At 58.5% G+C, this 221,637-nt stretch carries 204 protein-coding genes, 3 tRNA genes, 1 rRNA gene, 1 other RNA gene and 1 pseudogene (1 of these 210 running past the window's edge); 71 read left to right on the forward strand and 139 right to left on the reverse strand.

The window, feature by feature from the left end; translation table 11 throughout:
* On the reverse strand, nt 1-373 hold the start of the coding sequence (locus tag AC13E3_RS17595; protein ID WP_092030381.1) for a MinD/ParA family ATP-binding protein. 953 nt of this gene lie to the left of the window's left edge; the window shows 373 of its 1,326 coding nt (coding positions 1-373); the start codon lies at nt 371-373; its stop codon lies beyond the left edge, outside the window.
* A gap of 207 nt (nt 374-580) precedes the next feature.
* Between AC13E3_RS17595 and AC13E3_RS17600 the strand changes: the two genes are divergently transcribed.
* From AC13E3_RS17600 to AC13E3_RS17615, 4 genes are all read left to right on the forward strand, one after another.
* Entirely contained in the window at nt 581-2,566 is a 1,986-nt protein-coding gene (locus AC13E3_RS17600) for an HDOD domain-containing protein (protein WP_286802356.1), read from the forward strand.
* Nucleotides 2,567-2,590: 24 nt separating this feature from the next.
* Nucleotides 2,591-4,765: an EAL domain-containing response regulator gene (locus tag AC13E3_RS17605; protein WP_482902306.1), complete on the forward strand. Its 2,175-nt coding sequence runs from the start codon at nt 2,591-2,593 to the stop codon at nt 4,763-4,765.
* A gap of 233 nt (nt 4,766-4,998) precedes the next feature.
* A complete protein-coding gene (locus tag AC13E3_RS17610) occupies nt 4,999-5,652 on the forward strand; it encodes a class I SAM-dependent methyltransferase (protein WP_008176135.1) in 654 nt (217 codons plus the stop codon).
* Between the two features lie 48 nt (nt 5,653-5,700).
* Nucleotides 5,701-6,708 (forward strand): DUF2156 domain-containing protein, encoded by a 1,008-nt coding sequence (locus AC13E3_RS17615; protein WP_008176138.1) that lies wholly within the window; start codon nt 5,701-5,703, stop codon nt 6,706-6,708.
* On the opposite strand, the gene murI is transcribed toward AC13E3_RS17615, so the two are convergent.
* Together murI and nudC are read right to left on the reverse strand one after the other, a co-directional pair.
* Nucleotides 6,686-7,549 (reverse strand): glutamate racemase, encoded by an 864-nt coding sequence (gene murI / locus AC13E3_RS17620; RefSeq protein WP_104270187.1) that lies wholly within the window; start codon nt 7,547-7,549, stop codon nt 6,686-6,688. The two genes, AC13E3_RS17615 and murI, sit on opposite strands and share 23 nt — an antisense overlap.
* Nucleotides 7,546-8,361, reverse strand: a complete 816-nt coding sequence (nudC, locus tag AC13E3_RS17625; RefSeq protein ID WP_041645010.1) for an NAD(+) diphosphatase — start codon at nt 8,359-8,361, stop codon at nt 7,546-7,548. Before nudC ends, murI begins: the two co-directional genes overlap by 4 nt.
* 153 nt (nt 8,362-8,514) lie before the next feature.
* Here nudC and plsB point away from each other — a divergent pair, with 153 nt between their 5' ends.
* Nucleotides 8,515-10,983: a glycerol-3-phosphate 1-O-acyltransferase PlsB gene (plsB, locus tag AC13E3_RS17630; RefSeq protein WP_053114640.1), complete on the forward strand. Its 2,469-nt coding sequence runs from the start codon at nt 8,515-8,517 to the stop codon at nt 10,981-10,983.
* Between the two features lie 6 nt (nt 10,984-10,989).
* Here the strand turns inward: plsB and AC13E3_RS17635 are convergent, their stop codons facing one another.
* The 6 genes from AC13E3_RS17635 to ppc form a co-directional block, all read right to left on the reverse strand.
* Nucleotides 10,990-11,829: a class I SAM-dependent methyltransferase gene (locus AC13E3_RS17635; RefSeq protein WP_008176148.1), complete on the reverse strand. Its 840-nt coding sequence runs from the start codon at nt 11,827-11,829 to the stop codon at nt 10,990-10,992.
* Nucleotides 11,829-12,191: a hypothetical protein gene (locus tag AC13E3_RS17640; RefSeq protein WP_008176150.1), complete on the reverse strand. Its 363-nt coding sequence runs from the start codon at nt 12,189-12,191 to the stop codon at nt 11,829-11,831. Before AC13E3_RS17640 ends, AC13E3_RS17635 begins: the two co-directional genes overlap by 1 nt.
* Nucleotides 12,192-12,324: 133 nt before the next feature.
* The gene (gene tsaB / locus AC13E3_RS17645) at nt 12,325-13,020 is read right to left on the reverse strand and encodes a tRNA (adenosine(37)-N6)-threonylcarbamoyltransferase complex dimerization subunit type 1 TsaB (protein WP_008176152.1); all 696 of its coding nucleotides are present in this window, start codon (nt 13,018-13,020) and stop codon (nt 12,325-12,327) included.
* Between the two features lie 31 nt (nt 13,021-13,051).
* A complete protein-coding gene (gene adk, locus AC13E3_RS17650; protein WP_008176153.1) occupies nt 13,052-13,705 on the reverse strand; it encodes an adenylate kinase in 654 nt (217 codons plus the stop codon).
* A gap of 201 nt (nt 13,706-13,906) precedes the next feature.
* On the reverse strand, nt 13,907-15,277 hold the full coding sequence (locus tag AC13E3_RS17655; protein WP_092030270.1) for an HDOD domain-containing protein: 1,371 nt from the start codon (nt 15,275-15,277) through the stop codon (nt 13,907-13,909).
* Nucleotides 15,278-15,355: 78 nt separating this feature from the next.
* Nucleotides 15,356-18,001: a phosphoenolpyruvate carboxylase gene (gene ppc, locus AC13E3_RS17660; protein ID WP_092030272.1), complete on the reverse strand. Its 2,646-nt coding sequence runs from the start codon at nt 17,999-18,001 to the stop codon at nt 15,356-15,358.
* 104 nt (nt 18,002-18,105) lie between these two features.
* Here ppc and AC13E3_RS17665 point away from each other — a divergent pair, with 104 nt between their 5' ends.
* A complete protein-coding gene (locus tag AC13E3_RS17665) occupies nt 18,106-18,339 on the forward strand; it encodes a hypothetical protein (protein ID WP_008176161.1) in 234 nt (77 codons plus the stop codon).
* A gap of 32 nt (nt 18,340-18,371) precedes the next feature.
* Here AC13E3_RS17665 and AC13E3_RS17670 read toward each other — a convergent pair whose 3' ends face one another.
* From AC13E3_RS17670 to cysM, 5 genes are all read right to left on the reverse strand, one after another.
* On the reverse strand, nt 18,372-18,716 hold the full coding sequence (locus AC13E3_RS17670; RefSeq protein WP_008176163.1) for a hypothetical protein: 345 nt from the start codon (nt 18,714-18,716) through the stop codon (nt 18,372-18,374).
* Nucleotides 18,717-18,852: 136 nt separating this feature from the next.
* Nucleotides 18,853-19,710, reverse strand: a complete 858-nt coding sequence (gene mazG / locus AC13E3_RS17675; protein WP_008176166.1) for a nucleoside triphosphate pyrophosphohydrolase — start codon at nt 19,708-19,710, stop codon at nt 18,853-18,855.
* Complete coding sequence (relA, locus tag AC13E3_RS17680; protein ID WP_008176168.1) at nt 19,707-21,944, reverse strand: GTP diphosphokinase; 2,238 nt, start codon at nt 21,942-21,944, stop codon at nt 19,707-19,709. Before relA ends, mazG begins: the two co-directional genes overlap by 4 nt.
* A 57-nt stretch (nt 21,945-22,001) precedes the next feature.
* On the reverse strand, nt 22,002-23,351 hold the full coding sequence (rlmD, locus tag AC13E3_RS17685; RefSeq protein WP_008176170.1) for a 23S rRNA (uracil(1939)-C(5))-methyltransferase RlmD: 1,350 nt from the start codon (nt 23,349-23,351) through the stop codon (nt 22,002-22,004).
* Nucleotides 23,352-23,377: 26 nt separating this feature from the next.
* Nucleotides 23,378-24,271, reverse strand: a complete 894-nt coding sequence (cysM, locus tag AC13E3_RS17690; RefSeq protein WP_008176171.1) for a cysteine synthase CysM — start codon at nt 24,269-24,271, stop codon at nt 23,378-23,380.
* 225 nt (nt 24,272-24,496) lie between these two features.
* Here cysM and AC13E3_RS17695 point away from each other — a divergent pair, with 225 nt between their 5' ends.
* Nucleotides 24,497-27,370, forward strand: a complete 2,874-nt coding sequence (locus AC13E3_RS17695; protein WP_482902307.1) for an ATP-binding protein — start codon at nt 24,497-24,499, stop codon at nt 27,368-27,370.
* 12 nt (nt 27,371-27,382) lie between these two features.
* Here AC13E3_RS17695 and pdxJ read toward each other — a convergent pair whose 3' ends face one another.
* The 13 genes from pdxJ to rpoE form a co-directional block, all read right to left on the reverse strand.
* Complete coding sequence (gene pdxJ / locus AC13E3_RS17700; protein WP_088557922.1) at nt 27,383-28,123, reverse strand: pyridoxine 5'-phosphate synthase; 741 nt, start codon at nt 28,121-28,123, stop codon at nt 27,383-27,385.
* The gene (gene recO, locus AC13E3_RS17705; protein WP_273069292.1) at nt 28,113-28,841 is read right to left on the reverse strand and encodes a DNA repair protein RecO; all 729 of its coding nucleotides are present in this window, start codon (nt 28,839-28,841) and stop codon (nt 28,113-28,115) included. Before recO ends, pdxJ begins: the two co-directional genes overlap by 11 nt.
* A gap of 7 nt (nt 28,842-28,848) precedes the next feature.
* Entirely contained in the window at nt 28,849-29,766 is a 918-nt protein-coding gene (gene era / locus AC13E3_RS17710; protein WP_008176182.1) for a GTPase Era, read from the reverse strand.
* On the reverse strand, nt 29,766-30,455 hold the full coding sequence (rnc, locus tag AC13E3_RS17715) for a ribonuclease III (protein WP_008176185.1): 690 nt from the start codon (nt 30,453-30,455) through the stop codon (nt 29,766-29,768). Before rnc ends, era begins: the two co-directional genes overlap by 1 nt.
* The gene (locus tag AC13E3_RS17720; RefSeq protein ID WP_008176189.1) at nt 30,452-30,841 is read right to left on the reverse strand and encodes a DUF4845 domain-containing protein; all 390 of its coding nucleotides are present in this window, start codon (nt 30,839-30,841) and stop codon (nt 30,452-30,454) included. Before AC13E3_RS17720 ends, rnc begins: the two co-directional genes overlap by 4 nt.
* A gap of 26 nt (nt 30,842-30,867) precedes the next feature.
* Nucleotides 30,868-31,674 (reverse strand): signal peptidase I, encoded by an 807-nt coding sequence (lepB, locus tag AC13E3_RS17725; RefSeq protein WP_014576286.1) that lies wholly within the window; start codon nt 31,672-31,674, stop codon nt 30,868-30,870.
* Nucleotides 31,675-31,686: 12 nt separating this feature from the next.
* Nucleotides 31,687-33,489: a translation elongation factor 4 gene (lepA, locus tag AC13E3_RS17730; RefSeq protein ID WP_014576285.1), complete on the reverse strand. Its 1,803-nt coding sequence runs from the start codon at nt 33,487-33,489 to the stop codon at nt 31,687-31,689.
* Between the two features lie 104 nt (nt 33,490-33,593).
* The gene (locus AC13E3_RS17735; protein WP_273069228.1) at nt 33,594-36,320 is read right to left on the reverse strand and encodes a bifunctional diguanylate cyclase/phosphodiesterase; all 2,727 of its coding nucleotides are present in this window, start codon (nt 36,318-36,320) and stop codon (nt 33,594-33,596) included.
* Nucleotides 36,321-36,446: 126 nt separating this feature from the next.
* Entirely contained in the window at nt 36,447-37,871 is a 1,425-nt protein-coding gene (locus AC13E3_RS17740) for a DegQ family serine endoprotease (protein ID WP_273017395.1), read from the reverse strand.
* A 134-nt stretch (nt 37,872-38,005) separates the two neighbouring features.
* Nucleotides 38,006-38,455, reverse strand: a complete 450-nt coding sequence (locus tag AC13E3_RS17745) for a SoxR reducing system RseC family protein (RefSeq protein ID WP_008176201.1) — start codon at nt 38,453-38,455, stop codon at nt 38,006-38,008.
* The gene (locus AC13E3_RS17750) at nt 38,452-39,426 is read right to left on the reverse strand and encodes a MucB/RseB C-terminal domain-containing protein (protein ID WP_273082556.1); all 975 of its coding nucleotides are present in this window, start codon (nt 39,424-39,426) and stop codon (nt 38,452-38,454) included. Before AC13E3_RS17750 ends, AC13E3_RS17745 begins: the two co-directional genes overlap by 4 nt.
* Nucleotides 39,427-39,493: 67 nt before the next feature.
* Nucleotides 39,494-40,054, reverse strand: coding sequence for a sigma-E factor negative regulatory protein (locus AC13E3_RS17755; RefSeq protein WP_008176205.1), 561 nt, complete (start codon nt 40,052-40,054; stop codon nt 39,494-39,496).
* Between the two features lie 15 nt (nt 40,055-40,069).
* Entirely contained in the window at nt 40,070-40,756 is a 687-nt protein-coding gene (rpoE, locus tag AC13E3_RS17760) for an RNA polymerase sigma factor RpoE (RefSeq protein ID WP_008176207.1), read from the reverse strand.
* 134 nt (nt 40,757-40,890) lie between these two features.
* Between rpoE and nadB the strand changes: the two genes are divergently transcribed.
* The 5 genes from nadB to AC13E3_RS17785 all read left to right on the forward strand — a co-directional run bounded on the left by nadB (nt 40,891) and on the right by AC13E3_RS17785 (nt 45,231).
* Nucleotides 40,891-42,495 (forward strand): L-aspartate oxidase, encoded by a 1,605-nt coding sequence (gene nadB / locus AC13E3_RS17765; RefSeq protein WP_181259056.1) that lies wholly within the window; start codon nt 40,891-40,893, stop codon nt 42,493-42,495.
* Between the two features lie 39 nt (nt 42,496-42,534).
* Nucleotides 42,535-42,807 carry an FAD assembly factor SdhE gene (locus AC13E3_RS17770; RefSeq protein WP_014576278.1) on the forward strand — a complete coding sequence of 91 codons (273 nt, stop codon included), beginning with the start codon at nt 42,535-42,537 and terminating at the stop codon, nt 42,805-42,807.
* Entirely contained in the window at nt 42,791-43,255 is a 465-nt protein-coding gene (locus AC13E3_RS17775; RefSeq protein ID WP_273082459.1) for a hypothetical protein, read from the forward strand. The genes AC13E3_RS17770 and AC13E3_RS17775 overlap by 17 nt, the downstream gene beginning before the upstream one ends.
* Nucleotides 43,256-43,276: 21 nt before the next feature.
* On the forward strand, nt 43,277-44,272 hold the full coding sequence (gene ygfZ / locus AC13E3_RS17780; protein WP_482902308.1) for a CAF17-like 4Fe-4S cluster assembly/insertion protein YgfZ: 996 nt from the start codon (nt 43,277-43,279) through the stop codon (nt 44,270-44,272).
* A 125-nt stretch (nt 44,273-44,397) separates the two neighbouring features.
* The gene (locus AC13E3_RS17785; protein ID WP_008176220.1) at nt 44,398-45,231 is read left to right on the forward strand and encodes an HDOD domain-containing protein; all 834 of its coding nucleotides are present in this window, start codon (nt 44,398-44,400) and stop codon (nt 45,229-45,231) included.
* A gap of 166 nt (nt 45,232-45,397) precedes the next feature.
* Here the strand turns inward: AC13E3_RS17785 and ung are convergent, their stop codons facing one another.
* From ung to ffh, 13 genes are all read right to left on the reverse strand, one after another.
* Nucleotides 45,398-46,132, reverse strand: a complete 735-nt coding sequence (ung, locus tag AC13E3_RS17790; RefSeq protein WP_092030284.1) for a uracil-DNA glycosylase — start codon at nt 46,130-46,132, stop codon at nt 45,398-45,400.
* A 3-nt stretch (nt 46,133-46,135) separates the two neighbouring features.
* The gene (gene lysS / locus AC13E3_RS17795; RefSeq protein WP_482902309.1) at nt 46,136-47,671 is read right to left on the reverse strand and encodes a lysine--tRNA ligase; all 1,536 of its coding nucleotides are present in this window, start codon (nt 47,669-47,671) and stop codon (nt 46,136-46,138) included.
* Between the two features lie 51 nt (nt 47,672-47,722).
* A protein-coding gene (prfB, locus tag AC13E3_RS17800) for a peptide chain release factor 2 (RefSeq protein ID WP_482902310.1) occupies nt 47,723-48,818 on the reverse strand; the annotation gives its coding sequence in 2 pieces (ribosomal slippage) (nt 47,723-48,745 and nt 48,747-48,818; 1,095 coding nt in all).
* A gap of 94 nt (nt 48,819-48,912) precedes the next feature.
* The gene (recJ, locus tag AC13E3_RS17805; protein ID WP_482902311.1) at nt 48,913-50,646 is read right to left on the reverse strand and encodes a single-stranded-DNA-specific exonuclease RecJ; all 1,734 of its coding nucleotides are present in this window, start codon (nt 50,644-50,646) and stop codon (nt 48,913-48,915) included.
* Between the two features lie 6 nt (nt 50,647-50,652).
* Nucleotides 50,653-52,053 carry a threonine synthase gene (gene thrC, locus AC13E3_RS17810; RefSeq protein WP_482902312.1) on the reverse strand — a complete coding sequence of 467 codons (1,401 nt, stop codon included), beginning with the start codon at nt 52,051-52,053 and terminating at the stop codon, nt 50,653-50,655.
* 11 nt (nt 52,054-52,064) lie between these two features.
* Nucleotides 52,065-53,366: a homoserine dehydrogenase gene (locus AC13E3_RS17815; RefSeq protein WP_014576269.1), complete on the reverse strand. Its 1,302-nt coding sequence runs from the start codon at nt 53,364-53,366 to the stop codon at nt 52,065-52,067.
* 145 nt (nt 53,367-53,511) lie between these two features.
* Entirely contained in the window at nt 53,512-54,243 is a 732-nt protein-coding gene (locus AC13E3_RS17820) for a DsbC family protein (RefSeq protein WP_041645008.1), read from the reverse strand.
* Nucleotides 54,244-54,371: 128 nt separating this feature from the next.
* Nucleotides 54,372-55,274 carry a site-specific tyrosine recombinase XerD gene (gene xerD, locus AC13E3_RS17825; protein WP_008176234.1) on the reverse strand — a complete coding sequence of 301 codons (903 nt, stop codon included), beginning with the start codon at nt 55,272-55,274 and terminating at the stop codon, nt 54,372-54,374.
* A 114-nt stretch (nt 55,275-55,388) separates the two neighbouring features.
* Nucleotides 55,389-55,745, reverse strand: coding sequence for a 50S ribosomal protein L19 (rplS, locus tag AC13E3_RS17830; RefSeq protein WP_008176237.1), 357 nt, complete (start codon nt 55,743-55,745; stop codon nt 55,389-55,391).
* Nucleotides 55,746-55,782: 37 nt separating this feature from the next.
* Nucleotides 55,783-56,529, reverse strand: coding sequence for a tRNA (guanosine(37)-N1)-methyltransferase TrmD (trmD, locus tag AC13E3_RS17835; protein WP_482902313.1), 747 nt, complete (start codon nt 56,527-56,529; stop codon nt 55,783-55,785).
* 3 nt (nt 56,530-56,532) lie between these two features.
* Nucleotides 56,533-57,060: a ribosome maturation factor RimM gene (gene rimM, locus AC13E3_RS17840; protein WP_008176242.1), complete on the reverse strand. Its 528-nt coding sequence runs from the start codon at nt 57,058-57,060 to the stop codon at nt 56,533-56,535.
* A gap of 27 nt (nt 57,061-57,087) precedes the next feature.
* A complete protein-coding gene (gene rpsP, locus AC13E3_RS17845; protein WP_008176245.1) occupies nt 57,088-57,327 on the reverse strand; it encodes a 30S ribosomal protein S16 in 240 nt (79 codons plus the stop codon).
* Nucleotides 57,328-57,490: 163 nt separating this feature from the next.
* A complete protein-coding gene (gene ffh, locus AC13E3_RS17850; RefSeq protein WP_008176248.1) occupies nt 57,491-58,882 on the reverse strand; it encodes a signal recognition particle protein in 1,392 nt (463 codons plus the stop codon).
* 182 nt (nt 58,883-59,064) lie between these two features.
* Between ffh and AC13E3_RS17855 the strand changes: the two genes are divergently transcribed.
* The 5 genes from AC13E3_RS17855 (at nt 59,065) to AC13E3_RS17875 (ending at nt 65,182) form a co-directional block, all read left to right on the forward strand.
* A complete protein-coding gene (locus tag AC13E3_RS17855) occupies nt 59,065-59,871 on the forward strand; it encodes a cytochrome C assembly family protein (RefSeq protein ID WP_008176250.1) in 807 nt (268 codons plus the stop codon).
* 85 nt (nt 59,872-59,956) lie between these two features.
* Nucleotides 59,957-61,243, forward strand: a complete 1,287-nt coding sequence (locus AC13E3_RS17860) for an HlyC/CorC family transporter (RefSeq protein ID WP_008176252.1) — start codon at nt 59,957-59,959, stop codon at nt 61,241-61,243.
* A 157-nt stretch (nt 61,244-61,400) separates the two neighbouring features.
* Nucleotides 61,401-62,003, forward strand: coding sequence for a Yip1 family protein (locus AC13E3_RS17865; RefSeq protein ID WP_008176254.1), 603 nt, complete (start codon nt 61,401-61,403; stop codon nt 62,001-62,003).
* 195 nt (nt 62,004-62,198) lie between these two features.
* Entirely contained in the window at nt 62,199-64,424 is a 2,226-nt protein-coding gene (locus AC13E3_RS17870; RefSeq protein WP_008176256.1) for a DUF1631 domain-containing protein, read from the forward strand.
* 5 nt (nt 64,425-64,429) lie between these two features.
* The gene (locus AC13E3_RS17875) at nt 64,430-65,182 is read left to right on the forward strand and encodes an energy transducer TonB family protein (RefSeq protein WP_008176259.1); all 753 of its coding nucleotides are present in this window, start codon (nt 64,430-64,432) and stop codon (nt 65,180-65,182) included.
* A 10-nt stretch (nt 65,183-65,192) separates the two neighbouring features.
* Here AC13E3_RS17875 and grxD read toward each other — a convergent pair whose 3' ends face one another.
* Nucleotides 65,193-65,519: a Grx4 family monothiol glutaredoxin gene (gene grxD, locus AC13E3_RS17880; RefSeq protein ID WP_008176261.1), complete on the reverse strand. Its 327-nt coding sequence runs from the start codon at nt 65,517-65,519 to the stop codon at nt 65,193-65,195.
* 238 nt (nt 65,520-65,757) lie between these two features.
* Here grxD and argF point away from each other — a divergent pair, with 238 nt between their 5' ends.
* Together argF and AC13E3_RS17890 are read left to right on the forward strand one after the other, a co-directional pair.
* The gene (gene argF / locus AC13E3_RS17885) at nt 65,758-66,672 is read left to right on the forward strand and encodes an ornithine carbamoyltransferase (protein WP_008176263.1); all 915 of its coding nucleotides are present in this window, start codon (nt 65,758-65,760) and stop codon (nt 66,670-66,672) included.
* A gap of 4 nt (nt 66,673-66,676) precedes the next feature.
* Nucleotides 66,677-67,750 (forward strand): ABC transporter ATP-binding protein, encoded by a 1,074-nt coding sequence (locus AC13E3_RS17890; RefSeq protein ID WP_008176266.1) that lies wholly within the window; start codon nt 66,677-66,679, stop codon nt 67,748-67,750.
* Between the two features lie 9 nt (nt 67,751-67,759).
* Here AC13E3_RS17890 and glpK read toward each other — a convergent pair whose 3' ends face one another.
* The 3 genes from glpK to AC13E3_RS17905 all read right to left on the reverse strand — a co-directional run bounded on the left by glpK (nt 67,760) and on the right by AC13E3_RS17905 (nt 71,878).
* Nucleotides 67,760-69,241 carry a glycerol kinase GlpK gene (gene glpK, locus AC13E3_RS17895; protein ID WP_008176268.1) on the reverse strand — a complete coding sequence of 494 codons (1,482 nt, stop codon included), beginning with the start codon at nt 69,239-69,241 and terminating at the stop codon, nt 67,760-67,762.
* Nucleotides 69,242-69,498: 257 nt separating this feature from the next.
* A complete protein-coding gene (locus AC13E3_RS17900; RefSeq protein ID WP_273156355.1) occupies nt 69,499-71,118 on the reverse strand; it encodes an ATP-binding protein in 1,620 nt (539 codons plus the stop codon).
* Nucleotides 71,119-71,140: 22 nt separating this feature from the next.
* A complete protein-coding gene (locus AC13E3_RS17905; protein WP_014576254.1) occupies nt 71,141-71,878 on the reverse strand; it encodes a response regulator in 738 nt (245 codons plus the stop codon).
* Nucleotides 71,879-72,124: 246 nt separating this feature from the next.
* Here AC13E3_RS17905 and AC13E3_RS17910 point away from each other — a divergent pair, with 246 nt between their 5' ends.
* Both AC13E3_RS17910 and AC13E3_RS17915 read left to right on the forward strand, forming a co-directional pair.
* Nucleotides 72,125-72,886 carry a GNAT family N-acetyltransferase gene (locus AC13E3_RS17910; protein WP_053114618.1) on the forward strand — a complete coding sequence of 254 codons (762 nt, stop codon included), beginning with the start codon at nt 72,125-72,127 and terminating at the stop codon, nt 72,884-72,886.
* A 17-nt stretch (nt 72,887-72,903) separates the two neighbouring features.
* A complete protein-coding gene (locus AC13E3_RS17915) occupies nt 72,904-73,764 on the forward strand; it encodes a lysophospholipid acyltransferase family protein (RefSeq protein WP_075267665.1) in 861 nt (286 codons plus the stop codon).
* On the opposite strand, the gene AC13E3_RS17920 is transcribed toward AC13E3_RS17915, so the two are convergent.
* The 4 genes from AC13E3_RS17920 to AC13E3_RS17935 form a co-directional block, all read right to left on the reverse strand.
* Nucleotides 73,682-74,152, reverse strand: coding sequence for an FKBP-type peptidyl-prolyl cis-trans isomerase (locus tag AC13E3_RS17920; protein WP_008176279.1), 471 nt, complete (start codon nt 74,150-74,152; stop codon nt 73,682-73,684). The two genes, AC13E3_RS17915 and AC13E3_RS17920, sit on opposite strands and share 83 nt — an antisense overlap.
* On the reverse strand, nt 74,152-76,362 hold the full coding sequence (locus AC13E3_RS17925; protein WP_482902314.1) for an acetyl-CoA hydrolase/transferase C-terminal domain-containing protein: 2,211 nt from the start codon (nt 76,360-76,362) through the stop codon (nt 74,152-74,154). Before AC13E3_RS17925 ends, AC13E3_RS17920 begins: the two co-directional genes overlap by 1 nt.
* Before the next feature lie 127 nt (nt 76,363-76,489).
* Nucleotides 76,490-76,813 carry a hypothetical protein gene (locus tag AC13E3_RS17930; protein WP_008176283.1) on the reverse strand — a complete coding sequence of 108 codons (324 nt, stop codon included), beginning with the start codon at nt 76,811-76,813 and terminating at the stop codon, nt 76,490-76,492.
* A gap of 226 nt (nt 76,814-77,039) precedes the next feature.
* On the reverse strand, nt 77,040-78,077 hold the full coding sequence (locus AC13E3_RS17935; RefSeq protein ID WP_008176285.1) for an NADP(H)-dependent aldo-keto reductase: 1,038 nt from the start codon (nt 78,075-78,077) through the stop codon (nt 77,040-77,042).
* A gap of 126 nt (nt 78,078-78,203) precedes the next feature.
* On the opposite strand from AC13E3_RS17935, the gene AC13E3_RS17940 reads away from it, so the two are divergent.
* Complete coding sequence (locus tag AC13E3_RS17940; RefSeq protein WP_008176287.1) at nt 78,204-79,412, forward strand: glycosyltransferase family 4 protein; 1,209 nt, start codon at nt 78,204-78,206, stop codon at nt 79,410-79,412.
* On the forward strand, nt 79,378-79,926 hold the full coding sequence (locus AC13E3_RS17945) for a phosphatase PAP2 family protein (RefSeq protein ID WP_062785572.1): 549 nt from the start codon (nt 79,378-79,380) through the stop codon (nt 79,924-79,926). The genes AC13E3_RS17940 and AC13E3_RS17945 overlap by 35 nt, the downstream gene beginning before the upstream one ends.
* On the opposite strand, the gene dinB is transcribed toward AC13E3_RS17945, so the two are convergent.
* Nucleotides 79,923-80,987: a DNA polymerase IV gene (gene dinB, locus AC13E3_RS17950; RefSeq protein WP_482902315.1), complete on the reverse strand. Its 1,065-nt coding sequence runs from the start codon at nt 80,985-80,987 to the stop codon at nt 79,923-79,925. The two genes, AC13E3_RS17945 and dinB, sit on opposite strands and share 4 nt — an antisense overlap.
* Before the next feature lie 115 nt (nt 80,988-81,102).
* On the opposite strand from dinB, the gene AC13E3_RS17955 reads away from it, so the two are divergent.
* The 5 genes from AC13E3_RS17955 to minE all read left to right on the forward strand — a co-directional run bounded on the left by AC13E3_RS17955 (nt 81,103) and on the right by minE (nt 83,673).
* Nucleotides 81,103-81,381, forward strand: coding sequence for a DUF1244 domain-containing protein (locus AC13E3_RS17955; protein ID WP_008176293.1), 279 nt, complete (start codon nt 81,103-81,105; stop codon nt 81,379-81,381).
* Entirely contained in the window at nt 81,381-81,770 is a 390-nt protein-coding gene (locus tag AC13E3_RS17960) for a HopJ type III effector protein (protein WP_482902316.1), read from the forward strand. The genes AC13E3_RS17955 and AC13E3_RS17960 overlap by 1 nt, the downstream gene beginning before the upstream one ends.
* A complete protein-coding gene (gene minC, locus AC13E3_RS17965; protein WP_482902317.1) occupies nt 81,767-82,528 on the forward strand; it encodes a septum site-determining protein MinC in 762 nt (253 codons plus the stop codon). The genes AC13E3_RS17960 and minC overlap by 4 nt, the downstream gene beginning before the upstream one ends.
* A 77-nt stretch (nt 82,529-82,605) precedes the next feature.
* Nucleotides 82,606-83,418, forward strand: a complete 813-nt coding sequence (gene minD / locus AC13E3_RS17970) for a septum site-determining protein MinD (RefSeq protein ID WP_064227084.1) — start codon at nt 82,606-82,608, stop codon at nt 83,416-83,418.
* A gap of 3 nt (nt 83,419-83,421) precedes the next feature.
* Nucleotides 83,422-83,673 (forward strand): cell division topological specificity factor MinE, encoded by a 252-nt coding sequence (minE, locus tag AC13E3_RS17975; protein ID WP_064227083.1) that lies wholly within the window; start codon nt 83,422-83,424, stop codon nt 83,671-83,673.
* A gap of 42 nt (nt 83,674-83,715) precedes the next feature.
* Here minE and AC13E3_RS17980 read toward each other — a convergent pair whose 3' ends face one another.
* A complete protein-coding gene (locus AC13E3_RS17980; protein ID WP_482902318.1) occupies nt 83,716-84,723 on the reverse strand; it encodes a DUF2804 domain-containing protein in 1,008 nt (335 codons plus the stop codon).
* Nucleotides 84,724-84,860: 137 nt separating this feature from the next.
* Here AC13E3_RS17980 and AC13E3_RS17985 point away from each other — a divergent pair, with 137 nt between their 5' ends.
* The 3 genes from AC13E3_RS17985 to AC13E3_RS17995 all read left to right on the forward strand — a co-directional run bounded on the left by AC13E3_RS17985 (nt 84,861) and on the right by AC13E3_RS17995 (nt 87,579).
* Nucleotides 84,861-85,595, forward strand: coding sequence for an START domain-containing protein (locus tag AC13E3_RS17985; protein ID WP_008176305.1), 735 nt, complete (start codon nt 84,861-84,863; stop codon nt 85,593-85,595).
* A gap of 82 nt (nt 85,596-85,677) precedes the next feature.
* Nucleotides 85,678-86,169 (forward strand): CBS domain-containing protein, encoded by a 492-nt coding sequence (locus AC13E3_RS17990; protein ID WP_008176308.1) that lies wholly within the window; start codon nt 85,678-85,680, stop codon nt 86,167-86,169.
* 24 nt (nt 86,170-86,193) lie between these two features.
* Nucleotides 86,194-87,579 (forward strand): PhoH family protein, encoded by a 1,386-nt coding sequence (locus AC13E3_RS17995; RefSeq protein ID WP_008176310.1) that lies wholly within the window; start codon nt 86,194-86,196, stop codon nt 87,577-87,579.
* A gap of 76 nt (nt 87,580-87,655) precedes the next feature.
* On the opposite strand, the gene AC13E3_RS18000 is transcribed toward AC13E3_RS17995, so the two are convergent.
* From AC13E3_RS18000 to AC13E3_RS18050, 11 genes and pseudogenes are all read right to left on the reverse strand, one after another.
* Nucleotides 87,656-89,350, reverse strand: a complete 1,695-nt coding sequence (locus AC13E3_RS18000; RefSeq protein ID WP_053114609.1) for a methyl-accepting chemotaxis protein — start codon at nt 89,348-89,350, stop codon at nt 87,656-87,658.
* 154 nt (nt 89,351-89,504) lie between these two features.
* Nucleotides 89,505-90,857 carry a sigma-54-dependent transcriptional regulator gene (locus AC13E3_RS18005; protein ID WP_092030297.1) on the reverse strand — a complete coding sequence of 451 codons (1,353 nt, stop codon included), beginning with the start codon at nt 90,855-90,857 and terminating at the stop codon, nt 89,505-89,507.
* The gene (locus tag AC13E3_RS18010; RefSeq protein WP_288367791.1) at nt 90,854-92,668 is read right to left on the reverse strand and encodes a sensor histidine kinase; all 1,815 of its coding nucleotides are present in this window, start codon (nt 92,666-92,668) and stop codon (nt 90,854-90,856) included. Before AC13E3_RS18010 ends, AC13E3_RS18005 begins: the two co-directional genes overlap by 4 nt.
* Before the next feature lie 116 nt (nt 92,669-92,784).
* A complete protein-coding gene (locus tag AC13E3_RS18015; protein WP_014576235.1) occupies nt 92,785-94,974 on the reverse strand; it encodes a TRAP transporter permease in 2,190 nt (729 codons plus the stop codon).
* A 90-nt stretch (nt 94,975-95,064) separates the two neighbouring features.
* Nucleotides 95,065-96,042, reverse strand: coding sequence for a TAXI family TRAP transporter solute-binding subunit (locus AC13E3_RS18020; RefSeq protein ID WP_008176323.1), 978 nt, complete (start codon nt 96,040-96,042; stop codon nt 95,065-95,067).
* 224 nt (nt 96,043-96,266) lie between these two features.
* Nucleotides 96,267-96,692, reverse strand: a pseudogene (locus tag AC13E3_RS18025) (secondary thiamine-phosphate synthase enzyme YjbQ).
* 14 nt (nt 96,693-96,706) lie between these two features.
* Nucleotides 96,707-97,771 (reverse strand): succinylglutamate desuccinylase/aspartoacylase family protein, encoded by a 1,065-nt coding sequence (locus AC13E3_RS18030; protein ID WP_008176327.1) that lies wholly within the window; start codon nt 97,769-97,771, stop codon nt 96,707-96,709.
* A gap of 3 nt (nt 97,772-97,774) precedes the next feature.
* Nucleotides 97,775-98,680, reverse strand: a complete 906-nt coding sequence (gene rimK / locus AC13E3_RS18035) for a 30S ribosomal protein S6--L-glutamate ligase (RefSeq protein WP_008176329.1) — start codon at nt 98,678-98,680, stop codon at nt 97,775-97,777.
* Complete coding sequence (locus AC13E3_RS18040) at nt 98,677-99,174, reverse strand: ATP-dependent zinc protease family protein (RefSeq protein WP_008176331.1); 498 nt, start codon at nt 99,172-99,174, stop codon at nt 98,677-98,679. The genes rimK and AC13E3_RS18040 overlap by 4 nt, the downstream gene beginning before the upstream one ends.
* The gene (locus AC13E3_RS18045; RefSeq protein ID WP_008176333.1) at nt 99,155-100,015 is read right to left on the reverse strand and encodes a mechanosensitive ion channel family protein; all 861 of its coding nucleotides are present in this window, start codon (nt 100,013-100,015) and stop codon (nt 99,155-99,157) included. The genes AC13E3_RS18040 and AC13E3_RS18045 overlap by 20 nt, the downstream gene beginning before the upstream one ends.
* Nucleotides 100,016-100,066: 51 nt before the next feature.
* Nucleotides 100,067-100,876 carry a hypothetical protein gene (locus AC13E3_RS18050; protein ID WP_008176336.1) on the reverse strand — a complete coding sequence of 270 codons (810 nt, stop codon included), beginning with the start codon at nt 100,874-100,876 and terminating at the stop codon, nt 100,067-100,069.
* A 165-nt stretch (nt 100,877-101,041) separates the two neighbouring features.
* On the opposite strand from AC13E3_RS18050, the gene phrB reads away from it, so the two are divergent.
* Nucleotides 101,042-102,445 carry a deoxyribodipyrimidine photo-lyase gene (gene phrB, locus AC13E3_RS18055; RefSeq protein WP_405418744.1) on the forward strand — a complete coding sequence of 468 codons (1,404 nt, stop codon included), beginning with the start codon at nt 101,042-101,044 and terminating at the stop codon, nt 102,443-102,445.
* Between the two features lie 152 nt (nt 102,446-102,597).
* Here the strand turns inward: phrB and AC13E3_RS18060 are convergent, their stop codons facing one another.
* The 4 genes from AC13E3_RS18060 to hemA are packed head-to-tail and all read right to left on the reverse strand — an operon-like array spanning nt 102,598 to nt 106,574.
* Complete coding sequence (locus tag AC13E3_RS18060) at nt 102,598-103,344, reverse strand: HesA/MoeB/ThiF family protein (protein ID WP_482902319.1); 747 nt, start codon at nt 103,342-103,344, stop codon at nt 102,598-102,600.
* 14 nt (nt 103,345-103,358) lie between these two features.
* Nucleotides 103,359-104,210, reverse strand: a complete 852-nt coding sequence (gene prmC / locus AC13E3_RS18065) for a peptide chain release factor N(5)-glutamine methyltransferase (protein ID WP_482902320.1) — start codon at nt 104,208-104,210, stop codon at nt 103,359-103,361.
* Nucleotides 104,200-105,288 (reverse strand): peptide chain release factor 1, encoded by a 1,089-nt coding sequence (gene prfA, locus AC13E3_RS18070; RefSeq protein WP_008176342.1) that lies wholly within the window; start codon nt 105,286-105,288, stop codon nt 104,200-104,202. The genes prmC and prfA overlap by 11 nt, the downstream gene beginning before the upstream one ends.
* A complete protein-coding gene (gene hemA, locus AC13E3_RS18075; protein ID WP_286803871.1) occupies nt 105,285-106,574 on the reverse strand; it encodes a glutamyl-tRNA reductase in 1,290 nt (429 codons plus the stop codon). Before hemA ends, prfA begins: the two co-directional genes overlap by 4 nt.
* Nucleotides 106,575-106,821: 247 nt before the next feature.
* On the opposite strand from hemA, the gene AC13E3_RS18080 reads away from it, so the two are divergent.
* The 9 genes from AC13E3_RS18080 to AC13E3_RS18120 all read left to right on the forward strand — a co-directional run bounded on the left by AC13E3_RS18080 (nt 106,822) and on the right by AC13E3_RS18120 (nt 113,888).
* Nucleotides 106,822-108,570 carry a tetratricopeptide repeat protein gene (locus AC13E3_RS18080; RefSeq protein WP_288367796.1) on the forward strand — a complete coding sequence of 583 codons (1,749 nt, stop codon included), beginning with the start codon at nt 106,822-106,824 and terminating at the stop codon, nt 108,568-108,570.
* Complete coding sequence (lolB, locus tag AC13E3_RS18085; protein ID WP_273073323.1) at nt 108,567-109,199, forward strand: lipoprotein insertase outer membrane protein LolB; 633 nt, start codon at nt 108,567-108,569, stop codon at nt 109,197-109,199. Before AC13E3_RS18080 ends, lolB begins: the two co-directional genes overlap by 4 nt.
* Nucleotides 109,196-110,059 (forward strand): 4-(cytidine 5'-diphospho)-2-C-methyl-D-erythritol kinase, encoded by an 864-nt coding sequence (gene ispE / locus AC13E3_RS18090; protein WP_092030310.1) that lies wholly within the window; start codon nt 109,196-109,198, stop codon nt 110,057-110,059. The genes lolB and ispE overlap by 4 nt, the downstream gene beginning before the upstream one ends.
* 19 nt (nt 110,060-110,078) lie before the next feature.
* A tRNA-Gln gene (locus AC13E3_RS18095) sits at nt 110,079-110,153 on the forward strand.
* A gap of 52 nt (nt 110,154-110,205) precedes the next feature.
* Nucleotides 110,206-111,156 carry a ribose-phosphate diphosphokinase gene (locus AC13E3_RS18100; protein WP_008176348.1) on the forward strand — a complete coding sequence of 317 codons (951 nt, stop codon included), beginning with the start codon at nt 110,206-110,208 and terminating at the stop codon, nt 111,154-111,156.
* A gap of 166 nt (nt 111,157-111,322) precedes the next feature.
* Complete coding sequence (locus AC13E3_RS18105; RefSeq protein WP_008176349.1) at nt 111,323-111,973, forward strand: 50S ribosomal protein L25/general stress protein Ctc; 651 nt, start codon at nt 111,323-111,325, stop codon at nt 111,971-111,973.
* A 30-nt stretch (nt 111,974-112,003) separates the two neighbouring features.
* Nucleotides 112,004-112,591, forward strand: a complete 588-nt coding sequence (pth, locus tag AC13E3_RS18110) for an aminoacyl-tRNA hydrolase (RefSeq protein ID WP_008176350.1) — start codon at nt 112,004-112,006, stop codon at nt 112,589-112,591.
* Between the two features lie 36 nt (nt 112,592-112,627).
* On the forward strand, nt 112,628-113,719 hold the full coding sequence (ychF, locus tag AC13E3_RS18115) for a redox-regulated ATPase YchF (protein ID WP_482902321.1): 1,092 nt from the start codon (nt 112,628-112,630) through the stop codon (nt 113,717-113,719).
* A 92-nt stretch (nt 113,720-113,811) separates the two neighbouring features.
* Nucleotides 113,812-113,888 (forward strand) — tRNA-Met (locus AC13E3_RS18120).
* A gap of 74 nt (nt 113,889-113,962) precedes the next feature.
* Here the strand turns inward: AC13E3_RS18120 and AC13E3_RS18125 are convergent.
* Nucleotides 113,963-114,715, reverse strand: a complete 753-nt coding sequence (locus AC13E3_RS18125; protein WP_482902322.1) for a substrate-binding periplasmic protein — start codon at nt 114,713-114,715, stop codon at nt 113,963-113,965.
* A gap of 318 nt (nt 114,716-115,033) precedes the next feature.
* On the opposite strand from AC13E3_RS18125, the gene AC13E3_RS18130 reads away from it, so the two are divergent.
* The 6 genes from AC13E3_RS18130 to AC13E3_RS18155 all read left to right on the forward strand — a co-directional run bounded on the left by AC13E3_RS18130 (nt 115,034) and on the right by AC13E3_RS18155 (nt 122,093).
* Nucleotides 115,034-115,468 carry a PACE efflux transporter gene (locus AC13E3_RS18130; RefSeq protein WP_482902323.1) on the forward strand — a complete coding sequence of 145 codons (435 nt, stop codon included), beginning with the start codon at nt 115,034-115,036 and terminating at the stop codon, nt 115,466-115,468.
* 80 nt (nt 115,469-115,548) lie between these two features.
* Nucleotides 115,549-115,737: a hypothetical protein gene (locus AC13E3_RS18135; protein ID WP_482902324.1), complete on the forward strand. Its 189-nt coding sequence runs from the start codon at nt 115,549-115,551 to the stop codon at nt 115,735-115,737.
* A 132-nt stretch (nt 115,738-115,869) separates the two neighbouring features.
* On the forward strand, nt 115,870-117,147 hold the full coding sequence (locus tag AC13E3_RS18140; protein ID WP_482902325.1) for an O-acetylhomoserine aminocarboxypropyltransferase/cysteine synthase family protein: 1,278 nt from the start codon (nt 115,870-115,872) through the stop codon (nt 117,145-117,147).
* A 129-nt stretch (nt 117,148-117,276) separates the two neighbouring features.
* Nucleotides 117,277-118,329: a lipoyl synthase gene (gene lipA / locus AC13E3_RS18145; protein ID WP_482902326.1), complete on the forward strand. Its 1,053-nt coding sequence runs from the start codon at nt 117,277-117,279 to the stop codon at nt 118,327-118,329.
* Between the two features lie 8 nt (nt 118,330-118,337).
* Nucleotides 118,338-119,558, forward strand: a complete 1,221-nt coding sequence (locus tag AC13E3_RS18150; protein WP_008176359.1) for a methyl-accepting chemotaxis protein — start codon at nt 118,338-118,340, stop codon at nt 119,556-119,558.
* A gap of 48 nt (nt 119,559-119,606) precedes the next feature.
* Nucleotides 119,607-122,093, forward strand: coding sequence for an efflux RND transporter permease subunit (locus AC13E3_RS18155; protein WP_008176361.1), 2,487 nt, complete (start codon nt 119,607-119,609; stop codon nt 122,091-122,093).
* Between the two features lie 435 nt (nt 122,094-122,528).
* Here the strand turns inward: AC13E3_RS18155 and AC13E3_RS18160 are convergent, their stop codons facing one another.
* Nucleotides 122,529-122,993, reverse strand: coding sequence for a Spy/CpxP family protein refolding chaperone (locus AC13E3_RS18160; protein ID WP_227497878.1), 465 nt, complete (start codon nt 122,991-122,993; stop codon nt 122,529-122,531).
* Between the two features lie 242 nt (nt 122,994-123,235).
* Between AC13E3_RS18160 and ylqF the strand changes: the two genes are divergently transcribed.
* From ylqF to fnr, 3 genes are all read left to right on the forward strand, one after another.
* Nucleotides 123,236-124,105: a ribosome biogenesis GTPase YlqF gene (ylqF, locus tag AC13E3_RS18165; RefSeq protein WP_008176364.1), complete on the forward strand. Its 870-nt coding sequence runs from the start codon at nt 123,236-123,238 to the stop codon at nt 124,103-124,105.
* A 121-nt stretch (nt 124,106-124,226) separates the two neighbouring features.
* Nucleotides 124,227-125,435, forward strand: a complete 1,209-nt coding sequence (fabB, locus tag AC13E3_RS18170; protein WP_008176366.1) for a beta-ketoacyl-ACP synthase I — start codon at nt 124,227-124,229, stop codon at nt 125,433-125,435.
* Nucleotides 125,436-125,574: 139 nt separating this feature from the next.
* Nucleotides 125,575-126,324 (forward strand): fumarate/nitrate reduction transcriptional regulator Fnr, encoded by a 750-nt coding sequence (fnr, locus tag AC13E3_RS18175; RefSeq protein WP_008176368.1) that lies wholly within the window; start codon nt 125,575-125,577, stop codon nt 126,322-126,324.
* A gap of 27 nt (nt 126,325-126,351) precedes the next feature.
* On the opposite strand, the gene AC13E3_RS18180 is transcribed toward fnr, so the two are convergent.
* Nucleotides 126,352-127,230, reverse strand: a complete 879-nt coding sequence (locus AC13E3_RS18180) for an SDR family oxidoreductase (protein WP_008176370.1) — start codon at nt 127,228-127,230, stop codon at nt 126,352-126,354.
* Between the two features lie 149 nt (nt 127,231-127,379).
* Between AC13E3_RS18180 and AC13E3_RS18185 the strand changes: the two genes are divergently transcribed.
* Nucleotides 127,380-127,736: a hypothetical protein gene (locus AC13E3_RS18185; protein WP_008176372.1), complete on the forward strand. Its 357-nt coding sequence runs from the start codon at nt 127,380-127,382 to the stop codon at nt 127,734-127,736.
* 17 nt (nt 127,737-127,753) lie between these two features.
* Here AC13E3_RS18185 and alr read toward each other — a convergent pair whose 3' ends face one another.
* From alr to rnr, 8 genes are all read right to left on the reverse strand, one after another.
* Complete coding sequence (gene alr / locus AC13E3_RS18190) at nt 127,754-128,830, reverse strand: alanine racemase (protein WP_008176374.1); 1,077 nt, start codon at nt 128,828-128,830, stop codon at nt 127,754-127,756.
* Nucleotides 128,830-130,236: a replicative DNA helicase gene (gene dnaB / locus AC13E3_RS18195; protein WP_008176377.1), complete on the reverse strand. Its 1,407-nt coding sequence runs from the start codon at nt 130,234-130,236 to the stop codon at nt 128,830-128,832. The genes alr and dnaB overlap by 1 nt, the downstream gene beginning before the upstream one ends.
* A gap of 231 nt (nt 130,237-130,467) precedes the next feature.
* Nucleotides 130,468-130,914 (reverse strand): 50S ribosomal protein L9, encoded by a 447-nt coding sequence (gene rplI / locus AC13E3_RS18200; RefSeq protein ID WP_008176379.1) that lies wholly within the window; start codon nt 130,912-130,914, stop codon nt 130,468-130,470.
* Nucleotides 130,915-130,934: 20 nt separating this feature from the next.
* A complete protein-coding gene (locus AC13E3_RS18205) occupies nt 130,935-131,801 on the reverse strand; it encodes a hypothetical protein (protein ID WP_008176381.1) in 867 nt (288 codons plus the stop codon).
* Between the two features lie 26 nt (nt 131,802-131,827).
* Entirely contained in the window at nt 131,828-132,058 is a 231-nt protein-coding gene (gene rpsR / locus AC13E3_RS18210; RefSeq protein WP_007154918.1) for a 30S ribosomal protein S18, read from the reverse strand.
* A 25-nt stretch (nt 132,059-132,083) separates the two neighbouring features.
* Nucleotides 132,084-132,500, reverse strand: a complete 417-nt coding sequence (gene rpsF / locus AC13E3_RS18215) for a 30S ribosomal protein S6 (RefSeq protein ID WP_008176389.1) — start codon at nt 132,498-132,500, stop codon at nt 132,084-132,086.
* Nucleotides 132,501-132,745: 245 nt separating this feature from the next.
* Nucleotides 132,746-133,483 carry a 23S rRNA (guanosine(2251)-2'-O)-methyltransferase RlmB gene (rlmB, locus tag AC13E3_RS18220; RefSeq protein ID WP_008176391.1) on the reverse strand — a complete coding sequence of 246 codons (738 nt, stop codon included), beginning with the start codon at nt 133,481-133,483 and terminating at the stop codon, nt 132,746-132,748.
* 15 nt (nt 133,484-133,498) lie between these two features.
* A complete protein-coding gene (gene rnr / locus AC13E3_RS18225; RefSeq protein WP_482902327.1) occupies nt 133,499-136,075 on the reverse strand; it encodes a ribonuclease R in 2,577 nt (858 codons plus the stop codon).
* Nucleotides 136,076-136,326: 251 nt separating this feature from the next.
* On the opposite strand from rnr, the gene AC13E3_RS18230 reads away from it, so the two are divergent.
* Nucleotides 136,327-136,413, forward strand: a tRNA-Leu gene (locus tag AC13E3_RS18230).
* A 128-nt stretch (nt 136,414-136,541) separates the two neighbouring features.
* Here the strand turns inward: AC13E3_RS18230 and AC13E3_RS18235 are convergent.
* The 5 genes from AC13E3_RS18235 to mpl all read right to left on the reverse strand — a co-directional run bounded on the left by AC13E3_RS18235 (nt 136,542) and on the right by mpl (nt 143,716).
* A complete protein-coding gene (locus tag AC13E3_RS18235) occupies nt 136,542-138,425 on the reverse strand; it encodes a hypothetical protein (RefSeq protein ID WP_482902328.1) in 1,884 nt (627 codons plus the stop codon).
* Nucleotides 138,426-138,540: 115 nt separating this feature from the next.
* The gene (locus tag AC13E3_RS18240; RefSeq protein ID WP_482902329.1) at nt 138,541-140,283 is read right to left on the reverse strand and encodes a protein adenylyltransferase SelO; all 1,743 of its coding nucleotides are present in this window, start codon (nt 140,281-140,283) and stop codon (nt 138,541-138,543) included.
* An 82-nt stretch (nt 140,284-140,365) separates the two neighbouring features.
* Entirely contained in the window at nt 140,366-141,505 is a 1,140-nt protein-coding gene (locus AC13E3_RS18245; RefSeq protein WP_008176400.1) for an acyl-CoA dehydrogenase family protein, read from the reverse strand.
* A gap of 122 nt (nt 141,506-141,627) precedes the next feature.
* Complete coding sequence (locus tag AC13E3_RS18250) at nt 141,628-142,275, reverse strand: flavin prenyltransferase UbiX (protein ID WP_008176401.1); 648 nt, start codon at nt 142,273-142,275, stop codon at nt 141,628-141,630.
* A gap of 46 nt (nt 142,276-142,321) precedes the next feature.
* Nucleotides 142,322-143,716, reverse strand: coding sequence for a UDP-N-acetylmuramate:L-alanyl-gamma-D-glutamyl-meso-diaminopimelate ligase (gene mpl / locus AC13E3_RS18255; protein WP_008176404.1), 1,395 nt, complete (start codon nt 143,714-143,716; stop codon nt 142,322-142,324).
* A 155-nt stretch (nt 143,717-143,871) separates the two neighbouring features.
* Between mpl and AC13E3_RS18260 the strand changes: the two genes are divergently transcribed.
* Nucleotides 143,872-145,134 carry a 6-phosphofructokinase gene (locus AC13E3_RS18260; RefSeq protein WP_008176405.1) on the forward strand — a complete coding sequence of 421 codons (1,263 nt, stop codon included), beginning with the start codon at nt 143,872-143,874 and terminating at the stop codon, nt 145,132-145,134.
* A gap of 87 nt (nt 145,135-145,221) precedes the next feature.
* Here the strand turns inward: AC13E3_RS18260 and AC13E3_RS18265 are convergent, their stop codons facing one another.
* The gene (locus AC13E3_RS18265; RefSeq protein ID WP_008176407.1) at nt 145,222-145,476 is read right to left on the reverse strand and encodes a GrxA family glutaredoxin; all 255 of its coding nucleotides are present in this window, start codon (nt 145,474-145,476) and stop codon (nt 145,222-145,224) included.
* 120 nt (nt 145,477-145,596) lie between these two features.
* Nucleotides 145,597-147,723, reverse strand: a complete 2,127-nt coding sequence (locus AC13E3_RS18270) for a methyl-accepting chemotaxis protein (RefSeq protein WP_008176410.1) — start codon at nt 147,721-147,723, stop codon at nt 145,597-145,599.
* 60 nt (nt 147,724-147,783) lie between these two features.
* Between AC13E3_RS18270 and AC13E3_RS18275 the strand changes: the two genes are divergently transcribed.
* The gene (locus AC13E3_RS18275; protein ID WP_008176412.1) at nt 147,784-148,227 is read left to right on the forward strand and encodes a YqaA family protein; all 444 of its coding nucleotides are present in this window, start codon (nt 147,784-147,786) and stop codon (nt 148,225-148,227) included.
* On the opposite strand, the gene AC13E3_RS18280 is transcribed toward AC13E3_RS18275, so the two are convergent.
* Nucleotides 148,167-149,612 (reverse strand): ABC1 kinase family protein, encoded by a 1,446-nt coding sequence (locus tag AC13E3_RS18280; RefSeq protein ID WP_008176414.1) that lies wholly within the window; start codon nt 149,610-149,612, stop codon nt 148,167-148,169. The genes AC13E3_RS18275 and AC13E3_RS18280 overlap by 61 nt on opposite strands.
* 252 nt (nt 149,613-149,864) lie before the next feature.
* Here AC13E3_RS18280 and AC13E3_RS18285 point away from each other — a divergent pair, with 252 nt between their 5' ends.
* Complete coding sequence (locus AC13E3_RS18285) at nt 149,865-150,956, forward strand: GGDEF domain-containing protein (RefSeq protein ID WP_008176416.1); 1,092 nt, start codon at nt 149,865-149,867, stop codon at nt 150,954-150,956.
* A 1-nt stretch (nt 150,957) separates the two neighbouring features.
* On the opposite strand, the gene lipB is transcribed toward AC13E3_RS18285, so the two are convergent.
* The 10 genes from lipB to AC13E3_RS18335 all read right to left on the reverse strand — a co-directional run bounded on the left by lipB (nt 150,958) and on the right by AC13E3_RS18335 (nt 159,989).
* Entirely contained in the window at nt 150,958-151,596 is a 639-nt protein-coding gene (gene lipB, locus AC13E3_RS18290; protein WP_008176418.1) for a lipoyl(octanoyl) transferase LipB, read from the reverse strand.
* A 5-nt stretch (nt 151,597-151,601) separates the two neighbouring features.
* Complete coding sequence (locus AC13E3_RS18295) at nt 151,602-151,871, reverse strand: HP0495 family protein (RefSeq protein WP_008176421.1); 270 nt, start codon at nt 151,869-151,871, stop codon at nt 151,602-151,604.
* Nucleotides 151,872-151,901: 30 nt separating this feature from the next.
* Complete coding sequence (locus tag AC13E3_RS18300) at nt 151,902-153,068, reverse strand: D-alanyl-D-alanine carboxypeptidase family protein (RefSeq protein WP_008176423.1); 1,167 nt, start codon at nt 153,066-153,068, stop codon at nt 151,902-151,904.
* Between the two features lie 56 nt (nt 153,069-153,124).
* Nucleotides 153,125-154,018 (reverse strand): septal ring lytic transglycosylase RlpA family protein, encoded by an 894-nt coding sequence (locus tag AC13E3_RS18305; protein ID WP_008176425.1) that lies wholly within the window; start codon nt 154,016-154,018, stop codon nt 153,125-153,127.
* Between the two features lie 123 nt (nt 154,019-154,141).
* Entirely contained in the window at nt 154,142-155,284 is a 1,143-nt protein-coding gene (gene rodA / locus AC13E3_RS18310; protein WP_008176427.1) for a rod shape-determining protein RodA, read from the reverse strand.
* Nucleotides 155,284-157,173: a penicillin-binding protein 2 gene (gene mrdA, locus AC13E3_RS18315; protein WP_008176429.1), complete on the reverse strand. Its 1,890-nt coding sequence runs from the start codon at nt 157,171-157,173 to the stop codon at nt 155,284-155,286. The genes rodA and mrdA overlap by 1 nt, the downstream gene beginning before the upstream one ends.
* 9 nt (nt 157,174-157,182) lie before the next feature.
* Nucleotides 157,183-157,653, reverse strand: a complete 471-nt coding sequence (gene rlmH, locus AC13E3_RS18320) for a 23S rRNA (pseudouridine(1915)-N(3))-methyltransferase RlmH (RefSeq protein ID WP_008176432.1) — start codon at nt 157,651-157,653, stop codon at nt 157,183-157,185.
* A gap of 2 nt (nt 157,654-157,655) precedes the next feature.
* A complete protein-coding gene (rsfS, locus tag AC13E3_RS18325) occupies nt 157,656-158,006 on the reverse strand; it encodes a ribosome silencing factor (RefSeq protein ID WP_008176434.1) in 351 nt (116 codons plus the stop codon).
* 70 nt (nt 158,007-158,076) lie between these two features.
* On the reverse strand, nt 158,077-158,727 hold the full coding sequence (gene nadD / locus AC13E3_RS18330; RefSeq protein ID WP_014576127.1) for a nicotinate-nucleotide adenylyltransferase: 651 nt from the start codon (nt 158,725-158,727) through the stop codon (nt 158,077-158,079).
* Nucleotides 158,728-158,732: 5 nt separating this feature from the next.
* Nucleotides 158,733-159,989 carry a glutamate-5-semialdehyde dehydrogenase gene (locus AC13E3_RS18335; RefSeq protein WP_053114577.1) on the reverse strand — a complete coding sequence of 419 codons (1,257 nt, stop codon included), beginning with the start codon at nt 159,987-159,989 and terminating at the stop codon, nt 158,733-158,735.
* A 173-nt stretch (nt 159,990-160,162) separates the two neighbouring features.
* On the opposite strand from AC13E3_RS18335, the gene AC13E3_RS18340 reads away from it, so the two are divergent.
* From AC13E3_RS18340 to AC13E3_RS18350, 3 genes are read left to right on the forward strand one after another with little or no spacing between them, the layout of a single operon-like run.
* Entirely contained in the window at nt 160,163-161,179 is a 1,017-nt protein-coding gene (locus AC13E3_RS18340) for a GGDEF domain-containing protein (RefSeq protein WP_482902330.1), read from the forward strand.
* Nucleotides 161,176-162,174: a GGDEF domain-containing protein gene (locus tag AC13E3_RS18345; RefSeq protein WP_008176443.1), complete on the forward strand. Its 999-nt coding sequence runs from the start codon at nt 161,176-161,178 to the stop codon at nt 162,172-162,174. Before AC13E3_RS18340 ends, AC13E3_RS18345 begins: the two co-directional genes overlap by 4 nt.
* Nucleotides 162,171-163,628, forward strand: a complete 1,458-nt coding sequence (locus AC13E3_RS18350) for a bifunctional DedA family/phosphatase PAP2 family protein (protein ID WP_008176445.1) — start codon at nt 162,171-162,173, stop codon at nt 163,626-163,628. Before AC13E3_RS18345 ends, AC13E3_RS18350 begins: the two co-directional genes overlap by 4 nt.
* Here AC13E3_RS18350 and AC13E3_RS18355 read toward each other — a convergent pair.
* Nucleotides 163,625-164,203, reverse strand: a complete 579-nt coding sequence (locus AC13E3_RS18355) for an LON peptidase substrate-binding domain-containing protein (RefSeq protein WP_039882136.1) — start codon at nt 164,201-164,203, stop codon at nt 163,625-163,627. The genes AC13E3_RS18350 and AC13E3_RS18355 overlap by 4 nt on opposite strands.
* Before the next feature lie 52 nt (nt 164,204-164,255).
* Entirely contained in the window at nt 164,256-165,512 is a 1,257-nt protein-coding gene (locus AC13E3_RS18360) for an HDOD domain-containing protein (RefSeq protein WP_008176449.1), read from the reverse strand.
* Nucleotides 165,513-165,672: 160 nt separating this feature from the next.
* Between AC13E3_RS18360 and ilvD the strand changes: the two genes are divergently transcribed.
* Entirely contained in the window at nt 165,673-167,508 is a 1,836-nt protein-coding gene (ilvD, locus tag AC13E3_RS18365; protein WP_008176452.1) for a dihydroxy-acid dehydratase, read from the forward strand.
* A 73-nt stretch (nt 167,509-167,581) separates the two neighbouring features.
* On the opposite strand, the gene AC13E3_RS18370 is transcribed toward ilvD, so the two are convergent.
* Both AC13E3_RS18370 and AC13E3_RS18375 read right to left on the reverse strand, forming a co-directional pair.
* Nucleotides 167,582-168,001, reverse strand: coding sequence for a peptidoglycan-binding domain-containing protein (locus AC13E3_RS18370; RefSeq protein WP_008176454.1), 420 nt, complete (start codon nt 167,999-168,001; stop codon nt 167,582-167,584).
* Nucleotides 168,002-168,123: 122 nt separating this feature from the next.
* The gene (locus AC13E3_RS18375) at nt 168,124-169,239 is read right to left on the reverse strand and encodes an AI-2E family transporter (protein WP_008176456.1); all 1,116 of its coding nucleotides are present in this window, start codon (nt 169,237-169,239) and stop codon (nt 168,124-168,126) included.
* Nucleotides 169,240-169,366: 127 nt separating this feature from the next.
* On the opposite strand from AC13E3_RS18375, the gene AC13E3_RS18380 reads away from it, so the two are divergent.
* The 4 genes from AC13E3_RS18380 (at nt 169,367) to AC13E3_RS18395 (ending at nt 172,862) form a co-directional block, all read left to right on the forward strand.
* A complete protein-coding gene (locus AC13E3_RS18380) occupies nt 169,367-169,717 on the forward strand; it encodes a hypothetical protein (protein WP_008176458.1) in 351 nt (116 codons plus the stop codon).
* Nucleotides 169,718-169,792: 75 nt separating this feature from the next.
* Complete coding sequence (locus AC13E3_RS18385) at nt 169,793-170,041, forward strand: hypothetical protein (RefSeq protein WP_008176460.1); 249 nt, start codon at nt 169,793-169,795, stop codon at nt 170,039-170,041.
* Nucleotides 170,042-170,188: 147 nt separating this feature from the next.
* Nucleotides 170,189-171,088: a haloalkane dehalogenase gene (locus AC13E3_RS18390; RefSeq protein WP_008176462.1), complete on the forward strand. Its 900-nt coding sequence runs from the start codon at nt 170,189-170,191 to the stop codon at nt 171,086-171,088.
* A gap of 253 nt (nt 171,089-171,341) precedes the next feature.
* Nucleotides 171,342-172,862 (forward strand): DEAD/DEAH box helicase, encoded by a 1,521-nt coding sequence (locus AC13E3_RS18395; protein ID WP_008176464.1) that lies wholly within the window; start codon nt 171,342-171,344, stop codon nt 172,860-172,862.
* On the opposite strand, the gene AC13E3_RS18400 is transcribed toward AC13E3_RS18395, so the two are convergent.
* The 4 genes from AC13E3_RS18400 to AC13E3_RS18415 are packed head-to-tail and all read right to left on the reverse strand — an operon-like array spanning nt 172,859 to nt 175,824.
* A complete protein-coding gene (locus tag AC13E3_RS18400; protein ID WP_008176466.1) occupies nt 172,859-173,368 on the reverse strand; it encodes a dihydrofolate reductase in 510 nt (169 codons plus the stop codon). The genes AC13E3_RS18395 and AC13E3_RS18400 overlap by 4 nt on opposite strands.
* A 23-nt stretch (nt 173,369-173,391) precedes the next feature.
* Nucleotides 173,392-174,231, reverse strand: coding sequence for a thymidylate synthase (locus tag AC13E3_RS18405; RefSeq protein WP_092030347.1), 840 nt, complete (start codon nt 174,229-174,231; stop codon nt 173,392-173,394).
* Complete coding sequence (lgt, locus tag AC13E3_RS18410; protein ID WP_008176473.1) at nt 174,228-175,016, reverse strand: prolipoprotein diacylglyceryl transferase; 789 nt, start codon at nt 175,014-175,016, stop codon at nt 174,228-174,230. Before lgt ends, AC13E3_RS18405 begins: the two co-directional genes overlap by 4 nt.
* 10 nt (nt 175,017-175,026) lie before the next feature.
* Nucleotides 175,027-175,824, reverse strand: a complete 798-nt coding sequence (locus AC13E3_RS18415) for a sulfite exporter TauE/SafE family protein (RefSeq protein WP_273157754.1) — start codon at nt 175,822-175,824, stop codon at nt 175,027-175,029.
* Nucleotides 175,825-175,913: 89 nt separating this feature from the next.
* On the opposite strand from AC13E3_RS18415, the gene AC13E3_RS18420 reads away from it, so the two are divergent.
* The 4 genes from AC13E3_RS18420 to dxs all read left to right on the forward strand — a co-directional run bounded on the left by AC13E3_RS18420 (nt 175,914) and on the right by dxs (nt 179,958).
* Complete coding sequence (locus AC13E3_RS18420; RefSeq protein WP_288367263.1) at nt 175,914-176,687, forward strand: NRDE family protein; 774 nt, start codon at nt 175,914-175,916, stop codon at nt 176,685-176,687.
* Between the two features lie 55 nt (nt 176,688-176,742).
* Nucleotides 176,743-176,997 carry an exodeoxyribonuclease VII small subunit gene (locus AC13E3_RS18425; RefSeq protein WP_008176478.1) on the forward strand — a complete coding sequence of 85 codons (255 nt, stop codon included), beginning with the start codon at nt 176,743-176,745 and terminating at the stop codon, nt 176,995-176,997.
* On the forward strand, nt 176,997-177,893 hold the full coding sequence (locus tag AC13E3_RS18430; protein WP_008176481.1) for a polyprenyl synthetase family protein: 897 nt from the start codon (nt 176,997-176,999) through the stop codon (nt 177,891-177,893). The genes AC13E3_RS18425 and AC13E3_RS18430 overlap by 1 nt, the downstream gene beginning before the upstream one ends.
* Nucleotides 177,894-178,026: 133 nt before the next feature.
* Nucleotides 178,027-179,958, forward strand: a complete 1,932-nt coding sequence (gene dxs, locus AC13E3_RS18435) for a 1-deoxy-D-xylulose-5-phosphate synthase (RefSeq protein WP_008176482.1) — start codon at nt 178,027-178,029, stop codon at nt 179,956-179,958.
* 74 nt (nt 179,959-180,032) lie between these two features.
* Here the strand turns inward: dxs and ribA are convergent, their stop codons facing one another.
* The 6 genes from ribA to AC13E3_RS18465 all read right to left on the reverse strand — a co-directional run bounded on the left by ribA (nt 180,033) and on the right by AC13E3_RS18465 (nt 187,547).
* Nucleotides 180,033-180,647 carry a GTP cyclohydrolase II gene (ribA, locus tag AC13E3_RS18440; RefSeq protein ID WP_008176485.1) on the reverse strand — a complete coding sequence of 205 codons (615 nt, stop codon included), beginning with the start codon at nt 180,645-180,647 and terminating at the stop codon, nt 180,033-180,035.
* A 134-nt stretch (nt 180,648-180,781) separates the two neighbouring features.
* Complete coding sequence (gene moaC, locus AC13E3_RS18445) at nt 180,782-181,264, reverse strand: cyclic pyranopterin monophosphate synthase MoaC (protein WP_008176486.1); 483 nt, start codon at nt 181,262-181,264, stop codon at nt 180,782-180,784.
* Between the two features lie 87 nt (nt 181,265-181,351).
* Complete coding sequence (locus AC13E3_RS18450; protein ID WP_482902331.1) at nt 181,352-182,323, reverse strand: Nudix family hydrolase; 972 nt, start codon at nt 182,321-182,323, stop codon at nt 181,352-181,354.
* A gap of 2 nt (nt 182,324-182,325) precedes the next feature.
* A complete protein-coding gene (gene argJ, locus AC13E3_RS18455) occupies nt 182,326-183,543 on the reverse strand; it encodes a bifunctional glutamate N-acetyltransferase/amino-acid acetyltransferase ArgJ (protein WP_273157757.1) in 1,218 nt (405 codons plus the stop codon).
* A 127-nt stretch (nt 183,544-183,670) separates the two neighbouring features.
* Nucleotides 183,671-186,409 carry a preprotein translocase subunit SecA gene (gene secA / locus AC13E3_RS18460; protein WP_008176491.1) on the reverse strand — a complete coding sequence of 913 codons (2,739 nt, stop codon included), beginning with the start codon at nt 186,407-186,409 and terminating at the stop codon, nt 183,671-183,673.
* Between the two features lie 184 nt (nt 186,410-186,593).
* The gene (locus AC13E3_RS18465) at nt 186,594-187,547 is read right to left on the reverse strand and encodes a M23 family metallopeptidase (RefSeq protein ID WP_008176493.1); all 954 of its coding nucleotides are present in this window, start codon (nt 187,545-187,547) and stop codon (nt 186,594-186,596) included.
* Between the two features lie 215 nt (nt 187,548-187,762).
* Between AC13E3_RS18465 and AC13E3_RS18470 the strand changes: the two genes are divergently transcribed.
* Nucleotides 187,763-188,209, forward strand: coding sequence for a DUF721 domain-containing protein (locus tag AC13E3_RS18470; protein ID WP_008176496.1), 447 nt, complete (start codon nt 187,763-187,765; stop codon nt 188,207-188,209).
* A gap of 11 nt (nt 188,210-188,220) precedes the next feature.
* Here the strand turns inward: AC13E3_RS18470 and lpxC are convergent, their stop codons facing one another.
* From lpxC to rsmI, 18 genes are all read right to left on the reverse strand, one after another.
* Nucleotides 188,221-189,135, reverse strand: coding sequence for a UDP-3-O-acyl-N-acetylglucosamine deacetylase (lpxC, locus tag AC13E3_RS18475; protein WP_008176497.1), 915 nt, complete (start codon nt 189,133-189,135; stop codon nt 188,221-188,223).
* A 212-nt stretch (nt 189,136-189,347) separates the two neighbouring features.
* Nucleotides 189,348-190,505 carry a cell division protein FtsZ gene (gene ftsZ, locus AC13E3_RS18480; RefSeq protein ID WP_008176500.1) on the reverse strand — a complete coding sequence of 386 codons (1,158 nt, stop codon included), beginning with the start codon at nt 190,503-190,505 and terminating at the stop codon, nt 189,348-189,350.
* Between the two features lie 98 nt (nt 190,506-190,603).
* A complete protein-coding gene (gene ftsA / locus AC13E3_RS18485; RefSeq protein ID WP_008176504.1) occupies nt 190,604-191,839 on the reverse strand; it encodes a cell division protein FtsA in 1,236 nt (411 codons plus the stop codon).
* Between the two features lie 36 nt (nt 191,840-191,875).
* Nucleotides 191,876-192,715, reverse strand: a complete 840-nt coding sequence (locus AC13E3_RS18490) for a cell division protein FtsQ/DivIB (protein WP_482902332.1) — start codon at nt 192,713-192,715, stop codon at nt 191,876-191,878.
* Nucleotides 192,708-193,679 (reverse strand): D-alanine--D-alanine ligase, encoded by a 972-nt coding sequence (locus AC13E3_RS18495; RefSeq protein WP_199185536.1) that lies wholly within the window; start codon nt 193,677-193,679, stop codon nt 192,708-192,710. The genes AC13E3_RS18490 and AC13E3_RS18495 overlap by 8 nt, the downstream gene beginning before the upstream one ends.
* Nucleotide 193,680: 1 nt before the next feature.
* Nucleotides 193,681-195,126 carry a UDP-N-acetylmuramate--L-alanine ligase gene (gene murC / locus AC13E3_RS18500; protein ID WP_482902333.1) on the reverse strand — a complete coding sequence of 482 codons (1,446 nt, stop codon included), beginning with the start codon at nt 195,124-195,126 and terminating at the stop codon, nt 193,681-193,683.
* Entirely contained in the window at nt 195,119-196,204 is a 1,086-nt protein-coding gene (murG, locus tag AC13E3_RS18505) for an undecaprenyldiphospho-muramoylpentapeptide beta-N-acetylglucosaminyltransferase (protein WP_092030361.1), read from the reverse strand. The genes murC and murG overlap by 8 nt, the downstream gene beginning before the upstream one ends.
* The gene (gene ftsW / locus AC13E3_RS18510; RefSeq protein WP_288367256.1) at nt 196,197-197,396 is read right to left on the reverse strand and encodes a putative lipid II flippase FtsW; all 1,200 of its coding nucleotides are present in this window, start codon (nt 197,394-197,396) and stop codon (nt 196,197-196,199) included. Before ftsW ends, murG begins: the two co-directional genes overlap by 8 nt.
* Nucleotides 197,396-198,736 carry a UDP-N-acetylmuramoyl-L-alanine--D-glutamate ligase gene (gene murD, locus AC13E3_RS18515; protein WP_482902334.1) on the reverse strand — a complete coding sequence of 447 codons (1,341 nt, stop codon included), beginning with the start codon at nt 198,734-198,736 and terminating at the stop codon, nt 197,396-197,398. The genes ftsW and murD overlap by 1 nt, the downstream gene beginning before the upstream one ends.
* 15 nt (nt 198,737-198,751) lie before the next feature.
* Nucleotides 198,752-199,837 carry a phospho-N-acetylmuramoyl-pentapeptide-transferase gene (gene mraY, locus AC13E3_RS18520; RefSeq protein WP_008176520.1) on the reverse strand — a complete coding sequence of 362 codons (1,086 nt, stop codon included), beginning with the start codon at nt 199,835-199,837 and terminating at the stop codon, nt 198,752-198,754.
* Nucleotides 199,822-201,210, reverse strand: a complete 1,389-nt coding sequence (locus tag AC13E3_RS18525; protein ID WP_104271803.1) for a UDP-N-acetylmuramoyl-tripeptide--D-alanyl-D-alanine ligase — start codon at nt 201,208-201,210, stop codon at nt 199,822-199,824. The genes mraY and AC13E3_RS18525 overlap by 16 nt, the downstream gene beginning before the upstream one ends.
* Nucleotides 201,207-202,691: a UDP-N-acetylmuramoyl-L-alanyl-D-glutamate--2,6-diaminopimelate ligase gene (locus tag AC13E3_RS18530; RefSeq protein ID WP_092030365.1), complete on the reverse strand. Its 1,485-nt coding sequence runs from the start codon at nt 202,689-202,691 to the stop codon at nt 201,207-201,209. Before AC13E3_RS18530 ends, AC13E3_RS18525 begins: the two co-directional genes overlap by 4 nt.
* 4 nt (nt 202,692-202,695) lie before the next feature.
* Complete coding sequence (locus AC13E3_RS18535; RefSeq protein WP_008176526.1) at nt 202,696-204,435, reverse strand: peptidoglycan D,D-transpeptidase FtsI family protein; 1,740 nt, start codon at nt 204,433-204,435, stop codon at nt 202,696-202,698.
* A 34-nt stretch (nt 204,436-204,469) separates the two neighbouring features.
* Nucleotides 204,470-204,874, reverse strand: coding sequence for a cell division protein FtsL (ftsL, locus tag AC13E3_RS18540; RefSeq protein WP_008176529.1), 405 nt, complete (start codon nt 204,872-204,874; stop codon nt 204,470-204,472).
* 2 nt (nt 204,875-204,876) lie between these two features.
* On the reverse strand, nt 204,877-205,860 hold the full coding sequence (rsmH, locus tag AC13E3_RS18545; RefSeq protein WP_008176531.1) for a 16S rRNA (cytosine(1402)-N(4))-methyltransferase RsmH: 984 nt from the start codon (nt 205,858-205,860) through the stop codon (nt 204,877-204,879).
* Nucleotides 205,857-206,309 (reverse strand): division/cell wall cluster transcriptional repressor MraZ, encoded by a 453-nt coding sequence (gene mraZ / locus AC13E3_RS18550; RefSeq protein ID WP_008176533.1) that lies wholly within the window; start codon nt 206,307-206,309, stop codon nt 205,857-205,859. Before mraZ ends, rsmH begins: the two co-directional genes overlap by 4 nt.
* A 301-nt stretch (nt 206,310-206,610) precedes the next feature.
* Nucleotides 206,611-206,960, reverse strand: an RNA gene (rnpB, locus tag AC13E3_RS18555) — RNase P RNA component class A.
* Nucleotides 206,961-207,013: 53 nt separating this feature from the next.
* Nucleotides 207,014-207,910 carry a 16S rRNA (cytidine(1402)-2'-O)-methyltransferase gene (gene rsmI, locus AC13E3_RS18560; protein WP_008176535.1) on the reverse strand — a complete coding sequence of 299 codons (897 nt, stop codon included), beginning with the start codon at nt 207,908-207,910 and terminating at the stop codon, nt 207,014-207,016.
* 75 nt (nt 207,911-207,985) lie between these two features.
* On the opposite strand from rsmI, the gene AC13E3_RS18565 reads away from it, so the two are divergent.
* The 3 genes from AC13E3_RS18565 to AC13E3_RS18575 are packed head-to-tail and all read left to right on the forward strand — an operon-like array spanning nt 207,986 to nt 210,906.
* Nucleotides 207,986-209,914, forward strand: coding sequence for a penicillin-binding protein activator (locus tag AC13E3_RS18565; RefSeq protein WP_227497880.1), 1,929 nt, complete (start codon nt 207,986-207,988; stop codon nt 209,912-209,914).
* A gap of 24 nt (nt 209,915-209,938) precedes the next feature.
* Nucleotides 209,939-210,304, forward strand: coding sequence for a YraN family protein (locus tag AC13E3_RS18570; RefSeq protein WP_008176539.1), 366 nt, complete (start codon nt 209,939-209,941; stop codon nt 210,302-210,304).
* An 11-nt stretch (nt 210,305-210,315) separates the two neighbouring features.
* A complete protein-coding gene (locus AC13E3_RS18575) occupies nt 210,316-210,906 on the forward strand; it encodes a D-sedoheptulose-7-phosphate isomerase (protein ID WP_008176542.1) in 591 nt (196 codons plus the stop codon).
* Nucleotides 210,907-210,950: 44 nt separating this feature from the next.
* On the opposite strand, the gene AC13E3_RS18580 is transcribed toward AC13E3_RS18575, so the two are convergent.
* The 13 genes from AC13E3_RS18580 to rrf form a co-directional block, all read right to left on the reverse strand.
* On the reverse strand, nt 210,951-211,367 hold the full coding sequence (locus AC13E3_RS18580) for a ClpXP protease specificity-enhancing factor (RefSeq protein WP_169702205.1): 417 nt from the start codon (nt 211,365-211,367) through the stop codon (nt 210,951-210,953).
* A gap of 59 nt (nt 211,368-211,426) precedes the next feature.
* On the reverse strand, nt 211,427-212,056 hold the full coding sequence (locus AC13E3_RS18585) for a glutathione S-transferase N-terminal domain-containing protein (RefSeq protein ID WP_008176545.1): 630 nt from the start codon (nt 212,054-212,056) through the stop codon (nt 211,427-211,429).
* Nucleotides 212,057-212,164: 108 nt separating this feature from the next.
* Complete coding sequence (locus AC13E3_RS18590) at nt 212,165-212,920, reverse strand: cytochrome c1 (protein WP_008176547.1); 756 nt, start codon at nt 212,918-212,920, stop codon at nt 212,165-212,167.
* Nucleotides 212,920-214,152, reverse strand: a complete 1,233-nt coding sequence (locus AC13E3_RS18595; RefSeq protein WP_008176550.1) for a cytochrome b — start codon at nt 214,150-214,152, stop codon at nt 212,920-212,922. The genes AC13E3_RS18590 and AC13E3_RS18595 overlap by 1 nt, the downstream gene beginning before the upstream one ends.
* The gene (gene petA, locus AC13E3_RS18600) at nt 214,152-214,745 is read right to left on the reverse strand and encodes a ubiquinol-cytochrome c reductase iron-sulfur subunit (RefSeq protein ID WP_008176552.1); all 594 of its coding nucleotides are present in this window, start codon (nt 214,743-214,745) and stop codon (nt 214,152-214,154) included. Before petA ends, AC13E3_RS18595 begins: the two co-directional genes overlap by 1 nt.
* A gap of 243 nt (nt 214,746-214,988) precedes the next feature.
* A complete protein-coding gene (gene rpsI, locus AC13E3_RS18605) occupies nt 214,989-215,381 on the reverse strand; it encodes a 30S ribosomal protein S9 (protein ID WP_008176554.1) in 393 nt (130 codons plus the stop codon).
* 12 nt (nt 215,382-215,393) lie between these two features.
* Nucleotides 215,394-215,822, reverse strand: a complete 429-nt coding sequence (gene rplM, locus AC13E3_RS18610) for a 50S ribosomal protein L13 (RefSeq protein WP_008176556.1) — start codon at nt 215,820-215,822, stop codon at nt 215,394-215,396.
* 193 nt (nt 215,823-216,015) lie between these two features.
* Nucleotides 216,016-216,801, reverse strand: coding sequence for a TatD family hydrolase (locus AC13E3_RS18615; RefSeq protein ID WP_008176559.1), 786 nt, complete (start codon nt 216,799-216,801; stop codon nt 216,016-216,018).
* A gap of 21 nt (nt 216,802-216,822) precedes the next feature.
* On the reverse strand, nt 216,823-218,403 hold the full coding sequence (gene prfC / locus AC13E3_RS18620; RefSeq protein ID WP_008176562.1) for a peptide chain release factor 3: 1,581 nt from the start codon (nt 218,401-218,403) through the stop codon (nt 216,823-216,825).
* 88 nt (nt 218,404-218,491) lie between these two features.
* Nucleotides 218,492-218,977 (reverse strand): ribosomal protein S18-alanine N-acetyltransferase, encoded by a 486-nt coding sequence (gene rimI / locus AC13E3_RS18625; protein ID WP_008176564.1) that lies wholly within the window; start codon nt 218,975-218,977, stop codon nt 218,492-218,494.
* Nucleotides 218,977-219,789, reverse strand: coding sequence for a hypothetical protein (locus AC13E3_RS18630; RefSeq protein WP_008176565.1), 813 nt, complete (start codon nt 219,787-219,789; stop codon nt 218,977-218,979). The genes rimI and AC13E3_RS18630 overlap by 1 nt, the downstream gene beginning before the upstream one ends.
* Nucleotides 219,790-219,825: 36 nt before the next feature.
* Entirely contained in the window at nt 219,826-221,376 is a 1,551-nt protein-coding gene (locus tag AC13E3_RS18635) for a 2-isopropylmalate synthase (protein WP_008176567.1), read from the reverse strand.
* A gap of 130 nt (nt 221,377-221,506) precedes the next feature.
* Nucleotides 221,507-221,621: ribosomal RNA gene (gene rrf / locus AC13E3_RS18640) — 5S ribosomal RNA — on the reverse strand.
* Nucleotides 221,622-221,637: the final 16 nt, after the last annotated feature.

Here is a 221,637-nt window from a genome sequence, read left to right on the forward strand (position 1 = left end):
AGCGGTTTTCCAGGTTATACAGTGCCCGGAGTATGCGAAGGCTCTCCGTTGGCCCCATATCCATGCATTCCTGCACGCCGGAGGCCCCCGGAACAATATGCAGGCCGTAGTCGGTCTTCAAGATGATGTCCTCAAGACGACACTCTCCGGCCATCACATTGGCAAGGGTTTTTCTCGGATAAAGGCCAACCATAATGCTGACGTTGGCCAGATCGGTGTCGCCATCCAGCAACAGAACGCGGTTATCCTGCCTTGCGAGGGTGAGCGCAAGATTCAGGGCGACCGAGGTCTTGCCCACCCCACCCTTGCCACCCGTTATGGCGATGGTGCGAGGTTGGTTCGGATTGTGCTTGACAGGTTCTCTGGCGTTCATCACCGGCAATCTAGGTCCCTGATTTTTCGGTTTTCTGTATTTTAACCTGTAAAAATTCTACACATATCACGAATCAGATAATATATTGCTTAAAAAAAGAGCAATAAGTATTTAATAACGACGGATTATTGTCTAAGCTCTTTTCCGACAATAAGAATGAACGCTCCGTCAGTTAATGAATTGATTCGCCCCACGGCAGGTAAGCCTATGCACATTGCGCCTGATCTACAGCTACCGAGTCTTCCGGAAGTCACCTTGCGGGCGCTCGAGGCTTGCCATCAGGACGAGAGCTACCGGAAAATCAGCGAAATTGTGTCTGCCGATACCGCACTGGTAGCTCGTATCCTGGCACTGGCCAACTCCGCCCTGTACGGCCCTTCTACTCCGATCCGCTCCGTCGACCAGGCACTCCTGAGACTTGGCACCCGACGTTTTCACACGCTGGTCCTGACCGCAGCCCTGCGCCAACTGCTATTCGAGCTGGGCGGTGACGAATGGCAACAACTCAGAGATTTCTGGCGACACTCGCTGACCACCGCGTTGACCGCCCGGGCCCTGGCAACGCTGACCCGTTATCCGGAGCCTGACGAAGCCTTCATGTTGGGCATGCTTCACAACATTGGCGAGCTGATCGCTATTAAAACGCCAGCCACCGAGGCGAAGCAACACTATCTTGATCATCAGTCCGACATCGCAGCGGAACTCGTTGCCTCCTGGGGGCTGGGGCCAATGGCCGCCGATGCCATGCGCTACCAGCAGGCACTATCCTCGGAGCTACGGGATGCCGGACATCTGGTGAAGCTGATCAGCCTGGCCACCCGACTGGCACTCTCCGATGCCGCCGGCATTGCAGCGGCAGGCACGGTATTCGGGCTGAACGAGGAACTGACCCGGGAGATAAATCGCCGCATCGGCCACGAAGTCTCGGGTATGGCTGCATCGCTGGGGATTCCTCTGGATGAGAATTACTGCGGCGAGAGCGCCTCGCGACAGCTGAAACAGACAATTCTGCGCCAGGCCATGGCAAACCAGGCGATCAACCTTGCCGATCTGACCGGAGAAACCGAGGACATTCTCGCCGAGACGGTCAACAGCCTCACGCTGATCACCGGCTTGCCGGCGCTGTGCTTTGGGCACACAGGCGAAAACCTTGTGCTCCTGTCCGGGACCATTGGCGACATCCCTGACCTGGCGGTCACCGCCAAGCCCGGCGGCAGCGTCCTTACGGAAGCCTTTATTTCTGGCCTGCCAGTCAGCCTTGGTGATCGATCCCCAACAGTACTCGACCGACAGTTGCTGTCACTGCTCCATACGCCCTCCATACTTGCCGTACCGGTTAACAATGGCGGGGACTGCCCTGGTGTCTTCGCCCTGGGCACAGACAACGAGCATCTGCCAACAACCCTGGAACTGGCCGATATCTTCACGGCTCAGTTGGCATCGGTACTGGCAGACCGGGTGCCGGCCCAAACCGATGCCGAAGCCAGTACAGAGGGCCTGGATCAGGAGATCGCCCGCGACCGGCTGCGTAAACAGGTTCACGAAGTCAGCAACCCACTGACCATAATCCGACAGTATATTTACCAGCTGCGAGGCAGGCTTGAAGATGCGGGTGTCCAGCAGGAGCTGGACGTAATCCGGGATGAGCTGGATCGGGCGGGCAATCTTTTACTGCAAATGAGCCATACTGACTCCGTGGATCAGGGCGATGACGGGGTTGAGCTCAATGCCGAACTGGAAAGTCTGGCTCGTATCCTTGAAGATAGTCTGTTCAGCTCAGATAGCCGCAGCCTTCGGTTATCGCTTTGCAGCGAGCCAACGCGGGTTGCGGCTGGCCCCACGAGGATTCGGCAGATTGTGATCAATCTGGTTCGAAATGCGGCGGAAAGCCTGGCGGATGATGGCGGCACGGTTGAAATACGGACGTCTTCGCCAGTGTGGCAGAACCACCGAACCTGGGTTGAGCTGGAAATCTCGGACACAGGCAGAGGAATACCCGGTGAGGTCAGGGACGCCCTGTTTTCACCGGTGAAAACCACAAAGGGAGAGGGCCACAGCGGTTTGGGCCTGAGCATTGTGAAACAGCTCGTTGATGACATGGAGGGCATCATTGCTTGTCGCACGGGGCAGGAAGGGACCACCTTCAGGATTCTGCTTCCAGCGGCCAGCCACAAAAAGAATGAGACCGACTGACGCAGAAACAACGGACACAGACCGATGGCACCTGAACATACTGATCAGCCTTTCAGTCACGGGTTAACGGCACGGATACTGGTAGCAGATGACGAACCCCGCCTGCTCAATACACTGGCTTCGCTGCTGCGTAGCCGGGGTTATGACGTTGCGGAAGCTCACGGGGGCCGAAAAGCCTGCGAGCTGATCGACCAGCAAACCTTCGACCTGGCCTTGCTGGATCTCCGGATGCCCGAGGTCACAGGTTTCGACGTTATGGCACACCTTGCCATCGGACAGCCGGATTGCGGCGTGATCGTGGTCAGCGGCGAAAGTTCGTTCAGTGCTGTGAGCCGAGCACTGCGGCGGGGCGCCCTGGACTACATCCGTAAACCCTTTGATCCTGAGGAACTGCTGGCCACCGTTGAGAGCGTGATCGGAAAAAAGTCACTCCTCGAAGCCCACGAGCATATCCAGATGCGGCTGGAGAAATCCGAGGCGCTGCATCGTTACATCGTTAACAGCTCTCCTGACATCGTGTTCATGCTTGATCAGGACGGTCACTTTTGCTTCGTGAACAGCAAGGTAGAAAGCCTGCTCGGATATAAGCCAGCGGAACTTTGCGGCCAGCATTTCCGCCACATTCTCGACGACCGGGACGTGACCCGCGGGACACTGGCCCTGAAGGGACCAAACATCACTGCAGATAACCCTCGAACCCTGGAAGTCCGCCTTAAAACCCGTGGCAGCCGGCGAGCAACCCGTCATTTCGAGATAACCGCTTTTCCCATCGATCCGCAAACCTGGCCGCACTCCGGTAACACGCAAGGAGGCGGTAGTGGCAACGGCGCCACCTATTATGGGACCGCACGTGACGTTACCGAGAGGAAGGAAGCCGAGGCCTTCATCAATTTCCAGGCCTACCATGACCTTTTAACGCGATTGCCGAACCGTGCACTTTTCAAGGACCGACTTGAGCTGGCGATCACCCACGCCAACCGTGGTGGCCAGAAGCTGGCGGTTATGTTTCTGGACCTTGACCGTTTCAAGGTCATCAACGATACCCTCGGCCACGCGATGGGAGATCGGTTGTTGCAGGCAGTGACCCACCGGCTCGAGAAATGCCTGCGCAAGGGCGACACCCTTTCCCGGTTCGGTGGCGACGAATTTACCCTGCTCCTGCCCTCCATCCACAATCACGAAGACGCGAGACAGATCGCCAAGAAGCTGATTGATGCCCTGCGGGCACCGTTTCAACTGGGGGATCACGAAGTCTTTGTGGGTGTCAGTATCGGCATCGCAATCTTCCCCGAGGCCGGCGAGACCATGGATCAGCTGATCCAGAACGCCGACATTGCCATGTACCACGTCAAAGGCAAGGGCAAGGACGGTTACCGCTTCTATTCCGACAGCATGAGTATCGATACGGCCAACAGGCTGAACCTCGAGCGGGATCTGCGTCAGGCCCTTGAACGGGACGAGTTGCGAGTGTTCTATCAGCCCCAGGTGTGCTCAACAACCAACCGGGTCGTGGGTCTTGAGGCCCTGGTTCGCTGGCAGCACCCGGAGCGGGGACTGCTTTACCCGAGAGACTTCCTGCCCCTGGCGGAGGAAACCAAATTGATAGGCCAGCTCAGTGAGCGTGTTCTCGACCAGGCCTGCCAGGATGTCGGCCGCTGGATCCAGGAGGGCCACACCCACCTCCGGTTGGCCGTCAACCTGTCCCCCATACAGGTTGAGCATCCGCGGTTTGTAGAAACCCTGATGCAGCAGGTAAAGGCCCACAACTTCCCGGCCGGCAACCTGGAAATCGAAATCACTGAAAACGTGATCATGAACGATCTGGAACAGATCTCCCAGAAGCTCCGGAAACTGGCAGCTCTGGGTGTCCGGATAGCGATCGACGATTTCGGCACAGGCTATTCGTCACTGAATTACCTGCATCGCCTACCCATTCACACCCTCAAAGTCGACCAGTCTTTCGTGAAAGCCATCCGCAGTGGCGACGACGGTGCATGCATCGTAAACGCCATTGTCGCCATGGCCCATGGACTCAAGCTGGAGATCGTTGCAGAGGGCGTGGAAACCGACGAGCAACTGGATTATCTGCGGAGCCTGGGTTGCCACCAGGTCCAGGGTTTCTTCTACGGCCCTGCCAGGCCCGCCGCCGAGATTTCCAGAACTCTCGGATCCACCAGAGCCAAAGCTGCCTCATTCTGATATACGATTATCGATTGTCAGACACTCCGATATAAAAGCGCGATAGGGTTTGCAAAGTATTGCAGTACGTTACTTTGTGTATCCTGAAATGCGCATTACTGCACATATTTCTCCCACCCTGTTCTCTAAGCTCGAATCCATAGGCGCTGATTACCGGAATGTCCGACATTCTCGGACCAATAACGACAAAAACGGTGACAGCATCCAAGGAACAAGAACAGGCAGCAGTCATCATGCGCGACAAGTACAAATACATCGGTCCCGTCTACGATTTTCTCAGCAATCTCTATAGCGGCAAGAATATTCACCGCTGCAAAACCGCCATGCTGGATGTGGAAACCGTCCGGCCCGGAGACAGGATTCTGTTTGCCGGAGTTGGCCATGGCCGGGACGCCATTCGGGCGGCCGAGCTGGGTGCAGACGTGACCGTGGTGGATTTGTCCGAAACCATGCTGCGGAAATTTGCCGAAGCTCAGCAAAAAGAGGCGCCACACCTCACGATCCGACGCATTCACAGCGACATCATGAAAGTAGATGAGTTCGAGCAGTACGACATGGTCGTGGCCAATTTCTTCCTGAACGTGTTCGATGAAGACATGATGGTCCGGGTCCTCGAACATCTGATACGGCTGGGCAAAGCCGACGCCCGGGTCGTTGTTGGTGACTTTTCCTACCCCACTGGCAACCTGCTTTCCAGAATGTTCAAGAAGCTTTACTGGTACATGGCCGTCTTCATTTTCTGGCTGTTCGCCAACAATGCCTTCCACAAAATCTACAACTACCCCGAGCACATGCAGCGGCTGGGCCTTCAGGTCACGGACAAGAAGCACTTCAAGCTTCTGAACATGAACTGCTACTGGTCCATTCTCGGACGCAAGCAGGCCTGAGCACTTTGCTAGAGATTCACCCAACAAAAACAATCAGGGAGCAGCAGCATGTCGGATCAGATACTCGCACTGGACAGGGTTGGCACACTTGAGAGCGGCTCATTCACGTTTACCGAGCGGGTCGGCTTCCTGAAGAAGTACGGTACCCATTCCCAATCGTTTTCAACGCTCCAACCGGGCATGCAATATTTTGATGTACCGGGCATGGGGTATATCGCCTACATGCGCAAATGGGGCGGCACCTTCGTGCTCTCGGATCCCGTCTGTGCGCCGGAAGACTTTGGCAACCTGCTGGAGAGCTTCCACCAGCGCTTTCCAAACGCCAGTTACATCCAGGTCTCCAAGCCCGTCGTCGATTTCCTGCACCTGCGATTTGGTCTCTACGGCACCCAGTTTGGCAGCGAATCCCGCATCGATCTGGGCCGCTGGTCACTCAGCGGGAAGAAAAAACAGATCCTGCGAACCGCTTTGAACCAGGCAGAAAAAAACGGGATTACGGTGAAAGAGCGTTTCAGTGACGATCACACCCGTGAAATATCCGAGGCCTGGATTCGAACCCGCAAATGCAAGAGCAATGAAATCCGCTTTCTGATCCGTCCCATGGAAATGGACTATCGCGAAAACGAACGGCATTTCTACGCCTATCAGGACGACAAGGCCGTAGGGTTTATCTATTTTGACCCGATTTATCGCAACAACGAGATTATCAGCTACGTGCCCAATATCTCCCGGGCCAACGCCGATTTCCGACAGGGCATTTTCTATACCCTGATGGCTCATGCGATGGAGGTCTTCAAGGCGGAAGGCGTGCCTTATCTGGATCTCGGACTGATACCCCTGTCACTGGATCCTGCAACAGAGCATCAGGAGAGCAGGCTGTTGAAACGCCTGTTGCACGGGCTCTACGAGAAGGGCAATTTTCTATACAACTTCAAAGGCTTGGAGTTTACAAAGTCGCGCTTTAGGGGAGACAACTTCAAGACCTACTGTTGTCACAAACGGTCGATTCCGGCGCTGGAGTTTTTCGCCATGTTCAAGCTGACCCGGTTGCTGTAGCCCCTAGGGGCTCTCCAGGCCAGTGTTCGCTCACCCGTTTGGCCTCCAGCCCCAGGCCCGCCATGAAGGGCGCGATGCCCTTTGGTGCCGGCCCTGAAAACAGCGCAGCGCTCACAGGTTGTTTCCCTGCGCTGGCAACTGGGCCTTGAGCAACATCAAGCCGACCGGTCTGTTCCAACAGCCAGGCTACCCGTCGGGCAATGGCCTCACCCGAGTCCACCCAGAAACGAACCGTCGGCAGACTCGCCCTCAGACTCTCCAGTAACAGTGGATAGTGAGTGCAACCAAGCACCACGGTGTCCACACCGGCCTCTTTAAAAGGCCTCATGGCTTCGCTCAGCTCGGCAAGCGGAACCTCGATTCCGGAAACCAGGTCCTCTGCCCAGCGCACCAGCCCCGGATGGCCAATACGCTCAATCCTGCAATCGCCAGCGAATTCCTCGACCAGCCTGTCGAGATAAGGCCTGCGAACCGTTGCCGGTGTCGCCAGCAGCCCCATTCGCCGATTCACGGACTTTGCTGCCGCCGGTTTGATGGCCGGCACCACCCCCACAACCGGCACCGCCGTCATCGCACGTAAATGCGGCAGAACCACGGTACTGGCGGTGTTGCAGGCAACCACGATGGCGTCTGACGGGTAGAGCTCGAGCGCTCTGGTGATCAGACTGCAACAACGGTCGATCACAACCGCCTCGGATTTGTCGCCATAGGGAAAGCCTGCGTTGTCTGCCAGATAGACGATCTCCAGTCCCGGCAGTTGCCGGTGAATGCAGGCCGCAACGCTCAGACCACCGACACCGGAGTCAAACACCAGAACCCTTGGAGGTGACTGCCTGCTCAAACCGGAATGCCTCCCCGGGAAATCTCGTGTTCCATGGCCCGGATCAATCGGCCAGAAATGGTGGTTTCCGGTGGTACCGGTGGCGTATCGCCCGGCAGGAACCAGTCGGCATCGGCAAGCTCGTCCTCCTGGAGAACCAGCTCGCCTCCGGCGTAATCGGCGAAGAAGCCGACCATGAGCTGATGGGGGAATGGCCAGGGTTGCGAGGCGTGGTAGCGGATATTGGTGACGTCCAGCCCGGTCTCCTCTTTCACTTCACGGTGCACAGCGCCTTCCAGACTCTCGCCCGGTTCAACAAAACCGGCGATGAGGCTGTAGAAGTGCCGTTTGACCCGCGAGGACTTCGCGAGCAGAAGCCGATCATCCCGGCGTATGACGACAATCACGCAGGGCGCCAGCCTCGGGTACCAGGGAATGCCACAGGGTTCGCACCACTTGGCCCGCTCACGCGGATGGAAACCGGTTTCCTCGCCGCAGCGGCCACAGAATCGGTGGTCGCGCCACCATTGCCAGACCTGAAAGCCGGTACTGAGCATATCCGCCGGCGCATCGCTAACCATCAAAAGCGCATCCCGCAGCGGTACAACCTCCTGATTACCGACGTCGGTGTCCGGCAGTTCGGTCACGAATACACCGCGCCCATTGTAACTGCCCAGAGATACGGAATCGGACAATTCGCCCCGGAAAAGGCTGCTGTCGCCGCTGTGCAGCCAGCCGTTATCGGGCTTGACCACACCCGATCCCGACAGCGCGAGGATCAGATCGCCGTTTTCCGGCCGGCGGGTCGTCCAGCCCGGTATCCACTGAGTCATTGCGATCACCATTCGATGCATCAACTGGGTTATTGGAAGATCAATCGAGAATGTACCACATTGCCGCACCGGCCAAGAATGAAAGGTCCACCTTTCCGCCCTCTACTCAACCAAGTAAACTTGGCACCTGTTTCGTCAACGGAGTTGCAATTTATGCGTCTTTACCAGGGCATTCGCAGCCTGATCCTGACCCTTTTCCGCAAGATACTGTTTATCTGGGTCCGGACTGATGTCAGCGGCAACAGCGTTGAAGCCCTCGCCCTGGATCCCGACAAACCGGTTTGCTACGTGCTGCAATACAGCTCTCTCTCCAGCCGATTGGTTCTCGAGCAGGAGGTCATCCGGGCGGGACTGCCGGGCGCCTCCGAAGCACTCCCCGTGAAGAATGGTCCATCCCACTCCTTCTTTTTTCTTTATCGCCGGATTGGTGGTTTTTTCCGAGGTCGCCAGGCGCCGGCGCCTACGAACGAATTCCAGGCACTGGTGCGCTATGGTCTTGAACACCCGGATCAGGATGTCCAGATTGTGCCTGTTTCCCTGTTCTGGGGCCGCTCCCCGGACAAGGAAAAATCCCTGGTCAAACTGCTGCTGTCTGATACCTGGTCCATTGCCGGCCGGCTTCAGAAGTTACTGATCATCATGGTTCATGGTCGCAACACCTACGTTCAGTTTAACCAGCCGCTCTCACTGAAACAGGTGATCGACGAGTACCGGCACAGCGAGGAGCGGGCCAACCGCAAGCTGGCCCGGATCCTGAGAACCCACTTCCGCCGGGTTCGCCAGGCGGTACTGGGGCCAGACTTGTCCCATCGCCGCACCCTGGTGGCAGGTCTGGTGCGCACCCAGGCGGTCAAGGAAGCCATCCGGGAGACCGCTGCTAGAGACGACATACCACCTGAGAAAGTCCGCGCCAAGGCCTACAAATATGCGGATGAGATTGCGGCGAGCATGTCCGTTGTCACAATTCGATTCATGGAGGTGCTGTTATCATGGCTCTGGAACCGGATCTACAACGGCATTGCCATCAACAATATCCGGGTGGTAAAGGAAGTGGCGCAAGACAATGCCGTGGTTTACGTGCCCTGCCACCGTTCACACATCGACTACCTGCTGCTGTCCTACGTGCTTTACAAGAATGGCCTGATGCCTCCGCACATCGCCGCAGGCATCAATCTCAATATGCCCATTGTCGGCCCGATCCTGCGCCGTGGCGGGGCGTTCTTTATGCGCCGCAGTTTCAAGGACAACCCGCTGTACGCCACCGTGTTCAATGAGTACATGCACGTGATGTTCTCCCGGGGCTATTCCGTCGAGTATTTCATCGAAGGCGGCCGAAGCCGCACAGGTCGCATGCTGCAGCCCCGCCCCGGCATGCTGGCAATGACCGTACGCAGTTTCCTTCGGGACCATCGCAAACCCATCGTATTCGTGCCCGTGTACATCGGCTATGAAAAGGTGATGGAAGGCCGCTCCTATCTGGGTGAACTTCGTGGCAAGAAAAAGGAAAAAGAAAGCGTATTCGGTCTTGCCAAGACCGTTCGCAAACTCAGTAACTCCTTTGGTCGGGTTTCAGTCAACTTTGGCGAAGCCATTCATTTGTCTGAGGTTCTGGACGATGTTCACGGTAGTTGGCGCGACGAGGCCTACGACGCCGAGTATCGTCCGAAGTGGCTTAACAGCGCGGTTTCAGAGCTGTCCTTCCGGGTAGCGTCGAACATCAACGCGTCGGTTGCGGTAAACCCGATCGGCATGGCCGCCACGGTTCTTCTTGGCACCGAGCGACTGGCCATGGACGAGGGACAGTTGATCCGCTTGATGGATCAATACGCCGCCCTGCTAAAGGCTTTCCCGTATGCGGAAACGGTAACCCTGCCCGAGGGGTCCGGCAAGGACTGGATCGCCTACTGTGAAGGCATGGGCCTGGTGACGCGCCAGCCGCAGAAGCTGGGCGACATTATTGCCCTCGAAGGCAGCAACGCAATCCTGATGACCTATTACCGGAACAACATCCAGCACCTGTTTGCGCTACCCTCACTGATCGCCAGCCTTTTCGAGAACAAGGATTCGCTGGGCCGGGACAAGATTGTGTTCCTCGCCAGCGTAGCCTACCCCTACCTGCAATCGGAACTGTTCCTGAAATACCAGCCCGATGAAGCCAGGAAGGTCATCAATCAGTGGATTGACGTTCTCATCGAACATGACTTGCTGAAGCCCCTGGACGATGACCGGATCGGTCGACCCGAGGAAGGCACCGAAGCCATGCTGAGGCTCAGGGTTCTGTCCCGCTTCATCATCCAGACGGTAGAGCGCTACCACATCGCTCTGGGCATTCTCCGCAAATACGGCTCGGGCAAGATCAGCGCCGCCGAACTGGAAGAACAGAGCGCGCTGCTGGCCGAGCGGATGTCGATCCTGTTCGGCCTGAATGCGCCGGAGTTTTTCGACAAGAGCCTGTTCCGCAACTTCATTGCCAATATGCAGAACAATGGCGTTATCACTACCGATGACAATGGCCTGCTCTGCTATGGGGAGGGGCTGGATGAGGTGGCGGACGATGCCCGCCTGGTGCTGAGTGTCGAGAAGCGACAGGCAATCCAGCAGGTCACCATGCTGGGTGCCTGATGGCGTTTACTGCGGTGGCAGCGCCCGGATGGCGTACACATCGTAGCGGCTGCTCTTGCCCTCAATGCGGGTGGTTGGCTCTGCTCCCTCAATGGCCGATGCCTTACGGGGCCGCTTGACTACCACCCGGTAACGGGCGCGCTCCAGAGCGGCCGCGAGCAATTGTGCGGAATCCTCGTCGTCTCCTACGATAGTGCGGAAAACCTGCATTTCCTTTTTTACCAGGGCCGACTTGTCCCGATGCGGAAACATCGGATCCAGGTAGACAACATCCGCCGCCTCGGTGCCTGGTCGGGCAAGCCATTCAATACTGCTGCCCTCCAGCAGTCGCATGCGCTCGACAATGGCCGCACAATCCACATTCAGGGCTGCGCGCGCAAGACCATCGGCCAAGAGAGCGTGAATGACCGGGTTACGCTCGAACAGGGTAACCGTGCAGCCAAGGCTGGCAAGCACAAAGGCATCCTGGCCAAGCCCTGCCGTCGCATCAACGATATGCAATGCGGCCCGTGTTTTCTGCAAGCCGACCGCCTTGGCCACCAACTGGCCCGCGCCACCGCCGTGCTCCCGCCGATACCCCATCTTGCCGGTCACGAATTCTGCACGCACCGGTCCCGGCGCACCTTTGCCAGTCATCTGCAGGCCAAGGCCCTGCTCATCCAGGAACAGTAAAACCGGGAAGTCGCGGATGTCTCTGGGGCGGACGACACCAAGATTCGGGACCCCGAGCGAATCGGCAAGAGCATCGGCCTGCAATCGGTCACCCAATGCACTGCGGGCAACAGCGACGATGTTCTGGAAACGTTCAGAGAGGGCGTACGGAGCGGACGGGGACGAGTCAGGCATCAGACCAGAATATCAATTCCGGCCAGGCTACCATTGCCGCCAGTTTCCTGACCGGCTGCGGCAACAGAGGCAAAGGTCGACAGCGCCCTGGCGGCTGGCAGGGACACTTCGTCTGCGCGGAACCGCTCCAGACGGGCGTCTTCAGCGGCACGACGGGCTTCTACACGCCGCTCGAGGCTTTCGGTCGCATTGCGGTCGCTGACAACACCCTGATTGCCATCGGCAAGGTCACGGCGGGCCGCGTCAGGTGTTTTTTCGGGCGTTGATGCCGGCGCACGGGCCGCATCGCTGCGCTCCCTGACCAGACTGTTGTTGCCGGTCTGGAAATTGAAATTGTTACCCGGGTTAATTCCGCCAATCATGTTCAGATACCGCTGGCCGGATGACAGGAAAACGTGAAATGGAAGTATGGAAGATTATCGCACGGAAGAAAAGACAGCTGGTCAGTTTTTACCCAAAGCGGTTTGCCCGGATCAGCCCGGGCGGCCGGGGTCACTATCGACCAGGCAGTTTTTTCCAGGCCACTTCATCCCTGATGTAGACAGGTTGAGCCTGCTCCGCCGGCACCGCCTTGCCCTGCCCGAATGCGATCACCGCCAGGCGCGCAACCCAGGCTGCTCGCAGCACCAGGGTTTCATCGACGGGATCAACGCGCCCTGACACCTCCGCTGGCATGGCGGAGCGGTATTGCCAGCCCGGCCCTGCTCCGCACCAGCGCTCGGGGCCCGCTGGCAGTGTGACTGCCTCGGGTGGACAGACCTGTTCCGAAGCCAACGCCTCAGGCAGTCCTGCCCGGGCAGCGAAGCAGCCCCAATACACCTCGCCCATGCGGGCATCAAAGGCTACCGCAATACCGGTTTCCTCGTGAGGATCCAGAGCATCCATGGCACCCAGCGCCACGGCCTGCAGTGAAGACACCGGCACCACCGGAATGTCCAGCCCCCAGGCAAGACCCTGCACAACACCGGTCGCGATCCTGACACCGGTAAAAGAGCCCGGCCCGCAGGCAAAGGCCAGGGCATCAAGCTCTGCCGGAGCAAGATTCTTCTCCGCCAGAAGCTCCCGCACCATCGGCATCAATAGCCGGGTATGGCCTCTGGGGGCAAGCTCAAAGCGTTCGGAGATTTCGCCATCAACAAGAAGGGCTGCCGAGCAGCCCTCTGATGACGTATCCAGTGCCAACAGTTTCACCGGTGTGAAAACCTCAGGTCAGGATGCCAATTTATTTGAGTTCAGACAGGATCTGGTCGCGAATGCTGTCCAGACTGCCAACGCCCTCGACACGGACGTATTTCGGTGCCGCGGCTGGCTCTTTCGACGCCCAGTCCTGGTAGTAGCCAACCAGCGGTGCAGTCTGGTCGTGGTAGATTTTCAGACGCTTGCGAACCGTCTCTTCCTTGTCGTCCTCACGTTGAACCAGCGGCTCTCCGGTCTGGTCGTCCTTACCCTCGACCTTGGGCGGATCGTATTTCACATGGTAGATACGACCGCTTCCCTCATGCACCCGGCGACCGGACAGACGGCTGACAATTTCTTCGTCATCCACGGCAATTTCGACCACATAGTCGATGGCAATTCCCTGGTCTTTCAGAGCTTCAGCCTGGGGGATGGTCCGCGGGAAACCGTCGAGCAGGAAACCGTTCTTGCAATCAGGCTGTTGAATACGCTCTTCGATCAGCGCAATGATGATGTCGTCAGACACCAGGCCGCCTGTTGCCATGACTTCCTTTACCTGCTTGCCCAGCTCGGACTCGGCTTTCACCGCCGCACGCAGCATGTCACCGGTGGAGATCTGGGGAATATCAAACCGTTCAGTAATGAACTGGGCCTGAGTCCCCTTGCCTGCGCCCGGCGCGCCTAACATGATGATTCGCATAACGCTGTGCTCCCGTTTTAGTCATTATCATTTGAAAAGCTGTGGCAAAAACCCGTGCCTTTGCGACAGCCTCTCCTGCACGGAACAGGTGTCAGCCGAAATCGGCGAAGGCGCATTATACGAAGTCAGCCACGTCAGAGAAAGTCGACCTCCGTATCATGCACCGGAAGTCCGTATTTCCCAGCGAATAACGACAGGGTGTCAGGATGACAGGGAGCTGGCCAGTGCGTCCAGATCCGGAGCCACACGATCCAGTTCAGCATTCAGTTCTTCCACAACATTGGGCGCCAGTCCCAGGCCTTCCAGCAAAGCGGGCACGTCGTCGGGATTGAATTCATCGCCAATACCGCGGTCCTTCAACAGGGCGTTGGCCAGCTGTACCATCAAGACATAGTTCTCGTGCTCGCCATGGTAACCCGATTGTTGATGCACGCCGGCCGCCTTGACCACAGGATCAGGCAGTTGCCATAAACGGTGGAGGATACCGCCGATAGCGCCATGGCCCACCGACAGGATTTCCTGGCCATTGCCCTGCCCGAACACCTGCTGCTCAAGCGAGTGCATGCTGGCTTCAGGATTCGCTTCGCGAAGCTCATTGAGCTCATCAAATTCGGCCGGGAACAGATGCCCGACCAGCAACAGGCCGAAGTTGTGCAACAGGCCGCAGAGATAGCCCAGCCCCTTTTCGGCGCCACATCGCGGCGCAATGATCTGGCAAAGGAACGCGCAGTACAGGGAGTGGCGCCAGAAATTGTCCATACCGAGAATGCCGTGACGGGGTACTTCAAAGGCACGAACGGAGGCGATGCCCAGGGCGATGTGGGCCACACGATCGAAGCCCAGCACACGGGTGACCGCCTCCTGCACCGAATTGACCTGGCCGGGATAATTGAACAGTGCAGAACGGGCGTAACGCATGATCTGGGCCGTGAGACTGGGATCAAACTCGATCAGCTCTGCCAGCTCACGAGCCGTCGCATCGGTGTTGGCAGTCAGCCGCAAAATACGCAGCGCCAGGGCCGGCATGGGGGGCAGACGGTAAAGTTTCTGTAGCTTGTCGGCCACTTCCTCGAGCGTCAGCGCCTCGCGGTTGCCGTTACCCGGCCCCCGGATAACCAGGTGGCCCGCCCTGGCACCGGCCAGGGCCAGACGGAAGGATCGGCCATCCATCTCTAGCAGGGAATGATCAGTGCCACTGGAAAACACGACCTGATCCGCCAGCATCACATCCTCGTCCACGATAACGGGCAGCTCGTAAGCCTGTCCGATGGGCGGGGTGAAGCCGGGATCACAGTCACTGAACAGGCGCATGGTCTGCCGTGCGGTCAGCGGCTGAAGACGGCGACCGGTCAACTGGTGAACGGCATCCGGGTCCAGGGAACTGTCGAACTTGTGCACGGCCATCACGACACCGGTAATGTCGATCAGCAGAGTGGCCTGTACAAAGCTGTCCTGAGACATCCCCGAGGCAATCACTGCCGCATCCAGGCTGGTGACCTGATCTATCGGCAACTCCCGATAAGTGATGCCCTTGCGGGCGAGAAAACGTTCCAATCGTGCAGCCAGAGCCACAGCTTACTCCCTTTGTTCTTGGTCGGTGGCCAGACTACCCGGCCTTGTCCCGGCACTTTTTTCTATTCTGCTGCAAGGTCAGCCAGTATTCCGCATGCCCGCAGCGATACCTGCCATGGTGACTTTCAGTGCTCTTTCCACCAGTTCCGGCACCTCGCCCTTGCCTTCACTTTCCCGGTCCCGCCGTAGCAATTCGGCCTGAAGGTAGTGCAGCGGATCCGTGTATGGGTTACGCACCCTCATCGAATGCGCAAAGACGGGCTCTCCCTCCAGCAGATCCGTTTGCTCCTTGAGTTCCAGAAGTCGCTCGATACAACCCTGGAGGCGCACGCGAAGACTCTCCCCAAGGGCTTTCAACCGATCATCGTCCAGCAGCGTCTGCTCATAATAGCTGGCGATGCGCAGGTCTGCCTTGGCCAGCACCATTTCCAGCATATCCACATAGGTGCGGAAGAACGGCCAGCCCTGCATCATCTCACGCAATACTGGGAGCCGGTGGTCCCGGGCCGCCTCTTCAAGCGCCACGTCACTGCCCAGCCAACTGGGCAGCATCAGCCGCATCTGGGTCCAGGCAAATATCCACGGTATGGCCCGAAGGCTTTCCACGCCGCCGGTGGCCTTCCTCCGGGCCGGGCGACTTCCGAGTGCCAGTTTCCCCAGGGCCTGTTCCGGCGTGACCTGGCGGAAATAGGGCACGAAGTCGGGATTTTCCCGGACCACATCGCGGTAGGCTTTCAAGGACCGCTCGGTAAGCCAGTCCATGGTTTCACGCCAGCTGTCTTCGGGCTGTGGTGGCGGGGCCAGGGTAGCTTCGATAACCGCCGTGGTGTAGAGCGTCAGGCTCTGAACCGCCAGCCTCGGCAAACCGAACTTGAAGCGGATCATTTCGCCCTGCTCGGTAATCCGGAAACTGCCGTTTACCGAGCCCGGCGGCTGGGACAGTATCGCCCGGTTGGCAGGTCCGCCGCCACGGCCAACGGTACCGCCACGGCCGTGGAACAGGGTCAGATGCACGCCATACTGGCGGGCAACGTGGGTAAGTTTCTCCTGGGCCTGGTACTGGGCCCAGGCCGCCATCAGCTGGCCGGCATCCTTGGAGGAATCCGAATAGCCGATCATCACTTCCTGCCTGCCCTGGCAATACTCCCGATACCACTCAACCTCGTACAGCGCAGACATGCTGTCTGGAGCACCACGCAGGTCATCCAGGGTCTCAAACAGGGGCACGACCCGCATCGGAAACTTCATTCCGGATTCCCTGAGCAGCAAAATCACGCTCAATACATCAGAGGGCTTGCTGGCCATGGAGATAACATAGGACCCGAGGGCTTCCGGCGTTTGCTGCGCCACCACTTCACAGGTTGCCAGCACCTCGCCGACCGATTCGGAGGGCTCCCAAGTTTGGGGGACCAGTGGGCGCCGGCCCTGAAGTTCCTTCACCAGGAATGCCTGGCGCTCCTGTTCTGACCAGGACAGATAATCCCCCAGGCCAAGATAATCGACCATTTCGGCAACCGCCTCCGCGTGGCGGCTGGCCTCCTGGCGGATGTCCAGACGAATCAAAGGCAGGCCAAAAGTATGCGCCCGGCGGATGGTATCCAGCAGCGGACCATTGGCGATGTCCTCGAGTCCGCACTCAACCAGGGATCGGTAACAGAGCTCCAGGGGACCGGTGAAATCCTCGTTCTCAAAGAGAATACCGTTGGCATCCGCGGTCTCGCCGTTGACGCTCGCCTCTGCCCAGTCCCGGGTTCTGATCAGCCGCTCACGGAGTTCGGCGAGCACATGGCGGTAGGGTTCCCGGGAATCACCAACAACGGCCTTGAGCTCGTCGCTGGCCTGCCACATGGACAGTTCGGCCCGCAGCGCCTGAATATCACGAAGATAGAGATCCGCTGCCATCCAGCGGCCAAGCAGGAAGACCCGGCGGGTCACCTTGTGGGTGACATTCGGATTGCCATCACGATCACCGCCCATCCAGGATGCAATGCGGATGGGGGATGCCTGCAGGGGAAGGCCCTTTCCGGTCGCGTCTTCCAGCGACGTATCCAGGCTCCTCAGAAACTGTGGCAGGGCCTGCCACAGACTGTTTTCAATAACCGCAAAGCCCCATTTGGCCTCATCCACTGCGGTTGGTCGCTCCTGACGAATCTCGTCGGTGTGCCAGGCTTCGGTAACCAGTTGAGACAGGCGATTGACGATTTCCTCCCGTTCAGCAGGCATGAGGTCGTCATGGTCCAGACGCGCCAGGCAGTCCGACATCTCGTCGTATTTCATAATAAGGGTGCGACGCGCCACCTCGGTGGGGTGGGCCGTCAGCACAAACTCGATTCGTAGATCCGCCACCCTCTGATGCAGTTCCTCCGGCGTGACATCACCTTGCTTGAGCCGCTCAAACACCTCCCCGAGCGATTCGACCATCAGATCAGACTGGTGCCCGCGTTTCCGACGAATACCATGGTACTGCTCGGCAAGGTTGGCCAGGTTCAGGAACTGGTTGAAGGCACGGGTCACCGGAAGCAGCTCATCATCGCTCAACTTGCGCAGCAGATTGACAAGTCGCTGGCCGGACCCGCTTTCCTGGCGACGGTCGGACTTGGCAGCCGCCCGGATTTCCTCAATCAGCTCGTAGCATTCCTGTCCGGGATATCGCCGTATGCTCTGGCCCAGAAGTTCACCCAGCATTCGTACGTTTTCTCGGAGTTCGGGATGTAGCTCAGTCACATTGACGTCCTTTTGAATTGACGGAGGCGAAGTAAACTTACGATACTAAGGAACAGTCGAGAAAGTCTATTGGCGATTCAAGCCTGTAGCTGCAAGGAGTTATCATGAAGGTCACTGATTTGCCCAAACACTGGGAACAGCAAAAAGAGCCCGTGGAGCGCACCCACGATTATAACCTGCGCCTGCCGCTGGAAGATGCCGCACGCGTGGCCGCACTGGCGGAACTTTACCCGGACCGCAGTGAAAGCGATATTCTGAACGACATGATTGGTGCAGCTCTGGACGATCTGGTACGCCAGAGCCCACTGAAGGACAAGCTGGAAGGGAAAGACAAGTAAATAGCGGCGGGCAGCTTTCGCTGCCCGTGTCGTCAGGCGACTGATTCCAGTTGACGGGCCTTGAGGCGCTGGATGTGCTTCTGGCTCAGGCTGACAAACTTGGGAGTCAGGCCCTGATCTTCGTAGATCTCGAAGCCATCCTCGTCGTACGCCACCACTTTGGTGCCCTGAACATACGGAAAGCTGGTCTCCATTTCGTCCAGTGCTGCAGAAATCAGATCCCGCATCAGATCCTGAGGTGACTTCATCGGATAGAGCGCTGCGAGTTTCTCGAGACGCTTGTGATGCTGGTCAGACAACGCCATGAAGTAGGCGTCTCGGGTAAGCCGACCACGTGCATGCTTGTCCCAGTAGTTGACCAGATCTTTGATTTTCATGGTGCCTTCACTCCTGCATCTTATTGATGGCGCACGGCGCACGAAAACTGTGCATCCGTTTCCGGAAGTGTAGACGAAGCCGTCGGTCCGGGGGCGAGAAAATTGGTAACGGATTGTACTTACCGATCCGCCATTTTCAGTGCTCGTTCTCTCCCCGCTCCACGCCTTTCACCGCCTGCCACACGGCATCCAGCGCCTCCAGAGATTCTTCGTCCATATCGCGGCCCTCCCGTTCCAGCACACGTTCAATCGCCCGGAACCGGGCGTCGAATTTATGGTTGGTTCGATTGAGTGCCTGCTCAGGGTTAACCTTCATGAACCGTGCCAGGTTCACACAGACGAACAGGAGATCGCCGAGCTCATCTTCAACGGCATCGGGATCACCGGCGCCCGTCTGTGCGGCTTCCCACGCCTCCTTGAGCTCGTCGATTTCCTCGTGAAGTTTGTCGAAAACCGGGCCAACATTTGGCCAGTCGAAACCGTGCCTGGCTGCCCGTTTCTGGAGCTTCTCGGCCCGAGCCATTGCAGGCAGGGTCCGGGCAATGCCGTCAAGCCGACTTACTGGGGCGCTGGCTTCCGGTGCCGGCTTCATTGCCCGCTCCTCGGCCTTGATGCGCTCCCAGCTTTCCTTGATCCAGGCCTCATCCGGCCGATTATCCGGATCAATGCTGCTTTCCAGGGTCCCTTCCGGAAAAACGTGTGGATGCCGCCTTACCAGTTTGCGCACCAGATGATCGACCACACCGTCAAAATCGAAATGGCCATCTTCCCGACCAAGCTGGGTGTAGAAAATGACCTGGAACAGCAGGTCCCCCAGCTCGTCTTTCAGATGCGGGTAATCCTCTCGCTCAATGGCATCGGCGACTTCGTAGGCCTCCTCCAGCGTGTGCGGCACGATGGTCCTGTAGGATTGCCTGGTATCCCATGGACAGCCCGTCTCCGGATCCCGAAGCCTGGCCATCAGGGTTTTCAGATCCTCGATGGTATAGCTCATCCGCGTTTACGCCTTACATCAATGATATTGGGCAGGTTGCGAATCTGCGCCAGCAACCGCGCCAACTGCTCCAGACTGGAAATTTCCACCGTCACGGTCATGGTAGCCGTGTTCTCGTCCTTGTTGCTCAGGGTATTCAGTGACAGCACATCACTCTTGGAGGCCGACAACACCTGGGTAATATCTCTCAGCAGCCCGGATCGGTCATAGGCTTCAATTTCAATGTCGACAGGATAAACAGCAGCCTGCCGGCCACCCCAGCTGACCTCAATAATCCGGTTGGGCTCGAACTCACGCAGATTCAGGAACGTCAGGCAGTCCTGGCGATGGACCGTAACCCCACGGCCAACCGTGATGTAGCCACCAATGGCGTCACCGGGCAGAGGTTTGCAGCATTTAGCCACCTGGGTCTTGAGCTTGCCGACACCCAGGATCTGGATATCCGATTCGGTATCGTAGGGCTTGCGGCGCTGAGCACTGAGTTTCAGATCCAGCTGTTCGGACTTGGGCTCCAGCATCTGCTGGGCCACATTGGCGACATGCGTGGGGCGAAGGTCACCGGCTCCGGTGGCTGCAAACATGTCCTCCGCACTTTGGTAATTAACCTTCCTGGCAAGCTCACCAAGATCTACATCGTACAGGGACAGACGCCTGAACTCGTCCTCGAGAATGGCACGACCGTCAACGATATTGCGACCACGATCCTGCTGTTTGAACCAGTGGGTTACCTTGGCGCGTGCCCTGGAAGTCTGAATGTAACCAAGGCTCGGGTTCAGCCAGTCGCGGCTTGGGGCCGGGTTGTTGGAGGTCAGGATAAACACCTGATCGCCGGTTTTCAGTGGATAGGTCAGCGGAACGATTCGGCTGTTCACCCGCGCACCGCGGCAGGCGTGACCGATCTCCGTGTGAACCCGGTAGGCGAAATCCACCGGCGTTGCCCCCTGGGGCAGATCCACCACGTGGCCCTCGGGTGTGAATACATACACCCGATCCGATGCGACATCGGATTTGAGGTGGTCGGCCAGCCCGGACAGGTCGCCCAGCTCCTCCTGCCACTCCAGAACCTGGCGCAGCCAGTTGATCTTGGCATCGTAGCCGGTCGACTTGTTGCCTTTGTCCATGCCCTTGTACAACCAGTGGGCACAAACGCCCAGTTCCGCCTCCTCATGCATCGTGTGGGTTCGGATCTGCACTTCCATGACCTTGCCCTCGGGCCCGATCACGGCGGTATGCAGGGACTGGTAACCGTTTTCCTTCGGGTTGGCAATGTAATCGTCGAACTCGTTGGGGATGTGGCGCCACAGCGTGTGGACAATACCCAGTGCGGCGTAACAGTCGCGAACCTCCGGAACCAGGATACGCACGGCGCGAACATCGTAAACCTGGGAAAAGTCGATGCCCTTGCGGCGCATTTTTCGCCAGATGCTGTAGATGTGCTTGGCACGTCCGGACAGCTCGCCCTCAATGCCATAGGCTTTCAGTTCGGTCTGCAGGGTTTCAATCACCCGCTTGATGTAACCGTCGCGATCCAGGCGCTTTTCGTCCAGCAGTTTGGCGATCTTTTTGTAGGCGGAACCATGCAGGTACCGGAAAGAAAGATCTTCCAGCTCCCACTTGATGTGACCAATGCCAAGCCGGTGTGCCAGGGGTGCGTAGATATCAAACACTTCCCGGGCGACGCGCATTCGCTTTTCTTCTGGAGCATCCTTTACCGCCCGAATGGCGCAGGTACGCTCCGCCAGCTTGATCAGGGCAACCCGGACATCGTCAATCATGGTGACGAGCATCTTGCGGACGTTGTCCAGTTGGCCTTCGCTCTGGCCCAGAACGTTACCCTTCAGCGGGTGGTGGATGGACGAAATGGCCGCCATCTGCTGCACGCCGTTGATCAGGCCCGCCACCTCATCGCCAAATTCCTTGCGGATTGTCTCCAGGGGAACGCGCTCTTCACGCACGGCGCGATAAAGGATCGCCGCCACCAGGCTGGCCTGATCCAGGTGCAGCTCCGCCAGAACCTGGGCCATCTCAATGCCAATCCGGAAGCTGCTGGAACCAGGTGCCCACTGGCGATCCTGCCGGAAAGCCTGAAGATCGATTTCCGCTGCCTTTTCGCAGGCCAACCGGAACTGGTCAGCGTCGTCCAGGTGCGTTTGCGAGGCTATCTGGTTTACCCAGCCCTCGATATCCACCTGGCCGTCGCCGGTCATTGCGTAATCTTCGCGAACTTTTACCATATCAGTCTTGTTATTCCTGATGGTTGCCGCAGCCATCCCTGACTGCCCACCGCATCTTCAGTCGGAATCCCGTTCGAACAACGCGATGGATTCCACGTGAGTGGTGTGGGGAAACATGTCCATCACACCTGCGCGCACCAGTCGATAGCCGTTGCGCGCCATTACGCCTGCGTCGCGCGCCAGGGTGGCCGGGTTGCAGGAGACATAGACTATCTTTTGTGCCCCGAAGGCCGTGAGGTACTTGCAGATCTCCTCGGCACCGGAACGGGGCGGATCAATCAGAATCTTGTCGAACCCTTCTTTGGCCCAGCTCTGGCCCGTGAAGTCACCGTGCAAGTCGGCACCGTGAAAAGCGACATTGTCGAGACCGTTTAGTTCCGCGTTTTCCCGGCCCCGTACGACCATGGTCTCGTCGCCTTCCACGCCAACAACCTGCCCGCCTCGCGTGGCCAGCGGCAGAGTGAAATTCCCCAGACCGCAGAACAGATCCAGGACTCGCTCGCCAGGCTGGACATCCAGCCATTCCACGGCCCTGTGTACCATTGCGCGATTAATGCCTGCATTGACCTGGGTAAAGTCCATGGGATGAAATTTCATGGTCAGGTCGAATTCTTCCAGCCTGTAGCTCAGTCGCTCATCATCCCGGCCAGAGGACTCGGGCCAGATCCGATGAACGGTATCGGGCCCTTTTGGCTGCAGGTAGATATGCAAATCGTGAGCCTGGCCGAAGGCAATGAGCTTCTCCCGGTCACCAGTGGACAGGTCATCCATATTGCGGAACACCATTACCGCCACATCATCGCCACAGGCAACTTCCACCTGGGCGATTCGGCTGTAGGCGTCCAGATCGTGCAGCATATTTCGAAGGGGCAGTATGCGGTCGCCAATGCGGGGATCCAGCACCACACAACGGTCGATGTCGGTCAGGAAACTGTTGCGTTTCTCCCGAAACCCCACCAGGACAGACTCCCGGGCCTTGACGTAACGAACCCCGAGGCGCGCCTTGCGGCGATAGCCGAGGCTCTCTTCCGAGCGCAGTGGCTCAATCCACTCCTCGGGTTCGATGCCCCCGAAATGGGCAAAATGCTCCCGCAGGGTATTCTCCTTGAACGCGATCTGCGCATCGCCACTCATATGCTGCAGGCTACAGCCGCCACACAGGTCGGCAAACTCGCAGGGTGGCGTCTGACGATCCGGCGCGGCTTCCAGAACCTCTTCGGTGCGCAGTTCGTCGAACTTGCTTCGACTGGACACCACTTTCGCCATCACGGTTTCGCCCGGAAGGGCGCCATCGACAAACTGGGTCTTGCCATCCTGACGGGCGATACCCCGGCCGTCATGGCTCAGGGTCTCAATCTCACAGCGCACGGGCTCTTTTGGAAGAACCTTCCTGCGTCGTCTGCTCATACTCGGGTCTCTTGGTGGAATCGTGTTCAGGCGCCGGGAAATACACCGGTGGATAGATAGCGGTCGCCGCGGTCACAGATAATGGCCACGATGATGGCGTTTTCAACCTGCTGCGAGAGCTTGAGCGCGGCCGCGATCGAACCGCCGGAGGAGACGCCACAGAAAATGCCTTCCTCGGAAGCCAGGGCCCGCATGGTGTTTTCGGCCTCTTCCTGGCCAACATCCAACACCTCGTCCACCCGTGCGGCATCGTAGATTTTCGGCAGGTAGGCTTCGGGCCATCGACGTATCCCGGGTATGGACGCACCTTCTTTGGGCTGAAGCCCGATAATGCGAATATCCGGGTTGCGCTCCTTGAGGTAACGGGACACGCCCATGATGGTGCCAGTAGTGCCCATGGAGCTGACAAAATGGGTGACACGCCCCCCGGTCTGCTCCCAGATCTCGGGACCGGTCGTGCGGTAGTGCGCCAGAGGGTTGTCCTGGTTGCTGAACTGATCCAGCACCCTGCCCTTGCCCTCCGCCTGCATCTTGAGGGCCAGGTCACGGGCAGTTTCCATCCCCTCTTCCCTGGTGACCGTGACAATCTCCGCACCATAGGCGCGCATGGATGCCCGACGCTCCTCACTCATGTTCGCGGGCATGATCAGCACCATCCGGTACCCCTTGATGGCAGCCGCCATGGCCAGGGCAATGCCGGTGTTGCCACTGGTCGCCTCGATCAGGGTATCGCCCGGCTTGATGTCGCCCCGACGCTCCGCTTCCTGGATCATGCTGATGGCCGGGCGATCCTTCACCGAGCCGGCGGGGTTATTCCCTTCCAGCTTGGCCAGAATCACGTTACTCGTCTCACCGGGGAGACGCTGCAGGCGAACCAGAGGGGTGTGCCCGACATAATCTTCAATGGTGGGAAAATGCATATGATAACCCTGTGGTACACTTTTGGCTTCGCATGATACGCGTTATCGCCCCGGTCTCCCAATACAGCTTCTCGCTATATCCATGACCGGCGGCTATATCCGACACGGGATTTTCCGGTACTGTCGGGACTGATACCACAGTTATCCCTTTCCGGATCAGCTATTCTTAACACGGACGGTTTCCGCTCTGCGACGCGGACAAAAGCAATAATTCAGGATCACGGTATGCGACGTTGGGGCATTCGCAAAAAAGTGTTGGTGGTAACGCTGGTTCCCACCCTGCTGACCACCCTGATGCTGGGGCTGTTCTTCACCTACAGCTGGGTTAACAATATAGAAAGCCTGCTGAAGGATCGGGGCGAATCACTCTCCCGACAGCTCGCCGCCGGTTCCGAATATGGCCTGTTTACCGCCAATCGCAGCCTGCTCAGCAGCCTCTCCAATGCTCTTCTGGAAGAGCAGGACGTCCGCTCCATCACCTTCTTTGGCAGTGACGGCTCCCGCCTGCTCCACACCGGGCCCGGAAGCTCGGAGACCGTGCAGTCCGACGAACTCACCGCCGAGCACGCCACCCGGATATCCCGAAAAAACAGCACCCGGTTTATCACCCCCGTGTTTCTGCAGGATCTGATGATCGAGAGCATGCTCGACCCGGATGCCCGCCAGTCCATGTCGAATCTGCGGGAGCCTCTGGGCTGGGTGGTTGTGGAAATGTCCCATATCCGCGCCGAAAAAGAGACGTACAAGGCCCTGCTTATTTCCCTGCTGCTCATTCTCGGGGGCGTCATTCTCAGCATGGCCATTGCCCTGCGACTGAGCCGTGCGTTCACCAACCCGGTATTCGAACTGAACGAGGCCGTTGCCAAACTCAAGGAAGGCAAGCTGGATACCCGGGTCTACACCGGCGCCGGGCCGGAGTTCGAACAGCTGGAATCCGGCCTCAATGCCATGGCCGAAGAGCTGAGCAAGGCCCAGGCGGAAATGCAGCAGAACATCGACCAGGCCACCGAAGATCTGCGGGAAACCCTGGAAACCATCGAAATCCAGAACATCGAGCTGGATTTCGCTCGAAAAGAAGCACTCGAGGCCAGTCGGATCAAATCCGAGTTCCTGGCCAACATGTCCCACGAGATCCGCACCCCGCTGAACGGCATCATCGGCTTCACCGAACTGCTTCTAAAGAGTCCCCTGCCACGCCAGCAACGGGACCACCTGAGCACCATCAGGAAATCGTCGGAGATCCTGCTCACGATCATCAACGACATCCTCGATTTCTCGAAGATTGAGGCCGGCAAGCTGATCCTCGACCGGGTACCGTTCCAGTTACGCGATATCGTCGAGGAAGTCATGGTCATGCTGGCGCCAGCGGCACACGCCAAGAATCTCGATCTGGTGCCACTGGTCTATAACGATGTGCCGGACAACATCATGGGCGATCCCCTGCGGGTCAAACAGGTGATCACCAATCTGGTCAACAACGCCATCAAGTTCACCCAGACCGGTGAGGTGGTCCTGCGGGCGAGCCTGGAAGAGGAAGAAGCTGACACCAACCGCGTTACCCTGCGCCTGAGCATTACCGATTCCGGCGTGGGCCTGTCCCGGGCCCAACAGCAATCCCTGTTCAACGCCTTCAGCCAGGCCGATGCCTCCACCGCCCGTCAATACGGTGGCACCGGCCTTGGGCTGGCCATCTCGAAGCGTCTGGTGGAAGAAATGGGGGGCAAGATCGGGCTCGAAAGCGAGCTGGGTAAAGGCTCCACCTTCTGGTTTACCCTCACCTCGGAGCTTGCCACCAGCGGTGAAGCCATTGCCCCAAGGGATGCCCTGCGTGGTGAACGGGTCATTTACCTGGAGCAACAGAAAACCACCGGGCTGGCCGTGGAACACCTGTTAAGGGACTGGGGCATGGTGGTCGACCGGGTAGCGTCACCGGGCGCCCTGCAGGAGCACATTGAAGAGGCCCAGAAAAGCCAGGCGGGCTATGCCGTAGCCATTGTCGGCATCACCCGACACCTGCTCAATTCCAGCCAGTACTGCGGGCTTGTCCGTACCCTGGAGATTGAACGGGATTGCCGGACACTGCTATTGACCCCCACCCTTGAAACCCACGACACACCGCTATCGGGACTTGCCAGCGGCCACCTCACCAAACCGGTGTGCCGAGATTCCCTGTACGATGAGCTTTTGCTGCTGGTGCACGGCATCAATTCCGGCGGGCGGGTCCCCGAGTACGAGATTTCCGCCAACCGTGCAACGACCGCCAATGTGCCGAGAGTGCTGGCCGTGGACGATAACGATGCCAACCTGAAGCTGGTAATGACCCTGCTGGAAGACTGCCAACTGGACGCCGAGGGCGCTTCCAGCGGCTTTGAAGCCCTGAGCAAGGCCAGACAGAAACCCTTCGACCTGGTCTTCATGGACCTTCAGATGCCCGGCATGGACGGGGTGGAAACCACTGCAAGGCTGAGGGAGATGGATACCGGCAATCACCGGACCCCGATCATTGCGTTGACTGCGCATGCCCTGTCGGACGAGCAGGAACGACTGACAAAGCAGGGCTTCGATGGCTACATGCCCAAACCCATCAGCAGTGGCCAGCTCAACGACATCATTCATGAGTACACCGGCTACGTGTGCCCGAAGAACGGCAGCGACGGCCGGCTTCCCGTTCCGGAAGTTCGCGACACCCGTCGGGCCCTGCGGCCATCAACGCGCAAAATGCAGCAGGACTGCGTCAGCGTGGACGAAAGCATTCAACTGGCCGCCGGCAAGGCGGACCTGGCCGAAGAGCTGTTCAGCATGCTGCTGGAGCAGGTCCACGTGGATCGCGGGCGGATCTCGGAACTCTGGGCCAGCCACAGCATGGATGGGCTACTGGAATGTGTTCACAAGCTCCATGGCGCTACCCGCTACTGCGGCGTACCGGAACTGAGAGCCGCAGCCAACCATCTGGAAACGGCCATCAAATGCTCTGCTCCGGATCTGGAGCACCAGAAAGACCAGCTGCTCTCGGCCATGGAGCGCCTGCAGATCTGGAGCGACCAGACCGATTGGCAGCAGCTGTTCCGGGAACGCCATGAGGCCGCCGAAACGACCTGAGGCTGCCCCGTCTCAGACCCGGCTTCGGGCCTGATCGATGATGGCTTTCATATCCCGGACCGCCTCTTTGAGACCGGTAAAGACCGCGCGGGCTATGATGGCATGACCGATATTCAGTTCATTGATGCCATGGATTGCCGCCACTCGCTCTGTGTTGTGGTAATGCAGGCCATGGCCCGCATTCACAATCAAACCCTTTTTGCGGGCGTAGGCGACGGCGTCGGCAATGGTTTTGAAGGCGGCATTCTCGGCTTCAGGTGTTTCGGCCTCGGCATACTCTCCGGTGTGCAGCTCCACTACCGGCGCGCCACAGCGGACCGCGGCATCAATCTGGACCGGATCCGGATCAATAAACAGTGACACCTCGGCACCAATCCGGGCCAGGCGCTCACAGGCCTTGGCAACCCGGGATTCCTGACCCTCGACATCCAGTCCGCCCTCGGTGGTCAATTCCTCACGCTTCTCTGGCACCAGGCAAACACATTCCGGCCGCACCTGTTCGGCAAACGCCAGCATCGCATCGGTTACCGCCATTTCTAGATTCATCTTGGTCTGGAGCACCTCTTTGAGCAGCAGCACATCCCGATCCTGAATATGACGCCGGTCTTCCCTGGGATGGATTGTGATGCCGTCTGCGCCGGCCTCCTCGGCCATCAGCGCTGCCTGGACCGGATCAGGGTACCGGGTACCTCTCGCCTGACGGAGGGTGGCAACGTGATCAATATTGACGCCAAGCAGTACTCTAGGATTCATGGGATTCTCCCCGAAGGTGAGTGAAAAGGCTGCGACTGTTCAGGGGACGCCCCTGGAGAAGGTAATCGATCAGGACTCGCATGACCCGTTTCGCCAGTCGCCGACAGCGCTCAGATTGCAAATCTTCCCCGGCCAGATCGAGCAAAACATCGCCCGGAAGATTTCGCAGGCGCACACCGGGCGACAGCCCGGACACTATGCCCTGCTCCGGATCATAACAATACTCCCCGCCGGGCTCGACGGATTGCCCGGTATCCGTGGCACGATCCCAGGCAAAGTCATAGCCGAGGGCGGAGGCAAAGGCGAGTTCAAAACGCCGAAGCACCGGCTCCACATCTCTGGTGTCGGACAACTGTCCGATGGCATCGATGTAGGCTGCAAAGAGCGTGGGATGGGGATCTGCAGCGGGCAGAATCCGCTGCAACAGTTCATTCAGGTAAAGGCCACTGTAGAGCGACACTGTCCGGGTAATTGTGGGGCCGGCCCGAACATCGACCTGGGTCAGGGTTTTCAGGTCGCCCCGGCCAGCCCAATCCACTATCAGAGGCTGAAAAGGTTGTAGCTGGGCTTTCAGGGGACTTTTGGCGCTGTTGGCTCCCCGGGCGATGACGGTCATCCGGCCATGGTTCAGGGAAAACAGATCCACCATGAGACTGGTTTCCCGCCAGGGACGTCGGTGAAGGACATAGGCGGGCTCCTGCAGCTCAGGCCCCTTCATGGCTGCCTCAGAGGTCGTTCATGCCCAGGCTTTTCAGGGCCCGGTCGCTGTCTGCCCAGCCACGCTTCACCTTTACCCAGAGCCTCAGCATGATCTTGCTGTCGAACATACGCTCCATATCCGTACGAGCTTCCTGACCAATGCGGCGCATCCGCTCGCCCTTCTCGCCGATGATGATCTTCTTTTGACCTTCGCGCTCGACCAGGATCAGGGCGGATATGTGCAGGGTCTTGCCCTCCCGCTTGAACTCCTCGATCTCCACCGCCACCGAATATGGCAGCTCTGCTCCAAGCTGTCGGGTGATCTTTTCTCGGACAATCTCGGAGGCCAGGAATCGCTCACTGCGATCGGTGATCTGGTCGTCCGGATAGAAATGAATACTCTCCGGCAGGAAACGCCCCACGGCCTCTTCCAGAGGTTCCAGATTGGTCTCTTTCAGGGCCGAAAGCGGAATGATCTCGGCAAACTCGCGCTTTTTCGAGAGCATATCCAGATGCGGCAGCAGGCTTTCCCGTTTTTCGATCTTGTCGACCTTGTTCACCGCCAGGATCACAGGGCATTTCAGGCGACTGAGTTTCTCCAGCACCATCTCATCCGCGGTCGTCCAGGCCAGCTGATCCACCACAAACACCACCACATCGACATCAATGAGCGCCGACGTGGCCGCCTTGTTCATGTAGCGGTTAATGGCACGGGGCTCCTCCTCGTGCATGCCAGGTGTGTCCACATAGATCGCTTGCACCGGCCCTACGGTCTTGATACCCAGCACCTGATGACGGGTGGTCTGCGGCTTGCGGGAAGTGATGCTCAGCTTCTGCCCGAGGATATGGTTCAGCAGTGTGGACTTGCCCACATTCGGACGGCCAACGATGGCCACAAAACCGCAGCGACTGTCCGGGTTTTCCGGACGGGTGATATCGTTCATTACTGGTTCTCCACGCCCAACTCTTTCAGGGCGTTACGGGCTGCCTGCTGCTCGGCCACCCGGCGGCTGCTGCCAGTCCCGGTGGTCTTTCGGTCCAGCGACGGCAGCGCACAGGATACATGGAATGTCTGGTTGTGGGCCTCGCCGTCCACGGAAATGACGTCATAGCGTGGCAGCGGAAACTGACGCGACTGGAGATATTCCTGCAAACGGGTCTTGGGGTCTTTCTGGGTGTCCTGCAGGTCGAGCTTTTCCAGACGGTGCTCGAACCAGCGCAATACCTGTTCCCGGCAGGTATGGAAATCACTGTCGAGGTAGATGGCGCCGATGATGGACTCCACGGCGTCGGCCAGGATGGATTCCCGGCGGAAGCCTCCGCTTTTAAGCTCTCCCGAGCCCAATCGAAGGTATGTGCCGAGCTGGAACTCCCGACCAATTTCGGCGAGTGTAACGCCTTTTACCATCCGGGCCCGCAGACGACTCAACTGGCCTTCCCGGGCTTTTTCGAAGTGCAGAAACAGATACTCGGCAATCACCATATTCACAATGGAATCGCCGAGGAATTCGAGGCGCTCGTTATTCTGATTTCCATAACTCCGGTGGGTGAGTGCCAGCAGAAGCCGCTCTGGCGATTTGAACTGATAGCCGATGCGCCGCTGTAACTGATCCAGATCCGGTTGTGAACTCACTTGCCCTTCATCTCATATTTGTGCTTGAAGTGAACCACCGTATCCACATTGCTGAACAGGTTGTTGCGCACTTCGTAATCAACATTGATAACGACCAGATCGCCGTCTTTATCGACCGAAATATTCTTGGCGTCGAATCCCCGGACATTGTTCACGCTGAGCCGTTTGTTGATCAACGTACGGACCTGGGCAGGCCCCATCTGGGAGAGACCTTCGGTGCCATCAAGGCTTTCCAGCGCTTCCTGAATGGTTATGTCATCCAGATAGGCGGGACCAAGCTTGATCACCAGCGTCAGCAGGCCACCAAAAAACAGCACCATCACCATCATGGTCAATGCCGAGGCACCGCGCTGACGGCCCATGCCGGAAAGATTATTTTTCTTCATTACGACTGCGCTCCAGATAGTCCGAGTTACTCGATTCCGCCTACACGATCAAAGGATGGCAGACTGGTAAGGGATTTCCAGTGCATCCAGATAGCAAAGGCCTTGCCCACCACCAGCTCGTCCGGGACCGTGCCCCAATAGCGGCTGTCATTACTGTTGTCGCGATTGTCACCCATGACGAAATAATGACCCTCGGGCACCAGCCATTCGCCCTCACCACCGCCGCCAGACCGGCCCATGGTCAGAAAAATGTCGTGCTCTACTTCACCGAGATCCTCGCGGCGCAGTTCCATCGGCGGTAGCCGCGCGATAAACCGGGTTTCCACCCGATCGCCATTGATGAACAGCTGCTTGTCACGGTAGCGGATATGGTCGCCGGGCAAACCGATCACCCGTTTGATGTAGTTGGTCTGGCCGTCCTCCGGGTAGCGGAAAACCATCACATCGCCGCGCTGGGGATCGCCGACCGGAATCACTTTGGTGCCGGCAACCGGCAGCCTGAACCCGTAGGCGTATTTGTTCACCAGAATGAAATCGCCGACTTCCAGGGTGGGCAACATGGATCCCGACGGAATCTGGAACGGTTCAACCAGGAAGGACCGGAGGACCAGAACAATCGCCAGCACCGGAAAGAACGATCGGCTAAGGTCAACCAGGTAGGGCTCTTTTGGCTCCTCCGATTCCGCCGGGGAGCCTTCATCCACTGCGTCTCCGGTGCCGCTGGCACGGTAGGCAGCCAGACGACGCTCACGAAGAAACAGCTTGTCCGCCAGCCAGATCAGACCCGTTGCAAAGGTCAGTACCACCAGTACCAGGGGAAAATCGATATCCATCCAGGAGGCCTTTTATTTATCCACTTTCAGTACGGCAAGAAACGCTTCCTGAGGCACCTCGACATTACCCAGCTGCTTCATACGCTTTTTACCTTCTTTCTGCTTCTGCAGCAGTTTCTTCTTCCGGCTGACGTCACCACCGTAGCACTTGGCGGTTACGTTCTTGCGTAGCGCCTTCACGGTGACCCGCGACACAACCTGATTACCAATGGCGGCCTGAATCGCGATATCAAACATCTGCCGAGGAATCAGCTCTTTCATCTTTTCGATCAACTGGCGCCCTTTGTGGTGAGCCTGCTCCTTGTGCACGATCAGCGCCAGGGCATCGACACGCTCGCCGTTGATCAGCACGTCCAGGCGGACCAGGTTGGCGGTCTGGAACCGGGTAAAGTGGTAGTCCAGGGACGCAAAGCCGCGGCTGGCTGACTTGATACGATCGAAGAAATCCATCACCACCTCGGCCATCGGCAGCTCATAGGTGAGCTGGACCTGGGTCGTCATGAAGTGCATGTTCTTCTGGACGCCGCGCTTTTCCTCACACAAGGCTATTACGTTACCGATGTGCTCCTGGGGCACCAGGATATTCGCTTCCACAATCGGCTCACGCATTTCCTCAATGGAACCAATATCCGGAAGCCGGGACGGATTGTCTACCGACAGGGTCTCACCCTGTTTGGTAACCACCTCATAGATCACCGTTGGCGCCGTGGTGATCAGGTCGATGTCGTATTCACGCTCCAGCCGCTCCTGGATGATTTCCATGTGCAGCATGCCCAGGAAACCACAGCGGAAACCGAAGCCAAGGGCATCGGAATTCTCCGGCTCGAAAAACAGCGAGGCATCGTTGAGGGTCAGTTTTTCCAGGGCATCCCGGAAATCGTTGTAGTCGTCGGCGCTGACCGGGAACAACCCGGCGTAGACCTGGGGTTTGACTTTCTTGAACCCGGGCAGCATTGGCGTCTGCTCGGCGAACTTCTGGTGAACAATGGTATCACCTACCGGCGCCCCGTGAATGTCCTTGATTCCGGCCACCACGAAGCCGACATCGCCGGACTCCAGCAGGTCGGTGTCTTTCGGTTTGGGATTAAAAATACCAACCTTGTCGGCATTCCAGGCCTTCCCGGTAGACTTGATGACGATCTTGTCGCCCTTTTTCAGGGTGCCCTCGGTCACCCTCACGAGCGACACGACGCCCAGATAATTGTCGAACCAGGAATCGATGATCAGAGCCTGCAGGGGCGCGCTTCGGTCGCCCTTGGGTGGCGGGATCTTCTTGATCAGATCTTCCAGAACATCTTCCACGCCCAGACCACTCTTGGCGCTACAGCGGACCGCATCAGACGCTTCAATGCCAATGATGTCCTCGATTTCCGCCGCTACCCGTTCAGGTTCGGCCTGTGGGAGATCCATCTTGTTCAGAACCGGCACTACTTCGAGACCCTGCTCAATGGCGGTGTAGCAGTTGGCCACAGACTGGGCTTCAACGCCCTGCCCGGCGTCCACCACCAGCAGGGCCCCCTCGCAGGCATAGAGCGAGCGCGAAACCTCGTAGGAAAAATCCACGTGGCCCGGGGTATCGATAAAGTTCAGTTTGTATTCCTGCCCGTCACGGGCGGTGTAATTCAGCGTGACACTCTGGGCCTTGATGGTAATCCCTCGCTCACGCTCGAGATCCATGGAGTCCAGGACCTGCTCGGCCATTTCGCGGTCGGTCAGGCCGCCGCAAACCTGGATAAAACGATCTGCCAGCGTGGATTTACCATGGTCGATGTGGGCGATAATGGAAAAGTTACGGATTCGGCTCAGTTCAGTCACAGACGATGAATACTCAGTTAAGACGAAGGATTGAGCCCGGAAGGGCCGCTACCGGGATCCGGGAACGGCGTGATTTTACCGGTTACCGGCCGCCATTGCCATGATCAGGAAATCAGCGGCCGTTCGTATTGCCGGATAAGGAAACCGATGAGCGCATCCTCGTCCAGCGGATAGCTGAACAGGTTGCCCTGACACTGGGCGCAGCCGTGAGTTTTCAGGAAGCTCAGCTGCTGTGGGGTTTCCACACCCTCCGCAACCACCGTAAGGTGGAGCTTGCGGGCCAGGGCAATCACTGCGGAGGCCACATCCGTGGCACTGACATTGTAGGGAATGTCGCGAATGAACCGGTGGTCGATCTTGATAACATCCAGCGGCAGCTGCTGCAAAGCAACCAGTGAACAGGAGCCGGTGCCGAAATCATCCAGTATCAGACAGACCCCGAGATCATGGAGTGACACCAGCAACTCCCTGAGCATTCGCGGATCTTCATTGAGCAGCTCCGCCGGCATCTCCAGCTCCAGCCGCTCCGGCGAGACGCCCGTCTCGGTGATGACCTGTCGGATCATGTCGAGGAAGCCCGAATCGGTCAGTTGTCGAACAGACAGATTCACCGCCATTTTCAGGGATTCAAAGCCGGCCCGTTCCAGGGCCTGAGCCTGAATACAGGCCTGTCTCAAAGCCCATTCACCCAGGCGAACAATCAGGCCGGTTTCCTCGGCAAGACCGATGAACTGCTGTGCCGACACCAGCCCCTTCTCCGGATGATGCCAGCGCAGGAATGCCTCAACCCCAATCACCCGCTCACTGGCCAGATCAATCTTCGGCTGGTAATGCAGAACGAAGCGATCGCCATCCAGCGCCGTGGCCAACTCCTCCTGTTGCAGAAGCCGCCTTGCCGCCTTGATGTTCATGGCCGGGGTGAAGAACTGGAACGTATTCCGACCCAGCTCCTTGGCACGATACATCGCCAGATCAGCGTACTTCATCAGGGTTCCGGCGTCCTCACTGTCGTGGGGAATCATGGTGATGCCGATACTGACCGTGATGCCGACTTCGTGATCGTTCAGCCGGATTCGCTGGCAAAGACTGCGCAGAATGGTCTCTGCGACCTTGCCGGCAGCATCGGAGTCACTGATCCGGGACAGCAATACCACAAACTCATCGCCGCCGAGCCTGGCAACCGAGTCCTCCTCACGGACACAACCCACCAGCCACTGCGCCACCTGGCACAGCAGTTCATCGCCGGAATCGTGCCCCAGGGTGTCGTTGATACGTTTGAAGCCGTCGAGATCCAGGAACATGAGGGCAGCCGGCTCACCGCTCCGGCGACTGCGGCTGACCACGTGATTCAAACGGTCCCGGAACAGTTGCCGGTTCGCCAGGCCGGTAAGCGGATCATAGAATGCCAGCCTGTGCAGCTCGGACTGGGCGGCCTTGAGCTGGGTCAGATCCCGCAGGCTAAGCACAACGCCATTGACGCCTGGCACCGACAACATGGCCGTAAAGGTGCCCTCCATATCCCGCCACTGCCCCTTGGCATCACGGATACGGACCCGGATGACCGGCATCTGTTTGCCCGGCGACTGAACGGAATCGTCAAAGCCTCGCTGCAGCTGGGGCCAGTCGTCACCATGAACGAGCTCCTCAAAGTTCAGGGCCTGAACCTGATCCGGCTCGAAGCCAAGGATATCCAGGCTGGACGGGCTCGCGTACAGGGGCTGCCCGGCACGGTCCATCACCAGGGTGACATTGGCTGCGCCTTCGGTAATCGCCCGATAGCGGCCGGCACTGATCTGCGCCATCAGCCGTGAACGGATCAAGGCAAGCACGAAGAGGAACAACAGGGCACTGATCACCAGGCCACTGCCGAGGACGATCGGAGGCCGCGGATCCGAGGCCAGGAAATCAAATGCGGGCGTGGAGCGCGTCTGCAACAGCCAGTCTCGACCACCATGGCTGATGGTCTGACTCATCTGGAAACTGAATTCGTTGTCCAGGGACCCCAGATTGGAGCCATACATGAGGTTCTGCCGTTCCACGACTCCGGCATCGTAGATCCGGACATCAAGAAACGGCGAGATCAGGCCAACGATGCCGTCGATAAGATTGTTCATCCGGAAGGCACTGAACACATAGCCCGCCAGCATCATGCGACGCTCGGCCCGGATCTCGGGCACTTCTCCCCCCTGGTAGACGGGGTAATACATCAGAAAACTGGCCTGGTCTTCGCCGAGCTCTTCCTGAACCAGCACCACCTTGGCAGTCACCGTGGGGATCGCATCATCCCGGGCCTGCTCCATGGCCTGGCGATGAATGGGATCACTGAAGGCATCGTAGCCGAGGGCCCGTCGGTTCCGTTCCGTGCCAGGCTCCAGGTAGACCATGGGGTAGTAGTAGGGACCGCTACCCAGCGGGTTCACCAGGTAATTATGCACCCCTTCCGCGCGGACAGAGGCAATATGGTCGGCCATCTGGCGTACACCGATACGGCGAACATAGCCAATACCCTGAATGCCCGGGTAGTAGCGGTTGATATCAACCTTGTCCACGTATTCGCGCCATTGATCACGGGAAACGTCTCCGGCCACCGCAAACAGACCGGCACTGCCGGCCAGCACCTGCTCGTAATTCAGCAAGCGCTCTTCGATGGCGGATTTAAGCTGGAGCGATTGGGTGCGAAAACGGGCTTCCGTGCGGTCTTCAACCAGCCGGATAGACACCTGCCAAAGCAATAGGGTGACGGCAACGGCTACCGCGAAGACCAGCCAGGCGACCCAGGCATTGCGAAATTCCAGTAGCTTACGGAGAGAGAGTTCCTGTCTGTTCATCATGGGGCTGGTCCGTTCCATGGCCACTCATTTTTATTGATCCGCCGAGTATAACAAAAGCCCCCGCAAGTGTCGTTTCCAACACCTGCGGGGGCTCTATCTCAGGTAATCCGGATCAGCAGAAGGGTATCAGGGCTTCATCACCAGATACAGTGCCCGACCCTGGCGCACCACCCGGACCGATACCGCCTTGCCCTCGGGCAGCGACTGAACAGCCTCGCGGAATTCCTGCACCGATGTCACCTTCTGGCGATTCATTTCCGTGATCACATCGCCCGCACGGATGCCCGCTTCGGAAGCCGCACCCCGCGCAACGTTATTGACCACAACGCCGCCTTCAATACCCATTGAGTCGGCCATGTCCTTAGGAAGAGGTTCGACCATCATGCCCAGGGGCGCAGAGCCGGGACCATCACTGTCACTGGCCGGTGCGGAAGCCTGCTGGCTTCCCTCCTCGGGAAGGCGACCGATTTCAACCTGAAGCTCGATTTCCTCGCCACCGCGAAGCACTCTCAGTTCGGCAGTTTCACCAACCGGCGTGCGGCCAACCATGGGCGGCAAGTCAGAGGAAAGCTGCACATCTTCGCCGTCATAACTGAGGACGATATCCCCTGCCTGCAGGCCGGCTGCCTGCGCCGGCGAACCGGACATCACTTCGGCAATAAGTGCACCGCGGGGCCGCTTGAGACCAAAGGATTCGGCCAGATCACGGTTCACTTCCTGAATCAGCACCCCGAGCCAGCCACGGGAGACAGAGCCGTTGTCGCGCAACTGACGGAAGACGTTCATCGCATCGTCAATCGGAATGGCAAAGGAGACCCCCATGAAACCACCAGAGCGGGTGTAGATCTGGGAGTTGATACCGACCACTTCGCCCTCCAGGTTAAACAGAGGGCCACCGGAGTTGCCCGGGTTGATCGCTACGTCTGTCTGAATGAAGGGCACGTAGTTTTCCGATGGCAGGGAGCGACCCAGGGCGCTGACGATTCCGGCCGTTACCGTGTAATCGAATCCAAACGGCGAGCCAATCGCAAACACCCACTCACCAACTTTCAGATCCCGGGACCGACCTACCTGAACGACAGGCAGATCATCGCCGTTTTCAATTTTCAGCACGGCCATATCGGAACGAGGGTCTGTTCCAACCAGCGTCGCGGGCAGCTCGCGCCGGTCATTCAGCCGCACGATGATCTCATCAGCTCCCTCGACCACGTGATTATTGGTCAAGACATAACCGTCCGAGGAGACAATGAACCCGGAGCCCATGGAGCGGCGTGGCTGGGAGTTGCCAGGCCCACCTCCAAACGGAGACTGGGGGCCGCGGAAGAAATCCTGGAAAAACTCGGGAAGCTGTTCGAGCTGACGCTCATCAAACGGCATCCCGGGAGCGCCGGAATTGCGGCGCGTGGGCTCTGTGGTCGTACTGATGTTCACCACCGCACCGGCGTTATCTTCAACCAGCTCGGTAAAATCAGGCAGGCTTCGGGCTGAACTCGCCTGACTCCAGCCCGCCAACACCATGGCGGACAGCAAAATCAGCAAAGCGGCCGGCATCCTTCCGGGTATGAAATTACGTGACGACTGGGCAACTGCTGTTGCACTCGACATGTTGTACCCCCTGTTGTGCTTACACCTAGGCGTAGTTTTGAGTTCGGCCCACCGATTTTCAACTTACAAAACCGTAGGGTTTACAGACAGTTTTCAGAGGCTATCCGGCTTACCCGGACCAGGCGGGGCTCATACTCCTTGCCGCCCGCGTCTTGCAGTTTGCGTCCTGCGAAAAAACCCAGAGCCAGGCCAGCGACAGCGGCCAGCATCGCAGCGCCGTCGCTACCACCGGACATCTGGTGCCCGAGGATACTCGCGACAACCATCAGGATCAGTGGGACGGCGTAGACCAGAATGGAAGCACCCAGCAACGCCTGCTCATCGATTCCAATGGTTACTTCATCTCCCACCCTGGCATTGACCGAGTTCGTCACCAGAATCTGGTTGGCGCGCCCGCCCGAGGCAGCCGCCAGGACTTTCTGACCACAACCGTTGCGGGCAGCACAACTCTGACAGGCGCTGGTTCGGATCGTCTGGACCCAGACCTTGTCGCCCTTGAGCGCGACCACTTTTCCGGTTTCAGTAATCACGGCTCACCCGCACCCAGGGCCACCGAGTCTTCAATACGCACCGATTCGGCAACCTGGCGCGCAGTCTGCGGAGGCAGCTCACCCACGACGGTAACCAGAAAAGCGCTATCCCCTTCCGTCACCTGATGCATATAAACGGTGGTGGCGCCAATCAGGGAGGCGCCCGTCGGCATGCTAACCGGGCCAGCCGGCTCAACGAAGACCGAAAAAGCGGCCAGGCCATCGGAGAAGGCAACGGCCTGGCCCTTGCCGGAGCGGGGCGCCGCCGCAGGGACAAACCCTTCCGGGCGCCAGCCAAGCTGCCACCCATCCATACGCTGGACCACCGATGCCGTAGCAGCGGGCTCATCCAGCGTTCTGGAAATTTCCCGGCCCTCGGTGCGGATCTCGAATTCGCTATCGGGAATGTCCTCGCCGATGTGCAGGCTGGTGAACTGAAACTGCTCGAGCACTTCCCCCTCGGCATTACGAACGTTACTCTTGACCAGAAGACCGGTGGATTTCTCCAGCCAGAGCCGATGACTGTAGCGGTAGGGATCCTTGGCGCTTAGCGCCACTGAAACCACGTCATACCCTGCAACTCGGTCCTCACCTTTCATTTCCGCCCGATACCAGTGGCTGACCGGCATCAGCTGACTGGTGAACGCTTCGGCGAACGGGCCTGAAGGAATCACCTGGTCAAGCTTGACGCGGCCTGTTTCAGGAAGCACGCAGACCACATTCATGCCTTTGCGAACAATTTCTCCACTGCCGCCGTCCTGCAGAACCAGCCGCTCCTCAACAACGCCATTATTGTAACGATGGGCAATCTGCATGGAGTGCACGCTCTCGCCCCGGGCGTATACGAACACACCGCGGTAGGACGTCATGTTCAGGGCCGGACCCAGCCTTTCAAGCCAGGCGGATGCCTCGTCTTCGTCCGCGGCAGCCGGCAGCGACCCAGCAAGCGCAAGCAAAAAACCCACGAGCATGGACAACGCACGGCTTGGGACAACATTAATGAAGACTTGAGGCATGATTAAACTCTCGCTCCGGGGTTCAGTAGCCGGCACCGTTGGCACTGACCAGACGGGCATAGCCGACGGCGCCCCGCCCGGCGCCAACACTGTTGTGCTGTGCGTGTTCCAGCAGGTAGCGACTCATATACTCCCACTGTTCCTCATCAAGACCCTGCAGGGCAATTTCCCTGACCGGCTGGTCCTGCACAGGCGTTTCTGGTGCGGCTGCGGTCACCGGCTGAACCGGCCCGGTCGCGGATGAATCCCAACCGGCACCAGCACCGAACCCGACCAGCAGCGCCATGGCAACCATGGCGGCAGCCGGCCAGTGCCAGCGGCCGGACCTGGTGGCCTGTACGGCAGCTTCAGGCCTGACCGCGGTGGTGCCCCGCCCGTCAAGCCGTTCACGGACGCCCACACTGACGTCCATACCATGGGCCGGCGAGTGGCCGTCATGCATAAGGTCGCGAACATCCTGCCAACGCTGCCACTGCGCCCGAACCTCGTCCTGGCGATCGTGGGAAAGCAGGCGACGTACCGAAAGTTCGTCAGCTTCGTCGTCCATCATGGCGGACAGTGTTTCTCTGAGACGATCATCCATGGGATGCAACCTCAATTACGTCACCGAGTGATTGAGTAAAGGCCCGAGATGCCGATCAACCGCATCCCGGGCCCTGAATATTCTTGAACGGACAGTACCGATAGGGCACTCGAGGATACCCGCGATATCCTCATAGCTCAGCCCATCGTATTCCCTGAGCAGAAAGGCAGAGCGCAACTCCTCAGGAAGCTGGGCGATCGCCTTGTTCAATTCTTTCTGGAGCTGTTCCCGTTGCAGGAGCCGTTCAGGCGAAGCGGTGTCACGCAGCCGTGAACCGTCATCGAAATTCTCCGCTTCCGCCGAGTCGGCACTGCCCTGCGGCCGCCGGCCGCGGGATTCCAGGTAATTCTTCGCGGTATTGACGGCAATCCGGTACAGCCATGTATAGAAGGCGCTGTCCCCGCGGAAGCGCTCGATCGCCCTGAACGCTTTTACGAAGGTCTCCTGGGTCAGATCCATGACTTCCTGACTGTCGTAGACGTACCGACTGATAATTGATGCGACTCTGGATTGGTACTTGACCACCAGAAGATCGAAGGCGGCGCGATCACCATTACGGACCTTGCGCACCAGCTGCAGATCCGTCTGGCTGTCCGGGTGATCGCCCTGTTGTTTCTCTGTATCAGGAGTCATGGACTGGTTGCCGGGGTTCCCTGATTTGATGGCCAGCTGTCCGGCCTGTACCAAGTTTCGCTGCGTCATTGATGCTATCCGGCGTCCGTTCATGAAACGGGCTAGACCACCGGTCAGGCGGCTCACCCTGTCAGGCCAAATAGACAGCAAGCGTAAAGTTTAGTTCAATACACGTCCACATTATGGCCTGCGATAACGACCCGATGCCACAGTCCTTCGAATACGATGTTCTCATTATCGGCAGTGGTGCTGCCGGCCTCACCGTCGCGCTCAATCTGCCGGAGCACCTGAAGGTCTGCGTGGTGAGCAAGGCCCAGATCAGCAGCGGCGCCACGCTCTGGGCACAAGGCGGTATCGCCGCAGTTCTGGATGATCAGGATTCCACCGAAAACCACATCTCCGACACCCTCAATGCTGGCGCAGGCCTGTGCCATGAGGACGCCGTGCGGTTCACGGTCGAACATGGCAGGGAAAGCATCAACTGGCTGATCGATTCCGGTGTCGATTTTACGCGGGATCAGGACGCCCACTACCACCTGACCCGTGAGGGCGGCCACAGTCATCGGCGCATCATTCATGCAGCCGATGCCACGGGGCATGCGGTCTCAACCACCCTCACCTCCCAGGCAGAGGCACGACCTAACATAGAACTCATGTCTGGTAGGGTGGCTGTGGATCTGATCACCAATCGCAAACTGTCCCTGCCGGGAAACCGATGCGTCGGTGCCTACATCCTGAACCTTGAAGACAACCATGTAGAGCTGTTCCGGGCACGATTCACAGTGATTGCCACCGGCGGCGCCTCCAAGGCCTACCGCTACACAACCAATCCGGACGGCGCTTCCGGAGACGGGATTGCGATGGCCTGGCGGGCCGGTTGCCGGGTGGCAAACATGGAGTTCAACCAGTTTCACCCCACATGCCTTTATCACCCCCACGCCAAATCCTTCCTGATCACGGAAGCCGTGAGGGGCGAGGGTGGCCTGCTGAAACTGCCGGATGGTTCCCGGTTTATGGATCGCTTTGACGAGCGTGGCGAGTTGGCGCCCCGCGATATCGTTGCCCGGGCCATTGACCACGAAATGAAACGACTGGGCGCTGATCATCTGTACCTGGACATCAGCCACAAACCCGCCGACTTTATAAAGCACCACTTCCCCACCATCTACGAGAAGTGTCTGGGCTTCGGTATCGATATTACCCAAGAGCCCATTCCCGTAGTTCCAGCCGCTCACTATACCTGTGGCGGAATCATGAGCGATGAACGTGCCCGAACCGATGTTAACCAGCTCTACGTGGTCGGCGAGGCTGCCTTCACCGGGCTCCATGGGGCCAACCGAATGGCCAGCAACTCCCTGCTGGAATGTCTGGTTTATGGCCGTGCGGCTGCGGCGGATATTGCCCGCCGGGAAGCCGACATTCCACCACCGCCAGAGGCACCAGACTGGGATGAAAGCCAGGTGCGGGACTCCGATGAAGACGTGGTAATCTCCCACAACTGGGACGAGCTTCGCCATTTCATGTGGGACTACGTCGGCATTGTGCGGACCACCAAGCGGCTGCAGCGGGCCAAGCACCGGGTGGATCTTTTGTCTGCGGAAATCGGCGAGTTCTACAGCAACTACCGTGTCACCAATGACCTGCTGGAACTTCGGAACCTGGTCACCGTGTCTGATCTCATCATATGTTCGGCACTGCAGCGCAGGGAAAGCCGAGGGCTGCACTACACTCTCGATTATCCGGGACTGATCAATGAGGTGCGTGATACCGTGCTGGTTCCCACCACCTACCGTACACTCGCGCCCTGAACGAACACCGTTTTTACACAGGATTCAATGGTAAACACTATGTCAGAGACACCTGCATCGTCTGAAAAAGCAGAATTCAACCGCCTCTGGTGGCATAGCCGTAGAGGCATGCTGGAGCTGGACAACCTTCTGATTCCCTTCATGGAAGAGGCCTTCCGCGATCTGGACGCTGAAGACCAGGCCCGCTACAAGAAACTGCTCACCTGCGAAGATAACGACATGTTTGAGTGGTTCATGCAACGCAGCCGCCCGGCCGATCCCGATCTTCAACGCATGGTCGACATCATTCTCAAACGTGTCCAGCCGGATTGAACTAACGCTGACGCCCTCCCTGCTGGTTGGCCTGCTTGCGTTGCTGCCATGGGTTTTGCTGCTGGCTTTCCTGTTGATGGCGCTGCTGGCAGGCAAATTCTGGCTTCTCGTTGCAATCCCCATTGCACTGTGGGGCGCCGCCCTGCAGTATCGGTCAAACGGGTTACTTCTGGGCGATGGTTCCGTAAGTGGTCTCCTGATCGAACACGATAAAATGTATGCCAGAATCGGAGACAAGCAGAGGGTAGAGGTTATTCCACTTGCCTCCAGCCGGATCTGGTCAGGCCTGGCACTCTTGAAACTTCGGCCTGCCGGCACCAGATTCCGGTCATACACTTCACTCCTGCTGGCACCAGTACCCGGAAGCCCGGGCAATGTTCCGGCGGAGGATTTCCGTCGTCTCAGGGTCTGGCTCAGACTGGGCCGCCCCCGGCGATCATCTCACTGATTCAATAACCTGGAGTACGCCATGACCGACACAGACGCTTCTGTATCTGCCGTTGCAGAGTATCCCCTGCCGGACAACGGTTGGGCGGATCTCGACAACCGCGTGGTTGTATGCGTCAGCGGCCCGGGCACCGACAAGTTTCTTCAGGGCCAGTTCAGCCAGAACCTCGATGAGGTAATCCCGGAGTATTCGCCGCGCGCGGCCGCAGCAACGCCCAAGGGTCGCGCCTACTGCCTCACACGTATGGTCCGTTCAGGCGACGATATCCTGATGGACTTTCCCGCCGAACTCGCTGACGACATCATCAGCCACTTGCGCAAATATCTGATGCTGTTTCGTGGAACCACTATGGAGATGGTTCAGGAAACGAAGATTATAGGGATTCTGGGCGACGGCCTGGCAGAAACGCTCGCCGGAAAGCCACTGGATTCTCTGAAAGAGCCCGGGGACGCCTGCACACTCCCTGACGGCATCCTCGTGAAGACGCAATCGACAGCCGAGGGCACGCCCCGCTTCGAGTTCTGGCACACTGAAGAGGGCGAAGCAGCACTTCCCGCCAGCGCCCGTATGTCGGCGGCCGACTGGCAGGCCTCCGAAATCGCAGCGGGCGTCGCCTCCCTGACTACCGCCACACAAGAGTCCTTCGTGCCTCAGATGCTGAACTGGCAGCATGTGGGCGGCGTGCATTTCAAGAAAGGCTGCTACACGGGTCAGGAAGTGATTGCCCGCATGCACTTCCTTGGGCAATTGAAAAAGAGCCTTTTCCGCTTCCGTATTGAACAGTCAGAAGACTTGCCAACCCCCGGAACCGCATTATTTGCTGGCGAGCGGTCAGTCGGAGAAGTGGTCAATGCGATCAAATACCGCGACGGCAGCGTTGAATTACTTGCGGTGGTTCGCCACGATGCCGCTGAAAACGCCTTGCATCCGGAGGGCCTGTCACAGGTGACGCTGGAGCCAATGCCACTGCCCTACCCGGTGCCCGAAAGGGAAAAAAGCGCACAATCAGATACATAAGTTGACAGGCAAACGCGCCAGAATTTGCTATTTTGCTATGCAGCAGCTCACATATTTGATTGTTCGGACAGTGGCCCAGGCATTCTGGCCATTCTTCGAAATCTTTAAGCGGACCTTTACTGACCATGTCGAATATTGTTGAAACCATCAAAGCCGATCTCAACGCAGCCATCGAAAATGACAAGCTGGTGCTTCCCACCCTTCCGGAGGTAGCCCTTCAGGTCAGAGACATTGCGCAATCCGAGGATTCTTCAATAGCCGACTTGGTAAAGGTCATCAGCAATGACACGGCCCTGTCCGCACGCATCATCCGGGTGACCAACAGCCCGCTGTTCCGGGGCAGCCGAGCCATTGAGAACCTGAACATGGCGGTAAGTCGCCTCGGTATGGCCTACACCAGCAACCTGGCCATGGGCCTGGCCATGGAGCAGATGTTCCAGGCCACGTCCGACATGATCGACAAGCGCATGCGGGCCACCTGGCAGACCAGTACCGAAGTGGCCGGCGTCTGCCACGTTCTGGCGCAACACTACACCAAACTCAAGCCGGACCAGGCTACCCTTGCAGGCCTTGTGCATCTGATCGGCGTACTGCCCATCCTGCGCTATGTAGAAGACCAGGACATCCAGATCAGCAGCATCATGCTGGACAACGTGGTTGATGAACTGCATCCGAAGATCGGGGCGACAATCCTTAAGAAGTGGGATTTCCCGAAGGAGCTTCAGAACGTTCCCCTGGAATACGCCAACTTCAACCGTGAGGTGCCGGCGGCCGACTATGCGGATCTCGTGATGGTTGCCAACCTGCAGCTGGTTGCGGGTTCGGAGCATCCGTGGACGGAGATGGACTGGACGAAGATTTCGGCCTTTGATCGTCTGGGGTTGGATCCGAATATCGACATGAGCGAGGAAGAGGATCTGAACGCCCAGATGGAAGCGGCTATGGCGCTGCTTCAGTAATACCTGCCCTGCCCCTTGGCCCCTCACCCTTTGGGGGCTGGCGCGGGGGTGGTCAGTCTTTCCCTCGGGAAAAGAACTCGCTTCGCTCAGACAGCTTTTCCTGTCGGAAAAGACTGACCACCCCCACACCGATCAAAAATTGGAAGGGCGCTCCTGACTTGTCCTTTCAGCTCTGCTTGTATCTCTCGATCAACTCAGATTTGCTTGGCAGCGCCCAGTCAACCGTGGGCTTTCCCTGCTGTTGCAACCAGTCGTTCGCCTTTGAGAAGTGCTTGCAACCGAAGAAGCCCCGGTAAGCACTCAGGGGTGACGGGTGGGGGCCCTCTAGGACCAAGTGTTTGGTGCGGTCGATGTGCTGGCCTTTCTTTTTCGCGTAGCTGCCCCAGAGCAGGAATACCACGCCTTCCCGTTCGCGGTTGATGGTTTCGATGACCTTGTCGGTGAAGGTTTCCCAGCCTTTTCCCTGGTGGGCGCCGGCCTGGCCCTGAACGACGGTTAAAACGCTGTTGAGCAGCAGTACGCCCTGCTCGGCCCAGGGCTGCAGGCAGCCGTGGTCCGGGGGAGCGATACCCAGGTCGTCCTGTATTTCCTTGAAGATGTTCACCAGTGAGGGCGGGATGGCCACGTTCGGGCGCACGGAGAAGCACAGGCCGTGGGCCTGGCCTGGACCGTGGTAGGGGTCTTGGCCGAGAATGACCACTCTCACGTTATCCAGTGGCGTGCTGTTGAGGGCGTTGAAGCAGTGTTGGCTGGCGGGGAACAGGACTTTGCCGGCCTGTTCCTCGGCGGCGAGGAACTCCGCCAGGCCCTGCATGTAGGGCCGGCGGAATTCTTCCGCGAGATGCTCTTTCCAGCCCCGGTCGGGCCTGAGCTGGCTGGCCAGTACCTCAACCGGGCTCATGGATCACTCCTCGTCTTTACGGCTGTCGGCCTTGTGCTCGGGGCGCATGGCCGGGAACAGGATAACGTCGCGGATTGATGCCGAGTTGGTCAGCAGCATGGCCAGCCGGTCGATTCCGATACCTTCACCGGCGGTGGGCGGCAGGCCGTATTCCAGGGCCATCACGTAGTCTTCATCGTAGAACATGGCTTCGTCGTCACCGGCCTCTTTCTCGGCCACCTGGGCCTGGAAGCGCTCCGCCTGATCTTCGGCGTCGTTCAGCTCCGAGAAGCCGTTGGCGATTTCGCGACCGCCCACGAAGAACTCGAAACGTTCGGTGACGAACGGGTTGCTGTCTTTGCAGCGGGCCAGGGGCGACACTTCTTTCGGGTACTCGGTGATAAATGTCGGCTGCATCAGGCGATGCTCCGCCGTCGCCTCGAAGATCTCGATCTGGACTTTGCCCAGGCCCCAACCATCCTTGAGATGAATACCAAGGTTTTTCGCCACCTGGCGGGCACTGGCGTCGTCCGCCAGCTGTTCCGGCTTGATGTCCGGGTTGTAGCGCAGGATGGCGTCGACCACGGTCAGGCGCTCGAAGGCTTTACCAAAATCGTACTCGACGGTTTCTTCGCTGCCATCCGCCAGGGTGCGGGTGTTCACGACGGTCGTCGTACCCAGCACTTTCTGCGTAATGCTGCGCAGCATGTCTTCGGTCAGATCCATCAGGTCGTTGTAGTCCGCGTAGGCCTGATAGAACTCGACCATGGTGAATTCCGGATTATGACGGGTGGAAAGACCCTCATTGCGGAAGTTCCGGTTGATCTCGAATACTCGCTCAAAGCCGCCAACCACCAGGCGCTTCAGGAACAGCTCCGGCGCAATGCGCAGGTACATGTCGATACCCAGGGCGTTGTGATGAGTCACGAAGGGACGCGCTGTGGCACCGCCGGGAATCACCTGCAACATCGGGGTTTCCACTTCCATGAAGTCCCGCTCAGTGAAGTACTGACGCATGGCGCTGATGATCTTCGAGCGCGCATAGAACACCCGACGGCTGTCCTCGTTGACCATCAGGTCGACGTAGCGGTGGCGGTAACGGGCTTCCGTGTCGGTCAGGCCCTTGTGTTTTTCAGGGAGCGGGCGCAGGGACTTGGTGAGCAGCACATACTCATCCATGGTCACGTACAGGTCGCCCTTGCCCGACTTGGACAGGGTGCCTCGCACTCCCACGATGTCCCCCAGATCCCAGTGCTTGGTGTCTTTCTGGACATCCTTGGACGCGTAGATCTGGATCCGGCCAGTCATGTCCTGGACCACCTTGAATGCCTTGCGATCGAGCATCATGCGGCCGGCAATGGCCACCTTGATACCGAGGGACTCCAGCTCTTCCTTGGTTTTTTCACCGTATTTCGCCTGCAGTTCGGCGGCGGTGGCGTCACGACGAAAGTCGTTCGGGAAGGCGTTGCCCTGGTCGCGCATTTCTGACAGTTTGGCGCGGCGCTCGGCAATCAGCTTGTTGTCCTCATGCGGTGCGGCATTCTGAGTTTGATCAGTCATTTTGGCTCACTAGGAATCGGGTTGTCCGGGTTAGCGTGGCAAAGGCGCTGGTTACAGCGCCATCTTCAGGCTGGCTTCGATGAACTTGTCAATGTCACCGTCCAGCACCGACTGGGTATTACTGGTTTCTACCTTGGTGCGCAGGTCCTTGATACGGCTGTCGTCCAGAACGTAGGAGCGGATCTGGCTGCCCCAACCGATGTCGGCCTTGGCGTCCTCGGCTTTCTGTTTCTCGGCGTTGCGCTCCTGCATCTCACGCTCAAACAGCTTCGCCTTGAGCTGTTTCATGGCCTGGTCCTTGTTCTGATGCTGGCTTCGACCAGCCTGACAGGCCACGACAATACCGGTGGGATTGTGCGTCAGACGCACCGCCGACTCGGTCCGGTTAACGTGCTGACCACCGGCGCCGGAGGCACGGTAAACATCCACCCGCAGATCCGCCGGATTGATTTCAATTTCGAAGCTGTCATCCACTTCCGGTGACACAAACACGGAAGAAAACGAAGTATGCCGACGGTTGCCGGAATCGAATGGTGACTTACGCACCAGACGGTGAACGCCGGTTTCGGTACGCAGCCAGCCATAGGCGTAGTCGCCCTGGATGTGAATGGTGGCGCTTTTGATACCCGCCACATCGCCTTCCATCAGCTCGACAATTTCGGCCTTGAAGCCCCGACGCTCTGCCCAGCGCAGGTACATGCGCAGGAGCATGTTGGCCCAGTCCTGGGCTTCGGTGCCACCAGAGCCGGCCTGAATATCCAGGTAGGCGTTGTTGGCGTCCATTTCGCCGGAGAACATGCGGCGGAATTCAAGCTTCTCGAGCTCTTTATCAAGACCCTCAAGATCTGACTCGATCTCTGCAACGGTGCCTTCGTCCTCTTCTTCTGCGGCAATATCCAGCAGGCCCTCGGCGTCTTCCAGGCCAGAGGTGAGGTTGTCGATGGTCTTGACGATCAGTTCAAGGTCCGCGCGCTCTTTGCCCAGAGCCTGTGCCCGCTCCGGGTCGTCCCAGACGCTGGGCTGCTCCAGTTCGCGCTCAACTTCGGTCAGTCGTTCACTACGCTGATCGTAGTCAAAGATACCCCCTGAGCGCTTCAGTGCGCTCACGAAGCTCTTTAATCTTCGTCACAATGGGATTGATTTCCATGAAACCCTTACTCGCTCTTGAAAATGGAGAGTAAAAACAGAGGCGGGATTCTACCGGAAATCGGTTTGTAAATCAGCCTGCGGGTTTCCGTGAATCAGGCAAGAGGCTCGAGGTAATCCACCAGAAGCTGGAGATTGGTGCGCCCCCGGAAGGTATTGGCATCCGGCTTGTAAACCACCCGCGCACCGGTGCGCGTGTAATCAGGCACTTCCGGCCCGGTATTGAAGGCAATGCCGTCGATGATCCCGCCGCCTTCGACAGGTTGCAACACCAATTTCAGATGGTTTTCGCCGACTATCCGCTGGCTGACCACCCGGAATTCGCCGTCGAACAGTGGCTCCGGGAAATGCTGCCCCCATGGGCCGGCCCGCTTGAGCAGCGCAGCGGTGTCCAACGACAGTTCATTTGCGCCCAGAGGCCCATCGGTTGTGATCGCCGCCTCCAGATCCTCGGCCGACAGGGTGTCTCGAACGGCGCGATCGAAGGCCCCGGAAAAGGCATCCAGATCATCGCTGGCGAGGGTCATGCCCGCAGCCATCGCGTGACCGCCAAATTTTTTCATGATCCCCGGATGACGTGAGTCGACCACGGCAAGCACATCCCGGATATGAAGCCCGGGAATGGAGCGAGCAGAACCTTTGATGTCTTCGCCGTTTTCGTCCGGCGCAAAGGCAATGGTCGGTCTATGGGTCTGCTCACGGATACGGGCAGCCAGAATTCCGATAACGCCCTGGTGCCAATCGGTATCGAAAAGCGCAAGACCCCAGGGCAGTCCATCCAGATCCAGCGACATTGAAGACAGCAGATCCTGGGCCTGGGCTTTCATGTCCTTTTCGATGGTCCGGCGTTCACGATTGAAGGTGTCCAATTCCCGGGCCAGTCGGCGAGCCTCGTCCGGACTGTCTGCCAGCAGGCAGGCAATCCCGATACTCATGTCATCAAGCCGGCCCGCAGCATTCAGGCGAGGACCAACCACAAATCCGAGGTCGGTTGAGCTGATCGCCGTGTGGTCCCGACCCGCGACTTCCAGCAGCGCCAGGATACCGGGACGGGCCTCACCCTGGCGTATACGGCGCAGGCCCTGCTCCACGAAGATCCGATTGTTATGGTCCAGGGGCACGACATCAGCCACCGTACCCAGGGCCACCAGATCAAGCAGGCTCCCCAGGTTCGGCTCGGGATCAGGCAGGCGTTGGGTTTCCCGGAGCTGCTTGCGCAACGCCGTAAGGACGTAAAACATCACGCCCACACCGGCGGCGTTCTTGCTCAGGAAGGGGCAGCCCGGCTGGTTGGGATTGACGATGGCATCGGCGTCCGGGAGCTCTTCACCGGCCAGGTGGTGATCCGTCACCACCACCTTCACGCCAAGCTCTTTGGCCGCTCGAACACCCTCAACGGCGGCTATGCCGTTATCGACGGTAACCATCAGGTCGGGAAGCTGACCTTCATCGCGCAAGCGCTCAATAATACCCGGCGTCAGGCCATAGCCATCGGCAAACCGGCTCGGGACGCGAAAATCGATGCTCTGCAGACCCAGCATTGAAAGGCCAAGCATGGCGACGGCCGTGCTGGTGGCGCCATCGGCGTCAAAATCCCCGAGCACCAGAACCCGCTGTTGCTGTTCGATGGCTTCGGCAAGAAGTTCGACGGCCCGGTCGATGCCCCGAAGTGACATGGGCGAGGCCAAGTGTTTCAGCGTGTAGCTGAGCTGTTCATCGGAAGTAACGCCACGGGCCGCGTAAAGACGGCGAAGCAAGGGAGGCAGGTTTTGCCCCCAGTCCGGGAATGTCTCGGGCTGGGGGCGACGCAGGATCTTTTTTGGTGTCATACCCGGTCAGGCGTTTTTCCAGTGCTTGGCAATAAACTCCTGCACACCGGCGATATTGTTATCCAGCACCGTGTAGCGCTCTTCCCGCTCGAACAGGTCGGCCATATGGGCCGGCAGAGGCGGCTTCACAATTACGCCGGATTCGGCCACGGCATCCGGGAACTTGGCCGGGTGCGCGGTACCCAGGGTGATCATCGGTACCGCCTGATCACGGCGACAGTTGCGCGCAGCGCGAACCCCGATGGCGGTGTGAGGATCCAGAAGATACTCGTTCTGTTCGTAAATCTCACGAATCGTATCGCAGGTGGCTTTGTCATCCACCGCGTCACTGTCGAACAACTTGCGCGCATGCTTCCAGCGGTAATCCTCGATGCTGACCGGCCCTTTGGCGGCATTTTCCAGCAGGGTCTTCACTGCCAGCCCGTCACGGCCGTGCAGATCAAACAGCAGGCGCTCGAAATTGCTCGACACCATGATATCCATGCTCGGAGACAGGGTGTGCTCCAGCTGGTGCTGTTCGTATTTGTTGCCACTCATGAAACGATGCAGGATGTCGTTTCGGTTGGTGGCAATGACCAGCTGTGAGATTGGCAGCCCCATCTTCTTGGCCAGGTAGCCGGCAAAGATATCGCCGAAGTTCCCTGTGGGTACCGAAAACGCCATGCTCCGATCCGGACCGCCCAGTGCCAGGGAGGCATGGAAGTAGTAGACGATCTGGGCCATGATCCGGGCCCAGTTGATGGAGTTGACAGCTGCCAGCTGGGTTTTGCCACCCAGGAACGACTGGTTGCCGAAACTCTCCTTCACCATGCGCTGACAGTCGTCGAAGTTGCCACGCACCGCAATGTTGTGGATGTTTTCACCCTGAACGGTGGTCATCTGACGGCGCTGGACCTCTGACACCCGCTGGTAAGGATGCAGAATGAAAATATCCACGTGCTCGCACTTGCGACAGCCTTCGATGGCAGCCGAACCGGTATCACCGGAAGTCGCTCCCATGATAACCACGTGCTGCTTGCGCTTTTCCAGAACATAGTCGAGGAGACGCCCTAACAGCTGGAGGGCGAAATCCTTGAACGCCAGCGTCGGACCGCGGAAAAGCTCCATCACCCACTCGTTGGTATCCAGCTGAACCAGCGGGGCCACGGCCTTGTGGGCGAAAACCGAGTAGGTCTCGTCCAGCATCTTGCGGAAATCATCCGCAGGGATAGCGTCATCCACGAACGGGTACATGACGTTGAACGCCAGCTCACTGTACGAAAGCCCGCGCCAGCTCCGGATTTCTTCCAGATCAAAATGTGGCAGGGATTCAGGAACATAGAGGCCGCCATCTGTCGCCAGACCGGTCAGCAGAACATCCTCAAAGCCCAGTGCGGGCGCTTCACCCCGCGTACTGATGTATCTCACGTTCGTACCTGTCAGTTGAAGTTTTCAGCGCGGATGCGGACAACATGGCCATCGGTGTCGGACAGAGCTTCCAACTCTTCGATCGCACGGTTGATCTGGCGCTCCTGAACGGTATGGGTCAGGATGATCACCGGAATACGTCCGTCCTTCAGCTCGGATTCCTTCTGCATGATCGACTCGATATTGATGCCATGCTCACTCAGAATGGAGGCAATCTTGGCCAGCACACCCGGACGATCCAGAGCGGTAATGCGCAGGTAGTAGGCAGACTGAATGTCCTCCATGGACAGCACATCCAGGTCTTCCATGGCGTCCGGTGAGAAGCCAAGGTAGGGCACACGCAGCTTGCTTTCGGTCGCCACGGCACGGGCCACATCGACGATATCGGCAATAACAGCCGACCCGGTTGCCTCATCCCCTGCTCCGGGACCGTAATACATGGTCTGGCCAACGGCATCGCCATCCACCAGGACCGCGTTCAGGACACCATCAACCTGGGCAATCAGATGACTCTGGGGCACCAGGGTCGGATGCACACGCAGCTCGATGCCATCATCGCGGCGACGGGCAATGCCGAGGTGCTTGATGCGATAACCCAGCAATTCGGCGTGAGCAATGTCGTAAGGGGTAATCTTCGAAATGCCTTCGGTGAAGCCTTTCTCGAACTGAAGAGGCACGCCAAACCCGGCTGATGCCAGTATGGTCAGCTTGTGGGCGGCATCAATGCCTTCCACATCAAAGGTCGGATCTGCTTCGGCGTACCCAAGATCCTGGGCTTCTTTGAGAACCTCGGAAAATTCCCGACCGGCACGCATTTCGGTCAGGATGTAGTTCCCGGTGCCGTTGATGATGCCGGCAATCCAGTCAATGCGGTTTGCCGCCATACCCTCACGAACAGCCTTGATGACCGGGATACCGCCGGCGACACCCGCCTCGTAAGCCACCACAACACCAGCCTTCTCGGCCGCCTCGAAGATTTCGTTGCCGTGGACGGCAATCAGGGCCTTGTTCGCGGTAACCACGTGCTTGCCGTTGCGGATTGCCGCCAGCACCAGCTCTTTGGCCGCATCATAACCACCGATGAGCTCGACCACGATATCCACGTCGGGATCGTTCACCACGTCGTAAATGTCGGTGCTGAAGGGCACATCGCCGAGGTCCATATCCTCGCGAGCCCGGCGACTGGCAACCCGGGTAATCCGGATATTGCATCCGGCCCGACCGGCAATCAGCCTGGCGTTGCGGGTCAAGACATTAAAGGTACCGCCGCCGACGGTTCCCAATCCGCAGATTCCGACACTGACGTCTTTCAAACTCTCACCTCTGATCCCGAAGGGGTGCTGATGAATTATATTAGGCGGGCATAGTATACCGATTCAGGCCTCACTGAATAAGCCCTGAATCGGATCCTTCGAAAATACCGTGTAACGCATCCCGTACGATAGGTGCGCCAGGATTTCAGAGTAGCCCGAGGCCTTCCGCCAGACGCTGGGCCGGGACATAGCCACGAACCATGTTGCCATCTTCCAGAACAATGGCAGGTGTCCCTGTGACCCCTACCCGGCCACCAAGCTCATACTGCTCGCCCACCGGATTTTCGCAACTTGCGTCGGGTACTGAGCGGCCGGCCTTGGCTGCGTCCATGGCCGCCTGCTGATCGTCAGCACACCAGACCGACTCATACTTTTTGAAAGACGCTGTATTGGGGCCGGACCGTGGAAACGCGTAGTAATTGACGGTAATGCCATAGTCATTCAACTGCGGCACCTCGTCATGCAGCTTCCGGCAGTAAGGGCAGTCGATATCAGTAAACACGTTTACTACGGCCTTTTCGTTTTTCGCCGGGAAGCTGATAACTCCCTTGTTACCATAGTCCGCCATCATTTCGCGACGGGCCTCCGTGCGGGCGGCTTCGGTGACATTGGCAATGCCCTGATCGGTAATCTTGAGAAGATCTCCCGTCATCAGGTACTGGCCATCCTCGGTCGCGTAGATGGTGTCGCCATTGTTGCTCTGAACCTCATAGAGGCCCTTGGCTTCGGATTCCTTTACCGACACCACCTTGAGGCCGGGGACGGCCTGGGTCAGACGCTCGGAAATCCGGTCTTCCACTTCACCGGCACTGACGCTGGCCGCGCCAAAGGCACCCAGGACAACTCCAAGCGCCACAACCACATGTTTCATATTCATTCTGGCAAACAACCTTTTCCAGTAAGCAGTTAAACAACCCGGGCAGTATTGGCACAGGCCGGGAATCAATTCAATGCGACAAATACACAAAAAGAAAGTTCACCCCCAATCGCGGAACCGCCCCACAGCTAGCCCCTGGGATGGTGAGCCTGGTGCAGCGACTGCAGTCGCTGACGAGCCACATGGGTGTATATCTGTGTTGTCGACAGGTCAGAGTGGCCCAGCAGCATCTGCACCACACGCAGGTCCGCTCCATGATTAAGTAGGTGCGTGGCAAAGGCATGCCTGAGTGTATGAGGCGACAGGTGTTTGCGAATACCCACTCGAACCGCGTAGTGCTTGATACGATGCCAGAAAGTCTGACGAGTCATCGCCGCAGCACGGTTGCCCGGGAACAGCGCATCACAGGATCGCCCTTTAAGGAGTTCCGGCCGCCCTTCCTTCATATACTGCAGCAACCAGTCCACTGCCTCTTCACCCAGGGGGACCAATCTCTCCTTGTCGCCCTTGCCAGTGATCCGAACCACGCCCTGACGAAGGTTTACCTGATCAACCCGCAACTCGGTCAGCTCCGAGACCCGCAGACCGCAACCGTAGAGTATTTCCAGCATGGCCTTGTCCCTGAGCTCGATGGCAATTCCGGGGTCCGGCTCGGAAAGCAGCGCATCCACCTCGCCCTCGGTCAGCGAGTCGGGGAGACGCCGAGGCAGCCTGGGGCTGTCAATCCGAAGGGTCGGGTCTTCAGTAATCAGGCCTTCTCGCAGCAGAAACCGATAAAACCGCCGCAGCCCGGACAACCGCCTGGCCGCCGTGGAGCTCTTGACGCCCTGCGCGAGGCCACTGGACATCCAAGCCAGTAAGTCGGTTCTGCGAACATCCTTGAGCAGCGGCTTGCCAGGCTGACTCTCGAGCCATTCCGACAACCGCAACAGATCGCTCCGGTAAGCCTGGCGGGTTTTTTCGCCCAGTCCGTCCTCCAGCCAGATGGCATCAACAAACCTGACGATCACCGATTCATCTTCTGCTCTCATGGCAAGTTCCCAGACTGCATAGGTCCCACAACACACCAAGCATACCGAAACCTCAGACACAAAAAAGGCAGCCCTCGGCTGCCCTTTTTTGACTGCTGTTCAGCGCACTGCTGATCAGCCCAGCTTCTCCTTGATACGAGCTGCCTTGCCAGACAGGTCGCGCAGGTAGTAAAGCTTGGCCTGGCGAACATCGCCACGACGCTTCACACTGATGCTTTCGATCAGCTTTGAGAAGCTCTGGAAAGTACGCTCAACACCGACACCGTAGGAGATCTTACGTACGGTGAAAGAGGAGTTCATGCCACGGTTACGCTTGCCGATGACGACACCTTCGAACGCCTGAAGACGCTCACGGTTACCCTCGGTTACGCGAACCTGAACGACCACGGTGTCACCCGGCGCAAACGCGGGGATTTCCTTGGTCATCTGTTCTGCTTCAAGTTGACTGATGATGTTGTTCTTGCCGCTCATCGTAATGCTCCTGATACCCAATCTGTTAATGCCCTGATTATTCAGAGGCACCCGGTTCGTTCAAAATCTCTTCCAGCAGCTCACGCTCTTCGTCCGTAAACACCCGCCTTTCCAGCAGGTCGGGGCGTCGCTCCCGGGTTCGCCTCAGCGACTGCTTGAGCCGCCAACGCCGGATCTGATCATGGTGACCGCCCAATAAAACATCCGGCACCGCCTGACCTTCGTAAACCTCGGGCCGGGTGTAGTGCGGACAATCCAGCAAACCGTCGGCGAAAGAATCCTGCTCTGCCGACTGCGCATGACCCAGCGCTCCGGGGATGAGGCGTGTAACCGCATCGATAACAGCCATCGCTGCCAGTTCGCCACCGGACAGAACAAAATCGCCCAGTGACACTTCCCGATCGACTTCCGTCGCTATCAGGCGCTCATCAACACCCTCGTACCGGCCCGCCACCAGAATCAGTTGCTGTTCTGCCGCGAGCGACTCGACAACAGACTGGTTCAGCGTCTCACCCTGGGGCGACAGGTAAACCACACAAGGGTTTCCGGGTGCCGATTCCCGTGCCGCATGGATTGCGTCCCTCAGGGGCTGAATTTTCATCAGCATGCCCGGGCCGCCACCATAGGGCCGGTCATCTACCGTTCGATGCCGGTCCTGGGTAAATTCACGGGGATTCCAGGTCCGAAAGGTCAGCAGACCATCCCGAACCGCACGCCCTGTGATCCCGTAATCCGTCACCGCACCGAACATCTCCGGGAACAGACTGACTGCGCCAATCCACACCCGTCAGAACTCCGGATCCCAGTCCACCACCATTTGCTTTGCGGCGAGATCAACACTCTGCACCACTTCGCCCGGCAGATAGGGGATCAGACGCTCACGTTGATCAATGGAGCCTGCTGTTGCCTGCACCACCAGAACATCGTTGGATCCGGTTTCCATCAGATGGTGCACTTTACCAAGGCACTCATCATCCACCGTGAACACGTCAAGACCTTCCAACTGAAACCAGTAGTACTCCCCATCGGGAAGCGGCGGCAATTCAGCAGTGGAAACCCTGACTTCGGCACCACAATACGTGCGGGCCAGATCACGGTCGTTAATACCTTTCAGCCTGACGACGATCCCCTGCCCCTGGCGGCGACCTTCCTCAAGCTTGGCCGGAATACGCTTCCCATCCAGATCGAGAGTCCAATCGGGATAGTTCAGTATTCCTTCCTTGGGGTCTGTGTAGGAAAAGACTTTAAGCCATCCTTTGACCCCAAACACCGAGGTAATCCGGCCGATCACAGTTTCCTGCGAATTCTGTGTCATGCCATAAACCCCGGTGTCAGTACTGTCTTACCCAGCAGCCTTCAGCAGCTGTGCAACGCGCTCGCTGGTCTGCGCGCCCTGACCGAGCCAGAAATTGACACGATCACGATCAACGCGAAGACTCTCTTCCTGACCACGGGCTACCGGGTTGAAGAAACCTACACGCTCAATAAAACGACCGTCGCGGGATTTGCGGCTGTCGGTGACTGTCAGATGGTAGAACGGGCGCTTCTTGGAGCCGCCACGAGCCAAACGGATAATTACCATTTAACCAATATCCTGTTCTGTTGAACGAACTTTGTACGATTCACGCCTGCTGAATACCAGCTGACGCGAAGACCCATACTCGAAAGGGGCGCTATTCTATGCTAAAAAAGCGCCAAAGAAAACAGCAAAACCAGTTGTTTCCCCGTTTTCCATGTAAGGCTTTTTACATACGGCCAAACGGGGGCATTCCGCCTCCCCCACCGCCGCCAGGGGGCATCATGCCGCCCATGCCGCGCATCATATTCGCCATACCGCCTTTCTTGCCAAACTTTTTCATCATCTTCTGCATTTGCTTGTGCTGTTTCAGCAGACGATTGACGTCCTGGATCTGGGTTCCAGACCCCGTGGCGATACGGCGCTTGCGGGAATTGTTGATCACATCCGGGTAACGCCGCTCTTTTGGCGTCATGGAGCAAATGATCGCCTCCATCTGCCCCATGGACTTGTCGTTGACCTGTTGCTGCGCCACCTGGGCCATCTGCCCCATGCCGGGCAACTTGTCGAGCAGGCCACCGATGCCACCCATGTTCTTCATCTGCTGAAGCTGATCCCGAAAATCCTCCAGATCGAAGCTTTTGCCCTTTTTGATTTTCTTGGTGAGCTTCTGGGCCTTCTTCTGATCAAGCTTGCGCTCTGCCTCTTCAATCAGCGAGAGCACATCGCCCATACCCAGGATCCGGGAGGCAACCCGGTCCGGATAGAACGGCTCCAGCGCATCAGACTTTTCACCAACACCCAGGAACTTGATCGGCTTACCGGTAATGTGACGAACAGACAAGGCGGCACCGCCACGGGCATCGCCATCGGTTTTGGTCAGCACCACGCCGGTCAGCGGCAGGGCATCGTTGAACGCCTTGGCGGTGTTGGCGGCATCCTGGCCCGTCATGGCATCGACCACGAACAGGGTTTCAACCGGGTTGACCGCTTTATGCAGCCGACCAATCTCTCCCATCATCTGTTCGTCGACGTGGAGTCGGCCGGCGGTATCAAGAATTACCACATCAATGTGCTTCTTCCTGGCCGCGGCAATGGCACCCTCGGCAATATCAACCGGGTCCTGATCGGCACTGCTCGGGAAGAACTCGACACCCACTTCGCCAGCGAGGGTTTCCAACTGGCGAATCGCCGCCGGACGGTAGACGTCGGCGCTGACCACCAGGACGGATTTTTTCTGCCGCTCTTTAAGGAAGCGCGAGAGTTTGGCGACCGTGGTCGTCTTACCTGCACCCTGCAGACCCGCCATCATGACTACGGCCGGCGGCTGGACGTTCAGATTGAGGGATTCATTACCCTCGCCCATGACGCGTTCCAGCTCCTGCTGGACAACTTTCACAAAGACCTGGCCCGGCGTCAGACTGCGCTGCACCTCCTGGCCAATGGCACGCTTGCGGACGCCCTCAACAAAGTCCTTCACCACCGGCAGGGCGACATCCGCCTCCAGCAGCGCCATGCGCACTTCCCGCAGGGTGTCCTTTATATTGTCATCAGTGAGGCGCGCCTGGCCGGAAATCTTGCGCAGACTGCCGGAAAGTCGGTCTTGGAGGTTCTCAAACATGTTGCTCTTCCGTACCCCGGATAAATTGAGTGCGTGAATCGGCAGAGCCGGCGACGACTCCTTGATTCCAGTTGCATAATCGCGACATTATAACCAGACTATCGCCCTGAAACGACCAGCCCGGTCAAATCGGCGCAAACCAGCGCCGATCCCCAGTCAGAACAGTGGTTAATAAGGAAGTCATGGGAACGCTGATTCTCGCGGTCACCTCTCTTTTTCTTTACAGCGTCGGTACCGCGCTGCAGGCCCTGCATTTCAGAGGCCGGGTTCAAAGCAACATTGCCATTACTACCCTGATTGGCGTTCTCGCCCTGACCAGCCACGGACTTCTCATTGGCCAGACAGTCCACCACGACGGCGGCTTCGATTTCAGTTTTTTCAAAAGCTCCGTGCTTATTTCCTGGCTGATCGTCTTCCTTCTATTGGGACTCAACCTTAAAAAGCCGGTGCAAAGCCTGTTTCTCGGCGTGTACCCGCTGGCCGGCCTCACCATTATTCTCGCCCTGGTTACCCATGGACCCTCGAGACTGGTGTCCGAGCAAAGCTACGGCATGCTCTCCCATATTGCGCTTTCGGTGACAGCCTACAGCCTCTTTACTCTGGCGGCCATCCAGGCGGTTCTACTTTACTTCCAGAATCGCCAACTGAAGCACAATTACAACAGCCTGCTGGTTCGTAACCTGCCACCTCTTCAAACCATGGAGTCGCTGCTGTTCGAGATGGTCTGGGCTGGCGTCGTCATGCTGATTCTGGCCATTGTGACCGGCGCCCTCTTTATAGAGGATCTCTTTGCCCAGAATCTCGCCCACAAGACCCTGTTCTCGATCCTGTCCCTGCTTGTGTTTGTGGCGCTCCTGATTGGTCGTTACACCAAAGGCTGGAGGGGCATCACCGCCAGCCGTTGGACCCTCGCTGGCTGCGCACTCCTGATGCTGGCCTTCTACGGCAGCAAGTTTGTGCTGGAACTGATCTTCCAGCGCGGCGGCTGACACCGGAAGCACCGGTTATTCTCTTGACACAACGCTCGCCGAAACCCTATTTTCGCTACTTGTCAGCAATATAAGGACACCTCTTTTGAACGAAACATCGCTCACCGCGCTGTTTATTCTCCTGGTTGGACTGATCCTCCTTTCCGGTTTCTTCTCGAGCTCCGAGACGGGGATGATGTCGCTCAACCGATATCGTCTCAAACATATGGCCAAAACCGGCCATAAAGGTGCCAAGCGCGCCCAGGGCCTGCTGCAACGAACCGACCAGCTGATCGGCGTCATCCTGATCGGCAACAACTTCGTGAACATCTTCGCCTCTTCGATCGCCACGGTTATCGCGATTCGGGTCTGGGGCGATGCCGGCATCGCGATTGCCACCATCCTGCTGACCATCGTGATCCTGATCTTCGCAGAAGTCACTCCGAAAACCCTTGCAGCACTATTTCCCGAGAAAATTGCCTTCCCGGCCAGTTACATACTCGGTCCGCTGCTGAAAATCCTGTATCCGATTGTCTGGGCGGTGAACCTGTTCACCGGAGGCATACTGAAACTGCTGGGCGTTTCCGCCGCAGACGCTGCCAACGACCACCTCAGCCGGGAAGAACTGCGAACACTGGTGAATGAGGCAGGCGCCCTGATACCCGCCAAGCACAAGGACATGCTGGTCAGCATTCTGGACCTGGAAAAAGTGACCGTGAATGACATCATGGTGCCGAGAAACGAGGTAGTGGGTATCGACCTGGAAGACGACACCGACACCATTCTGCGCCAACTGCGCAGCAGCCAGCATACCCGGCTTCCGGTCTTCAAGGGCGACATCAATAACATTCAGGGCATACTGCACCTGCGCAGCGCTTCCAAACTGCTGCAACAGGAGGAAATCAACAAGGCCATGATCATGCAGCTTTGCCAGGAACCCTATTTCATTCCGGAAAGCACGCCCCTGAACACCCAACTGATCAACTTCCAGAAAGGTCGTCGACGGTTCGGCGTTGTTGTCGATGAATACGGCGACGTTCTTGGCCTCGCGACACTGGAAGACATACTTGAAGAGATCGTCGGCGACTTTACGACGGACTATGCCGCCACCAGCCCGGACATCATTCCGCAGGACAACGGCACGTTCATTATTGATGGCACTTCCGCCGTTCGAACCATCAACAAGACCCTGGGCTGGAAGCTCCCTACCGATGGCCCTAAAACCCTTAACGGCCTGATTACCGAAACCCTGGAGAACATCCCCGACACCAACGTCTGCCTGAAAGTGGACGGCCATCGGGTAGAAGTGCTGCAGATCAAGGACAATGTCGTGAAAGCAGCCATTGTGCACCCGAAAAAACGCAAAAAACGTTCTCTGTCACTGAAACAGTAAAACCCGGACACCTCCTCCCTATGGCGCTATAGACCCTTCGGTTATAGCGTCTCCCGTTCTTGAAAGATCAAAATTTAACCGCCAGCTTGACCCCCGGTGATCCCCCACCAACACTGAAGGAGCGTGCGATACAAAAACAATCACAAGGAATACGTCCATGAGTCTGACACACACGTTTGGCCTGCTCGCCCATCCCGACCAGGAGTGGGAGGCGATCCGCAATGAATCCGAGACTGTCACAAGACTGTACGCCGGCCACATTCTGCTGCTGGCATTGATCCCTGCGGTTGCCGGCTTCATCGGAACAACCCAGGTAGGCTGGCAAATTGGTGATGGCCAGATCACCAAGCTGTCGGTAACGAGCGCACTCCAGCTTTCCACACTTTTCTACGCGGCCATGCTTGCCGGCATTTTTATACTCGGCAAGTTCATTGATTTTTTCGCCGCAACGTATGATGCGGTAGAACGGACGCCCAGAGGCGTTGCTCTGGCGGCGTACACGGCAACCCCGATTTTCCTGATTGGCGTAATCGCCGCGTATCCGAACATATGGGTGAATATGCTGGCAGGCCTGGTGGCGGTTGCCTACGCGGTCTACCTGCTTTACGAAGGGCTACCGATTCTGATGAGGATCCCGGCGGACAAGGGGTTCATGTTCGCTTCTGCAGTCCTGACGGTTGGCCTGGTTATGTTCGTTGCCCTGCTCGCCATCAGTGTTGTTATCTGGAGCATGGGCATAGGCCCGGTTTACGTGAACTGACCGCAAATTATCTTGCAAGTCAGTAATCTGCACGAGGGTGCCTGTTGGGCACCCCGTGTTTTTTTGAATTTGCTCCCACGTTAGCGTTTGGTCATGTTAACTTTGGGCAAAATGCGGTAAATTTAACCAATAACGAGAATCCAAGGATTTCAAGCTCGGTCATGTATCCGGTTGAGGCGTAAACAGGAGTCTGCCATGAACAAGCAGTCCGGCATACATTACCTCCGCGAACACAGGGAAGCCGGAAGTAACAGACCGGTTCCTGCGGAGGTCACCCGCATCCGGGACACGGTTGTCGCCGGGCTCGGTGATTTGCTGCAGGGCGCCTTCGACGCCGTCGACGATTCGCTGTTCGAGCTGGCCAATAATGCCCGCAGCAACAACGAACAGAACCGGTACTTCGAGGCGATGCGTGAAATTCGCATCAAGCGTAAGGGTGTCGAGCGGCATTTCCAGAACACCGTTGCCCAATATTTTGCCACCCCCCCTCACACCGGACCGCTTCAGGAAGAACAGCTGAGCAAGCAGGCCAGCGCCGACACTCTTGCCCTGGTCGGCAATGACGACCTTGAGGAGCAGGTTGCCCTCAACGCCATGATCACCAAGGCAAAGGCGCACTTTCAGGGCCCACTGCTGCAACTCCAGACCCGTTTCAGTCAGGTGTACCCGGAAGCCACCGACGAATCACCGGTCAATCCGATGGCACCGGAACACCTTTGCAGTGCGTTCACAGAGGCAATACAGGCCCTTGAGATCCAGATCCGTGAGCGCCTGATCCTGCTCAAGCAGTTTGACCGCTATGTTGTGTCCAACCTCGGCATGCTGCTGGACGAAGCCAACCGCATACTGATCCAGGCCGGGATCATTCCGAACTTCCGTTATCACGGCAAATCCGGTCAGCAGCATGAGGCCTCCAGTCCCCAGTCGGCAGAGGCGCCAAAACAGGAAAGCGCGCCGGACGCTTCCGCGGCAGAACGGGCCGGCCAGGCCGCCAGCAGCAGCGCGGTTTTCGAACAGATCCGACAGATGCTGGCGCTGCAACGGGCCAATGCGGGCATACCTCCCCGTGCCTCGGACCCGAATGTCCGGGTCGTGGGTGACTCCGAGCTGGCAAGCCTTCTCAATTCATTGCCGCTTTCAGCCCCCCGGCAGGACCAGGGCAACCTGAGCGCCGGCGAACCTGTCAGCGTTGATCTCCGTCAGCTGGTACAACAGCTCCTTTCCCAGACCGATACCGGGGATGGTCGAAAACCGGCGCTTAACGAGGTCGATGAAGACCTCATTAACCTGGTTTCCATGCTGTTTGAATTCATTCTTGACGACTACAACCTGTCAGCTCCGGTTCAGGTGTTGATAAGCAGGCTGCAGATTCCGATCCTGAAAGTGGTTATCCGGGACAAGAGTTTCTTCAGCCAGGCTACGCACCCGGCCAGACGTCTCCTGAACTCCCTGGCGAGAGCAGGCATTGGCTGGAGTAGCAGCGACGAGAAAACCAAGGACAAACTCTACGGACAGATTCACAACATTGTGCAAAGGATTCTCAACGAATTTGACGGTGATGTTTCGCTTTTTGAAACCCTCAATCAGGAATTCGAACAGTTCCTTGAACGGGAGAACCGAAAGGCGTCTCTGGTTGAGCAGAGAACCCGTGAATCCGAGCGGGGTCGGATCAAGTCCCAGACGGCTCAACAAACCGTCGACAATCTTCTTAAACAGAAGGTGTCCCGTTACAAACTGCCGGAGTCCATCCATGACATCCTGATGAATGGCTGGAGCCGCGTGATGTTTCTTGCCTATCTCAGGGATGACGTGGAGCATCGGTGGAATGCCACGGTGAAGGTCGTCGATGATCTGATCTGGTGTCTTCACCCCCATCAGGAAGATGACGAAAGAGACCAGTGGGTGCGGGTCGTGCCTGGCCTGCTGAAATCACTGCGGTCAGGACTTGAAGAGGTCTCCTATAACTCATCGAGACTCGATGAAATGATGGGCCAGCTCAAGCATCAGCTGGCAGAGGCATTCCGGACCAATGCTGCCATCGAAGCACTACAGGATTCTCCTGAAGAGCCGGCGGAAGAGGAAATCGCGACCGTTCACCAGACGGCCGTTGAGCGCCAGCAGGAACTGGAAGACGCTGCAATCTCGGAATATGTTGCCCAGATTGACGGTATCGAGATTGGTAACTGGGTCGAGTTTCGACTGGTCAATGGTGCAAACTTCCGCTGCAAGCTGTCCGCCATCATTGATGAAGCAGATTGCTTTGTCTTTGTGAACCGGATGGGGCTGAAAGTGATTGAGAAAACCCGGGTTGAACTGGCCCATGAAATGCGCCGTGGCCGGCTGACCCTGCTTGAGCAGGGCGCATTGATTGATCGGGCCCTGGATGCGGTTGTCGGCACCCTCCGGAGCAAGACCGCCTGACGCCAATGCCTGAAAAAAGCAGTCCCAATGCCCTGCCGGCTGCCTACCGGCTTGGGCTTGCCTTGTCTCTGGCTCTTTTCCTACACACGCTCCTGCTTTCAGGCATCTCCTCGCCCAAGGAAGAACCAACGGTCACGCACAGGGAGAGTGTAAGGTTTGAGCTGGTAGCCCCGGGCACTCTTAGAACGGTTGCCGACCCGTCAGCTGACCTCAGTCCTCGTCGGGATGCACCACGGGTAACGCCGTTTGAGATTGATCCTCCTGAGCCGGAACCCCTCTCCAAACCGGAGGTTGTGACATCCCGCGAGCCGCAAACCCCCGCCCCGACAAAGGCAACAAATACCAGCGTCCCCCGGAGCGAAGCCGCACAGTCAAGCGCCAGCTCTGCTGCCGGAGAAGAACCCGAACAGCTCCCTGAAAAAACGGAGGAGAGCATTACGAGGGTTACGGAGTCACCGGGCGAGCTCGACCCCTATGTGGTCAAACTGGCCGTCCATCTGGCCCATCAACTTGAAGAACTGAGAGTGCCGGCCATGAGGAGCCTCACTGACACGGTCGCTATGGAAGTCGAACTGCAGTTGCTTGGAAATGGCGCCCTGACCCGGGCAAGGGTTCTGAAATCAACAGGAATCAAGCCAATCGATGAAGCTGCATATCGGGCTGCGCTGGCGGCTAGCCCCTACCCTCAGCCACCGAAGGATAGCGGGAGCGCGAACCGCTTCGAGGTGGAACTGTTGTTCACCCCGAAACGGCTCTGAGCGGCAGTGATCAGGCTTCTGCCTGCTTCGCCGCCTCTTTGACAAGTTTGGCCAGCTCACCGCTCTCGGACATTTCGAGAACAATGTCACATCCGCCAACGAGCTCACCATTGATGTACAGCTGGGGATACGTGGGCCAGCTGGAGTAAACCTTCAGGGCTTCACGAAGCTCCTGGTTATCCAGAATATTGACGAAGGCAAAGCGTTCGCCGCAGGCCATTACCGCCTGTACGGTTTTGGCCGAGAAGCCACACTGGGGTGCCTGTGGGCTGCCCTTCATGTACAGGATGATCGGATTCTCTTCAAGCTGGCTCTTAATGGTTTCATTGATATCCATGAACATTCACCTCTGTTGGAACAGTCTTGCCACACGGCAATTTTCTTGACGCTATTGTACACGGGTGCCGAACACCTCACCAAACACCTTGATTTGACCTCGAGCAACACCGGCAGTTCCAGCCCGGCCACAGCGTTGTCATACCTGCTCCGAAGGGCTAGACTTGATGCCCCATTTTTTCAGCCAACGTTCAGGCAATCCCGCCAGCAGCGGGGTTCGGTGAGATAAGGGCCATTGCATGGCGGCACGACATTTTCTGACATTGAATGACATGACAACCAACGAGCTGGAAAGCCTGGTTGATCATGCCACAGCATTGCGCAACGAGTGGCGGCAAGGGAAGGTTCGGGACTCCCTCAAGAACCGTGTCCTTGCGATGATCTTCGAAAAATCATCAACGCGAACCCGGGTTTCTTTTGAAGCCGGCATGACCCAGCTCGGCGGCTCCGCAATGTTCCTGTCGCCACGGGATACCCAGCTTGGCCGGGGCGAGCCGATAGAAGACTCGGCTATCGTTATCTCCAGCATGGTTGATGCGGTGATGATCCGCACCTTTGCCCATGAAACCGTGGAGCGCTTCGCGGCTGCATCACGGGTGCCGGTGATCAATGCGCTGACCGATGACTTTCACCCATGCCAATTGCTGGCCGATATGCAAACATTCCGGGAACACCGCGGCAGTATTCGCGGCGCTACCGTTGCCTGGATCGGCGATGGCAACAACATGTGCCACTCCTACATCAATGCCGCCGCACAGTTCGATTTCAACCTGAACATCGCCTGTCCTGAGGGCTACGAGCCGGCAGAATCAATGCTCAAGGGCCACGAAGACCGGGTCAAGGTGTTCCGGGAGCCGGCCGAGGCGGCCCGAAACGCCCAGCTCCTGGTGACCGACGTCTGGGCTTCCATGGGCCAGGAAGACGAGCAGAAAGCCCGTGAAAGGGCGTTCAGTGGCTATCAGATCAATCCCGGGCTGCTCTCTGTGGCCGATAAGGATGTGCTGTTCATGCATTGCCTCCCGGCTCACCGTGGTGAGGAAATATCGGCGGACATGATGGAGCATCCTGCCTCCGTGGTCTGGGACGAGGCCGAGAACCGCCTGCACGCCCAGAAGGCACTGCTCGAATTTCTCATCCTGAACCGGCTGGACTGATTCCATGAGCACAACCGCACAATCTCCGGCAGACTGGCTGCTCGAGGTCAATAACCTGTCCTGCGGCTACGGCGGGGATTCTGTGGTCAAGGATGTCAGCTTTGCCCTGAGCCATGGCGACATCGGCTGCCTGCTTGGCCCGAGCGGCTGCGGCAAAAGTACCATACTGCGCGCCCTCGCCGGTTTTCTTCCACTGAGTGGTGGCGAGATTTCGCTGCAGTCCCAGGCCATCAGCCTGCCCGGACGCACCCTGCCCCCGGAAAAGCGTCGGATCGGCATGGTGTTCCAGGATTACGCCCTGTTTCCGCACCTGACTATCGCTGACAACGTGGGGTTCGGTCTGCGGAATCTGAACAAGGCAGAGAAACGGCAGAAGGTCATGGAACTACTGAATGTCGTGCATCTGCAGGATCTGGCCGACAACTATCCCCATGAACTGTCTGGCGGCCAGCAGCAGCGCGTTGCCCTGGCCCGCGCCCTGGCACCCGAGCCCACGCTGATTTTGCTGGATGAGCCGTTTTCCAATCTGGACGCGGATCTGCGCCGTCGGCTGAGCCTGGATGTTCGCGAAATCCTGAAGACGCTCGGCATCAGCGCCATTCTGGTTACCCACGACCAGCAGGAAGCCTTCGCCATGTGCGATCAGGTCGCTGTGTTGCGGGACGGCAGGATCCAGCAGTGGGACGTGCCCTACAACCTCTACCATGAACCGGCAAATCGTTTCGTTGCCAGCTTCGTGGGTCAGGGCGGATTCGTCCCCGGCACCGCCCTGGGGCCGGATACTATTGAATCCGAGCTCGGCGTGATCCACGGCAACCGGGCCTACAAATGGGAACCCGGCACCCTGGTAGACGTTCTGATCCGGCCCGATGACATCGTTCATGACCCCGACTCGGATCTGCAGCCAAAGGTGGTTGAGAAAACCTTTGCCGGCACTTCCACGCTCTACCGTTTCCGGTGTTCCGAAGACACAGAGTTCGAAGCCCTGTTCCGCAGTCACCTGGATTTCAACCTGGGTGAGCATGTGCCGGTGCGTGTCGAGGCGGATCACCTGATTGCCTTCGAACGCACCAGTTGATTGAGAGATTCAGTTGTTGCAGACGCGCTCGACAGCATCCAGCCAGCCAGCGTAGAGAGATTCTCGCAAAGCCGGGCGCATTTCCGGATGGAACTGCCGCTCGCATTCCCAGAGCGCGGAGATCTGCTCAAGGTTGTCAAAAATACCTGTCTGTAGTCCCGCAAGGTAGGCAGCTCCGAGAGCGGTTGTCTCTGTAACCCGGGGCCGGTCAACGGTGACATTCAGTATGTCGGCCAGGAACTTCATCACCCAGTCGTTCACCACCATACCGCCATCCACGCGCAGCGATTCAAGTCGGGCGCCGTCGTTCTGGATCGCCCGCACCAGGTCCTTGGTCTGATAGCAGACCGACTGCAGGCCGGCGGTAACGATCTCGCCAATGCCCGTATCCCGCGTCAGGCCCATGATGGCGCCGCGAGCATGAGGATCCCAATGAGGGGCTCCCAGGCCGGTAAACGCCGGAACCAGGTAAACCGGATTGTCGACTCCGACCGCCTCCGCATGGGCGGAAGATTCATTGGCGTGGGCAATCAGCTTGAGCCCGTCCCTCAACCACTGCATGGCAGCACCGGCAACAAAAATACTTCCTTCTACCGCGTAACAGGGCTTGCCGTTTAGCCGATAGGCCATGGTGGTCAGCAACCGATTTTCGGACCGAACGGCCTTATCGCCCGTATTGAGCATGAGAAAACAGCCGGTGCCGTAAGTGCTCTTGGCCATGCCCGGGTAAAAGCAGGCCTGCCCCACGAGAGCCGCGTGCTGATCCCCTGCAATGCCGGCAATCATAACTGGCGCGCCCAACCACTGTACTTCGGCGGTGCCATAGTCTGCGGCGCTATCGAGTACTTCCGGCAGCAAGGCCCGCGGCACGCGAAACAGGGCCAGAAGATCGTCGTCCCAGTCCTGCTTGTGAATATTGAAAAGAGCCGTTCTCGAGGCATTGGTGGCATCGGTGCAGTGGGATTTTCCGTTCGTCAGGTTCCAGAGCAGCCAACTGTCCACCGTTCCAAAAGCCAGTGCACCGGATTCGGCCCGGGCGCGGGCGCCCTCCACGTTATCGAGAATCCAGGCTATCTTGGTGGCCGAAAAGTAGGGATCAATTAGCAGCCCGGTTCGTTCAACAACCGTGTCCTCATGGCCGTCTGATTTCAGCTTGGTACACCAGGACGCGGTTCGACGGTCCTGCCAGACAATAGCGTGGTAGATCGGCTCGCCGGTTGCGCGGTCCCAAATCACCGTGGTTTCCCGCTGATTGGTGATACCAATACCCGCCAGCTCCGAGGCGTCGATACCCGCTTTGTCGAGCGCGCCGCGACACACCGCCAGAGTGCTGTCCCAGATTTCCCGAGCATCGTGCTCCACCCAGCCATCTTTCGGGAAATACTGGTGAAATTCCTGCTGATCGGTTGCAACGCTGTTGCCCGTTTGATCAAAAACAATAGCACGGGAACTGGTTGTGCCCTGGTCGATGGCAAGCAGATAACGGGTCATGGACGGCCTCCTTTTGTTTCCCGGAATTCTAACAGCAGAGCAGACGGGAAAGGGTGACCGATATGGAATTTGGGAGCAGGCATAAAAAAAGGGCCGGAAAACCGGCCCTCAAATGACGAATGAAACAAGGAAAGTTCGTAAGAACTACAACCTCAAAAGTCATCCCTTACGCTTTGCAGTATTGACCGGCCCGCCAAAAACTTCAGTAGTGCTTGTGTAGCTGCTTTGTTACATCAGGTGAGGCGATGGGGTCTGGCTCACACAATGGAGTCCACCGGTTTTTTTCTGGGCCAGACCAGGCTGAATTTTGCACCGCCAAGCGTGTCGCTCCTGCTGACGAAGGCGTGCCCTCCGTGCCAGTAGAGAATCCGGCGAACAATAGACAAACCCAGGCCGTAGCCGCCGGAGGTTCGGGTACGGCTGTCGTCCAGTCGGGCAAACGCAGTAAACACTTTCTCCCAGTCTTCCTCGGGAATGCCGGGGCCATCGTCTTCAACGTCAACGCGACAGTTGTCCTCGTCGAAATGACAGCTCACCAGCACCTTGCCAGCCGCGTAGCGTCCCGCGTTGCCTACCAGATTCTGGATCGCCCGATGCAGGTAGCGAGGCTCAATATCCGACAGCGCCCAACGTTCCGAGACCTCATCAATGTTGCCTTCGATACTCAGCTCGGGCCGGACCATCTGCTGCTCAGAGACCACCTGGCGGACAATGTCGGTTACCGATGTTTCCTGCAGCGAGAAAACCGGGCCGCCCTGCTCCAGCCGCGCATAGGTCAGGATCTCATCAATCAGCTCGTCCAGTTCCTGGATATCGCCATCAATACCGTCCAGTTGCCTTTGCAGGGCAGCCTCGTCCTGGCAGTCCTCGATCATCTGGACGCCAAAGCGGATACGGGCCACGGGAGTGCGCAATTCGTGCGAAACCGCGTGGATCATTTCCCGCTGCACCTGCACCAGGCGCTGTATGTGTTCGGCCATGCCGTTGAATGACGAGGCCAGACGGGTTACCAGCGTTCCCTCGCCCGCCTGGACCCGGGCGCTCATTTCTCCACGTGCGATTCGAACCGCTACCGACTCAACGGTTCTGAGATTGCTGTCCACTTCCCGGAGCGCGAGGAAAACGGCAACGGCCAAAACCCCGCCAAGCACCAGGACCAGCAGCAGGACAACCGGCCAGGCCCAGGGATCAAACCCCGCGGGCATGTCAATCCGGTACAACTCACCGTCGGATAGCTGAACGATCACCCGTCCGCAACCGTCTGATTCGTCGGTGTAGAAGGCAAGGCCCCGCTCGGCGACCTGGTCCAGAACGTCAGAGTCCGGCAGCAGGTCGGCGTCGTCCAGGGTCTGCACTTCGACATTGAGAGAACGGGCCATTTGCGAGGCAACATTGAGACGGTCATCCGCAGAGGCTGAATCAAGATGCCACCGGAAAATCAACCCAATGGTTTCTGACACATCCCGGTAGGGCTCGTTCAGACGCAGCTGCAGGATTTCTCCGCTCAGTCCGGTTACCAGAACCCGATACCCTACGTCACTGTCGATGCCAACCACCTGGCCGTAGCCAAGTCGCTCCAGAGCCACCGGTGACAGGTTGAAACGGGAAGCAGCCCCCATGCGAAGATCAACCGCCGAACTCAGCCAGTGGTATTGCTGTAATGGTGCCGGGGCCGCAGCCAGCCAGCGCATCAGTGGCTCGGGGAAGCGTTCATGCCAGAATTGGGAGCGCACCGAGTTGATCCCGGTGAACAGCAGGACACATAAAAAAACAACCAGCGCGGTCAGGCCGGCAAGGCGGGCATAAAGCTTGAGGAAGAACTTCAGGGGCATGGTACCAACCCTGGCATGGAACACCGGTATGCGGGCGAATGGCACACCGGCTCCAGAGACTGAATCATCAGGCTTCCTTTACGAACAGGTAGCCTTTACTACGAACGGTCTTGATGCGTCGCGGATGGATGGGGTCATCGCCAATCTTGGGTCGAATCCGGGAAACGCGAACATCAATGGATCGATCCTGACCATCGTATTCAATACCACGCAAGGCGGTGAAGATTTCTTCCCGGCTAAGCACGCGGCCCGCGTTGCTGGCGAGCAACCAGAGCAAATCAAATTCGGCGCTGGTCAGATCAATGCTTTCTTCACTCAGCCAGGCCTCCCGCATGGAGCGGTCGACAACCAGATCATTGAACTGGAGGCGCACCGGTTCTTCGCCCCCTGCCTCGTCCGCCGACCCCGAGCCGGTTTCGGTCACCCGACGCAGCATGGCGCGAATCCGTGCCAGCAGCACCCGGGGTTTGACCGGTTTGCCAATATAGTCATCGGCACCCATTTCCAGACCCAGGACCTGGTCCAGATCGTCGGTTCGGGCAGTCAACATGATGATCGGACCGGAAAAGAAGGGGCGCACCCGTCGGCAAATGGAAAGCCCATCCTCGCCAGGCAACATGAGATCCAGAACCACCAGATCCGGCTGCTCGTTACGGATCCGCTCTACCGCGGCACCACCATGAGTTTCCAGGGAGACGGTCAACCCGTTGCTTTCAAGGTATTCGCGGGTTAACTCCGCCAACCGCTCGTCGTCCTCGACAATCAGAATTCGCCAACTTTCGTTTGTCTGTTCCACGCCATCCATCTCTGGTTTTGTTATTCCGGTTTCAGGTCATTCTGTGTACCTGACGATACAGGCAACCTGCTGTAACAGCAATTATACATGCTATTCAGAAATATACATGGAACCGCTGCTTCGTTACACCCTGTGACAGAGCTCCCGTAACCGCCAATCGGACCCCGATGTCACAGACACGTCACCTGGTGGTCACCGATGTGTCATACCGGCTTCATAGGCTTGTCGGGAAATGGAAACAAAAGAGACGACGCCATGACCACACAAACCGCGAAAGCCCGCCGCAGCGCCCGTCGCCTGAAAACCGACATGACCCGGTGCCCCAGACAGGTCGAAGCAGCCCAGCGACTGCGTTACCGGGTGTTTTCGGAAGAGTATGGCAGCGACCTGGGCGCACAGACGCCAGGCATCGACGCCGACGAGTTCGACACCGTGTGTGACCACCTGGTCGTAACCGACCTGGATTCCGGCGAGCTGGTAGCGACCACGCGAATCCTGCATCAGGCAGACACGGCAGCCGTTGGCGGCTTTTATTCGGCCGGGGAGTTCGACCTGAGCGCCCTGGAGAGACTCCCTGGCACCATAGCCGAGCTGGGGCGCACTTGTGTTCACCCGGATTATCGCAATGGCGCGACCATCAGCCTGCTCTGGTCGGCAGTGGCCGAATATCTGGTTGAGCGCGGTGTTGACTACATGATTGGCTGCGCGAGCATCGGCATGTCTGACGGAGGCCTGAAAGCCTGGCGCATCGCCCGCCACCTCCAGAACGAGTACCTGGCCGATCCGGCCTTTCTGGTAAAGCCACTTCGCGCGATGCCGCATCTGACCCACACCCGGGACAGCGATCGACCGGTGGACGTTCCTGCGCTGATCCGAGCCTACATGCGTCTTGGTGCCCGTGTCTGCGGTGAGCCCTGCTGGGATCCGGATTTTCGCTGTGCCGACCTGTTGGTTGTGCTGGAGGTCAGCAAACTGGCCGGCCGCTACAGCCGGCACTTCATGCGCTCGGCATCCTGAAGACGGGAGTCTGTGAGATGAGCTGGCTGAGACTCTGCGTTCGGATCACTGCCTTTATGGCTTTTCTGGCAGCCACCACGATGCTGGCCGCCGGTTTGAGGGTCAGTGAAGTGGTTACCCGCAAAGCCATCGATCGGACACCCTGGGCCAGATTCTGTTTCCGGTGGGCCTGCCGGTGCCTGGGACTGCGTATACACCAGCATGGCTCACCCTCAGACGATACCGTTCTGTTCGTCAGCAACCACATCAGTTGGTCAGATATTCCGATTCTGGGGAGCCTGGCACCGATCCGGTTCCTGTCGAAAGCCGAGGTTGGCCAATGGCCGGTCATAGGCTGGCTGGCACGACAGGCCGGCACGCTTTTCATCCGGCGGGGAGGCGGTCAGGCCCGCCGCGTTCGGGACCAGATTATTGAGAACTTGCAGGCTGAAGAGAATGTCCTGGTCTACCCGGAAGGAACCACCAGCGCAGGTCTGACGGTATTGCCGTTCCATGGCCTGTTGCTCAAGGCCGCTCCAGAGAGCAGAACGCCGGTACAGCCGATCACCATTGCCTATCGCCGGGAAGGCCGACCCGACCATCTGGCTCCCTTCATTGAGGATGATGAGTTCCACCACCATTTGTTGCGGATGCTAGCCCAGCCTTCTGCCCGGGTCGACGTAGTCTTCCACGAACCTTTACACCCGTCGGAAAAGATACCGGCCGGAGAGTTCGCCGCCAGCCTGAGAGAGACCGTTCTGGAAGGACTGACCCGAATATACCGTGGTGAATACGACAGACCGGCAACCGAGTGCCTCAGAACAGGGGACGACCCTGGGCTACCTCATCTTCCGTCGCTTCACGGCGGCCAACGATCTCCAGATCAAAGTACAGGGTAAAGCCCGCCAATGGGTGATTGGCGTCCACCTTAACCAGGTTGCCATCAATCCCGACAACCTGCACGATCTGCGCTTCATCGCCCGTGTTGGTCTGGAACTTCATGCCAATCTGCAGGTTCTCGATGCCTTCGAACAGTGAACGTGGCACCTTGCGCACCAGCTCGGGCTTGTGCTCACCGTACGCCATGGCCGGCGGCACCGTTACCTCCAGGCAATCGCCCACGTTGCGGTCTTTCACCGCCTGTTGGATCCCTTCAATAATCTCGGGACTGCCATAGACGAAGTGCAGGGGCTCACTGCCTTCGGAAGTATCAACCAGCTCGCCGATCTTGTTCTTCAAAACATAGTGAACGGTAAAAACGTCGGGTCTTGCTTGTGAAGCTGTCATCAGGTTTTCGAGTTTCCTGTATCCGGTGGTGTTTCGAGCTGTTGCAGGCCATGAATAACCAGTCGCTGATCCAGCTTGTCCCGCAATCCTGAAGGGTTACTCAGGCCCATGCGCTCAAGCAGGGACCCGTAACGGCCTTCGTCATCCCGGGCCCGGAGGGCCTGTAACAGAGTGGACAGTTTACCACGGCGAGTGGCCGTTGCGGCCTTGAGCCCCTTAAGGGCTTTCCCCAACGTCAGCTCCTCATCGGTAAAGTCCCTGCCAAACGGGAACGGAGGGAACAGGCTGGCATCTCCCGCAGCCGCAACGGCACGACGGATGGCTTGCGGGGTATTGTTACACCAGTCGGCAGGCAGCTTGAACGCAGGATCCACCTTGCCCGCCTTCTGGGCTTTTTTCAGAAGCTCCTGCTGGAACCGGGAGTCGGCAATGCGGATCAGCCTCAGGAAAACCTGCTCGTCGGACTGCCCTCTCAGATCGGCAATCCCGTACTCGGTAATGACTATGTCCCGCAGATGGCGGGGTATGGTGCAATGACCATAATTGAACACGATATTGGACAGTACCTTGCCCTGGGATGACCGGGTGCTGCGCAGCGACAGGATCGAACGTGCGCCCGGCAGCTCGTGAGCCATGGCAACGAAGTTGTACTGGCCACCGACGCCACTGACCACACGACCATCTTCAAGACCATCCGATACGCCAGCACCGTTGAGGGTGTACATCATAGCCGAATTGATGAACCGGCCATGAACGCGCTGCGCCGCTTTCAGCTTCTGGTCTCCGAACCGGTGGTCATACAGGTGGTTGATGAAGTTCACGCTGGTCATGCAGATTTTTGCACGCTGCTCGTCGGTCATTTCCCTGAGGTACTGGTAAAACTGCTCGGGACCAACGTAAAAACCGCCGTGCATGGCGATACCGCCAGTCAGCCGTTCCCCGAGGATGAGGGTTTGGATGGCCTGCCGGGCCTCCGGATTGTCCAGATCACCCTCGACCGACTGATCACCAATACGTAACCGGCCGCCCTTGAACTCGACAGCTTCTTTAAAGATGCCGTGCTGGACCAGCCAATGAACATCCTTTGCCCGCAACGGGCTATCAATAAGCTTTTCGCGCCGCAGGACATCGAGGGTTGCGAGAGACACTTCGCTGGGAATATCACCGCGATTGATCAATGTCTGCAGACCGGCGTGATCGTATACCTCGCGGGTAAGGATGCCTTCCTGCATCAGGTACAGGAAACCATCCACCATCATTTCACTACAGCCATAAAGCCCCTCCTCGAAGGGGCCGGTGCCACCGTCCTCGCGAACGACGGGGAAATGCTGATCAACCTGGAGATGGTCAAACACCTGCCGCCAGGCCTTATTGTGACTGTGTCTGAGAATGGCACTGTGGACCAGGGCCGCGCCCAGTGAGCCGATGCCAACCTGGAGCGTACCGCCGTCCTTCAGGAGGTTACTGGCGTAGAATCCGATCAGGTGGTCTTCCGGGCTGACCGACATCTGGGGCGCTGAGAACAGCGGATAGTCTCCCGAAGGCTGATCAAGCAAGACATCGAACCGGTCTGCTTCAATCGCCGCATGATGGCCAAACCAGGGAAGGTTCTGGTTCATCTCGGCCACCAGCGCCACCGGCGTGCCAGCCGCCTCGCGCTCACGGAGCAGGGGAATCAGGTCCAGCGTCAGATCCGGGTTGCAGCTCAGACTGACCTGGCCGGGCTGCCCATGGGCCTCGCCCGGCGACACCATCTGGGCGACGACATTGACACCCACCGCCATCAGATCGCGAACGGCATGAGTATAGTTGGTACACACGTAATGCCGCTGCTGGGAACGATTGTTCAGATAACTGCCGGCTTTGAAGAAAAACTCCGAGACCTGAACATTCTCAGGAAGACGGTTTGCCGATACATCCTTGGCATAGGCCAGTTCAGGAATCCGGCCATAGAGGCGCTCAACAAAAGGCCCCATGAAACGCTTTTCCAGCGAGGAGCCGCCCTTTGGCGCCAGCAGCGACAGTGCCGTAACAATGTGCAGGCTGATTTCCGGATCGTCTTTCGCCCGCTGGTATAGCGCATTAACAAAGCGAACCGGTTTTCCGAGCCCGAGCGGCAAACCGAGAGTAATCTCCTTGCCAACCCGGCGAATCACCTCGTCAACACAGGCGTTCACATCATTTGATAACTGCCCTCTATCACCCGCCATTACCAAGCTCCTTATTGGCTAATCAGCATGTTAACGGAGATGATCACACGAGCATCGGGCACAGACAATGCGCCAGATCATGATTCTGGGGTTTGATGATACTGCCGGGTGCGGGGAATTGCGGGGTTCAGAAGTTCCACTTCAGGTTCAGGCAGGCACCCTCGTTCAGGAGCGCAATGCCATGGTCGGCCTGGGCCGGATCTGACGCATAATGCTTGCCGGAGTGCTTCGAACGGGTGAAGGTAAGGCTCAGCAGGCGGGAACCGATTTCGGCAAACGCATCGGAACTGTCCTCGTCAAAATCACCGGAAACCCGTTCCTGGATTTCGAAAATCTGCTCGCTGGCTGTCTTGCTTTCGACCTGTTCGAAGACGCGCTCGGATGCTTCGGCGCGAACGACGAAAGCAACAAGATTGAGAGCGAGTAACGCAACAAAGATTCGAATAATCATGACACTGCCTGAGACCTTTTTTCCGACACGGGAGTCTACGGATACCTTAGGCTTAAGTCTAATGATTAAGAGCCGGAAAAATGTGAATCTGCACACAAAGACGCCGACTTTTTGTCACGGCATCAGCATCTTTTTGTCAATTTATGATCCCCGATATTTCAGACTGTAACAGCACCCCCGGCCAGCGCCTCTCAGCCGGGGGTTCAAGCCAACCAAGCCGGCGGGCTCAGGGGCAGGGGTAGGTGAATTCCTGATGAATGGCCTCTATCGCTTCCAGTACCTCGGGGCTCAGGGTGACCTTTGCGGACCCTATGTTTTCCCGCAGCTGCTCCATGGATGTTGCTCCGATGATATTGCTGGTCACAAAGCTACGGCTGTTCACGTAAGCCAGCGCCATCTGGACCGGAGACAATCCGTTCTGCCGAGCCAGCTCAACATAGGCCTGGGTGGCATCCATGCCACGACTGCCGGTGTAGCGACTGAAACGCTCATACAGGGTCATTCTGGCTTTTTCAGGCCACTTGCCGCCCAGATATTTGCCGGAGAGCATGCCAAAAGCCAGCGGTGAGTAGGCGAGCAAACCGGCCTGTTCCCGGTGGGCAATTTCCGCCATCCCCACCTCAAATGAACGATTCAGGAGGTTGTAGGGATTCTGGATACTGGCCACTCTCGGCCAGCCTTTCTCGCCGGACAGACGAAGGTACTCCATGGTGCCCCAGGGCGTCTCATTGGACAGTCCGATGTGCCGGACCTTCCCGGACCGAACCAGATCATTCAGCGCTTCGAGTGTTTCCTCGATCGGCGTGAAAGATTCTTCCGGGTTGTGCTCGTAACCGAGCTTGCCGAAAAAGTTCGTGCTGCGATCCGGCCAGTGCACCTGGTACAGATCAATGTAGTCGGTCTGCAGGCGTTTCAGGCTGGCGTCGCAGGCTTCCATAATATGATCCCGGGTCAGGCGCGGACCATTACGCAGGTACTTCAGTCCGTTGCCCGGTCCCGCCACTTTCGACGCAATTACCAGTTCGTTGCGGTTGCCCCTGCTTGCAAGCCAGTTTCCCAGGTAGGTCTCGGTCAGCCCCTGGGTTTCCGCCCGGGGCGGCACAGGGTACATCTCTGCGGCATCAATAAAGTTGATACCCTCGGCGACTGCGTAATCCAGCTGTTCAAATGCTTCCTTTTCGGTGTTCTGCTCCCCCCAGGTCATGGTGCCCAGGCAAATCAGGGTAACGTCGAGATCGGTCTTTCCAAGCTTTCGCGTTTGCATATCGTCTCCGATTCGGTTCGGTTAACGGGTAAAGGGAATGTCACGGGAGTGTCGCATAACTGTCATGCCGGCTTTTCATAGTAGGGGCATGTCAAAGGAAGCACAGGAAACACCGTGACCGAGACCATGCAGGCCAACCGGCGCTCACAACACATTACCATTGTTTCGGAGACTTTTCCGCCGGAAATCAATGGCGTGGCAAACACGCTCAGGCAGCTTTGCCAGGGGCTGATGCAACGTGGGCACCGGGTAACGGTTATACGGCCGCGACAGCAGCATGAGCGCAAAGGCCACTTTGCCAGTGCTGGCGAGGCACTCTTCTCCCGTGAACATGTGGTGACCGGATTGCCGCTACCCGGGTACGCCGACCTGCGCTTTGGCCTCGCCCGAACCGGCCATCTGAAAAAGCTCCTGACCACTGACCGCCCCGATGCCGTCTACGTTGCCACTCAGGGCCCGTTGGGCGTTGCGGCGACCACAGCCGCAAGGCAGATAGGGATTCCGGTCAGCTCGGGCTTCCACACAAATTTTCACAGTTACAGCCGTTATTATGGCGTCGGCATGCTGGAGAGGCTGCTGTGCCTCTACGGTCGATGGTTCCACAACCGCACGGCCATCACCCTGGTGCCGACTCGAAAAATGCAGCAGACAACCCGCGCCATGGGTATTCCGGCGACCGGCCTCTGGAGTCGGGGCGTGGACTGTCATCGCTTTACTCCCCACAAGCGAGACAGCGCACTGCGGGAATCCTGGGGCTTACAGGCCAATGACCGCGCCATTCTGTATGTCGGCCGGCTTGCACCGGAAAAGAACCTTCGGATGGCGGTTGCCTGCTTCGAACGTATTCGCGGCCTTCACCCCCAGGCCAGGTTCATACTGGTTGGCGACGGCCCGCTACGGCGCCAGCTGGCTGAACGCCACCCCGATTACGTGTTCTGCGGCACCCGCCGGGGCGACGACCTGGCACGCCATTTCGCCTCAGGCGACCTCTTCCTGTTTCCGAGCAAAACCGACACCTTCGGCAACGTGGTGCTGGAGGCAATGGCCAGCGGACTGGGCGTCGTCAGCTTTGACGACGCCGCCGCAGCCGAACACATACGCCACGAAGAAAACGGCATGAAGGTGCCTCTGGACGAGGATGAAGCATACGTCGACAGCGCTCTCCGCCTGGCCGATCAACCAACCTTGCTGAACCGGATCAGGGCCCAGGCAAGGCTGGACGCTCTGGAACAGAACTGGAACTCGCAGATCGAACAATTTGAACAACTGGTTTTCAACCAAACCGCAAAGGCCGGATACCATGCCATCAACAAGCAAAGCATCTCGCTTCTTTGAACTGGCAGACCAGCGGGAAGTCGCTTTCTGCCAGTCTATTAACCGCGCTGTTCAGTTCCGGCCCGCCCTCGGGTATTTCCGACTGGTCAGCCGACTCGGCGACGGCTGGTTCTGGTACGCACTGATTCTGTTCATCCCCTTTCTCCGACCGGAATCCGGGCCAGGGCTGGCACTGCTTATGGCGTTGACCGGCCTCACCTGCACCCTCAGCTACAAGTTACTGAAGCGCTGGCTCATCCGTGAACGTCCATTTATATCCTTTCCCGCCATCAACTGCGGCACACCGCCCCTGGACCGCTACAGCTTCCCGTCCGGCCACACGCTGCACGCTGCCTGCTTTCAGGTCATGCTGACCGTGGCGGAACCGGCGCTGGCTCTCATCGTGCTTCCGTTTACGTTGAGTGTGGCGGCATCGAGGGTGGTGCTCGGCCTGCACTACCCCAGCGATGTCGCTGCCGGCGCCCTGATCGGTGGCCTGATGGGTTACGCGGCCATGAGCTGGCTGCACTTCTAATCGAACAGACGCAACTGGGTAACCGGCGCATCATCATTGCGGAAACGCACACCAAGACCCAGCAGCCGCACCGGCCGCTCCCGGTTAGTGACCAGCTCAGCCAGCAGTGGCAGATAATCATCCAGAGCCGGCTCTTTGACCTGCTCACGAACCCGCTCAAGGGTATGGGTTGAAAAATCACTGTAGCGGATCTTGATGAAGAGTTTGTGGATCGGTTTTCGGCGGGCCTTGCGCGACAGGCGAAGGTTGAGATCCGCAACCAGTGAGGCCATGACGGTCTGGCAGGCGGCCATATCTGGCAAATCCTGGGAAAACGTTCGTTCCACGCTTACCGACTTGGCAATCCGCGATACCACCACCGCCCGCTCATCCCGGCCGTGGGCCATCTCGTGGAGTCGATAGCCCTGCTTGCCGAACCGATCAATCAATACATCGGGCCCGAGCGCCTGCATGTCGCCGCAGGTCTTGACCCCCAGAGCATGCAGTTTCGAGGCGGTCACCTGCCCCACTCCGAACAGTTTTTCGACAGGCAACGCCTGCACGAAACTCCCAACGTCCTCAGGGCGAATCACGAACAGCCCGTCCGGCTTTTCCCAGTCACTGGCAATCTTTGCGAGAAATTTATTGGGCGCCACGCCGGCGGAAATAGTGATACCGACTTCCTGGCGCACCCTCTCCCGAAGGTGGCGAGCCATAAGCGTGGCACTGCCCTTGTGATCGGTCACATCGGAGACGTCCAGAAAGGCCTCGTCCAGAGAGAGCGGTTCCACCAGGTCTGTCAGTTCCCGCAGGATAGCCATCACCTGCTGTGAGACCGCCCGATACTGGCCCATATCTGTTGGCACCGTCACCAGCCCCGGGCAGAGCCGTCGCACTTCGCTGCCGGGCATCGCCGAACGCACACCGTACGCGCGGGCCTTGTAATTGCAGGTGGTTACCACGCCCCGGCCACCATCACCACCCACTGCCAGCGGCACATCCCGGAGGCTGGGATCGTCCCGCATCTCCACGGCCGCGTAGAAGCAGTCACAATCCACATGGATGATCTTGCGTTGTGGCATAATCAGGGGGCTCGCGTCGACTTTCTGTACATTTATACAGCCTTGTATCTTAAGCTAACATGCAGAGAATGTCAGGAACCCCAACAACCGGCGCATCAACCATTGCGAGGCCACCATGAGCAACCCGATTCCTGAAGCAGAACGCACCGAAATTGAAGCCGCAGCTTTTCGTCGCCTGGTCAAACACCTGCGTGACAACACCGATGTGCAGAACATTGACCTGATGAACCTCGCGGGTTTCTGCCGCAACTGCCTGTCCAAGTGGTACCGGGCAGAGGCAGATGAGCGGGGTTTCGAAATCTCTGATCCGCAAGCCCGTGAGGAGATTTATGGCATGCCCTATGAGGACTGGAAAGCCCTCTACCAGACAGGCCCCAAGCAGGATCATAAATAATGAGTGTCAATGATGCCGTGAGGATCCACCTGGCATCCCTGGACGCTGGTCATGCCAGCTTCAAAGACTCCCTGGCGCTGATCGAAGAGCATTTTGAGTACCAGCCCTGCGGCTTCCGCAACGGCCCGCTGGTGAACGCGGAGGGCGAGAACGCCGGGTCCTGCCGGATCTTTGGCCTTGGCCAGTACTGCAACCTGAGCGAAGTCGACACGCTCAAACTGTTTGCCGAGCACTATCAGCAGGTTCTGGACGACCCGACCGGCGAGAGCCATGGCAACATCCGCCAGTTTATCAGCACCGGGTGGTCAGGCATCCGATTCGAAGGCGTGCCACTCCGGCAGCGCCCCAACCCAACAGACAACGTGACCAGGGAAGAGACGCCTTCATGAGCGATACCGCCACCTCCGGGGTAAAACAGGGTTTTCAGCTAAAAAGCGCCAGCGTGTCCATGACCGCCCTGGAGCTCTACTATTTTGACGACGGCGAGTTCGAAGAAGTTTTGCGGGACAAGATCAGCCAGGCCCCCGGCTTCTTCAAGGACATTCCGCTGATCATCAGTCTGGAGAAATACCAGGGGCTGGACAGCGAACTGGATTTTTTCAAGATGATCGGCACCTGCCGGCGTAACCACATCCATGTGATTGGCGTGCGCGGTGGCACCGACGACCAGCGCCGTCTCGCCCGGGGCGCTGCACTGGCCTTGCTGCCGGGCAACGGCCAGCGTGATCGCACCCATGAAGCCGAACAGGCGGCCGCGGAGGAAGCAGAAACCGCGGCTGTTGCTGCCCCGACGGGCGCTGCCGGCGACCCGCCCCCGGCCAAGATCATCTCCCAGCCGGTGCGCTCCGGCCAGCAGGTCCACGCACCGGAAGGTGACCTGGTTATTCTGGCGCCGGTGCAGGCCGGTGCCGAAGTGCTTGCGGCAGGCAACATCCATGTTTACGGCCCCCTGCGGGGGCGGGCGCTGGCCGGCATCCATGGCGCAGAATCCGCACGGGTTTTCTGCCAATCCCTGGAAGCGGAGCTTGTGTCCATCGCGGGACACTATAAAATCTCCGAGGATCTTCAGGAAAATGGCTGGAAAAGCGCTGTGCAAATCCAGCTCAGGGACGACCTGCTGGTGGTAACGCCACTGGACAAGGCCTGATATTGGAGCTGAATACAATAACTTGACCGGATAATTCGGCAGACACGACGAATCCACCGAGAAACAGGAACAGAACCTTGGCTAGAATTATTGTCGTTACCTCAGGAAAGGGCGGCGTTGGCAAAACCACCACCAGCGCCTCGATCAGCACCGGCCTTGCCAAGCGGGGCCACAAGACAGTAGTCATCGATTTTGACGTGGGCCTGCGCAATCTGGACCTGATCATGAACTGCGAGCGTCGCGTGGTGTACGACTTCGTCAACGTGATCCAGGGCGAAGCCTCCCTGAACCAGGCCCTGATCCGCGACAAACGGGTCGATACCCTCTACATTCTTCCGGCCTCCCAGACCCGGGAAAAGGAAGCACTGACCAAAGATGGTGTCGAGAAGGTCATCAACGAGCTTTCCGAGACCTTCGATTACATCGTCTGCGACTCCCCCGCTGGCATTGAGCATGGCGCGCTGATGGCGCTGTATTATGCCGATGAGGCAATTGTGGTCACCAATCCCGAAGTATCCTCCGTCCGGGATTCGGACCGCATTCTGGGCATTCTGCAGAGCAAGTCCCGCCGTGCCGAAATGGGCCAGGACCCGGTCAAGGAACACCTGCTTCTGACCCGCTACAACCCCTCCCGGGTTGAAAAGGGCGAGATGCTGTCCGTGGCGGATGTGGAGGAGATCCTCGCGATTCCGCTGCTGGGTGTCATTCCCGAAAGCCAGATTGTACTGAATGCGTCCAACCAGGGCTTGCCCGTTATCCTCGAAGAGGACAGCGATGCCGGCCAGGCCTATGAAGACGCAGTCGCACGCCTGCTGGGCGAGGAACGGGAACACCGTTTCATGACGTCCCAGAAGAAGGGTTTCTTCTCACGGATGTTCAAGGGGGGCTAAGGGATGAGTTTCCTCGATTATTTCAAGGGCAAGAAAAACAAATCCGCAAGCGTTGCCAAAGAACGCCTGCAGATCATCGTCGCCCACGAACGGGGCCAGCGCGAGCAGCCGGATTACCTGCCCCAGCTTCAGCAGGAGCTGCTTGAGGTTATCCGCAAGTACGTTCAGATCAGCGACGACATGGTTCAGGTTGAAGTGGACCGCAACGAGAGTTGCTCGGTACTGGAGCTGAACGTCACGCTACCGGAGCGATAAACCGTGTGATCTGGCCTGTCCCGGATGGGGCAGGCCATCTCTTTACCACCTTGCGAAGTGGTCTTCCATCAGGCCCGGCAGACCTTTTACCTCGATTTTCCCGCCAGCCTCGTCCGTCACCGTTCCATTGAACGTGCCCACGTACTGCCGGAAGTTGGATGCCAGCACCCAGGCGTTCAGTTTTTCCTTGCGCACACCGGCGGGGACAAAGTGCAGATCGACCCGACCATCCTCCGTGCTTACATGCCAGTCGCCGCCTGGTTGATAACGATCAAATCGAAACCTTGCGGCGCCCAGTTTGTGGCAGACGCCATCCAGCCAGAGCGCATTTTCCGTCATTCCCGTCTCATTGACCCCTGCGGCCAGGTTCAACCCCACGGACCGGCCATCCGCAAGCTGGCCGGCCAGGCAGGCCCAGTTCCAGGCCGTTTCCCGGCGCATGAAGCCACAACTCCAGTCGATGGATCCCCGAGTCTGCTCGTCGCAGCGCCAGATACGATGATCCCAGCGCACTTCCCCTTCCACCGGCAAGCCTGCCGACTTGCGGGTAAATACCCAGCCATTGTAGCCAGCCGGGCATACCAGCCGAAGCGGGTCCCGATCCTCTGAAAGCGTCAGTTCAATACGGATACCTCCCGGGGCCGAGACCGTAATTGTCCGGCCATCCGCGGAAGGCGCAATTCGCACGGCTACGTCGCCCTTGCTGAACCTTGTCACCCCTTCCTCTGGCCGGGGCTCAATGCAGGTTTGCCGGGCCAATGGCTGAAGGAAAGACTGCTCCAACATCTGGCCAGTCTCGAAGTCATAGAGATAGAAGAATCCGCTGCCCAGCAGTTTCAGATCCACCACCGCCAGACCAAACACCCAACCCGGGCCCATGGCGCTGACAAACTGGAACTGGTTGAACCGCCAGCGTCTTGCCAGCTTTGAACGCGGGCGGTCCATCACCGTACGCAGGTCATAGTCCAGATAGTTGATCTCTTCTACCGGTTCATCCAACAGTCCCGGAATCACCTGCCCTTTGCCGTTGATAAGTTTCTTAATGGTCATAGTCGTCGTCAGATCGGGCCAATTTCGGTTACCAAATCAACAGGTCGCTACCTGGTTCACAATCCACTGTTTCCGTGGCCATGCCGGCAAAAGCCCCATGCTAGACTCGGCCCACCATCTGCAAGGAAGTGTACCCTATGAGAAAGAGCATAGCCCATGGCATTACGGGCTGGGCCTCGGTGCTCAGTGGGCTGGTCTGTGCGTTGCTGGTGTTTGCCGTTGCCGCCAGTGCCCGTGCTGAACTGCCCAGTGAAAGCGACGAGGCGTGGACGCTACGCAAGGAAGCCGATCACATCCGGGTCTATACCATCGAGCAGCCAGGCTCCAGCTTCAAGGCCTTCAAGGCCGTGGCGGTGCTCGACGCGCCTATCGAAAACCTGATGGCTGTGATGGCCAACCCCGGTTCCTGCATCGAGTGGGTGCACAACTGCACGGAATCCCATGGGTTTGGCAATGGCGTGTTTCAAGATCGCTTTGCCTATTCCGTGAATGACATGCCCTGGCCGGTTACTGACCGCGACTATGTCCTGCGCATACGCACACGGGGTGATCAGGCCTCCGGTGAGATCGTCATGGATCTGAACGCCATGCCCGATCAGCGGGCGGAAAACAGCAGCCGGGTGAGAGTCGATCGCTCGGACACCCTGTACCGGTTCACACCAGAGGGGGAGAGCACCCGGATGGTGTGGGTCCAGCACACGGACCCCAACGGAGCGCTACCCGGCTGGCTGGTGAACTCCCTGCTGGTGGATATTCCCGTGAGGTCGATGGAAGCGCTGGAACGCGTTGCCAACAGTAAAAAGTACCAGGGGTACCAGCTAGTTTATGACGAGCAGGGCCAACTGACCGGCCTTCGCATGAACAAACCCTGAGTCCCGGCGCACAGTAAGGGATGACGCGCGGAGTATCACGCGCTAAGCTTTATGAAAGGACTCTAGAAGGCAGCCCAGATCAATGACCGTTCTCGCCTACGAGATCATGACACCCAGCATCAAGGCCGTCCCGCAATCCTGGACCATGGACCGGTTGGCCCGCTTCCTCACCGACAACGAGATAACCGGCAGCCCCGTCACCGATGACGACGGCGAAATTGTCGGCATTGCCACTCTTAAAGACATCACCGAATTCCGTTGGAACGCCACGCGCTCCGATGCGGACCGGCATCTGACTCCCGAAGAGCGGGAGGAAGCCCGACGCCTGCGAATGGTGATCTTTGAGGAAATGGGCAAGGTGCCGGTAGAAGTCCGGGACATCATGACCCCCATCGTTTTATCGGTTGACGAGAAGACGCCGGTGCGCGACATTGCGAATATCATGATGCGCGAGCACCTGCACCGGATTTTTGTCACCAATGATTCAAAAATTACCGGCATCATAACGACTTACGATATGCTGAAAGTGATCTCGGATGAGGAACTCACGCAACGCTGCGCCGATAACGACTGAGCCACCAGAGAGGTAGCGCCACTTATGCCCAGAGCACCGCAAGCTCGCCGAAAGATGTACGTCCTCGACACCAACGTCCTGATCCACGACCCGAACGCCCTCCTCAACTTTGAAGAACACGATGTCATCATCCCGATGACGGTCCTCGAAGAACTCGACAGCCTCAAATCCGGCAAGCAAGCCGTGGCCGCTGACTGCCGTCAGGCCATCCGCAACATCGATAAGTTGCTGGGCGATGCCAGCCCGAAGGTGATCGAGAAAGGTGTTCCCATCGTGCGTGGCAAGAAGGCCGAACCCCTGGGCACTCTTTCGATCCTGATGAGCACCGGTGACAGTGGCAACAATTCGCTGCCAGAGCATCTGAACGACAACAAGATCATCAACACCCTGGCTGCTCTCCAGAACCGCCACAAGTCCCGGGACATTATCCTGGTGTCGAAAGACATTAACATGCGCCTCAAGGCAAGGGGCTTCGGCGTCGAAGCTCAGGACTACCACAACGACCAGTTGCTCGATGACATTGATCTTCTGCCCAAGGGCTACCGGGAATTCCCCAACTCCTTCTGGGACACCATCGAGAAAGTGGAGACTGTTCAGCGGGAGGGTTCGACCGAACATATCCTCAAGCGGGAAGGCGAGCTGGCGAAGCTGAACATCAATGAATTCGTCATCGATCAAATGGGCTTCGTCGGCAAGGTGGTGGACCTCTCCGACGACCAGTTGATCATCAAGGACCTGCACCAACACGACCTGATGAACGAGGAAGTCTGGGGCCTGGTTCCCCGGGACATCTATCAGGCCATGGCGCTGAACCTGCTCCTGGACCCGGACATCCACCTGGTCAACCTCACCGGCTCCGCCGGCTCGGGCAAAACCATCCTGGCGCTGGCTGCGTGTATCGAGATGACCGTGGCCAGCAAGCTCTACAAGCGCATTATTGCCACCCGCTCCACCCAGGGCCTCGACGAGGACATCGGGTTCCTGCCCGGAACTGAAGCCGAGAAAATGGAGCCCTGGCTGGGCGCCATCGTCGACAACCTGGAAGCCCTCCACGAGGACGACGAGAACATGACCGCCAGCGTCGACTACATCCTCAGCAAGGTGCCCCTGCACTTCAAATCCATGAATTACATCCGGGGCCGCAGCTTCCAGCACAGCCTGATCATTATCGATGAATCACAGAACCTGACGCCCCATCAGATCAAGACCATCATTACCCGGGCTGGCAACGGGTCAAAGGTGATCTGCCTCGGCAACCTTGCGCAGATCGATACGCCCTACCTGAGTGCCCTGAGTTCGGGCCTCACCTACATGACCGAACGATTCAAGCGCTTTCGACATGGCGCCCACATCCACCTGCAGGGTGTTCCCCGGTCGCTACTGGCAGAATTTGCCGAAGCCAATCTCTGACATTGGCGAGCATTTAAAGAACGAAAAAAAGGGGCAGAACCCGAGTTCTGCCCCTTTTTCACTTAATCAGTAATGCCTACACCCGATACCGACTGACCTGCTCTGACATCTCGGACGCCAGGTTCTTCAGCCGTTGAGTTGCATCTCCGGCCCGACGGGTTCCCTGCGCCGTCTGTTCGGTAATCGCGACGATCTCATGCACGTTCTGATTAATGGTCTCGGAAACGCTGGTCTGCTCTTCGGCTGCGCTGGCAATCTGTGTATTCATGTCCGTGATCGTTGCCACAGCCTGACCAATGCGCTGCAGCGCATCGTTGACCTGCCGGGTTTCTTCCACGGTCGCTTCGCTGCGCTCACTGATGGAAGCAATTACCTTGACCGCATTCCCTGCCCCAGACTGAAGCCGCTCAATCATATCCTGGATTTCCTGGGTGCTCTGCTGGGTCCGGCGAGCCAGCGTTCGAACTTCGTCAGCCACCACGGCAAAACCCCGACCGGCCTCGCCGGCCCGTGCCGCTTCGATCGCAGCGTTGAGGGCCAACAGGTTGGTCTGATCAGCAATTTCGCGAATGACCTCCAGTACGCTATCAATCCGGCGAGAGTCAGTGCCAAGCTGCTCGATAACCCGAACGCCCTCTCCCACCTGCTCGGAGAGCCCGCCAATAACTTCGGTAGCCTGATGTACCAGGCCCTGGGCATCGCAAACCTGTCCATTGGCATGATCGGCGGCCGTGGAGGCTTCACTCGCGTTGCTCGCAACCTCCTGGGCAGCTGCGGTCATTTCGTTCATCGCCGTTGCCACCTGATCACTCTCGGATTTCTGTCGCTCGACGCCCTGCTCGGCTTCAGTCATGACCTGGTTCAAATCAGCCGTGGCCTCGTTCAGCGTGCGGGTAGACGACAGCACGCGTTCAACCAGTCCGTGCACCTGGTCGGCGAAACTGTTAAAGGCAGTCGCCAACTGTCCAAGCTCATCCTTGCCGGAAACGTCAAGACGACGGGTCAGGTCGCCATCGCCGCTGGCGATGTCATTCATTGCCGACACGGCCGATTTCAGGGGCCGAATGATGCTGCGGACCACGATCAGGGCAAGCAGGACGATCAGCGCCAATGCGACAAGTGAGGTGCTGACTGAGCCTATCACGGCGTCCTCGAGTGAAGTCCCCACCTGGCTTTCCATCGCCGCTACCTGGGCCTCAAGGCCGTCAATCCAGAAGCCGGTGCCGATCATCACACCCCACTTGGGCAGCATTTCCGCATAGCCCAGCTTGGGCGCTACTTGTCCGGTTTCGCTGTTTTTCCAACCATAAGGCACATAACCGCCGCCATTGCGCGCCGCCTTTACCAGCTCACGAATCAGGAAGGTTCCGTTGGGATCCTGGAAGTCCCAGAGATTTTTGCCTTCCAGAGACTGGTTGACGCCGTGCATCACATTGACACCCCGGGTGTCATACGCAAAAAAATAACCGGTGCTTCCCGAATCGTTAAAACGAAGCTGTCGCAGGATCTCCCACGCTTTCTCGCGCACCTCCGGATCGTCTGCGGACCCAGGCTGATTATAGAGATGCTCGATGGAAGACTTTGCAACGGCCAGATAATTCTGCAGTTCCTGGCGTTTACTCTCTTCCATATCGGAGGAGAAACCGGCAACGGCCTCTTCGCCAATAGCACTGGCCTGGTTAAGGTTGTAACTGGTCAGGAATGCCGTGAGCACAATCACCGGCACCAGGGCCAGCAACAGTACCCGTGTCTGGATGGTCAGGTTTTTCATGACTGGTCGTCTTTTTGGTTAAGTGATCAATTCGCCGGGCGATCCGGCATGGAAAAAGTCGCAGAGACTACGCAAAAACCGGGGGCAATATCATTGATGATACTGCGTAGTTTGTTTCCAGCCTGTAACCATGCCGGTAAATTTTTGTTGCTCATCAATCCTTGAACTGGGCTTTGTCCAACCCATGCTTGCGCATCTTGTCGTACAGGGTTTTCCGGGCAATACCGAGCTGGACCATGGTGTCCTTGATGCTGCCATGACTGGCATTCAGGGCGCTGATAATGGCAGAACGCTCGAAACCGTCCATCATTTCGGCGAGCGTCTGTCGACCCGCCACATTGGCCGTATCCGCAGGTTCGTTCTCATCCAGCGCTGCCGGCCCCAGCAGGACATAACGTTCAGCCAGGTTCCGAAGTTCGCGAACGTTGCCGGGCCATGAATGTTGCATCAGCCGGGCTGCCTGACCAGCATCAAGCGGTATGCTCTCCCGATCGTAACGGGCCGCGGCAATCAGCACGAAATGATGGAACAGCAGCGGGATGTCCTCTTTCCGCTCTCTCAACGGCGGGATGTCAACTTTGACCACATTCAGCCGGTAATAGAGATCAGGCCGGAATTCGCCGTCGTCACTGAGTTTTTTCAAATCCGCCTTGGTGGCGGCAATGATCCGGACATCCACCTCCTGAACCTGATTGCTGCCCAGACGCTCGACCCGTTGTTCTTCCAGCACCCGCAGGAGTTTCACCTGCAAGGGCACGGGCATACTCTCAACCTCATCCAGGAACAGGGTGCCCTTGTGGGCGTGCTCGATCTTGCCGATACGGCGCTTTTCAGCCCCGGTGAACGCCCCGGCCTCATGGCCAAACAACTCGCTTTCAATCAGGTTCTCGGGCACCGCGCCGCAGTTGATTGCTACAAAGTTGTGGGCACTGCGTCCACTGTTCTCATGAATGTATCGGGCCAGCGCATCCTTCCCGGACCCAGTTTCCCCGTGCAGAAGAATATTGGCCGAAATATCGAGGATGGGATCAACGGTCGCCATGACCTTTTGCATCAACGGCGAATCCCCCAACATTCGTGGACCGGGTCTGGCCAGGTGTCGCAGCTGTGCTTTCAGTCGACGGTTCTCGAGGGCCAGATGCCGTTTTTCCAGGGCATGACGGAGCAGTTCAATCAGTTCATCATGATCAAACGGCTTCTCGATAAAGTCGTAAGCGCCCTGCTGCATGGCCGTTACTGCCGTGCTTATGTCGCCCTGCCCGGTAAGAATGATCACGGGAATGGTGTTATCGATAGCTCGAAGCCGGTCCAGCAACTCCAGGCCGGTCATCTCCGGCATGTTGTAGTCGCAGAGAACCACGCCGTCGTAGTCGGCGTTGATATGTCCCAGCGCCGATGGCGCATCTTCGAAGCAGCTGACCGGCAACTCCTCCAGGGTCAGTGTCTGGGCAATAGCCTGGCGGATGTGTGGATCGTCGTCCACAAAGATTACCGAGGGTTCTGTCATTCCATGGCCTCCCGCTTCTTGAGGGTTACGACGAATTCTGCGCCCGGCCCATCCCGGCGGTTACGACCGGTCAGGCTGCCACCCAGCGCATCCACAATCTGGCGCGATATGGAAAGCCCAAGACCCAGTCCCTGCTTGACCGATTTGGTGGTAAAAAAGGGCTCGAAAATCTGTTCGGTGTCGCCCTGCAATCCGGGCCCGTTATCGCGCACCAGGCATTTCCAGTGCTGCTCGGTTTCTTCTATATCAATCCGGATTTCCGGCCGAGCACCACCCTCTACCGCCTGAACCGCGTTCGCCATCAGGTTAACCATAACCTGCTCTATCCGGATCAGGTCACCGTGGCACATCACCGGCGAGTCCGGACGGTGCCACTGGATATCGATTTCCGAGCTCGATTGCTGGGCAACGATAATTTTCAGGGATGCGTCAATCGGTTGCCGGAGATCCACCACCGCTGGCGGGCCTTCGGATTTGCGCGCAAAAACCTTGAACTGCCGGGTCAGCTCCGCCATCTTGTCACACAGCAGGATGATTTCTGACAGGTTAGCATCCACCATCTCCCCGGCACCTTTCTCAAGGAAGCGGCGGCTGTTTCGGGCATAGGTCTGAATGGCCGTCAGAGGCTGGTTCATTTCATGGTTGAGGCCCGCGGACATCTGACCCAGCACCGCCAGTTTTGCAGCCTGGATCAGCTCCTGCTGTGTTTCCCGCAGCTCGGTTTGGGTGCGTTCTCGCTCCCGGATCTCCTCCACCAGTTTGCGATTGGAGTTCTCCAGGTCTGCGGTTCGCTCGGCCACGCTTCGCTCCAGCTGCTCGCCCCGAAGAGCCAGTTCAGCCTCGCGCCGGTAGCGCTCGCGCAGGTACAGCCAGGTCAACAGGCCACCAAAGAACAGCGCTGCCCCACCGACCGCAAAACCCAACCGGGTCCAGACGACCGAGCGAGTGCTCACCATGACTTGAAGCGTCCAGTCCATCCTTGGCAGAGGCGTGCTTACGCTCAGATATTCCCGGGGTTTGCCACTGTCCTGGATACGGACCGTTGCTGACTGCTCGAGAAGCCCCCATGGGGTTCCCAACGTTTTCAGTGCCATTGGCGTCAAATCACGGCCTGGATAACGCCGGCGGGAATACTCGTCGGGCACGGCATCGGCCATCCCCGAGAAATTGCGGTAAAGCCAGTCCTGCCTGCTCGCGAGAAAACTGATGCCATTATGATCAAGCACGACCATCTCCGCCTCTCGCAAGCCAGTAGGGCGATCCCATTGGGATTCCAGTTCGTGAACCAGAACCTTCACGGCGACCACCCCGATAATCTGGCCGCCCTCGTCCCGAACCGGATGCGAGAAATACAGACCCCGAACGCCAGACATCAGGCCGAGGGCGAAATAGATCGCCGAATCGCCCGACTCCATCGCCTCATAGAAATACGGCCGGAAATTGAAATTCCGCCCGACAAAACTGTCTGGCTGCAGGTAGTTGTTGGCTGCGATCGTCAGGCCGCGAGTATCCATCAGGTAGACATCCGAACTGCCTACGATAGTGGCCATGCGCTGCATCTGTTCATTGGCCGAGAGAATAGCAGAGGGATTGTCAGGCGCCTCCAGCGCCCGCTGCAGTAACGGATGCTCGGCCATCAGCTCGGGCACCGGGAGATATCGGTTCAGTTCGTTGGCCACCAACTGGCGATACCGGAAGGACTCCTCCAGGCTCTCCTGCTCCACCTGCCGGTATCCAACCCAGCCACCGAGCAGCCAGGCGGCCACCAGGGTCGCCACGAAAAGGAGAAAAACGCCAATACGGTAAGGCATAGGGTCCGGTTCCCGAAAAACCGCGGAAAGCCGCTAGAGTATAGCCAGGCCGGGTGCAGAACAACCGTGCGATGCTTCCATGGCACGGTTGTTCTGACCCAGACAGCAAGCCCCCGTTACAGGGCGCCAGCTGTGGCAAGGCGAGTTTTACGCTGCTTCTGGATGACGAACGCCAGGACCGCCAGGGCAATACCGGTGAGATCCGTCCAGAGCCCTCCCTCGATCATCAGCAACGCGGCCGCAATCAGCAGGAGTCGCGTTATCCAGGACGCGGAAATGCTCGCAAACCAACCGAGCACGCCGCCAGAAAGCATGTAAACGCCAAAGGTTGCGGTTACCAGCGCCCTCGCGATCTCGAACCAGCCGGCTTCCATCAACAACGCGCCGTTGTAGAAGAACATGAAAGGCACGATGAAGGCTGCGATGCCAATCCGGAACGAGGCCACGGAGGTTTCCATGGCGTTGGCGCCCGATATGCCTGCAGCGGCATAGGAGGCCAGCGCAACCGGCGGTGTGATCGCGGAAACTACAGCGAAGTAGAACACGAAGAAGTGCGCCGTCAGCGGTTCAATACCCAACTGGACAAGGCCGGGCGCGACCACTGAGGCAGCTACCGCATAGGCCGCCGTGGTCGGCATCCCCATACCCAGTAGAATGGAAATGAACATGGCGAAGATCAGCGCCAGCAACTGGCTCGTGGCCGCAACGTCCAGCAACAGCACAGAGAAGCGCGCGCCCACTCCCGTCAGCGAAATCACGCCCACGATTACCCCGGCCGCTGCGCACACCACGATAATCTGGATCGCCATATAGGAAGCAATTTCCAGTGCCTGAAGGATATGCCGCAGACCCATCTTGTTGGGTGACAGCCAGCTCACGACCGCGGCAGAAACGGTCGCCAGGGTGCCGGCCCGGATCACCGAATAGCCCATGAACAAGGCGACAATCAGGATTATGATCGGCACGAACAGATAGCACTGCTTCATCATGGTTCTAAGCTTTGGCAGCTCGTCTTCACGCATGCCGCGCATGCCGGTCTTGGCGGCTTCAAAATCCACCATGAAGTAGACCGAGGCAAAATACAGGATCGCCGGAATGATCGCCGCGATGGCTATCTCGGTGTAGGGAATGCCGGTAATCTCCGCCATGATAAAGGCGCCGGCGCCCATGATCGGCGGCATGATCTGACCACCGGTGGACGCGGCCGCCTCGACAGCGCCTGCGGATTGCTTGCTGTAGCCCACCTTCTTCATCAATGGAATCGTCAGGGAGCCGGTGGATACCACGTTGCCGGCACTGGTGCCGTTGATCATACCCATCAGGCCCGATGCAAAGATCGATACCTTGGCCGGGCCACCCCGGGAACGGCCGGCCGCCGCAAAGGCAAAGTTCACGAAGTAGTCACCCACCTTCGAGGACTGCAGGAAGGCGGCAAAAATGATGAACAGAATGATGTATGTCGAAGACACCGCCGTGGTCGGCCCAAGGATTCCGGCATCGGTATACACCTGACTGAAGAAACGCTGAACCGAAAGCCCCGGGTAACCGAGGAAACCTGGCAGGTAGGGTCCTGCGAAAACATAGGCCAGAAACACCAGACCGATGATCACCAGTGCCATCCCCGCCACGCGCCGGGTAAGTTCCATGATCAGGGCCGTGCCGGCAATGGCTGCAAACGAGATACCCACCGGCGCAAAGGAGGTGCCGGTCGACATCCGCATGGACGTGTTATAAACCACCAGGAAATAGGCGGCCACGGCCAGCGAGCAGACTATCAACACCAGGTCGGGCACACTGAATACCGATCGCTCGCGCTGATGAAACCAGCTCATGACAATGCCAACACCGGTCGCCGCCAGCAGCGGCCAGCCAAAGTGCCACACCTCCAGTTCGACCGGAATCCGCATGGCGCCGTTCTGAACCATCTGCCAGAACGAAAATGTCTGATACAACACATAGAGAGCCGGCAGCATGGCACCGGCACTGATCCAGGTTGTCCACCGGTGGCGTGCGCCGCCCTCTTCCGATGACACAAACCGGGCGCCGGCAAACAGAACGAAACCCAGCACCAGGGCACCGGCAATGTGCACAATCCGGAACGACCAGGTTTCCAGGGGCGCTATGTTCAGGGAATACAGGTGAAAGGCTGAATAGGCTATCGCCAGCAGCGCGACGAATTTCAGCAGGCCGCCTTCGAAAAGCCGGCGGTTGGCTTCGACCGGTTCCTCGTCCACGTTGTGCGCGAGTACATGGTCTTCGCCCACTTCAATGTCCGGAAGGTCTTTGGAATCTTGTTCGGTAGTCATGACACACCCTGCTTGCAGGCAAATCGGAGCCAGAACTCGGCTGGCCATACATTGCAGGAGGCTGCAGGGCAGCCTCCTGCTCGAGCACTGTTACTTGATCTGGCTGTCTTCGATCGGGTAACCATTCTCGTTGAACCAACGCGCAGCGCCCGGGTGCCAGGGCAGGACGTTGTTCTTTGTGTAGTTCTCGGGTACCGAGTTACGGGCCGCCTTGTGAATGGAGACCATCTTGTCGTTGTTCTCCATGGTCAGCTTGGTGATTTCATACACGAAGCTTTCAGATACATCACAGTTGACCATCGCGAAGTTCCACATGGATACCACGCGGGAAGGCGCATCCAGGGACTGGTAGGTGGACGCCGGAATGATGAACTCGGACACCGGGAAGTTGCTGATAATGGTCTCGGCCTCGGCATCGTTCATACCGATGATGTTCACGTCGGTTTGCACTTCCAGCTGGCTGACCGCAGGAATGGGAATACCGGCGGCGAAGGCAACCACATCAATCAGTCCATCCTGAAGCTGACCGCCCAGATCAGACCAGCTGCCGTTGCGGCGTTCGAAGTTCACACCCAGGGTCTCCATCATGCGCGGAAAGTAGGTGTCCGAGGTGGAGCCCGCCGGACCAAAACCGATCGTGGCGCCATCAGGGATATCGGCGATGGAAGTAATGCCAGAGCTGGATAGCGCGGTCACCGAGAACGGTGTTTCGTACATCGGGAACATGGCGCAGACGTTGTCCATCTTCATGCCCGGCGCAAGCGGGCTGTTACCGTCCATGGATTCCCGAGCCGGGCCCATGGTGGTCAGGCCAAACTTCAGGTCGCCGGTGTGCACCAGCGCCATATTCTGAACCGGTCCGCCGGTGATCTCGGCACCACCGGAAACGCCCAGGTTTTCAGCCACAAAGTTCGCCCAACCGGAACCGTAGGCAAAATAGGTTCCACCCTGACTGGCGGTACCAACGGTGAAGTTGCTCGGCCAGTCCGAACGATCCTGGGCTGTTGCGGGGGTTGCGACTGCGAAGGTGGAGGCAAAGGCCACCGCCATTACGGCTTGGGTTTTCATAAGGAATGCTCCCGATTCATTTTGTTTGTTGGGTGCTCAACGAAGCTCTAACAGCTCCGGTGGGTAACCCAATCAGCAAGGAGCAGACCAGATCTCGATTAATTCGGAAAAACAGGGCCTTACTAGAATCAGAGCAAGGTCAGGCGCTGGAAAATGGGTGAAAATCCACCCATCGGAAAGAGCAGATGGGTGAATCCCGACACGTAGGGCGTTTCGGGTTCTGGCTACCAGCGACCCTGAAGAGTCGCCACAATACGACGACTACCGGCTCGATCCCGATGCTCACAGAGATAAAGTCCCTGCCAGGTTCCAAGTGCCAGGCGACCATGGCTGACCGGGAGGGTCAGCGAGGGGCCGACCAGGATGCTTTTGATATGAGCCGGCATGTCGTCGGGCCCTTCCATAACGTGCTCATAGTGCGGCGCATTCTCCGGCACCATGACGTTGAAATGGCGTTCCAGGTCGCCCCGCACATCCGGATCGGCGTTCTCGTTCACCGCCAGCGAAGCGGAGGTATGCTGGATGAACAGGTGCAGCAAGCCGACTTCTCAGTTGGTCAGGTCCGGCGCCTGGGCAAGGATTTCATTGGTGACCAGATGAAAACCCCGCGGCAGCGGCGCCAACTCGATAAACGACTGATCCCAGATCATGACAGCCCTCTCGGTTATTTCTGCCGGTCATCCCAGGGGTGCACGGGAACCACATCGTCGCCGACATCGCCCTCGTAGCTGCTGCGGAAATAATCCATCGCTTTTTCCGCCTCGCTGAGCTCGTCAAATCGGGCGACGTGGTAAATTGCCTCGCCCTCGTTTACCAGTGGCAGGTTATTCACGCAGATTACGATACCTGAGCAGGGTGACACCACCGCGGTTTCCGATTCGCCGAAGGGATCCGCCACCATGGCCAGCCTCTGGCCTTTGCGAACCTTCTGGCCCAGCCGGGCGACAGGCCTCATGATCCCATCGATATCCGCCCGCACCCATTGGGAATTGGCCGCGGTTTCAGACCGCTTTCTCGGTGCCTTGGGCCCCTTCTTCGCCGGGATCATTTCGAGTTCACGCATCACCCGAATAACCCCTTTCACACCGCTCCCGATCACCACGTCATCAAATCGCAGAGCTTCTCCGCCTTCGAAGGTGATTACCGGAATGTCCTGTGAATCAGCGTAGGCCCGGAGGCTTCCCTCTCGGAGCCCCGAATTGATTATGATCGGGGCACCAAAGGCCTCGGCCATGCGCACGGTTTCCGGATTTTTCAGCTCGGCACGAATTTGCGGCAGATTGAATCGATGAACTGCACCCGTGTGCAAATCAATAATGTGGGTCACCCGCTCCATAATCTGGGTGCGCAGCAGGTAGGCAATACGCCCGCCCAGGGAGCCACTTTCACTGCCGGGAAAACAGCGGTTCAGATCCCGCCGGTCAGGCAGGTATCGGGTGCGCTGCACGAACCCGAAAATGTTCACGATAGGCACCGCAACCAACGTGCCCCGAAGGTGCCTCAACGCCGAATTGGTGAGCACCCGACGAACGATCTCAACACCGTTGATCTCGTCACCGTGAATGGCACCACACACCATCAATACCGGGCCACTTCGCCGGCCGTGCACAACCTCAACGGGAATGTGCAGCGGCGTATGGGTGTACAGCTTGGCGACCGGAACTTCCACGGTTTGCCGGGTTCCGGCCTTTACCTGGGTCCCGGCAATTTCATAGGGGGCACGAGCCATGCTTTAGCCTCTCCCCTTGGTCCGGGTCTTCCAGGGCTTCTGATTCTTTTCGGTCCAGTTAATGATCATGCCGGCAACGTTCTTGCCGGTGGCGTTCTCGATGCCCTCAAGGCCAGGCGACGAATTCACCTCCATTACCAGAGGCCCCCTGCTGGAGCGGAGCAGGTCAACACCGGCAACGTTCAGACCCATGGCTTTGGCGGCCTTGATGGCCGTGCTGCGCTCTTGGGGGGTGATGCGTATGAGGGAGGCAGTGCCGCCCCGGTGCAGGTTCGAACGGAATTCGCCTTCGGCACCCTGACGCTTCATGGCCGCGATCACCTTGTCGCCGATCACAAAGCAACGGATATCGGCACCGCCGGCTTCCTTGATGAATTCCTGCACGAGAATATCCGCTTTCAGGCCCATGAAGGCTTCAATAACACTCTCCGCGGCCTTGCGGGTTTCTGCCAGCACCACGCCGATGCCCTGGGTACCCTGCAGCAGCTTGATCACCACCGGCGCCCCGCCCACCATCTGAAGCAACTCCGGAACGTTGTCCGGCTTGTTCGCGAAACCGGTAATCGGCATTCCCACACCCTTACGGGCCAGCAGTTGCAGCGAGCGGAGCTTATCCCGGGAACGGCTGATAGCCACTGATTCATTCACCGGAAACACGCCCATCATCTCGAACTGGCGCAATACTGCCGTTCCGTAAAACGTCACCGATGCACCGATCCGCGGAATCACCACATCGAAATCCTCAAGGACCTCCTCGTGGTAGTGGATCTGTGGATTGGCCGAGGTGATATTCATCGAACAGTGAAGGCAGTCAATCACCTTCACTTCGTGGCCACGATTAATGCCCTCTTCCACCAGACGGCGGGTCGAGTAGAGGTGACGGTTTCGTGACAGTACCGCTATTTTCATTTTTCAGTCCTTAAGGCCGGCTCGCCGGCAAGATAGGAAGCTTCGGGATAGATCACTGAGCGCCCTGACATAGCGGTACGGCCAAGCAACATCCGGAACCGCATGGAATCTCGGTTGGTCAATGTCATTTCAATGGGCCATTTCTGGCCGCCAATCAGCAGCGTGGTCTCGATGACCAGGCGCATTTCCTTGTGGCCGCCGGAATCAGACACGTTCCGCTCATCCAGCACCCTGGCGTCACACTCCACCACCTGGTGAAGATCGTTCTGTACCGGATGAACCCAGAAGCGCACGCGCCGTTCACCGTTTTCCGTGTAGGGTTCAGTGCGGAACGTGTGGAGACAGGAAGTTCTGGCTCCGGTATCGATTTTCGCCTTGATACGGCTGATATCCAGGTCCGGCAGCGCCACCCATTCCCGCCAGCCAAGACTCATCTTACTCTCGGCGGGGGTCGGTGGGATGGTTTTGATAACTTCAGCTGTCTTTGTCGACATCCGGGAGATCCTTTTCAGTGATTTTTTCCGGCCCCAACAGCTGAACACGGAACGGCTCTGAATGGCTACCCGCATAAACGCTGGTGTGGGGGAACGGAATTTCAATGCCTTCCCGATCCAGGGTTTTCTTGATCGCGACCATCATGCCGCTTCTCCCTTCAAGCACCTTTTCCTTCGGCACCCAGTAAGAGAACTGCAGATCGACCGAGGATGGGCCAAACGCTGTCACCAAAGTGAAGGGCTTGGGTTCTTCGAGACAGACCGGATTCTTTTCTGCCAGATTCAGAAGCAGACTTTCCACCCGCTCTACATCTTCAGCGTAGGCAATCCCCACCGTCAGGTCGAGCCGGCGTATCGGAAACCGGGAACGGTTGACCACCCTTGTCTTGATCAGGGTTTCGTTGGGAATCCGCACGTACAGGTTGTCCGGCGTGCGTAACTTCACGCTCAGCATATCAATGCCGACGACTTCCCCGATGGTCGCGTCTACCTCAATGAAGTCACCGATTTCAAAGGGTTTTTCCACCAGCAGAAACAGGCCGCTGATCATGTTCGACGCCGAGGTCTGAGAAGCAAAACCAATGGCAACGGTGAGGATACCGGCAGCGCCGAGCACCACATCCAGAGAGAACCCGGCCTCCCGCAGGGCCGCCACAAAAAACAGCACCACGATGACGTAAAACACCAGCCGCCGAACCATGACGGTATGATGGCGGGAGGTGCGCTGCGCCATGAAACGGCCGACACTGCGGGCCGCCAGAGACCCGAGGAACAGCCCCAACACAACAAGAAAGGCGGAACTGATCCACTGCCCCCAGGCAATATCGGTAAAAAACTGCATTACGCCTGTTTGCATTGTTTCCAGCAAAGCGTCGACTCCATCAGATCCGTTTCAGCCAAACATCCGGTCAAACGCCCGGACAAGCCGGCCGCGGGCCATTTTTTCACGAGCATCCGCCACCGGCCGGCAGGTGCCCGCTGCGGCCAGCAACGACTGTTCCACATGCAGACTCGCTGAATTCATGTCGGTCTCAACTTCAACGGTTACCCCCGGCGTCCAGAGCTGGCCCCGATCGTTCTGGTGCAATGACAGCAACGGCGTGGGCAGACTGAAGCGCTCAAGCAGCAGGGGCTCATCCCGCCGGTTGATCAGCGTCACCGGCGTGACGGCTCGCCAGGGGCGTTTCGGCACCGCCTCAAGCACAAGACGGGCAAAACTATGAGAGGTATAACAAAGCTCGCCCTCCATGGTATTTCTGCCCACCCAGGTCATCGAAGGCGACGCCAGGGGAATTTCCGTCAACACGGTTTGCTTGTCGCCGGCACAGACCTTCATCCAGACCAGCGTGCCCACGTAGATTGTGCAACGGCCGCCGGCGGGAATCGTCAGGGGCTGGAAAGGACGAATCACGGTAGGCATGTTTGCGAGTGCCGGCAGGAATGTCACGGTCGACGACTGGTTTTCCCGAATGAAACGCTGCAGCGGCACAGACGCCGAAGGCAGAGTGTGGCCGATGGTTTCTGTCCAGCTGGCCGGATCCGTATCCAGTTCCAGCGTTTCTGAACGAATCTGCCATTCCTGGTCCAACAGAGTCACCCACAAACGAATATGACCCAGTTGATGATGCTGGGTCTGGCCGGAAGCCAGTGAATAAGGCTGGGCCCAAACGCCGTCACGGCGACCTTCGCTGTTGTTCTCCATTCCTGCCACAGAACTCCTTGAGGATCGGCCGGCTGAATTGCTGTAAAAGTATCCTAACTATAATCCAATCAGCCAGCCCGGGCGAATATCCAAGTTGGTGATTTTATTGATACACCGGGCTGTAATTACACTTACATCAATCCCTCAGACAACTATGGATTACGGATGACACAACTGGTCTGGTTCCGAAACGATCTCCGGGTTGCCGACAACCCCGCCCTCACAGCCGCCTGCGAAAGCAGCGAAGAGGTGCGAGCCTGTTTTATTCTCACCCCGGACCAATGGCAGGAACACGATTGGTCGCCGGCCCGGGTGCAATTCGTCGTCGCCCACGCCAACGCCCTGGCCGAAGAGCTGGCCAAGCTGGGTATACCGCTGTCCTTTATTCAGGCAAAACGCTTCGACGACAGCCTTGGCAAACTCGAGAGCCACTGCGAAGAGCACGGGGTGACAGCGCTGCACTTTAACGAGGAGTACGGCGTTAACGAGCGCAAGCGCGACAAGGCGTTGAAACACCGCTTTGATCAACTCGGCATTGCCGTTCGCAAATACCGCGACCAGACAGTTGCACCAGTAGGCGAGATCCTCACCCAACAGAATGACCCCTACTCCGTATTCACACCGTTTTCGAGACGCTGGCGCAGCTGGATAGAAGAAACCCATCCGGGTCTCTTCCCAACGCCCAAAGCCAGGGGTAACGCCGTAAGCCCGGAACAGATTGACTCCATACCCGAAGCCTTTCGAGACGCCCCCGAGCCCCTCGTTGCAACCGGTGAAGATGCCGCCCACGACCAGCTCGAGCGCTTCCTCGAAAAACGCGGCGGTGCGTACAAGGAAAAGCGTGACTTCCCCGCCATCGATGGCACCAGCCAGATATCCCCTTATCTCGCCAACGGTGTTCTCTCTGGCCGGCAATGCCTGATAGCCGGCCGACAGGCGCAGGGCGCCGGCGGCAACCAGGAAGGCCTGGGAACCTGGATCACCGAAATCGCCTGGCGGGATTTCTACATCAACATCCTGTACCACTTCCCCAGAGTGAGTATGCACCGCGCCTTCAAACCGGAAACCGAAACTCTTGAGTGGAATACCCCGGGCGACAGGTTCGAAGCCTGGAAAACCGGCAACACCGGCGTCCCCATCGTCGACGCCGCCATGCGCCAACTCAATCGGACCGGCTGGATGCACAACCGCCTACGCATGATCACCGCCATGTACCTCACCAAAAACCTGTTCATCGACTGGCGCCTGGGCGAAGCCTACTTCATGTCAAAACTGATCGACGGCTTCCTGGCCTCCAACAACGGCGGCTGGCAATGGAGCGCCTCCACCGGCACCGACGCCGCCCCGTACTTCCGCGTGTTCAACCCGGTTACCCAGAGCGAGCGATTCGATCCCGATGGGGATTTCATCCGGGAGTGGGTACCGGAGCTAGCGAAACTGGATAGCAAACGGATTCACGATCCGGGTGCGAAAGGTGGTGTTATTCCGAAGGGGTATCCGAGGCAGATCGTTGATCTTAAAGAAAGCAGAAAGGAAGCTATAGCGAAGTTCCAAGAGTTGAAGAACTGAAAATCTCTGGAGGGCTGACTCAAAACCCGGAAGCGGGGTTGGCGATGGTCTGCCCAAAACCCTGCGGAGCCATGGATGGCGGAGCGGAGCCTACAGGGACGTAGTCACGGCGTGTTTTGGGCAGACCATCGCCAACTCCGCAGGCACCAAAGTCAGCCAGAACAGACCGGGCAATCAGGATCCCGAGCCAGCTTCATCTCCCGCCACTGCATCTCCCAGGCATCCAGAATCAGCAATCTCCCCACCAGAGGCGAGCCAACCCCGGAAATCATCTTGATGGCCTCCATGGCCTGAGTCGCCCCGATCATCCCGACCAGAGGCGCAATCACGCCCGCCTCGGAGCAGGTCAGATCCTCATTGCCCTGCTCCGGATACAGACAGTGGTAGCAGGGGCTGTCCTCCCGCCGGCTGTCGTAAACCGAAACCTGCCCCTCGCCCCGAATGGCCGCACCGGACACCAGCGGAACTTTCGACGCCACACAGGCACGATTCAGCGCAAACCGGGTGTTGAAGTTATCCGTGCAATCCACCACCAGGGTTGCCTCAGCGACCGTCCGCGTCAGAGCCTCACCTTCGAGGCGCTGATTCAGGGCGGTAACAGACACCAGCGGGTTGATCCGACGAATCCGATCGGCAAGGCTTTCCGCTTTGGATTCACCCAGCAGCGAGGTTTCAAAACCGATCTGGCGCTGAAGGTTAGCCAGTTCGATAGTATCGTCATCCACCAGGGTCAGGGTCCCGACACCTGCGGCGCCCAGATACAAAGCGACAGGACACCCCAGGCCGCCGGCACCGATCACAAGAACCCTGGCCGACTGCAGCTTTTCCTGGCCGGCAATATCGAACCGGGGCATCAGGATCTGCCGGCTGTAGCGCAATAATTCGTCGTCACTGAGCATCTGCATCTCCACTGTTAGGCACCCGAAGACCATTGTCCGAGTGTCATCCGATCCCGGTTGCCATAATCCTGCCGGGTCTCAACGGCTTTAAACCCGCGAGTGTGAAACAACTGTGCCACGGCCTCTGCCTGATCGAAACCATGCTCAACCAGAAGCCAGCCGCCTTCAACCAGCCAGTCCGACGCCTGGCTGATAATCAGCCGCAGATCATCCAGGCCATCGCTCCCGGATACCAGGGCCGAGGCAGGTTCGAATCGAACGTCCCCTTCCTCAAGGTGGCGGTCGCTATCGGGGATATAGGGTGGATTGGAGACAATCAGATCAAACCTCTCTGGCTCCAGCCCCAAAAACCAGGAACTCTGGACCACGGAAAGGTTCAGGCCAAGGGCAACGGCGTTTTCACGGGCCAGTGCCACTGCCTCGGGCTCGGCATCACAGGCAGATATTCGCCAGCCCACGTGCTCACTGGCGAGAGCCAAGGCAATGGCGCCCGTCCCTGTTCCCAGATCCAGCACACTGGCTTGCGGTGGTAGCGGCAAAGCAAGAGCAACTTCCACCAGGCATTCGGTATCCGGTCTTGGAATCAGGGTGGAGGCACTGACTTTCAGCGGCAGTGACCAGAATTCCTGATGCCCCAACAAATGTGCCACAGGCCTGCCGGCCACGCGCTCCTGCACAAGCGCCTCAAAGGCCTCAGCGTGAGCATTGGTCACTTCCCGCTCCGGCCAGGCCCGGAAACTGGTTCGGCTAAGCCCCGTAATGTTGCTAAGCAGCAGCTCGGCATCCAGCCTCGGCGAATCACTTTCAATTCGGCTGGATGCCTCCTTCAGAAGGGCTTCGCAGGTCAGTGAGGGTTTACTGGTCATCGGCGAGAGAAGCGAGCAGCTCGGCCTGGTGCTCCTGCTGCAGAGGCACGACGACGGCGTCCAGGTCACCGGCAATGACTTCGTCGAGCTTGTAAAGGGTGAGGTTGATCCGATGATCCGTCACCCGCCCCTGGGGAAAGTTGTACGTGCGGATCCGCTCGGACCGGTCGCCACTGCCCACCAGGCTCTTGCGAGTCTCGGCCATGGACTTTTGCTGCCGCTCGGTCTCGGCATTCTGAAGCCGAGAGGCCAGCAGGCTCAACGCCTTGGCGCGGTTCTTGTGCTGGGAACGCTCTTCCTGGCATTCCACCACGATGCCCGTTGGCAAATGCGTTATCCGGATCGCCGAATCGGTCTTGTTCACGTGCTGGCCGCCAGCACCCGACGCACGAAACGTGTCTACCCGCAGATCCGCCTTGTTGAGCTCGATGGCCTCGGCCTCATCGGCCTCGGGCATCACCGCCACGGTGCAGGCGGAGGTATGGATCCGGCCCTGGGATTCGGTTTCCGGAACACGCTGCACCCGGTGGGCACCAGACTCGAATTTCAGGGCACCATACACTCCGTCACCGGCCACGCGCGCAATCAGTTCCTTGAAGCCGCCATGCTCGCCCTCGCTCTCGCTCAGAACCTCCACCTGCCAGCGCCGGCGCTCGGCATAGCGCAGATACATCCGGAACAGGTCGCCGGCAAAAATGGCAGCTTCGTCACCACCGGTGCCGGCGCGAATCTCCAGGAATACGTTCTTGCCGTCGTTCGGGTCTTTCGGCAGCATCAGGCGCTGGAGCTCTTCATCGAGCTCCTCGCTCTTCTGCTCGGCAAGTTGCAGCTCTTCCTCGGCCATTTCCCGCATATCGGCGTCGCCATCTTTCGCCAGCTCGCGCGCAGCCTCGATGTCATCCAGGGAGTGCTGCCAGGCCTGGAAACAATGAACAATGGGCTCAATCTCGGCGAACTCCCGGGAGAGGTCCCGGAACTTGTCCTGCTGGGAGATAATGGAAGAATCACTAAGCAATGCGCTGACTTCCTCGAAGCGGTCAGAAAGCTGCTCGAGGCGGGATTGGATCGATGGCTTCATAGTTTTTCCGGGGTTGTCGTCGTGTCCGCGTCCAGTGCATCCAGCTGGTGCAACTCACGCAGCCACTCTGTCACCTCGGTGCGACCTTCTGTGGTGGCCTTGCGAACCTGCACAGAGGGCTCGTGCAGGAGTTTGTTGGTGAGGCCGCGTGCCATACTGCGCAGCACGGTTTCAGGATCTGTGCCATTGCGCAGGGCGCGCAGGGCTTTTTCAGTCTCCGCATCGCGCAGCAGTTCGGCACGCTGACGGAACTGCTTGAGCGTGGACACCGCATCCAGCGCCCTTAGCTGGTTCAGAAAATCCTGAACCCCGGACGCCACCAGATTCTCGGCCTCCCGGGCCGCACCCTCACGAGAGCGGATATTTTCTTCGATAACCTGGCGCAGGTCGTCCACCGTGTAGAGATACACGTCATCCAGCGAGGCCACCTCCGGCTCGATATCCCGGGGCACGGCAATATCCACCATGAAATAGGGGCGGTGTTTGCGTTTCTTCAGGGCTCGCTCAACGGCACCTTTACCAAGAATCGGCAATGGGCTTGCCGTTGAAGAAATAATAATGTCGACATCGGCCAGATGTTCCGGAATCTCGGACAGCACAATGCCCTTGCCACCACGGGATTCTGCCAGTGCCTGTGCCCGCTCAAGGGTACGGTTGGCCACCAGGAAGTCTTTCACGCCGGCATCCGCAAGGTGCCGGGCTACCAGTTCGATGGTTTTGCCGGCACCGATCAACAGGGCCTTGTTGCGGGACATGTCGGCAAATATGTGATGCGCCATGCTCACCGCTGCGTAGGCAACAGAAACGGGATTTTCACCGATGGCAGTCTGGGTCCGCACGCGCTTGGCGACCGAGAAGGTATGTTCGAACAATCGGGACAGGAACGAGCCGCTGGCGCCGTGTTCCCTGGCCAGGGAATAGGAATCCTTCAATTGCCCGAGGATCTGTGGCTCGCCAAGCACCATGGAGTCCAGGCCGGCGGCCACTCGCATCATGTGCCTGACGGCATCGCCATCGCGGTGCACGTACAGCGCTTCTTCCAGTTCCGCGGCGTCCATTCCATGGAAGCCGGCCATCCAGCGAAGCACCATGGGGGCGCAGTCATCATCGCCGGCCAGGTACAGCTCGGTCCGGTTACAGGTCGACAGTATCGCCGCCTCGGTGGCGCCTGACGTCGCACGCAGCTCGGCGAACGCCTCCGCCATACGCTCGGGCGTAAACGCCACTCGCTCCCGTAGCTCTACGGGGGCCGTGCGATGATTGATTCCCAGCGTTACCAGTGCCATTTCGTGGTTGTACAACCTTTTGCCGATGAGCGGTTTAGAGACGCGCAATTACTGGACATTTTAACGGCCAGCGGCCTGAGCTGCCACCCAAAACCACCGCAGCTTCGGCAAGTGCGGACAGGTTGGGCAAGATCAGGTGCTTATGCCATTATAGGGATTCGGCTGAGGCCGCGACCCGATCTACCTCAATTCCGGGGCTGGAGCGTGGTTATTTCAGATGCGTTTTCGACAGATCATGGGAAGTTGCATGCACAAATCCGTACCGTTTCTGTTTACCTGCCTGCTTGGCCTCACGCTGGCAGGCTGTGCCAGCCTCACCGGCACAGAGGAAGCGCCTGCCAAGAGCGAAACCGTCGCCGCTGGGGAAAAGACAGAACCACAACCGCCGGTTGAATACGCCGATTTTGAGCCCGAAACCCTCTATTTGCTTCTATCTGCCGAAATTGCAGCCCAGCGCGGACGCTACGACATTACCCTGGTTAACTACCTGAAGGCTGCCAAACAGTCCCGAGACCAGGTGGTGATCGAGCGGGCGATGCGAATCGCCCAATCCCTGAACGGCGATAACGCCCAGAAACAGCTCGCCGAGCTGTGGCTGGACATCGACCCGGATAATCTCCAGGCCCACAGGATTTCTGCCATCCAGGCCGTAAAGGGAAACGACCTCCAAACTGCCATCCATCACATGGAACGGATCATGGATCAGGGCGGCGATGCTGACTTCGACAGCCTTGCCGCTCTGGCGGCCAATTTGCCGCCAGAGCAACAGCAGGAACTGCTCGCCCTTTACAATGAGATGTCGGACCGCCACCCCGACACCCCGGAACTGGAATACAGCATCGCGCTCCTGTTGAAAGTAACCGGGCAGCCACAGCAAGCCCTGGACAGACTCGAACCACTGCTGCAGGAAAACGCAAACTTCCAGCCGGCTATCATTCTCAAGGGCGATCTGCTCTACCAGACCGATCAGAAAAGCAGCGCCCTGGATTACCTGCTGACCAACACCCGCCGCTTTCCGGGCAACCGACAAATGGGCACCCTTTACGGCCGCATGCTTATAAATGAAGGTGAATTACAGGCTGCCCAGGATGAATTCAATCGCCTCGTAAAGCGGTACCCGGACACGCCGGGCCTGCGACTCTCTCATGCACTGGTCGCTCTTGAAAACGGGCAGACCGACCTGGCCCGGCAAGAACTGACACAACTGGCCGAACAGGGCCACCATACCAGCGAAGCCAACTACTACCTGGGCCGCATTGAAGACCAGGCAAGCAATACCGAGCAGGCCATTGGCTATTACCAGAGCGTGGAACAGGGCAATTACTACTTCCCGGCCCTGGCCCGCGCCAGTTCTCTGCTGGCCGAGAATGGCCAGCTTGAGGACGCCATTGACCGCATCCGCAGGCTACGCGAGGCCAATCCCCGCCAGGCAGAGAACTTCTGGCTGCTGGAGGTGAACCTGCTGCTGGATCAGGAACAACAACAGCAGGCCCTGAGCACCGCCACGGCAGCCCTGGAAGAACATCCGGACAATATCGAGATCCGGTACGCCCGGGCCATGCTCTACGATGGCATCGGACAGCCTGCCTACGCCGAAGCCGACCTGAAGCACATTCTCGAACAGGAACCGGAAAACGCCGTTGCCCTGAATGCCCTGGGCTACATCCTGACCACCCGAACAGACAGACTGAGAGAAGCCCGCGGCTATATCGAGAAAGCACTGCGGCTGGACCCGGACAATCCGGCCATCCTCGATAGCATGGGCTGGGTCCTGTTCCTCGAAGGCCAGCTCGAGCCGGCGCTCGACTACCTCTCCCGCGCCTGGGCCGCCTTCCCCGATCCGGAAGTTGCCGCTCACTATGGTGAGGCGCTGTGGATGAACGGAGCCGAAGAACAGGCCCGGATCATCTGGCAGGAGGGTCTGGAGCAGGACAGCGACCACGAGGTGCTCAGGGAAACCATTGACCGATTGACCAATAGCGGTCAGCCGGAATGAATCTGGTCCGAACCCTGGCAGCCTTGACAATGCTTGCCACCCTCGGCGCCTGCACTACGATCCAGATCGAGCCATTGCCGGAGGGCATGACAGACCAGCCTCCGGCTGACTGGACCACTCGCGCAGTCAGTCTCGACAAACTCGACCACTGGAAGCTGTCCGGGAAGCTGGCCGTACGCCAGCCATCCGACAGCGGAAGCGCCATCATCAATCACTGGATTCAGGATGGCGAAGCCTACGATCTTGCCCTCTCCTCATCGTTCCTCGGTATGGGCAGCACAACACTCAAAGGGGTTCCCGGGTTTATCGAGTTGACCCTGCCGAACGGCGAAACTTACCGCTCGGGCGAACCGGAAGCGCTGGTCGAGGCGGCCACGGGCTGGCAGCTGCCACTGGAGAATCTGACCTGGTGGATTCGGGGCCTGCCATCCCCCGCCAGCGACTATCGCCTGCTGTTTGATAATCAGGGCACCCTGGCCATAATCCGCCAGAACGGCTGGGAAATCCGCTACGACCGCTGGCAGGCCTTCCTCTCTGCTTACCCTGCGCTGCCCGCCCGGATTACCGCGCTCAAGGACGACAAGCGGGTACGCCTGGTGGTCAGCGACTGGCAGGAGCAGCCCGAGTGACACCTGACCTGATACTGCCCTCACCGGCCAAGCTGAACCTGTTCCTGCACATTGTCGGGCGCAGGGATGATGGCTATCACGAGCTTCAGACACTGTTCCAGTTTCTGGACTACGGCGACGAACTGAGCTTCACCCTGACACCCGGCGAGCCGGGGGTGAGGCTCGCGGAGTCTGTTCCCGGTGTCGACGACGAGGACAACCTCATCATTCGAGCGGCCAGAGCACTCCTTGAGAGGGCTCAAGGCGACTTGCCCGGGGTCACCATCGGCATCACCAAACGGCTGCCCATGGGCGGCGGCCTGGGCGGCGGCAGCTCCAATGCTGCAACCACTCTGCTGGGCCTGAACCATCTCTGGCAGCTCGACTTGAGCACCGATGAGCTTGCCGGAATCGGCCTCGGCCTGGGCGCCGATGTTCCGGTATTTGTCCGGGGCCATGCCGCCTTTGGCGAGGGAGTTGGTGAAACACTGACCAACACAAATCCGCCGGAAGACTGGTTCGTTGTCCTCAAGCCCGGCTGCAACATAAACACTGGCAAGATTTTTTCCGAGCAAGGGTTGACAAGGAACACCCCGAGAATCAAAATAGCGCCCGCTTTTGAGGGAGACGCCTCGAGGTACCGAAACGACTGTGAGGATGTAGTTCGAAAACTGTATCCTGAGGTTAACCAGAGCCTGGAATGGCTTTCACAATTCGGACCTGCAAGATTAACCGGAACCGGGGCTTGCATATTTGGACGTTTCCCGACAGAATCCGCAGCCCGGATCATCTGGGAAAGCAAACCCTCCGGCGTCACGGGGTTCGTAGCTAAAGGGGTGAACAAATCACCTCTACACAAAAAGCTAACAGAGCTGAAATGATGCCAAAAAAGCACGATACTGGGGTGTCGCCAAGTGGTAAGGCAACGGGTTTTGATCCCGTCATGCGCAGGTTCGAATCCTGCCACCCCAGCCACCTTTCTCCCGCTTCTTCTGAATCAAACGCCGATACTGAGAAGGATGCCGTCGTGTCCAAACTGATGATCTTCGCTGGCAACGCCAACCCTGAACTGGCTCAGGCGATTGCCCGCAAACTCCACATTCCCATGGGTCAGGCCACTGTAGGCCGTTTCAGCGACGGGGAAACCACCGTCGAGATCAATGAGAATGTCCGCGGCCATGATGTGTTCATCATCCAGCCGACCTGCTACCCCACCAACGATAACCTGATGGAACTGATCGTGATGGCCGACGCACTTCGCCGTGCTTCCGCTACACGGGTCACCGCCGTTATCCCCTATTACGGATACGCGCGCCAGGATCGCCGGGTACGCTCTACCCGTGTGGCCATCAGCGCCAAGGTGGTCGCAGACATGATTTCCAGCATCGGCGTTGACCGGGTTCTGACCGTCGACCTGCACGCCGACCAGATCCAGGGCTTCTTCGATATTCCGGTGGACAACATCTACGCCACACCGGTCATGCTCGAAGACATCTTCAAGCAGCGTTTCGAGAACTTTGTCGTGGTATCTCCGGACGTTGGCGGCGTGGTTCGCGCCCGTGCCGTGGCCAAGCGCCTGGACGACGCCGACCTTGCCATCATCGACAAGCGTCGCCCGAAAGCGAACGTGTCCCAGGTGATGCACATCATCGGTGATGTCAAAGACAAGACCTGCATCCTGGTGGACGACATCATCGATACCGCCGGCACGCTGTGCAAAGCGGCCAACGCCCTGAAAGAACACGGCGCGGCCCGCGTGGTTGCCTACATCACCCACCCGGTTCTCTCCGGCCCGGCCATTGATAACATCAATGCCTCACAGCTGGACGAACTTGTGGTCTGCGATACCATCCCGCTGGGTGACAAAGCGCATAATTGTGATAGAATCCGCGTCCTCGGAATGGCCGGGCTGCTTGCGGAGTCGATTCGTCGCGTGAGCAACGAAGAGTCCATCAGCGCCATGTTCGAGAATGCCTGAGTGACCTTTCGGTCGTAATATCAAGGCATTACAAGCAGTTACCGGGTCGGGAGCCTACACAGGCTCCCGACTCTTTTAGTCAGCCGGAAAAATCCGGCTTTTCAGAAACATCACCTGATCCTACGCCTGGTCGCGGGCAGTTCAGGTGACGATTGAGGTTATTACCATGTCTCAGGAATTTGTTATCGAAGCATTTCCTCGTGACGATCAGGGGAGAGGTGCGAGCCGCCGCCTGCGTCGTGAGGAACGGAAAATCCCGGCCATCATCTATGGTGGCAACAAGGATGCAACTCCGATTGCCATCTGGCACAACGAGCTGAAGAAAGCCCTGGAGAACGAAGCATTCTTCTCCCACGTTCTGACCGTTGAGCTGAACGGCAAGAAAGAAAGCGTGATCCTGAAGGATCTGCAGCGTCACCCGTACAAGCCGATCCTGACCCACGCTGACTTCCTGCGTGTTGACAAGGACCACGAGATCCACGTCAACGTACCGCTGCACTTCATCAACGAAGACACCGCACCGGCTATCAAGCTCCACGGCGGCGTAGCGAACCACCAGATCAACGAAGTTGAAGTGATCTGTCTGCCGCAGAACCTGCCCGAATTCATCGAAGTCGACATGACCAGTGTCGAGATGGACCAGGTAGTTCACCTGAGCGATCTGAAGCTGCCGAAAGACGTCAAGATTGCCGCCCTGCTCCAGGGTGAGGATCATGACCTGCCGGTTGTGGCTATCCACAAGCCGCGCGGCGCGAAGGCTGATGATGAAGCCGAAGAAGGCGGAGAAAGCGAAGAAGGCGGCGAAGACAAGGAGTAATCACTCCTGTTCTGAGGAGGGCAGCGGCGAATGGCGCAGGATATTGTCATGGTGGTTGGTCTGGGAAACCCCGGCGCTGACTACGAGAATACCCGCCATAACGCCGGCGCTCTCTTCGTCGAAGCTCTGGCCCGCGCTGCGGGCCAGACGCTCCGCCCCGAAAAGAAGTACCACGGGCTCTACGCCCGCATTCAGTGGCAGGGCCTCGACCTGCACCTCCTGAATCCCACCACCTTTATGAATCGCAGCGGCCTGGCCATCAAGGCGCTGGCAGACTTCTTCAAGATTCAGCCCCAACAGATTCTGATTGCCCACGACGAACTCGATCTGCCCCCGGGTACCGCCAAGCTCAAGAAAGGCGGCGGCCACGGTGGACATAACGGCCTTCGCGACACCATCGCCCACCTGGGCACCAACGATTTTCAGAGACTGCGCATCGGAATCGGGCACCCCGGCGACAGCCGCAGGGTAACCGGCTACGTGCTCGGCCGCCTGGGCAAACAGGAGACCGAGGAACTGAACGCAGTGATCGACGAAATCATGCGGGTATTACCGGATGCAGCCAGCGGCAAGCTTCCCGCCGCCATGAATCGCCTGCACAGTTTCAAACCGGTATAATCCGCCCAAATTTTCCAGTACCAGCAGAGGCATTCCATGGGATTTAACTGCGGCATCGTCGGCCTTCCCAACGTCGGCAAATCCACCCTGTTCAACGCACTGACCAAATCCGGCATTGGCGCAGAGAACTTCCCGTTCTGCACCATCGAACCCAACGCTGGTGTTGTCGCCATGCCCGACCCGCGCCTCAACAAACTTGCCGAGATCGTTAAGCCGGAAAAGGTGGTGGCAACCACCATGGAGTTCGTGGATATCGCAGGCCTTGTAGAAGGTGCTTCGAAAGGCGAGGGCCTGGGCAACCAGTTTCTGGCCAATATCCGCCAGACCGACGCCATTGCCCATGTGGTGCGCTGCTTCGAGGACGACAACGTCATTCACGTTGCCAACAAGATTGATCCGGCTTCTGATATAGAAATCATTAACACCGAACTGGCTCTCGCCGATCTGGAAACCGTTGAAAAAGCCATCAAGCGGGTTCAGCGCGTGGCCAAGAGCGGTGACAAGGAAGCGAAAGCTCAGCTCGAAATCTTTGAAAAGCTGCTGCCGGTGCTGAACGAGGGCAAACCGGTGCGCAGCATGAACCTCGACAAGGACCAGATGGCCCTGATCCGAGAGCTCTGCCTGCTGACCGTGAAGCCGACCATGTACATTGCCAACGTCAGCGAAGACGGGTTCCAGAACAACCCGCATCTGGACACCGTGCGACAGATCGCTGAGTCGGAAAATGCCGCGCTTGTGCCCATCTGCAACAAGATAGAGGCAGAAATCTCCGAACTGGAAGACGATGAAAAATCGATGTTCCTGGAAGAAATGGGCATGGAAGAGCCAGGCCTGGATCGGGTAATTCGCGGGGGCTATGGCCTGCTGGGCCTGCAGACCTACTTTACCGCCGGGGTGAAAGAAGTCCGTGCCTGGACCGTAAAAATCGGCGCCACAGCGCCTCAGGCCGCCGGCGTGATCCACACCGACTTCGAACGCGGGTTCATCCGGGCAGAAGTGGTGAGCTACGACGATTTCGTGAAGTACAACGGCGAGGCCGGGGCCAAGGATGCCGGTAAATGGCGCCTGGAAGGCAAGGAATACATCGTGAAAGACGGCGACGTTATCCACTTCCGCTTCAACGTGTAATTTTTCAGGAAAAACTGGCCCCCAAGCCTTGACAGAAAGGGCCCAAATACTGAAAATACGCGCCTCGTTTGGGGCGATGCCCAGAACGAAATGGCAAGGTAGCTCAGTTGGTTAGAGCACAGCACTCATAATGCTGGGGTCGGCGGTTCGACTCCGCCCCTTGCTACCAGTATTAATAAAGCCCGGCTCGCAAGAGTCGGGCTTTTTTAATATCTTGTTGTCTGCCTCCTGCCCCTCCATTGCCTATTGGCCGAACTCCCAACCAAGCGGATGCGCGACACTGCATTCGTCGACCGAAGCAATCAGCTTAGAAGCAACGCCTGTGTCCTCGGTATGATTGGAGAGATAAAATGAGACTGGGAGAACGCCCGCTGGCCGCTGAAACACGTCGACAACATCGGGACCGAAGACACTCTCCACTATAAGCTGCGGCAAAATGGCAACATCGATCCGATCGTACCTCAACATGGCTGCAAGCTGTGACCATTCGCCGACTTCAGCAACCTGGGTATTGCCCTCCGGGAAGAACTCGGCACCAACAAACCCCCGTGGGACAGCGTAACGAAGACCCTGCATGGCCTGCACTGTCGGGATAGGCTTTAAAGAAACATAAACATATTCACCCGGAAACAACTCACCACCGAATAAGCCAACGTTGTCTCTCCTTTCACTCTTGGCAAGAGGCAACAAAACATCAATCTCACCCCGATTTAAGTAGTTAAAGCCTCTCTTGAGCGGGACCTGGATAAATCTCGGCTCAACTCCAGACTTATCAAAAACACACTTATATAACGGTGCCAGGTCACCGGAGAGTTTCCCTTCCGCAGAGCTGATAGCGTTCAACATGCGGGAACCGACACCCACAGTGATTGATTCCACCGCTTGAGCCGCTGTCACGCACAACGCGAAAAGAACAGGAAGCGAACCTTTAAGAACTCCAAATCCGGGAGCTACGGGAGGAAAACAAATAACCATGGAACCAAAACCTGCCAACACTCCGTTGCCCTTAATCTAGTCAACCGCAGATCAGTTTTTCAACGATGGGGAACGAGAATCGCTAGTCATTTTTTGCATTTGATAAGATTTGACGGTTCTGCTTGTTTTCTCGTTCGTCGATACCCAATGAATGACCGGGGATTCCCAGCAAGGCAGGAAGCGGGAGTGTCGGCTGTTGCGGCGGTTCGACTTCGCCCTCTGCTAACCGTATTCTGATACGCTTGCCGCGAAAACGCCGGGCTTTTTCAGTTTCTGGGGACGACCCCACCCTTTCCGGGCAGTGAACGCGGGACGACCCGCCTTCGTACAGCACCTGCTATGAGATCAACCAAAGACAGAGTTCGCCAGGCCATTTCCTTTGAGGCCATCGGCCTCCTCCTCTCCGTGCCACTTGCAGCCTTCACCTTCGGTTTTGACATGGGAAAGACCGGGGTACTCGGTGTGGTGGGCGCCACCATTGCCACCATCTGGAACTATGTCTTTAACCTGGGGTTTGATCACGGGCTGAAGCACTTCACCGGATCAACCCGTAAATCCCTGCGTGTGCGCTTCCTCCACGCCGTCAGTTTCGAGCTGGGCCTGATGCTGATTTTCCTGCCGATCATTGCCTGGTGGATGGGAATCGGCCTGCTGGAAGCCCTGATTGTGGATGTCGCGTTCGTGGTGTTCTACCTGGTATATGCGTTTGTGTTCACCTGGTGCTACGACACCATATTTCCTGACACGGACGCCAAGAAACCCAACGCCACTTAAACAAACTTTGACAATCTAAGAGCACGGATTCAGATACGATGTAAGCTTCTTCCGGATGCGCTTGAAGGCTGTATCGCATTATGAAATCCCGTCACGCTCTCACGGTTTTCCTGGTCGTCGTTCTGGTGCCCACTGCACTCGGGTTTGCTGGCGCGAGCATCAAGGCGGCAGCCTTGTCGATCAGCGTATTCTGGGGCTGCCTCGGAATCTTTTTTTACCCCTCCATCAGCGATTATCTCCGGTCCGAAAAACGACAGCGCGACGAATAGCGCCGGATTCTCCCCCCGTTTCAATTCAGTTTCGCCTTCTGCCTTATTGGAGCGATCCTCTCCTGCCAAACTCTATGGCATACTCACGGGCTGAAACCCACAAAGAACAACACACCAGCAAGGACCGTTGACATGAAACCGGAAACCCTCGCTCTGCACGCAGGCTTCAAAAGCGATCCCACTACCCGGGCGGCAACCACGCCAATTTACCAGACCACGTCCTACACCTTCGACGACACCCAGCACGGTGCCGATCTGTTTGATCTGAAGGTTCAGGGCAACATCTACACCCGCATCATGAACCCGACCAACGCGGTTCTGGAAGAGCGGATGGCTGAGCTGGAAGGCGGTGTTGGCGCCCTGGCCGTAGCCTCTGGCATGGCCGCCATCACCTATGCCCTGCAGACCATCTGCAAGGTGGGCAACAACATCGTGAGCACCAGCCAGCTGTACGGCGGCACCTACAACCTTTTCGCGCACTCGCTGCCGAACCAGGGCATTGAGTGCAAAATGGTTCGCCATGACGATTTCGATGCCGTGGAAAAGGCTATTGATGAGAACACCCGCGCCCTGTTCTGCGAGTCCATCGGCAACCCGGCGGGCAACGTGGTCGATATCCAGCGCTGGGCCGAAATTGCGCACAAACACGGCATCCCGCTGATGGTGGACAACACGGTTGCCACGCCGTTCCTGTGCCGCCCGATCGAGCACGGTGCCGATATCGTGATCCACTCGCTCACCAAATACATCGGCGGCCACGGCACCACTGTCGCCGGCGTGGTGGTGGACTCCGGCAAGTTTGACTGGAAAGCCAGCGCCGACAAGTTCCCGATGCTGAACGAGCCGGACCCGTCCTACCACGGCGTGGTTTACACCGACGCCCTGGGCCCCGCCGCCTTCATCGGCCGTTGTCGTGTGGTACCGCTGCGCAACACCGGTGCTGCCCTGGCGCCGTTCAATGCGTTCCTGATCATGCAGGGTCTGGAAACCCTGGCGCTGCGTATGGAGCGTCATTGCGAGAACGCAGAGAAAGTCGCCAACTTCCTGCAGGACCACCCGTCCGTGGAGTGGGTCAATTATGCGACCCTGGCCAACAGCCCCTACAAAGCCACCTGCGACAAGATTTGCGGCGGCAAAGCCTCCGGCATCCTGAGCTTCGGCATCAAGGGTGGCCGGGAAGCCGGGGCAAAGTTCATTGATGCCCTGGATCTGATCCTGCGTCTGGTCAACATCGGTGACGCCAAGTCCCTGGCCTGTCATCCTGCAACCACGACGCACCGTCAGCTGAACCCGGAGGAACTGAAGAGTGCCGGCGTAAGCGAAGATCTGGTGCGGCTGTCCATCGGCATCGAGCATGTTGACGACCTCATTGCCGACATTACCCAGGCCCTGGACAAAGCCCAGGCTTGATAACGGTCAGCCGGGTACGACCAATGTCGTGCCCGGCACCCCCGTGATTGCCCCTACCTGTCTTGTAACTCCCCCGTCAGCCCATTACTCTTTAGGGTTATCCATACCCGAATCGAGAGTCCGGTTGCAATGAGCGACAGCGCAAAAACCCGCATTACCAGTGGTTCCAAATTCCGCAATGAGCATGGCTTCTCGGCCATCAAGGACGGCGTCAAGCGGTCAACAAAGCAGGAAGCCACAACAGCGGAGAAGCCTGAGCGGAAGCCCAAATGGCTGCGGGCACGCATGCCCGGAGGCGAGCGCTATGAGGCGGTGCGCAAGAACGTGAGCGAGCACCGGTTGAGCACCGTTTGCCAGGAATCCCATTGCCCCAACATCGGTGAGTGCTGGACCGCCGGCACGGCCACCATCATGGTGATGGGGTCTGTGTGTACCCGGGCCTGCAAATTCTGCGCGGTGGACACCGGCAACCCGAAAGGCTGGCTTGACCATGAAGAGCCGGAGAACACGGCCAAGTCCGTAGAGCTCATGGGCCTTCGCTACATTGTGCTTACCTCGGTAGACCGTGACGACCTCGACGACGGCGGCGCTGCACACTATGCCGCTTGCGTCTCTGCCATCAAACAGCGCACGCCCGAAGTCGCTGTTGAAGCACTGACGCCGGATTTTGATGCCGTTATGTCTGAGGTCGAGAAGGTTGTGGATTCCGGGCTGGATGTCTTCGCCCAGAACGTGGAAACCGTCAAACGGCTGACCAGTCGGGTCCGTGATCCACGGGCCGGTTATGAAAAAACGCTCCGGGTTCTGGAACACGCCAAGAAACACCGTCCGGATGTGCTCACCAAGACCAGCCTGATGCTGGGCCTGGGTGAAACCGAAGAGGAAATCCTGGAAACCATGGACGACCTGCGCGCCATCGGCGTGGATATCCTCACCCTGGGCCAGTACCTGCGCCCCACCCCGAATCACCTCCCGGTGGAACGCTACGTCACCCCGGAAGAGTTCAACCGTTACCGGGAGATCGGCCTGGAGAAAGGCTTCATGGAAGTGCCATCCGGCCCCATGGTCCGCTCGAGCTACCGGGCCGATAAGGTATTCGATAAAAACAATCTTGGTCTCGCCGTGCCCGAGGTCCCCCAGGCCTCCAATGCCATGCAGATTCCGGTGAAGTCCATCGACTGAGAACATTCATGCTGACACTGCTGCGAAATGCCCGGCTGAAGTACAAATTCTGGTTACTGAACATTGTCGTTTTTGCAGTTCTCTGCTTGCTGGTTCTTTACGCCATGCACACCATTGCCGGGCAGACCGGCAAGACGTTCGATCAGGTCTTCGCTGATACCGCGGCCGCCTTTGCGCTGGTGGTGGCGGTGCTCATGGTGCTCGAGATGGCCGGCTCACAATTGCTGATCTCGTTTATCGAACGCCATGTGAATCGCCTGAAAGACACCATGGTCGATGTCCAGGCCTCGGGCAATCTGAGCCAGAGGGCGGTGGTGGATTCCACCGACGAAATCGGCGAAATGGCGAGTGCCTTCAATGCCATGCAAGACCGCACCGTAGGCGTGGTCCGAAGCATGAAGGAAGCTATCGAACGCCTGCACCGGGAAGTCGAGGAACTAACCTCGGCCGCCGAAGCCCGCCGGGATGACCTGGGCCGCCAACAGCAGGGCGCAGACCGGTCGGCGGAAGTCATCGAAACCATGCTGCAAAGCTTCACTGGCATCGCCGAACAGGCCGGAATTGCCAAGACCCTGTCCCACGAGGCCAGCGACGCAGCTCGCGACGGCAGCAGCCGTGTCGGCCAGAGTGCCGACAGCATCCGCAAGCTCGCCGATGTGGTGCGCAATTCCGCCAGCAGCGTCGAAGCCCTGGCCGAGAACAGCCATGAAATCAGCCACGCCATTACCGAGATCCGGGGTATTGCCGAACAGACCAATTTACTGGCCCTGAACGCCGCCATCGAGGCGGCCCGGGCCGGCGAACAGGGCCGCGGCTTTGCCGTGGTGGCCGATGAAGTGCGTAAACTGGCCCAGCGGGTTCAGGACTCCACCGATCAGATTCAGGGCACCATCGATCGCCTGCTCAACGCCATGAATACTGCCGTGAACCAGATGACCGGCAGCTCCGAGGATGCCACCCGCTGCGTTGAGGAATCCGAAGAAGGCCGCCGTGCCCTGGAAGCCATCAACGAGGTGGTCAGCCGGATCGATCATACCAACCAGGAAATCGCCAACGTGTCGGCGGAACAGACCGCGGGCACCGACGACGTGCTGGCCAACGTACAGGGCATTCGCGAAACCACCCAGAACATGGTGACCCAGCTTGCCGAGAGCGCGGATATGAGCCGCCGCCTGAAAAAGCTGATCGATTCCCTGGAAGAAGCCTCGTCAAAGGTCACGGTTCACTGAGGTTTATGGCACACTCTGCACTCGTTTGAACTGGCAGAGTAGTTGTTCATGAATCGTCTTCGCGCCCTGTATGACCGCCTGATTTTTCCGCATCCCTTTATTATCCTCGCGGCTTTTGCCCTGTTGCTGGCCCTCGCAGCCGTCAAGTTTGGCGAATTCCGCCTGGACGCTTCCGCCGAATCCCTGGTGCTGGAAAACGACCGCTCCCTGGAACAGTACCGCCAGGTAAACCGCCGCTTCACCACCTCCGACGATTTTCTGATCGTCACCTACACCCCCGAAGACGAACTGTTCTCTGAGGAAGGCCTGGCCAGGCTGGGCGCGTTGCGGGATGAGCTGCAAGGCCTGGAAGCCGTAGGCTCCACCAACAGCATCCTGAACGTACCCCTGCTCCACAGCCCGGATCTGACGCTGGATACCGTGGACAGCGAGATCAAGACCCTGGACGACCACGATGTAACGCCGGACACAGCCCGCCAGGCGCTTCTGAACAATCCGCTCTACCCCAACCTGCTGATCAGCGAAGACGGGCGAACCACTGCCATACAGGTCAACCTGCCCACGCCGGATCGCTATTTTGAACTGCTGAGAAAACGCAACGATCTGAGAGACAAGGCCGATGCCGGCGAAGCCTCCGAGGCCGAGTTGGCCGAACTGGAACGGGTAAAACAGGATTTCATCGACTTTACCGAAACCCTCGGGGTCGAGCGCGATGCCACCATCCGCACGGTTCGCTCCATTCTCGACACCTACCGCGACGGCGCGGACATCCACCTGGGCGGGGTGCCCATGATTGTGGCGGACATGATCCGCTTCATCGAAAACGACCTTTCGACCTTCGGGCTTGGCGTCCTGGCTTTTCTGCTGCTCACTTTGGCCATCATTTTCCGGCAGTGGCGTTGGGTTCTGGTGCCGCTGTTGTGCTGCAGCTTTACCGTCTGGCTGATGGTCGGCTTCCTGGGCTGGGCCCAGTGGCCGGTGACGGTTATCTCATCCAACTTTATTTCCCTGCTGCTGATCATGACCCTGTCGCTCACCATCCACCTGATCGTCCGCTACCGGGAATTCCAGCACGACGAGCCCGAGGCAAGCGCCAGAGACACCCTGCGCAACACCGTAATGGCGATGATCAAGCCCTGCTTCTACATGGCCATCACTACCATTGTCGCCTTCGGCTCGCTCACCTTCAGCGGCATTCGCCCGGTCATCGATTTCGGCTGGATGATGACCCTGGGCCTGACCGTGGCTTTTCTCATCACCTTTATTGTTTTCCCGGCCCTGCTCACCCTATTGCCACCACCACTGGACAGCCGGGTTACCTCTGACAGGGTTCCCTTCACCGATGCTTTTGCGCGGTTCACGGAACACTTCGGCAAGACAGTGTTGGTCGGCTCCGGCCTGATTGCGGTGCTCTGCGTAGTCGGCCTGAACAAGCTGACGGTGGAAAACAGCTTTATCGACTATTTCAAATCGTCCACCGAAATCCATCAGGGCATGATCACCATCGACAACCGCCTGGGCGGTACCACGCCCCTGGACGTGGTTATCACCGACGATCCGCCACCGGAAGGCGCGAGCGGCGGCGACCCGTTTGCCAGTGACTGCGACCCGTTCGTGGAGGACTGCGGTGCCGGAGAGGAATACCGGGATACCTGGTACACCTACCAGAAAATGGAAGAACTGGAAGCGGTTCACAACTACCTGGACGGCCTACCGGAGACCGGCAAGGTGCTCTCAATCAACACCACGCTGGATATCCTCGCCCAAATCAACCAGGGCGAGCCTCTGGACGCCCTGGAACTGGCGTTTGTACCCGCTGCGGTTCCGGATGACCTGCAGGATACCCTGCTGACACCCTACATCTCCGAGGAGCACGACCAGGCCCGATTCAGCATCCGGATCCTGGAAACCATGCCGGAACTGCGTCGACAGGAGCTGTTGAACCGAATCCACGATCACCTGACCACGGAACTGGGCTACTCGGAAGATCAGGTGCTCTTTGCCGGCATGACCGTGATGTACAACAACATGCTGCAAAGCCTGTTCGATTCCCAGATCAAAACCATCGGCGTGGTCTTCGCGGCCATCATGGTGATGTTCCTGATCCTGTTCCGCTCCCTGAAACTGGCCCTGATCGGCATCGCCCCGAACCTCATCGCCGCCGGCTCAGTGCTCGGCCTGATGGGCTGGCTGGGCATTCCCCTGGATATGATGACCATCACCGTGGCGGCCATTACCGTCGGCATCGCCGTGGACGACACCATCCACTACATCCACCGCTTCAAAACCGAGTTCCAGAAAGACGGCGACTATATCGCCACCATGCACCGCTGCCACCGAAGCATCGGCCAGGCCATGTTCTTCACGTCGCTGACCATCATCTCCGGGTTCTCGATACTGGTGCTGTCCAACTTCATCCCGACCATCTACTTCGGGTTGTTTACGGGGTTTGCCATGTTCATGGCTCTGGTTGGGGCGCTTACGCTGCTTCCTCGGCTCATTGTTCTAGTTAAGCCCTTTGGCTCGGGGGTGTAGGTTTGGGCTGGGCTCCTAGCCTTCTAGGTTAGAGGGTGGCTCGGCAGGTGTAGGCCTTTGCCAGAACCGCTACGAGCACATCCATGTGCGCTTGACGTCGGCCATCCTTGGCCGCCGACATTCTGGCAAAGGCCTACACCTGCCAAGCTTCAGAAATAGGAGTTATAGGAAGACACTCCGCACCCAATATCCCCGACAAGCAGTTGAGCAGTGAGCGATGACTGAATCGTTCGAAGAACAGGGGTGTGGCGCCCTCCCAAAAATGTCTGTGGCCAGGGGTGGCCACAGCCAAGCGCACATGGATGTGCTCGTAGCGGTTTTTGGGAGGGCGCCACACCGCTGTTCCTCCCCCAAAACCAGCAGGCTAGGGGCACAAAAAAAGGGCCACACCAAAAGATGCGGCCCTTCTCCAACCCAGCTAAAGGGAAAGCAGGATCACTGCATGCCCTGACCTTGCCCCTGCTGCATCTGTTGTTGCATCTGACGACGCTGCTGCATTTGCTGTTGCATCTGCTGCATACGCTTATCCAGCTCGTCGCGCTGCTCCTGGGTAAAAACGCTGTCGACCTTCGCCTGCATCAGAGTGGACAGAGCAGCGATCTCGCCGGTCACATCACCCAGTTCTTTGGCCTGCTCGCGGATAGCGGATTCATCAAAGTCTGATTTGATCTCACCCTGCATCTGCTGCTGCAGTGCACGGGCTTCCTGGCGGAGTTCGCCGATTTCGCCCTGCATCTCGTCGATGATGGCACGGATTTCAGTTTGCTGGTCATCGGTCAGCCCCACCATCTGTGCCAGTTGATCAACCTGATCCGGCTGGCCACCGGATTGCTGGGCCACGGCCGGAACCGAGAGGCTAAGGGCTACCAGGGCAGTACCGAACAGTTTTACAAGCTTCATAAACGTCTCCGTTAACAGGGTGGCCACAATCTGAATACCACCGACATACATTGGTTTCATCGTTCAGGGACTACACCCTAAAACATACGGATACGGTTTTTCACCCCGATCAGCCCTCTTTTTGTACATACTTCTCAGTATCCCGCGCCAAAAGCCGCCACACGCGCGGATTCAAACAAATGTGAAAGTTTGGTCATTCCCCTTCATAATGGCGCCGTTTAACCACATCCGGAGCAGACAAGATGGCCATTAACTGGTTTCCAGGGCATATGCACAAGGCCCGCAAGGAGATCAAAAAAGTCATGCCGCAGATGGATCTCATCATCGAAGTGGTTGACGCGCGTATTCCTTTCAGTAGCGAAAACCCGCTCGTGCCGGCCCTTCGTGGTGATACGCCACTGATCAAGGTATTGAACAAGCGCGACCTGGCGGATCCAGAAATTACCGAGCAGTGGTTAGCCTGGCTCGAGAAAGAACGTGGGGTACGCGCCATCACGCTTACCCACAACCAGCGCAATGAAGCACTGTCCATCCTCAAGCTGGCGGAAGAGATGACGCCCGGTCACGATCGCCAGAAGAGTGCATTGCGGGTGATGATCCTGGGCATTCCGAATGTCGGCAAGTCCACCCTGATCAACACACTGGCGGGACGCCCTGCGGCCAAGACGGGGAACGAGCCGGCAGTAACGAGGGCGCAGCAGGCCATCAAGCTGCCCAACAACATTCTGCTCTACGACACCCCCGGCTTCCTCTGGCCAAAACTGTCTCCTGAAGCCTGTGGTTACCGTCTGGCGGTGACCGGGGCCATTCGAAGCGCGGTGCTGGATTTTGAGGATGTCGCCATGTTCGAGGCCGAGTACCTGCTGGAAGCCTACCCGGAGCTTGTGCGGGCCCGCTACGGCTTTGAGGAACTGCCGAGAGATGCCCTGGCGCTGATGGATGGCATTGCCGCGAAACGCCGATTTTTCGGGCGGGGCGGCGTTCCGGACCTGCACAAGGTCTCGGAGGTACTTCTCAACGAATTCCGGTCGGGCAAGCTGGGACGCATTTCCCTGGAAACCCCGGAAATGGTCGAACGCGAAGCCCGGGCCGCCGAGGAGGCGGCAGACTGAGCGCCTCCTGAGCTCCCCTTACCAAGGTCAAATATCGTATCCGGGCCAAAGCGCCTAGACTGTCAAATAATGTTATTGATCGCAGGATCGGCCATTTCGGCCGGTCGGAAAGGAGGAACTTATGAGACGCGTCGTCGTCACCGGCATGGGCATTGTGTCCTGCCTCGGAAACTCACTGGACGAGGTCACCCAGAGCCTGAAGAATGGAAAATCAGGCATCCGCTTCAACGAAACCTATAAGGAAATGGGCTTCCGGAGCCAGATTGCAGGCTCGGTGGATGTGGACACATCCGTTATCGATCGCAAAATCCGCCGGTTCATGGGCCCATCCGCCATGTACAGTTTTCTGTCCATGGAGCAGGCCATCGCCCAGGCGGGGCTGACCGAAGACCTGATCTCCAACGACCGCACCGGCCTGATCGCCGGCTCCGGCGGCGCTTCCTGCTCAAGCCAGGTGGAAGCCACCGACATCATGCGCGAGAAAGGCGTGAAGCGCATCGGGCCCTATATGGTCCCCCGCATCATGACCAGCACGGTGTCCGCCTGCCTCGCCACCGCCTACAAGATCCGTGGCGTGAACTACTCCATGTCCTCGGCCTGTGCCACCAGCGCCCACTGCATCGGCCACGCCATGGAACAGATCCAGGCTGGCAAGCAGGACATCGTGTTCGCCGGCGGCGGTGAAGAAGAGGACTGGAGCCTGACCATGATGTTCGATGCCATGGGGGCGCTGTCCACCAAATACAACGATGCCCCTGAAACGGCTTCCCGCCCCTTCGATGCCGGCCGTGACGGTTTCGTGATTGCCGGCGGTGGCGGCATGATGGTGCTGGAAGAACTGGAACACGCGAAGAAACGCGGCGCCAACATTATTGCCGAGCTGACCGGCTACGGCGCCACCTCGGACGGCTATGACATGGTTGCGCCGTCGGGCGAAGGTGCCCAGCGCTGTATGAAGCAGGCGATGGCCACCATCCGGGGCAAGATTGACTACATCAATGCCCACGGCACCAGCACCCCGGTTGGCGACGTTGCCGAGATGGGCGCGGTGCGGGCCACTTTCGGTTCCGACATCCCGGCCATTTCCTCAACCAAATCACTCTCTGGTCATTCGCTCGGCGCTGCCGGTGTTCAGGAGGCCATCTACTCGCTGCTGATGCTGCAGAACGGGTTCATTGCCGGCACCAAGAACCTGAACAATCCGGACGAGAAAATCAGCGATATTCCGCTTGTAGGCCCTGAAGGTCGGGAAGCCTCGCTGAACACCGTGATGTCCAACAGTTTCGGATTCGGCGGAACCAACGCGTCCCTGGTATTCGAGAAGCTCTGAAACCGCGATGCATAAGGGCCTGCGGGCCCTTATTTTTTAAAAATATATTCTAAGATCATCCAGCTTGATTATTGGCAAAGACGGCCATCCGTATTAAGGTACATAGTTGACATGGATCAAATCGGACGGATTATCACGTATGGCTCAAGCAATTCCGTTTCGTCAGGCATCTCCCCTCAAGGCGTCCTGCCACCAGTGCAGTCTGAGCAACCTGTGCCTGCCCCTGGCAATTGAAGAGAATGACCTCGACCGGCTGGAAGACATTGTCCAGCAGGGGCGGATCTTCAACCGTGGTGAACACATCTTCGACCAGAGCACGCCCTACCGCTCCTGTTTTGCGGTAAAAAGCGGCTCCATAAAGACGTCGATCATTACCGAGAATGGCGAGGAACAGGTGACGGGCTTTTTCATGCCCGGAGAGCTGGTAGGCCTGGACAGCATTGGCAGTGAACATTATGCGTGCACCGCCAAGGCTCTGGAACGAACCAGAGTGTGTGAGTTCCCAATGGAGAAACTGGAGGAGCTGACCGGCAAACTGCCCGAGTTGCAGCACCACATGTATCATCTGATGAGCCAGGAGATACAAAACAGCCATCAACTGGCCATGCTACTGAGCAAGAACACCGCTGAAGAGCGCATTGCTGCACTGCTCTTGTCGCTGTCCAGCCGATTCCAGCGCCGCCGTATGTCGCCGACCAACTTCAGTCTGCCCATGGCACGGAACGACATCGCAAACTTCCTGGGCCTCGCCGTCGAAACGGTAAGCCGGGTATTCACGCGCTTTCAGAATCAGGGCATCATCAAGGCCCGGGGTCGGGAAGTCGAACTTCTGGATATCGAAGCCCTGCAGATGGTCAGCCGGGAATTCTCCCGCCAGTGCAATAACTGAGAAACTGCGTTTTGCCCGCCGTTGCCACTAGCCGGCGGGCTCACTCTCCACTTCCCTGCCGTTATTCTTTTTCAGCATCGTCAGCTCATCCACCAGGCCGGAGCGCCAGGGCATCTGCTTGATGCCGAAGGTATTGCGGATCTTGGTGCAGATCAGCGTGGTATTGACCGGCTCAAGATGGCCCCACTCGGGCACCTCGTCCACCACCCGGATCCCTTCGGGAATCCCAGGCAGCCCGGCAATCGCCAGGCCCAGCTCGTACAGATTGATTTCCTCGGCACCGGCGTACTGATAGGTGCCCCAGACCTCGGCCCCGCAATCAAGTTGCAGAACCACAGCCTCGATTACCCTGGCCAGATCACGGACCGATACGGGTTGCCCCCGGCATCGTCCGGGTAGTGACAGTATTTCACCGGCAGCCGTACTGGCCTGCACCTTCCGGATGAACCGTGCCAGGCTCCAGCCGGTCCGCAGGATAATATGCCGAGGCAACAGGGTCCGCAGGGCCTGCTCGCACTCCCATTGCCAGTTACCCAGCTCATTCACCGGCTGCCCCGGATTGGAAGTGATGTACCCGCTTTGCTTCCGGCCATCGAACACGTAGCAGGAGGACAGCTGGAGCAGCGCCATACCACGATCACGTGCAAACTCGGCCATGGCCACGGGTAGCGAGAATGCCGCCATATGGACGCCCTCAGGATCATTCTCGGCGACCTCCGGATCGGCCATCCAGAGTGCATTTACGATCAGGTCGGTATCTTCGGGAATCCAGTTCTCCAGTGCATCAAGATCGGCGTTGGAGGGATCGCTGACAAGCAAAGGGCTGACGTGCAGGTGCGTTGCCCGCAAGCGCTCCAGCAAAACCTTCCCCAAAGGGCCGTAATCGTGAACAACAAGTACATGCACGAGGATTCAATGCCTCCCGATATCACTGATGTGACGTTATTTCGGAACCGGTTTGGCCAATGGCTTCTGGATTCCGGCGCCTACACTGATGCAGTCTGAATTTAATGCTTTGCTATTTCTTTCAAGAGCATACAACAACAGGAACTGTCATGCTGAAACAACAGAGCCACATTGTGGCGCCGATCCCTGATGAGTTGCGAACCCGGGCCCTGTATACCGTCGGCGAACTGCGCGAACGCGGCAAGGCCGACAAGGAAGCCATCGACAAACTCTTCAACCTGATTGTGGACATGACCGAAGAAGGTCTGGACTTCTTTTTCCTGGAGCCGCTTCGGCGATTGCATGCCAGTAACATGATGATGGGCATGGCCAAGATGGGCATCAGCAGCATGCTCAAGGGCAGCAAGATGGTCGTGCACAAAGTGCTCAAGAAACTGGACGACCGCAGCCTCGCTGCCATTCTCGACTTTATCGAGGAAATCATTCACGAACCGGAACAGGGCTAGCGAAACGCCCTGCAGTGCTACCGGTATTGCCTTGGCACCCGCCCGGTGATGCCGGTCATAAGCTCATAGGAGATGGTGCCAGCGCATGCGGCCACCTCGTCGACACCCACGGTGCGACCCCACAGTTCAACACTGTCGCCTTCCTTTGCATCCGGTGCATTGGTCAGGTCAACGGCCAGCATGTCCATGGAAACCCGCCCGATGAGCCGGATTCGCTGACCATTGATGGCGGCGGGCGTGTTGGTTCCGGCATGCCGGGGGTAACCATCACCGTAACCAATCGCCACCATTCCCATCCGGGTGTCGCGGTCGGCAACCCAGCTGGCACCGTAGCCAACCGACTCGCCCGCCGGCACCAAGCGGGTGCTGATCAAGGGGGCCTCAAGCGACATTACCGGCTCCAGGCCAAGTTCGGGACCGGTCGTGCCCACCATTGGTGAGCCGCCATACAACATGATTCCGGGGCGGCTCCAGTCAAACATCGGCTGGCCCGGTCGAAAATGGGCGGCCGAATTGGCAACGCTCTTCATTAAATCCGGAAAAGAAGACGTGGCCTTTTCAAACACCGCAGTCTGCTGCGCCGTCATTGCGCTGTCGGGATCGTCGGCGCACGCAAAGTGCGTGACGAACCCCAGTAGCTCTGTATCAGCGCTCATGGCCTGTAACCGGCTCATTACCCCGGCCAGCTCGTCCGGATGAAAGCCGAGACGGTTCATACCGCTATTCACTTTCAGCCAGAAAGCGGGCCAATTCTCCAGGCGCTCCAGCCACGCCAGTTGCTGGAAACTGTGGAAAACCGGCTCAAAGCCATTCCGGGCGCATTCATCGATATCGGCTTCAGCATGGACACCCTGCAGCAGGACGACCGGCTGTATCAGACCTGTTTCCCGAATGGCACGCGCCTCTTCCAGGCAAGCCACTGCGTATTTCGGCGCCAGGCTATCCAGCGCCGAAGCCACCGGCCCGATACCGTGGCCATAGCCATCGGCTTTCACCACGGCCATCACCCTGGCCCCGCCTGCCCGCCGCTGGGCAGTCTGGAAGTTCCGGCGCAAGGCGCCCAGATCAATCCGGGCAATCGTACTGCGGGGCATCAATACTCCCCGCCGTAGTCGCTGTAATCACCGTGGGCCAGATCTTCGAATTTCGTGTACTTGCCGATAAACGCAAGTCGGATGGTGCCGATGGGGCCGTTCCGCTGCTTACCAATAATGATCTCGGCAATGCCCTTGTCCGGGGTGTCCTCGTTGTAGACTTCATCCCGGTACACAAACATGATGACGTCGGCGTCCTGCTCGATGGCGCCGGATTCCCGCAAATCCGAGTTCACCGGGCGCTTATTGGGCCGTTGTTCAAGACTCCGGTTAAGCTGGGACAGGGCCACCACCGGGCAACTCAATTCTTTGGCGATACCCTTCAGTGAGCGGGAAATTTCAGAGATCTCAGCGGTCCGACCCTCGGTGTTGCCGGGCACCCGCATAAGCTGCAGGTAGTCGACCATGATCAGGCCAATCTTGCCGTCGTTTTCCCGGGCAATACGGCGCGCCCGGGAACGCATCTCGGTGGGGCTCAGGCCCGGCGTATCGTCGATATAAAGCGGCTTGTCTTTCAGAAGGCTCACCGCCGACGTCAGCCGGGGCCAGTCGTCTTCTTCCAGCTTGCCGCCGCGAACCTTGGTCTGGTCAATGCGCCCGAGCGACGAGAGCATACGCATAGCAAGGGCATCCGCCGGCATCTCCATACTGAACACCAGAACCGGCGTGCCGGTGCTGATCAGGGCGTTCTCGACAATATTCATCGCAAAGGTCGTCTTACCCATGGAGGGGCGACCCGCCACGATGATCAGGTCCGAAGGCTGCATGCCCGAGGTTTGATCATCCAGATCCTTGAAGCCGGTGGTCAGACCGGTGGTCTGCTCGCCGGATTCAAACAGTTCCTCAATCCGGCTCAGGGTCTTGGCAAGAATGGGGTTGATTGCCTGCGGCCCGGAACCCTCCTTGACCCGCGCTTCGGCAATCTGGAAAACGCTGCGCTCAGCCTCATCCAGAATCTCATTGCTGTTTCGCCCGAGCGGATTAAAGGCCGAATCGGAAATCTTGCCGGACACCTCCACCAGTTGGCGCAGAATGGAGCGTTCGCGGACGATATCGGCATAGGCACGGATGTTCGCGGCACCTGGGGTTTTCTCGGCCAATTCGGCCAGATAGGACAAACCACCGGCATCTTCGATATCACCGGCCCGCTCCAGGAATTCGGCGAGGGTTACCACATCCAGAGGCTCACTCTCACTGGCAAGGCGCTCCACAGCGCCAAAGATCAGCCGGTGGTCCTGTCGGTAAAAATCGGCGGCCGAAATCACCTCGGAGATCTCGTCAAACCGGCGATTGTCCAGCATCAGGCCGCCCAGGACTGCCTGCTCTGCTTCGACAGAATGAGGGGGAACCTTGATCCGGCTGGTTTCGAGATCGGTACTCGCGGGCTTCAGATTGGGCTTGGCCATGAACACATCTTCAGTTGCACATCATAACCACGACAGTTTAAGCGACCTGCCGAAGCAATGGGAGGGGGTTACAGGGACTTAACAGCATACCAGAAAGCAACAGGCCCGAAAGCCGCAAGATGCGGTTCGGGCCTGTCAGGTTGGCCGGCACCCGCCTCCAAAGAGGCAGTGAGGCCACCAGCGTATTACCAGAGCCGGGGCAACCCCAGCACCGTTTCCAGAGAAAACGGCTTACTCGGCAACAACCGCCAGCTTGACGCTTACTTCAACGTCGGAGTGCAGCTGAAGCTCGATCTCGTACTCGCCAGTCACCCGGATCGGGCCTTCCGGCAGACGAACTTCGCTCTTCTCTACTTCGGTACCACCGGCAGTGATCGCGTCAGCGATGTCGCGCACACCGATAGAACCGAACAGCTTGCCTTCTTCACCGGCCTTGGAGCTGATGGTGAAAGCGGCACCCTCGAGGGCCTCGGCGCGGGCCTGGGCAGCAGACAGCTTCTCAGCAGCTGCTTTCTCAAGCTCGGCACGACGCTCTTCGAACGCCTTCAGGTTTGCTTCAGTGGCAGGTACAGCCTTGCCATAAGGAAGCAGGAAATTACGACCGTAACCGGCCTTAACCTTTACCTTGTCACCCAGGGAGCCAAGGTTTGCAACTTTCTCGAGCAGAATAACTTCCATCTCGTTAACCTCTTCGTGCTTTATTCAGCCGGCCCGGCAGGGCTTATACGCCTCCGGATATCCAGCCAGCTATCCACAAAAGCCAGAACCACTAACAGAATCATCAGGCTTGGGCCCAAAAGGATCAGCGCTACATAAAACATCGCCAACCAGTTCCCACTGAGCTTTTTCAAACCAACAACGCCGTGTACCAGTGCCAGGCTGGCCAGGAACAGCGGTGTTCCCGCAGCCCAGGCAAGCAACATGGAATTCAGCCCGAGGATCGGACCAACCACCATGGTCACTGCACACAACACCGCAATCGGCGCCGACAGCCGCAGGCTATGGAATTCCTTGCGGAACCCACCGGGGTTATAAAGCCCCGCCTGCCAGGACCGCGCCAGCATGGTCATGCCCACACCCGTTGCCAGGTAGGTGCCGGCCATACTCGCGTTCATCGTGTCGCGGATAACCCTGTCGAGGTCATCGCCGAGACTCTGCGCGATTTCGGCATTGTACTGTTGGTAAAAGCTCACCCCGGCCTGGACCAGATCATCCAGCAAGCCCGGGTAGACCACAGGCAACATCAGGCCTGTGACGATTGCGAGAAAACTTCCCGCAAGCAGGGCTTTTTCCCAGGACTGCGTGGTTCTGATCAGCGACGCCATGAGCATCACCTGGAGCAATACAGCCAGAGCGGTCGGGTCCTGCCCGAAAATGCTCCAGCCAAGCGCCGGAAGTAATGCCCAGAGCCCGATATTGAGCCCCTGGCTGATGCCAAGCCTGAGAATAACCAGGCCGACAACGGCTGCGCCAATCCAGAACAACAAGGGCACTGCAGTCGTGACTGCTGCTACCCCGCCGGCCTGGAAGGGACCGCGCATTACATACTGTGCAAGTGCACGCATGGTCCCAAGTCCTGTGTTTCTGTTACTTAGTTATCGTGGCTGTCCGAGTACGGCAGCAGTGCCAGGTAGCGGGCACGCTTGATAGCGGTAGCCAGCTGACGCTGATAACGTGCTTTGGTGCCGGTGATGCGGCTGGGCACGATTTTGCCGGTTTCAGTGATGTAGCCTTTCAGGGTGTCCAGATCTTTGTAATCGATCTCCTTAACACCCTCTGCCGTGAAGCGGCAGAACTTACGACGTCTGAAAAAACGAGCCATAACTTAACTCCTCAACTCCGGTTAATTACTCTTCTTCGTCCTGGGTTTCAGCACGCTGACGTGGCTCGTCAGATTCGGCTGAACGACGCGGGCGATCATCGCCGCCACGACGGTCTTCACGGGACTCGGAAGCTTTCATCGGGGACAGGTCTGTATCCGCACCATCACGGCGCAGGATCATGTCGCGGATGATTGCATCGTTGAAACGGAAGTTGTGAGTCAGCTCGTCCATCGCGGCCTGTGAACATTCAACGTTCATCAGTACGTAGTGAGCCTTGTGAATCTTGTTGATCGGGTATGCCAGGTGACGACGGCCCCAATCTTCCAGGCGATGTACCTTGCCGCCATCTTCAGTGATGACGCCGGTATAACGCTCGATCATCGCGGGCACCTGCTCGCTCTGATCCGGATGTACCATAAAAACGATTTCGTAGTGACGCATGAGTTCTCCCTACGGTTTAAACAGCTTCCTTTTTACCGACACGGCGTTGAACCCGCGACCGACAAACATGAAAGCAAGGAGTTGACAGCTGCTGCTGCCGGTTTCTTTTTGCTTTATCACTAAGGCTTTACGAGAAAGGCTTGATCAAAAGCTTGGCCCGGTATTGCCTGCAATCAGGCAATACAAAACCACCCCTTAAAAAAGGGGTCACGTATTCTAGGCGGGGAAGGCCCTGTGTGCAAGGGTTAACCAAGCCGCTGGCGCAGTGCTTCGTATAGGCAAACACCCGTAGCCACAGAGACGTTGAGGCTGTCTACTTGGCCGAGCATGGGGATATTGATCAGCTGATCGCAGTGCTCGCGGGTGAGCCGGCGCATACCCTTGCCTTCGGCGCCCATCACCAGCGCTACCGGCCCCTTGAAATCAGCCTGGTAAAGGGTGGCGTCCGCCTCACCGGCGGTGCCAATCAGCCAGACCCCCTGATCCTGCAAACTGCGCAGAAAGCGGGCAAGGTTGGTGACCCGCACAAAGGGCACCGTCTCGGCAGCCCCACAGGCGACCTTTCGGGCAACCGGCGTCAGTGACGCAGACTTGTCCTTGGGCACGATAACCGCCTGAACACCAACCGCGTCGGCGGTGCGCATACAGGCACCAAGATTGTGAGGATCGGTTACGCCATCAAGTACCAGCAGGAACGGTGGCTTGTCACTGGCGGCCAACTGGGCCAGCAGATCATCTTCGGTCCATTCCCGGCTTTCACTGACAGCCGCCACAACACCCTGATGGACACCGGACACCCGCTCATCAAGCTCCTTCCGGTGCACGACCTTCCATTTCACCCCAAGGCTGTCCAGGGTGTCGGTAATGCTCTTGACCCGCTTATCCTGCCGGCCGGTCTGGATCCAGACCTGCTGAAGACGCTCAGGCTCGCGCTTGAGGACAGCCTCAACCGCGTGCCAGCCAAACACAAACTCTCCGGACACTGGTTCTGATTCCTGTTACTTGCCTGATTTTCGCGGCTTGGCTTTCTTGTCGTCTTTGCCAGCGCCACTGCCCTTCTTGCCTTTTTTCAGGGCAAGTTTCGCAGCCTTTGCAACCAGCTCATCTCTGGCAGATGGCGTTTCGTTATCATCGAAGGCCTCAGGCGCCTTTTTCCTCGATGACGCCGACGCCGGGCGTTTCCTCGGGCGCTTCAGGCCAGGCTCGCCGGATGATGCACCCTTCTGGCCAGGCTTGGCTCTGCCGGGCGGCTTGCCACCTTTGCCGGGGCCGCGCTTGCCCTTTCCTCGCTCGCCTTTATCTGGAACCTTGAGCGCGTCGCGATCTGCCTGTCGATGCACGGGCTCGCTGATCAGCTCCAGGTCGATCTTGCGATCTTCCATTCCAACCCGAACGACTTTCACACGGACCTCATCACCAAGCCGGAAGCTCATTGCCGTGCGCTCACCGATGAGGCGATGCTTGGCTGAATCGTGATGGAAGAAGTCACCGCTGAGCGTCGACACATGCACCAGCCCCTCTATGTAGACGCCAGAAAGCTCCACAAAGAAACCGAAGGGCACAACGGACGCAATGACACCGTCGTACTCCTCACCGACATGATCACTGAGGTACTCACACTTCAGCCAGGCCATGACGTCACGGGTGGCATCATCGGCACGGCGCTCTGCCATCGAGGTGTGCTCACCCAACTGCTCCATCCGGGCCATATCGTAAGGATATTCGGCAAGCTCGGGATCCGGCTTCGGTGGCGGAACCACATCCTTGGAAGGCTGCCCGCCGTGAATAACCGACTTGATGGCCCGGTGATTAATGAGGTCCGGATAACGCCGGATCGGCGACGTAAAGTGGGCATAGCCTGCATAGCCAAGGCCAAAATGGCCACCCTCTTCCGGACTGTAGACGGCCTGGCTGAGCGAACGCAGCATAACCGTTTGGATCACATTGGCATCCGAGCGATCCTTGATACTGTTCAGCAGCTCCTGATAGTCCGCAGACGTGGGGCTATCGCCACCCCCCAATTGCAGACCCAGCTCACCCAGGAACAGCCGCACTGCATTAAGTCGCTCTTCTGACGGGCCATCATGGACCCGGTAGAGTGCCGGCAGTTTGTGTTTTTTCAGGAATCGCGCTGTGGCAACGTTCGCACACAGCATGCATTCCTCGATGATCTTGTGGGCGTCATTGCGCTGCACCGGAACGATCTCTTCTATCTTCCGATCGGCGTCAAACACAATCTTGGTTTCGGTAGTTTCGAAGTCAATTGCACCACGCTCGGTACGGGCCTTACGCAACAACTGGTAGAGGCCATAAAGATTGTGCAACTGCGGGAGCACGTTGGCGTATTGCTCACACAGCTTGTAGCCCTGTTCGGTGTCCGGGTGCTCCAGCATGGTGCTTACCTTGTTATAGGTAAGCCGAGCATGACTGAACATGACCGCTTGATAAAAACTGTAGCTGCTGATATTGCCAGCGGCGCTGATGGTCATATCGGCCACCATGCAGAGGCGGTCGACCCCCGGGTTCAGCGAACAAAGGCCGTTGGACAGCTTTTCCGGCAGCATTGGCACAACGTGATCCGGGAAATAAACCGACGTACTGCGGTTTACCGCCTCTTCGTCCAGTGGTGTACCCGGACGGACGTAGTGGGAAACATCGGCAATCGCAACCAACAGACGATAGCCACCACGGGGCCTTGGCTCGCAATACACGGCATCATCAAAATCCCGTGCCGTCTCGTCGTCGATCGTTACCAGCCTGAGATTGCGGATATCCTTCCGGTTGACCTTGTCTTTTTCTGTGACTTCTTCCGGAATTGCGGCTGTTTGCTCGCCCACGGCGGGCGGCCAGCTATGGGGAATGTCGTAGGAACGAATGGCAACGTCAATCTCCATTCCCGGCGCCATATGCTCTCCCAGCACCTCAACAACCTTGCCCAATGGCTGGGTGCGTACGGTAGGCTGACGAACAATATCCACCACCACGTACTGGCCATGACGGGCGTTGCCGCAATTTTCCTGGGGAATGAGCACCTCATGGTTGATCCGCGCATTTTCCGGAACCACGAAGCTGATACCGCTCTCCTGGAAAAAACGCCCTACTGTCTGGCTGGTCCGGTACTCAAGAACCTCGACAATCACACCCTCACGTCGACCGCGGTCATCCACCCGATCTACCCGGGCAGCCACTCGATCACCGTGAAACACCTGACGCATCTGGCGGGCTGTAAGAAACAGGTCGGAACCGCCATCGTCCGGCACCAGAAACCCGAAGCCATCCTTGTGTCCGATCACGCGACCGGTAACCAGATCCGCTTCTTCAATGGGCAGGTAGGCGCCACGGCGATTGCAGATCAGTTGTCCATCCCGGCACATGGCGATCAAACGCCGCCGAAGGGCTTCAATACCCTCTTCCGAAGACTGACCAAGCTCGGAACACAATGTTTCATGTGTTGCGGGAGCCCCGCGATCCTTGAGATGCGAGAGGATAAATTCCCGGCTTTGAATAGGATTATCGTATTTTTGGGCCTCACGGCTGGCGTGAGGATCCCGGTCGTTTTTCTTCCTGGAAACCATTCGGATCCTTGTCCTGAGGCTGCACCAACGCGGCACAGTATAGATTCGTTTGCAACGAGTATAACGTTGGGATGGAGGTCCTGCCTATCAACCTGCCCGGAATAGGCATAAATACCTGCCATTCTTTTTGCGAAAAAATGTTTGACAGCCCAGGCCGGAATTATTAAAGTACGCGCCATCGGTTGAGGCACACACCTCAACGTTGGCAGAAACGTTTAGTTTTCAACAAGCTAAGGTTCTGCAAATCACCTGCCGAGGTGGTGAAATTGGTAGACACGCTAGCTTCAGGTGCTAGTGGGGGCAACCCCGTGGAGGTTCAAGTCCTCTCCTCGGCACCATTTCCTCCCTCAGGAAGTGGTAAATTGGCCAAACGGCCACATGTAAATTCCCTTTGAAGCACAGCCAACTCCTGTAACTCCCTTGCACGCGCTCCCTGCAGCCAGAAAAGAATCCGGCTCAATAGTACTTATTCCAGCAGTTCAACCAGATACTCAGACAAACGCTGGTAGCTATACTCCACCCGCGCATACGCGGAGCTGGGAATGCCCTCGAACTCGCGGCCACAGTCACCGCCCGCACTGTATCGTGTCAGGTAGGCATCACGAATAAGATTCGGTTGTTCAGCAACGAAGCCCGGCCCGCCTGCTGTCGGGTAATTCATCACCCACTCGAAACTGCCATCCCCGTTTACCCTGTCTAGCCCAAGACGATCGGGATCAAGGAATCCGTATCGCAGCAGTCGAAGATCCGGTTGCTCCGGGCCAGAAAACTCCCTGCGGTCGAATTCCATGACGGTATCGGTAAAACCTTCGGGCTGAGGGTCGTAGCCCGAAAACTGGTAAGGCTGAACGCCAGTGACAACCTGATTCGCGTCCACAGCATCCTCTTGCGGGGTACAGTTACTGATGCCGACCGCAAACGTCAGAGCCTCCACCTCACTGCCCTGCTCTGAAAGCCGATAACCCGGAAATACAGAAGACGAATTCGCCATGTCCGGAACCAGCGTGCGGGTCTTACCGGTGCCATACTCTGCAACCAGCTCGGCCAGCTCACCACTGTCCTTTGTCCAGCTGTAGGTTACCTCGGGGTTACCGCCGAGTTCAGTCGAGCCTGCTGAAATCCCGCGATACTGATGGCAGGTGGTACTGGTTTCGAAATAGGCACGGCGGTTGTCCCAGTCGAAAATCAGACGTTCATCCGTTCCGTCCTCATCGTAATTCAAGCGGCTCTGCTCCGAAAGCGCGGCAGAGGGCAGCCACTGGGTTTGCAGGTCCGCCATATAGCCATTCACACCGATCAGTCTCGCCAGTTCCGGCATGGACGGTGACAGACAGCCATTCGCCGAGACGGATAGCAGGCGCCCGCTCTCACTGTAATCGAAGGCCAGCTCGGCGGAGATCTGCAGGCCTGAACGATTGGCAGGCAGGGTGTCCTGGTTGGAAGGCTCGGCGTATACCTTCTGGCCGGTTAGCAGCACGGGATCGCTCAATTCCACATCCACTTCGGGCAGGGTCAGGGCGTCGGCATCGACATTGGCAAAGTCACCCTGAGCAGCAGTATCGACCACCGCAATAACGTCCGCGGCATTCTGAATCAGAGAGACGCCCAGCAGAAACGCCGCTTCCCTGCTCAGGAATCGCTCCGTGCCGTCACTGTTCTCTGCTGCCAGCAGGTCGTTGTAGGCCTCGGGGATCTGACTGGCCATGAATCTTGCCAGTGCCCTGGCGTAGGCGTGTGAGCGGTCGTCCTGGGCGAGAATGTAATCCCGCACCAGATTCAGGTCCGCCAGGCTGGCAGCAACGCCAGAGGACGTTTCCAGGAACGAACCCAGCCCGACAACACCCCGGTAACGGGCCAGTGTTGTCAGTGGCGTGATATTGCGGACACCGGGAGGCGCCGACATCAAATAGGCGCTGGCCACCGGCACCTCGCCGTTGCGTGTTTCCTCGAGGGTTTTACCCGGCAGGGCGACTGCATGTAACGGATAGTCCCTGGGATCCAGGTCCGGGCCCACGGAAGGGGGTAGAACCAACTCCGAGATGTCGATTGTGAAACGGCCACCGGTACCGCTCATTGCCGTGGGCTCACCCGAGGCAAGGGTGACTTCTGCCCCGTTATCCAGTTCGATGACCAGGGGCCCCGGCGTAAACTGGCTGTCGCCATCCATATCCAGCCAGACCCGGGCGTTGTTCAGGTATCCGTCGATAACCTTGCCGGTATAGGGCGCCGGCTCACTGTACTCCACACCATCAAAATCCCGCCCATCCACGGGCAGTTCATCGGATTCCTCGCCGCAACCGGCCAGAGCGAGGGAGAGAACAGACACAGAGAAACCTATCAGGCGTTTCATCGCGGCAACCGTTTATCCTTGTTAGAGGTTGTGCCGCTACTTTAGGGGATGTGGTGATCGGAGACCTTGATAGGTTTGGCAATTTGTAAAGTTTGGTAACCAGACGGGACACTCGTCAAGACGAACAGCTGTAATGGGAAAACCCGCCGAGATCGAACAGCTCGAAAGGCTTCAGACGGTTGTAGCGATGCTCAACCCCATCCGATTGCTCGTCATAGGGTTGATTCAATACTTTTTGCAGTTCCCTCAGTGTCAGATAATCACCGTCGGCAGCTTGCTGATAGGCCGGAACCACGAACCACTCGCGCATGGTGTATTTCGGGTTCACGAGTTTCATGTCCCGGGAGAGCTCCTCGCGGAGCCGGGAACCGTTGCCCGCTCCGTCGATTCCAATCTGGCATTTCCACTTGGCAAGCCATTCGGACCACCGCTTGAGAAGCCCTTCCGAATCAGTTCCACCTGCTTCATCCAGTGACCTGTAAAAGCTCTGCTTTAGTGGCTCAATATCGTCGGGTACCGAGGACAGCTCACGAAAGAAAATGGTGTAATCCACCGGGGTACGGGTCATCAGCATCATCAGCTCCCGGAAAAGTTCGGCGTCAAAACCTTTCAGCCCCAGTTTCGCTGACCACATCCGTTCCATTTCCGCCTGCATCACCTCCAGAAAACCCTTCTGAATCTCGTCGAGCTGAGCCAGTTCGTCTTCATGTCCATTGAGCAGTGGACGGAGGGCCGAGCAGAAACTCTTGAAGTTCTGCTCGGCGGCCGCCGGTTGATTCAGGAAGGCAAAGTGTTGTCCGCCACCGGTCCACGGTTGATAAAACGGCTCAAACACTTCGCAGAAGCCGAAAGGCCCGTAGTCCAGTGTGAAGCCGCCAGCGGCGCAGTTGTCGCTGTTGAAATTGCCCTGGCAATAGCCGACTCGGATCCAGTTTGCGACCAGCGAGGCAAGGCGGCCGCGGAACGCCTGTGCAAGCATGACAACTTTCGTGGGAGTTGCGACCGTCTGGTCAATGACCCCGCTGTACTCCCGATCAATCAGGTGCAGCACCAGCTGTTCGAGCTCTTCGATCGCTCGAGGGTGCTCCTGTTTTCTGGCCCTGCGACCAAAGAGTTCAAGCTGGCCAACCCGGATGAAGGAAGGCGCAACGCGGGTGGAAATGGCAACCGGCTCCGAAACGAGCTGGTCGGGATCCCGGGAATGTGAGCCCTCGGAGTACCAGGGACGTCGCACCCGCTCAGTTTTCGAGACATAGAGGCTCAGTGATCGCGAGGTTGGCACACCCAGGGCGTGCATGTGCTCTTGCGCCAGGAATTCACGAACGCTGGAACGCAGAACGGCGCGGCCATCGCCACCGCGACAATACGGGGTCTGCCCGCCACCCTTGAGCTGCATTTCCCAGCGCCGACCGTTAAAAACGGCTTCGAGTACCGAAATGGCACGACCGTCTCCGTAGCCGTTGCCGGTCTGAAACGGGCACTGTTGGGTGTATTCGTTGCCGTAGATGGAAAGCGCGTAGCCAGAGGCCCAGCCCAGTTTTCGCATCGGCTCCGGTACAAGCGAGAGGTCGCCGGAGAACATCCGGATAAAGTCGTCGGACTGGGCCAGGCTGTCGGCAAAGCCCAGTTCGCGGAACAAATCCTCACTGTGGGCAACGTATTCAGGGGTTTCGATGGCCGTGGGCCTGACCGGCACATAATGCCCCGAAAAGACCTGCCTTGGCCGATGGTCAACACCATCAGACGTGGCGTCAGGATCAGGGGTAAGATGATCCATCAGGGAATAATCGGCCATCGGTGCAAGTTCTTCGAGGTTGGTCACCTCGAAACCGGTTTCTCGCGACAACGGCTGTTTCATCTGTGCCTCTCCTGATCAAAGGAAACGGGCAGTGCCAGCAATGCCCTCACTTGCCCTTATGACCAGCCCCCGTGGCGAGGGTTCAGAATGAACGGGCAACGATTTCCTTCATGATTTCATTGGTGCCGGCGTAGATCCGCTGCACCCTTGAGTCCGCCCAGGCCCGTGCGATCGGGTATTCCCACATGTAGCCGTAGCCGCCGTGAAGTTGAACACACTCATCCATCACTTTGCACTGCAGGTCTGTGGTGAGCTGCTTCAGCATCGCCGCGGTGGGGATGTCGAGCTTCTTGTCCAGATGTAGCTCCAGGCACCGATCAGTGAACACCCGGGCAGCGGTAATTTCCGCCTTCATTTCCGCCATCTTGAAGCGGGTATTCTGAAACGCAATCACCGGCTTGCCGAAGGCGTTGCGCTCCTTGACGTAATCCAGGGTCCACTGCCAGGCGGCTTCGGCTGCGGCAACAGCACCCAGGGCCACCTGAAGGCGCTCGGCCGCCAGCTCCTGCATCAGCTGGAAAAAGCCCTGGCCTTCGCCCGGGCCGATCAGATTCTTCTCAGGTACTTTCACATCCTGGAAGAACAGCTCGGAGGTGTCCTGGGCCTTCATGCCCACCTTGTTCAGGTTCTGGCCTTTCTCGAAACCTTCCCACGCGGTTTCCACCATGAACAGGCTGATGCCTTTGGCGCCTTCCTTGGGGTCGGTCTTGGCAACAACAATAACCACGTCAGCAAGCTGGCCGTTGGTGATGAAGGTCTTGGAACCGTTCAGCACGTAATGATCGCCGTTTTTCACCGCCGTCGTTTTCACGCCCTGCAGGTCCGAGCCGGCACCCGGCTCTGTCATGGCAATGGCGCCAATCATTTCGCCGCTGGCCAGTTTGGGCAGATAATGATTTTTCAGCTCATCGGAGCCGTAGTTGAGCACGTAAGGTGCAACAATGTCAGAGTGCAGGCCCCAGCCTATGCCCGTCAAGCCGGCCCTGGCTACCTCTTCGATCAACACCGCACTGTACCGGAAATCCGCACCAACACCGCCGAACTCTTCCGGCAGGCATGGGCAAAGGAAGCCCAGCTCACCGGCTTTCTGCCAGAGCTCGCGGCTAACCTGGCCGTCTTTCTCCCACTGATCATGGTAAGGCGTTGCCTCTTGCTCCAGGAACTTGCGGACAGAATCGCGAAAGCCTTCAAGGTCGGCGTCGAAGAGAGTGCGTGGAATCATGGTGAACCTCGGTGAATAACCTGTGTTGTGTTTGTCGTTCACCAAGTCTCTGCCCGGAGCCCGGTTTGCTCAATGATGAAAAGCATCAATCGGGCTGGCCAAAACCATCGCTTAGAGCAGCCTCAGCCCTTGCGCTTGTCCTCGGCTCGGGCTTCGCCCCATCGGGGCATCAGGTCTTGGGGCAGGTTCAGATGATCAAGGATTCGGGCAACAATAAAATCCACCAGATCCTCGAGCGACTGGGGCTTGTGATAGAAGCCGGGGCTCGCCGGCATGATGACGGCACCCATGCGGGTCAGTTTCAGCATATTCTCCAGATGCACCTCGGAGAAAGGTGCCTCCCTGGGAACCAGAATGAGCGTACGACGCTCTTTCAGCGCGACATCTCCGGCCCGCTCAATCAGGTTGTTACTGGCACCGGTCGCCAGGGCCGAGAGCGTTCCGGTACTACAGGGGCAGACCACCAGTGGCGCTTTCTCCCCGGAGCCGGAAGCCGGCGGTGCAAACCAGTCTTCCCGACCAAACACCAGAACCTGCCCCGATTCTGCACCCGCATAGGCAGACAATGTTTCCTGCATCGCCGGCGGCGTTCCCGGCAGTTTTAGATCGGTTTCCGTGGCGATCACCACCTGCGCAGCCCGGCTGACCATCACATTCACCCGGCAGCCTGCTGAGACCAGGCACTGCAAAAGGCGCAGGCCATACTGGGCACCGGACGCGCCAGTGAAGGCCAGGTTAACGGTCGTTGGCCGATTATGGTCGTTGGTCATGAATATCGCCACTTGTCAGTCAGGGGGAGTCGCCGGTTGCGCCGGATCAGCCACGGATACGCTCAAGCTCGGCAATAAGTTTACCGTGAATACCACCAAAGCCGCCGTTGCTCATGATCACAATGTGGCAGGGGCTGGGAAGATCTTCCAGGGTGCGCGCCAGCAAATCTTCCACTGTAGCGTCTACCCGGTGCCGATCGGAACCGGTATTCAGCGCCTGCCAACCGGCAATCAGTTCGGGCAGCCACTCCATGTCATTCAGGTTCGCCCACAGAACCCGGTCCGCGATTTCCGCGCTGGGCAGCAGTGTCTGCTGGTGGACGCCCTGCTTCATGGTGTTCGAGCGCGGCTCAATCAATGCCAGGATAGGTTCATCACCCACCTGGTTGCGCAAGCCCTCAAGTGTGGTGGCAATGGCCGTAGGATGGTGGGCAAAGTCGTCGTATACACGCACCCCGTCTATGTCCGCCAGCAACTCCATCCGCCGTTTGACGCCGGAGAACCGGCACAGGGCGGCCACCGCATGGTCTGGGGTGACGCCCACGTGGCGGGCGGCAGCAATGGCAGCAAGAGCATTGCGGACGTTATGAAGACCGGTCTGATCCCACTTCAGCGTTGCCACCGGCTGTTCGTGGTGAATCACAAGAAACCGGCTGCCATCCTCCGATAGCAGCTCGGCCCGCCAGTCCGACATGCGCGGGGTCTCGCTGCCAATGGCGGTGTCTTGGACCGGGCTCCAACAACCCAGTGCCAGGGCATTGTCCAGGTGGCCATCCACCGCGGGACGGATAATCAGGCCCTGGGAAGGGACGGTCCGGACCAGATGATGAAACTGCCGCTCGATGGCCTCGACGTTTTCGAAGATATCGGCGTGATCAAATTCCAGATTATTCAGGATCAGGGTATGGGGGCGGTAATGGACGAACTTGGAGCGCTTGTCGAAAAAGGCGCTGTCGTACTCGTCTGCTTCGATTACAAAAAAGTCACTGTTGCCCAGACGCGCCGACACGTGAAAGTCCCGGGGAACACCGCCCACCAGATAGCCCGGTTCAAACCCGGCCTGATCCAGGATCCAGAGCAGCATGGACGTGGTTGTGGTCTTGCCGTGGGTACCGGCTACCGCCATGACCCAACGGTGCCTGAGCACCTCGCGGCTCAGCCACTCGGGCCCGGACATGTAGTCGATATTGCGGTTGAGCACTGCTTCGACTTCCGGATTGCCGCGGGACATGGCGTTACCGATGAGCACCAGGTCCGGTTTCGGCTCCAGGTGATCCGGGCTATACCCTTCCATCAGACTGATACCCTGAGCCTCCAGCTGGGTGCTCATGGGTGGATAAACACCCTGATCGGAGCCTGTCACCGTATGGCCGAGTTCCCGGGCCAGAACGGCCAGGCTGCCCATGAAAGTGCCACAGATTCCGAGGATATGAATGTGCATTCGGCAACTGCCCTCTGAGTTGAAACCCGACAAGCCTCCCGTATCCGCCCCACCCCGTCAAGAGCCACGCTATCCGCAATCCTGCTCATGAAAATTGCCGTCGATTGGCGTATCATCTGCGCCATTGTCGAACCAGCAGGAGGCTCCAGCCCGAGATGGCCATCAAGAATGCATTCTACGCTCAGTCCGGCGGTGTCACCGCCGTCATCAATGCCAGTGCCTGTGGCGTCATCCAGACCGCCCGCAAGCATCCGGACAAAATCGGCAAGGTGTTTGCCGGACGCAACGGCATTATCGGGGCGCTGAAGGAAGAACTGATTGATACCAGCCTCGAAAGCGACGATGCCATCCAGGCACTGATTCACACCCCGGGCGGCGCCTTCGGCTCCTGCCGTCACAAGCTCAAGAACATTTCCGAGAACCGGCGCGAGTACGAACGCCTTATCGAGGTGTTCCGGGCCCACGACATTGGCTACTTCTTCTACAACGGCGGTGGGGATTCACAGGACACCGCCTACAAGGTTTCCCAGATCGCCGACAAGATGGGCTACCCAATTACCTGCATCGGCGTGCCCAAGACCGTGGACAACGATCTGCCGTTCACCGACTGCTGCCCGGGCTTCGGGTCGGTTGCCAAATACATTGCCACGTCCACCCTGGAAGCCAGCCTGGACATCAAGTCCATGTGCGAAACGTCCACCAAGGTGTTCATCCTGGAAGTAATGGGTCGCCACGCCGGCTGGATTGCCGCATCCGGCGGCCTGGCAGGACAGGGCGAGGGCGAACCGCCCCACGTCATCCTGTTCCCGGAAATCCCGTTTAATCGCGACGCGTTCCTTGAGCGCGTGGATCATTGCGTGAAAGAGTATGGCTACTGTGTAGTCGTGGCCTCCGAAGGTGCCCAGTACGAAGATGGTCGCTTCCTGGCGGACGCCGGAGCCAAGGACGCGTTTGGCCACACCCAGCTGGGCGGTGTTGCTCCGGCCCTGGCCAATATGGTCAAGCAGGCCCTGGGCCACAAATACCACTGGGCCGTTGCCGACTACCTCCAGCGCAGTGCCCGCCACATTGCCTCCGCCACCGACGTGGAGCAGGCCTATGCGGTTGGCAAGGCCGCCGTGGAAATGGCACTCGACGGCAAGCAGGCTCTGATGCCCACGATCGTCCGCGAACAGGGCAAACCTTACGTCTGGAAGATCGGTGAGGCCCCGCTGAGCGAAGTGGCAAACCAGGAGAAAAAGATGCCGATCCACTTCATCACCGACGATGGCTTTGGTATCACCCAGGACTGCCGGGACTACCTGGAACCTCTGATTGCCGGTGAGAGTTTCCCGCCATTCGATAACGGCCTGCCGCGTGTTGCCAAACTCCAGAACACGCTGACCGAGAAGAAACTGAAGACCGAGTTCCAGCTGTAACCGAACGAACAGCGTACCGGAAAGCAAAAAGCCTGACAGAGTAGCTCTGTCAGGCTTTTTCATTGTTCAGGCACTACACGCAGATGGTTAGCGGGCCAGCTCCGATTGCTGGTCGCGCATGTAGGCGTAGAACTGATCAAACCCACCCACGTACTGGTTGCCCACCAGAATCTGCGGCACGGTATAAACCGGCCGGCCAATCTTGTCCGCGATATCCTGCTTGCTCATGCCCTTCTCGATCATATCGACCCAGACGTAGGGAATGTTCCTGGCCTCACACAGACGCTTTGCCTGCACGCAGAAACCACAACTCGAGCGGCCATAGATCGTGACCTGCTCCATAAACACCTCCCTAAAGTCTCTGGCTGTATGTTTCGGGACTGCAATGCTATGGCTGAATGATGGCACGGCGCACGCTAATTTAAAATTGATGCTTTGAATCGCCACCATAGTAGCCGCCCATCATGTCCTCAGGCGACCGAGCTCCCGCTCCAGAACCTGCACTTCATTGTCCAGGGCCTGACCACTGCCTTTGACGCGACCAGCAAGTTCCCGGAGATCGTTGGCGGCGTCACCGATATGAGTGAGGTTGCGATTGATTTCCTCGCTCACCGAGCTTTGCTCTTCCGCTGCGGTCGCCACCTGGGTCACGTGTTCGACAATGGTTCCGATCCGCTCGACAACCGTGGCCAGGGAATGGGCCGCCTCCTGGGTGCCATCCACCGCCGAGGTGGCGCGATCAACACCGCTCTGGATCACCGAAACCGCCCCGTTCACATCCTGCTTCAGACCGTCGATCATGGTGCTGATTTCATCGGTAGATTCCCGCGTCCGGGAGGCAAGGGTTCGGACCTCATCGGCGACAACGGCAAAGCCGCGCCCCTGCTCACCGGCCCTTGCCGCCTCGATGGCGGCGTTAAGCGCCAGCAGGTTGGTCTGTTCTGCGACGCCACGGATGACATCCAGGATCCGGTTGATGTCCTCACTGCGATTGGCCACCTGGCCGATCGCAGTGCTGGCCTCGCCCATGTCATTGGCCACCGCGCTCACGCCGTTGACTGCGGACGACAAGGTGTCCTGGGTAAAGCGGATGCCGTCCTGGGCCATCCGCGCGTTGTCCGCCGCCTCACCGGCAAATCCCGCGACCTCACCGGCAGCGACAGACATTTCATTCATGGCGGTCACCACGCTGTCGATGTCCTGATGTTGCCTGCCGGTCTGCTCATCGGTCTCAACCGCAATACTTCCGACATCCCTGGCCTGTTCGCGGACCTTGGCGTTTACATCCTTCAGGTCGTTGATCATCTCTCTCAGCCTCGCCAGGAAGGCGTTGAATCCGCCAGCCAGCTCGATCAGCTCGGCGTGGGTGTCGATTTCCAGCTCACGGGTAAGGTCCCCTTCGGCACTGGCCAGGTTCTTCATGCGATCCCGGATCTCATCCAGCGGGCGGGTCACCGAGCGGACCAGGAGAACGAGGGCGACAACAGCAAGAACCACGACACCGATGCCTACCAGGGTCTGGCGGGTCGCGGTCGCGGCCACTTCGTCTGACAGCAGGCCCGTGATTTCGGAAACGCTGGCAAGCGCGGCATCTCTTGGCAGTTCAATCAACAACGACCACTCGGCATCGGGCAGACTGATTTCGACGGGATAGGCCACGGCCAGGGTCTGGCCGTCATCGAAGGTCCCCCCACCCTGATGCAGTCCCGAGAAGGTATCGCCATGCTCCGGCAACGCCTCCCGGAGGGGCCGACCAAGATGAGCCTCATAATGACTGGATGCCGCGATAAGACCCTGCTCGCTGATCAGCGTGACCCTGGACTTGCCGTCAAACAGTTCCTTGCTGACACCAGAAATGGTTCTTTGCAGTGTCGAGAGATTGATATCGACGCCCACCACGCCGGCGAATGCTCCGTCGTCCAGAATCGGAACCACCAGGCTGGTCATCAGCTCGGAATAGCCCTCACTGATTTCGTAATCATAGGGCTCCATGATGCAGGGTGCCCTGGTGTCCCGCGAGCACAGATACCACTCGGCTTCCCGAATCCCGAATTCGTTCAGGCTATCCAGATACTTCGTAGCCGGGTCCTCGGTGCGGCTGAAGTGAACCTTGCCCTCCGGATCCCGGTAGTAATAGATTTCCAGGGTGCCCTCGTCGCTGCTGTGCTCCTCAACACCACCGGTGAAATAGCGATCCTGCCCGTCATAGCCATCCGGCTCGAACTGTGCGTATATCGAGCTCAGACTTTTCTGCTCCTCAAGCACGGCGCCAACAGTCTCCTGCAGGGCCGTCCTGCTGATTCGACCGGAACTGTCGGACTGAATATTGCGGGTAATAACATTGCGGACGACTTCCGGGGTCCGAAAGGCAGTTGCAAACTGACCACTGACCAGCTCGCCGAACTTGCCAGCGGTTGCGCTGAGCTGATCCATTACAATGCCCTGCACCGTATCCCGGGTCTCGACACTCAACCTCTTCTCCATGGCTCCGAGAGACAGCTGGGCAGTCACCACGATACTGATGCCCATTATCAGAAGCAGGGACACAACGAGGGCGTAGAGCTTGAAGCGGAGCGATAACTGTTTCATGGTGAAGGCGGACCTGCGGGGAGTTGGGGGTTCATTCTATTTTAGAGCACGGAGGAGCCGGTGGCCTACCTGACGCTATTTCTGACCGCGTTCGCCGCTGCCACGCTGCTGCCCGCTTACTCGGAAGTTCTGCTGGGCACGCTGATAACACAGGGTTACTCCTGGTGGTGGCTGTGGTTCTGGGCAACACTGGGTAACACGCTGGGCTCGGTCGTTAACGGAGTTATCGGCCGGCAGGTAGATCGCTTTAAGCATAAACCCTGGTTTCCGATCAGCGAGATGCAATTGCACAAGGCGAGGAACCGCTTTAACCGATATGGCCAATGGTCTCTGCTGATGGGCTGGCTGCCTCTGGGCGGCGACGCGCTGACCCTGGTTGGCGGGATCATGCGCGTGCCGTGGCTCAATTTTGTGATACTGGTAGGAATCGGCAAGGGGGCCCGCTACGCCTTTGTGCTCTGGCTCGTCGCGGAGGCGTCCGGTGCATCGTCACCTTCACCGTAGAGGTATTTCCGAAGCAGCGGCTCGCCGTTAAATTCGGAATTCAGAACCGCAACGAAGGTGTAGACCCCGATCAGTTTACGGTTAAGGAACACGAACTCCTTCGGGGGCACGCGGAAATAGCGACTGATCGCCGACCGGGCCGCCTGACGCGCCACCCGGGACGGCAGTTCACTCTGCTTCCAACGATACTGGCCGTGGCTGTTTACTGCATAGTCTGGCCAGGAATCCTTGTCGCTGGAGAGCGGTTCAAGCACCGACATGCAGACCTGGCCAAACTTCTCCAGTACCTCCTCCGGCCACTCGGTGCTCATGAAACGCAGCTTCACGCCACCATCGATTACCGCATCGAGATCGTTCTCGTAGGATGCCTTGATCATCTGGATGACCGGTTTGAGAAACTCGTCCGAGTAGGACTGCACGGCGCCGAAATCGAGGAGGACGATACGGTCGTACCCCGGGTCATCCCCTTCCTCCCCGGCAATCCGGATGCGGTAGTTGCCGAAATTGGGATCGGTCTGTATTTCGCCCCAGATGAACAATTCCCGGAAAAACAGCTCCAGGGCGGCCTTGCCAAGGGCACTGCGACGTTCCAGCGGCAGGTCCCTGACCGACTGGGAACTGACCGAATGCCCGTGCTCGTAGGTTGAACAAATAACGTGCTCGGTTGAAAACTCCGGCAGGACCCTGGGCACAATGAATCTCGGATCCGATGCCAGCATGTTGCGGAATTTCTCGGTGGTCTTCGCCTCAAGGCGATAGTCCACCTCCCGATGCATCATCTGCCGGACTTCCTCCAGCCAGTCATTGAACTCGGGGCCAAAACTGACCAGCCTGGCCACTCGCAGCAACTGGGCGACAGCATTCAGGTCGCTGTCTACCGCGTCGGCAACGCCCGGGTATTGCACCTTCAGCACCAGCTCCAGGCCGTCACTGCGGCGCCAGGCCCGATGGACCTGCCCCAGCGACGCAGCGCCAATAGGCTCGGGCTCTACATCCAGTTGCGCCAGACGCTCCGCGCCCAGCTCGTCTTTCAGCACACGCTCGATAGCCGGCCATTCCAGAGAAGTGGTCTGATCTTCCAGGGTGTGGAGCGCTTCGGTGACTTCCTCGGGCAAAAAATGCTCGCCGTACAGAGCCATAACCTGGCCAATCTTGACCACGCTGCCCTTTAACTTGCCCAGTTCATCCACCAGGAACCGGGCCTGGCTCGAAAGCATGGCGCGGTGACGTTTTTCCCGATTTTCCCGAGTGCTGAACCAGTTGGTTGCCATATGTGAGGCCATACGGGTACCGGCAAACAACCCGGCACGGGTCAGACTCAGCCTGCGCTCGAAACTGCCTGTCTTGATGCGGGAAACCGAATTTCCTGAACGTCTGGAAGACATAGTGACCTGTTCGGATCAGAGAATTTCACCACGTTTGGCGGCTTACACCATTATACGGATAGTCAGGGGAGCTGACCTAACCGAGTCGACCGGCCTGCCGCGGCCACGGGGCCAATGCGCCAGCCCCGTTGCCGGTTTACATCTGCACAACCGGATCGTTTACGTTTCGACACAGTTTCCGCCGGGAAACCGGTCTAGTATTTCTAGATACGTAAGGTCCAACAACGACTATCACAACAACAAGATCTGAAAATGCCGCAATCCGCAAGAAAAACGCCGGATACGGAGCTGTCGCAGTTCCGGGTCAAGGGCGAGATTCCTGTCCCGATCCTGATCAACTGGCTGACCGCTGTTGCCGTGCCCCTGCTCTGTTTCTTTGCCTGGCGCTCCAGCCTGCAGAACGACCCGATCACGCCGCCACTACTGGTTGGCTTCGCCGTTCTTCTTGCCGTCAACTCTGTGAGCTACCTGCTCTTCGGTAACAAGACCCTGCAGCGTCGCGGCTTCATAACCCTGATTACGGTGCTGTTCACCTACCTGGCTATCAACGCGGTAGAGGACGGTTCCGCCATTATCTGGTTGTTTGCCTACCCGCCCATCATTTTCTACATCAGCGAATCCCGGGTTGGGGTGCTCGCCTGCTGTGGCGGGTTCGCCGCCGTCATCTTCCTTTTCAGCCCACTGGGGGATTTCCTGTTCGATCCGCCGCACAGCACCAGTTTCAGAATCACCATGATAGCGGTGCTGGGTTTTGAAATGGTCACCTGTTACATCCTTGACCAGAGCCGTCGACGCAGCAAGCTGGGGTTGCTGAAGCTGGCCGCGGAATTCGAGTATGCCGCCAAGCACGATGCCCTGACCGGCCTGGCCAATCGCCGCGAAGCGCTTGAGCAACTGGACATCGAGTATCAGCGCTATCTTCGCAACGCCCGGCCCTTTTCGGTGCTGCTGATGGACATTGACCTGTTCAAGAGCGTTAACGACAACTATGGGCACCATGTGGGTGACGAATTGATCATTCTGGTGGCCAGGACCCTTCGGGAACAATGCCGCAAAGTTGATACGCTGGCCCGATGGGGCGGTGAGGAGTACCTGGTTCTGCTGCCCGAAACCAATACCGGGGAGGCGCTGGCATCCGCAAACCGGATCCGTGAAGCTTTTGCCGCCAGATCCGTAAGCACGGAGAAGGGCCCGATTCAGGCAACCATCAGTGTGGGGGTGGCGTCGATCCGTGGCTCGGAATCCATCGATCGCCTGCTGCAGCGGTCAGACGAAGCCCTGTATCGGGCGAAATCCGAGGGACGTAACCGCGCATGCGGTTACGAGAATGAAGCCGCGGCCTGAGCTACCAGCCCTCGCGGAAATCGACATCGTGGTGAGCCAGGCCACTGACCAGCTGCTGCGACAACCTCCGCTGCACGTCAGCCAGTGTCACACCGGGAACAAAGTCGCGAACCTGACACATGGCCATTCCGGCGTAGCCGCAGGGGTTTATGCGCTGAAAAGGCTCCATGTCCATATCCACATTCAGCGCCAGGCCATGAAAGGAACAACCCCGGCGAACCCTCAGTCCGAGCGAGGCAATCTTGGCGTCGCCCACGTAAACGCCCGGGGCGTCCGGTCTCGGAGCGGCCTCAACGCCCAATTCTGCAAGCGTGCGGACGATGGCCTGTTCGATCTCGTCCACCAGAGAACGTACACCAAGTTTTTTGCGAGTCAGATTGATCATCAGGTAAATCACGAGCTGGCCGGGACCGTGGTAGGTCACCTGCCCGCCCCGATCCACCGGGATCACCGGGATGTCGCCCGGGGCAAGAATATGTTCGGCCTTCCCCGCCTGGCCCTGGGTATAAACCCGCGGATGCTGCAAACACCAGAGTTCATCCGCCACACTGTCATCGCGGTCAGCGGTGAAGGCTTTCATGGCCTCCCAGGTTTCCAGATAGGGCTGCTCACCCAGGGATCGGACAATCAGGTCAGGCATCGGGCTCAGAGCACCATGTGTACGCGGCCACTGGCCTTGAGATCCTCGAACAGGGCCTTCAGTTGCGCTTCACCCGTGGCCACAATCTTCAGTTGAACCGAGGAAAAACGGCCTTTGCTGCTGTCGTTAACGGTGATATCGGTCTCGCTGATTCCGGGGGCATGCTGCTCCACAACCTCGACCACGAACTCGGTGAAATCCGGGGCCGCATTGCCAATCACCTTGATCACATAGTCGCAAGGAAACTCAATTTTTGGTGCTTTCGGCTCACTCATGCCGTTTTACTCCCCGGGATCAACATCACCTTACTGAAATAACTGAATGAAAAAGAGCTTGATGGCGTCCCAGATGCGTTTGAAAAAGCCACCTTCGGGAACCTCGGTCAGGGCCAACACCGGCTGATCAACCAGTACCTCGCCGTTATAGGAGACCTTCACCCGTCCCAGCTCGTCCCCAACTTTAATGGGTGCCTTAATCACAGAATCAAGGTCGACCGTCGATTCCAGATCGTTTCGTGAACTCCGTGGAATGGTCACGTAGACATCCTCAGTCATGCCAACGGAGAGCTGATCAGCCTGACCGCCCCAGACACGGGCTTCGATGAGCTCCTGGCCTGACCGGAACAGGCGTTCGCTCTCATAGTAGCGGAAGCCGTAGTTCAGCATTTTCTGGATTTCCTGGGCCCGTGCTTCTGAACTGTTGGTGCCCATAACCACGGCAATAAAACGGGTGTCGTTGCGTTTGGCAGAGGCAACAAGGCAATAACCCGCCTCCTCGGTATGGCCTGTTTTCAGGCCGTCGACGCTATCATCGCGCCAGAGCAGACTGTTCCGGTTCGGCTGGCGAATGTTGTTGTAGGTGAAATGTTTTTCAGCGTAGAGCGGATAGTTCTCCGGGTAATCGTTGATGATCGCGCGGGCCAGCATCGCCAGGTCATAGGCTGTTGAGAAATGCTCCGGCGAGGGCAGGCCGGTCGCGTTCACGAAATTGGTGTCTTTCATTCCCAGCAGTTGGGCCTGCTGGTTCATGATGTCAACGAAGGCTCCTTCACTGCCTGCAACGAATTCCGCCAGGGCAACAGACGCGTCGTTGCCCGACTGAATGATGACCCCCCTGAGCAGATCTTCGACCGAAACCTGGGTGCCTTCCCGAACGAAGGTGCGCGAACCTTCGGTCTTCCAGGCATTAACGCTGATGGGAACCATGTCGGACATGGCAATGCGGCCCTCATCAAGCTCACGCTCGACAATATAGGCCGTCATCATTTTGGTCAGACTGGCCGGAGGCAAACGCTCGTGGCTATTCTCCTCCATGATGATCCGTCCGCTCTTGGGATCCATCAACACGTAGGAGCTGCCGGCAATCTGCGGCGGCGACGGAATCAGCACCGACTGGGACATTGCCTTGCCTGTCAGGGCAAGCATCAGCACAAGGACAACGGAGAGAGTTCGAAAAGCAGAGTTTAAGGCCATGGGTCCATTCATTCGTCGTTAAGTGTATTTTTTTAAATATGTCGTGTTCGGCTTATTCAGTGCGTATCGGTCAGTAGGATGGACTGATCGAAACCACGGGCTTCCAGCAGGCTTTGGGTACGCCTGGCGCTGTCTTCGTCATTGAAGGGGCCCACCTGGACCCGATGGAAGCGCCCCGCGGAGGTATCCACTGCCCGAACGCGCATCGGATTCTCCAGCACCGCCCTCACCTGGCTGAGCAGTTTTTCAGCCGGATCCCGGCTGCTGAAGGACCCCAGCTGCACAAACAATGACCGGTTGGTCATGGCCATGTCGCCGCTTGCCTCCACCCGGCTTTCAGCGTATCCGGCCGGATCTCCCGGGGAATAAGGCTCGCCGGCAATGAACATGGCGCCATCCGGCCTGACGGTGATGGCAGCCACCTCCACACGGGCCGTGCCCCTGGCCTGGTACCCCAGCTTCTTGGCAGCGGCGTATGACAGGTCGATGATCCTGTCGCTGTGAAAGGGACCGCGGTCGTTGACACGGACAATCACCGAGCGACCGTTATCAAGGTTCGTTACACGTGCATAGCCGGGGATCCGCAGGGATTTGTGCGCGGCGGACATGGTGTACATGTTAAAGGTTTCGCCGTTGGAGGTCTTGTGGCCATGAAATTTCTCGCCGTACCAGCTCGCCGTACCCCGCTCCACATAGCCATCGTTGCTGTCGAGCACGTGGTACTGCTTGCCCCAGACCTGGTAGGGCGATTTATTGCCCGCCCTCCTGGGAGCCTCGTAAACCGGTACCGCATCGTCAAGACCGGACACATCGAAGTTACCCGAAGGGGCCCTGTCGGTTGCCAGGGTATAGCGGGACGAATGGTCCGTTTCCGGGGCCGACGCGCAGCCGCCGAGTATCAGCGACACAACCACCGACAGCAGGAGGGAGAATGAGGGCTTGCAGTTCACTGTCCGGAATTCCTCTTGACTACACTGGCCACCGGTATCAGGTTCCCGGTGGTCCAGCCTTCATTGTAACGGGTTCTCCGAAGGAATCACCATTACCCTGTGGCCATGGTTTGATTGACCGAATCAGGCGCCAATCATTCGCCGATGGGTATGAATCGACATCAAAACACCAAAGGCTGCCATCAGGGTGACCCCCGACGTACCACCGTAGCTGATCAGGGGCAATGGCACACCAACGATTGGCAAAAGTCCACTTACCATCCCGACATTTACGAAGATGTAGATGAAGAACGTCATGGTGAGCGCACCCGCGAGAAGGCGGCTGAATGAATCCTGGGCTGTCGCGGCAATATACAGGCACCGCAGTATGATCAGGAAATACACCGTCATCAGGATCAGCATGCCCACGAACCCGAACTCTTCAGCCAGCACTGCGACGATGAAGTCGGTATGACTCTCTGGCAGAAACTCCAGGTGCGACTGGGTTCCCTGAAGCCAGCCCTTGCCATCCACGCCACCGGAACCGATGGCGGTCTTGGACTGGATGATGTTCCAGCCGGCGCCAAGGGGGTCACTCTGAGGGTCCAGAAGCGTCAACACACGCTGTTTCTGGTATTCCCTCATGACGAAGAACCACATCAGCGGGGCCGAAACGGACACCATGGCCACGAACGCCGTGATCAGTTTCCAGCTGATGCCCGCAAAAAACACCACGAAGATACCGGCCATGCCGACCAGCAGCGAGGTCCCCAGGTCCGGCTGCTGCATGATCATGACCATGGGCACCAGAACGATCGCCAGCCCGACGGTTACATGCCGGAATCTGGGCGGCAGGAAATGCCTGGACAGATACCAGGCCGCCATCATGGGAACCACCAGCTTCATCAATTCCGATGGCTGGAAACGCGGAAGTCCCGGAATAGCCAGCCATCGTTGCGCACCCTTGGCACCAACGCCCACCAGCAGAACCGCAATCAGGGCCACAATACCGGCGCCGTAGAGCCACGGCGCCCAACGGCGAAACACCGAGGGATCCAGCTGGGCAAATACCAGCATCACGACAAACGCCACGCCCAGCCGGATGCCCTGGGCCTTGACGACCTCAAGGTTCCGGTCGGCACCGCTGTAGAGTACGAACAGCCCGCCGGAAACCAGCAGGAGTAACAGCAGCAACAGGATTGGATCCAGATGCAGCGCTGTCCAGATGCTCCGGTGCCGGCCAAGAGGGTTGCTTGCGGTTGAATCCAGTAACGCCTTGAACGCCATCAGTCAGCCACCTCGCCGACACCACTGACCAATGCGCTATCCCCCTGGCCATAATCCAGCAACCAGGAGTCAAACAGCGCCCGCGCGACCGGTGCCGCGGTGCCACTGCCGCTGCCGCCGTTCTCGACAATAACGGCGACGGCAATTTTCGGGTTATCTACCGGCGCAAAACCCACGAAAAGCGCATGATCCCGAAGCCGCTCGCGGATTTCTTCCTCATCGTATTCTTCATCCTCGGCCAGACTGAAGACCTGGGCAGTTCCTGTCTTGCCTGCCATCTTGTAGGGGGCACCACGACCAGCACCCCGGGCAGTGCCCTTCGCTCCGTGCATGACTTCAACCATGGTTTCCACCACATACTCCCAGTCGTCCGGGTTCTTCAACTTGAGCGGCTCGTGGGTTTCGGCGGGTAGGAACTCCTCGACCGGGCGATCCCCCTTGATATCTTTCAGTAACCTCGGCTCGACCCACTCGCCTCGATTGGCGATTAGGGCGGTCGCTGTCGCCAGTTGCAACGGTGTTGCCAACATGAAGCCCTGGCCGATACCCAGGTTCACGGAATCTCCCGGATACCAGGGTTCATTGCGCACTGCCCTTTTCCAGTCTCTGGAAGGAAGCAAGCCGCTCAGGGCCCCGGAGACATCAAGCGTCGCGTCTTCCCCGAAGCCAAAATGAGACAGGTAGCTGTGCATGGTATCCACGCCCATTTCGACCGCCGCCTCGTAGAAGTAGACGTCACAGGATTCGGCCACAGCGTCCTTGAGATCAACCCAGCCGTGCCCCGTCCGCTTCCAGTCGCGCCAGACCCGGCCACCCTGATTCAGTCGGAAATGCCCCGGATCCCAGATGGTGTAATCCCGGGTGGTCGCGCCACTGTCGAGGGCGGCGACCGCAAGCATGGGCTTGAGGGTTGAGCCTGGCGGGTACTGACCGCGCAAGGCACGATTAAACAGGGGCTTGTCTTTGCTGTCGCTCAATTCCCGATAATCGTTGACGCTGATACCGGTGACGAATTTGTTGGCATCAAACCCCGGCACGCTGGCCAGCGCGAGAATGCCGCCGGTATCCGGTTCTATGGCAATGATGGCGCCCCGACGACCATCAAGAAGCTCGTGGGCACGCTGTTGCAGCCTGAGATCCAGATGCAGCTGCAGATCCTCCCCGGGAACCGGGTTCTCACGTTCCAGAACCCTGAGAGTCCGGCCCCGGGCATTGGTTTCGACATGCTGGTAACCGACCTGGCCGTGGAGGATTTCCTCGTAGAACCGCTCAATGCCCGACTTGCCGATGTAGTTGGTGCCTGCGTAGTTGACCGGATCGATCCTTTGCAACTCATCCCGATTGATACGTCCGACAAACCCCAGGGCATGGGCCGTCAGCTCACTGTGGGGGTAATACCGTACCAGCTCAGCCTTGACCTCGACGCCCGGAAGCTCGTGGCGATGCACGGCGAGGCGCGCCATCTCCTGCTCATTAAGGTCATAGCGAAGGGGGATTTCCTGGAAGGGTCGGCGGGGCTCCTGAAGCCGACGCTGAAACCGTTCGCGGTCTTCCTCGGAGATCTCCAGGATCGCGTCAAGCTGCGCCAGGGTATCGTCCATGCCCTGCACCCGCTCGGGCACAAGCGTTACACTGAAAACGGGGCGGTTCTCCGCCAGCAGGGTGTTATTGCGGTCGTATACCAGCCCCCGGGGAGGAGGCACCGACTGGACCTGGACGCGATTCTTGTCTGAGAGCGTGGTGTATATCTCATGCTCCACGACCTGAAGCTGGTACATCCGGGCAATCAGGCCGCCGATAGCGAGCATGACAATTACCAGCATGACCAGGGTCCGCCGTTGGAACAGCCGGCGTTCCGCTGCCGTATCCTTGAACTCACCCCATGGCATAACGTCCCCCTAGGCCCGGTGATACGGGTGATTGCGGGTGATCGACCAGGCCCGGTAGAGCTGTTCTGCAAGAACAATACGCACCAGGGGATGAGGCAGGGTCAGGGGCGACAACGACCATTGCTGGTCGGCCCGTTTGCGGCAATCGTCGGCGAGGCCATCCGGGCCGCCCACCAGAAAGCTGACGTCCCGGCCATCCTGTTGCCAGTTCTCCAGCTGCGCCGCAAGCTTTTCGGTCGACCACGGCCGCCCACCAACCTCCAGCGCGATGACCCGGTCCTTCGCGCCGGTGGCCGCCAGAATGGCGTCGCTTTCTCGCTGCATCAGCCTGGGGATATCGGGATTCTTGCCCCGGTGGGCGACGGGGATTTCAACCAGTTCCACGGGTAGCTCCGGCGGCATGCGGCGGGCGTAATCTCCGAATCCGGTACTGACCCAGTCGGGCATTTTCTGCCCCACACAGATCAGGCGTAACCGCATGATTATTCGCTGCCCGCAACACCAAGATCCGGAGCATCACGCCAGAAGCGCTCCAGATCGTAAAATTCTCGTGTGGCAGGCATCATGACGTGAACAACCACATCGCCCAGATCCACGAGAATCCAGTCGCTGACGCCGGCACCTTCAACATTGCTCGCGCGCACGCCCTTCTCCTTCGCTTCGACCACGACGGAGTCTGCCAGGGATTTTACATGTCGGTTGGACGTTCCGGATGCCAGAACCATGAAGTCGGTGACACTGGTGCGGTCACGGACATCGATTACGCTGATGTCCTGTGCTTTCACATCTTCAAGCGCATTAATTACCAGATCTTTCAGTTGCTCTGCCTGCATAATCACCCTGTTGGACGGGCGTTTGCCGGTATGGCCGCCCGAAATGTCATATTCAGACGCGATTGTAGCACTAAAAGTTCCCGTCAGGGCATGCTCCATAGAGCCCCTGGCGGCGAATTTCTGTCCAGACCGAGTCAGGCACCAGATAGCGTGGCGAACGGCCGTCACCGATACGCTCCCGAATACCGGTCGCGGAAACATCCAGCAAGGGTGGATCCAGCTCGAGAACGCAGCCGCAGGGGCTGTCATGCAGGGCCTCCGGGCTTTCCACACCACGCTCTGCCAGTAATCGGGCCGGTTCGGAGGATGGGTCCAATGCCGGGCCCGGCCGACGGACCACAACCACATGCGCCAGACCCGGAATCTGCTGCCATTCCCGCCAGCGATCGAAGCCAGCAAATGCGTCCGTGCCAACCACCATCACCAGGGGTTCATCCGGGCCAAGCTCGGCCCGGAGTTGGCGAAGGGTATCGGCGGTGTAGGACGCTCCTTCCCGTGAGAGCTCACGGTCGTCAATCCGCAACTGGGGCTCACCGGCCACTGCCAGCCTCAACAACTCCAGGCGCTGACTGGAAGACGCCCCGGTTTGCCCCCGGTGCGGCGGAATATGACAGGGCACCAGGCTGACGTAATCCACGCCAAGACGATCGCTGATTTCCAGCGCAAGCCTGAGATGGCCATGATGCACCGGGTCGAAGGTCCCCCCATAAATGACATGCATGGGCATCAGGTCCGGATGTGCCCGTCACCGAAGACCACGTATTTCTGGGATGTGAGGCCTTCCAGCCCCACCGGTCCCCGGGCGTGGATCTTGTCAGTGGAGATGCCGATTTCGGCCCCCAGACCATACTCGAACCCATCGGCGAAGCGCGTGGAGGCATTGACCATCACCGAACTGGAATCCACCTCCGTGATGAAGCGCCGTGCCCGCGTGTAGTTCTCAGTAATGATGCTGTCGGTATGCTGGGAGCTGTAGCGGTTGATATGGGCAATGGCGCCTTCCAGGCCGTCAACCACACGCACTGCCAGGACCGGAGCAAGATATTCGGCTTCCCAGTCTGCCTCGGTAGCTTCTACCACGCCTTCGACGATGGCCCGTGTCCGCTCGCAGCCCCGCAATTCCACGCCTTTTTCAACAAAAGCCTGGGCCAGCAGAGGCAGGATATCCTCGGCGATTTCTGCATCCACCAATAGGGTTTCCATGGTGTTGCAGGTTCCGTACCGGTGGGTTTTGGCGTTGATCGCCACCTTCAGCGCCTTTTCCGGATCGGCATGGCTATCGATGTAGACATGGCAGACGCCATCAAGGTGTTTGATAACAGGCACCCGGGCATCGCGGCTGATGCGCTCGATCAGCCCCTTGCCGCCCCTGGGCACAATCACATCAACGTAGTCCGGCATGGTGATCAACTCTCCGACCGCAGCGCGGTCCGTTGTCTTGATCACCTGCACCGCATTCTCGGGCAGTCCCGCTTTCGCGAGCCCCACGGAAAGACAGCGGGCAATGGCCTGGTTGGAATGAATGGACTCTGAGCCGCCCCGGAGAATGGTCGCATTGCCCGACTTGAGGCACAGACTCGCAGCCTCGACCGTCACGTTGGGACGGGACTCGTAAATAATACCGATGACGCCCAGCGGAACACGCATCTTGCCCACCTGGATACCGGAGGGCCGGTAGTTCATGTCGGTGATGGCACCGATCGGGTCTGGCAGGGAGGCCACCTGGCGCAGGCCCTCAATCATGGTATCGATTCGCTGGGGTGTCAGCTCCAGCCGGTCAAGCATCGCCGCATCCAGGCCATTTTCCCGGCCCATCTGCAGATCCTTGCCATTGGCGAGGGCCAGCTCTTCCCGGGCTGCATCCAGGGCCTCGGCCGTCGCCAGGAGCGCCTGATTACGCACGGCGGTGGTCGAACGAGCCACTCCGGTTGCCGCTGCACGGGCCTGCTGCCCAACCTCAGCCATGTACGCTGCAATATCCATTCAAATACCTTTCTGTTTTCAAGCGGAATCAGGAATCAGGGCCTAACTTTACCTTTCCCGTTTCAAGTACGCATCCCAAACAGATATTATACCGCTGCGATATGCCATACTCGGACCTATAAAGGTTCCCCGGGGACGGTTTTTCAAGGGAGTTCGGGAAAAGGAAGGACACCATGGCCCAGATGGCCGAAAAATTCCTGTTGAGCAAGTTGTCGCGAGCGGGCTTCGTGGCCCTGATCGCCATTGCGACCCTTTGCGCCGTGCTGGGCGAACCCATGGTTGCCGCAGCCGCGGCTGCCGCGGCAGGTATTGTCATTGCCGGAAAGACGTTCCACCCCAACCGGGTCCACCAGCCCTGGCCGAGAATCCAGCAGGCTTTCTTTGTCGTGCTTCTGCTGATACTGCTGGCCAGTTTCTGGACCGGCCCATGGATCCTGAGCCACTGGCTTTACGCGCTGCCTCTGGTTGCTTTCGCCCTGGTTCCGCCAGCGGCCGCAGCCGTGGTAACACTGATCATCGCTGTACTGGCAATGATCGCGACACAATGGGCGGTAGGCCTTGCCGACCGCCACCAGATGATCAGCGCCTTTCTTCTTACCCTGCTGCTTTCGGCGTTGCTGGTCTTCCTGCGGGACTACAAGACCCGTCAACTCGCGCCGTTGCGCCGTACCGACGAGCTGACCCAGGCAGCCAGCCGGGAATACCTGTCTGCCGACCTGCACAAGGAAATCCAGCGCAGTGAGCGGGAGGGCACCGATATGTCGATTATCATGATCGGGCTGGACACCCATTTGAGCGATGACGAACCGGATGAGGACATCCGCTCGATTCTTCCCCGCATTGGTCGCTACCTGCATTCCCAGATCCGTGATTTCGACACCTACTACCGGGTCGCGGACCTGCAGTTTCTGGTGATCCTGCCGGGCATTTCCACCAGCGACGCGATCGCCCGCGCCGAGACGATCCGCAAGGGCCTGGCAACGCTTCTGGAATCCCACGGTATGAACCTGACCGTCAGCACCGGTATCGCCGGCCTGAATATCGGTGACGATGCCAACAGTCTGCAGCAGAGTGCCGCGAATGCCCTGCGCCGGGCCCAGCAGCAGGGAGGCAACCGAAGCCAGGCCTACAGTTCATGGTCGCAGCCGGCACAACCAAACCAGCCTCGGGCAGAGGGGCCAGTGGCATGACAGAGACCCGACTGAGAACCTGGACACATGCCTTTGGCTACGGCATCGCCTGCCTGTTCATTTTCACCCTGGCGATGCAGAACCTCCGCTATGGTTTCTACGAACTCTTTTACCTGGCCTCAGGGATGGCTGTTCTGACCCTCGCGGGTGCCGTTTACACCATCATTTGCCGCCGGCACCAGCTGTCGGCCCCCGGGCACCTGGTCATCCTCTCCGGCCTGAACAGTGGCATGCTGGCAGCGCTGCTGACCATGGATGCCCCTGGCATCAGCCACTGGGCCATGCCCCTGCTGGTGCTGAATCTGCTTATCCTGCCCCTGCGTCAGGGCGTCGGGCTATCGCTCCTGCTGCTGGTACCCATGTCGATCATCCTGTTCCTCGAAAAGGCACCGGCTGACGCCATTGCCATCACGGGGGGCCTGTTCATCCTTCTGGCGGTTGCAGCCCTGTACATCTGGCACTATGACCACATGGCCCAGTCGGCAGAGGACCTCGCCATTACCGATCCGGTGACTGGCGCCCATAATGCCCGCTTTCTGGATGAAACCCTTCAGAAAGAGATCAGCCGTGCCATCGCCACGGGGCACTGCCTGTCCGTCATCGACCTGAGCATTGATTACGCCGACGAAGTGGCCGACCTTCACGGCAGGGACCAGGTTCAGGGCCTGTTCAGGGATATGACCGAGCACCTCTTCGGCGTGATTCGGGCCGGCGATACCCTGTACACACTGAAAGACTCGGAGTTTTTCCTGATCCTGCCGTTTACTCCGGAAGAAGGCGTGCGAGTGATTGCCGAGCGGATTCGCCGCACCATTGCCGAACACCACTGGCCGGTGGTTGGCAAAGCCACAGTAAGCCTCGGCTGCACCACCCGCGGCAGTGGCGACACCCGTACCGACACACTCAGGGACCGGGCCCACCAGGCCATGGAAGAAGCTCGCAGACGCGGTACGGATTCGGTCTGGTTCAGCCCGGGAGAAACCATCGAAACATGAGCAGTGCCTGGCTGAACGATCTGTCGGCATGGCTCAGCCTGCATCCCGGCTGGCTGGCAACAGCCCTGTTTACGACTGCCTTCATCGAATCACTCGCTATAGCCGGCATTATTGTCCCGGGTGTCGCCATCCTGTTTGCCGTCGCCGTATTGGCGGGGGAGACCGGCATGCCGCTTGCGGAAGCACTGCTTTGGGCGGGCCTTGGGGCCATCGCCGGCGACACGGCAAGTTTTGGCCTGGGGCGACTGCTGCAGGGGCGCCTGACAACCGCCTGGCCACTGAGCCGCTATCCAAAAATCATCGGTACCGGGGAGCGCTTCTTCAAGCGTCACGGCGGCAAGAGTGTGATCATCGGCCGCTTCGTCGGCCCGGTCAGACCGATCATCCCGCTCGTGGCCGGGGCCCTGATGATGTCCTGGCGACGCTTTCTGGCTTTCAACATCGGCTCCGCTGTTGCCTGGGCGCCAGTCTACATCTTCCCGGGGTTTCTGGTGGGCAGTGCCCTGGCCAGTGATATCAGGCCTCCGGCGCATTTTTACGCGGTCATCGGCATCAGCCTCGCGGCCCTGACGGTGGTCTATTTCGTGCTGCTGAGGTTTCAGCTGGGACTTGGGGAGGACAGCCGTTTCTACCGCTGGCTGAAGCAGTGGATGGCGCAATACGAGGCTACGAACCGTTTCTGGCGCTTGTACACGAATCAACGACCGGCCCGGGAGGGCGAATTCCCGCTGGCCTCATTCATGCTGGCACTGGGTGCCTCCGCACTACTTCTGATCTGGGGGCAGTTGGCTACCGCCACCAGCCTCCTGGATGGGTTCGATCAGGCCACCCTTCTCTGGTTTGAGCAACTCCGGCAACCTCTGTTGGACGGTCCCTTCATTGCCATTACCCTGCTGGGTGACGCGCCGGTGTTAATGACCGCCGGTGTGCTCGCCTGCGCGGCACTGCTATTCCGGGGCTATTACGCCGCGGCCATCCATGTTATGACGGCTATCGCAGTGACGGTGGTTCTGGTCTGGGGCCTGAAGGCGCTGCTGGGCGTGCCCCGGCCGGATGAAGTCATGGGCCCGCCGAATTCCGGCGCTTTTCCCAGTGGTCACACGGCGGGCATTACCCTGATGGTGACGCTGCTGGCAAGTTTCGTCGCCGGCGAAAGCAGGCATCGGAGACGTTGGCAATACTACGTGCTGCTCTCGCTGCCACTGGTGCCCGTGGCTTTGAGCCGGCTCTACCTTGGGGTGCACTGGTTCACCGATGTGATTGGAGGACTACTGCTTGCCCTGGCCGTTACCGGTGCAGTGCGGGCCAGTTACAGCCGCTATGACAAGGTTCCGTTGGCGCCCGATATCACCATCGTTGGTGCAGCGGTGGTGTGGTTAATCCTTACGGGAGCCTACATCCTGCTGTCCTGGGATCAGGCGGTTCTGAACTTCAGGCCGGTTGCTGGCACCTAACCTTCTTCCAGCGCCTCCAGGAGCCCCTGAAGCCGGGTGAGCCGCTCCAGAGGGTCCTGCAATTCCACCAGCTTCTGTTTCTCCTGCTTGTCCAGTGGCAGAAGTTCGGTGAGCCGCCAGCCAACATCCCGGGCATCACCATAGTCAATGTCCATGTTCAGGTCCCGGATGACCGGATGACGAAACAACGCCTTCAGAACCGAGGGCAACTCGCTGAAACGCTCCGGCACCTCACTCTCTGCCTCTTCAATCAGGCACTCGACGTCTCCCACATTCAGGCCGTCTTCCTGCTGCCAGCTGCGGACCACGGAGACCTTGGATTCGCCTTCAACGGTAATCCCCAGAAGGCCGTTTTCCAGCTGCTGGAAATCAATAATACGTACATAAGTGCCGATATCGTAGAAGGCGGCGGTGCGCCCGGCCTCTCCGCCTTCCTGCAACAGCACCACAACGAACCCACGATCCTCCTTGAGACAACGGGTCAGCATGTCGATGTAGCGCGGCTCGAACAGCTGCAAGGGAATCCTCCCCCTGGGCAGGACGATGGAATTCAGGGGGAACAAAGGTACATTCATAAGTGCAACAGTCACCGGAAAGCAGACTCCACAGTTTACACAGCCCGGACAATCACCGGATGGACAGCAATTGCTGAACTTCGTCGACCCGGGCCCTGGCCTCCGTCAGAAGCTGCAAACTGCGAGAAGCATTGAGTTCAAGCTCGCCCAGACGCCGATACGCCGGCACCTGGTCGAACGGGGGAAGCTCGGCATTCTGGCTGGAACCGATCATCGAATGCAATTGCGCCACGATAACCACATCCACCAATTGGGGTGATGTCTCTCGGCATTCATAGCCCCAGTCCTCGGCATGACGGACCGCCTCAACGAACGCCGGCGGGAACGACCAGTTCTCCAGAACCGCCGTACCCACATCCGCCCTGAGTTCGCGGATTGCATGGCTGAGGTTGGCCTCATCGGCAAAGAGATTCACATGATGTTCCGCCTGGACCAGGATCGGTACCACGCCGATATCATGGAGCAGTCCCGCCAGCAACGCCTCCTCCGGATTCAATTTGGTGGCGTGATCCGCCAGCACCCAGCAAAGGGCAGCCACTTCACGAGAGTGACGCCAAAGCTTTTCCATCTCTTTCTGAAGCGACGCCTGACGGGTCTTGAACACCTCACGCATGGAAAACACCGTCACCAGCTGGCGGGTGGTGCGCATGCCCAAACGGACCACTGCTTCCCGGACATTCCGGACATCACTGAATCCGCGATAAAGCGGGCTATTACAGGCGCGAACGAGCTTGGCCGCCATCGCCGGGTCGGCCGATACGGCAAGAGCCACCTGATCCGCCGTCGACTCCTCTCTATCTACCGCCCGCCGGACCTTCCAGGCCACATCCGGCACACTGGGAAGCTTCACCTGGTTCGATCTCAGCTCCGACAGGAATTCCATCAGCAGGTGATGTTCCTCGCTCTCGAGCCCTCCATTGCCTTCACCTGAATCCATCTCAACCTGTTCGACAGGCGCCGAACGCAGCAACTGGTTAAGGATGTCCTGTTCGACGACCAGGAATTCCGAGGGTTTGACGGCTGTAACGTCGTACATTCGTGGCTGGAGTCTGGCAATCGGGTTCTGGGCTTTCTCGGTTTCGGCTTCGATGATCGTTTTTCGGCCATCCACGGACTCAAGCTCAATCTTTCCTGCCACCAGGAAAAAATCGAGACCGTCACGGACACCGCGTTCCAGCACCCTCTGCCCGGGCCCATGGGTACGACGCTCGGCCCGGCTGGCAAGCAAAACCAACTGGTCATCGGTCAGCCGGTTCAAGGGCTGAAACTCTTTAAGGCGACGAAGCGGCAGGCTTTCCTGGCCGGCCATAGGCATACTCCTTGTCGGATCAAACCGGAAAATAAGTTGGCAACTGTGTTAACTATTGTAAACAGAGGCTCTGAAAACAACCATGCGCCTGGAGTCTAATCTGGTATCCTCTGTTTTTTTGATCAACGTCATCAGGTAACAACAGAGAGAAAAGAACCCCATGCCCCAGTATCGTTCGCGGACATCCACCGCAGGCCGCAACATGGCCGGCGCCCGTGCCCTCTGGCGCGCCACCGGCATGAAAGACGGCGACTTCGGCAAACCGATCATCGCGGTTGCCAACTCTTTCACCCAGTTCGTGCCCGGCCACGTGCACCTTAAGGACCTCGGGCAACTGGTGTGCCGCGAAATCGAGTCCGCCGGCGGTGTTGCCAAGGAATTCAACACCATCGCGGTCGATGATGGCATCGCCATGGGCCATGACGGCATGCTTTACTCCCTGCCATCCCGGGAGATCATCGCCGACTCCGTAGAGTACATGGTCAATGCCCACTGTGCCGATGCGCTTGTGTGTATTTCCAACTGCGACAAGATCACCCCGGGCATGCTGATGGCTGCCATGCGCCTCAACATCCCCACGATCTTCGTCTCTGGCGGCCCCATGGAAGCAGGCAAGACCAAACTGTCGGAGCACAAGCTCGACCTGGTGGACGCCATGGTCATTGCTGCAGATCCCAACGCCTCCGACGAACAGGTGGAAGAGTATGAGCGCAGCGCCTGTCCGACCTGTGGCTCCTGTTCCGGCATGTTCACCGCCAACTCCATGAACTGCCTCACCGAGGCCATCGGTCTGGCGCTGCCGGGCAACGGTTCGCTCCTGGCAACGCACGCCGACCGGGAGCAGCTGTTCCTCAAAGCCGGTCGACAGATTGTGGAGAATGCGCGGCGCTATTACGAGGAGGATGACGCCAGCGTACTGCCGTTGAGCATTGCTTCAATGGCGGCTTTCGAAAACGCCATGGTCATGGACATCGCCATGGGCGGCTCAACCAACACCATCCTCCATTTGCTGGCGGCAGCCCAGGAAGGCGGTGTCCCGTTCACCCTGAACGAGATCGACCAACTGTCACGTCGTGTACCGCAACTTTGCAAAGTGGCTCCGAACTCACCCAAATATCACATGGAAGATGTGCACCGGGCCGGCGGTATCATGGGCATTCTCGGCGAGCTGGAACGGGGCGGCCTGATCAACACCGACCTTCCCACCGTGCACAGCAAGACCATGCGAGAAGCGCTCGAGACCTGGGATATCATGAGGTCGCCGCCCACCGAAGTGGTCGAGTTCTACAAGGCCGGCCCTGCCGGCATTCCCACGCAGACCGCCTTCTCCCAGAGCACCCGCTGGCCAACCCTGGACGGTGACCGGGAAACCGGCTGCATCCGCTCGGTTGAGAACGCCTACAGTTCCGAAGGCGGCCTGGCCGTACTCTATGGCAATATTGCCCTTGACGGCTGCGTGGTCAAGACTGCGGGCGTAGACGAGAGCATCTTCGTGTTCGAAGGCAAGGCAAGGGTATTCGAGAGCCAGGATTCCGCCGTTGCCGGAATTCTCTCCGACGAGGTCAAGCCGGGCGAGGTTGTCATCATCCGTTACGAAGGGCCCCGTGGCGGACCGGGCATGCAGGAAATGCTGTATCCGACCAGCTACCTGAAATCCAAGGGACTCGGCAAAGACTGCGCGCTACTGACGGACGGACGTTTCTCTGGCGGCACTTCCGGCCTGTCCATCGGCCACGCGTCGCCGGAAGCGGCCGCCGGCGGAGCCATTGGCCTGATCGAAAATGGCGACACAATCCGCATCGACATTCCGAACCGGAGCATCAACGTGGAGCTGGATCAGCCCGAACTGGATCGTCGCCGGGAAGCCAGGGACGCCAAGGGCTGGAAACCGGAACTGCCACGGGACCGCAAGGTGTCTGCAGCCCTGAAAGCCTATGCGCTACTGGCCACGAGCGCCGATAAGGGCGCCGTTAGGGATCTCGAAAAGCTCGACTGAGCACTGAGATCCTGAACCAACAAAAAAGCCCGGCGGGACATCTCGCCGGGCTTTTTTGTTCAGGAAACTCCGATTACCAGAGCGACCAGCCGCCATCTTCCTCTTCTTCAATGGCGTCATCCTGCTCAGGCTCCGGGGCCGAGGTTTCTGCCGCGGAAGAAGCCGACTCCTGAGCCGGCGCGCTGCTGGCTGCGGCGGACTGTGACGGTGCCGAAGCGGCAACCTGAACCGATATCATACCCAAGGCTTCCTTGGTCGGATCGTCCAGATTTCCCGTGGCCTGAAGACCATTATCCTGCTGGAACCGGGTTAGCGCGGACCGGGTTGAGTCATCCATCTGCGGGCTGACATTGGTAATGTCGTATCCTGCTCCGTAGAGCGCGTTCTTGAGTGCAACGATCTCATCCGCGAAGGCTGCAGGGGCAAAGCCCAGTGTGACCGCCAATCCGGCCGCTGCGGCCAGGCGTCCCAATCGGGTTGTTGCGTTTCTCATGGTACTCACCTGCTAACTCCTGATATCTCATCGATATCCGTTTCTTTCTTGTTGTGTGGTGCCTATCTCCACAGGCTGGGGCAAACGGTTAAAAGACTACCATACTTTTGTCGCATGTCGCCTTACGGGACATCATGTCCCGTTTTCTTGCTCTGCGCAGGGGTCTCTTCGTCCGCAGAAGCGGCTGGGCGGTGGGCTTCTTCGCTGAATTCGCGGATGAAAATGCCCCAGAACGCCATAAACAGTGCAGCTACCAGCGGTCCCATTACGAATCCGTTGATGCCGAACATGACAATGCCCCCAAGGGTCGACAACAGAACAATGTAGTCCGGCAGTTTGGTATCACGACCAACCAGTACCGGGCGCAGCAGGTTGTCTGCCAACCCGATGACCACCACGCCAAAGGCTGTCAGCACCACCGCTTCGACAACATCGCCCACGGCCGCCAGGTAGATGGCTGCCGGCACCCAGACCAACGCCGCACCCACAGCCGGCAACAGCGATACGATCGCCATAACCACACCCCAGAGCAACGCACCGCTGATGCCCAGGATCCAGAAAATCAGCCCGCCCAGAGCCCCCTGGATGATGGCAATCAGCAGGTTGCCCTTGACGGTCGCGCGGGTCACCTCCGCAAACTTGGCAAACAGCAACCGCTCCCGCTCATCGCCCAGCGGCAGAGCCCGAATCATCAGCTCGACCAGCGCACGGCCATCCCGAAGCAGAAAGAACGCCAGATACACCATCAAGGCCAGGCCCAGAAAAAACTGGAAGGTATTCTGGCCCACGCCCAGCGCCTGCCTGCCCAGGAACTGGCTTCCTCCGACAAAGATACTCACGGCTCGGTCCCTCAGCTCGGCAAAGCTGATATCAAACTGTGCTAGGAAGGCCTGGATGGCGGGGAACGACTGGTTGACCCGATCTATGTATTCCCCGGGGCGTATTTCACCACTCTGGATCTGCTGATAAAGCGCGACGCCCTCGGCAACCAATGAGGTCACCAGTACCAGAACCGGGATAACCACGATGAACATGCAGATACACAGGGTAATCAGTGCATTTACATTGGGCCTGTCCCCGAGTTTCCGCTCCAGCAGTTGCTGCACCGGGTGGAAAATCAGGGCGATGGCGACCGCCCAGAATATGGGCCCGAAAAAGGGCTTCATAAGAAAAACAAAGGCAAGGGAAACGCCGACCAGCAACGCCAGAAAAGTCCGTGTTTCAAGTTTTGCGTACATAGATTATGCGGTTCCCTGATGTTGGTTCTGCGATATAACGAGTCATTCTACCCTACCACGCTGGCGTGGCCACTGTAGCTGTCTTCGGGTTATAGTGGACGGTTGTTGATCAACTAATAGACAGGTCATGTTGTTGGAACTGGAAACCTTCACCATCGAAACAGCCCTGGATGCGGCCACCGAGTTGCGCAAGGTTCTGGCCGCCCGAACGCACCGGCGCAAAGTGATGGGTCAGGAAGTCATGGTGCCGGGTCAGCTAGGCGAGGCCCTGCAGCTACCACGCATTATCAACCGGCTCCAGAGCAAGCAGATGAAGCAGAGGGAGCTCGGCCTCGAGGACTTCCAGGAGCTGTGGCCTACCCTGTCGCCACAGACTCGGGAGAGAGTGCTGGGGGCAATCGGCTGGTATGACCCCAAGGAACTTGACTGGGATGACAAGCGCTCCAACCGTCGGCCACTGGTCGATCCTGACAGTTAAGCCGTATAACACCGGCATCCCGACTTTGAAATGTCATACTTGGCCCATATGTTGGGCAGTATCAGGAGGATATTTATGACTGAACAACATCAATACACAGCACTTCTTGCTGAAGGCAGCGCGGTTCCCACACTCCTTTGTGGCCACTGCCACTCGATTCTCTCCAGGGCCCGGATTTTCCGGAATGAGGGCGACCAGCACCAGAACATGGAGTGCCAGACCATTGGCCTTTGCTCAGCCGACGATTGCGGCGCCGTCAATTGTTGCGATGACGCTCTGGCCCGCGTTGACAACCCCGAACGCCTGTTTGGCATTGCGTCCTGATTCAAAGCCACAACGCTCTGTTACGCAACTCAAACACACAAAATTTCCATCTGCTTTATCCTGATCTTCGACGATTGTAGTAGGGCACTATGAGCACCGGATGCCGCCCGGCAATCACGCAACCAATCAGTCAGGACAGTCGATGGCATGCGTATTCTGAGAACCGATGAAGCCCGCTTCGCAGGTCTTCCGGATTACCCCTTTGCTCCAAACCATCTTGACGTAGAACCGGGTCTCCGGATGCACTACGTTGACGAAGGCCCTAGAAACGCCTCGCCGGTTCTCATGCTCCACGGCGAACCATCCTGGTCCTACCTGTACCGGCACATGATCCCTCTGGTGGCCGAGGCCGGTCACCGGGTGTTGGCCCCGGATCTGATCGGCTTCGGCAAATCCGACAAGCCGGCGTCGGTTACAGACTACAGTTACGGCCGCCATCTCACGTGGCTGGCCAGTTGGCTTGAACAGCTCAACCTGACCAATATCACCCTTGTGTGCCAGAACTGGGGATCGTTGCTGGGCCTGCGACTGGCCGCGGAACACCGTCAGCGATTCAGCCGAATCATCGTCGGAAACGGCATGCTGCCGACCGGCGAAACGCCTGTTCCAGCGGTATTTTCCATGTGGAAGGCATTTGCCACCCACAGCCCCTGGTTCCCGGTCGGTCGTATCGTGCAACTGGGCACCGATCGCACCCTGAGCAAAGCTGAAATTGCCGCTTACGAAGCCCCATTCCCGTCAGCAGAGTTCAAGGCCGGAGCCAGGGCGTTTCCAAAACTGGTTCCGACGGAACCGGATACACCGGACAGCGACGCCAACAAGGCGGCCTGGCAGGTCCTGGAGAAGTGGAAGAAGCCCTTCATCACCTGCTTCAGCAGTGGCGACCCGATTACCCGGGGCGGCGACAGGCACATGCAGCGCCGGATTCCCGGTGCCCACGGCCAGCCTCACATCACGCTTCGGGGCGGACATTTCCTGCAGGAAGATTCACCGGAAGATTTCGCCCGTATCATCATCGATGCCCTGAAATCGGAAATGGCGGCCTGAGCCGCCATTTTTCCTGGCCGAACACGGTTACCGTCTGGCGGCGCAGAGTGCCGAGCCCGAGCAGCGGTTAGCTGCCTACAGGACTCATGACAAAGATTCCCCGGCATCGGACGGCAACACAATGACCTGTCCCCGGCAACTACCTATAGCCCCGCCGGGGTTTTGCGTATTAAAGCAACAACAAAACCGCTATAATGTGCGCACATCATGCATTGCCCGGCAATGCTTTACCTCCCGAATTCCGAGTGAATCAATGTCTGAATTGTCCTTTGCCGAACTGGGGCTTGATCCAGCCGTACTTGAAGCTGTGTCCGCCGTTGGCTATGAAACCCCGTCTCCTATCCAGGCCCAGTCCATCCCTGCGCTGCTTGCCGGCAACCATCTGCTGGGCGTTGCCCAGACCGGTACCGGTAAAACCGCAGCGTTTGCACTGCCCCTGCTGAGCCGGATAGACGCCTCCGTCACCGATCCCCAGATTCTGGTTTTGGCACCCACACGGGAGCTGGCCATCCAGGTGGCGGAAGCCTTTACCACCTACGCCAGCAAGTTCCGGAATTTCCACGTTCTGCCCATTTACGGTGGCCAGGACTTTTATCCCCAGATCAAGGGCCTGCGTCGCGGTGCCCAGGTGATCGTGGGCACACCGGGCCGGATGCTCGACCACCTGCGCAAAGGTACCCTGAAGCTGGACAGCCTGAAAGCGCTGGTTCTTGATGAAGCCGACGAAATGCTGCGCATGGGCTTTATCGACGACGTGGAAGCGATCCTGGCGAAGACCCCGGAGAACTGCCAACGGGCATTGTTCTCGGCCACCATGCCGCCGCAGATCAAGAAAGTGGCCCAGACCTACCTGCGCAACGCCACAGAAGTTCGCATTGAAAGCGAAACCCGCACGGTCGAGCGTATCTCCCAGTTCGTTCTGCCGGTCTATGCTGAGCGCAAGCTGGATGCCCTGACCCGCATTCTGGAAGTTGAGCCGATTGATGCCGCCATAATTTTTGTGCGCACCAAAGCGGAAACCACCATGCTGGCCGAAAAGCTTTCTGCCCGGGGCCACGCGGTCGCGCCCCTGAGCGGTGACCTGAACCAACGCCAGCGTGAACAAACGGTTGAAGACCTGAAGCGCGGAAAGAAAGACATTATCATTGCCACCGACGTGGCAGCACGCGGTCTGGACGTGTCCCGTATCACACACGTCATCAACTACGACGTTCCCTACGACACTGAAGCGTACATCCATCGGGTTGGTCGTACTGGTCGTGCCGGTCGCGAAGGCAAGGCGATCCTGCTGGTAACACCCCGCGAGCGCAGTTGGCTGCGAACGCTTGAACGCGCAACAAACTCGCCGATGGAAGCTTACGAGTTGCCGTCTCCCGTTGAGCTCAAGAAAATGAGGGAGCAGCAGTTCGAGTCCCAACTGCTGGGCTTTGCGGAAGACAAGAAGTTGGCAAAGGCGATGTCGCTGCTGGACGAAATCGCCGAGCGCAATGACATGGACATGGCCATGGTAGCCGGCGCCCTCGCCTGCTGGATGGAAGCAGCCCAGCCAGGCTCCCTGCCCCTCGAGCAGCCAGAGGCCTTGCCAACCGTGTCGGCAACACCTCCCCGCCGTGATCGTAAAGGTGGCGGCGGTCGTCCGGGCGAGAATCGCAAGGGCCCGAAAGGCGGTTTCAAGAAAGGTGGCCCGAAGGGTCGTGGCGGCCCCGGTGGTCGAGGCAAACCGCCCGGCAAGGGCGGCAAGCCCGCAGGCAAGCGCCCGCCTCGTCAGGCTTAAGCCTGACGCTGATAGACCACGAAACTGTAGTCGTAAGGGTTGTTATCGGACGCGGAGAAATCCTCCCGTCCGATTTCTTCCCACTCATCCCAGTTTACTTCCGGAAAAAACGCATCGCCGTCCACCTCAGCGTGCACCTGGGTGATGTACATCCGATCAACCATCGGCAATGCCTCGGCGTAGATCTGCCCGCCACCGATAATCATCACTTCGTCACCACCTTCCAGCTCCGCCTGCGCCTCGGCCTTCACCAGCGCTTCGGGCAAAGACTTCGCAGCCACTGTTCCGGTTGGCGCTTCCCACTCTTCATTGCGCGAGATCACCACGTTCATCCGTCCCGGCAATGGCCGCCCAATGGAGTCCCAGGTCTTCCTGCCCATGATAATGGGCTTGCCCATGGTAGCCTGCTTGAAATAACGAAGGTCACCCGGAAGATACCAGGGCAGTTTGTTGTTACGGCCAATAACCCGGTTACGGGACATGGCAACGATCAGGGCTTTTCTCATGTACTCGTCTCTTCGGGGTTCGGTCAAATGGCAATCGGCGCCTTGATGCCCGGATAGGGGTCATAACCCTCAAACTCGAAATCTTCCAGCTCGTATTCGAAGATGCTCGCGGGCTTGCGCTTGATCACGAGTTTAGGCAGGGCCCGGGGCTCGCGTTTCAGCTGCTCGAAGACGATGTCGTCGGTCAGGTGGTTCTGGTACAGATGGCAGTCGCCGAAGGTATGCACAAACTCACCGACATCCAGATCACACTGCTGGGCAATCATGTGCGTCAGCAAGGCGTACGAGGCAATATTAAAAGGTACGCCCAGGAACAGATCGGCGCTTCGCTGGTAAAGCTGGCAGGAGAGCTTGCCGTCGGCCACGTAGAACTGGAAAAGGCAGTGACAGGGTGCCAGCGCCATGCGACCCTCGCGAACGTTATCCTGGGGACCGATGGACTCATCCGGAAGCTCAGCGGGGTTCCAGGCGGACACGATCAGCCGGCGGGAATTCGGTTTGGTGCGAATCTGCTCGATCACTTCGCTGATCTGGTCAACCACCTCGCCATTGGGGCACTGCCAGCTTCGCCACTGTTTGCCATAGATAGGCCCAAGGTCACCATTCTCCAATGCCCACTCGTTCCAGATCGAGACCTTCCGTTCCTGCAGCCAGGAGTTGTCGGTGGAGCCCCGCAGGAACCAGAGCAGTTCGTAAATGATGCTGCGCAGGTGGACTTTCTTGGTAGTGACCAGCGGAAAGCCCTCCTGGAGGTTGAAGCGAATCTGACGGCCAAACACCGACCGGGTGCCGACACCGGTGCGGTCTCCCTTGTCGAATCCGTTATCAACAACGTCTTGCATAAGGTCGAGATAGGCTTTCATCGGGCTTGTCTCCGGTAGGCAATAAACATCAGGGCGGCGCCGGCAACGATCATCGGGAAGGACAGTACCTGCCCCATGGTAAGCCAGTCAAAGGCAAGATAGCCCAGCTGCGGATCCGGCTGACGCACGAATTCCACCAGGAAGCGGAACACGCCGTAGCAAATGAGGAACAGACCGGAAACCGCCATGGTCGGGCGCTGCCGGGATGAGAACCACCACAGGATCACGAACAGGGCAACGCCTTCCAGGGCAAACTGGTAAAGCTGGGAGGGATGACGGGCGAGAGAATCCGGAGCCGTTCGAAACACCATACCCCAGGCAACGTCAGTGGGCTTGCCCCACAACTCGCCGTTAATAAAGTTGCCGATCCGCCCTGCGCCGAGTCCAAGGGGCACCAACGGCGCCACAAAGTCGGCCAGGCGCCAGAATCCGCTGCCCACCTTGCGGCCATACCACCACATGGCAAACATCACGCCCAGCAAACCGCCGTGGAAAGACATGCCCCCTTCCCAGACCCGCAGCAGCCAGAGCGGGTCCGCCAGGAAGGCGTCAAAGTTGTAGAACAGGACATAGCCGAAGCGGCCGCCCAGGATGACCCCCAGGGCCAGGTAAAACAGAAGGTCGCCCATCTGCTCTTCGTTGATCGGCGACCAGGGCTTGCGGGTGCGAATGCGTCCAAGCCACCAGCCGGCTAGAAAACCGAACAGATAAGTCAGACCGTACCAGTGGATCTTGAGGGGGCCGATGGCAATGGCCACCGGATCAATCTGGGGATGCTGCAGCATATACTACCTCTCAGCTCAGGAGAAAACGGAGCCCCACCAGCAGGAGCATGATGGAGAAAGTACGCTTGAGAATCCGGGGGTTCAGCCGATGTGCCAGATTGGCGCCCACCCGGGCAAAGAAAACGCTGGTGAGAATAATACCGATCAGGGCCGGCAGATAAATGAAGCCGGCGCTCGGTTCCGGCAGTGCGGGATTGTCCCACCCTGTCCAGATGTTACCCAGAGCACCGGCAATGGCGATAGGCAGGCCGCAGGCAGCCGATGTGCCCACCGCCTGCTGCATCCGCACGTTGCACCAGCTCAGATAGGGAACCGTCAGAGTTCCACCGCCGATTCCGAAAATCGCCGACGCCCAGCCGATACCGCCCCCGGCAACGCCCAGCCCTGCGACGCCGGGAACATCACGACCGGGCTTGGGGTCGACCTGGTAAAACATCTTCAGGCCCACCAGAATCACGAAAATACCGATCAGCAGTTCCAGCGCTCGCCCGCTCATCAGGGACGCGGTCCAGGCGCCAACCAGGGCACCGGCCACAATCCCCGCGGTCATGGGCCGGAACAGATCCCAGCGCACGGCACCGTGCTTGTTGTGGGAGCGAATGGAGCTGACCGAGGTAAAGACAATGGTCGCCAGCGAGGTGCCAACCGCCAGATGGGGAATAATGTCCGGATTGATTCCCTGCAGACCAAAGCTGAACATCAGCACAGGCACGATGATCAGCCCGCCGCCAATGCCAAACAGGCCCGCGACGGTGCCCGCCAGGGCGCCAAGGGCCAGATAAGATGCTATTACATAGAAAAGGGTCATAGTTTGAGACGCACCCGGGAAAACCAAGGCTGGTATGATACACAGCGCAAGAGTCAACTTCATTAAATCCGGGAGCCTACTCCTAAACCATGTGCCTGATCGCTTTCGCCCTTGGCCAGAACCCTCATTTCCCGCTGGTTGTTGCCGCCAACCGGGATGAATTCTTCCGTCGCCCAACAGCCGCCATGGACTGGTGGACCACAGAATCCGGCACCCGCGTGCTTGCCGGCCGTGATCTGCTTTCCGGGGGCACCTGGCTTGCAGTCAATGCCGATGGCGAGGTCAGTGCCGTGACCAATGTACGGGAAGGCACACCGGAGACCGGTCGAATCAGCCGGGGCGAACTGCCCTTGCGGGCCCTCACCGATTCCCGGGATAGGCTTGAGGGCTATCTACTTGATGAAGCCGATCAGTTTTCCGGCTTCAACCTCGTTCACCTGACCACGGGAGACGGCTGGTATTTCAGTAACCGGGATGCCCACCCCGGCCGGCGGATCCACCGCGGGGTCTACGGCCTGAGCAATCACCTTCTGCAGACACCCTGGCCCAAACTTCTGCGCCTCCGACAGGCCGCAGGGGACACCGTTGCCGCTGCCGGCCGCCACGCAGAAAAGCTGCACAACGAATTGATTCCTCTGCTTCAGGACAGCACGCCGGCACCGGACCACCTGCTGCCTGACACCGGCGTTGGGCTGGAGACCGAGCGCTTCCTGTCGTCGCCCTTTATCGTCGGCTCAGATTACGGCACCCGGGCAACCACCGTGGTGACCGTTTCAGCCAGCGGTGAAATCGAGGTGACGGAACAGAACTGGGGTCCGGATGCCCGGACCGGTGAACGACGTCACTTCCACTGGCGGCGATAGCGATCTGGCTCTGGTATAATCCGCGAAATTCTGCCACCCGATCGGAGGGCCTCTGATGGCCGGTGAACAAGGCGCCACATCGATAGCTGATTTTGAGAAGTCTCTTGATGAACTGGAAAAGCTGGTTCGCGATCTGGAGCAGGGCGAGCTGTCCCTGGAACAGTCCCTGACGGCGTTCGAGCGGGGTGTAAAGCTGACCCGGGAATGCCAGCAGGCGTTGAAGAGCGCCGAGCAACGGGTCGAACAACTGGTCCAGAACAGCGACGGCACCCTGGAAACCCGCCCGTTCTCACCGGATGATGCTGACTGATGTCCGGAAAGAACCTGCTTGCCTCTGATTTTCTGGAAACCTGCCGGGCCCGCGTCGATGCGGAACTGGATCGGTGCATTACCCGTGATTCCGCCTCTGGCCGGCTGCAGGAAGCCATGCGCTACAGCGTGCTGGGCGGTGGCAAGCGAATCCGCCCGGCACTGTGTCTTGCAGCGGCAAAGGCAATGGGACAGACCGGTGACGAGGCCCTGATCCCGGCCTGCTCAGTGGAACTGATCCACGCCTACTCGCTGATCCACGATGACCTGCCGGCCATGGATGACGATGAATTGCGCCGCGGACGGCCTACTACGCACATTGCCTTCGACGAAGCCACCGCCATCCTTGCTGGCGATGCCCTGCAGGCACTGGCTTTTGGCTGGCTTGCCGAAGCGCCGGGACTGCCTGAATCGGTGCGTCTGATCATGGTCCGGGAACTGGCCCGGGCCAGTGGCCACGGAGGAATGGTTGGTGGCCAGGCCATCGATCTGGAGTCCGTCGGCAAAACCCTGGCCCTGGCGCAACTTGAAACCATGCACCGCCACAAGACTGGCGCCCTTATCGAAACCAGCGTGCGAATTGGCGCCCTGACGGCGCCGTCGGTCGACGAACAGGCCCTGGCTTCCCTGACCCAGTACGCCAAAGCCCTGGGCCTGGCCTTCCAGGTTCAGGATGACCTTCTGGACATCGAGGGCGATACAACGGTCATTGGCAAACCCCAGGGCTCGGATGCCGCCCGCGCCAAACCCACCTACCCCGCCCTGCTTGGCCTGGAAGGCGCCAGGGAGCACCTGGCCAATCTGCTGGAACAGGCCCAGCAAAGTTTGCAGGCGTTTGGTCCCGAAGCAGACCCCCTGCGGGCAATGGCCGATTACGTGGTGGCAAGAACCCATTGAATCCCGGCGCTCCGAAGGCGCACACTGGCCGTAAATATTTTCGTAACAACTGGCCCGCTTTGTGTGAAACAGCTTCCCCTGTTCCCTTATAATGCCAGTCAGTTACTGAACGTACCGGAAAAGACCCGAGCAGATGCAGGACACTTATATTTTCAAGGAAATCCCGTCACAGCGGCCCAATACGCCGCTTCTGGACCGGATTGACGAACCGGCCCAGCTCAGAGAGCTGGCCCCGGAACAGCTGACCCGGCTGGCCCGGGAGCTCAGGGCCTTTCTGTTATGGTCAGTGGGCCAGACTGGCGGTCATTTCGGGGCCGGCCTGGGCGTGCTTGAGCTTACTGTCGCCCTTCACTACGTCTTTGATACGCCGAGCGACCGCCTGGTGTGGGACGTCGGCCATCAGGCCTACCCCCACAAGATCCTGACCGGACGGAAAGAGTCCATGGGAAGCATCCGCCGCAAAGGCGGTCTGGCCGGCTTCCCGAAACGGGCCGAAAGCGAGTACGACACCTTTGGCGTCGGCCATTCCAGCACTTCCATCAGCGCAGCGCTGGGCATGGCGATCGCAGCACGCCTGCAGCAGACCGGTCGAAAGAGCATTGCCGTTATTGGTGACGGCGCCATGACCGCCGGCATGGCGTTCGAGGCACTGAACCACGCCGGTCACCTGCACGCCGACATGCTGGTGATCCTCAACGACAATGACATGTCGATTTCCCGGAACGTTGGCGGGCTGTCCAACTACTTTGCCAAACTGCTGTCCAGTCGCACCTACAATCAGGTTCGCGATAGCAGCAAGAAGGTTCTGCAGGGAGCGCCACACCTGATGGCGCTGGCCAAGAAGACCGAGGAACACTTCAAGGGCATGATTGCCCCTGGCACACTGTTCGAGGAACTGGGGTTCAACTACATCGGCCCGATCGATGGCCACGACCTGCCCCTGCTGGTTGAAACCCTGGAGAACATCCGCGAACTTGAAGGTCCGCAGTTTCTGCATGTGGTGACGACCAAAGGCAAGGGTTTTGCCCCGGCCGAAGCCGATCCGATCGGCTATCACGCCATCAACAAGATCGAGCCGGTTCCACCCAGTAAACCCGAACCGGTCAAGTCGAAACCGAAGAAGCCCAAATATGCCAACGTCTTCGGGCAGTGGCTGTGCGATTCCGCCGAACAGGATCAGCGCGTGGTGGGCATCACCCCGGCCATGTGTGAAGGCTCGGATCTGCTGGCATTCTCACAGCGCTTCCCGGAACGCTACTTCGATGTCGCCATCGCCGAACAGCACGCAGTCACGCTGGCAGCAGGGCTCGCCTGTGACGGCGCCAAGCCGGTGGTCGCCATCTACTCGACGTTCCTGCAGCGGGCGTACGATCAACTGATTCACGATGTCGCTATCCAGAACCTGGATGTGCTGTTCGCGATTGATCGCGCAGGCCTGGTCGGTGAAGACGGCCCGACCCACGCTGGCGCCTTCGACATCAGCTACCTGCGCTGCGTGCCGAACATGGTGGTGATGACACCGTCGGACGAAAATGAAACCCGCCAGATGCTCCAGACCGGCATGCTCTACGAAGGACCGGCATCGGTGCGCTACCCCCGTGGCACAGGCCCCGGTGCCGAAATTCAGCAGGAACTGACGCCGCTTGAGATTGGCAAGGGCCGCCGGATTCGCAACGGCAAAGGTGTTGCCATCCTCAACTTTGGCACCCTGCTGGCGCCTGCTCTGGAGGCTGCAGAAGCCATCGGCGCGACGGTCGCAGACATGCGTTTCGTCAAACCCCTGGATGAAGAACTGGTGTTGGAGCTGGCCGAGCAGCATGAACTGCTGGTGACCCTGGAAGAAAACGCCATTGCCGGTGGTGCAGGCAGCGCCGTGACCGAATTCCTGAACAGCCGCCTGGTTACCTTGCCGGTACTTCAACTGGGCCTGCCCGATACCTTTATGGACCACGGCAAGCACGGGGAGCTGCTGGAAGAATGTGGTCTGGATGCCGCAGGTATTGAATCGTCTATCCGCACGCGGATCGAGACCCTGCGCCACCAGAACCTGAAAGCCGTCAAATAGACGGAACACAAACCTGAGAATGCAAAAAGCCCGCGGAGTTCGCGGGCTTTTTCGTATGTGGCGACAAACCCAGCTCAGATTTCGGGATCGTCGTCCTGATGGGTCTCCAGCCAGTGGCCGAGCTTGCTCTGCTTGGTATCGAGGTAGTGTTCATTGTGGGGGTTGCGGCCCACGTGCAGAGGTACCCTTTCCGTAATGTCGATGCCGTAGGAGGAGAGCGCTTTGACCTTGCGGGGATTATTGGTCATCAGCCTCAGGCTCCTGATACCGAGATGCTCCAGCATGTCCTTGCACATGCTGTAGTCACGAAGATCGGCCGCGAAACCCAGACGCTCGTTGGCCTCTACCGTATCCGCGCCCTGATCCTGCAGATGGTAGGCGCGGATCTTGTTCAACAGGCCGATTCCCCGACCCTCCTGACGCAGATACATGAGGATACCCCGACCTTCCCGGGCAATGCTGCGCAGCGCCTCTTCCAGCTGGTAGCCGCAATCACACCGCATGCTATAGAGGGCGTCGCCGGTCAGACATTCGGAATGCGTGCGGGCCAGCATGGGTTCGTCGCTATCCAGGTCGCCGAGAGTCAGGGCGACGTGTTCCTTTCCGGTGTCCGGTTCTTCAAAGCCGTGCATATCAAATACCCCGAACGGGGTCGGCAACCGGCAGGTCTGGATGTAACGAACAGCCACAGTGTTTCCTCGTGGTTCAGTCAATCGGGCCGCGCATTCTATCACGGGCCCGCCCGCTTGGCGTAGTCTCGGCACTGTCGCTCCTCCGGAGTGGTCTTGGTAACCAACACTTACGAGCGCGGCGGTCCGCCAGATCAGGCTTTATCGGCGACCCAGTGGCCACTGCGGCCGCCTTTCTTCTCCAGCAGACGCACGGAATCAATCTCCATGCCACGATCGACCGCCTTGCACATGTCGTATAGCGTCAGTGCCGCCACGCTTGCCGCGGTTAACGCCTCCATCTCGACACCGGTCTGGCCGGAAAGTTTGCAGCGGGTCAGAATATGTACAGATGCCCCGTCGTCGCCCGGAGTCAGTTCAACTTTTACAGACGTCAGGTTCAGCGCATGACACAAGGGAATCAGATCATGGGTTTTCTTTGCGGCCATGATACCGGCGATGCGGGCAACAGCCAGGACATCCCCTTTGGGATGCTCACCCTCAATAATCATGTTCAGGGTTTCCGGCGCCATGCGGATGGTAGCTTCAGCGCGGGCCTCGCGTTCGGTGGCCGCCTTGTCGGTCACGTCCACCATGCGGGCTTCGCCCTTGTCGTCGAGATGGGTCAGTTTACTCACGGTCTCTCCCGGAATCGGTTGTGCAAGATGGTGAAAAATGCAGGAACGACAGCATAACAGACATGGCCACGGCGTCGCTGACAAGTGTCAGCTTTGGGGCCACCAGAAGCGGATACCGGCGATGCCCTGACCGCCCCGCTGGCGAGCCTCACGGAGATCGCCGGGCGACAAACCGCCCAGGGCAAATACCGGAAGCACCGCTTCCGACACCAGGTCGGCAAAGACCGACCATCCCAGGGTCGGCGCACCCGGATGGCTTTCGGTCGGCTGGACTGGCCCCAGGGTCACATAGTCCGCTCCGATAGCCGTCGCATGATCGATTTCCTGCCTGTCATGGCAGGAAACCCCCAGCCAGACATCTTCCGGAACCGGTCTGGCCGAGAGCTTGGCCGCCTCGCGCCAGGGCAGGTGCAGCCCATGGGCGCCGGGTATGGCGCGGAATACCTCCGGTCCACCGTGCACAATCAGTGTAGCTCCGGTCTTTTCACAAACCGGCAACGCGTTCGCCGCCAACTCCCGATAGGCCGGCGGTCTCAACGCCGGAGCCCGGAGCAGTACCAGCGGTGGTCGAGCGGCGCTCAGACCCTCCTGAAGGTGCGCAAGGGTTGGCTCCAGGCCATTCTCGGAACCGGTGATTGCCAACTGCCGGGGCAAACGCAGAGCGCGAATGATCGGCCGGTTGGCGGCGGGGAAATCCTCATCCCGAAGCTGCTCCGGGGTCAGCCATTCCACGGGCTGCCCCTCACATCCCCTTGCTTCGCCCCCGGCAGAACTGGTTTCCCAGACGTCCAGGAAAACCCGCTTGTCGCCATAATCGTGCCGAATACCGATAACAGGCTCCAGGGAACCCGCCGGCACGTGAAGACCGGTTTCCTCGGCAATTTCGCGCACAAGCGCCGCCTGAACCGTCTCGCCAGGCTCCACCTTGCCACCGGGAAACTCCAGTAAGCCCCCTTGGTGAACGTGGTCTGGCCGTCGGGCGATCAGCACACGGCCATCACGGACGATGACCGCCACGGCAACGTGAACCTCTTTGACCGGCGTCTCTCTGGCAGACATGCTCAGGTACGATACTCGGCGTTGATAGTCACGTAATCGTGGGAGAAGTCACAGGTCCACACGGTTTCCCGAACATCACCCCGCTTGAGGTCGATGGCAATGGTGATCTCCTCCCGATCCATCACGGCCTGCCCGCGGGCTTCCGAGTAATCCTCGGCCCGGCCACCGTTGCGGACCAGGCAGACATCGCCCAGATAGATTTCAAGGGCATTGAGGTCCAGTCCTTCGACACCAGCGCGACCAACCGCCGCCAGAATCCGGCCCCAATTCGGGTCCGAGGCGAACAGTGCGGTCTTGACCAACGGCGAATGCGCCACGGTATAGGCAACGTCCAGAGCCTCCTGCTGACCGGCCGCTCCGCTGACGTCGATGGTGACAAACTTGGTTGCTCCTTCGCCGTCGCGGACAATGGCGTGGGCCAGTTCCAGATAGATTGCCTGCAAGGCCTCCCGCAGCTTCGGCAGCGCCGCGCTGGAGGCCGTGATCTCGGGGCCGGAATACTGGCCGCTGGCCATCAGCATGCAGGCGTCATTGGTAGAGGTGTCGCCATCGATAGTGATGCGGTTGAAGGACTTTTCCCCCAGTTCCGAGGCAAGCGTCTGCAGCAGTTCCGGCGCAATCCGGGCATCGGTGGCAATAAAACCGAGCATCGTCGCCATGTTGGGACGAATCATGCCCGCACCCTTGCTGATGCCCGAGATGGTTACCGTGTGACCATCCAGCTCAATCTGACAGGAAGCGCCCTTGGGGCGGGTGTCCGTGGTCATGATGCCACTGGCCGCTTCAGCCCAGCGATTCTCTACAGTGTTCGCCAAAGCCTCCGGAAGCGCGCCAACGATCTTCTGGACCGGCAACGGCTCGCCAATCACCCCCGTGGAAAACGGCAGAATTTCGGCTTCCGTGACGCCAGCCTGCTTTGCCAAGGCCTGGCAACAGGCCATAGCATCCCGCATACCTTGCTCACCCGTACCGGCGTTGGCATTGCCCGTGTTGATCAAGAGGTACCGAGGCGAGGTCTCGGCCAGATGCCGGCGGCTGAGGGTAACCGGCGCTGCACAGAACTGGTTTTTCGTGAAGATACCGGCAACCCGGCTTTCCGGGGCCAGCTCGAAAACAACCACGTCCTTACGTCCCGGCTTCTTTATACCGGCACTGGCTATGCCGACCTTGATTCCGGCTACCGGATAAAACTCAGGTAAGGTTCCCGGACCTACCGCCATTGTGCCACTCCTCTTGTCTGGGGGTGCGCTCGAGGTAACACACGACCCGCTGAAAACGAAAAAACCCGCATCCCACCAGTTGTGGCTGGCAGAGTGCGGGTTCCGATGGTGCGGTCAGTGCTCTGAATCAGCTGACCTTGCCATGACACTGCTTGTACTTCTTGCCGGACCCGCAGGGGCAGGGTTCGTTTCGACCCACCTTGCGCTCCTGTCGAACGAAGGTTTCCGGAGTCGACTGCCGGGCTTCGTCAGCCTCACCCTCACCCTGGCTCTGGGCCGTGGCGCTGGTTTCGTCGTGGCGCAGACGGGCCTTTGCGAGCTCTTCTTCCAGCTCCTGTTTGCGACGGCGCTCGACTTCTTCCATCTCCTCACGGCTCTGGACACGCACGTGGCAGAGTACCCGGGTAACATCCCGCTTCATGGTATCAAGCATGGTTTCAAACAGGTTGAACGCCTCGCGTTTGTACTCCTGCTTGGGGTTCTTCTGGGCATAACCCCGCAGATGGATACCACGGCGCAGATGGTCCATGTTGGAAAGATGCTCTTTCCAGAGGGTATCGAGCACCTGCAGGAACACCTGCTTCTCGAACTTGCGCATGGCCTCGGAACCGGCAATCTCTTCCTTGGCCTGGTAGGCAGCCACGATCTCGTCGAGAATCTTCTGGCGCAGGTTTTCTTCGTACAGCTTGTTGTCTTCTTCCAGCCACTTCTGAACCGGCAGATCAATCGCCATCTCCGACTGGAGCTGTGCTTCCAGCCCGGCGACGTCCCATTGTTCCGGCATACTCTGGGGCGGAATGTATTCACTGATCAGCGAGTCGACAACGTCTTCCCGAATGGTCGTCACCATGTCCGAAATGTCGTCTGAAGACATGACTTCGTTGCGCTGGTCGTAGATAACCGTGCGCTGGTCGTTGGCTACGTCATCGTATTCCAGCAGGGTCTTACGCATGTCGAAGTTGCGACCTTCCACCTTGCGCTGGGATTTCTCGATCGCGTTGGTCACCATCCGGTGCTCGATGGCCTCCCCCTTCTTCATGCCCATGGCCTGCATCAGGCTCTTGACCCGGTCTGGGGCAAAGATGCGCATAAGGTTGTCTTCCAGAGACAGGAAGAACCTTGAGGAGCCAGGATCACCCTGACGCCCGGCACGACCGCGAAGCTGGTTGTCAATTCGACGGGATTCGTGACGCTCGGTACCAATGATGTGCAGACCGCCGGCCTCCAGCACCTGATTGTGACGCTCGGTCCACTCGGCCTTGGCCCTGGCAATTTCCTCTTCGGAGGGATTGTCCATGGCGGCAACTTCGTGTTCCCAGTTACCGCCCAGCACGATATCGGTACCACGGCCGGCCATGTTGGTGGCGATGGTGACCGCCCCGGGGCGGCCCGCCTGGGCAATGATATGGGCTTCGGATTCGTGCTGCTTGGCGTTCAGGATCTTGTGTTCGATCCGCGCCTTCTTGAGCAGCATGGAGAGCAGTTCGGAGGCCTCGATGGAGGCGGTACCGACGAGAATCGGACGTCCTTCGGCAGTGACATCCTTGATCTCGTCAATAATGGCGTGGAATTTCTCTTCCTGGGTCAGGTAGACCAGGTCGTTGTAATCGGTCCGCTGGATCGGCTTGTTGGGGGGAATGACCACCACATCGAGGCCGTAGATCTGGCGAAACTCGAAGGCTTCGGTATCTGCCGTACCGGTCATGCCGGCCAGCTTGTCGTACAGCCGGAAATAATTCTGGAAGGTGGTCGATGCCAGCGTCTGGCTCTCGGCCTGAATCTTGACGCCCTCTTTGGCCTCAACGGCCTGGTGCAGACCTTCACTCCAGCGACGACCCGGCATGGTACGACCGGTATGCTCGTCGACGATGACCACCTGGCCGCCCTGGACGATATAATCCACGTCTTTCTGGAACAGGTGGTGGGCCCGCAATGCTGAGTGCACATGGTGCAACAGGCTGAGGTTGGCGGCGGAATAGAGGCTCTCACCTTCCTTCAGAAGGCCACGCTCAAGGAGAAGCTCTTCAACCTTCTCGTGACCGCTTTCTGTCAGCTCAACCTGGCGGGATTTCTCATCGATGGTGAAGTCACCGGTCGGCTCTCCTTCCTCAGGCACTTCGCCCTTTTCGAGGTTGGGGATCAGTTCATTGATGGCCTGATAAAGCTTTGAACTGTCCTCGGCTGCCCCGGAGATAATCAGCGGCGTTCTGGCTTCGTCGATCAGGATAGAGTCCACCTCGTCCACGATCGCATAGTTCAGCCCGCGCTGGACCTTGTCTTCGGTACTGAACGCCATGTTGTCGCGCAGGTAGTCGAAGCCGAATTCGTTGTTGGTACCGTAGGTAATATCGGCCTGGTAGGCTGCCCGCTTTTCCTCCGCTGGCTGGCCCGAGGCCACGACACCCACCTGCATGCCCAGGAACCGATAGAGCTTGCCCATCCAGTCGGCATCACGACGGGCCAGGTAATCGTTCACGGTAACCACGTGGACACCCTTGCCGGACAACGCGTTGAGGTACACGGAAGCGGTAGCAACCAGCGTCTTGCCCTCACCGGTCTTCATTTCCGCGATCCGGCCTTCGTGCAGGGTGATACCACCGATCAGCTGGACGTCGTAATGACGCATACCCATAACCCGGCGGCCCGCTTCACGCACGGTTGCGAAGGCTTCCGCAAGAAGCGCATCCAGGGATTCGCCTTCGTCGATCCGACGACGGAACTCCGCGGTCTTGCCCTGCAACTCGGAGTCGGACAGATTGCCATATTGCTCTTCAAGCTCGTTAATGCGCATGACCGTCTTGCGCATTCTCTTGATTTCTCTGGCGTTTTTACTGCCGAACATCTTGGTTGCAAGCTTTGTGAACATAGACCACTGCTTCTTTGATTAAACGGAGGAAGCCGGCATTCTAACCTTATTTTGTAACAGGACAAAAGGTAGGCCTCACACAGGCGCAATAAGTCGCTGATGAGGCACCGGATTCACGGATAAAAACTGGCCGGAGGCCGACTGGCGGGAAAGTACTGACAACGGCTTGCGGGCCGGAACCGAATTAGCGGCTCGCCCGCTTGATGTAGGTTTCCGGGTTTTCAGACTTGCCATTCCGGATGACTTCAAAGTGCACGTGAGGCCCGGTGGAACGGCCTGTGCTGCCCATCAGCGCGACTACCTGGCCTTTCTGGACAACATCGCCCACCTTCACCTTGATAGTCTTGCAGTGGGCATAGCGGGTTATCAGGCCATCACCATGGTCGACTTCCACAAGGTTACCGTAGCCATAGCGCTCTCCGGCATAGGTAACGACACCGCCGGCGACCGAAATAATGTCACTGCCATCCTTGCCGGCCAAATCAACACCGGCATGCCAGGTCCGCTTGCCGGTAAACGGATCGGACCGGTAACCGTACTTCGAAGACAGCCAGCCCCAGGTGATCGGACGGCCTTCCAGGTACAGCTCATCTTCGAGCCGCTTGCTGGAGGCCAGCTGGTCGAGCAACCGCAGTTGCTGCTCGCGGTCTTCGATTCGCCATTCCATTTCCTCAATCATCCGGGTCAGCTCAGGTGCGGAGAAGGAATCCCCGGACAAGGCATCTTCTGGCCCGCCGACTGCAGCCGGCTGATCGAAGTTGAATTCGTCACTGGCCACGAGGCCGGATTCCACAAACCGCTGGCCCAGCGCATCCAGTCGCAGGAGACGGCCCTGGATCTCGCCGAGGCGAAGAGTCAGCGCATCAACCTGTTGCTGAACGTTCTCCTCAATACTGGCCAGTTCTGCCTTCTGGTCTGCCAGCTTCTGTTTCCAATCGGCGACCAGCTCGGAGTTGGTGGGCTCTCTGGCCTCTACCTGCTGCACAGCCATTTGATACCCTGCCCAGCCGGCCGCGACCAGCAGGGAGAGCACGAGGAACAGCAAGCAGGCAGCAAGCGTGCTGTTGATCGACAGCACACGGGACTTTCCGTGGCGTTTGCCAACGAGAATAATGTTCATATCATCATCTGGTTTCATCGTTGAGCCGCAACCGCATCCTGTAGTGTTGCGCCCCGGAAAAATCCGAAGGGGGTCTGCCATCCTTTGGCAACAGCTACATACTGAAAAAATTGCAGCGCCCGGTAGACATACTCATTTATCACAATGTAAAACGAGTGTAATACAGGCACTACGCATAAACCGTGCCGAAGTGTAACCAATCGTAAACGCAGCCGTCGAGTAAAAACGCCGCCATGAAACGCAAAAGCGAGCAAAAAATGACCTTCGACAAGCTTGGCAGAACCCCGGTACTGAAGGATCTTGTGGCAAAGGCCGAGCTCCATCGACAGGCGGAAGGAGAAGTCCTGGCCGCCCTGCCGAGCGAGCTGGTCAACGGGACACGCTTTGTCAGCTGCAAGGACGGAGAGCTGGTCCTGACCACCGAAACCGCGGGTAAAGCGAGTCAGATCCGGTTCCGCCAGCACGAAATCATGGAAAAGCTGCGAGAGAACGAACTGTTCCGGTTCGTCTGGAAACTGAAGGTCAAGGTTGCACCGCCCAGATTTCGGGAAAAACCGGTGTTCAAAAAAGAACCCTTGAGCAAAGAAAATGCCCGGCTCCTCAAAGAGGAGGCCGGGCACACGAAGGATAAAGCATTACGCGAGGTTCTCGAAAAACTCGCTAGCCACGTCCGGGATTAAAGCGTCCTGCTTCAGCCCGCCGCCAGCACAGGCTTCATATAGGAAATCGGGGCAGTGGCCTCGTCATCAAAGGTAACCACTTCCCAGGCATCCTCTTCTGCCCTGAGCTTGCGCAACAGCTTATTGTTCAGATCGTGGCCGGATTTGATCCCCCGGAACTCACCAATCAGGCTGTTGCCCAACTGATAGAGATCGCCGATGGCATCAAGCAGCTTGTGCTTCACAAATTCGTCGTCATAGCGCAGACCGTCTTCGTTGAGGATCTTGTAGTCATCAACAACGATGGCGTTGTCCACACTGCCGCCGAGAGCAAGGTTCATGGCACGCAATTTTTCGATGTCACGCATGAACCCGAAAGTCCGAGCGCGACTCACTTCCTTGACAAAGGAGGTACTGGAAAAATCGACGGTTGCTGTCTGGGCGCGGCCCTTGAACACGGGGTGATCAAAGTCGATACCGAAGCTCACCTTGAAGCCTTCGAAAGGCAGCAGGGTGGCCTTCTTGTCGCCTTCCTCAACCGTTACCTCACGCTTGATGCGGATGAAACGCTTGGCTGCATCCTGTTCGGCAATGCCGGCGGACTGCAGAAGGAACACAAAAGGACCGGCAGAACCGTCCATGATGGGCACTTCCGCGGCACTTAGTTCGACGAAACAGTTATCAATCCCGAGACCAGCCATGGCCGAGAGCAGATGCTCCACAGTCGCCACACGGACACCGTTTTTTACCAGCGTCGTGGACAGCATGGTCTCACCTACATTCTCCGCGCAGGCACGAATCTCAACCATCGGGTCAAGATCGGTACGGCGGAAGATGATACCGGAGTCCACCGGGGCAGGCTTGAGGGTCAGGTAGACCTTCTCACCCGAGTGCAAGCCAACACCGGTGGCACGGATGGTGTTTTTAAGTGTCCGTTGTCTGATCATCGGTACATAATTCCGTCACAAAAAGGCGATATTCTAGGCAAAAATCTGCCCGGAGAATATCAGAAAATAAGACTGAATACCATTTAACCAATCCGTTGTTGCTGAATGTTCATCCAGCATCCAACCCATGGCAATCAGTGCACGTATTTACCGGATACCGGGTTCCATGTTTCGCACAAGAACCACAACCGGATCACAATTGCACCAGATTATCAGTCAGCCTGGCGACGGAGGAATGCGGGAATATCGAGATAGTCGACACCCTGCTCCTCGCTATCCTTGCTCTGGTCGATTGCCACGTTTCCATGGGAAACGGCCCGGCGACGCAGAACAGCGGGACGATCCAGCTGGTTGTAATCGGTTTTTCCATCCAGAGTGCGGGTATTGTCCACCACCTTGGTCGGCTTCTCACGATCACCACCCAGGCCGGTCGCAACAACCGTTACCTTCAGTTCGTCGGTCATTTCCGGATCAATAACGGTACCGACAACGACGGTGGCAGAGTCAGAAGCAAACTCACGCACAATGTCGCCAACCTCGGAGAATTCGCCCAGGTTGAGATCCATGCCCGCGGTAATGTTGACCAGAATACCCTTGGCACCCTGCAGGTTGATGTCTTCGAGCAGCGGGCTGCGAACGGCCGCTTCGGCGGCTTCCCGCGCACGATTTTCACCCGTGGCACGGGCGGTGCCCATCATCGCCATACCCATCTCGGACATGACCGTCTTCACGTCGGCGAAGTCGACGTTGATCATACCGTTGCGGGTAATCAGATCAGCGATACCCTGAACTGCGCCCAGAAGCACATCGTTAGCTGCGGCAAATGCGTCCAGCAGGCTGGTTTTCTTGCCCATGACCGCCAGCAGCTTTTCATTGGGAATGGTAATCAGGGAATCAACGCTTTCTTCCAGCTCTTTCAGACCGGATTCAGCAACGCTCATGCGCTTGCCGCCTTCGAACATGAAAGGCTTGGTGACCACTGCAACGGTCAGGATGCCCAGTTCGCGGGCTACTTCCGCTACGATCGGCGCGGCACCGGTACCGGTACCACCGCCCATGCCCGCGGTAATGAAGACCATATCCGCGCCCTTGATGGCTTCGGCGATACGATCGCGGTCTTCCAGGGCAGACTGGCGACCGACTTCCGGATTGGCGCCGGCACCCAGCCCCTTGGTGATGTTGCCACCGAGCTGGATGATCTGACGCGCGTCCATATCGGTCAGCGCCTGGGCGTCCGTGTTGGCGCAGATGAATTCCACACCTTCGATGTCGCTGTTAAGCATATGGCGCACGGCGTTGCCGCCACCACCGCCTACACCGACGACTTTAATGACAGCGTTTTGCTGGACATTATCGACGAGTTCAAACATTTCCCCTACTCCTTCGTGCTGTTTTCAGCCCTTGTTCCGGGCTGTTTGTTCGAGATTGTGTTTTCGAGATACCTTCGTGTACTACCCGCCCGGCCCCGTCAGAAATGACCGGTAAACCAGGCTTTCATGCGCTCAAACAGCGAGGGTGCATCTTCACCCTTGAGCACCGGTGCCCGCCCCAGATCCATCTGGCGGAAACCATGAATCAACAACCCAACGCCAGTGGCGTAGATCGGATTGTTGACTACCTCCGTCATGCCGGAAACCGCCTGCGGACAGGCCAGCCTTACCGGCATGTGGAAGATCTCTTCGGCCAGCTCCACCACGCCTTCCATGGTGGAGGAACCGCCGGTTATCACGATGCCTGCCGGAATGAGGTCTTCAAATCCGGACCGGCGCAACTCTGACTGAACCAGGGTGAACAGCTCCTCGTAGCGCGGTTCCACCACCTCCGCCAGGGCCTGCCTGGACAGATCGCGCGGCGCGCGATCGCCAACACTGGGCACCTTGATGGTTTCATCCGCACCGGCCAGCTGGGTCAGTGCACAGGCATACTTGATCTTGATTTCTTCAGCATTCTGGGTCGGTGTGCGCAGCGCCATGGCAATGTCGTTGGTCACCTGGTCGCCGGCGATCGGAATCACCGCCGTGTGCCGGATAGCACCGCCGGTAAACACCGCAATATCCGTGGTGCCACCACCGATATCCACCACGCAGACACCCAGCTCTTTCTCATCCTCGGTGAGAATGGCGTGGCTGGATGCCAGCTGCTCCAGGATGATGTCATCCACCTCAAGCCCGCAGCGCTTCACGCATTTCTCTATGTTCTGGGCGGCATTCACCGCGCAGGTCACCAGATGAACCTTTGCCTCCAGGCGCACACCGGACATGCCCATGGGTTCCTTGATGCCTTCCTGGCTGTCGATCACGAACTCCTGGGGCAGAATATGGAGAATCTTCTGGTCTGCAGGAATCGCAACCGCCTGGGCGGCGTCAATGACCCGGTCTATATCGGCCTGGGTGACCTCACGGTCACGGATTGCAACAATGCCGTGGGAATTCAGGCTCTTGATGTGGCTGCCGGCAATACCCGCATACACCGAGTGAATGCGGCACCCGGCCATCAATTCCGCCTCTTCCACCGCGCGCTGAATTGCCTGGACGGTGGTTTCAATATTCACCACCACTCCACGCTTGAGGCCCCGGGAAGGATGGGAACCAATGCCCACCACTTCGATGGTGCCGTCCATCTTGCGCTTGCCGACAATCGCAACCACCTTCGAGGTTCCGATATCGAGGCCGACAATCATGTTTTCCGTTTCAACCGATGACATGTGTTCCACCAAACCGTAGGTCTGAATTAACCGTTGCTATGATTTTGGGCTGGAGGCTGTCTCGACAGCCTTCCACTTGACCGCCACACCGTTGGTGTAGCGGGCATCTACCCGACTGACTTCGTCCGACCTTGCTGCCAGCCGGGTTTCATAAACCGTGATAAACCGCTCGAAGCGTTGTTCCACCTGATCCCGGCCAAGCACCACCTCGATGCCATTGGCCAGCTGCAGGGTCCAGGCGCCCCGATGTTCCAGAGCCAGGCCCGAAAATCCGAGGCCCCGGGCGACCAGCTTGTCACTCATGGTCCGCGCCATATTGATCACATCCCGTACTCTTTCGTCGGGCCCGGCCAGACGGGGAAGTCGACCTGCGACTTCGGGATTGGACGGCGCAAAAAGTTCACCGGTCCGGCTCACCAGGCGCCCATCGGTCCAGTAGGCCAGCGGTTTTTTCTCCCGGATATCGATGACCAGCCGGTCCGGCCACACCCGACGCACTGCGGCGGATTCAACCCAGGGCCGACGCTCAAGGCTCTCCTTGATTTCCGAGAGATCCGTGGCGAAATAGCTCTTGCCGATCCAGTCGCCAGCGGCGCGCTCAATGGCGACCCGGCTATCGCCCACAAATTCTCCCTTCACATCGACGGCAAGGATCTGCTGATCCATGGCGCCCAGCACCTTGCCAGTGCCCCAGGGCACCAGTGCAGCCAACAGCACAATCACCGCGCCCATGCCCACCTGGAGCCAGGGTACAGCTGCCAGCACACCCTTCAACACGCCAAACCGGTCCCGCTCGGGACCGAGGGACGTTGCCCCCCGGCGTCGCGGGGGCTCGGACGGAATCGCCCGGCTCCGGATCAGCAGTGTTTCAAGCATTGGCGCCCTCCAGACTGTCTTTCAGTATCCGGACCACCAGCTCTTCGAAGCTGATGCCTGCGGCCTTTGCAGCCATGGGCACAAGACTGTGGTCCGTCATACCGGGCACGGTATTGACCTCCAGCAGCCAGAACTTGCCGTCGCTGTCCTGCATGATGTCGACCCGGCCCCAGGTCCGACAGCCAACAACCCGGAAGGCCTCCAGTGCCAGGTGCTGAAGACGGACTTCGTCTTCAGGCGCCAGACCACAGGGAATGCGATACCGGGTATCGTCTGCCAGGTACTTGGCCTCGTAATCGTAAAAAACGTGCTCGGTGCTTGCGCTCAGGCCAATGGCCGGAAGCGCCCGATCCTGCAACAGACTGACGGTGAACTCCGGCCCTTCGATCCACTCCTCCACCAGCACCAGATTGTCCAGCGCGGCGGCGGCTTCGTAGGCGTCAGCCAGTTCGGCCGCCGTGTGTACCTTGCGGATGCCGATGCTGGAGCCTTCCCGGGAAGGTTTCACACTCAAGGGCGCCCGCAGTTCACCAATGATCTGTTCGGCCTGATCTGCTCCGGACATGGTGCGGAACTTCGGCGTTGGCAGGCCACAGCCTTCGAACACGTACTTGGTTCTCAGCTTGTCCATGGCCAGTGCCGAGGCCAGCACATCGCTGCCGGTGTAGGGAATACCGGCCTGCGAAAGGATGGCCTGCAAGGTACCGTCCTCGCCTCCACGACCATGCAGCGCGATGAACACCCGGTCAAAATCAGGGTTGTCGACGGTTCTCAGCAGGCAGCCGCGGACGTCCACGGCAAACGCATCCACGCCGGCTGACACCAGCGCCGCCAGTACCGCCTTGCCGCTTTTCAGGGACACTTCCCTTTCAGCGGAATCTCCACCCATGAACACGGCCACCCGACCGAGCGACCGAACGAGCTCCGGTTCGGCCTGATAAGCCTGTGGTTCCCCATGATGCATGTCACTCACCAGCTATCACTCCCGCGGCTGCCAGCCGCGCTGCCACGCCGCCAATATCGCCGGCGCCCTGGGTTATCAGCAGATCACCGTCCTGCAGCACATTGGCCAGCAGGGACTCGATTTCCAGGTTGTCCTCAACAAATACCGGTTCCACCTGCCCCCGCTGGCGAATACTGCGGCACAGGGCCCGACCATCGGCCCCCGGAATCGCCGGTTCGCCGGCGGAATACACGTCCATTAAAAGCAGGCCGTCCACTTCCGAAAGCACCCGGACAAAGTCTTCATAAAGGTCGCGGGTCCGCGTAAAGCGGTGCGGCTGGTAAAGCATGACCAGACGCCGATCGGGCCAGGCATCATGTGCAGCCCGGATAACAGCCTCTACCTCCGTCGGGTGGTGACCGTAATCGTCCACCAGGGTGACCGTGCCCTTGGGGGTCTGGTAATCGCCGTAGACCTGGAACCGGCGACCGACACCGGCAAATCCGGCCAGCCCGCGGCAGATTGCATCATCGGCGACGCCTTCGTCTGTGGCCACGGCTATGGCCGCCAGCGCGTTCAGCACGTTATGACGGCCCGGCATTTTCAGCTCGACCGCGAGGTCGCTGCGCCCGGCCGGACGCTTCACCACAAAGTGGGTCCGCAAACCGTCGGAATTGATACTCTCGGCCCGGTAATCCGCCTCCGGGTTGTCAATTCCGTAGGTGATGATGGCGCGGGATATCCGGGGGATGATCTCCTGAACGTAACCGTCATCGACGCACATCACCGCAACACCGTAAAACGGCAGGTTGTGCAGAAAGTCCACAAAGGTCTGCTTCAGCTTCTCGACATCGCCGCCATAGGTATCCATATGGTCCGCTTCGATGTTGGTTACCAACGAAATCACCGGCGTCAGATGCAGGAAGGACGCATCACTCTCGTCTGCCTCCGCCACCAGATAGCGGGAACCGCCCAACTGAGCGTTGGTGCCGGCGCTGTTCAGCTTGCCGCCAATCACGAAAGTCGGGTCCAGGCCCGCCTCACCCAGAATGGATGCGATCAGGCTGGTGGTTGTGGTCTTGCCATGGGTTCCAGCGACGGCGATGCCGTGGCGATAGCGCATGATTTCCGCGAGCATTTCTGCCCTGGGCACGATCGGCACCCGACGACTGCGGGCCGCCACGACTTCCGGGTTTTCCGCAGACACCGCTGAAGACACCACAACCACATCGGCACTGGCGCTGTTCTCTTCCCGGTGACCGATCTGCACTTCTACGCCCATACCCTTGAGACGATCGGTAACCGCCCCTTCTTTCAGATCCGATCCGGAAACGTCGTAGCCCTGATTCTTGAGAACCTCGGCGATGCCGCTCATCCCCGCACCACCAATCCCCACAAAGTGGATGTGACGGATCCGGCGCATTTCAGGCACCTGATAGACCAGGGGCGGATTATTTGCATCAGCCATTGGCGGCCTCCAGACAGTAATTCACGACTCTCTCCGTTGCATCAGGGCGGGCCAATGTTCGGGCGGCCTTCGCCATTTCGTTTACCCGGTCACGATTCCGGGCCAGATCACCCAGGGTTTCCGCAAGCACCGCCGGGGTCATTTTTGCCTGTGGAATCAGAATGGCTGCCTTCGCCGACACCATTTGTTGCCCGTTTTTCGTCTGGTGATCATCCACGGCGTGGGGAAAAGGCACCAGGACAGCGCCGATACCCGCGGCGCACAATTCCGAAACGGTCAACGCGCCTGCCCGGCACAGCACCAGGTCGGCCCACTGATAGGCCTCGGCCATGTCCTTGATGAACGGCTCAACGGCCGCCTCCACGCCATGCTCCTCATAGGCCTGCTTCGCCGCCTCGGCATGGCGCTCACCACACTGGTGGCGGACCACGGGCCGGTCACCTTCCGGCAACATCGCCAGCGCCTCGGGGAGCTGCTCATTAAAGACCTGCGCGCCGAGACTGCCGCCGATCACCAGCAATCTGAGAGCACCTTCACGGTCCGCCAGGCGCCTTTCCGGAACAGGCAAGGCCGCGAGGTCTTCCCGCACCGGATTGCCGGTACAGCGGGTAACCACTTTCGGCCCGAAGCTACCCGGAAAAGCCTCCAGCACGGTTTCTGCAAACCTGACCAGGATGCGGTTGGTCATTCCGGCGATGGCGTTCTGTTCATGAATCACCAGCGGCGTACGGTTCAGCCAGGCGGCAACACCACCGGGCCCGGTAACAAATCCGCCCATGCCTACAACGCAATCCGGGCGAACCCGGCGCAGGATGGTGAAGGCTTCACCCAGCGCCCGCATCAGCCGGAACGGCGCCAGCAAGAGAGCGAGCTTACCCTTGCCCCGCAAACCGGAAATATGAATCAGTGACAGCGGGATATCGGTTTCGCCGATCAGCCTCTGTTCCATTCCGCCACTGGCTCCGAGCCAGTACACCTGGTGGCCACGAGCCTCAAGCGCCCGAGCCGTTGCCAGGGCCGGGAACACGTGCCCGCCGGTACCGCCGGCCATCATCAGGAAGCGACGCTGTTCAGTCATACACCGCACCTCCCCGCGTCTTCGGACCGGTCTTCTCTCGGGCCAGCTTTTCCTGATCCAGGCGCTCCATTTCCACACGGGCAAGAACGCCAATGCAGATACAGGTAATCATCAGACTGGATCCACCGTAGCTCACCAGCGGCAGAGTCAGCCCCTTGGTGGGCAGAAGCCCGGTGCTGACCGCCATGTTGATGCCTGCCTGCAGGCCAATCAGCAGGGTCAGCCCATAGGCAAAACACGCGCCGAACGGCATGTCCGCCTTCTCGGCCCGGCGGGCAATGACGAATCCGGTCACCACCAGCAGGGTGAACAGACTGAGTACCAGCAAGGATCCCAGGAGACCGAATTCCTCAGCGATAATGGCGAAGATAAAGTCGGTGTGGGCCTCCGGCAGATAGAACAGCTTCTGGATGGAGTTACCCAGGCCGACACCACCCCAGTCTCCGCGACCGAAGGCAATCAGGGACTGGGTCAACTGGTAACCGCTGTCGAACTGGTCTTTCCAGGGATCGAGATAGCTGACAACCCGTTTCAGACGGTAAGGCTGGGTAACGATCAGAATGGCACCCAGGACCACCAGCGTGCCGATCAGGGGCACGAACCGGCTCAGCCGGACACCGCTCAGGAAAATCATCCCCGCCGCTGCCGTCACCAACACCACAGTGGCACCGAAGTCCGGCTGAATAACCAGCAGAACCGATGCCAAACCGAGGACGACCAACGGCTTCAGGAAACCAGGCCAGGTATTGAGCAGTTCATCCCGGCGACGGACCACGTAGCCGGCCAGGTAGGCAATCAGGCAGAGTTTCGCCACTTCCGAGACCTGGACGTTGAACAGGCCGAATGGAATCCAGCGGGTGGAGCCGTTCACGGTACGGCCCAGGGGCGTCAACACGAGAACCAGGACCAACAGACCGATGCCCAGCAGCAGCCAGCCGCTGCGCTCCCACCAGGCCACCGGCACGTTCACCGCTACCAGGGCCAGCAGGCAACCAAGACCGGCAAACATCAGCTGACGGATCACATAGTGGTAGCTGTTACCCATGGTTTCGGCAGCCATATCCATGGACGCCGAGGAAATCATGACCACACCCATCACCAACAATGCCACGGAGCTGATCACCAACATCGGCAGGGGCTGTATCTCGCCCAGCCACGGGTTCCGGTTCTGGAGTGGAAGATCTGCGTGCATCACAGGGCCTCCACCAGAGAACGAAACTGGTCACCGCGATCAAGATAGTCGCGGAACATGTCAAAGCTGGCGCATGCCGGCGAGAGCAACACCCGGTCTCCGGGCATGGCCAGTTCGGCAGAGCGGGAAACCGCCTCGGCAAGGCTACCTACCCGGTGTACCGGAATACCGCTGCCCAGCACATCGGCGATGGCCGGCGCATCGCGACCAATCAACAGCACAGCCCGGCAATGCAATGCAATGGGCGCTTCCAGGGCGATAAAATCGGCACCTTTGCCATCACCACCGGCGATCAGCACGACTTTGCCATTGTCCGGTGCAAGGCTTTCAATGGCGGCCACTGTGGCTCCGACATTGGTGCCCTTGGAATCATTGATGAAATCCACATCGTTCAGCCGGCGCACAAACTCGCAGCGATGCGGCAGCCCCGGAAATTCACGGGCGACCGTCAGCATCACATCCATGGGCAGACCAGCGGCATGGCCCAGTGCCAGAGCAGCCATCACGTTGCTGATGTTGTGATGACCCATCAGCTTCAACTCGCTGGCCAGCAAGAGGTTATCAAACCCGAAGGTAATCCAGGTGCCCTGGTCATCGTCCCGGGTGCTGAACGTCTCCGGATTCACCCGATGGAAGCCGAAACACAGGAACCTCAGGTTGTCCCTTGCCATGGGTGTGCTCAAGGCATCGTCCAGATTAACAATGGCGTTCTTGCAACCCCGGAATATCCGCTGCTTGGCCTGGAAATACGCCATCTTGTTGGGGTAACGGTCCATGTGGTCGTCACTGAGGTTGAGCACCGTTGCCGCAAGGGCGTTCAGCTCGTCCGTGGTCTCAAGCTGGAAACTCGAAAGCTCGAGCACATACAGGTCTGCGCCCTGGCCAAGAAGATCAAGGGCCGGGGTACCGATATTGCCGCCAACGGCGACGTTCCGGCCCGCCGCTCTGGCCATCTCACCCACCAGTGTGGTGACGGTGGTTTTGCCATTGGAGCCAGTGATCGCGACGATCGGCGCATCGGCAGCCTCGGCGAACAGATCAATGTCACCCCGGATTCTTGCTCCCTGGCGGGCGGCAGCTGCAATGGCTGGTTCGGCAATGCTGATTCCCGGGCTGACCACCAGTTCGTTGAAACCGGCAAACAGCTCTGCGTCAAAGGTCCCGAGGTGTACCGGAATATCCGGCCAACCGACCTTCAGCTGATCAAGACCCGGAGGAGCCGTGCGGCTATCGGCCACAGCAACGTCCCGCCCCTGTTCGGACAGATAGCGCACGCAGGAAAGCCCGGTTTTACCGAGCCCTACGATCAGTGTGCGACGATCCGAAACAATGACACTCATAGTTGCAGCGCTTTCCTATCTCAGTTTCAGACTGGCAATGCCAATCAGGACCAGAACGACCGTGATAACCCAGAACCGGACAATCACTCGTGGCTCCGGCCAGCCTTTCAGTTCAAAGTGGTGATGCAGCGGCGCCATGCGGAATATCCGCCGCCCGGTCAGACGGAAGGACGCTACCTGCAGGATCACCGACACGGTTTCCATCACGAACACACCGCCCATGATGAACAGCACTATTTCCTGGCGAACAATCACCGCGACCACACCCAGGGCGGCACCGAGGGCCAAGGCGCCCACATCCCCCATGAAAACCTGAGCCGGGTAGGTGTTGAACCAGAGGAAACCAAGCCCGGCGCCAACGAGTGCGCCGCAGAATACGATAAGCTCCCCGGTGCCCGGGAGATGCGGGATCAACAGGTAATTGGCGAACTGGGCGTGGCCGGACAGGTAAGCGAAGATACCAAGCGCTCCGGCGACCATCACCGTTGGCATGATTGCCAGACCATCCAGGCCGTCGGTCAGGTTGACGGCGTTGCTGCTGCCAACGATCACGAAATAGGTGAGCAGAATGAACAGCACCGGGCCAAGGGTGAGGGATACCTGCTTTACAAAGGGCACATACAGAGACGTCTCCTGGGGCAAGGCGGAACTGAAGAACAACACTACAGCCGCCGTAGCGCCGATAACCGACTGCCAAAAATACTTCCAGCGGGCCGGCAGGCCCCGCGGGTTACGTTCCACGACTTTGCGATAGTCATCAACCCAACCGATTGCGCCGAACAGGAGCGTCACCAGCAGGGTGACCCAGACGTAGCGGTTACCAAGATCCGCCCAGAGCAGCGTACTGATGCCAATGGCCACCAGGATCAGTGCGCCACCCATAGTCGGGGTGCCAGCTTTGCTGAGATGGGTTTGCGGACCGTCATCTCTCACCGCCTGACCAATCTGGTACTGGCTCAGCTTGCGGATCATCACGGGGCCGATGATCAGCGAAATCAGCAGCGCGGTGAGTGTGCCCAGAATTCCACGCAGGGTCAGGTACTGAAACACCGTCAGTGCGGAGAAATACTGTGATAGGACCTCTGTCAGCCAGAGCAGCATGAGTTATTCACCTTTTCTTTAATTCCCTCCACCACACGCTCCATGGCGGAACTGCGAGAACCCTTGACCAGCACTGTCAATGGTGTGTTTTTATCCCCAATCGCCGATTCAACGGCCTGCTCATGGCTCAGCCCGAGTTCCGTGGACTCGCCAAACCCGTCGGCATAACCTTCACAACCCGGCCCCACGGTAATCAGTCGATCGATACCATGCTCCCGGGCGCACACTCCAACTTCCCTGTGCAACGCATTTGCCTTGGCGCCAAGCTCTGCCATGGCACCGAGTACAGCAATCTTCTGACCTGCACGGCCGGCCAGCACGCCGAGCGCGGCTTTCATGGACGACGGGTTGGCGTTGTAACTGTCGTCAATCAGCGTCATTTCCGGCGACAACTCCAAGACCTGAAGCCGCCCTTTCACCGGCGCAACACTGGCCAGCCCTGCAACAATCGCCTGATCACTGGCACCCAACTCACGGGTTGCCGCGATGGCAAGCAGCATGTTGGTGATGTTGTGATCGCCCTCCAGGCCCAGCGTGACCCTGCATAGCCAGCCGTTCGGGCCGCTGACCTGAAAGGTTCTGGTTCCGGCGTCCTGGCCCTCAATGACTGCGTGATAATCCGCCTCGGCGCCGAGACGGCTGACACCTGCGACGCGGCGGGCCCCGGCTCGGGTGCGCCACTGCGCGAAGGCCGGATCGTCACCGTTGAGCACCATCAGCCCGTCTGACGCGACGCCGTCAATGATTTCGCCCTTGGCCAGGACAATGTTCTCGTAGCTGCCAAACCCTTCCAGATGGGCCTCGCCAGCATTGGTGAGAATGGCAACGCGGGGCTTTGCCAGGGCGACGGTATGGGCAATTTCACCCAGCCCACTGGCACCCAGTTCAATCACGCCGTACTGGTGTTCCGGAGAAAGGCCGAACAGCGTAAGCGGAACGCCGATGTGATTGTTCAGGTTGCCTTTCGTTGACAGCGTCTTGCCCATCTGCGACAGAATGGCGGCGCACATTTCCTTGACGGTGGTCTTGCCGCTGCTGCCAGTGATCGCGAGGATGGCCGCTGTGCTTTCTTCACGGTTGGCGGCCGCTAGCCGGGCAAGGGCCTCCAGTGTGTCATTCACTACCAACTGAGGCAGAGCCAGGTTGGTATCAGACGTATCGACCACCAGGCCAACTGCGCCTTTATCCATGGCCTGTTGCAGGAAACGGTGGCCATCGAAATTTTCGCCGCGCAGGGCCACAAACAGCTGGCCAGGCTCGAGGGTGCGGGTATCAGTGGAAACCCCGGCGAAGCTCACCGACGCAAGGTCGCCCGAAGCGCACTGGGCGCCCAGCCAACCCTTGGCTTCCGCCAGCGAAAAGGCGCGCATCATGCCACACCCCCATTGAGTTTCAAGACGTGGCGAACCTGCTCCGCATCACTGAACGGGTATTTCTGGCCGGCGATTTCCTGATAAGCCTCGTGGCCTTTCCCTGCGATCAGAACTACGTCGTTTGGCGTGGCCGAGCGGATCGTCGACTGAATGGCCTCGGCCCGGTCATGGATAACAGAGACCCGGGCGGCGTCCGTGAAACCGGCGAGGATGTGCCGCGCAATTGTTTCGGGGTCCTCACTGCGGGGATTGTCATCAGTAACGACCACCCGATCTGCAAGCCTCTCGGCTTCCCGGGCCATTTCCGGACGTTTACCGGCATCACGGTCACCGCCGCAACCAAACACGCACACCAGTTCACCGGTAACGTGCGGACGCAGTGCTGTCAGAGCATTGGCGAGGGCATCCGGGGTGTGGGCGTAATCGACCACCACCCTGACACCATTAGCACCCACAAACCGCTCCAGCCTGCCCGGTGGCGGTGTGAGCCGACCCACAGCCTGCTGCACGCGCTCGATCGGCACGCCAAGCGTCAGAACCGTTGCCATAGCCGCCAACACATTGCTCGCGTTGAAACTTCCCATCAGCGGAACCGAGACAACAAACCGGCTCCACTCGCCATCGACCTCAGCTTCAAAGCCTTCGTCGGTTGGTCGGAATTCCCGTAACCAGAGCTCGGTCTGGGCCTCGTGCAGGCTGTAGCGCACGCGATCACATTTGCCGTCCAGCTGTTCGAAGAGCTGTCGACCAAATGGATCGTCAAAGTTGATTACCGAAAAATGCAGCTCTTCACGCTGGAAAAGCTGCGCCTTGGCGGCACCATAGGCTTCCATGGAACCGTGATAATCCAGATGATCCCGGGTCAGATTCGTGAATACAGCGCCGGTCATCGAGAGGTTATCCACGCGGCCCTGATCAAGGGCATGGGAGGACACCTCCATCACGGCTGCCCGACCTTCCTGTTTCACGATCCGGGACAGCACCCGGTTAACCTGAACCGCATCCGGTGTCGTATGCGTCGCAGGCTGCAGGGCGCCGGGCATGCCATAGCCCAGGGTGCCGAGGATGCCGCAGGGCGTTCCCGTTTCCTTGAGCAGCTGTGCGACATACTGGCAGACCGACGTCTTGCCATTGGTTCCGGTCACGCCAATCAGGCGAAGTCGTTGCGACGGATGCTCGAAAAAGCGATCAGCGATTCGCCCCACCAGACTGCGTAGGCCAGCGACAGGTACGATCAAGGCACCGTGGTGTTCGGTGCACTCTCCCGCCTGCTGCGCTTCCAGGAGGATGACCGTTGCGCCCGCTGCAATGGCCTTATCGACATAGAAGTCAGCCGGCGTTCGGGCGCCCGAGAGGGCGATAAAGGCATCGCCGGAGGCGACTTCCCGACTGTCGGTTTTCAGTCCGTGGATGGTCACGTCGAACACCGACGGAACCGCTACGATACCCTGCAATAACGTGCTGAGAGATGTGATGCACATAGGCCTACCCTCGCTCTCCGGATGCAGAAGCAGCCATTTCGGCCTCTCCCACTTCCAGTTCAGGCTTCACATTCAACAGTCGCAGTGCGTCACTCATTACCCGTGAGAATACTGGCGCGGCCACTTCACCACCGTAGTATTCTCCGGACTGCGGCGCATCAACGGCCACAACCGTAACCAGCCTCGGGTTATCAATAGGCGCCATACCGGCAAAAATCGCCTTGTACTGGCTATCCTCGTAACCCTGGGCCCCAACAAGATGAACAGTCCCGGTCTTGCCACCAGCCGAGTAGAATCCAGGCTGGGCCCGCTTACCGGTACCCCTTGAAACGGCCTCGCGCAGCATATTGCGAACCTGGAGGGTGACCTGCTCCGAGAGCACTCGCTGCCCCTCCGGCTTCTTGTCCTGCCGGACCAGGCTCAGGGGATAACGCACGCCACCATTGGCGATCACCATATAGGCCTGGGCCAATTGAAGAGCGTTCACGCTCATACCGTATCCATAAGACAGTGTCGCCTCTTCCACGGGGCGCCACTTGGGTGGCGATGGCAATACGCCCACGGCTTCGCCGGGAAAACCGATCCCCGTTGGCTGGCCAAGCCCCAGACGGGCGTAAAGATCACGAATCACATCGCCGCCAAGGTCGGTAGCAATCCGGCTGATTCCGACGTTGCTGGACTTGACGATGATCTCGGTCATATCCATGACGCCATAGTTGCGATGATCCCGGATGGTGAAACGACCGAAACGGCGAAAACCCGGGTTGGTATCAATGGTGCTGTTAACCGAGTAGCTGCCGGATTCCAGAGCCGCCGCCGTGGTGATCGGCTTCATGGTTGAGCCTGGCTCGAACAGGTCGGTGATAGCCTTGTTTCGAAGATTCTCCGCTGCGAGCTGACTGCGGTCATTGGGGTTATAGGACCCCTGGTTGACCATCGCCAGGACCTCACCGGTATCCACGTCGAGCATGACCAGCGTACCCCCTCTGGCATTATGAGCCGTCACCACAGCCTTGAGTTCGCGATAGGCCAGGTACTGGAGGCGCAGGTCGATGCTGAGGGCGAGGTTCTGGCCGGGGCTGGCATCGCGAATCAGGGTCAGATCCTTGATAACCCGGCCACGGTTGTCTTTCAGGACCCGCTTCCGGCCGGTTTCACCGGACAGCCACTGGTTGTAGGCGAGTTCGATCCCTTCCTGCCCGCGTTCGTCGATATCGGTGAAGCCCACAACGTGAGCGGTGACTTCACCTGCAGGGTAATAGCGACGGTATTCCTGACGGGTGTATATCCCGTCAATCTCCAGTTCGAGAACCTTTCTGGCCAGATCCGGCTGAACCTTGCGGCGCAGATAGATGAATTCCCGCCCGGAGTATTCTTCGAGACGCTGCCGGAGAGAGGCTTCATTGATATCGAGCAGCCGCGCAAGGTTGGTGAGTCGCGCCTCGGAGGGATTGGCTTCAGAAGGATTCGCCCAGATGGTCTGCACTGGCGTGCTGACGGCCAGCGGCTCGTCATAACGATCGGTGACAACACCACGATGAGCATCAATACTCTCAACCCGGATGGTCCGGACATCACCCTGTTTACGCAGAAAGTCGTTATCCACGACGTGGAGGTCGACCAGACGCCATCCAAGTACACCAACGACCAGGAGAAAGACGCCCACGACGGAGCCAAAGCGCCAGGCTGCCAGCCCGGACGCCAAACGCTGCCCCCATGTTGTCTTCTTTCCCTGATCGGACACGTCGATCACCCTGAATCGTTGTTGTTTTCGTTTATTATCGGTTTGCAACCGGCGACATCAGCGGTACCAGCACAATATCCTGGCGCCCCGGCACTACCATGCTGAAACGCTCAGCCGCCAGCTTTTCGACTCGACCGTGGGCACTAAGCGCACTTTGTTCAAGCAGCAGCTGACTCCATTCACTTTGATAGCGGTCGCGCTCGGACTGAAGCTGCGACAGGGTATTAAAGAGCTCCCGGTTCTCGTGGGCGCTCACCACCACGCCGATGGAGGACGCCAGCAACACGGCCACCAGCCCAAGCGAGACCAGCACTTTGCCCTGCCGGGTCGCAGCGAATACCTGCCTTGAAATCCGGACCGCAGTTGCAACACCGTCGCGGACCTTCTGCTTGTTGAGCTTTGCCGTTTTTACCGGCTCTTCAATGGCTACCGCGCCCATGGTTACGCGCTCCCCTGCGAGTTTTTCCTGAGATCTGTGCGTTCCAGCACCCGCATGACTGCACTGCGGGCACGTACGTTGTCACTTACTTCGTCAGCGCCGGCCTTGCTGGCCTTACCAACCAAGCGGAAGTCGGAGGCCTCCTGCTCTGCCGTTACCGGAACACCTTTAGGCAACTGCGGCCCGCGGGCCAGATCCCTCATGAAGCGCTTGACCAACCGGTCTTCCAGCGAATGAAAGCTGATCACCACGAGTCGCCCGCCGGGTGCCAGATGGTCAACCGCAGACTTAAGGCCGACTTCCAGATCCTCCAGCTCCCGGTTGATAAAGATCCGGATTGCCTGAAACGTCCGGGTGGCCGGATGCTTATGCTTTTCTTTCTTCGGCACCGCCTCGCTGACCAACTCTGCCAACTGGCGAGTGGTTTCGACGGGCGCTTCCTGCCGACGCTCGACCAGTAGCCGGGCAATGCGCCGCGAGAATTTCTCTTCGCCGTAACGGAAAATCACGTTTGCGATATCCGACTCGCCCGCTGTTGCAAGCCATTCGGCGGCGCTGGGCGATTGTTCGGTATTCATGCGCATGTCCAGTGGACCATCACGCATGAAACTGAATCCACGGGAGGCATCATCAAGCTGCGGCGATGACACGCCGAGATCCAGCAACACACCATTCACTGTCTGCCAACCCTGACCGACCACCGCAGCGCCCAGCTCCGCAAACGAACCGTGGAAACTGTGGAACCGGTTATCCTGGGTTTCCAATTCCTTCGCCGCGCGTATCGCCTCGGGATCCTTGTCGATACCCAGCAACCGCGCCGACGGGCCGAGGCGACCGAGAATCAGGCGGCTGTGACCACCCCGTCCAAAGGTGCCATCCACGTAATTACCGTCGGGGTCGTTGACCAGATAGTCGACCGCCGAATCCAGGAGCACCGAGCGATGCGAGTACGCCGCCCCGGCCTCCTGATTGCGATCGGTGGTCATAAGGACAGCGCCTCCATCTCGGGCGGCATGTCTTCGTCATCAGAGGATTCATCCAGCCAGGCAAACCAGCGCTCTTCGCTCCAGAGCTCTAGCTTCTTGCCTTGCCCGATCAACATCAGCTTTTTCTCCAGATGGGCATAGCTTCTTAGAGTTGGCGGAATCAGAATGCGCCCGGCCGAATCCAGCTCCATGGGCGCAGCATTACCCAGGATCAGGCGCTGCAGCCGCCGGGCCGCCTTATTCATGTTGGGAAGCGCCTCGATTTTAGGCCGTAGAACTTCCCATTCGGGCTCCGGATAGACCAGCAGACACCGCTCCTCGTCAGCGTTTGCTGTCAATACAATGCGCCCACCACAAGCCTGCGCGAGCTCTTCGCGTACCTTGGAGGGGATCGCCAGGCGACCCTTCGCATCCATATTGATGGCATGACTGCCGAGAAAATTACTCATTTACGCTGTCTCTGGGTGCCCGATATCCACAAAAAACCACTAGAAACCACTTTTTCCCACTTCTGCACACTATAGAAACACGCAATACACAATGCAAGCGCCGCAAACAGCGCCACACTTGGAAAACTTCCTTTTATGACAAGAGGTTACAGAGCCAGATTCGATAAAATGGTGAGATTACGGAAAAGAAAAGAAGTAAAATCAAATACCTGCAAAAAACTCTGAAGACTGCAAGTGAGGTTTAAGATTTTTTGGCTATAAAGAACGCCTGTTGAGAATGACAGACGTTTCAGGAAGGGAAAAAGCGAGCTCGCCGATAAGCCGGGTTCTGTCTTGGACAGTCATTCATCTAGGGCCTGCGTCACCACAGGCCTCAAGCAACCTACCCGAATCCAGCGCGGGCCACGCCATTGGATTCCTATTTGGTCTTGCTCCAGGTGGGGTTTACCATCGCCGTGGACTGTTGCCAGCCACGCGGTGCGCTCTTACCGCACCGTTTCACCCTTACCGGCGCCCGAAGGCGCTTAGGCGGTATACTTTCTGTTGCACTTTCCGTCGGCTCGCGCCGCCCAGGCGTTACCTGGCACCTTGCCCTATGGAGCCCGGACTTTCCTCCCCCGGAAAACCGGCGGCGACTGTCTGGCGAGCTCGGGCGAGACAATACTCCTGCGCTCAGAGCCTTGCAAGGGAAAACGCCACTGTACTCAGCTGTCTTTCAGCGCCAGTGCGCGCTGGTACAGCTCATTCTTCGACAGACCGGTCAGCTCCGAGGCCATTTTGGCGACCTTCTTCACCGGAAGCTCTGCCAGCAAAACCCGAAGCACACGGTCCACATCCATGGTAGCCGCGTCATCATTACCAGGTTGCGCCATCGCACCTCGAACCATGACCACGAACTCCCCACGGGTTCCGTGGGGATCCTGCTCCAACTCTGCCAGAACCTCCGCAATCGAACCGGAATAGAAGGTTTCGAAGGTCTTGGTGATTTCCCGCCCCAGAACCATCTCACGATCCTCGCCCAGCACCTCGGCAATATCCCGTACCGACTCCAGAATCCTGTGCGGCGATTCATAGAACACCAGAGTGGCCGGCTCACTGGCCAGCGGCTCAAGACTGGCCCTGCGACCCGAGCGCTTGGCAGGCAGAAATCCCACGTACAGAAAGCGATCCGTCGGCAGGCCGGCCGCGCTCAGAGCCACTACCAGTGCACAGGGCCCCGGAATCGGGCTCACCCGATACCCCGCAGCCCTGGCGTCGCGCACCAGCACGTATCCGGGATCGGAGATAAGCGGTGTACCGGCGTCGGAGATCAGCGCCACATCGCGCCCGGCCTTAAGCTCAGCGAGGATTCCGGCTGCGCGATCTTTTTCGTTATGGTCATGCAATGCGATCATTCGCTTCTGAATGCCCAGATGGCTCAATAGCCGGCCACTGTGGCGCGTATCCTCTGCCGCGACCACATCCACGTGGGCGAGGGTCCGGGTTGCTCTTGGAGATAGATCATCAAGGTTGCCAATCGGGGTGGCAACAACATAAAGAGTGCCGCCCGGTTCATCCCTGCGGCTATCGGACGACGGGTAATCGCTGACCTCGTTTTTCAAAGCGTGTGCCTCTGTGATGGGGTATCCGGGAGCGTGACAGTTACGTCATGTGAATTAACCCCGGAGCTGTTAAACTTGCCAGCGTTAGTCTGGCGCTACAAGCCCAATCATCCGGAGTATGTCGAGCCTGCCATGTTAAATATCCGTATTCATCAACGAGCCCTGGCCAGCGTATTTACTGCCGCCCTTTTGTCGGCGGGCTGCGCCACCGTCAATCTCGAAACCCACGTCGCGCAAACGGCCGACCAGGCCCTCGAGCTTGCCGGCAACGAAGATAATATCGAGACCGCCCAGGCCTACCTCCTCCGGATCGCCAGCAGGTTTCAGGACCAGGGCAACCACGTGGCAGCACGAACGCTACTTCAAAGTTCGCAGCTGGCGCAACCGGCTGCGGACCTTGGCAACCAGAAACTCCTGCTAGCCATGGCAAGCGCCAAGGCCCTTGAGGACGAATCCTGGGCAGAGGCGCTTGCCGCCGAACTCACGCCGTCGACCTTTATAGAGTACCCGGCCGACCTGATGGCCCGGGCCGCCAACCTGCAGGCGGACACTTATGACCTGGCGGGCAAGCCGATGCCTGCGGCCATGACCCTTATCCTGCTGGCCCAGACGGATAACACCGCGGATGCGCAACAGATTCATAACCGCATCTGGTCCCTGCTGGAGAAGGTACCGGGCACCGAGCTGAGCTCGGCCTCTGCCGAAGCGATTGGCTATGAGGCCCAGGGCTGGCTGGAGCTGGCAAACCTGGTGCGCACTGCAGAAACCGGCATAGACGAGCAGGGCCGACTCATCCGGGGTTGGCAAAACAACTGGCCCGGCCATCCTGCCGCCCAGATTCTGCCCTCGGAACTCCAACTGATCGCCACACTGGCGGACAGCCGTCCGGAAAAAATCGCTCTTGCCCTGCCTCTCCAGGGCCCGCTGGCAACGGCGGGCAAGGCCATCCGGGATGGCTTTCTGGCAGCGTACTACCTGGATGACACTGCTGACCGGGGCAAAACCGACATTCGGATCTTTGATACCGCCGGCACGTCTTTCAGCGAACTTTACAAGCAGCTATCGGAACAGGATATCGACCTGATTGTCGGCCCCCTGGAAAAAGAGGCACTGGCCGGACTGGGTTCCATGAATACGCTGCCCGTACCCGCTCTCGGGCTGAATTACCTGCCGGCGGATACCAAGCCTGCTGACGGACTCTACCAGTTCGGTCTCTCGGCAGAGGACGAGGCCCGGCAAATTGCCGACCGGCTTGCCGCAGAACAGCTGCGGCAGGTTCTGGTGCTTATCCCCGGCGGCGAATGGGGCGATCGCGTTGAGGCTGCGTTGCTGAAACGCATGGCGTCCCATGAAGGGGTTGCCCTGGATATCGAGCGCTTCTATCGGGAAGACAACCTCAGGGCGGTAACGGCTGACCTGCTGGGCATTACCGTTTCCCGCGACCGGGCCATCCAGGTTGAACGCACCATTGGCATGAATGTCGAATTCGAGCCGCGTCGCCGGCAGGATGCCGACGCCATCGTCATGGTGGCAGAGCCCACTGTCGCCCGACAGTTCAAACCGCTTTTCGCCTTCTATTTCGGCGGGGACCTGCCTGTGTACTCGCCTTCCATTATCTATGAGGGCACACCCGCACCTTCACGGGACCGTGACCTGAACGGCGTTATTTTCACTGATATTCCCTGGGTACTGGGCGACGACAATGAGCTGCGTACGCGAGCTACCGAAAATCTGTCCGGAACCCGTGGCCAGCCCGGGCGCCTTTTCGCCATGGGCGCCGATGCGTGGCACCTGAGCAAACGCCTGCCGTTGCTGAAACAGGTTGAAAGCGCCTCGATATCAGGCCAAACAGGTGTGCTGACCATGACGCCCGAGGGCAGCATCCATCGGGAACAACTCTGGGCCCAGTTCCGCAACGGCGCCCCTGAACTCATTCCTGAACCGGTAACCGAAGAGGGAGAGATGGAAGGCGCTCAAGAGGAAGCCCCACCTCTCAGCGAATAACACCAACGGAGAAAAACAGTAGCCATGGATGGCACCAAAACCCTGGGTAACCACTTCGAGGGCGTTGCAGCCCGTTACCTCGCCAGTCGGGGCGTCCGGATTATTGAGCGCAACGTCTACAATCGCGGCGGCGAGATTGATCTCGTCGGACAGGAAGGTGAGACTCTCGTATTCTTCGAGGTCCGCTATCGGGGCGCTGGCAGCCTTGTAGATCCTGCAAGCTCCATCAATTACCCCAAACAGAAACGCCTGATTCGTGCAGTCTCGTTTTACCTGCACAGGCACGGGCTCTGGAACAGTCTCTCACGGATAGATGTGGTTGCCATCAGCCCGGGTACCGTCAAAAAATACCGGGTACAATGGATCAGGAATGCAATTCTGGCAGGATAGTGATACCGAAAATGACCGACACCGAACACCAGATCAACCAGTGGTTCGCAAGCCATATGGAGCATACCGCGCAGGCCGCGAGTACGGCCGGCCCTGCTATCGAGGAGGTTGCCAATGCCTTCGTGGAAACTCTGCTCCAGGACGGGAAAATAGTTACCTGCGCCAACGGTAATGCCAACATTCTGGCCCAGTACTTCTGTACCGCGCTTCTGAACCGTTTCGAACAGGACAGGCCGGCACTGCCCGCCATCAATCTCGGCGCCGACGCAACGACCTATTCGGCCATCTGCCGGGATAACCGTTTCAACGATACCTTCTCGCGTCAGGTCCGGGCGATTGGCAAACCCGGGGATCTGTTGTTCGTGATCGTCGACGATGGCCACAAGGCAAATCTTATCCAGGCTATCCAGGTTGCCCATGATCGGGAAATGAGTGTTGTGGTTCTTAGTGCCAGGGAGAAATCGGACATAACCTCTTTGTTGCATCCAGAGGACCACGAAATCGCCCTGAACGATCTCAGTCCCACGGAGGCTACACCTCTGCTGCTGCTCATCATCAATGCCCTTTGCGGGCTTATCGACGCAAAAATCTTCGGGGGATAAAAAAAGCCAGCGTAAGCTGGCTTTTCAAAACGAGTGCGCTGGCGTTATTTCACAACCTTGAGGGTAGGCCTGCCAGAGGGGCGATCCTCCTGACCAGGTGACGCCTGCTCACCATCGCGCTCCTTCGAGGTACCGTCAGGATCGGGAGAGCCCGGCTCACTGCCGAAGACCATGCCCTCGCCGTTTTCCTTGGCGTAGATTGCCATCACCGCCTGCAACGGAATAAACACCTGCATGGGCACGCCACCGAAACGGGCACTGAATTCCAGCGCTCCATTCCCGATGACCAGGCCGCGCACGGCGCCCGGGCTGATATTCAGCACAATCTGCCCGTTCGCGACATGCTCTGTCGGCACCTGCACACCCTGAATGCCTGCGTCCACTACAATGTAGGGGGTACAGTCATTGTCCAGAATCCACTCATTGAATGCTCGTACCAGGTACGGACGGCTGGACGTCATGGTGTTTTTACTCTCAGCCACTGCCACTCTCCTGCTCCGGCAAGCGGAACGTTACCAAATCAGCTGCGAATGTCTTCTTCCAGATCTGACAGGCTTGCCTTGAAGCCTTCCCGGCTGAAGATGCTCTCCATGTACTTCTGAAGTGGCTTGGCCTGCTTTTCATTCAGCTCAATGCCCAGCGACGGGAGACGCCAGAGGATCGGGGCAATACAGCAGTCTACGATGGTGAACTCTTCGGACAAGAAGAAGGGCATCTCCCCAAACAGGGGCGCCGTCGCCAACAGGCTTTCCTTCAGCTCTTTGCGCGCTGTCTCAGAAGCCTTGGCATTCGGCTGAGCCAGAATCTGGTCGACCAGGCCACACCAGTCTTTCTGGATCCGATGGATCATCAGACGGCTGTTGGCTCGAGCAACCGGGTATACCGGCAACAAGGGCGGATGCGGGAAACGCTCGTCGAGGTACTCCATCATGATGTTGGGCTCATAAAGCACCAGATCACGATCCACCAGCGTCGGCAGGGCGTTGTACGGGTTCAGGTCGGCCAGTTCAGCCGGCGGATTGTCGGGATCCACATCAACGATATCGACGGTAACACCCTTCTCTGCCAGTACAATCCGCACTCTGTGGCTGTAATGGCTGGCCGGATCCGAGAAAAACGTCATTGATGACCGCTTGGTCACAACGCCCATAGAACTACCTCACGAGTAAACAAACCGAAATGATCCTGAAAAAACGCAAAAATCCAGCGGGCCGGTTATGCCCGCTGGAACTCAGGGGACGGGATTATACCCTATTTCTCAGTGTACGTCCTTCCAGTACTCACGATTGAGCAGGTAGGCGAACACGAAGAAGATGGCCACAAAGATCAGGACAAAGATCCCCAGACGCTCACGCTCAAGCTTGATCGGATCACCCATGTAAGACATGAAGTTGGTCAGATCATACATGGCCTGGTCAAACTCTGCTCCAGACATGCTGCCTTCGATAGCGTACTCCGGGCAAACATCCGCGTTATTGATGTTGCCACTCAGGGGCTCAACGCTGGCCGGCGTTCCGATTTTCGGTTCAACGGCGCAGAGCCCCTGCAAATCAACCAGAACATGGGGCATACCGACATTCGGGAATACCACGTTATTGACGCCCAGCGGACGGGACTCGTCCTTGTAGAAACCGCGGAGGTAGGAATATACCCACGCTTCGCCACGCAGACGGGTTTCGAGCGTAAGATCCGGTGGCGGAGCACCGAACCAGTCAGCCGCCATGTCTTTGTTCATGGAGTTTTTCATCAGCTCGCCAATTTTGGCGCCGGTGAAGATCAGGTTTTCCTCATACAGCTCATCGGGAATTTCGAGATCCTCAGCCACACGCTTGTAGCGCGCGTACTCCATGGAATGACAACCCATGCAATAGTTGGTAAAGGTTGCCGCTCCGCGCTGGAGAGATGCCTTGTCAGAGTGATCTGACTCAAAGCTGTCCAGCGGCACGGTTGAACCCGCTGCCAGCCCGAGAGCTGGCAGGACCGCGATGAAAAGACCAAAAATCAGCTTTCTCATTATCCTGTCACCCTCTCTGGAACTGGCTTGGTTTTCTCCATGCGCGTATAGAACGGCATGAGGATAAAGTAGAGGAAGTACAGCACCGTCAGAATCTGGGCAACCATTGTGCGGCCTTCGGTAGCGGGTACAAGACCGAGATAGCCGAGGATCACAAAGCTCACCACGAAGATGGCCAGTGCAATACGGCTCAACCAGCCTTTGTAACGCATGGACCGTACCGGGCTCTTATCCAGCCAGGGCAGTACGAACAGGATGGCGATTGCCGCACCCATCACAACAACACCCCAGAACTTGGCGTCAAGACCGAACAGGTCGATCGTCACCGCACGCAGCATTGCGTAGAACGGAGTGAAGTACCACACGGGCGCAATATGATCTGGTGTTTTCAACGGGTTTGCCGGCTCGAAATTCGGCTTCTCGATGAACAACCCGCCACCTTCCGGGAAGAAGAACACCACGATAAAGAAGATGAAGAAGAAAACGCCCACGCCGAGAAGATCGTGCACGGTGTAGTAAGGATGGAACGGGATTCCGTCTTTGGGGATGCCGTTTTCGTCCTTGTTCTTCTTGATATCGATACCGTCGGGGTTGTTGGAGCCCACTTCGTGCAGTGCCAGGATGTGAAGCACTACCAGGCCCAGAAGCACGATCGGCAGCGCCACCACGTGCAGCGCAAAGAATCGGTTGAGGGTAATACCGGAAATCAGGTAGTCACCACGAATCCAGAGAGAGAGATCCTCACCGATCACGGGTATAGCACCAAACAGGTTAACGATAACCTGCGCACCCCAGTAGGACATCTGGCCCCACGGCAGGAGATAGCCCATGAACGCTTCAGCCATCAGGATCAGGTAGATCAGCATACCGAAGATCCAGATCAGCTCACGCGGCTTTTGATAGGAGCCATACATCAGCCCCCGGAACATGTGCAGATACACCACAACGAAAAATGCGGACGCTCCTGTGGAGTGCAGATAACGCAGCAGCCAGCCCCACTCGACATCACGCATGATGTACTCGACAGAGGCAAATGCACCTTCAGCCGAGGGGTTATAGCTCATGGTGAGCCAGATACCGGTCACCAGCTGGTTAACCAGTACCAGCATCGCCAGTGATCCGAAGAAGTACCAGATGTTGAAGTTTTTCGGAGCATAGTACTTGCCCAGATGCTTGTTCCAGGCTTCGATGACCGGAAGGCGCTCGTCCACCCAGTGAAGTAATTTGCTCATTACGCTGCCTCCGGATCAAGACCAATCGTGAGGGTCGAATCATCGTCGAAACGGTACGGCGGAACCACAAGGTTTGTGGGTGCTGGCTGTGCCTCGTATACCCTTCCTGCCATGTCGTAGCGGGAACCATGACAAGGACAGAAGAGACCGCCCAGCCACTCATCACCCAGGTCTGCCGGTGCAACTTCCGGCCGGTAGGACGGAACACAACCGAGGTGCGTACACAGCCCGACCAACACAGCAAATTCCGGCTTCAGCGACCGGAGTATGCCGTCGATGTACTCAGGTTGTTGCGGCACTTCCGAGTTCGGATCTTTCACCCGATCGTTAAGCTTTTCGATGTTCTCATTCATCTCGTCGGTACGGCGAATGATCCAAACCGGCTGACCCCGCCATTCAACGGTGATCTGCTGACCCGGTTCAATCTTGCTGATATTGACGGTTACCGGTGCACCGGCTGCTTCCGCTTTTGCACTGGGGTTCCACGACCCCAGGAACGGAACCGCCGCACCGACGACGCCGACTCCACCCACCACAGACGTAGCACCGATCAGAAACCGGCGCCGGCCTTGGCTAACGTCGCCATTATTCATTATGGTCTTCTCCCATCAGGCGATGCCACCGCCCGCAACACAGCCGACAATGCGCATCAAAAGGACTTCACAACCCAAAAATATAAGCGTCCAAATGGTAATGAAATTACCAGAGGCTTACAAGTCAGAAAGCCGCCGCTGGCGCCTCACCCCTGCTCCAGATCAATTTGCTGACAGATCACTCGAACATAAAAAAACCCGACCGAAAAGGGCCGGGTTTTCCAGGATCCTGCTCCAGCGAAATTAACGCTTGGAGTACTGAGGACGCTTACGCGCCTTGCGCAGACCCACTTTCTTACGCTCAACTTCACGTGCATCACGGGTAACATAACCCGCTTTACGCAGCGCCGGGCGCAAAGTTTCGTCGTAATCCATCAGAGCGCGGGTCAGACCGTGGCGAATTGCGCCGGCCTGGCCACTGATACCACCACCCTTAACGGTAATGTTGATATCAAAACGATCGGTAGACTCGGCAACCACCAGGGGCTGACGAACGATCATGCGCAGGGTTTCGCGACCGAAGAAATCTTCGATGGTGCGACCGTTGATGGAGATGTTACCGCTTCCCGGCTTGATAAAAACCCGAGCCGTGGATGTCTTGCGGCGACCAGTACCGTAATTTTGTGCTACAGACATATCCGCCTTCCGTTAAATGTCGAGTTCTTTGGGCTGCTGGGCTGCGTGAGGGTGCTCAGCGCCGGCATAGATTTTCAGCTTCTTGAACATGGCGCGACCGAGCGGTCCCTTCGGAAGCATGCCTTTGACAGACTTCTGGATGATTTGCTCGGGTGCCTTGTCGACCAGCTTCTCGAAGTTGATGGATTTGATTCCACCCGGAAAGCCGGTATGACTGTAGTACATCTTGTCAGATGCTTTCTTGCCGGTAACCCGCACCTGGCTGGCGTTGATCACTACAATGTAATCGCCAGTGTCTACGTGGGGGGTGTACTCAGGCTTATGCTTGCCCCGCAGACGAAGGGCGATTTCGGTTGACAGACGACCCAGCGTCTTGCCGGCTGCGTCTACAACGTACCAGTCACGTTTTACTGTTTCTGGTTTCGCACTCAGAGTCTTCATTGATTCCGCCTTGAACGCTATATAAGAAACGTTAAAAACCACCGCCGGTAAATGCAAGGCATCCGGAGGGGGTTCCATACCTGTGTTGCGTTGCCATCATTCGGGGCTGAGATAATGACATCGCCTTGAAAAGCCAGGGCGCGAAGTATACTCGAACCACCCAGGAAAGCCAACCCTGTGTCGATTCGTTTCGTTATTCCCCTATACCGGCAGTCGCCCAACCGTACAGCCCCGACACGTTATCCAGAAGCGCCGGCGCCAGATGCTCCGGCGACGTGCCACGGAGCTCCGCGAGCGCGTCCAGAATATCCGGCAGATAGCGTGGGGAGTTCTCTCCCTGTGGCACGCCTTCCGGCGCCATGTCCGGGGCGTCTGTCTCAAGCACCAGCGCCTCCAGTGGCAATTTTGCGACTGCGTCGCGGGTCTTTCGGGCCCTGGGATGGGTGATCACACCCCCTACCCCGATAAAGCACCCAAGATCGACCAGCTTTGCAGCCTGCTGGAAGCTTCCGCTGAATCCGTGAATCAGTGCTCGACCCTGCCACTGGCGACGATTGAGCACACCGTGAACTTCGTCATGGGTCTTGACGGAGTGGATCACCAGCGGCAAATTCAGTTCGTCAGCCAGCGCCACCTGGGCTTCAAACCAGGGCAACTGCGCTTCGAGACTTCCCCGGATTCGATCGAGTCCGCATTCACCGATTGCCACACAGCGGTCGGGACGACCCTCCAGCAATCGGCGGAGCTGAGTCAGATCTTCTTCAGAATGCTCTTCCACAAACCAGGGGTGAATGCCGAGACAGTAAAACAGACCATCATGAGCCAGCGCTGTCTCGCGGACGCGGTCCCAGTCCGCTCGCCGGACACCGGGTATCACCAGCCCCCGGAGTCCGCGCGATCGGCCCTGCTCAAGCTCTTTATCGCGGCGGCCATCGAACTGGGGAAAATCGAAATGGCAATGGGCGTCGATCAGCTGCACAGTCACCTCCGCCCGGAACCGTTAATGCTCCCGGGTCTTGTGGAACTGGATGTCCGGATACCGCTCCTGGGCCAGGTTCAGGTTGACCATGGTCGGAGCAATGTAGGCCAGCCTGTCACTCCCATCGAGGGCCAGGTTGTCGTTATTCTTGCGCTGGAACTCATCAAGTTTGCGCTCATCGCTGCAGGTGACCCACCGCGCAGTAGCTACGTTAATTGGCTCGTAGATGGCCTCCACCTTGTATTCGCTTTTCAAGCGACTGACCACCACATCGAACTGCAGCACACCGACCGCCCCGACGATGAGATCGTTATTCCGAAGCGGCCTGAACACCTGGACGGCACCCTCTTCGGACAGCTGTATCAGCCCTTTCTGGAGCTGCTTGGCCTTGAGCGGATCCTTCAGGCGAATCCGGCGGAACAATTCGGGCGCAAAGTTGGGGATGCCGGTGAACTTCATGTCGTCGCCAGCAGTAAAGGTATCACCCAACTGAATGGTGCCATGGTTGTGCAGGCCGATAATATCGCCGGCAAACGCCTGCTCGGCGTGTTCGCGGTCGCCGGCCATGAACGTCAGCGCGTCGGAAAACCGGACTTCCTTGCCAATACGGACATGACGAGCCTTCATACCCTGGTTGTAACTGCCGGAGACAATGCGGAGGAAGGCAACACGGTCACGATGCTGTGGATCCATATTTGCCTGAATCTTGAATACGAAGCCCGAGAACCCGTCCTCGGCCGGCTGGACCAGTCTCTGGTCGGTTTCCCGCGGTTGCGGCGCCGGGGCCCACTCCACCAGACCATCGAGCATGTGGTCCACGCCGAAGTTACCCAGTGCGGTACCAAAGAAGACTGGCGTCAGTTCACCGGCAAGAAAAGCTTCCTGGTCAAACTCGTGGGACGCGCCTTTGACCAGCTCAATTTCATCACGCAGATCGCCGGCGTAAGCGCCAATCGCCTGATCAAGCTCGGGATTGTCCAGCCCCGAGATAACGCGCTTGTCCTGAATCATATGGCCCTGGCCGGACTGATACAGAATAACCTCGTCCCGAAGCAGGTGATAAACCCCTTTGAAGCTCTTGCCCATACCGATGGGCCAGGTGATCGGTGCACAGGCAATTTTCAGAACTTCCTCAACCTCGTCCATCAGCTCCACCGGATCCCGGGTGTCCCGATCCAGCTTGTTCATGAACGTGATAATCGGCGTATCCCGCAGCCGGGTAACCTCCATCAGTTTGATGGTCCGTTCCTCGACACCCTTGGCGCTGTCAATAACCATCAGACAGGAGTCCACCGCCGTGAGCGTGCGGTAGGTGTCCTCCGAGAAGTCTTCGTGGCCCGGCGTATCCAGCAGGTTCACCAGCTTGCCACCATAAGGAAACTGCATGACGGAGGTGGTTACCGAAATACCCCGCTCTTTCTCCATTTCCATCCAGTCGGACTTGGCGTGCTGGCCAGACTTCTTTCCCTTGACGGTACCGGCCTTCTGGATTGCCTGCCCGAACAATAGCACCTTCTCGGTAATCGTGGTCTTACCGGCATCCGGGTGCGAGATAATGGCGAAGGTGCGGCGCTTGGCCACTTCCTGGGAAAGGTTAGACATAATCGAAAAGCAACCTGAATCTGAAGTTCTGGAAAAGGCGGCCATTATAGGCCCTATGCCGCTGTGACGCTAACTCGCACTGCAGTGATCACTGGCCGAGGGCAAGCATCAGGACCCGGGCATCCTCCCGCCCACTGGCAGACGGATAATACCCGGGGCGCTGGCCGATCTCGTGAAAGCCTTCATTCTGGTACAACGCGATAGCGGCATGATTGCTGTCCCTTACTTCGAGCAACAGCTGAGCCATACCTTCATGAGCTGCGGTTGCCAGAACATGCCTCAGAAGATAGCGCCCCACCCCCTCACCGCGGGCTCTCGGGTGGACGCAGATATTCAGCAAATGCGCTTCATCAACCATGTAGGCCACGACAGCGTACGCGGTGAGTTTGCCCCCATGGCAGGCACCCCAGAGCCGGTAGTTGTCCTTGAAACAATCCAGAAACACCGATTCGCTCCAGGGGTGCGAATAACCCTGGCGCTCTATATCGAGCACATCCGGGACATCCTCGGGCACCAGGGGGCGCACAATAAGATCGGCATCAAGAACTTTTTGGTAGGTTTCCGGATAAGGCATTAACGGGCGACCAGAGGCCGTATCTGTTGCCACAGGGAGCGCTTCAATGTCGGGTTGCCGGCAATCTCAGCAAGGGTGTGCGGAAACCGGACTGCTGCGTCGTGTCCAAGGGCTTCGCTCAGCCAGCTTTTTTCTGCATCCTCTCCACCCTGCAAGACGACAACCTGCTGACGTTCCAGGCCCGACAGAACACTGCGCATCACCTCAACAAAGTCATGGCCGGAGTTCCCGGGCACCAACAGATTGTTGAAGATAGGCCAGGAGACTTGCCCGAGCACTTGAGGCTGCTCCTCACCAAGGCTCTTGAGAATATTCAGTGCGAGGGTTTCCTGCAGTCGACTGCTGGCATCCGCAGACATACCTCCGATCAGTACCGCCCTGGTTCCCGCCCAGATCATGACGTTAACGTTTTCAGAGGGAATCCCGGCAGGCTGCTCTGACATGTCCTCTGGCGCTGCGGGCTCCGGAGAGTTCGCAGCGTCATCCGACACGGCAGGCGATTGGGGAGGCTGTCGGGAGGCGTTGCCTGGCGCGACAGCCTCACCTTCCATCAAGGCCTGAAGATCCGCTATTCGGGCCACGCCTTCAGTTCTATCTGGGCCCGTCGGTTTACGCGGCGCAGGGCGACCGGCATCTCTTACCGGACTGGGTATGGTTTCAGAAGTTCCAGGCATTGGCTCCGGAACCTGACTCTCCTCGGGAAACTCAAAATCCGGGCTTGGCGCCGCGCCGGGCAACGGTTGCCGGGCATACCACATGCGTATCCCCGCTGCTCCCAGATAAAACTGACGCTCTGCTTCCGATCCAACCATTACCTTCGCCTGTCGCGACTCACCGAATAACCATTCTCACACATCCGCGACCTGGGGATGCTGTCGAATTCCGCCCTTGCTGATCAGGTTCAGGGCCTCAATGTAAGCCTTGGCGGACGCGATGATGATATCAGTATCAGCACCCACGCCGTTAACGATGCGGCCACCGCGCTCCAGGCGTACCGTCACCTCGCCCTGGGCATCGGTGCCGCTGGTAATGTTGTTTACGGAATACAGCTGGAGATTGCAGCCGGAATCCACCAGAGATTCGATTGCCTTGAACGTGGCATCGACCGGCCCGCTGCCCTCGGCTTCAACCTTGTGCTCTTTGCCGTCTACGCTCAGCGTGAGATTGGCTTTGGGTACGACTCCGGTCTCCGAGCAGACCTGCATACAGACCAGGCCATAACGGCCGTCTTCCTCTTTCTGCCGGGTATCGGTGGCAATCGCCTGAAGATCCTCATCGAAAATCTCATGTTTCAGATCTGCCAGCGCCTTGAACCGTGTAAAGGCCTCATTCAGCTCCGTCTCGGTCTCAAACTGAATTCCGAGCTCCAGCAAACGGGTACGGAAGGCGTTCCGACCGGAGTGTTTGCCCAGGACGAGGCTGTTGGTATGCCAACCAACGTCCTGCGCCCGCATGATCTCATAAGTCTCCCGGTGCTTCAGAACCCCATCCTGGTGTATCCCGGATTCATGGGCAAAGGCATTGGCGCCGACGATAGCCTTGTTGGGCTGTACCGGAAAACCGGTGATTGTAGAAACAAGACGAGACGCCGGCACGATGTGCTGGGCATCAATGCGGGTATCGATATGGAACAGATCCTGGCGGGTACGAACCGCCATGACAATTTCTTCGAGCGCCGCGTTACCGGCCCGCTCACCCAGCCCATTGATGGTGCACTCTACCTGACGGGCTCCCTGGGAAACCGCCGCCAGGGAGTTCGACACAGCCAGACCCAGGTCGTTGTGGCAATGCACTGAAAAAATAGCTTTGTCCGCGTTTGGAATCCGGTTCAACAACTGACGGATGGTTTCACCGAACTGCTCGGGAATGGCATAACCGACCGTATCCGGGATATTGATCGTGCTGGCACCGGCATCGATGGCGGCCTCGATGATCCGGCAGAGGAAGTCCAGTTCGGAACGTCCGGCGTCCTCGCAGGAGAATTCGACGTCGTCGACATGACTCCGCGCGCGTTTCACTGAGCGAACCGCCTGCTCAATCACCTCATCCGGCTGCATCTGCAGCTTGTGCTTCATGTGAATGGGCGACGTGGCTATAAACGTATGAATACGCCCGCGCTGTGCCGGCCGGATAGCTTCTGCCGCGCGATCGATATCCTTGTCGAGCGCCCGGGCTAGACTGCAGATCGTTGAGTCCTTGATGGACTCGGCGATCGCTTTCACCGCCTCGAAATCGCCCTGGCTGGCAATCGCGAATCCTGCCTCAATAACATCCACCCGGAGCTTTTCCAGCGCTTTCGCAATGCGGAGCTTCTCGGCTTTGTTCATGGTGGCACCGGGGCTTTGCTCGCCATCACGGAGCGTTGTATCGAAAATAACCAGGTGATCAGTGGCAGGCATTGGCAGGCTCCATTCTGAGATGTCGTTCGTTATGGGGAGAGTATATCACCGGCCTGCCGTGAGTGAGGCCGTGAATTTCAGGCAATAAAAAACCCCAGCATCGAGGATGCTGGGGTTTTCGGTATTAGGAGCCTGACGATGACCTACTCTCACATGGGCAACGCCACACTACCATCGGCGCTGGTCTGTTTCACTTCTGAGTTCGGGATGGGATCAGGTGGTTCCAGACCGCTATGGTCGTCAGGCAAAACGGTTGATCAC

The organism is Marinobacter sp. L-80, from assembly GCF_056859395.1.

What these genes read in the sequence shown, in the direction of transcription:
- AC13E3_RS17600 (WP_286802356.1), top strand. Translation starts at nt 581, where the DNA reads ATGCACATTGCGCCTGATCTACAGCTACCGAGTCTTCCGGAAGTCACC.
- AC13E3_RS17605 (WP_482902306.1), top strand. Translation starts at nt 2,591, where the DNA reads ATGGCACCTGAACATACTGATCAGCCTTTCAGTCACGGGTTAACGGCA.
- AC13E3_RS17610 (WP_008176135.1), top strand. Translation starts at nt 4,999, where the DNA reads ATGCGCGACAAGTACAAATACATCGGTCCCGTCTACGATTTTCTCAGC.
- AC13E3_RS17615 (WP_008176138.1), top strand. Translation starts at nt 5,701, where the DNA reads ATGTCGGATCAGATACTCGCACTGGACAGGGTTGGCACACTTGAGAGC.
- nudC (WP_041645010.1), bottom strand. Translation starts at nt 8,361, where the DNA reads ATGACTCAGTGGATACCGGGCTGGACGACCCGCCGGCCGGAAAACGGC.
- plsB (WP_053114640.1), top strand. Translation starts at nt 8,515, where the DNA reads ATGCGTCTTTACCAGGGCATTCGCAGCCTGATCCTGACCCTTTTCCGC.
- AC13E3_RS17635 (WP_008176148.1), bottom strand. Translation starts at nt 11,829, where the DNA reads ATGCCTGACTCGTCCCCGTCCGCTCCGTACGCCCTCTCTGAACGTTTC.
- AC13E3_RS17640 (WP_008176150.1), bottom strand. Translation starts at nt 12,191, where the DNA reads ATGATTGGCGGAATTAACCCGGGTAACAATTTCAATTTCCAGACCGGC.
- adk (WP_008176153.1), bottom strand. Translation starts at nt 13,705, where the DNA reads ATGCGAATCATCATGTTAGGCGCGCCGGGCGCAGGCAAGGGGACTCAG.
- AC13E3_RS17665 (WP_008176161.1), top strand. Translation starts at nt 18,106, where the DNA reads ATGAAGGTCACTGATTTGCCCAAACACTGGGAACAGCAAAAAGAGCCC.
- AC13E3_RS17670 (WP_008176163.1), bottom strand. Translation starts at nt 18,716, where the DNA reads ATGAAAATCAAAGATCTGGTCAACTACTGGGACAAGCATGCACGTGGT.
- mazG (WP_008176166.1), bottom strand. Translation starts at nt 19,710, where the DNA reads ATGAGCTATACCATCGAGGATCTGAAAACCCTGATGGCCAGGCTTCGG.
- relA (WP_008176168.1), bottom strand. Translation starts at nt 21,944, where the DNA reads ATGGTAAAAGTTCGCGAAGATTACGCAATGACCGGCGACGGCCAGGTG.
- rlmD (WP_008176170.1), bottom strand. Translation starts at nt 23,351, where the DNA reads ATGAGCAGACGACGCAGGAAGGTTCTTCCAAAAGAGCCCGTGCGCTGT.
- cysM (WP_008176171.1), bottom strand. Translation starts at nt 24,271, where the DNA reads ATGCATTTTCCCACCATTGAAGATTATGTCGGGCACACCCCTCTGGTT.
- AC13E3_RS17695 (WP_482902307.1), top strand. Translation starts at nt 24,497, where the DNA reads ATGCGACGTTGGGGCATTCGCAAAAAAGTGTTGGTGGTAACGCTGGTT.
- pdxJ (WP_088557922.1), bottom strand. Translation starts at nt 28,123, where the DNA reads ATGAATCCTAGAGTACTGCTTGGCGTCAATATTGATCACGTTGCCACC.
- recO (WP_273069292.1), bottom strand. Translation starts at nt 28,841, where the DNA reads ATGAAGGGGCCTGAGCTGCAGGAGCCCGCCTATGTCCTTCACCGACGT.
- era (WP_008176182.1), bottom strand. Translation starts at nt 29,766, where the DNA reads ATGAACGATATCACCCGTCCGGAAAACCCGGACAGTCGCTGCGGTTTT.
- AC13E3_RS17720 (WP_008176189.1), bottom strand. Translation starts at nt 30,841, where the DNA reads ATGAAGAAAAATAATCTTTCCGGCATGGGCCGTCAGCGCGGTGCCTCG.
- lepB (WP_014576286.1), bottom strand. Translation starts at nt 31,674, where the DNA reads ATGGATATCGATTTTCCCCTGGTACTGGTGGTACTGACCTTTGCAACG.
- AC13E3_RS17735 (WP_273069228.1), bottom strand. Translation starts at nt 36,320, where the DNA reads ATGATGAACAGACAGGAACTCTCTCTCCGTAAGCTACTGGAATTTCGC.
- AC13E3_RS17740 (WP_273017395.1), bottom strand. Translation starts at nt 37,871, where the DNA reads ATGCCGGCCGCTTTGCTGATTTTGCTGTCCGCCATGGTGTTGGCGGGC.
- AC13E3_RS17750 (WP_273082556.1), bottom strand. Translation starts at nt 39,426, where the DNA reads ATGCTCGTGGGTTTTTTGCTTGCGCTTGCTGGGTCGCTGCCGGCTGCC.
- AC13E3_RS17755 (WP_008176205.1), bottom strand. Translation starts at nt 40,054, where the DNA reads ATGGATGATCGTCTCAGAGAAACACTGTCCGCCATGATGGACGACGAA.
- rpoE (WP_008176207.1), bottom strand. Translation starts at nt 40,756, where the DNA reads ATGACGCAGCGAAACTTGGTACAGGCCGGACAGCTGGCCATCAAATCA.
- nadB (WP_181259056.1), top strand. Translation starts at nt 40,891, where the DNA reads ATGCCACAGTCCTTCGAATACGATGTTCTCATTATCGGCAGTGGTGCT.
- AC13E3_RS17770 (WP_014576278.1), top strand. Translation starts at nt 42,535, where the DNA reads ATGTCAGAGACACCTGCATCGTCTGAAAAAGCAGAATTCAACCGCCTC.
- ygfZ (WP_482902308.1), top strand. Translation starts at nt 43,277, where the DNA reads ATGACCGACACAGACGCTTCTGTATCTGCCGTTGCAGAGTATCCCCTG.
- AC13E3_RS17785 (WP_008176220.1), top strand. Translation starts at nt 44,398, where the DNA reads ATGTCGAATATTGTTGAAACCATCAAAGCCGATCTCAACGCAGCCATC.
- ung (WP_092030284.1), bottom strand. Translation starts at nt 46,132, where the DNA reads ATGAGCCCGGTTGAGGTACTGGCCAGCCAGCTCAGGCCCGACCGGGGC.
- lysS (WP_482902309.1), bottom strand. Translation starts at nt 47,671, where the DNA reads ATGACTGATCAAACTCAGAATGCCGCACCGCATGAGGACAACAAGCTG.
- recJ (WP_482902311.1), bottom strand. Translation starts at nt 50,646, where the DNA reads ATGACACCAAAAAAGATCCTGCGTCGCCCCCAGCCCGAGACATTCCCG.
- AC13E3_RS17820 (WP_041645008.1), bottom strand. Translation starts at nt 54,243, where the DNA reads ATGAATATGAAACATGTGGTTGTGGCGCTTGGAGTTGTCCTGGGTGCC.
- xerD (WP_008176234.1), bottom strand. Translation starts at nt 55,274, where the DNA reads ATGAGAGCAGAAGATGAATCGGTGATCGTCAGGTTTGTTGATGCCATC.
- rplS (WP_008176237.1), bottom strand. Translation starts at nt 55,745, where the DNA reads ATGAGCGGCAAGAACAACATCATCAGTCAACTTGAAGCAGAACAGATG.
- rimM (WP_008176242.1), bottom strand. Translation starts at nt 57,060, where the DNA reads ATGACACAGAATTCGCAGGAAACTGTGATCGGCCGGATTACCTCGGTG.
- rpsP (WP_008176245.1), bottom strand. Translation starts at nt 57,327, where the DNA reads ATGGTAATTATCCGTTTGGCTCGTGGCGGCTCCAAGAAGCGCCCGTTC.
- ffh (WP_008176248.1), bottom strand. Translation starts at nt 58,882, where the DNA reads ATGTTTGAGAACCTCCAAGACCGACTTTCCGGCAGTCTGCGCAAGATT.
- AC13E3_RS17855 (WP_008176250.1), top strand. Translation starts at nt 59,065, where the DNA reads ATGGGAACGCTGATTCTCGCGGTCACCTCTCTTTTTCTTTACAGCGTC.
- AC13E3_RS17865 (WP_008176254.1), top strand. Translation starts at nt 61,401, where the DNA reads ATGAGTCTGACACACACGTTTGGCCTGCTCGCCCATCCCGACCAGGAG.
- AC13E3_RS17870 (WP_008176256.1), top strand. Translation starts at nt 62,199, where the DNA reads ATGAACAAGCAGTCCGGCATACATTACCTCCGCGAACACAGGGAAGCC.
- AC13E3_RS17875 (WP_008176259.1), top strand. Translation starts at nt 64,430, where the DNA reads ATGCCTGAAAAAAGCAGTCCCAATGCCCTGCCGGCTGCCTACCGGCTT.
- grxD (WP_008176261.1), bottom strand. Translation starts at nt 65,519, where the DNA reads ATGGATATCAATGAAACCATTAAGAGCCAGCTTGAAGAGAATCCGATC.
- argF (WP_008176263.1), top strand. Translation starts at nt 65,758, where the DNA reads ATGGCGGCACGACATTTTCTGACATTGAATGACATGACAACCAACGAG.
- AC13E3_RS17890 (WP_008176266.1), top strand. Translation starts at nt 66,677, where the DNA reads ATGAGCACAACCGCACAATCTCCGGCAGACTGGCTGCTCGAGGTCAAT.
- glpK (WP_008176268.1), bottom strand. Translation starts at nt 69,241, where the DNA reads ATGACCCGTTATCTGCTTGCCATCGACCAGGGCACAACCAGTTCCCGT.
- AC13E3_RS17905 (WP_014576254.1), bottom strand. Translation starts at nt 71,878, where the DNA reads ATGGATGGCGTGGAACAGACAAACGAAAGTTGGCGAATTCTGATTGTC.
- AC13E3_RS17910 (WP_053114618.1), top strand. Translation starts at nt 72,125, where the DNA reads ATGACCACACAAACCGCGAAAGCCCGCCGCAGCGCCCGTCGCCTGAAA.
- AC13E3_RS17915 (WP_075267665.1), top strand. Translation starts at nt 72,904, where the DNA reads ATGAGCTGGCTGAGACTCTGCGTTCGGATCACTGCCTTTATGGCTTTT.
- AC13E3_RS17920 (WP_008176279.1), bottom strand. Translation starts at nt 74,152, where the DNA reads ATGACAGCTTCACAAGCAAGACCCGACGTTTTTACCGTTCACTATGTT.
- AC13E3_RS17925 (WP_482902314.1), bottom strand. Translation starts at nt 76,362, where the DNA reads ATGGCGGGTGATAGAGGGCAGTTATCAAATGATGTGAACGCCTGTGTT.
- AC13E3_RS17930 (WP_008176283.1), bottom strand. Translation starts at nt 76,813, where the DNA reads ATGATTATTCGAATCTTTGTTGCGTTACTCGCTCTCAATCTTGTTGCT.
- AC13E3_RS17935 (WP_008176285.1), bottom strand. Translation starts at nt 78,077, where the DNA reads ATGCAAACGCGAAAGCTTGGAAAGACCGATCTCGACGTTACCCTGATT.
- AC13E3_RS17940 (WP_008176287.1), top strand. Translation starts at nt 78,204, where the DNA reads ATGCAGGCCAACCGGCGCTCACAACACATTACCATTGTTTCGGAGACT.
- AC13E3_RS17945 (WP_062785572.1), top strand. Translation starts at nt 79,378, where the DNA reads ATGCCATCAACAAGCAAAGCATCTCGCTTCTTTGAACTGGCAGACCAG.
- dinB (WP_482902315.1), bottom strand. Translation starts at nt 80,987, where the DNA reads ATGCCACAACGCAAGATCATCCATGTGGATTGTGACTGCTTCTACGCG.
- AC13E3_RS17955 (WP_008176293.1), top strand. Translation starts at nt 81,103, where the DNA reads ATGAGCAACCCGATTCCTGAAGCAGAACGCACCGAAATTGAAGCCGCA.
- AC13E3_RS17960 (WP_482902316.1), top strand. Translation starts at nt 81,381, where the DNA reads ATGAGTGTCAATGATGCCGTGAGGATCCACCTGGCATCCCTGGACGCT.
- minC (WP_482902317.1), top strand. Translation starts at nt 81,767, where the DNA reads ATGAGCGATACCGCCACCTCCGGGGTAAAACAGGGTTTTCAGCTAAAA.
- minE (WP_064227083.1), top strand. Translation starts at nt 83,422, where the DNA reads ATGAGTTTCCTCGATTATTTCAAGGGCAAGAAAAACAAATCCGCAAGC.
- AC13E3_RS17980 (WP_482902318.1), bottom strand. Translation starts at nt 84,723, where the DNA reads ATGACCATTAAGAAACTTATCAACGGCAAAGGGCAGGTGATTCCGGGA.
- AC13E3_RS17985 (WP_008176305.1), top strand. Translation starts at nt 84,861, where the DNA reads ATGAGAAAGAGCATAGCCCATGGCATTACGGGCTGGGCCTCGGTGCTC.
- AC13E3_RS17990 (WP_008176308.1), top strand. Translation starts at nt 85,678, where the DNA reads ATGACCGTTCTCGCCTACGAGATCATGACACCCAGCATCAAGGCCGTC.
- AC13E3_RS17995 (WP_008176310.1), top strand. Translation starts at nt 86,194, where the DNA reads ATGCCCAGAGCACCGCAAGCTCGCCGAAAGATGTACGTCCTCGACACC.
- AC13E3_RS18000 (WP_053114609.1), bottom strand. Translation starts at nt 89,350, where the DNA reads ATGAAAAACCTGACCATCCAGACACGGGTACTGTTGCTGGCCCTGGTG.
- AC13E3_RS18005 (WP_092030297.1), bottom strand. Translation starts at nt 90,857, where the DNA reads ATGACAGAACCCTCGGTAATCTTTGTGGACGACGATCCACACATCCGC.
- AC13E3_RS18010 (WP_288367791.1), bottom strand. Translation starts at nt 92,668, where the DNA reads ATGCCTTACCGTATTGGCGTTTTTCTCCTTTTCGTGGCGACCCTGGTG.
- AC13E3_RS18015 (WP_014576235.1), bottom strand. Translation starts at nt 94,974, where the DNA reads ATGACTACCGAACAAGATTCCAAAGACCTTCCGGACATTGAAGTGGGC.
- AC13E3_RS18020 (WP_008176323.1), bottom strand. Translation starts at nt 96,042, where the DNA reads ATGAAAACCCAAGCCGTAATGGCGGTGGCCTTTGCCTCCACCTTCGCA.
- AC13E3_RS18030 (WP_008176327.1), bottom strand. Translation starts at nt 97,771, where the DNA reads ATGGCTCGTGCCCCCTATGAAATTGCCGGGACCCAGGTAAAGGCCGGA.
- rimK (WP_008176329.1), bottom strand. Translation starts at nt 98,680, where the DNA reads ATGAAAATAGCGGTACTGTCACGAAACCGTCACCTCTACTCGACCCGC.
- AC13E3_RS18040 (WP_008176331.1), bottom strand. Translation starts at nt 99,174, where the DNA reads ATGTCGACAAAGACAGCTGAAGTTATCAAAACCATCCCACCGACCCCC.
- AC13E3_RS18045 (WP_008176333.1), bottom strand. Translation starts at nt 100,015, where the DNA reads ATGCAGTTTTTTACCGATATTGCCTGGGGGCAGTGGATCAGTTCCGCC.
- AC13E3_RS18050 (WP_008176336.1), bottom strand. Translation starts at nt 100,876, where the DNA reads ATGGAGAACAACAGCGAAGGTCGCCGTGACGGCGTTTGGGCCCAGCCT.
- phrB (WP_405418744.1), top strand. Translation starts at nt 101,042, where the DNA reads ATGACACAACTGGTCTGGTTCCGAAACGATCTCCGGGTTGCCGACAAC.
- AC13E3_RS18060 (WP_482902319.1), bottom strand. Translation starts at nt 103,344, where the DNA reads ATGCTCAGTGACGACGAATTATTGCGCTACAGCCGGCAGATCCTGATG.
- prmC (WP_482902320.1), bottom strand. Translation starts at nt 104,210, where the DNA reads ATGACCAGTAAACCCTCACTGACCTGCGAAGCCCTTCTGAAGGAGGCA.
- prfA (WP_008176342.1), bottom strand. Translation starts at nt 105,288, where the DNA reads ATGAAGCCATCGATCCAATCCCGCCTCGAGCAGCTTTCTGACCGCTTC.
- hemA (WP_286803871.1), bottom strand. Translation starts at nt 106,574, where the DNA reads ATGGCACTGGTAACGCTGGGAATCAATCATCGCACGGCCCCCGTAGAG.
- AC13E3_RS18080 (WP_288367796.1), top strand. Translation starts at nt 106,822, where the DNA reads ATGCACAAATCCGTACCGTTTCTGTTTACCTGCCTGCTTGGCCTCACG.
- lolB (WP_273073323.1), top strand. Translation starts at nt 108,567, where the DNA reads ATGAATCTGGTCCGAACCCTGGCAGCCTTGACAATGCTTGCCACCCTC.
- AC13E3_RS18105 (WP_008176349.1), top strand. Translation starts at nt 111,323, where the DNA reads ATGTCTCAGGAATTTGTTATCGAAGCATTTCCTCGTGACGATCAGGGG.
- pth (WP_008176350.1), top strand. Translation starts at nt 112,004, where the DNA reads ATGGCGCAGGATATTGTCATGGTGGTTGGTCTGGGAAACCCCGGCGCT.
- ychF (WP_482902321.1), top strand. Translation starts at nt 112,628, where the DNA reads ATGGGATTTAACTGCGGCATCGTCGGCCTTCCCAACGTCGGCAAATCC.
- AC13E3_RS18130 (WP_482902323.1), top strand. Translation starts at nt 115,034, where the DNA reads ATGAGATCAACCAAAGACAGAGTTCGCCAGGCCATTTCCTTTGAGGCC.
- AC13E3_RS18135 (WP_482902324.1), top strand. Translation starts at nt 115,549, where the DNA reads ATGAAATCCCGTCACGCTCTCACGGTTTTCCTGGTCGTCGTTCTGGTG.
- AC13E3_RS18140 (WP_482902325.1), top strand. Translation starts at nt 115,870, where the DNA reads ATGAAACCGGAAACCCTCGCTCTGCACGCAGGCTTCAAAAGCGATCCC.
- lipA (WP_482902326.1), top strand. Translation starts at nt 117,277, where the DNA reads ATGAGCGACAGCGCAAAAACCCGCATTACCAGTGGTTCCAAATTCCGC.
- AC13E3_RS18150 (WP_008176359.1), top strand. Translation starts at nt 118,338, where the DNA reads ATGCTGACACTGCTGCGAAATGCCCGGCTGAAGTACAAATTCTGGTTA.
- AC13E3_RS18155 (WP_008176361.1), top strand. Translation starts at nt 119,607, where the DNA reads ATGAATCGTCTTCGCGCCCTGTATGACCGCCTGATTTTTCCGCATCCC.
- AC13E3_RS18160 (WP_227497878.1), bottom strand. Translation starts at nt 122,993, where the DNA reads ATGAAGCTTGTAAAACTGTTCGGTACTGCCCTGGTAGCCCTTAGCCTC.
- ylqF (WP_008176364.1), top strand. Translation starts at nt 123,236, where the DNA reads ATGGCCATTAACTGGTTTCCAGGGCATATGCACAAGGCCCGCAAGGAG.
- fabB (WP_008176366.1), top strand. Translation starts at nt 124,227, where the DNA reads ATGAGACGCGTCGTCGTCACCGGCATGGGCATTGTGTCCTGCCTCGGA.
- fnr (WP_008176368.1), top strand. Translation starts at nt 125,575, where the DNA reads ATGGCTCAAGCAATTCCGTTTCGTCAGGCATCTCCCCTCAAGGCGTCC.
- AC13E3_RS18185 (WP_008176372.1), top strand. Translation starts at nt 127,380, where the DNA reads ATGCTGAAACAACAGAGCCACATTGTGGCGCCGATCCCTGATGAGTTG.
- alr (WP_008176374.1), bottom strand. Translation starts at nt 128,830, where the DNA reads ATGCCCCGCAGTACGATTGCCCGGATTGATCTGGGCGCCTTGCGCCGG.
- dnaB (WP_008176377.1), bottom strand. Translation starts at nt 130,236, where the DNA reads ATGGCCAAGCCCAATCTGAAGCCCGCGAGTACCGATCTCGAAACCAGC.
- rplI (WP_008176379.1), bottom strand. Translation starts at nt 130,914, where the DNA reads ATGGAAGTTATTCTGCTCGAGAAAGTTGCAAACCTTGGCTCCCTGGGT.
- AC13E3_RS18205 (WP_008176381.1), bottom strand. Translation starts at nt 131,801, where the DNA reads ATGCGTGCACTTGCACAGTATGTAATGCGCGGTCCCTTCCAGGCCGGC.
- rpsR (WP_007154918.1), bottom strand. Translation starts at nt 132,058, where the DNA reads ATGGCTCGTTTTTTCAGACGTCGTAAGTTCTGCCGCTTCACGGCAGAG.
- rpsF (WP_008176389.1), bottom strand. Translation starts at nt 132,500, where the DNA reads ATGCGTCACTACGAAATCGTTTTTATGGTACATCCGGATCAGAGCGAG.
- rnr (WP_482902327.1), bottom strand. Translation starts at nt 136,075, where the DNA reads ATGGTTTCCAGGAAGAAAAACGACCGGGATCCTCACGCCAGCCGTGAG.
- AC13E3_RS18235 (WP_482902328.1), bottom strand. Translation starts at nt 138,425, where the DNA reads ATGAAACGCCTGATAGGTTTCTCTGTGTCTGTTCTCTCCCTCGCTCTG.
- AC13E3_RS18240 (WP_482902329.1), bottom strand. Translation starts at nt 140,283, where the DNA reads ATGAAACAGCCGTTGTCGCGAGAAACCGGTTTCGAGGTGACCAACCTC.
- AC13E3_RS18245 (WP_008176400.1), bottom strand. Translation starts at nt 141,505, where the DNA reads ATGATTCCACGCACTCTCTTCGACGCCGACCTTGAAGGCTTTCGCGAT.
- AC13E3_RS18250 (WP_008176401.1), bottom strand. Translation starts at nt 142,275, where the DNA reads ATGACCAACGACCATAATCGGCCAACGACCGTTAACCTGGCCTTCACT.
- mpl (WP_008176404.1), bottom strand. Translation starts at nt 143,716, where the DNA reads ATGCACATTCATATCCTCGGAATCTGTGGCACTTTCATGGGCAGCCTG.
- AC13E3_RS18260 (WP_008176405.1), top strand. Translation starts at nt 143,872, where the DNA reads ATGGCCATCAAGAATGCATTCTACGCTCAGTCCGGCGGTGTCACCGCC.
- AC13E3_RS18265 (WP_008176407.1), bottom strand. Translation starts at nt 145,476, where the DNA reads ATGGAGCAGGTCACGATCTATGGCCGCTCGAGTTGTGGTTTCTGCGTG.
- AC13E3_RS18270 (WP_008176410.1), bottom strand. Translation starts at nt 147,723, where the DNA reads ATGAAACAGTTATCGCTCCGCTTCAAGCTCTACGCCCTCGTTGTGTCC.
- AC13E3_RS18280 (WP_008176414.1), bottom strand. Translation starts at nt 149,612, where the DNA reads ATGTCTTCCAGACGTTCAGGAAATTCGGTTTCCCGCATCAAGACAGGC.
- AC13E3_RS18285 (WP_008176416.1), top strand. Translation starts at nt 149,865, where the DNA reads ATGCCGCAATCCGCAAGAAAAACGCCGGATACGGAGCTGTCGCAGTTC.
- lipB (WP_008176418.1), bottom strand. Translation starts at nt 151,596, where the DNA reads ATGCCTGACCTGATTGTCCGATCCCTGGGTGAGCAGCCCTATCTGGAA.
- AC13E3_RS18295 (WP_008176421.1), bottom strand. Translation starts at nt 151,871, where the DNA reads ATGAGTGAGCCGAAAGCACCAAAAATTGAGTTTCCTTGCGACTATGTG.
- AC13E3_RS18300 (WP_008176423.1), bottom strand. Translation starts at nt 153,068, where the DNA reads ATGGCCTTAAACTCTGCTTTTCGAACTCTCTCCGTTGTCCTTGTGCTG.
- rodA (WP_008176427.1), bottom strand. Translation starts at nt 155,284, where the DNA reads ATGGCGTTCAAGGCGTTACTGGATTCAACCGCAAGCAACCCTCTTGGC.
- mrdA (WP_008176429.1), bottom strand. Translation starts at nt 157,173, where the DNA reads ATGCCATGGGGTGAGTTCAAGGATACGGCAGCGGAACGCCGGCTGTTC.
- rlmH (WP_008176432.1), bottom strand. Translation starts at nt 157,653, where the DNA reads ATGCGGTTACGCCTGATCTGTGTGGGGCAGAAAATGCCCGACTGGGTC.
- rsfS (WP_008176434.1), bottom strand. Translation starts at nt 158,006, where the DNA reads ATGCAGGCAGAGCAACTGAAAGATCTGGTAATTAATGCGCTTGAAGAT.
- nadD (WP_014576127.1), bottom strand. Translation starts at nt 158,727, where the DNA reads ATGCATGTCATTTATGGGGGGACCTTCGACCCGGTGCATCATGGCCAT.
- AC13E3_RS18335 (WP_053114577.1), bottom strand. Translation starts at nt 159,989, where the DNA reads ATGGATATTGCAGCGTACATGGCTGAGGTTGGGCAGCAGGCCCGTGCA.
- AC13E3_RS18340 (WP_482902330.1), top strand. Translation starts at nt 160,163, where the DNA reads ATGGCCCAGATGGCCGAAAAATTCCTGTTGAGCAAGTTGTCGCGAGCG.
- AC13E3_RS18345 (WP_008176443.1), top strand. Translation starts at nt 161,176, where the DNA reads ATGACAGAGACCCGACTGAGAACCTGGACACATGCCTTTGGCTACGGC.
- AC13E3_RS18350 (WP_008176445.1), top strand. Translation starts at nt 162,171, where the DNA reads ATGAGCAGTGCCTGGCTGAACGATCTGTCGGCATGGCTCAGCCTGCAT.
- AC13E3_RS18355 (WP_039882136.1), bottom strand. Translation starts at nt 164,203, where the DNA reads ATGAATGTACCTTTGTTCCCCCTGAATTCCATCGTCCTGCCCAGGGGG.
- AC13E3_RS18360 (WP_008176449.1), bottom strand. Translation starts at nt 165,512, where the DNA reads ATGGCCGGCCAGGAAAGCCTGCCGCTTCGTCGCCTTAAAGAGTTTCAG.
- ilvD (WP_008176452.1), top strand. Translation starts at nt 165,673, where the DNA reads ATGCCCCAGTATCGTTCGCGGACATCCACCGCAGGCCGCAACATGGCC.
- AC13E3_RS18370 (WP_008176454.1), bottom strand. Translation starts at nt 168,001, where the DNA reads ATGAGAAACGCAACAACCCGATTGGGACGCCTGGCCGCAGCGGCCGGA.
- AC13E3_RS18375 (WP_008176456.1), bottom strand. Translation starts at nt 169,239, where the DNA reads ATGTACGCAAAACTTGAAACACGGACTTTTCTGGCGTTGCTGGTCGGC.
- AC13E3_RS18380 (WP_008176458.1), top strand. Translation starts at nt 169,367, where the DNA reads ATGTTGTTGGAACTGGAAACCTTCACCATCGAAACAGCCCTGGATGCG.
- AC13E3_RS18385 (WP_008176460.1), top strand. Translation starts at nt 169,793, where the DNA reads ATGACTGAACAACATCAATACACAGCACTTCTTGCTGAAGGCAGCGCG.
- AC13E3_RS18390 (WP_008176462.1), top strand. Translation starts at nt 170,189, where the DNA reads ATGCGTATTCTGAGAACCGATGAAGCCCGCTTCGCAGGTCTTCCGGAT.
- AC13E3_RS18395 (WP_008176464.1), top strand. Translation starts at nt 171,342, where the DNA reads ATGTCTGAATTGTCCTTTGCCGAACTGGGGCTTGATCCAGCCGTACTT.
- AC13E3_RS18400 (WP_008176466.1), bottom strand. Translation starts at nt 173,368, where the DNA reads ATGAGAAAAGCCCTGATCGTTGCCATGTCCCGTAACCGGGTTATTGGC.
- AC13E3_RS18405 (WP_092030347.1), bottom strand. Translation starts at nt 174,231, where the DNA reads ATGAAAGCCTATCTCGACCTTATGCAAGACGTTGTTGATAACGGATTC.
- lgt (WP_008176473.1), bottom strand. Translation starts at nt 175,016, where the DNA reads ATGCTGCAGCATCCCCAGATTGATCCGGTGGCCATTGCCATCGGCCCC.
- AC13E3_RS18415 (WP_273157754.1), bottom strand. Translation starts at nt 175,824, where the DNA reads ATGACCCTTTTCTATGTAATAGCATCTTATCTGGCCCTTGGCGCCCTG.
- AC13E3_RS18420 (WP_288367263.1), top strand. Translation starts at nt 175,914, where the DNA reads ATGTGCCTGATCGCTTTCGCCCTTGGCCAGAACCCTCATTTCCCGCTG.
- AC13E3_RS18425 (WP_008176478.1), top strand. Translation starts at nt 176,743, where the DNA reads ATGGCCGGTGAACAAGGCGCCACATCGATAGCTGATTTTGAGAAGTCT.
- AC13E3_RS18430 (WP_008176481.1), top strand. Translation starts at nt 176,997, where the DNA reads ATGTCCGGAAAGAACCTGCTTGCCTCTGATTTTCTGGAAACCTGCCGG.
- dxs (WP_008176482.1), top strand. Translation starts at nt 178,027, where the DNA reads ATGCAGGACACTTATATTTTCAAGGAAATCCCGTCACAGCGGCCCAAT.
- AC13E3_RS18450 (WP_482902331.1), bottom strand. Translation starts at nt 182,323, where the DNA reads ATGTCTGCCAGAGAGACGCCGGTCAAAGAGGTTCACGTTGCCGTGGCG.
- argJ (WP_273157757.1), bottom strand. Translation starts at nt 183,543, where the DNA reads ATGGCGGTAGGTCCGGGAACCTTACCTGAGTTTTATCCGGTAGCCGGA.
- secA (WP_008176491.1), bottom strand. Translation starts at nt 186,409, where the DNA reads ATGTTCACAAAGCTTGCAACCAAGATGTTCGGCAGTAAAAACGCCAGA.
- AC13E3_RS18465 (WP_008176493.1), bottom strand. Translation starts at nt 187,547, where the DNA reads ATGAAACCAGATGATGATATGAACATTATTCTCGTTGGCAAACGCCAC.
- AC13E3_RS18470 (WP_008176496.1), top strand. Translation starts at nt 187,763, where the DNA reads ATGAAACGCAAAAGCGAGCAAAAAATGACCTTCGACAAGCTTGGCAGA.
- lpxC (WP_008176497.1), bottom strand. Translation starts at nt 189,135, where the DNA reads ATGATCAGACAACGGACACTTAAAAACACCATCCGTGCCACCGGTGTT.
- ftsZ (WP_008176500.1), bottom strand. Translation starts at nt 190,505, where the DNA reads ATGTTTGAACTCGTCGATAATGTCCAGCAAAACGCTGTCATTAAAGTC.
- ftsA (WP_008176504.1), bottom strand. Translation starts at nt 191,839, where the DNA reads ATGTCATCGGTTGAAACGGAAAACATGATTGTCGGCCTCGATATCGGA.
- AC13E3_RS18490 (WP_482902332.1), bottom strand. Translation starts at nt 192,715, where the DNA reads ATGCTTGAAACACTGCTGATCCGGAGCCGGGCGATTCCGTCCGAGCCC.
- AC13E3_RS18495 (WP_199185536.1), bottom strand. Translation starts at nt 193,679, where the DNA reads ATGCATCATGGGGAACCACAGGCTTATCAGGCCGAACCGGAGCTCGTT.
- murC (WP_482902333.1), bottom strand. Translation starts at nt 195,126, where the DNA reads ATGGCTGATGCAAATAATCCGCCCCTGGTCTATCAGGTGCCTGAAATG.
- murG (WP_092030361.1), bottom strand. Translation starts at nt 196,204, where the DNA reads ATGACTGAACAGCGTCGCTTCCTGATGATGGCCGGCGGTACCGGCGGG.
- ftsW (WP_288367256.1), bottom strand. Translation starts at nt 197,396, where the DNA reads ATGCACGCAGATCTTCCACTCCAGAACCGGAACCCGTGGCTGGGCGAG.
- murD (WP_482902334.1), bottom strand. Translation starts at nt 198,736, where the DNA reads ATGAGTGTCATTGTTTCGGATCGTCGCACACTGATCGTAGGGCTCGGT.
- mraY (WP_008176520.1), bottom strand. Translation starts at nt 199,837, where the DNA reads ATGCTGCTCTGGCTGACAGAGGTCCTATCACAGTATTTCTCCGCACTG.
- AC13E3_RS18525 (WP_104271803.1), bottom strand. Translation starts at nt 201,210, where the DNA reads ATGATGCGCGCCTTTTCGCTGGCGGAAGCCAAGGGTTGGCTGGGCGCC.
- AC13E3_RS18530 (WP_092030365.1), bottom strand. Translation starts at nt 202,691, where the DNA reads ATGTGCATCACATCTCTCAGCACGTTATTGCAGGGTATCGTAGCGGTT.
- ftsL (WP_008176529.1), bottom strand. Translation starts at nt 204,874, where the DNA reads ATGGGCGCGGTAGCCATTGAAGAGCCGGTAAAAACGGCAAAGCTCAAC.
- rsmH (WP_008176531.1), bottom strand. Translation starts at nt 205,860, where the DNA reads ATGACCACCGATCGCAATCAGGAGGCCGGGGCGGCGTACTCGCATCGC.
- mraZ (WP_008176533.1), bottom strand. Translation starts at nt 206,309, where the DNA reads ATGAGTAATTTTCTCGGCAGTCATGCCATCAATATGGATGCGAAGGGT.
- AC13E3_RS18570 (WP_008176539.1), top strand. Translation starts at nt 209,939, where the DNA reads ATGGATGGCACCAAAACCCTGGGTAACCACTTCGAGGGCGTTGCAGCC.
- AC13E3_RS18575 (WP_008176542.1), top strand. Translation starts at nt 210,316, where the DNA reads ATGACCGACACCGAACACCAGATCAACCAGTGGTTCGCAAGCCATATG.
- AC13E3_RS18580 (WP_169702205.1), bottom strand. Translation starts at nt 211,367, where the DNA reads ATGACGTCCAGCCGTCCGTACCTGGTACGAGCATTCAATGAGTGGATT.
- AC13E3_RS18585 (WP_008176545.1), bottom strand. Translation starts at nt 212,056, where the DNA reads ATGGGCGTTGTGACCAAGCGGTCATCAATGACGTTTTTCTCGGATCCG.
- AC13E3_RS18590 (WP_008176547.1), bottom strand. Translation starts at nt 212,920, where the DNA reads ATGAGAAAGCTGATTTTTGGTCTTTTCATCGCGGTCCTGCCAGCTCTC.
- AC13E3_RS18595 (WP_008176550.1), bottom strand. Translation starts at nt 214,152, where the DNA reads ATGAGCAAATTACTTCACTGGGTGGACGAGCGCCTTCCGGTCATCGAA.
- petA (WP_008176552.1), bottom strand. Translation starts at nt 214,745, where the DNA reads ATGAATAATGGCGACGTTAGCCAAGGCCGGCGCCGGTTTCTGATCGGT.
- rpsI (WP_008176554.1), bottom strand. Translation starts at nt 215,381, where the DNA reads ATGTCTGTAGCACAAAATTACGGTACTGGTCGCCGCAAGACATCCACG.
- rplM (WP_008176556.1), bottom strand. Translation starts at nt 215,822, where the DNA reads ATGAAGACTCTGAGTGCGAAACCAGAAACAGTAAAACGTGACTGGTAC.
- prfC (WP_008176562.1), bottom strand. Translation starts at nt 218,403, where the DNA reads ATGTCTAACCTTTCCCAGGAAGTGGCCAAGCGCCGCACCTTCGCCATT.
- rimI (WP_008176564.1), bottom strand. Translation starts at nt 218,977, where the DNA reads ATGCCTTATCCGGAAACCTACCAAAAAGTTCTTGATGCCGATCTTATT.
- AC13E3_RS18630 (WP_008176565.1), bottom strand. Translation starts at nt 219,789, where the DNA reads ATGGTTGGATCGGAAGCAGAGCGTCAGTTTTATCTGGGAGCAGCGGGG.
- AC13E3_RS18635 (WP_008176567.1), bottom strand. Translation starts at nt 221,376, where the DNA reads ATGCCTGCCACTGATCACCTGGTTATTTTCGATACAACGCTCCGTGAT.